Origin of the sequence: Thermomonas beijingensis, assembly GCF_020034655.1 — a bacterium.
GTDB classification, from domain to species: domain Bacteria; phylum Pseudomonadota; class Gammaproteobacteria; order Xanthomonadales; family Xanthomonadaceae; genus Thermomonas; species Thermomonas beijingensis.
Map to the genome: position 1 here is coordinate 800,547 of NZ_JAIQDJ010000001.1, position 229,687 is coordinate 1,030,233.

At 61.2% G+C, this 229,687-nt stretch carries 206 protein-coding genes, 2 tRNA genes, 1 other RNA gene and 1 riboswitch (2 of these 210 only partly in view); of the genes, 131 read left to right on the top strand and 78 right to left on the bottom strand.

Features of this window, described 5'->3' with window-relative positions:
* On the bottom strand, window positions 1-154 hold the start of the coding sequence (trxA, locus tag K7B09_RS03725) for a thioredoxin (protein WP_223626891.1). Its footprint begins 719 nt before the window's first position; the window shows 154 of its 873 coding nt (coding positions 1-154); it begins with the start codon at window positions 152-154; its stop codon lies off the left edge, out of view.
* 134 nt (window positions 155-288) lie between these two features.
* Here trxA and K7B09_RS03730 point away from each other — a divergent pair, with 134 nt between their 5' ends.
* Genes K7B09_RS03730 through K7B09_RS03745 form a run of 4 tightly spaced genes read left to right on the top strand, consistent with a single transcriptional unit; the run spans window position 289 to window position 2,232 of the window.
* Window positions 289-939 (top strand): hypothetical protein, encoded by a 651-nt coding sequence (locus tag K7B09_RS03730; RefSeq protein WP_223626893.1) that lies wholly within the window; start codon window positions 289-291, stop codon window positions 937-939.
* The gene (locus K7B09_RS03735) at window positions 936-1,391 is read left to right on the top strand and encodes a hypothetical protein (RefSeq protein WP_223626895.1); all 456 of its coding nucleotides are present in this window, start codon (window positions 936-938) and stop codon (window positions 1,389-1,391) included. The genes K7B09_RS03730 and K7B09_RS03735 overlap by 4 nt, the downstream gene beginning before the upstream one ends.
* On the top strand, window positions 1,388-1,606 hold the full coding sequence (locus K7B09_RS03740) for a helix-turn-helix transcriptional regulator (protein WP_263296602.1): 219 nt from the start codon (window positions 1,388-1,390) through the stop codon (window positions 1,604-1,606). Before K7B09_RS03735 ends, K7B09_RS03740 begins: the two co-directional genes overlap by 4 nt.
* On the top strand, window positions 1,588-2,232 hold the full coding sequence (locus tag K7B09_RS03745; protein ID WP_223626897.1) for a DUF998 domain-containing protein: 645 nt from the start codon (window positions 1,588-1,590) through the stop codon (window positions 2,230-2,232). The genes K7B09_RS03740 and K7B09_RS03745 overlap by 19 nt, the downstream gene beginning before the upstream one ends.
* Here the strand turns inward: K7B09_RS03745 and K7B09_RS03750 are convergent.
* The gene (locus K7B09_RS03750; protein ID WP_223626899.1) at window positions 2,180-2,494 is read right to left on the bottom strand and encodes a SemiSWEET transporter; all 315 of its coding nucleotides are present in this window, start codon (window positions 2,492-2,494) and stop codon (window positions 2,180-2,182) included. The genes K7B09_RS03745 and K7B09_RS03750 overlap by 53 nt on opposite strands.
* A gap of 72 nt (window positions 2,495-2,566) precedes the next feature.
* Between K7B09_RS03750 and leuS the strand changes: the two genes are divergently transcribed.
* The 11 genes from leuS (at window position 2,567) to K7B09_RS03805 (ending at window position 14,431) form a co-directional block, all read left to right on the top strand.
* On the top strand, window positions 2,567-5,311 hold the full coding sequence (leuS, locus tag K7B09_RS03755) for a leucine--tRNA ligase (RefSeq protein ID WP_223626901.1): 2,745 nt from the start codon (window positions 2,567-2,569) through the stop codon (window positions 5,309-5,311).
* Window positions 5,312-5,382: 71 nt separating this feature from the next.
* Window positions 5,383-5,892 carry an LPS-assembly lipoprotein LptE gene (locus K7B09_RS03760; protein WP_223626903.1) on the top strand — a complete coding sequence of 170 codons (510 nt, stop codon included), beginning with the start codon at window positions 5,383-5,385 and terminating at the stop codon, window positions 5,890-5,892.
* 46 nt (window positions 5,893-5,938) lie between these two features.
* Window positions 5,939-6,979 carry a DNA polymerase III subunit delta gene (holA, locus tag K7B09_RS03765; protein WP_223626905.1) on the top strand — a complete coding sequence of 347 codons (1,041 nt, stop codon included), beginning with the start codon at window positions 5,939-5,941 and terminating at the stop codon, window positions 6,977-6,979.
* Window positions 6,976-7,674 (top strand): nicotinate-nucleotide adenylyltransferase, encoded by a 699-nt coding sequence (gene nadD / locus K7B09_RS03770; protein ID WP_223626907.1) that lies wholly within the window; start codon window positions 6,976-6,978, stop codon window positions 7,672-7,674. The genes holA and nadD overlap by 4 nt, the downstream gene beginning before the upstream one ends.
* Window positions 7,671-8,078, top strand: a complete 408-nt coding sequence (gene rsfS / locus K7B09_RS03775; RefSeq protein WP_223626909.1) for a ribosome silencing factor — start codon at window positions 7,671-7,673, stop codon at window positions 8,076-8,078. The genes nadD and rsfS overlap by 4 nt, the downstream gene beginning before the upstream one ends.
* A 32-nt stretch (window positions 8,079-8,110) precedes the next feature.
* Window positions 8,111-8,581 carry a 23S rRNA (pseudouridine(1915)-N(3))-methyltransferase RlmH gene (gene rlmH / locus K7B09_RS03780; RefSeq protein ID WP_223626912.1) on the top strand — a complete coding sequence of 157 codons (471 nt, stop codon included), beginning with the start codon at window positions 8,111-8,113 and terminating at the stop codon, window positions 8,579-8,581.
* A gap of 32 nt (window positions 8,582-8,613) precedes the next feature.
* Window positions 8,614-9,069, top strand: coding sequence for a tRNA (adenosine(37)-N6)-threonylcarbamoyltransferase complex ATPase subunit type 1 TsaE (gene tsaE / locus K7B09_RS03785; RefSeq protein WP_223626915.1), 456 nt, complete (start codon window positions 8,614-8,616; stop codon window positions 9,067-9,069).
* 107 nt (window positions 9,070-9,176) lie between these two features.
* Entirely contained in the window at window positions 9,177-10,721 is a 1,545-nt protein-coding gene (locus K7B09_RS03790; protein ID WP_223626917.1) for an N-acetylmuramoyl-L-alanine amidase, read from the top strand.
* A 37-nt stretch (window positions 10,722-10,758) separates the two neighbouring features.
* Window positions 10,759-12,552 carry a DNA mismatch repair endonuclease MutL gene (mutL, locus tag K7B09_RS03795; protein WP_223626920.1) on the top strand — a complete coding sequence of 598 codons (1,794 nt, stop codon included), beginning with the start codon at window positions 10,759-10,761 and terminating at the stop codon, window positions 12,550-12,552.
* Window positions 12,549-13,499, top strand: a complete 951-nt coding sequence (locus K7B09_RS03800; RefSeq protein WP_425507839.1) for a DUF1684 domain-containing protein — start codon at window positions 12,549-12,551, stop codon at window positions 13,497-13,499. Before mutL ends, K7B09_RS03800 begins: the two co-directional genes overlap by 4 nt.
* Window positions 13,496-14,431 carry a TraB/GumN family protein gene (locus tag K7B09_RS03805; RefSeq protein WP_223626924.1) on the top strand — a complete coding sequence of 312 codons (936 nt, stop codon included), beginning with the start codon at window positions 13,496-13,498 and terminating at the stop codon, window positions 14,429-14,431. Before K7B09_RS03800 ends, K7B09_RS03805 begins: the two co-directional genes overlap by 4 nt.
* Window positions 14,432-14,750: 319 nt before the next feature.
* On the opposite strand, the gene K7B09_RS03810 is transcribed toward K7B09_RS03805, so the two are convergent.
* From K7B09_RS03810 to K7B09_RS03835, 6 genes are all read right to left on the bottom strand, one after another.
* Entirely contained in the window at window positions 14,751-15,767 is a 1,017-nt protein-coding gene (locus K7B09_RS03810) for a sensor histidine kinase (protein WP_223626926.1), read from the bottom strand.
* 68 nt (window positions 15,768-15,835) lie between these two features.
* Window positions 15,836-17,353 (bottom strand): exopolyphosphatase, encoded by a 1,518-nt coding sequence (gene ppx / locus K7B09_RS03815; protein WP_374348373.1) that lies wholly within the window; start codon window positions 17,351-17,353, stop codon window positions 15,836-15,838.
* A 41-nt stretch (window positions 17,354-17,394) separates the two neighbouring features.
* Window positions 17,395-19,473 (bottom strand): polyphosphate kinase 1, encoded by a 2,079-nt coding sequence (gene ppk1, locus K7B09_RS03820; RefSeq protein ID WP_223626931.1) that lies wholly within the window; start codon window positions 19,471-19,473, stop codon window positions 17,395-17,397.
* On the bottom strand, window positions 19,470-20,801 hold the full coding sequence (gene phoR / locus K7B09_RS03825) for a phosphate regulon sensor histidine kinase PhoR (RefSeq protein WP_223626933.1): 1,332 nt from the start codon (window positions 20,799-20,801) through the stop codon (window positions 19,470-19,472). Before phoR ends, ppk1 begins: the two co-directional genes overlap by 4 nt.
* Window positions 20,802-20,850: 49 nt before the next feature.
* A complete protein-coding gene (phoB, locus tag K7B09_RS03830; protein ID WP_223626935.1) occupies window positions 20,851-21,552 on the bottom strand; it encodes a phosphate regulon transcriptional regulator PhoB in 702 nt (233 codons plus the stop codon).
* Between the two features lie 71 nt (window positions 21,553-21,623).
* The gene (locus K7B09_RS03835; protein ID WP_223626938.1) at window positions 21,624-23,246 is read right to left on the bottom strand and encodes a beta-barrel assembly-enhancing protease; all 1,623 of its coding nucleotides are present in this window, start codon (window positions 23,244-23,246) and stop codon (window positions 21,624-21,626) included.
* Window positions 23,247-23,362: 116 nt separating this feature from the next.
* Between K7B09_RS03835 and grxC the strand changes: the two genes are divergently transcribed.
* The 3 genes from grxC to K7B09_RS03850 all read left to right on the top strand — a co-directional run bounded on the left by grxC (window position 23,363) and on the right by K7B09_RS03850 (window position 25,139).
* The gene (gene grxC, locus K7B09_RS03840; RefSeq protein ID WP_223626940.1) at window positions 23,363-23,641 is read left to right on the top strand and encodes a glutaredoxin 3; all 279 of its coding nucleotides are present in this window, start codon (window positions 23,363-23,365) and stop codon (window positions 23,639-23,641) included.
* The gene (locus K7B09_RS03845) at window positions 23,638-24,024 is read left to right on the top strand and encodes a carboxymuconolactone decarboxylase family protein (RefSeq protein ID WP_223626942.1); all 387 of its coding nucleotides are present in this window, start codon (window positions 23,638-23,640) and stop codon (window positions 24,022-24,024) included. Before grxC ends, K7B09_RS03845 begins: the two co-directional genes overlap by 4 nt.
* A gap of 110 nt (window positions 24,025-24,134) precedes the next feature.
* Window positions 24,135-25,139 (top strand): isocitrate dehydrogenase, encoded by a 1,005-nt coding sequence (locus K7B09_RS03850; protein WP_223626944.1) that lies wholly within the window; start codon window positions 24,135-24,137, stop codon window positions 25,137-25,139.
* Window positions 25,140-25,229: 90 nt separating this feature from the next.
* On the opposite strand, the gene K7B09_RS03855 is transcribed toward K7B09_RS03850, so the two are convergent.
* The 3 genes from K7B09_RS03855 to K7B09_RS03865 all read right to left on the bottom strand — a co-directional run bounded on the left by K7B09_RS03855 (window position 25,230) and on the right by K7B09_RS03865 (window position 26,752).
* Complete coding sequence (locus K7B09_RS03855) at window positions 25,230-25,997, bottom strand: Bax inhibitor-1/YccA family protein (protein ID WP_223626946.1); 768 nt, start codon at window positions 25,995-25,997, stop codon at window positions 25,230-25,232.
* Window positions 25,998-26,057: 60 nt separating this feature from the next.
* A tRNA-Leu gene (locus K7B09_RS03860) sits at window positions 26,058-26,142 on the bottom strand.
* Between the two features lie 55 nt (window positions 26,143-26,197).
* Window positions 26,198-26,752, bottom strand: a complete 555-nt coding sequence (locus tag K7B09_RS03865; RefSeq protein ID WP_223626948.1) for a Smr/MutS family protein — start codon at window positions 26,750-26,752, stop codon at window positions 26,198-26,200.
* Between the two features lie 73 nt (window positions 26,753-26,825).
* Here K7B09_RS03865 and surE point away from each other — a divergent pair, with 73 nt between their 5' ends.
* From surE to K7B09_RS03885, 4 genes are read left to right on the top strand one after another with little or no spacing between them, the layout of a single operon-like run.
* The gene (gene surE, locus K7B09_RS03870) at window positions 26,826-27,614 is read left to right on the top strand and encodes a 5'/3'-nucleotidase SurE (protein ID WP_223626950.1); all 789 of its coding nucleotides are present in this window, start codon (window positions 26,826-26,828) and stop codon (window positions 27,612-27,614) included.
* Window positions 27,611-28,288 carry a protein-L-isoaspartate(D-aspartate) O-methyltransferase gene (locus K7B09_RS03875; RefSeq protein WP_223626953.1) on the top strand — a complete coding sequence of 226 codons (678 nt, stop codon included), beginning with the start codon at window positions 27,611-27,613 and terminating at the stop codon, window positions 28,286-28,288. Before surE ends, K7B09_RS03875 begins: the two co-directional genes overlap by 4 nt.
* Window positions 28,288-28,890 carry a YqaA family protein gene (locus K7B09_RS03880; RefSeq protein WP_223626955.1) on the top strand — a complete coding sequence of 201 codons (603 nt, stop codon included), beginning with the start codon at window positions 28,288-28,290 and terminating at the stop codon, window positions 28,888-28,890. Before K7B09_RS03875 ends, K7B09_RS03880 begins: the two co-directional genes overlap by 1 nt.
* A 29-nt stretch (window positions 28,891-28,919) precedes the next feature.
* Complete coding sequence (locus tag K7B09_RS03885; protein ID WP_425507840.1) at window positions 28,920-29,765, top strand: peptidoglycan DD-metalloendopeptidase family protein; 846 nt, start codon at window positions 28,920-28,922, stop codon at window positions 29,763-29,765.
* Window positions 29,766-29,800: 35 nt separating this feature from the next.
* Here K7B09_RS03885 and K7B09_RS03890 read toward each other — a convergent pair whose 3' ends face one another.
* From K7B09_RS03890 to purM, 3 genes are read right to left on the bottom strand one after another with little or no spacing between them, the layout of a single operon-like run.
* Entirely contained in the window at window positions 29,801-30,472 is a 672-nt protein-coding gene (locus K7B09_RS03890) for a DUF3108 domain-containing protein (RefSeq protein ID WP_223626959.1), read from the bottom strand.
* Between the two features lie 31 nt (window positions 30,473-30,503).
* Window positions 30,504-31,148 carry a phosphoribosylglycinamide formyltransferase gene (gene purN / locus K7B09_RS03895; protein WP_223626961.1) on the bottom strand — a complete coding sequence of 215 codons (645 nt, stop codon included), beginning with the start codon at window positions 31,146-31,148 and terminating at the stop codon, window positions 30,504-30,506.
* On the bottom strand, window positions 31,148-32,194 hold the full coding sequence (gene purM / locus K7B09_RS03900) for a phosphoribosylformylglycinamidine cyclo-ligase (RefSeq protein ID WP_223626963.1): 1,047 nt from the start codon (window positions 32,192-32,194) through the stop codon (window positions 31,148-31,150). Before purM ends, purN begins: the two co-directional genes overlap by 1 nt.
* Window positions 32,195-32,365: 171 nt before the next feature.
* On the opposite strand from purM, the gene K7B09_RS03905 reads away from it, so the two are divergent.
* The 3 genes from K7B09_RS03905 to hda are packed head-to-tail and all read left to right on the top strand — an operon-like array spanning window position 32,366 to window position 35,305.
* Window positions 32,366-33,442 carry a DUF2066 domain-containing protein gene (locus K7B09_RS03905; protein WP_223627734.1) on the top strand — a complete coding sequence of 359 codons (1,077 nt, stop codon included), beginning with the start codon at window positions 32,366-32,368 and terminating at the stop codon, window positions 33,440-33,442.
* Between the two features lie 2 nt (window positions 33,443-33,444).
* A complete protein-coding gene (locus tag K7B09_RS03910; RefSeq protein WP_223626965.1) occupies window positions 33,445-34,605 on the top strand; it encodes an AI-2E family transporter in 1,161 nt (386 codons plus the stop codon).
* Between the two features lies 1 nt (window position 34,606).
* A complete protein-coding gene (gene hda, locus K7B09_RS03915; protein ID WP_223626967.1) occupies window positions 34,607-35,305 on the top strand; it encodes a DnaA regulatory inactivator Hda in 699 nt (232 codons plus the stop codon).
* A gap of 31 nt (window positions 35,306-35,336) precedes the next feature.
* On the opposite strand, the gene murU is transcribed toward hda, so the two are convergent.
* Together murU and K7B09_RS03925 are read right to left on the bottom strand one after the other, a co-directional pair.
* Window positions 35,337-36,044, bottom strand: coding sequence for an N-acetylmuramate alpha-1-phosphate uridylyltransferase MurU (murU, locus tag K7B09_RS03920; RefSeq protein WP_223626969.1), 708 nt, complete (start codon window positions 36,042-36,044; stop codon window positions 35,337-35,339).
* Window positions 36,041-37,045 (bottom strand): aminoglycoside phosphotransferase family protein, encoded by a 1,005-nt coding sequence (locus K7B09_RS03925; protein WP_223626971.1) that lies wholly within the window; start codon window positions 37,043-37,045, stop codon window positions 36,041-36,043. The genes murU and K7B09_RS03925 overlap by 4 nt, the downstream gene beginning before the upstream one ends.
* Window positions 37,046-37,087: 42 nt before the next feature.
* On the opposite strand from K7B09_RS03925, the gene K7B09_RS03930 reads away from it, so the two are divergent.
* Window positions 37,088-38,491, top strand: a complete 1,404-nt coding sequence (locus tag K7B09_RS03930; protein WP_223626973.1) for a mannose-1-phosphate guanylyltransferase/mannose-6-phosphate isomerase — start codon at window positions 37,088-37,090, stop codon at window positions 38,489-38,491.
* 213 nt (window positions 38,492-38,704) lie between these two features.
* Here K7B09_RS03930 and cysK read toward each other — a convergent pair whose 3' ends face one another.
* Both cysK and cysG read right to left on the bottom strand, forming a co-directional pair.
* A complete protein-coding gene (gene cysK, locus K7B09_RS03935; RefSeq protein ID WP_223626975.1) occupies window positions 38,705-39,664 on the bottom strand; it encodes a cysteine synthase A in 960 nt (319 codons plus the stop codon).
* 40 nt (window positions 39,665-39,704) lie between these two features.
* Window positions 39,705-41,162 (bottom strand): siroheme synthase CysG, encoded by a 1,458-nt coding sequence (gene cysG, locus K7B09_RS03940; protein ID WP_223626977.1) that lies wholly within the window; start codon window positions 41,160-41,162, stop codon window positions 39,705-39,707.
* 151 nt (window positions 41,163-41,313) lie between these two features.
* On the opposite strand from cysG, the gene K7B09_RS03945 reads away from it, so the two are divergent.
* Window positions 41,314-42,285 carry a LysR substrate-binding domain-containing protein gene (locus tag K7B09_RS03945; protein ID WP_223626979.1) on the top strand — a complete coding sequence of 324 codons (972 nt, stop codon included), beginning with the start codon at window positions 41,314-41,316 and terminating at the stop codon, window positions 42,283-42,285.
* A 5-nt stretch (window positions 42,286-42,290) separates the two neighbouring features.
* Here K7B09_RS03945 and K7B09_RS03950 read toward each other — a convergent pair whose 3' ends face one another.
* From K7B09_RS03950 to K7B09_RS03960, 3 genes are read right to left on the bottom strand one after another with little or no spacing between them, the layout of a single operon-like run.
* Window positions 42,291-43,052: a phosphoadenylyl-sulfate reductase gene (locus K7B09_RS03950; protein WP_223626981.1), complete on the bottom strand. Its 762-nt coding sequence runs from the start codon at window positions 43,050-43,052 to the stop codon at window positions 42,291-42,293.
* Window positions 43,049-44,758, bottom strand: coding sequence for an assimilatory sulfite reductase (NADPH) hemoprotein subunit (gene cysI, locus K7B09_RS03955; RefSeq protein WP_223626983.1), 1,710 nt, complete (start codon window positions 44,756-44,758; stop codon window positions 43,049-43,051). The genes K7B09_RS03950 and cysI overlap by 4 nt, the downstream gene beginning before the upstream one ends.
* A gap of 20 nt (window positions 44,759-44,778) precedes the next feature.
* Complete coding sequence (locus K7B09_RS03960) at window positions 44,779-46,623, bottom strand: assimilatory sulfite reductase (NADPH) flavoprotein subunit (RefSeq protein WP_223626985.1); 1,845 nt, start codon at window positions 46,621-46,623, stop codon at window positions 44,779-44,781.
* A 277-nt stretch (window positions 46,624-46,900) separates the two neighbouring features.
* Here K7B09_RS03960 and K7B09_RS03965 point away from each other — a divergent pair, with 277 nt between their 5' ends.
* Window positions 46,901-47,254: a ComEA family DNA-binding protein gene (locus K7B09_RS03965; RefSeq protein WP_223626987.1), complete on the top strand. Its 354-nt coding sequence runs from the start codon at window positions 46,901-46,903 to the stop codon at window positions 47,252-47,254.
* 97 nt (window positions 47,255-47,351) lie between these two features.
* On the opposite strand, the gene K7B09_RS03970 is transcribed toward K7B09_RS03965, so the two are convergent.
* Window positions 47,352-48,068 carry an energy transducer TonB gene (locus tag K7B09_RS03970; protein WP_223626990.1) on the bottom strand — a complete coding sequence of 239 codons (717 nt, stop codon included), beginning with the start codon at window positions 48,066-48,068 and terminating at the stop codon, window positions 47,352-47,354.
* Window positions 48,069-48,371: 303 nt separating this feature from the next.
* On the opposite strand from K7B09_RS03970, the gene K7B09_RS03975 reads away from it, so the two are divergent.
* The 7 genes from K7B09_RS03975 to K7B09_RS04005 all read left to right on the top strand — a co-directional run bounded on the left by K7B09_RS03975 (window position 48,372) and on the right by K7B09_RS04005 (window position 54,155).
* Window positions 48,372-48,827 (top strand): RrF2 family transcriptional regulator, encoded by a 456-nt coding sequence (locus tag K7B09_RS03975; RefSeq protein WP_223626993.1) that lies wholly within the window; start codon window positions 48,372-48,374, stop codon window positions 48,825-48,827.
* Window positions 48,824-49,018: a YezD family protein gene (locus tag K7B09_RS03980; RefSeq protein WP_223626995.1), complete on the top strand. Its 195-nt coding sequence runs from the start codon at window positions 48,824-48,826 to the stop codon at window positions 49,016-49,018. The genes K7B09_RS03975 and K7B09_RS03980 overlap by 4 nt, the downstream gene beginning before the upstream one ends.
* A 73-nt stretch (window positions 49,019-49,091) precedes the next feature.
* On the top strand, window positions 49,092-50,309 hold the full coding sequence (locus K7B09_RS03985) for an OprO/OprP family phosphate-selective porin (protein WP_223626998.1): 1,218 nt from the start codon (window positions 49,092-49,094) through the stop codon (window positions 50,307-50,309).
* Window positions 50,310-50,374: 65 nt separating this feature from the next.
* Complete coding sequence (locus K7B09_RS03990) at window positions 50,375-51,397, top strand: sulfate ABC transporter substrate-binding protein (protein WP_223627000.1); 1,023 nt, start codon at window positions 50,375-50,377, stop codon at window positions 51,395-51,397.
* Window positions 51,398-51,407: 10 nt separating this feature from the next.
* Entirely contained in the window at window positions 51,408-52,265 is an 858-nt protein-coding gene (gene cysT, locus K7B09_RS03995) for a sulfate ABC transporter permease subunit CysT (protein WP_425507841.1), read from the top strand.
* Window positions 52,258-53,121, top strand: a complete 864-nt coding sequence (gene cysW, locus K7B09_RS04000) for a sulfate ABC transporter permease subunit CysW (RefSeq protein ID WP_223627005.1) — start codon at window positions 52,258-52,260, stop codon at window positions 53,119-53,121. The genes cysT and cysW overlap by 8 nt, the downstream gene beginning before the upstream one ends.
* 2 nt (window positions 53,122-53,123) lie before the next feature.
* The gene (locus K7B09_RS04005; RefSeq protein WP_223627007.1) at window positions 53,124-54,155 is read left to right on the top strand and encodes a sulfate/molybdate ABC transporter ATP-binding protein; all 1,032 of its coding nucleotides are present in this window, start codon (window positions 53,124-53,126) and stop codon (window positions 54,153-54,155) included.
* An 81-nt stretch (window positions 54,156-54,236) separates the two neighbouring features.
* Here K7B09_RS04005 and K7B09_RS04010 read toward each other — a convergent pair whose 3' ends face one another.
* Both K7B09_RS04010 and K7B09_RS04015 read right to left on the bottom strand, forming a co-directional pair.
* Window positions 54,237-54,485 (bottom strand): GlsB/YeaQ/YmgE family stress response membrane protein, encoded by a 249-nt coding sequence (locus tag K7B09_RS04010; RefSeq protein ID WP_223627010.1) that lies wholly within the window; start codon window positions 54,483-54,485, stop codon window positions 54,237-54,239.
* A 150-nt stretch (window positions 54,486-54,635) separates the two neighbouring features.
* Window positions 54,636-55,367 carry an SIMPL domain-containing protein gene (locus tag K7B09_RS04015; RefSeq protein ID WP_223627013.1) on the bottom strand — a complete coding sequence of 244 codons (732 nt, stop codon included), beginning with the start codon at window positions 55,365-55,367 and terminating at the stop codon, window positions 54,636-54,638.
* 128 nt (window positions 55,368-55,495) lie between these two features.
* On the opposite strand from K7B09_RS04015, the gene K7B09_RS04020 reads away from it, so the two are divergent.
* Genes K7B09_RS04020 through tldD form a run of 4 tightly spaced genes read left to right on the top strand, consistent with a single transcriptional unit; the run spans window position 55,496 to window position 63,033 of the window.
* The gene (locus tag K7B09_RS04020; RefSeq protein ID WP_223627015.1) at window positions 55,496-56,065 is read left to right on the top strand and encodes a Maf family protein; all 570 of its coding nucleotides are present in this window, start codon (window positions 55,496-55,498) and stop codon (window positions 56,063-56,065) included.
* The gene (rng, locus tag K7B09_RS04025) at window positions 56,062-57,555 is read left to right on the top strand and encodes a ribonuclease G (protein ID WP_223627017.1); all 1,494 of its coding nucleotides are present in this window, start codon (window positions 56,062-56,064) and stop codon (window positions 57,553-57,555) included. Before K7B09_RS04020 ends, rng begins: the two co-directional genes overlap by 4 nt.
* 57 nt (window positions 57,556-57,612) lie before the next feature.
* Window positions 57,613-61,533: a YhdP family protein gene (locus K7B09_RS04030; RefSeq protein WP_223627019.1), complete on the top strand. Its 3,921-nt coding sequence runs from the start codon at window positions 57,613-57,615 to the stop codon at window positions 61,531-61,533.
* A 57-nt stretch (window positions 61,534-61,590) separates the two neighbouring features.
* Entirely contained in the window at window positions 61,591-63,033 is a 1,443-nt protein-coding gene (gene tldD, locus K7B09_RS04035; RefSeq protein WP_223627021.1) for a metalloprotease TldD, read from the top strand.
* On the opposite strand, the gene yjgA is transcribed toward tldD, so the two are convergent.
* Window positions 63,034-63,603, bottom strand: coding sequence for a ribosome biogenesis factor YjgA (gene yjgA / locus K7B09_RS04040; protein ID WP_223627023.1), 570 nt, complete (start codon window positions 63,601-63,603; stop codon window positions 63,034-63,036).
* Window positions 63,604-63,620: 17 nt separating this feature from the next.
* On the opposite strand from yjgA, the gene pmbA reads away from it, so the two are divergent.
* From pmbA to K7B09_RS04065, 5 genes are all read left to right on the top strand, one after another.
* Window positions 63,621-64,988, top strand: a complete 1,368-nt coding sequence (gene pmbA, locus K7B09_RS04045) for a metalloprotease PmbA (protein ID WP_223627025.1) — start codon at window positions 63,621-63,623, stop codon at window positions 64,986-64,988.
* 83 nt (window positions 64,989-65,071) lie between these two features.
* On the top strand, window positions 65,072-66,505 hold the full coding sequence (locus K7B09_RS04050) for a DUF1800 domain-containing protein (RefSeq protein ID WP_223627027.1): 1,434 nt from the start codon (window positions 65,072-65,074) through the stop codon (window positions 66,503-66,505).
* A 1-nt stretch (window position 66,506) separates the two neighbouring features.
* Entirely contained in the window at window positions 66,507-67,664 is a 1,158-nt protein-coding gene (locus K7B09_RS04055) for a DUF1501 domain-containing protein (RefSeq protein WP_223627029.1), read from the top strand.
* 75 nt (window positions 67,665-67,739) lie between these two features.
* Window positions 67,740-68,081 carry a DUF4870 domain-containing protein gene (locus K7B09_RS04060; RefSeq protein ID WP_223627031.1) on the top strand — a complete coding sequence of 114 codons (342 nt, stop codon included), beginning with the start codon at window positions 67,740-67,742 and terminating at the stop codon, window positions 68,079-68,081.
* 175 nt (window positions 68,082-68,256) lie between these two features.
* Window positions 68,257-68,664, top strand: a complete 408-nt coding sequence (locus K7B09_RS04065) for a DUF6165 family protein (protein WP_223627033.1) — start codon at window positions 68,257-68,259, stop codon at window positions 68,662-68,664.
* A 13-nt stretch (window positions 68,665-68,677) separates the two neighbouring features.
* Here K7B09_RS04065 and K7B09_RS04070 read toward each other — a convergent pair whose 3' ends face one another.
* Window positions 68,678-69,730 (bottom strand): glycosyltransferase family 9 protein, encoded by a 1,053-nt coding sequence (locus K7B09_RS04070; RefSeq protein ID WP_223627036.1) that lies wholly within the window; start codon window positions 69,728-69,730, stop codon window positions 68,678-68,680.
* Window positions 69,731-69,750: 20 nt separating this feature from the next.
* Here K7B09_RS04070 and K7B09_RS04075 point away from each other — a divergent pair, with 20 nt between their 5' ends.
* Window positions 69,751-70,494, top strand: coding sequence for a 3-deoxy-D-manno-octulosonic acid kinase (locus tag K7B09_RS04075; RefSeq protein WP_223627038.1), 744 nt, complete (start codon window positions 69,751-69,753; stop codon window positions 70,492-70,494).
* Window positions 70,495-70,519: 25 nt separating this feature from the next.
* On the opposite strand, the gene ffs is transcribed toward K7B09_RS04075, so the two are convergent.
* From ffs to K7B09_RS04135, 12 genes are all read right to left on the bottom strand, one after another.
* Window positions 70,520-70,616, bottom strand: an RNA gene (gene ffs, locus K7B09_RS04080) — signal recognition particle sRNA small type.
* Window positions 70,617-70,795: 179 nt separating this feature from the next.
* Complete coding sequence (locus K7B09_RS04085; RefSeq protein WP_223627040.1) at window positions 70,796-71,803, bottom strand: hypothetical protein; 1,008 nt, start codon at window positions 71,801-71,803, stop codon at window positions 70,796-70,798.
* A gap of 79 nt (window positions 71,804-71,882) precedes the next feature.
* On the bottom strand, window positions 71,883-72,581 hold the full coding sequence (locus tag K7B09_RS04090; protein WP_374348318.1) for an HNH endonuclease: 699 nt from the start codon (window positions 72,579-72,581) through the stop codon (window positions 71,883-71,885).
* A gap of 112 nt (window positions 72,582-72,693) precedes the next feature.
* Complete coding sequence (locus tag K7B09_RS04095) at window positions 72,694-74,487, bottom strand: acyl-CoA dehydrogenase C-terminal domain-containing protein (protein WP_223627042.1); 1,794 nt, start codon at window positions 74,485-74,487, stop codon at window positions 72,694-72,696.
* A gap of 99 nt (window positions 74,488-74,586) precedes the next feature.
* Entirely contained in the window at window positions 74,587-75,057 is a 471-nt protein-coding gene (locus K7B09_RS04100; protein ID WP_223627045.1) for a putative periplasmic lipoprotein, read from the bottom strand.
* Window positions 75,058-75,109: 52 nt separating this feature from the next.
* The gene (locus K7B09_RS04105; protein WP_223627047.1) at window positions 75,110-75,295 is read right to left on the bottom strand and encodes a hypothetical protein; all 186 of its coding nucleotides are present in this window, start codon (window positions 75,293-75,295) and stop codon (window positions 75,110-75,112) included.
* 74 nt (window positions 75,296-75,369) lie between these two features.
* Window positions 75,370-75,939 carry a nicotinamide riboside transporter PnuC gene (gene pnuC / locus K7B09_RS04110; RefSeq protein ID WP_223627049.1) on the bottom strand — a complete coding sequence of 190 codons (570 nt, stop codon included), beginning with the start codon at window positions 75,937-75,939 and terminating at the stop codon, window positions 75,370-75,372.
* Window positions 75,939-78,098 (bottom strand): TonB-dependent siderophore receptor, encoded by a 2,160-nt coding sequence (locus tag K7B09_RS04115; RefSeq protein WP_223627052.1) that lies wholly within the window; start codon window positions 78,096-78,098, stop codon window positions 75,939-75,941. The genes pnuC and K7B09_RS04115 overlap by 1 nt, the downstream gene beginning before the upstream one ends.
* 111 nt (window positions 78,099-78,209) lie before the next feature.
* Window positions 78,210-78,305: riboswitch (TPP riboswitch) on the bottom strand.
* Between the two features lie 25 nt (window positions 78,306-78,330).
* Window positions 78,331-79,482, bottom strand: coding sequence for a phosphotransferase enzyme family protein (locus tag K7B09_RS04120; protein WP_223627055.1), 1,152 nt, complete (start codon window positions 79,480-79,482; stop codon window positions 78,331-78,333).
* Between the two features lie 109 nt (window positions 79,483-79,591).
* Entirely contained in the window at window positions 79,592-81,709 is a 2,118-nt protein-coding gene (locus K7B09_RS04125) for a M13 family metallopeptidase (RefSeq protein WP_425507842.1), read from the bottom strand.
* 112 nt (window positions 81,710-81,821) lie between these two features.
* Window positions 81,822-83,228 carry a M16 family metallopeptidase gene (locus tag K7B09_RS04130; RefSeq protein WP_223627060.1) on the bottom strand — a complete coding sequence of 469 codons (1,407 nt, stop codon included), beginning with the start codon at window positions 83,226-83,228 and terminating at the stop codon, window positions 81,822-81,824.
* Complete coding sequence (locus K7B09_RS04135; protein ID WP_223627062.1) at window positions 83,225-84,601, bottom strand: M16 family metallopeptidase; 1,377 nt, start codon at window positions 84,599-84,601, stop codon at window positions 83,225-83,227. The genes K7B09_RS04130 and K7B09_RS04135 overlap by 4 nt, the downstream gene beginning before the upstream one ends.
* Window positions 84,602-84,715: 114 nt before the next feature.
* On the opposite strand from K7B09_RS04135, the gene K7B09_RS04140 reads away from it, so the two are divergent.
* Window positions 84,716-86,089, top strand: a complete 1,374-nt coding sequence (locus tag K7B09_RS04140; RefSeq protein ID WP_223627064.1) for an MBL fold metallo-hydrolase RNA specificity domain-containing protein — start codon at window positions 84,716-84,718, stop codon at window positions 86,087-86,089.
* Between the two features lie 5 nt (window positions 86,090-86,094).
* Here K7B09_RS04140 and K7B09_RS04145 read toward each other — a convergent pair whose 3' ends face one another.
* Window positions 86,095-86,442: a hypothetical protein gene (locus K7B09_RS04145; protein ID WP_223627066.1), complete on the bottom strand. Its 348-nt coding sequence runs from the start codon at window positions 86,440-86,442 to the stop codon at window positions 86,095-86,097.
* Between the two features lie 360 nt (window positions 86,443-86,802).
* Here K7B09_RS04145 and K7B09_RS04150 point away from each other — a divergent pair, with 360 nt between their 5' ends.
* On the top strand, window positions 86,803-88,140 hold the full coding sequence (locus K7B09_RS04150; RefSeq protein WP_223627069.1) for a DEAD/DEAH box helicase: 1,338 nt from the start codon (window positions 86,803-86,805) through the stop codon (window positions 88,138-88,140).
* A gap of 87 nt (window positions 88,141-88,227) precedes the next feature.
* Window positions 88,228-89,856 (top strand): phosphoethanolamine transferase, encoded by a 1,629-nt coding sequence (locus tag K7B09_RS04155; RefSeq protein ID WP_223627071.1) that lies wholly within the window; start codon window positions 88,228-88,230, stop codon window positions 89,854-89,856.
* Window positions 89,857-89,892: 36 nt separating this feature from the next.
* Here K7B09_RS04155 and K7B09_RS04160 read toward each other — a convergent pair whose 3' ends face one another.
* The 5 genes from K7B09_RS04160 to K7B09_RS04180 all read right to left on the bottom strand — a co-directional run bounded on the left by K7B09_RS04160 (window position 89,893) and on the right by K7B09_RS04180 (window position 96,328).
* Window positions 89,893-90,861, bottom strand: coding sequence for a polyprenyl synthetase family protein (locus K7B09_RS04160; protein ID WP_223627073.1), 969 nt, complete (start codon window positions 90,859-90,861; stop codon window positions 89,893-89,895).
* Complete coding sequence (locus K7B09_RS04165; protein WP_223627075.1) at window positions 90,854-91,111, bottom strand: exodeoxyribonuclease VII small subunit; 258 nt, start codon at window positions 91,109-91,111, stop codon at window positions 90,854-90,856. Before K7B09_RS04165 ends, K7B09_RS04160 begins: the two co-directional genes overlap by 8 nt.
* A 9-nt stretch (window positions 91,112-91,120) precedes the next feature.
* On the bottom strand, window positions 91,121-92,422 hold the full coding sequence (tilS, locus tag K7B09_RS04170) for a tRNA lysidine(34) synthetase TilS (RefSeq protein ID WP_223627077.1): 1,302 nt from the start codon (window positions 92,420-92,422) through the stop codon (window positions 91,121-91,123).
* Between the two features lie 54 nt (window positions 92,423-92,476).
* Entirely contained in the window at window positions 92,477-94,486 is a 2,010-nt protein-coding gene (locus tag K7B09_RS04175) for a M13 family metallopeptidase (RefSeq protein ID WP_223627080.1), read from the bottom strand.
* Window positions 94,487-94,561: 75 nt separating this feature from the next.
* Window positions 94,562-96,328 carry a peptide MFS transporter gene (locus tag K7B09_RS04180; RefSeq protein WP_223627082.1) on the bottom strand — a complete coding sequence of 589 codons (1,767 nt, stop codon included), beginning with the start codon at window positions 96,326-96,328 and terminating at the stop codon, window positions 94,562-94,564.
* 132 nt (window positions 96,329-96,460) lie between these two features.
* Between K7B09_RS04180 and K7B09_RS04185 the strand changes: the two genes are divergently transcribed.
* The 3 genes from K7B09_RS04185 (at window position 96,461) to K7B09_RS04195 (ending at window position 101,964) form a co-directional block, all read left to right on the top strand.
* Window positions 96,461-98,452 (top strand): OPT family oligopeptide transporter, encoded by a 1,992-nt coding sequence (locus K7B09_RS04185; protein WP_223627084.1) that lies wholly within the window; start codon window positions 96,461-96,463, stop codon window positions 98,450-98,452.
* Between the two features lie 64 nt (window positions 98,453-98,516).
* A complete protein-coding gene (locus K7B09_RS04190) occupies window positions 98,517-100,610 on the top strand; it encodes an alpha/beta hydrolase family protein (RefSeq protein WP_223627086.1) in 2,094 nt (697 codons plus the stop codon).
* A gap of 103 nt (window positions 100,611-100,713) precedes the next feature.
* Window positions 100,714-101,964 carry a DUF819 family protein gene (locus K7B09_RS04195; protein WP_223627088.1) on the top strand — a complete coding sequence of 417 codons (1,251 nt, stop codon included), beginning with the start codon at window positions 100,714-100,716 and terminating at the stop codon, window positions 101,962-101,964.
* 16 nt (window positions 101,965-101,980) lie between these two features.
* On the opposite strand, the gene K7B09_RS04200 is transcribed toward K7B09_RS04195, so the two are convergent.
* The 3 genes from K7B09_RS04200 to K7B09_RS04210 all read right to left on the bottom strand — a co-directional run bounded on the left by K7B09_RS04200 (window position 101,981) and on the right by K7B09_RS04210 (window position 105,099).
* Window positions 101,981-102,976 carry a magnesium and cobalt transport protein CorA gene (locus tag K7B09_RS04200; RefSeq protein WP_223627091.1) on the bottom strand — a complete coding sequence of 332 codons (996 nt, stop codon included), beginning with the start codon at window positions 102,974-102,976 and terminating at the stop codon, window positions 101,981-101,983.
* A 64-nt stretch (window positions 102,977-103,040) separates the two neighbouring features.
* On the bottom strand, window positions 103,041-104,228 hold the full coding sequence (locus tag K7B09_RS04205; RefSeq protein WP_223627093.1) for a lipoprotein N-acyltransferase Lnb domain-containing protein: 1,188 nt from the start codon (window positions 104,226-104,228) through the stop codon (window positions 103,041-103,043).
* Window positions 104,221-105,099, bottom strand: coding sequence for a CorC family transporter (locus K7B09_RS04210; protein ID WP_223627095.1), 879 nt, complete (start codon window positions 105,097-105,099; stop codon window positions 104,221-104,223). Before K7B09_RS04210 ends, K7B09_RS04205 begins: the two co-directional genes overlap by 8 nt.
* 206 nt (window positions 105,100-105,305) lie before the next feature.
* Between K7B09_RS04210 and K7B09_RS13240 the strand changes: the two genes are divergently transcribed.
* Entirely contained in the window at window positions 105,306-106,796 is a 1,491-nt protein-coding gene (locus tag K7B09_RS13240; RefSeq protein WP_223627097.1) for a tetratricopeptide repeat protein, read from the top strand.
* Window positions 106,797-106,801: 5 nt separating this feature from the next.
* Here the strand turns inward: K7B09_RS13240 and ybeY are convergent, their stop codons facing one another.
* Window positions 106,802-107,287, bottom strand: a complete 486-nt coding sequence (gene ybeY, locus K7B09_RS04220; RefSeq protein ID WP_223627099.1) for an rRNA maturation RNase YbeY — start codon at window positions 107,285-107,287, stop codon at window positions 106,802-106,804.
* Between the two features lie 9 nt (window positions 107,288-107,296).
* Window positions 107,297-108,271, bottom strand: a complete 975-nt coding sequence (locus K7B09_RS04225; protein ID WP_223627102.1) for a PhoH family protein — start codon at window positions 108,269-108,271, stop codon at window positions 107,297-107,299.
* Window positions 108,272-108,356: 85 nt separating this feature from the next.
* On the opposite strand from K7B09_RS04225, the gene K7B09_RS04230 reads away from it, so the two are divergent.
* From K7B09_RS04230 to K7B09_RS04250, 5 genes are read left to right on the top strand one after another with little or no spacing between them, the layout of a single operon-like run.
* Window positions 108,357-109,028 (top strand): TetR/AcrR family transcriptional regulator, encoded by a 672-nt coding sequence (locus K7B09_RS04230; RefSeq protein ID WP_223627104.1) that lies wholly within the window; start codon window positions 108,357-108,359, stop codon window positions 109,026-109,028.
* Window positions 109,029-109,039: 11 nt separating this feature from the next.
* Entirely contained in the window at window positions 109,040-109,999 is a 960-nt protein-coding gene (locus K7B09_RS04235; protein WP_223627106.1) for an HlyD family secretion protein, read from the top strand.
* Window positions 110,000-110,012: 13 nt separating this feature from the next.
* Window positions 110,013-110,945, top strand: a complete 933-nt coding sequence (locus K7B09_RS04240; protein ID WP_223627736.1) for an ABC transporter ATP-binding protein — start codon at window positions 110,013-110,015, stop codon at window positions 110,943-110,945.
* Complete coding sequence (locus K7B09_RS04245; RefSeq protein ID WP_223627109.1) at window positions 110,942-112,024, top strand: ABC transporter permease; 1,083 nt, start codon at window positions 110,942-110,944, stop codon at window positions 112,022-112,024. Before K7B09_RS04240 ends, K7B09_RS04245 begins: the two co-directional genes overlap by 4 nt.
* A 54-nt stretch (window positions 112,025-112,078) precedes the next feature.
* Window positions 112,079-113,740, top strand: coding sequence for an amidohydrolase (locus K7B09_RS04250; protein WP_223627111.1), 1,662 nt, complete (start codon window positions 112,079-112,081; stop codon window positions 113,738-113,740).
* Between the two features lie 48 nt (window positions 113,741-113,788).
* On the opposite strand, the gene miaB is transcribed toward K7B09_RS04250, so the two are convergent.
* The gene (gene miaB, locus K7B09_RS04255; RefSeq protein ID WP_223627113.1) at window positions 113,789-115,174 is read right to left on the bottom strand and encodes a tRNA (N6-isopentenyl adenosine(37)-C2)-methylthiotransferase MiaB; all 1,386 of its coding nucleotides are present in this window, start codon (window positions 115,172-115,174) and stop codon (window positions 113,789-113,791) included.
* 138 nt (window positions 115,175-115,312) lie between these two features.
* On the opposite strand from miaB, the gene K7B09_RS04260 reads away from it, so the two are divergent.
* From K7B09_RS04260 to K7B09_RS04285, 6 genes are all read left to right on the top strand, one after another.
* Window positions 115,313-116,293, top strand: coding sequence for a lytic transglycosylase domain-containing protein (locus tag K7B09_RS04260; protein ID WP_223627115.1), 981 nt, complete (start codon window positions 115,313-115,315; stop codon window positions 116,291-116,293).
* An 89-nt stretch (window positions 116,294-116,382) separates the two neighbouring features.
* The gene (petA, locus tag K7B09_RS04265; protein WP_223627117.1) at window positions 116,383-116,982 is read left to right on the top strand and encodes a ubiquinol-cytochrome c reductase iron-sulfur subunit; all 600 of its coding nucleotides are present in this window, start codon (window positions 116,383-116,385) and stop codon (window positions 116,980-116,982) included.
* Between the two features lie 3 nt (window positions 116,983-116,985).
* A complete protein-coding gene (locus K7B09_RS04270; RefSeq protein WP_223627119.1) occupies window positions 116,986-118,269 on the top strand; it encodes a cytochrome b in 1,284 nt (427 codons plus the stop codon).
* Window positions 118,262-119,005 (top strand): cytochrome c1, encoded by a 744-nt coding sequence (locus tag K7B09_RS04275; RefSeq protein ID WP_223627121.1) that lies wholly within the window; start codon window positions 118,262-118,264, stop codon window positions 119,003-119,005. Before K7B09_RS04270 ends, K7B09_RS04275 begins: the two co-directional genes overlap by 8 nt.
* Before the next feature lie 119 nt (window positions 119,006-119,124).
* On the top strand, window positions 119,125-119,760 hold the full coding sequence (locus K7B09_RS04280; protein WP_223627737.1) for a glutathione S-transferase N-terminal domain-containing protein: 636 nt from the start codon (window positions 119,125-119,127) through the stop codon (window positions 119,758-119,760).
* A gap of 12 nt (window positions 119,761-119,772) precedes the next feature.
* A complete protein-coding gene (locus tag K7B09_RS04285) occupies window positions 119,773-120,234 on the top strand; it encodes a ClpXP protease specificity-enhancing factor (protein ID WP_317851747.1) in 462 nt (153 codons plus the stop codon).
* Window positions 120,235-120,328: 94 nt separating this feature from the next.
* Here the strand turns inward: K7B09_RS04285 and K7B09_RS04290 are convergent, their stop codons facing one another.
* Genes K7B09_RS04290 through K7B09_RS04300 form a run of 3 tightly spaced genes read right to left on the bottom strand, consistent with a single transcriptional unit; the run spans window position 120,329 to window position 121,810 of the window.
* Complete coding sequence (locus K7B09_RS04290) at window positions 120,329-120,670, bottom strand: DUF3301 domain-containing protein (protein WP_223627124.1); 342 nt, start codon at window positions 120,668-120,670, stop codon at window positions 120,329-120,331.
* A 4-nt stretch (window positions 120,671-120,674) separates the two neighbouring features.
* A complete protein-coding gene (gene nadC / locus K7B09_RS04295) occupies window positions 120,675-121,544 on the bottom strand; it encodes a carboxylating nicotinate-nucleotide diphosphorylase (RefSeq protein ID WP_223627126.1) in 870 nt (289 codons plus the stop codon).
* Window positions 121,541-121,810 carry a Trm112 family protein gene (locus K7B09_RS04300; RefSeq protein ID WP_223627129.1) on the bottom strand — a complete coding sequence of 90 codons (270 nt, stop codon included), beginning with the start codon at window positions 121,808-121,810 and terminating at the stop codon, window positions 121,541-121,543. Before K7B09_RS04300 ends, nadC begins: the two co-directional genes overlap by 4 nt.
* Window positions 121,811-121,869: 59 nt before the next feature.
* Between K7B09_RS04300 and purE the strand changes: the two genes are divergently transcribed.
* Both purE and K7B09_RS04310 read left to right on the top strand, forming a co-directional pair.
* Complete coding sequence (purE, locus tag K7B09_RS04305) at window positions 121,870-122,376, top strand: 5-(carboxyamino)imidazole ribonucleotide mutase (protein ID WP_223627131.1); 507 nt, start codon at window positions 121,870-121,872, stop codon at window positions 122,374-122,376.
* Window positions 122,373-123,521 (top strand): 5-(carboxyamino)imidazole ribonucleotide synthase, encoded by a 1,149-nt coding sequence (locus K7B09_RS04310; protein ID WP_223627134.1) that lies wholly within the window; start codon window positions 122,373-122,375, stop codon window positions 123,519-123,521. The genes purE and K7B09_RS04310 overlap by 4 nt, the downstream gene beginning before the upstream one ends.
* 165 nt (window positions 123,522-123,686) lie before the next feature.
* Here K7B09_RS04310 and K7B09_RS04315 read toward each other — a convergent pair whose 3' ends face one another.
* Window positions 123,687-124,265, bottom strand: a complete 579-nt coding sequence (locus K7B09_RS04315; RefSeq protein ID WP_223627136.1) for a superoxide dismutase — start codon at window positions 124,263-124,265, stop codon at window positions 123,687-123,689.
* A gap of 134 nt (window positions 124,266-124,399) precedes the next feature.
* Between K7B09_RS04315 and grxD the strand changes: the two genes are divergently transcribed.
* The 5 genes from grxD to ppnN all read left to right on the top strand — a co-directional run bounded on the left by grxD (window position 124,400) and on the right by ppnN (window position 131,146).
* Entirely contained in the window at window positions 124,400-124,723 is a 324-nt protein-coding gene (gene grxD, locus K7B09_RS04320) for a Grx4 family monothiol glutaredoxin (RefSeq protein WP_223627138.1), read from the top strand.
* A complete protein-coding gene (locus tag K7B09_RS04325) occupies window positions 124,720-125,457 on the top strand; it encodes an SDR family NAD(P)-dependent oxidoreductase (protein ID WP_223627140.1) in 738 nt (245 codons plus the stop codon). Before grxD ends, K7B09_RS04325 begins: the two co-directional genes overlap by 4 nt.
* Entirely contained in the window at window positions 125,454-126,047 is a 594-nt protein-coding gene (locus K7B09_RS04330) for a YhgN family NAAT transporter (protein ID WP_223627142.1), read from the top strand. Before K7B09_RS04325 ends, K7B09_RS04330 begins: the two co-directional genes overlap by 4 nt.
* Window positions 126,048-126,262: 215 nt before the next feature.
* On the top strand, window positions 126,263-129,502 hold the full coding sequence (locus K7B09_RS04335) for an outer membrane beta-barrel protein (RefSeq protein ID WP_223627144.1): 3,240 nt from the start codon (window positions 126,263-126,265) through the stop codon (window positions 129,500-129,502).
* A 300-nt stretch (window positions 129,503-129,802) separates the two neighbouring features.
* A complete protein-coding gene (ppnN, locus tag K7B09_RS04340) occupies window positions 129,803-131,146 on the top strand; it encodes a nucleotide 5'-monophosphate nucleosidase PpnN (RefSeq protein WP_223627739.1) in 1,344 nt (447 codons plus the stop codon).
* A gap of 9 nt (window positions 131,147-131,155) precedes the next feature.
* Here ppnN and rnfB read toward each other — a convergent pair whose 3' ends face one another.
* The 3 genes from rnfB to K7B09_RS04355 form a co-directional block, all read right to left on the bottom strand.
* A complete protein-coding gene (gene rnfB / locus K7B09_RS04345; RefSeq protein WP_288968432.1) occupies window positions 131,156-131,587 on the bottom strand; it encodes an Rnf electron transport complex subunit RnfB in 432 nt (143 codons plus the stop codon).
* A gap of 122 nt (window positions 131,588-131,709) precedes the next feature.
* Window positions 131,710-133,776 (bottom strand): methionine--tRNA ligase, encoded by a 2,067-nt coding sequence (gene metG / locus K7B09_RS04350; protein WP_223627149.1) that lies wholly within the window; start codon window positions 133,774-133,776, stop codon window positions 131,710-131,712.
* A 111-nt stretch (window positions 133,777-133,887) separates the two neighbouring features.
* Entirely contained in the window at window positions 133,888-134,322 is a 435-nt protein-coding gene (locus K7B09_RS04355; protein ID WP_223627150.1) for a DUF2147 domain-containing protein, read from the bottom strand.
* A gap of 159 nt (window positions 134,323-134,481) precedes the next feature.
* Between K7B09_RS04355 and K7B09_RS04360 the strand changes: the two genes are divergently transcribed.
* Window positions 134,482-136,098, top strand: a complete 1,617-nt coding sequence (locus tag K7B09_RS04360; protein WP_223627153.1) for a tetratricopeptide repeat-containing sulfotransferase family protein — start codon at window positions 134,482-134,484, stop codon at window positions 136,096-136,098.
* Between the two features lie 61 nt (window positions 136,099-136,159).
* Here K7B09_RS04360 and K7B09_RS04365 read toward each other — a convergent pair whose 3' ends face one another.
* Window positions 136,160-139,078, bottom strand: coding sequence for a TonB-dependent receptor plug domain-containing protein (locus K7B09_RS04365; protein ID WP_223627156.1), 2,919 nt, complete (start codon window positions 139,076-139,078; stop codon window positions 136,160-136,162).
* Between the two features lie 323 nt (window positions 139,079-139,401).
* Here K7B09_RS04365 and apbC point away from each other — a divergent pair, with 323 nt between their 5' ends.
* The 4 genes from apbC (at window position 139,402) to dcd (ending at window position 142,975) form a co-directional block, all read left to right on the top strand.
* Complete coding sequence (gene apbC, locus K7B09_RS04370; RefSeq protein WP_223627159.1) at window positions 139,402-140,253, top strand: iron-sulfur cluster carrier protein ApbC; 852 nt, start codon at window positions 139,402-139,404, stop codon at window positions 140,251-140,253.
* A 94-nt stretch (window positions 140,254-140,347) separates the two neighbouring features.
* Window positions 140,348-140,800 (top strand): hypothetical protein, encoded by a 453-nt coding sequence (locus K7B09_RS04375; protein WP_223627161.1) that lies wholly within the window; start codon window positions 140,348-140,350, stop codon window positions 140,798-140,800.
* A gap of 121 nt (window positions 140,801-140,921) precedes the next feature.
* Window positions 140,922-142,316: an O-antigen ligase family protein gene (locus K7B09_RS13245; protein WP_223627163.1), complete on the top strand. Its 1,395-nt coding sequence runs from the start codon at window positions 140,922-140,924 to the stop codon at window positions 142,314-142,316.
* Window positions 142,317-142,387: 71 nt separating this feature from the next.
* Entirely contained in the window at window positions 142,388-142,975 is a 588-nt protein-coding gene (dcd, locus tag K7B09_RS04385) for a dCTP deaminase (protein WP_223627166.1), read from the top strand.
* Here dcd and K7B09_RS04390 read toward each other — a convergent pair.
* Window positions 142,939-144,213: a TIGR03862 family flavoprotein gene (locus K7B09_RS04390; protein WP_223627168.1), complete on the bottom strand. Its 1,275-nt coding sequence runs from the start codon at window positions 144,211-144,213 to the stop codon at window positions 142,939-142,941. The two genes, dcd and K7B09_RS04390, sit on opposite strands and share 37 nt — an antisense overlap.
* Window positions 144,214-144,257: 44 nt before the next feature.
* Here K7B09_RS04390 and K7B09_RS04395 point away from each other — a divergent pair, with 44 nt between their 5' ends.
* A complete protein-coding gene (locus K7B09_RS04395; protein WP_223627170.1) occupies window positions 144,258-145,004 on the top strand; it encodes a sulfurtransferase in 747 nt (248 codons plus the stop codon).
* Window positions 145,001-145,153, top strand: a complete 153-nt coding sequence (locus K7B09_RS04400; protein ID WP_223627172.1) for a hypothetical protein — start codon at window positions 145,001-145,003, stop codon at window positions 145,151-145,153. Before K7B09_RS04395 ends, K7B09_RS04400 begins: the two co-directional genes overlap by 4 nt.
* 14 nt (window positions 145,154-145,167) lie before the next feature.
* Here K7B09_RS04400 and K7B09_RS04405 read toward each other — a convergent pair whose 3' ends face one another.
* The 3 genes from K7B09_RS04405 to K7B09_RS04415 all read right to left on the bottom strand — a co-directional run bounded on the left by K7B09_RS04405 (window position 145,168) and on the right by K7B09_RS04415 (window position 149,120).
* The gene (locus K7B09_RS04405) at window positions 145,168-146,307 is read right to left on the bottom strand and encodes a BaiN/RdsA family NAD(P)/FAD-dependent oxidoreductase (protein ID WP_425507843.1); all 1,140 of its coding nucleotides are present in this window, start codon (window positions 146,305-146,307) and stop codon (window positions 145,168-145,170) included.
* Window positions 146,308-146,354: 47 nt separating this feature from the next.
* On the bottom strand, window positions 146,355-147,110 hold the full coding sequence (locus tag K7B09_RS04410; protein WP_223627176.1) for a type 1 glutamine amidotransferase: 756 nt from the start codon (window positions 147,108-147,110) through the stop codon (window positions 146,355-146,357).
* A 153-nt stretch (window positions 147,111-147,263) separates the two neighbouring features.
* Window positions 147,264-149,120 carry a DEAD/DEAH box helicase gene (locus K7B09_RS04415; protein WP_223627177.1) on the bottom strand — a complete coding sequence of 619 codons (1,857 nt, stop codon included), beginning with the start codon at window positions 149,118-149,120 and terminating at the stop codon, window positions 147,264-147,266.
* Window positions 149,121-149,424: 304 nt separating this feature from the next.
* Between K7B09_RS04415 and K7B09_RS04420 the strand changes: the two genes are divergently transcribed.
* From K7B09_RS04420 to K7B09_RS04595, 36 genes are all read left to right on the top strand, one after another.
* Window positions 149,425-149,781, top strand: a complete 357-nt coding sequence (locus K7B09_RS04420; RefSeq protein ID WP_223627179.1) for an NADH-quinone oxidoreductase subunit A — start codon at window positions 149,425-149,427, stop codon at window positions 149,779-149,781.
* The gene (locus tag K7B09_RS04425; protein WP_223627181.1) at window positions 149,778-150,368 is read left to right on the top strand and encodes a NuoB/complex I 20 kDa subunit family protein; all 591 of its coding nucleotides are present in this window, start codon (window positions 149,778-149,780) and stop codon (window positions 150,366-150,368) included. The genes K7B09_RS04420 and K7B09_RS04425 overlap by 4 nt, the downstream gene beginning before the upstream one ends.
* Entirely contained in the window at window positions 150,365-151,126 is a 762-nt protein-coding gene (locus K7B09_RS04430; RefSeq protein ID WP_223627183.1) for an NADH-quinone oxidoreductase subunit C, read from the top strand. The genes K7B09_RS04425 and K7B09_RS04430 overlap by 4 nt, the downstream gene beginning before the upstream one ends.
* Complete coding sequence (locus tag K7B09_RS04435) at window positions 151,123-152,433, top strand: NADH-quinone oxidoreductase subunit D (RefSeq protein WP_223627185.1); 1,311 nt, start codon at window positions 151,123-151,125, stop codon at window positions 152,431-152,433. Before K7B09_RS04430 ends, K7B09_RS04435 begins: the two co-directional genes overlap by 4 nt.
* Window positions 152,430-152,957, top strand: a complete 528-nt coding sequence (gene nuoE / locus K7B09_RS04440; protein ID WP_223627187.1) for an NADH-quinone oxidoreductase subunit NuoE — start codon at window positions 152,430-152,432, stop codon at window positions 152,955-152,957. The genes K7B09_RS04435 and nuoE overlap by 4 nt, the downstream gene beginning before the upstream one ends.
* Window positions 152,957-154,324 carry an NADH-quinone oxidoreductase subunit NuoF gene (gene nuoF / locus K7B09_RS04445; RefSeq protein ID WP_223627189.1) on the top strand — a complete coding sequence of 456 codons (1,368 nt, stop codon included), beginning with the start codon at window positions 152,957-152,959 and terminating at the stop codon, window positions 154,322-154,324. Before nuoE ends, nuoF begins: the two co-directional genes overlap by 1 nt.
* The gene (gene nuoG / locus K7B09_RS04450; protein WP_223627190.1) at window positions 154,321-156,549 is read left to right on the top strand and encodes an NADH-quinone oxidoreductase subunit NuoG; all 2,229 of its coding nucleotides are present in this window, start codon (window positions 154,321-154,323) and stop codon (window positions 156,547-156,549) included. Before nuoF ends, nuoG begins: the two co-directional genes overlap by 4 nt.
* 8 nt (window positions 156,550-156,557) lie before the next feature.
* Complete coding sequence (nuoH, locus tag K7B09_RS04455) at window positions 156,558-157,670, top strand: NADH-quinone oxidoreductase subunit NuoH (RefSeq protein ID WP_374350539.1); 1,113 nt, start codon at window positions 156,558-156,560, stop codon at window positions 157,668-157,670.
* Window positions 157,667-158,158, top strand: a complete 492-nt coding sequence (gene nuoI / locus K7B09_RS04460; protein ID WP_223627192.1) for an NADH-quinone oxidoreductase subunit NuoI — start codon at window positions 157,667-157,669, stop codon at window positions 158,156-158,158. The genes nuoH and nuoI overlap by 4 nt, the downstream gene beginning before the upstream one ends.
* Window positions 158,159-158,171: 13 nt before the next feature.
* On the top strand, window positions 158,172-158,813 hold the full coding sequence (locus K7B09_RS04465) for an NADH-quinone oxidoreductase subunit J (protein WP_223627194.1): 642 nt from the start codon (window positions 158,172-158,174) through the stop codon (window positions 158,811-158,813).
* Window positions 158,810-159,133, top strand: coding sequence for an NADH-quinone oxidoreductase subunit NuoK (gene nuoK / locus K7B09_RS04470; protein ID WP_223627196.1), 324 nt, complete (start codon window positions 158,810-158,812; stop codon window positions 159,131-159,133). Before K7B09_RS04465 ends, nuoK begins: the two co-directional genes overlap by 4 nt.
* A 4-nt stretch (window positions 159,134-159,137) precedes the next feature.
* Window positions 159,138-161,213 carry an NADH-quinone oxidoreductase subunit L gene (nuoL, locus tag K7B09_RS04475; protein WP_223627198.1) on the top strand — a complete coding sequence of 692 codons (2,076 nt, stop codon included), beginning with the start codon at window positions 159,138-159,140 and terminating at the stop codon, window positions 161,211-161,213.
* A 33-nt stretch (window positions 161,214-161,246) separates the two neighbouring features.
* A complete protein-coding gene (locus K7B09_RS04480; RefSeq protein WP_223627201.1) occupies window positions 161,247-162,758 on the top strand; it encodes an NADH-quinone oxidoreductase subunit M in 1,512 nt (503 codons plus the stop codon).
* Window positions 162,759-162,762: 4 nt separating this feature from the next.
* Window positions 162,763-164,229, top strand: coding sequence for an NADH-quinone oxidoreductase subunit NuoN (gene nuoN / locus K7B09_RS04485; RefSeq protein WP_223627203.1), 1,467 nt, complete (start codon window positions 162,763-162,765; stop codon window positions 164,227-164,229).
* Between the two features lie 91 nt (window positions 164,230-164,320).
* Complete coding sequence (locus K7B09_RS04490; protein WP_223627205.1) at window positions 164,321-164,701, top strand: MarR family EPS-associated transcriptional regulator; 381 nt, start codon at window positions 164,321-164,323, stop codon at window positions 164,699-164,701.
* Complete coding sequence (nusG, locus tag K7B09_RS04495) at window positions 164,698-165,246, top strand: transcription termination/antitermination protein NusG (protein ID WP_223627207.1); 549 nt, start codon at window positions 164,698-164,700, stop codon at window positions 165,244-165,246. Before K7B09_RS04490 ends, nusG begins: the two co-directional genes overlap by 4 nt.
* 95 nt (window positions 165,247-165,341) lie before the next feature.
* Window positions 165,342-166,622: a Vi polysaccharide biosynthesis UDP-N-acetylglucosamine C-6 dehydrogenase TviB gene (gene tviB, locus K7B09_RS04500; RefSeq protein WP_223627209.1), complete on the top strand. Its 1,281-nt coding sequence runs from the start codon at window positions 165,342-165,344 to the stop codon at window positions 166,620-166,622.
* Window positions 166,623-166,684: 62 nt separating this feature from the next.
* Window positions 166,685-167,314 carry a type IV toxin-antitoxin system AbiEi family antitoxin domain-containing protein gene (locus tag K7B09_RS04505; protein WP_223627211.1) on the top strand — a complete coding sequence of 210 codons (630 nt, stop codon included), beginning with the start codon at window positions 166,685-166,687 and terminating at the stop codon, window positions 167,312-167,314.
* A gap of 2 nt (window positions 167,315-167,316) precedes the next feature.
* Window positions 167,317-168,132, top strand: a complete 816-nt coding sequence (locus K7B09_RS04510; protein ID WP_223627741.1) for a nucleotidyl transferase AbiEii/AbiGii toxin family protein — start codon at window positions 167,317-167,319, stop codon at window positions 168,130-168,132.
* 83 nt (window positions 168,133-168,215) lie between these two features.
* Window positions 168,216-169,223: a UDP-glucose 4-epimerase GalE gene (gene galE / locus K7B09_RS04515; protein ID WP_223627213.1), complete on the top strand. Its 1,008-nt coding sequence runs from the start codon at window positions 168,216-168,218 to the stop codon at window positions 169,221-169,223.
* On the top strand, window positions 169,220-170,233 hold the full coding sequence (locus K7B09_RS04520) for an NAD-dependent epimerase (RefSeq protein WP_317851748.1): 1,014 nt from the start codon (window positions 169,220-169,222) through the stop codon (window positions 170,231-170,233). Before galE ends, K7B09_RS04520 begins: the two co-directional genes overlap by 4 nt.
* Window positions 170,230-172,179, top strand: coding sequence for an acyltransferase family protein (locus tag K7B09_RS04525; protein ID WP_223627217.1), 1,950 nt, complete (start codon window positions 170,230-170,232; stop codon window positions 172,177-172,179). The genes K7B09_RS04520 and K7B09_RS04525 overlap by 4 nt, the downstream gene beginning before the upstream one ends.
* A 322-nt stretch (window positions 172,180-172,501) precedes the next feature.
* A complete protein-coding gene (locus K7B09_RS04530; RefSeq protein WP_223627219.1) occupies window positions 172,502-173,725 on the top strand; it encodes an oligosaccharide flippase family protein in 1,224 nt (407 codons plus the stop codon).
* A gap of 174 nt (window positions 173,726-173,899) precedes the next feature.
* Window positions 173,900-175,243, top strand: a complete 1,344-nt coding sequence (locus K7B09_RS04535; RefSeq protein WP_223627221.1) for an O-antigen ligase family protein — start codon at window positions 173,900-173,902, stop codon at window positions 175,241-175,243.
* Complete coding sequence (locus K7B09_RS04540; protein WP_223627223.1) at window positions 175,240-176,361, top strand: glycosyltransferase family 4 protein; 1,122 nt, start codon at window positions 175,240-175,242, stop codon at window positions 176,359-176,361. Before K7B09_RS04535 ends, K7B09_RS04540 begins: the two co-directional genes overlap by 4 nt.
* Before the next feature lie 287 nt (window positions 176,362-176,648).
* Window positions 176,649-176,918 (top strand): DapH/DapD/GlmU-related protein, encoded by a 270-nt coding sequence (locus tag K7B09_RS04545; RefSeq protein WP_343231767.1) that lies wholly within the window; start codon window positions 176,649-176,651, stop codon window positions 176,916-176,918.
* 158 nt (window positions 176,919-177,076) lie between these two features.
* A complete protein-coding gene (locus K7B09_RS04550; protein WP_223627225.1) occupies window positions 177,077-178,051 on the top strand; it encodes a glycosyltransferase family 4 protein in 975 nt (324 codons plus the stop codon).
* Window positions 178,052-178,071: 20 nt separating this feature from the next.
* Window positions 178,072-179,106 carry a polysaccharide biosynthesis protein gene (locus tag K7B09_RS04555; RefSeq protein ID WP_223627227.1) on the top strand — a complete coding sequence of 345 codons (1,035 nt, stop codon included), beginning with the start codon at window positions 178,072-178,074 and terminating at the stop codon, window positions 179,104-179,106.
* 2 nt (window positions 179,107-179,108) lie between these two features.
* Complete coding sequence (wbjC, locus tag K7B09_RS04560; protein ID WP_223627229.1) at window positions 179,109-180,215, top strand: UDP-2-acetamido-2,6-beta-L-arabino-hexul-4-ose reductase; 1,107 nt, start codon at window positions 179,109-179,111, stop codon at window positions 180,213-180,215.
* On the top strand, window positions 180,212-181,363 hold the full coding sequence (wecB, locus tag K7B09_RS04565; RefSeq protein ID WP_223627231.1) for a non-hydrolyzing UDP-N-acetylglucosamine 2-epimerase: 1,152 nt from the start codon (window positions 180,212-180,214) through the stop codon (window positions 181,361-181,363). Before wbjC ends, wecB begins: the two co-directional genes overlap by 4 nt.
* Window positions 181,363-182,577: a glycosyltransferase family 4 protein gene (locus tag K7B09_RS04570; protein WP_223627233.1), complete on the top strand. Its 1,215-nt coding sequence runs from the start codon at window positions 181,363-181,365 to the stop codon at window positions 182,575-182,577. The genes wecB and K7B09_RS04570 overlap by 1 nt, the downstream gene beginning before the upstream one ends.
* Window positions 182,574-183,215 carry a GNAT family N-acetyltransferase gene (locus K7B09_RS04575; protein ID WP_223627235.1) on the top strand — a complete coding sequence of 214 codons (642 nt, stop codon included), beginning with the start codon at window positions 182,574-182,576 and terminating at the stop codon, window positions 183,213-183,215. Before K7B09_RS04570 ends, K7B09_RS04575 begins: the two co-directional genes overlap by 4 nt.
* Window positions 183,215-184,357: a DegT/DnrJ/EryC1/StrS family aminotransferase gene (locus K7B09_RS04580; RefSeq protein WP_223627237.1), complete on the top strand. Its 1,143-nt coding sequence runs from the start codon at window positions 183,215-183,217 to the stop codon at window positions 184,355-184,357. The genes K7B09_RS04575 and K7B09_RS04580 overlap by 1 nt, the downstream gene beginning before the upstream one ends.
* 2 nt (window positions 184,358-184,359) lie before the next feature.
* Window positions 184,360-185,547, top strand: coding sequence for a UDP-N-acetylglucosamine 4,6-dehydratase (locus K7B09_RS04585; protein ID WP_223627239.1), 1,188 nt, complete (start codon window positions 184,360-184,362; stop codon window positions 185,545-185,547).
* Window positions 185,548-185,550: 3 nt separating this feature from the next.
* Window positions 185,551-186,216, top strand: a complete 666-nt coding sequence (locus tag K7B09_RS04590) for a sugar transferase (protein WP_223627241.1) — start codon at window positions 185,551-185,553, stop codon at window positions 186,214-186,216.
* A gap of 200 nt (window positions 186,217-186,416) precedes the next feature.
* Window positions 186,417-186,725, top strand: a complete 309-nt coding sequence (locus K7B09_RS04595) for a glycosyltransferase family protein (protein ID WP_223627243.1) — start codon at window positions 186,417-186,419, stop codon at window positions 186,723-186,725.
* A gap of 921 nt (window positions 186,726-187,646) precedes the next feature.
* Here the strand turns inward: K7B09_RS04595 and K7B09_RS04600 are convergent.
* On the bottom strand, window positions 187,647-188,123 hold the full coding sequence (locus K7B09_RS04600; RefSeq protein ID WP_223627245.1) for a hypothetical protein: 477 nt from the start codon (window positions 188,121-188,123) through the stop codon (window positions 187,647-187,649).
* Between the two features lie 815 nt (window positions 188,124-188,938).
* On the opposite strand from K7B09_RS04600, the gene K7B09_RS04605 reads away from it, so the two are divergent.
* The 3 genes from K7B09_RS04605 (at window position 188,939) to K7B09_RS04615 (ending at window position 192,990) form a co-directional block, all read left to right on the top strand.
* Window positions 188,939-189,961 (top strand): NAD-dependent epimerase, encoded by a 1,023-nt coding sequence (locus tag K7B09_RS04605; RefSeq protein ID WP_223627247.1) that lies wholly within the window; start codon window positions 188,939-188,941, stop codon window positions 189,959-189,961.
* Window positions 189,961-191,106, top strand: coding sequence for a nucleotidyltransferase family protein (locus K7B09_RS04610; RefSeq protein WP_223627249.1), 1,146 nt, complete (start codon window positions 189,961-189,963; stop codon window positions 191,104-191,106). Before K7B09_RS04605 ends, K7B09_RS04610 begins: the two co-directional genes overlap by 1 nt.
* A gap of 234 nt (window positions 191,107-191,340) precedes the next feature.
* The gene (locus K7B09_RS04615; RefSeq protein WP_223627251.1) at window positions 191,341-192,990 is read left to right on the top strand and encodes an ABC transporter ATP-binding protein; all 1,650 of its coding nucleotides are present in this window, start codon (window positions 191,341-191,343) and stop codon (window positions 192,988-192,990) included.
* 36 nt (window positions 192,991-193,026) lie between these two features.
* On the opposite strand, the gene K7B09_RS04620 is transcribed toward K7B09_RS04615, so the two are convergent.
* Complete coding sequence (locus tag K7B09_RS04620) at window positions 193,027-193,719, bottom strand: response regulator (RefSeq protein ID WP_223627254.1); 693 nt, start codon at window positions 193,717-193,719, stop codon at window positions 193,027-193,029.
* A 33-nt stretch (window positions 193,720-193,752) separates the two neighbouring features.
* On the opposite strand from K7B09_RS04620, the gene K7B09_RS04625 reads away from it, so the two are divergent.
* Window positions 193,753-195,792 (top strand): hypothetical protein, encoded by a 2,040-nt coding sequence (locus K7B09_RS04625; protein WP_223627256.1) that lies wholly within the window; start codon window positions 193,753-193,755, stop codon window positions 195,790-195,792.
* 29 nt (window positions 195,793-195,821) lie between these two features.
* Window positions 195,822-196,445 (top strand): YdbL family probable chaperone protein, encoded by a 624-nt coding sequence (locus K7B09_RS04630; RefSeq protein WP_223627258.1) that lies wholly within the window; start codon window positions 195,822-195,824, stop codon window positions 196,443-196,445.
* A 125-nt stretch (window positions 196,446-196,570) separates the two neighbouring features.
* On the opposite strand, the gene K7B09_RS04635 is transcribed toward K7B09_RS04630, so the two are convergent.
* The 3 genes from K7B09_RS04635 to K7B09_RS04645 are packed head-to-tail and all read right to left on the bottom strand — an operon-like array spanning window position 196,571 to window position 199,852.
* A complete protein-coding gene (locus K7B09_RS04635) occupies window positions 196,571-198,331 on the bottom strand; it encodes an ABC transporter transmembrane domain-containing protein (RefSeq protein WP_223627260.1) in 1,761 nt (586 codons plus the stop codon).
* A gap of 22 nt (window positions 198,332-198,353) precedes the next feature.
* Complete coding sequence (locus tag K7B09_RS04640; RefSeq protein ID WP_223627263.1) at window positions 198,354-199,310, bottom strand: hypothetical protein; 957 nt, start codon at window positions 199,308-199,310, stop codon at window positions 198,354-198,356.
* Entirely contained in the window at window positions 199,307-199,852 is a 546-nt protein-coding gene (locus tag K7B09_RS04645; protein ID WP_223627265.1) for an RNA polymerase sigma factor, read from the bottom strand. Before K7B09_RS04645 ends, K7B09_RS04640 begins: the two co-directional genes overlap by 4 nt.
* Window positions 199,853-200,024: 172 nt before the next feature.
* On the opposite strand from K7B09_RS04645, the gene K7B09_RS04650 reads away from it, so the two are divergent.
* A complete protein-coding gene (locus tag K7B09_RS04650; protein WP_223627267.1) occupies window positions 200,025-202,880 on the top strand; it encodes a bifunctional diguanylate cyclase/phosphodiesterase in 2,856 nt (951 codons plus the stop codon).
* A 13-nt stretch (window positions 202,881-202,893) separates the two neighbouring features.
* Here K7B09_RS04650 and xseA read toward each other — a convergent pair whose 3' ends face one another.
* Entirely contained in the window at window positions 202,894-204,237 is a 1,344-nt protein-coding gene (xseA, locus tag K7B09_RS04655) for an exodeoxyribonuclease VII large subunit (protein ID WP_223627269.1), read from the bottom strand.
* 84 nt (window positions 204,238-204,321) lie between these two features.
* Between xseA and ispG the strand changes: the two genes are divergently transcribed.
* Both ispG and K7B09_RS04665 read left to right on the top strand, forming a co-directional pair.
* On the top strand, window positions 204,322-205,575 hold the full coding sequence (gene ispG, locus K7B09_RS04660; RefSeq protein WP_223627271.1) for a flavodoxin-dependent (E)-4-hydroxy-3-methylbut-2-enyl-diphosphate synthase: 1,254 nt from the start codon (window positions 204,322-204,324) through the stop codon (window positions 205,573-205,575).
* Between the two features lie 56 nt (window positions 205,576-205,631).
* Window positions 205,632-207,599, top strand: a complete 1,968-nt coding sequence (locus tag K7B09_RS04665) for an HD domain-containing phosphohydrolase (protein ID WP_223627273.1) — start codon at window positions 205,632-205,634, stop codon at window positions 207,597-207,599.
* 23 nt (window positions 207,600-207,622) lie between these two features.
* Here the strand turns inward: K7B09_RS04665 and K7B09_RS04670 are convergent, their stop codons facing one another.
* Window positions 207,623-208,522 carry a GGDEF domain-containing protein gene (locus K7B09_RS04670; RefSeq protein WP_223627275.1) on the bottom strand — a complete coding sequence of 300 codons (900 nt, stop codon included), beginning with the start codon at window positions 208,520-208,522 and terminating at the stop codon, window positions 207,623-207,625.
* A 129-nt stretch (window positions 208,523-208,651) separates the two neighbouring features.
* Between K7B09_RS04670 and K7B09_RS04675 the strand changes: the two genes are divergently transcribed.
* A complete protein-coding gene (locus K7B09_RS04675; RefSeq protein WP_223627278.1) occupies window positions 208,652-211,348 on the top strand; it encodes a serine/threonine-protein kinase in 2,697 nt (898 codons plus the stop codon).
* Between the two features lie 21 nt (window positions 211,349-211,369).
* Here the strand turns inward: K7B09_RS04675 and K7B09_RS04680 are convergent, their stop codons facing one another.
* The 9 genes from K7B09_RS04680 to thrA all read right to left on the bottom strand — a co-directional run bounded on the left by K7B09_RS04680 (window position 211,370) and on the right by thrA (window position 221,253).
* Window positions 211,370-212,269 (bottom strand): DMT family transporter, encoded by a 900-nt coding sequence (locus K7B09_RS04680; protein ID WP_223627742.1) that lies wholly within the window; start codon window positions 212,267-212,269, stop codon window positions 211,370-211,372.
* 38 nt (window positions 212,270-212,307) lie between these two features.
* Entirely contained in the window at window positions 212,308-213,363 is a 1,056-nt protein-coding gene (murB, locus tag K7B09_RS04685) for a UDP-N-acetylmuramate dehydrogenase (RefSeq protein ID WP_223627280.1), read from the bottom strand.
* A complete protein-coding gene (locus K7B09_RS04690; protein ID WP_223627283.1) occupies window positions 213,360-214,415 on the bottom strand; it encodes a quinone-dependent dihydroorotate dehydrogenase in 1,056 nt (351 codons plus the stop codon). The genes murB and K7B09_RS04690 overlap by 4 nt, the downstream gene beginning before the upstream one ends.
* Window positions 214,416-214,418: 3 nt before the next feature.
* Complete coding sequence (locus K7B09_RS04695) at window positions 214,419-214,712, bottom strand: DUF4190 domain-containing protein (protein WP_223627285.1); 294 nt, start codon at window positions 214,710-214,712, stop codon at window positions 214,419-214,421.
* A gap of 80 nt (window positions 214,713-214,792) precedes the next feature.
* Complete coding sequence (gene amaB / locus K7B09_RS04700) at window positions 214,793-216,325, bottom strand: L-piperidine-6-carboxylate dehydrogenase (protein WP_223627287.1); 1,533 nt, start codon at window positions 216,323-216,325, stop codon at window positions 214,793-214,795.
* Window positions 216,326-216,356: 31 nt separating this feature from the next.
* Window positions 216,357-216,433 (bottom strand) — tRNA-Arg (locus K7B09_RS04705).
* Between the two features lie 97 nt (window positions 216,434-216,530).
* Window positions 216,531-217,823, bottom strand: coding sequence for a threonine synthase (thrC, locus tag K7B09_RS04710; protein WP_223627289.1), 1,293 nt, complete (start codon window positions 217,821-217,823; stop codon window positions 216,531-216,533).
* Window positions 217,820-218,752, bottom strand: a complete 933-nt coding sequence (locus tag K7B09_RS04715) for a homoserine kinase (protein WP_223627292.1) — start codon at window positions 218,750-218,752, stop codon at window positions 217,820-217,822. Before K7B09_RS04715 ends, thrC begins: the two co-directional genes overlap by 4 nt.
* Window positions 218,749-221,253, bottom strand: a complete 2,505-nt coding sequence (thrA, locus tag K7B09_RS04720) for a bifunctional aspartate kinase/homoserine dehydrogenase I (protein WP_223627294.1) — start codon at window positions 221,251-221,253, stop codon at window positions 218,749-218,751. Before thrA ends, K7B09_RS04715 begins: the two co-directional genes overlap by 4 nt.
* Before the next feature lie 499 nt (window positions 221,254-221,752).
* Here thrA and ndk point away from each other — a divergent pair, with 499 nt between their 5' ends.
* The 9 genes from ndk to moeB form a co-directional block, all read left to right on the top strand.
* Window positions 221,753-222,178: a nucleoside-diphosphate kinase gene (gene ndk / locus K7B09_RS04725; RefSeq protein WP_223627296.1), complete on the top strand. Its 426-nt coding sequence runs from the start codon at window positions 221,753-221,755 to the stop codon at window positions 222,176-222,178.
* 9 nt (window positions 222,179-222,187) lie between these two features.
* Entirely contained in the window at window positions 222,188-223,405 is a 1,218-nt protein-coding gene (rlmN, locus tag K7B09_RS04730; RefSeq protein ID WP_223627298.1) for a dual-specificity RNA methyltransferase RlmN, read from the top strand.
* Entirely contained in the window at window positions 223,405-224,214 is an 810-nt protein-coding gene (locus tag K7B09_RS04735) for a tetratricopeptide repeat protein (protein ID WP_223627301.1), read from the top strand. Before rlmN ends, K7B09_RS04735 begins: the two co-directional genes overlap by 1 nt.
* The gene (locus K7B09_RS04740; RefSeq protein WP_223627303.1) at window positions 224,211-225,035 is read left to right on the top strand and encodes a RodZ domain-containing protein; all 825 of its coding nucleotides are present in this window, start codon (window positions 224,211-224,213) and stop codon (window positions 225,033-225,035) included. Before K7B09_RS04735 ends, K7B09_RS04740 begins: the two co-directional genes overlap by 4 nt.
* Before the next feature lie 81 nt (window positions 225,036-225,116).
* Window positions 225,117-225,761: a YfgM family protein gene (locus tag K7B09_RS04745; protein ID WP_223627305.1), complete on the top strand. Its 645-nt coding sequence runs from the start codon at window positions 225,117-225,119 to the stop codon at window positions 225,759-225,761.
* Window positions 225,758-226,942: an outer membrane protein assembly factor BamB gene (gene bamB, locus K7B09_RS04750; protein ID WP_374349902.1), complete on the top strand. Its 1,185-nt coding sequence runs from the start codon at window positions 225,758-225,760 to the stop codon at window positions 226,940-226,942. The genes K7B09_RS04745 and bamB overlap by 4 nt, the downstream gene beginning before the upstream one ends.
* A gap of 114 nt (window positions 226,943-227,056) precedes the next feature.
* Window positions 227,057-228,457, top strand: a complete 1,401-nt coding sequence (der, locus tag K7B09_RS04755) for a ribosome biogenesis GTPase Der (protein WP_223627309.1) — start codon at window positions 227,057-227,059, stop codon at window positions 228,455-228,457.
* The gene (gene mobA / locus K7B09_RS04760) at window positions 228,457-229,053 is read left to right on the top strand and encodes a molybdenum cofactor guanylyltransferase (RefSeq protein ID WP_223627311.1); all 597 of its coding nucleotides are present in this window, start codon (window positions 228,457-228,459) and stop codon (window positions 229,051-229,053) included. Before der ends, mobA begins: the two co-directional genes overlap by 1 nt.
* Window positions 229,054-229,060: 7 nt before the next feature.
* On the top strand, window positions 229,061-229,687 hold the 5' portion of the coding sequence (gene moeB / locus K7B09_RS04765; RefSeq protein ID WP_223627313.1) for a molybdopterin-synthase adenylyltransferase MoeB. 513 nt of this gene lie beyond the right edge of the window; the window shows 627 of its 1,140 coding nt (coding positions 1-627); its start codon is at window positions 229,061-229,063; the stop codon falls past the right edge of the window.

Below are 229,687 nucleotides of genomic sequence, written 5' to 3' on the forward strand. Positions count from 1 at the left end.
GTTTTTCCAGCACTGGCCCAAGCGTCTTGCACGGCCCGCACCATGTGGCCCAGAAATCCACCAGCACGGGCGTTTCCAGCGATTTGCGGATCACCGTGTCTTCAAAGGTGGCAGCGGTGGCATCGAATACGTGCGGATTGTTGGCGTCGGTCATGGCGGCGGCGTTCTTGGGAATGCACAGGAGATGGCGGCGATTGGGCAGGTTAACAAGTGATGTAAAAAATAGTTGACATCACGAAACCGGTATGTAAATTGCACATTACATCTAGTCTGTTGGAGTTTACATCAATGCTCGGGTTGTCTCCGCGTCACCAATTGATGGTCTGGCTGTTGTTGGCCGGGGTCGGCTTGGCGCTATTTTTCAGCGGTGACTACCGCGATATCCCGTTTCCGGTTGGCTGGTTCGGCGCCTGCCTGTTCGTGGCAGCGGTGTGGTTTTCGGTTGCCAAACTGCATGCGCTGCCGCGTAGCGAAGATGAGGCGCAGATTGCGCCGGGGGAGTGGCAGGCATGGATTGGCGTGGCGTTTGTCGGTGCGGTGATTGTGGCTTGTGTCATGCGCGCCGATGCCTTTCTGCCGCAGGTGCCGATTGGCCATAATCCCGAGGCCAGAGTGGCAGGCAAGCACATCGGCACCTTGTTCGTGGCGTGGCTGGTCTTGTTGCATGTGTTGAAAAAGCGCTGGGCCGGCAGCGTGCTGGCCGATGAGCGGGACGCGCACATCGCCCTGATCGCCGGCCACTGGGCGCGTTGCATCACGGCGCTAGGCATCATTGCCATTGCGGTGACATTGGGCTTTTCCGACACCGAGCGCTTGCTGCAATTCAGTTATCCCTTCATCGCGCAAGCGCTGATGTCGGTGCTGCTGGCGGGGCTGTGGTGCGAGCAACTGGCAGCGGCGCTGTTGTATTGGCGTGATCGCCGTGGAGTACAGGCATGAAGTTCTGGATGCAGGGGAAGGCTGAGCGTGACCCCCGGGCGTTTGGTGAGCGTTTTGCGTGGCGGATGGTCATGCTGTTCGCGGGAATGGCGGTGTATCTGACGTTCGGCTCGATTATCGGCGGCCGGCCGATCGCCATCCTGGCGACGCTGATCGCCTTGCCGTTGTCGTACGGCTTCCGCCTGCGTGCCGCTGCCGAAGAGCGGCGTCGGGGCGAGACGATGGAGGACGAGCGCGATGCCTGGATCTTGGCGCAGGGTGATCGTGGGTTTCGGATCGCGGTCTCGTGCTGGTATGGCGTGTTGACGTTGGCGCTGTGCTTTGACACTCCTCGTGCTGCGCTGCAGACGAACGATTGCGCGCTCCCTAGCATGGTCCTGCTGGGCCTGATCGTCGCCAACATCGTAGGGCAGCTGACAGTGGCGGTGCTGTATCGCCGTGACAGGCAATGACGGGTACCCGAATCGCCAATCAGATTCGCCGCCTGCGTTTCGAGCGCGGCGAATTGACCCAGCAGGCGCTGGCCGATGCCTGTGGCGTCACCCGACAGACCATCATTGCGCTGGAAGCGGGGCGCTATGCGCCGTCGCTGGAGTTGGGCTTTCGCATCGCTGATGCGCTGGGTGTGCGGATCGAGGAGGTGTTTCAGTGGCACGCCAGATCATGAAATCCATTGCATTGCCGCAGCTGGGAGCTTGGTTGGCATTGGCGTTTTTCCTTGTCGCCTTGTTGTTGGCCAACCTCGGTGTTCCCGAATATTCCCATCTGCTGCATCCGCTGGCGCTGCGCGGGGCCACCGGTGTGCCGGGGGCGCTGTGGTTCAACCTGGGCGCATTTGTATTGCCGGGTGGGTTGCTGCTGTTGCAGGCACATCTGCTGCGCAAGGCCGTGCAGGAGGCAAGCTGGCGGGTGCGACTTGGGCTGACGCTGATGCAGTTGTCGGCGCTGGCATTTGCCATGCAAGGGTTATTGCCGCTGGATCAGCGGGGTGTGGATGCGGCGGCCAGCCGCTTGCATGTGCTGATGTGGATGCTGTGGTGGATTGCGTTTGTACCCGGTGCGCTGCTGTTGGCGTTGGGCCTGCTGCGGCAGCGGCGCGGGTTGGCGGTGGTGAGTGCGGCGGTTGGTGTATTGGTGCCGCTGCTGGCGGTATGGGCCCCCATTGGTGCGTGGGTGGGGCTGGCGCAGCGGCTGGCATTTGTACTGTGGTTTGGTGGGTGGCTGCTGGTCAGCCGCTGCCTTATTGGTACTTCAGCTTCAGCGCCAAAATCGTTGCCGCCAGCAGGAAGGTGATCGCATTCGACACGATCATCGGCCATGAATGCAGGAAAATGCCGTAGCCAAACCAGCAGGCAATACCAAACGTGAACACCACATACATCCACAACGAGATTCCCGAGGTGTCCCGCGTGCGGATGGTTTTGATGGCCTGCGGCACAAACGACAGCGTGGTGCAGGTCGCAGCCAAATAGCCAAACCATTCCAGCGTCATGCGGCCGCCATGGCGGGCAAATAGCGGGCGGGCAGGGTGCGGCGCGGCATCGGCAATCCTCATCTGGAGGTGGTTGCAGTGTGCCATGCGGGCAGGGGATGGTGCGCTGCGGTAAGCTTTCCAACCCGATCCCGCATGTTGTCCGCCGTGTCCGAACCCGCTGCCTACGAATCCCGTACCGTCGAATCCGCCGCCCAGTCGTTTTGGGCCACCAGCCGCGCGTTTGAAGTGCGCGAGGATTCGACCAAGCCCAAGTACTACTGCCTGTCGATGCTGCCGTACCCGTCGGGCGCGCTGCACGTGGGCCATGTGCGCAACTACACCATCGGCGACGTGATCAGCCGCCACAAGCGCATGACCGGCCACAACGTGCTGCAGCCGATGGGCTGGGACGCGTTCGGCCTGCCGGCCGAGAACGCCGCGATCAAGAACAAGACCGCGCCGGCCAAGTGGACCTACGCCAACATCGAGCATATGCGCACCCAGCTGCGGTCGCTGGGCTACGCCATCGACTGGAGCCGCGAGTTCGCCACCTGCAAGCCGGACTACTACGCCCACGAGCAGCGCATGTTCGTGCGCCTGCTGAAGAAGGGCGTAGCCTACCGCAAGAATTCGGTAGTGAACTGGGATCCGGTCGACCAGACCGTGCTGGCCAACGAGCAGGTCATCGACGGCCGCGGCTGGCGCACCGGTGCGCTGGTGGAAAAACGCGAGATCCCGCAGTGGTTCCTGCGCATCACCGACTACGCGCAGGAGCTGCTGGACGAGCTGGACCGGCTTCCCGGCTGGCCGGACTCGGTCAAGACCATGCAGCGCAACTGGATCGGCCGCAGCCAGGGCCTGGAGATCCAGTTCCCGGTCGATGGCGAGGACGCGCCGCTCACCGTCTTCACCACGCGTCCCGACACGCTGATGGGCGTGACCTTCATCAGCATCGCCGGCGAACATCCACTGGCCCAGAAGGCCGCGCAGGGCAATCCCGAGCTGGCCGACTTCATCGCCGGGCTCAAGCAGGGCGGTGTGTCCGAGGCGGAACTGGAAACCCAGGAAAAGCGCGGCATGGCCACCGGGCAGTGGGCCAGGCATCCGATCACGGGCGAAGACGTGCCGATCTATGTCGCCAACTTCGTGCTGATGGGCTATGGCACCGGCGCGGTGATGGCGGTGCCGGCGCATGACCAGCGCGATTGGGAATTTGCCAAGGCCTACGGCCTGCCGGTCAAGCCTGTGATCGCGGATGCGGCCACTCGTGATGCGCTGGAAGAAATCAATACTCACCTGCACGATCACGATGACCCGATGGCGGTCGCGCTGGGCGGCCACGCGCCGGTGGACGTGTACGAGATCGACGCTGCGGTGGCGACGGTGCGCGAATTCCTGCGTGGCATTGAAGAAGACGGCGCATCCACCGAACGCGGCTGGCTGATCAATTCAGGCGAGTTTTCCGGGATGGATTTCGATGCCGCATTCGAGGCCTTGGCGGCACAACTTGAGGCTGGCGGCATCGGCAAGCGCCAGATCAACTACCGCCTGCGCGATTGGGGTGTGAGCCGGCAACGCTATTGGGGTTGCCCGATCCCAGTGATTTATTGCGCCAGTTGCGGCGCGGTGCCGGTGCCGGAAGATCAACTGCCGGTGGTGCTGCCGGAAGATGTGGCCGATGCGTTTGCCGCGGGTGATGTGCATTCCCCGATCAAATCAGACGCGGCATGGCGCAAGACAACATGCCCCGGTTGCGGCGGTGCGGCCGAGCGTGAAACCGACACCTTCGACACCTTCATGGAATCGAGCTGGTACTACGCTCGTTACACCTCGCCGGGTGCCGCCGATATGGTGGATCAGCGCGCCAATTACTGGTTGCCGGTGGATCAATACATCGGCGGCATCGAGCACGCGATCCTGCACCTGATGTATTTCCGCTTCTATCACAAGCTGTTGCGCGATGCCGGCTTGGTGACGTGCGATGAGCCGGCCACGCGCCTGCTGACGCAAGGCATGGTGATTGCCGATACCTTCTATCGCGAAGACGCCCACGGCGCGAAGGAATGGATCAACCCCGCCGATGTCGAATTGCAGCACGACGAGCGCATGCGGGTGATCGGGGCCACCTCGCGGATCGATGGCCTGCCGGTTCTGATCGGCGGCACCGAGAAGATGTCGAAGTCGAAAAACAACGGGGTGGACCCGCAGATACTGGTGGACAAATACGGTGCCGATACCGTGCGCCTGTTCTCGATGTTTGCCGCCCCGCCAGAGCAATCACTGGAGTGGAGCGATGCCGGGGTGGAAGGCATGGCGCGCTTCCTGCGCCGCTTGTGGCGCGATGTGCACGCGCATGCCGCGCAGCCCGATCACCCGGTCGTTGCTGTTGCACACCTGGATGCGGCACAGAAAACCCTGCGCCGGTTGGTGCACGAAACCATTCAGAAAGTGGGTGATGACTACGCCCGCCGGCACAGCTTCAATACCGCGATTGCCGCGTTGATGGAGCTGCTCAATCACGTCGCCAAGTTCACCGATACCAGCGATCAGGGCCGTGCCGTGCGCCACGAAGCCTTCGAGGCCATCGTGCTGCTGCTCAACCCGATCACCCCGCATATTTGTCACGCGTTGTGGCAAACGCTGGGCCATCCGGAAACCTTGCTGGAAGATCAGCCGTTCCCGCAGGCCGATGCGTCCGCCATGGTGCGCGATGCGGTCAAGCTGGCGGTGCAGGTCAACGGCAAGCTGCGCGGCACCATAGACATGCCCGTGGATGCCAGCCGCGAAGCGCTCGAAGCGGCGGCGCTGGCCGAACCGAATGTGGCCAGCTTCGTGGCCGGGCACACACCGAAGAAGGTGATTGTGGTGCCGGGCAAGATCGTCAATATCGTGGTGTGACAGCACGTTCCGACCCCGTTGTAATGGGGTCGGCAGCAATTTTTCTGTCGTTTTCGCCTAGACTTCCAAGAATGAACTCACGCCTGCTTACCATCGCCCTTGCCGCAACCTTGCTGTCCGGTTGTGGTTTCCATCTGCGCAATGCGCTCAACCTGCCGGCCAATCTGGGCCCCGTGCGGGTGTTGGCCGCCGATCGCTACAGTCCCTTGTCGGAACTGTTGGCGGATGGTTTGCAGCGTGCCGGCGCGCAGGCGGCTGCGGCCGATGCCACTGAAGGTGTTGCCACCTTGCAGGTGATTTCCGAGCAATGGGCCGATACCCCCATCAGCAACGACCAGTCCGGGCGAGCACAGGAATACGCGCTGCGCTATGCGGTGATTTTCAGCCTGCATCGCGCCGACGGCAGCGTGGCCGTGCCGCAGCAGGCAGTGGAATTGTCGCGCGACTATCTGGCCCCGGCGGTGGACTCCATCGGCAAGGCCAGCGAGCGCGAAATGCTGGTGAAGGAGTTGCGCCGTGATATGGCCGCAGCGATTTTGCGGCGGGTCGATGCGGCATCGAAAGCGGTGGTTGTGCCCTGATCCGGGCGCAACCCGGCTCTGTGGCTGGCGTATGGAGCGCTGACAGATGGAACTAAGCGCCGACCGGTTGCCCGCACAGCTTGCGGCGGAGCCGCTACGCCCGATCTATCTGGTCGCGGGCAGTGAAGCGTTATTGGTATTGGAAGCGGCCGACGCCGTACGTGTGGCGGCGCGCAAGCAGGATATCAGTGAGCGTGAAGTGCATGACATGGACGGCCGCGATGCCGACTGGGATGCACTGGACGCCAGCATCCATGCCCCCAGTTTGTTTGCCAGCCAGCGCTTGATCGAGGTGCGTTTGCCGACCGGCAAACCCGGCACCGACGGCAGTAAATTGATCACGGGGTTTTGCGCCAATCCACCCAGTGATGTGGTGCTGCTGGTAATCGCCGCAGAGTGGTCAAAAGCCCATGCCGGCAAATGGAGTGAAGCGATTACCAGGACCGGGCATGTGGTGGTTGCATGGCCGGTCAAGCCGCATGAGTTGGTTGGCTGGATGGGCGCACGTTTGCGTAGCCGCGGCCTCAAGGCGACGCCGGATGCGGTGACGCGGCTGGCGCAACGGGTGGAAGGCAATTTGCTGGCGGCGGCGCAGGAAGTGGATAAGTTGGCGCTGCTGCTGCATGGTAGTGGCGAAGTGCTGGATGTCGAGCGGATGGACGCGTTGGTCGCCGACTCTGCCCGCTTCGACGTGTTTCGACTTGCCGATGCCGCGTTGAACGGGCAGGCCGCGCAAGTGGCCCGCATCATCGCTGGCCTGCGCGCGGAAGGTGAAGCCATCCAGGCGTTGATGGGCATGGTGGTCAAAGAGTTGGGCACGGTGGCAGCGCTGGCGCAGGCGCGCAATTTTGCCGCCGAGTGCAAGGCGCAGCGCATCTGGGATTCGAAGCAAGCGGTGTACAAGCGTGCCTTGGCGCGCCATTCGCCGGAGCGTTGGCAGCGGTTTCTGAGCGATGCCGGCCGCGTGGATCGCATCTCCAAAGGCCGTGCTCGCCTGGGTCAGGAAACTACCGACGCGTGGCAGCAATTGGAACGCCTGCTGCTGGCGGTGGCGGATAAAGGCGCGCTGCGCTTGCTGGCCCCGTGAGCCGTTTGCGCATTTGCTATGGCGGAAGCTTCGACCCCGTGCATAACGGGCACCTGGCGGTAGCCACGGCCGCCCGTGATGTATTCGCGGCCGAGGTGTTGATGCTGCCGGCGGGCGATCCGCCGCATAAGGGCATCACCCATGCCGATGCCGAGCAACGCGCGGCGATGCTGGCATTGGCGCTTGCCAATGTGACTGATATTGCGTTGGATCGCCGCGAGCTGCACCGTGCTGGCCCGTCCTACACGGTGGATACCCTGCGCGAGCTGCGCGACGAATGGGGCCCACGCACACCCATCGCATGGTTGATCGGTGCCGATTCCCTGTTGCAATTACACACATGGCACCGCTGGCGCGAATTGTTCGACTTCGCCCACATCCTGTGCGTGCAACGCCCTGGCTCGCAATTGGATGCGAAACGTCTGCGCACCGCAGCGCCCGAGGTGTTGGCGCAAATCAATGGCCGCTGGCTGCCACCGGCGGCACTGGTGGAGGCGGCCACAGGTGGATTTGCACTATTGCCGCTGCCGCAGTTGCGCCCGGAATCGTCCAGCGAGCTGCGTCGGCGAATTGCCAGCGGTCACGAATGGCAGTCGTGGGTGCCGCCGCCGGTTGCGGCCTATATCGTCCGTCAAGGACTGTATGGGGGGGACGCCGCTATACTGCCACCATCTTTATCGAGCGATCGCCCTTGACTACCGCCGCCCAAGTTATCAAAACCAGCCTGCCCACCCCGCCGCCGTCCGTGGATGTGCTGCTCAAGTCCGTGCACGACGGGCTGGCAGAACTCAAAGCCAAGGATGTGGTTGAAATCGACGTGCGTGGCAAAAGCAGCGTCTGCGATTACATGGTGGTTGCCTCGGGCACCTCCACCCGCCACGTGAAATCGGCAGCCGATGAAGTGGTGCGGTTCGCCAAGCAACTTGGCGTCATGCCCCTCGGCGTGGAAGGCGAGCGCGAGGCCGAATGGGTGTTGGTGGATCTGGGTGATGTGGTGGTACACGTCATGCTGCCGCGCGTGCGCGAGTTCTATGCGCTGGAACGGCTGTGGTCGGTGGGCGATCAACACCCGGGCGATGGCGCGGCCGACGTTGCCTGAGCGTCTTCCCCCTGAAGGGGATCGCTTGAAACATGAAAGCGCGCCTGATCGCTGTCGGTGAACGCGCCCCTGGCTGGGTTGCACAGGGCTTTGCCGAATACCAGAAGCGCCTTTCCCACGGGCTGCCATTGGAGCTGGTGGAAGTGGAACCCGGCGTGCGCGGGAAAGGGCGCGACACTGCGCGTGCGATGAGCGATGAAGGTGCGCGGGTACTCGCCGCGCTATCCAAAAACACGCATGTGGTGGCGCTGGATGGCCACGGCAAAATGCATTCCTCGGAGCAACTTGCCGCGCGGCTGGAATATTGGCGCAGCCAAGGCCGCGACCTGACCTTCCTGATTGGCGGCCCCGAAGGCCATGCCGCCGACGTCATCACGCGTGCGGATGAACACTGGTCACTCGGCCCACTCACCCTCCCGCACATGCTGGTGCGGCTGGTGCTGGCAGAGCAGCTGTATCGTGCCACCGCACTATTGAGCAACCATCCCTATCATCGCGCTTGAGCAGGCACGTTGATTTGCCGCACGATAGGCAAATGAACGAATACTTTCTTCCTGATCCCGCAGCCACCGATGCGTTGGGCGCGCAGCTTGCGCAAACCTTGCCGGAACGCGCCGTTATCCATCTGCAGGGTGATTTGGGAGCGGGCAAATCCAGTCTGGCGCGGGCATTGTTGCGCAGTCTTGGGGTTACCGGGACCATTCGCAGCCCCACCTACACCCTTGTCGAGCAATATCCGTTAGCGCAGGGTGGCTTGGCGGTGCATCTGGATCTGTACCGCATCGGCAACCCCGGCGAGCTGGAATTTCTGGGGCTGGATGGCGGCGAGGCACGGTTATGGCTGGTGGAGTGGCCCGAGCGCGGGCAGGGCGCGCTGCCGCCGGCGGATCTGGAGATCGCACTTCAGACCGAAGGTTTAGGACGGCGCTGCAGGCTGCAGCCACATAGCCCTTGTGGCAAGGCTTGGCTGGATGCACTGGCGTCAGGGTGAGCTTTCAGGCATTCAGTTCAGTGATGGCGCATGAATGTCTTGCAGGTTGCGGATTTTGAAGGGAAAAGTACTTGCAAACACGGGTTGCAGGTGGTTTACTCCGGGCCATGCGCACCAAGCGGAACTGCTCTCAGCTCTGGATGTCAGCGGCCACGTTGCTGGTTGCGCTCAGCTGTGTCTCGGCAAATGCCTCTGAAATCAAGCAATTGCGTTTGGATGTCGGGGTTACGGGGACGCGCGCCGTGGTGCAGCTGGATAAGCCCGGCAGCTACAAGTTGATTCGCTTGTCCAACCCGGAGCGGTTGGTGGTGGATTTCCCTGACAGTCATCTGGCCCGCAATCTGGCAGTGCCGGCGGCCTCCGGGATCGTCAAAGCCGTGCGCACCGGACAGCCCGTGGCAGGCACGGTGCGCGTGGTGTTTGACCTGTCCAGCCCGGTCGCGGCCATCCCCACTCTGGTGGACACCGCAACCACGGGGGCCCAGCTGCAACTGGAATGGCCTGGCGATGGGGTGGCGGGCAAGCCCGACGTGGGGGCGCAACCGCAACTGCAGAAACCACCGGTTGTGCTACCGCAAACGGCCAGCTTGGCGGCACCGTTGGCCACTGCCGAAAGCAAGGCCAAATCGGGTTCGAAGCCTGAAGCAAATGTTGTTGCGAATGCGCAGCTCGATGCCAGCAAGCCAAGCGCGAAGCCAATTCTTGCGGCAACCACCAAACCCGCGCTCGACCCCATTGCCGAATTGGCGAAGCAGGTGATGACGGCGGGGCCGGTGGCCGTGGAACCGACCAGCAAACCACAGCCGGATGTGCCGGAAGCGACGACGCAGCCACCTGCCCCGGTTTTGCCGAAAACACCGATGCAAAAGGGCATGCGCCCCCTGATCGTAGCCATTGATGCCGGCCACGGCGGGCAGGACCCGGGTGCGCACGGGTTGAATGGTGCGCGTGAAAAAGATGTCACCTTGGCCATCGCCCGGGAACTGGCGCGGCAGGTCAATGCCACGCCGGGGTTGAAGGCCTATCTGACCCGTGATGCCGATGTGTTCATCCCGCTGGAATATCGCGCCCGTCGCGCCAGCGCCAACAAAGCCGACATCTTCCTGTCCATTCACGCCGATGCCGCTGAAAATCGCGGCGCACGCGGCTCATCCGTATATGTGTTGTCCACCCGTGGCGCGTCGTCGCAGCGCGCACGCTGGCTGGCCGACAAGGAAAACGCCGCCGACGTGATTGGCGGCGGGCGCGTGAAAGTGGCCGACAATACCTTGACGTCGGTGCTGCTGGATTTGACCCAAAGCGGCAATATGAAAGCCTCGGAAGATGCTGCCGACCATGTGTTGGGCGGCTTGAAGCGGGTGGGCAATAACCACAAGCCGGATATCGAGCGCGCCAATTTCGCGGTGCTGCGCACGTCCGACAAAATGCCGGCGATGCTGGTGGAAACCGCCTTTATTTCCAATCCGGATGAAGAAAAGCGGCTCACCGACCCCACCTTCCAGCACACCTTGGCGGGTGCGATCTTGGACGGCATCGACACCTATTTCTCGCGCCAGCCGCCGCCGGGCACGTTGTACGCCGCGCGTGCGCAGGCCGCACAATCGGCACAATCGGAAACCCCCGTTCGCGGTGGTATTGGCGGCAGCCGCTAAGCCCCAGTCATCGCGCGGCAGCGGCTAAACTTGGCGGGTGAATATCCGTCAACTCCCCGAAGTTCTCATCAACCAGATTGCCGCCGGCGAAGTCGTTGAACGCCCCGCCTCGGTGGTCAAGGAATTGGTTGAAAATGCGCTGGATGCCGGCGCGCAACGTATCGACATTGACCTGGAAGAAGGCGGGGTGCGGCTGATCCGCATCCGCGACGATGGTGGCGGCATTGCCCCCGAGCAATTGCCACTGGCGGTGAGCCGGCATGCCACCAGCAAAATTGCATCGATCGATGATTTGGAATCTGTGGCCACGTTGGGCTTTCGCGGCGAAGCACTGCCGTCGGTGGCCTCGGTCAGCCGTTTCCGGCTGGTGTCACGCGCACGCGATGCGCAGCATGGCGCGGAGTTGCGCATCGATGGCGGCAGCCTTGGCGAAGTGGTGCCGCAGGCGCATCCGCAAGGCACCACGGTGGAAGTGCGCGATCTGTTTTACAACGTGCCGGCGCGGCGCAAATTCCTGCGCGCCGAACGTACAGAGCTTGCCCATATCGAAGACTGGCTGCGCACTTTGGCACTGGCGCGGCCGGATGTGGAATTGCGCGTCACCCACAACGGCAAGCCGTCGCGGCGTTGGAAAGGCGAGGGTGACCTGTTGTCGGAGCTGCGTCTGCACGAGGCGTTGGGCGAAGACTTTGCGCGCAATGTGCTGCGCGTGGACCACAGCGCTGCCGGGATGCGCCTGCATGGCTGGATCGCGCAACCGGCCTACAATCGCGCCAGCACCGACCAGCAATATCTGTACGTCAATGGCCGCAGCGTGCGTGACCGCAATGTGGCCCATGCGGTACGGCAAGCGTATAGCGACGTGCTGTTTCATGGCCGCCACCCGGCCTATGTACTGTTTCTCGAACTCGATCCGCGCGGCGTGGACGTCAATGTGCACCCCGCCAAGCATGAGGTGCGCTTTCGTGAATCGCGGTTGGTGCATGAATTTGTCTATCGTGCCCTGCACCAGGCGCTGGCTGAAACCCGCGCCGGCAATGGGCAAACGGTGTCGGGTGCTAATACGGGTGCTGCGGCGCAAGCTTGGCCACTGCCGCAAGTCCCGCAGCAACAACCGATGGGCCTGCGTGTCAGCGATGCGCCTGCCGCCTATGCCGCGCTGTATGCGCCGCGTGGTGGCGCTGCGGTCATGCCATCGGCACCGCTGGCAGCCATGGCGGCGATACCCGAAGACGCACCTGGCGGCATGCCGCCGCTGGGCTTTGCCATCGCGCAACTGCACGGTATTTATATCTTGGCCGAAAACGCCGAGGGCTTGATCGTGGTGGATATGCATGCCGCACACGAGCGCATTGGTTACGAAGCGTTGAAAATGGCGCATGACGGCGCCGGCCTGCGCACCCAACCGCTCTTGGTGCCCAGCCGTTTGGCGGTGTCCGAACGCGAAGCCGATGTGGCTGAACGCGAGGCACAGACGCTGTTGGAACTGGGCTTTGAAGTGCAGCGCAGCGGGCCGCAATCGCTACTATTGCGCAGCGTGCCGGCACTGCTGGCGCATGGCGATGCCGAGGCCTTGCTGCGCGACGTGCTCACCGACCTGCGCGAACACGGCAGCACCCGACGGGTGGCCGAAACCCGTGACGCATTGCTGGCCACCATGGCCTGCCATGGCGCGGTACGCGCCAATCGGCGGCTAAGCATCCCAGAAATGAACGCCTTGCTGCGCGACATGGAAATCACCGAACGTTCCGGCCAATGCAATCACGGCCGGCCTACGTGGACGACATTCAATTTGGCGGAGATCGATAAATGGTTCTTGCGCGGACGTTGAAGTACGCTGGCATCGTGCTGGTTGCGGGAGTCACAATGGCTGCGTGTCATCGCCCACCGCCGAAACCATCAATGGACGAAGCAGCACGGATTGAAGCGGCCGCAAAACAATATGCGCATGCGCAATTCATGTGGCGTGGCCGGCGCGTGATTGCACTCACCCGCGCCGATGGTTGGACCAGTCTGATTGGGCTGCACTGGCTGGACCCTGGCCCCCATCGGGTGGGCAGTAGTCAGGACAACGGCATTCGCTTGGCGATGGGTCCGGCGCATCTGGGTTTGCTCAATGTGCGCGATGGCAAGGTCAGCTTCACCGCCGATACCGAGGTGACCATCGATGGTTTCCCTGCGCGCAGCGGTGTGCTGCGCAGCGACCACGATCCAAACGGCGCCAGTGTGTTGGGGTTTGATGGCGATAAAGGTCAGGCCACGGTGATCGAGCGCGGCGGCAGACTTGCATTGCGGGTCAAACACGTCGATGCCGATAGTCGCGTGCATTTTGCCGGCCTGACCTACTGGATCGGTGGGCAAGATTGGCAAATCCCGGCGCGTTTCATCGCCCATGCACCCGGCAAGACTTTGCCGATTGCCAACATCATCGGCAGCACGGATGACATCCCCAACCCCGGCGTGGTGGAATTTGTTCGCGGTGATAAAACCTATCGGTTGGAAGCTTTGGATGAAGGCGAAGGCACCTTGTTTTTGGTGTTTGCTGACCGCACCAGTGGTCACGGCAGTTATGGCGCCGGTCGCTTCATCGATGCCCCCAAGCCCGATGCAAAAGGCCGGCTGGTGATCGATTTCAACCAAGCCTACAACCCGCCGTGTGCGTTCACGCCGTTCGCCACCTGCCCATTACCGCCGCCGGAAAATCGCCTGGATCTGAGTGTGGAGGCTGGCGAGAAGGCCTACGCCAAGCCCGCAACCACTGCCAAGGATGCCCCATGACCTGCAAACGACTTGCTCTGCTGCTGTGCGCGCTGCTGCTGCCAGTGGCCCACGCCGCGCAGCAACCCAGCCCGCCGGTTGCCGCTGCCGCCACGCCTGTGCAGCGCCCGCTGCTGTGGAAAGTGTCGGATGCCGACAATGCCGTGTATTTGCTGGGCTCGTTCCACTTGTTGAAAGCCGATGACTACCCGCTGCCGGCGGAGATAGATCGCGCATTCGATGACAGCCAACAAGTACTGTTTGAAGTTGACCCAGCGGCGATGACCGCGCCTGAAACCATGACCAAGATGCAGCACTACATGGGCTATGACAATGGCAAAAGCCTGAGTCAGGTATTGCCCAAACCCACGTTGGAAAAATTGAACACCCTGCTGGCCGCCGGCGGTGGCTCGGTGCAGGCGGTGGAGCAGCAAGAGCCATGGGCGGTAAATCTGGCCTTGGTGCTCAGCGTCAGTCAGGCACTGGGTTTTCGCCCCGAGTTGGGGATGGATCGGCAATTGATGGAACGCACCGCCAAAGCCGGCAAGCCCGCCGCAGGGCTGGAAACGATCGACGCGCAATTGCAGGCGATGGACAGCATTCCGTATGCCGAACAAAGCCAAGGCATCGACGAGTTTCTGGCCGACCCGCAAAAAGCCATCCACCAACTCAATGACATGCACGCTTGGTGGCGCGCTGGGGATGTCGAAAAATTAGACAGCGGCATGCGCGCCGACATGGCCGGCAAAACCCCGGAAAGCTACCGCCTGCTGGATGTGCAACGCAATTTGAACTGGCTGCCAAACATCCAATCCCGTCTGGATGGCGTGAAATTCGGCAACACCTTGATCGTGGTCGGCGCATTGCATCTGCTGGGCAATGACGGCCTGCTGGAACTGCTGCGTGGCAAGGGTTACAAGGTCGAGCGGGTGTGTGATCGCTGTGAGTTGTGAGGACATTGCTGGTGCGTTCCATTTGCCATCATTCAACCCGGGAGCACAATAACAACCTATGACGCGCTGGGAAACACGATGTCGGTTCGCAATGGCCTCAATCACACCACGTCGTACGCCAGCCATAGTGGCAATGGTCTTCCCGGGTCTGTCACTGGCCCGAATGGAGATATTCGGGAGTATGTCTACGATGCGCAAGGGCGCGTACAGATATTCAGGACGAAGTACAACGTGACCTGCCCCCATTAGCCATACCAGCCGTTACTGGGCGTGCGAATAGGCAGGCAAGGCCTACTGATAACTTCCGAGTTGCGTGCCTTCAGTCCGTCGTCGCCACCGGCAAGTGCAAGGTGGCGATGTAGCGGCCGTTTTCGATGCGCGATTCCACCCGGCCGCGGCCGTCGGTCATGGCGTGGACGCGCTCACGGGTAGAGCTTAGGCCCACGGCATGGCCATCGCTGCGCACACCGGTGGTGGGCAAATCATTGGCCACGATGACTTCAACCGTATTGGCGCTGTGTCGCACCAGAACATCCAGCTGGCCGCCAGCAGGCAGCCGTTCAATCCCGTGGCGAATCGCGTTTTCGACCAGGGGTTGAATGGAGAGTGACGGCACCGTGATGGCGGGTACATCAGCTGGCACTTGCCAGTTCAAGCGCAGACGATCGCCGAAGCGAAGCTGTTCGATTTCCAGATAGCGATGAGCCAGCGCCAATTCTTCGGCTAATGGAATAAGTTGTGGCCCGCGTAATGCGCTGCGAAACAAGTCCGCCAGATCCAGCAGTACACGCTCCGCAGCATCCGGCTGGGCATGCACAAGTGCGGCCCCGGTATTGAGTGTGTTGAATAGAAAATGCGGCCGAATACGTGCCTGCAAGGCTTCCAGTTCCAATTGTTTGGCGCGTACCGCCAGCTGCCGCGAGCGCCAATAGTTTTGGTAGGTCAGCAAACCAATCAGGCCCACCACCACGGCCAATGCCAGAATACGCAAGACAAATTCATTGCGCGATTCTGCGGCATTCCCACTCATGCCCAGCACGCTCCATGCGGCGGTGGCGACCAGCAGGCTCATGCCAAGAAACAAGGCGAGGCACACCCACGCCATGCGCAGAGGCGGCAGCTTGCCAATCGGCTTGCGCAGCAAGAATAGTGTGCACAACGTACCCAGCACCACCCACTGCACACCTAGCGAGGCCAGTCCAAACTGCACCAGTCGGTCACCGCTATGGGTGGGTGCCAATGCCAGTAGTGCTGCCAAGGCTTCACCACTGAGCACCACTGCCATCAAGGCGGGTGGTCGCCATAGCGCAGCCAGTGGGTCAGTGTGGGTGATCATGTAGGCAAGGGTAGCCGGGAATGCGCGCCAGCGGTAAACCGCAACCGCAGTCCCCGCAACGCATGCGTTTAGCCGGTACTGATGCGCAGTTGAATCCCCAGCCCCAGCATGTCGTCGGGCTCGCTTTCCAAGTCGGCGCGCAGCAAGGGATGGCCTTGCAGCCAGCGCTTGTCGATACGCAAGGTCAAGAGGTCGTCCTTGGCTTTCAATTGCAGCATGGGTGGCAATTCATCCCCACGTGCACGATGTAACAACACGGCAAGCCGCAACAGGGCAGCACTGCGGCGGGCATTGGCCAGCAGCCGGTCGGGGATGGCTTCAAACGCCGATTTCGGGATGCTGCGGCGATGGGTACGCACCAGTGCGGCAAGAAAGCGTTGGCCTTGCTGCGAAAAGCCGACGATATCGGAATTGGCCAGCACATAAGCGCCATGCGTGTGGTAGCCGCTATGCGCAATGGCCAGTCCAATTTCATGCACACAGGCGGCACGTGACAACATCGCGCGATCATCACTGGTCAGTTGCCATGCACTAGCCACTTGATCGAACAGCAGTAGCGCCGTGTGACTCACCCGTTGCGCTTGCGCAGGATCCACGCCATAGCGATGCATCAGTGCACTCACGGAAACATCACGCGGATCATCAGCGCCACCACGGCCCAGCAAGTCATACAGCACACCTTCGCGCAACGCTGCCTTGCTGACTTGCAAACGATCAATCCCTAATGTGGCAAACAGTGCCTCCAATACCAATACGCCACCCGCGATGATCGGGCGACGATCGTCTGACAGGCTAGGCAGATCAATGCTGCCGATGCTCTCGGCCTGCAGCAGACGATCGCGGATCTGCGCGATGGCCTCTGCGGTGATTGAGCCCTTGGTCAACTTCATGGCCACACAAATATTGCCAATGGCCTTGTGTGTGCCGGAAGTGCCGATGGCTTCATCCCAGCCCAGTTGCCGATAGGTAGCAGCAAATTGCTGCATCTGCGCACTAATCTCGGTCAGTGCGCTGTTCCAGCGCTTGCGTGACAGCTTGCCGCCATCAAAAAACCGCCGGGTACTGGCAATGCAGCCCACTTGCAGGCTTTCGCGCTCCAGTGGTTCGAAGCCACGGCCGATGATGCATTCGGTGGAGCCCCCGCCGATGTCGATAACCAACCGCTTTTGACCCTCTTGCGGGGGTTGTTCGTGGGCAACACCAAGATACACCAGGCGCGCTTCTTCGCGCCCTGAAATCACGTCGATAGTGTGGCCCAAGGCGGCTTCGGCGGGGACCAAAAAAGAATCCGGCGAACGCAATTGCCGCACGGTATTGGTGGCCACCACACGCACATGGCGCGGCGGGATATTGGCAATACGCTGCCCAAATCGGGACAGGCTGGCCAAGGCACGCTCGCGCACTGCAGGGGCCAAGCCACCCAGTGCGTTCAAACCTTCGGCCATGCGTACGGTTTCGCGCAGCCGATCCACCACGCGTAGTTGGCCCAATACGCATTGCGCCACCACGATGTGAAAGCTGTTGGAGCCCAAATCCACGGCAGCCAAGAGGTCACCATCACGTGGAGTGATGGCGGTGTCGGGCAGGCGCGAAGTCATGCGTGTATTCATGCGGCCGCTATTGTCGCTCACACGTACAAATCTTCCAGCAAGGACAGTTGTGCCGAGAATGGCGCTTCATCCGGACCGGGTGTGCAACGATGGTAGTGACCATCGGCTCCCATCTGCCACGCATTCTGATTGTCGGCAAGGTAGTTCAACAGGCCTTCGCGATACACGCGCTCGGCCAGCTGCGGGTCAAGGATGGGGAACGCGGTTTCCACCCGGCGTAGCAGATTGCGTTCCAACCAGTCGGCGGAGGAGCAATACAGCTCCGGGTTGCCGTCGTTACCAAACCACCACACGCGATGATGTTCCAGAAAACGGCCGACCACCGAGCGCACCCGGATGTTATCCGACACACCGGCAATACCCGGGCGCAATGCGCACGCGCCGCGCACGATCAGGTCGATTGCAACGCCCGCTTGCGAGGCCTCGTACAGTGCGCGCACCACTTGCGGCTCATTGAGGGCATTGATCTTGGCGATGATGCGCCCGGGCTTGCCGGCTTGCGCCAATGCGGCTTCGCGGGCAATCCGTTCCAGCACACCCTTGTGCAGGGTGAACGGGGATTGCAGCAAGCGGGCCAGCGTTAATGGTGCAGCCAGCCCTGACAATTGCTGGAAAATCAGGTGCACATCATTGCCAATTTGCGGGTTGGCGGTCATCAGGCTGAAGTCGGTATAAGCGCGCGCGGTGCCGCTGTGATAGTTGCCGGTGCCCAAATGCACATAGCGCTGCAGCAGCGGGCCTTCGCGGCGCACGATTAACAACATCTTGGCGTGGGTTTTGTAATTCACCACCCCGTACACCACCTGTACACCGGCATCTTGCAAGCGGTCGGCCAAGCCCAGGTTGGCCTCCTCGTCAAAGCGCGCGCGCAACTCCACCACTACGGTCACGTCTTTGCCATTGCGTGCTGCCTGGATCAATTGATCCACGATCAGAGAATCCTTGCCGGTGCGGTACAGGGTTTGCTTGATCGCCAGCACATCCGGATCGTGCGCGGCTTGTTGGATAAGCTCCAACACCGGAGTGAATGCATCGAATGGATGATGCAACAGGACATCACCTTGCCGAATGGCGTCGAACATGCAATCCACATCCCGCAGCAGCCGCGGCTGGAATGGGCGGAACTTCAGCTCCGGGCGCTTGACCAGGTCATACACCTGCACCACGCGGTTGAGGTTGACCGGGCCATTGATTTTGTACACCGCATTGGCCGGCAGCTCGAAATTGGCCAATAGCGAATCCACGACGTCTTGCGGGCATCGCTCGTCGATTTCCAGCCGCACCGCACGCAGGTAGCCACGCCCCAGCAATTCATCACGCAGCGCCAGCGCCAGATTGTCCATATCGTCCTCATCGACGATGAGTTCGGAATTGCGGGTCACCCGGAACTGATGCGCGCTTTTGACATGCATGCCAGGGAACAATTCGCGCACGAATTCTGAAAGCACCGAGCTGAGGAAAACGAAGTCATGCAGCGCATCGCCATCGCCATCGGCATCGGGAAGGCGGATGATGCGTGGCAGTGAACGCGGCGCGCGCACGATGGCCAAGTGACCCTCGCGGCCGAATGCATCGCGGCCTTCCAGCAGGACTACCACATTCAACGATTTGTTGAGGATCTTGGGGAACGGATGCGCCGGGTCCAGGCCCAGTGGCGAGAGTACCGGCATGATTTCGTCGATGAAGTATTGGCGCAACCATGCGCGCTGTTCCGTAGTCCATTGCTCACGCTGCAGCAAACGAATCCCGGCCTCCGCCAGTGCTGGCCGCAGCTCGTCATAAAAGCATCGGTATTGCGCAGCCACCAGCTCGGCGGCACGTTCGTGGATGCGATTCAACAACAGCGAAGGATCGAGCCCGTCCATGCCGGCGGGCAGGCCGAATTCCACCGCGTGGCGGACGGCACCGCCGCGAATTTCGAAAAATTCATCCAGATTGGTGCAAGAAATGCACAAGTAGCGCAGACGCTCCATCAGCGGCACGGCGGGGTCTTGCGCCTGCGCCAATACCCGGAAATTGAAATCGAGCTGGCCCAATTCGCGGTTGGCATACAGCGCCGAATCGCGCAGGGGCAGGATAGTGCTGTCGCTGGTCATCGGGATGTCCGGGCATAGGTAAGGGGCTTGCGTGCCAATACGCGATCAGCATCAAAACGGCAGACAAATTGGCTGCCCTTGTTGAGTTCACTGGTAATACACAGGCGCGCGCCGTGCAGGCCCAGCACATGCTTGACGATGGCCAGCCCCAACCCGGTGCCACCACTTTCGCGGGAGCGGCTGTTGGAGACACGATAGAAGCGTTCGGTCAGGCGCGGCAAGTGTATGGCGGCAATTCCATGGCCAGTGTCGTGGACGCCCAGGCTGACCCCGCCGTCGGTCTCGTGCGCAAACCGCAAGGTAATCATGCCACCATCGGGGGTGTAACGCACTGCGTTGCTGACAAGGTTTGAAAATGCGCTGTGCAGTTCTTTGTTGGCACCCCGCAGATCCACCTGCGCGGTGTCTTCCAGCACGATGTGATGGCGGCCCTGGCTGAGGGCCTCGGCTTCACGTACCAGGCCGGCCAGCAGGGGCGCCATTGCGACAACTTCATCTTGTAACCCCTCGCCCGCATCCAGACGTGAAAGCGTCAACAGGTCTTCCACCAGTCGAGTCATCCGCAAAGATTGCCGGCGCATTTCTTCCAGAATCGGCGCCCACTGCGGGTCGTCACCTTCGTCCAACATTTCCAGATAGCCATGCACCACGGTCAGCGGCGTGCGCAGTTCGTGCGAGACATTGGCCACAAAGTCGCGCCGCATCTGTTCGACACGCATGGTGTTGGTGATGTCGCGGGCAATCAGCAGCCAGAAGTCTTCCGAATACGGCAGCAGGCGCAGATGCAGGCGCAGCTCGGGGTTGGCCGGCGAGGGCGCGTCCGTCATGGGCTCGGCATTGCGGCCTGCAGCCAGCCACGGTGCCATCGGCAAGTCTTTGAGCGCGCTGGCCACCGGGGCGTTGCGATGCAGTGGATGCTGCAGACCCAGCAAAGTGGTGGCCGCAGCGTTGAACCACAGGATGCGTTGCTGATTGCGATCCACCACCACGACCGCATCGGGCAAAACGTTGGCGGCGGCGCGATAGGTGCGCAACATAGCCAGCAGGCGTAATTTGCGAGTACGCATTTCCATCTGGCCGCGATACAGCAATTGATCCAATTGATTCCAGACCCCTTGGCCTTGCTTGGGTTCAAGCCGGCGGCGCGCAGTCAGCCGTTGTTGCACGCCATGCAGCTTCCAATAATGCCAAGCCACCACGCCGAGTGAGGCGACGGTCAGGGCTGGCCACGGGTGATCGATGAGCAGCCCCATCAGCAGCGCAACCAGCAGGACGGCTGCGAGCTGGGACAGTGTGCGAAACCAGGCATTGTCGAAAGTGGAGGGCATGCGCCGAGTATCCGTTTTTATCGCATCCCCTGCATATGGGGAATGCTGGTTACACGGCAGTCGAGAACCGGTAGCCGGCACCGCGCACGGTTTGCACCATTGCATCCAGGCGGTGCGGCTCCAGGGTTTTGCGCAAGCGGCGGATATGCACATCCACCGTGCGTTCTTCCACGTACACGCTGCCGCCCCAGACGTGATCGAGTAACTGGGTGCGGGTATAGACGCGTTCGGGATGGGTCATGAAAAAATGCAGCAGCCGGTACTCGGTGGGGCCCATCGGGATCGGTTGCGCCGTGCCAGCCTCGTCGGCAAACACCCGGTGTGCTGCGCCGTCAATGCGCAGTGCGCCGACTTGCACGCTGCCATCTTCGTCATCCTCGCGTGATCGCCGCAAGACCGCTCGAATTCGCGCCAGCAATTCGCGTGCAGAAAATGGCTTCACCACATAGTCATCGACCCCGGCTTCCAGCCCGCCAACGCGGTCGTTCTCCTCGCCGCGTGCGGTCAGCATGATGATCGGGATGGCGCGGCTAGTGGCGTCACGCCGCCAGCGTCGTGCCAGTTCCAGCCCGCTGCTGCCGGGCAGCATCCAATCGAGCAGGATCAGGTCGGGCACGCGCTCTGCAATGCACTCCTGGGCTTGCCGGCCATCGGCGGCACAGATCGGAACGAAATCTCCCTTGCGCAAGGCAAAGGCCAGCATGTCGCGGATCGCAGGCTCGTCTTCAACAATCAGGATGTGCTTTTGCATGAGCGAGAGGACGTGTCCAGTCAGATGACCCAGCCATTACACGACGGATTCGTGACAGTTTGGTGACGTTGTCACCTTGCGATGACCGAAGCCCCCCAGCTCAGCTTGCCACCACGCACTTCTTCGTCATGCACGCCCTGGCGACGGAGTTCCAGTACGGTGGGGGTGATGGCGGCGATACGCGCATCGACGCGCGCACGCGCGTAGTAATCCAGGGCCTGGTTTTTCTTCAGATTATTGAGCTGCACCAGTGCCTGCTCCGGGCGGCCAGATAAATAGGCGGCTTCGGCCCAGGCTTCACCGGCACGCGCAGGATCGCCAGCAATTTCGTTGGCACGCGCATAGGCCTGCTGGAACGGCAGGTCGTTGCTGGCATTACCCAACAGCGGGCGCAGCACAGCCACGGCGCGTTGCCCGGCAGCATGGGTGTTGCGCTCCCCCAGCAGGCGCGCATAACTCAGCGCCAGTGCGCGATGGGTGGGCATGCGTGCCAGCATCGATTCGAAGCGGCGGTCGGCTTCAGCCGCCTTGCCGGTATGCGCCTCGGTTTCTCCTAGCGCAATTTGCAGCCACAAATTGTTGGGGTGGGCCTGCGCTAGCGGCGTGAGCTCCTGCAGCGCATCGCTATTCTGGCCGATCAGTTGATGGGCCAGCGCCAAGCCATAGCGCTGGGATTCATTGAGTGGCTGCTTGGCCCGCATCTGCTGATATTCGCGGATCGCCTGCATTGGGGTGCTGGCGCTGAACACCCGCAGTCGCTCGCGTGCCCAGCCGTAATCACCGGTATCGCCGCGCACTTGTCGGGGATTGGATGGCAGGGTGAGTTGCATGCCAGCAGGGAGCAGTGGATTGTTGCCGGGCAGTGCCGTAGGCGTGTTCTTCAAGTTGGCTTCCAGCTTGGCGGCGCGTTCACGCGCTTCGCTGATGCGGGCCAGTGTGAGCGGGTGGGTTTGCAGATAGCCGGGCACCGCGGCACGCTCGTCGCCTTGATTCATCCGCACCACACCTTGCAGGGTTTGGAAGAAGTCGGCCATGGCTTCCGGGTTGTAGCCGGCGTTGGCCAGGGTGCGAATACCAATGCGATCGGCTTCGGCTTCGTTGTCGCGGGTGTAGTCGATCTGGCGTTGTTGCAGCAGCCCCATGCCGGTCATCAAGGCAGCCGAGGTGGCATCACCAGTGGAATTGCCGCCGGCTTTTTGCGCGGCGATGATCGCGCCCAAGGTGGCCAGCAGGATGGGCAGGCTCTCGCGCTGGGCTTTTTCTGCTCCGCGCAGAACGTGCTGCTGGGTGACGTGGGAGATTTCATGGGCCAGCACGCCGGCCACTTCGTCCTCCTCGTCAGCTGCCAGAATCAACCCGGAGTTCACCGCCACATAGCCACCCAAGGTGGCAAAGGCGTTGATCTGGCGTTCGCGCAGCAAAAAGAAGGTGAACGGTTGCTGCGGTTTATTACTGGCAGCGGCCAGCCGCTGCCCGACATCGTTCAACCAACCGTCCAGCAGCGGGTCATCCAGCACATAACCTTCGTGGCGGAGTTGGGCCAGCACCATCGCGCCGTATTCGGCCTGTTTGGCGGGCGACAGCACGCTGCCAGCCGAGGAGCCGATATCCGGCAGGCTGCGATCCTGTGCGGCGGCACCGGCGGTGATGGCAAGCGCACAAGCAAAGGCGATGGGCAGTAGGCGTGGTTTCATGCGGACAGCATGCAGCTTCGGGCACAGTTTGGGGTGAATGCGGCTTGAGCAACTGGAAATTTGCGCAACAATCCCCATATCCGACACCGATCCCGTCCAGATGTTCCGGAGCCCCCATGAGCGCCACCGAATTACCGACCGTCACGATCTACAGCACCGCCGTGTGCCCGTATTGTGTGATGGCCAAGAACTTCCTGAAAAGCAAAGGCCGCGAGTGGGTGGAAGTGCGCGTGGACGCCGATCCAGCCGAGCGTGAAAAGATGGTGGCGCTGACCCGCCGCACCAGCGTGCCGCAGATTTTTGTGGGCGATGTGCATGTGGGCGGCTATGACGACATGATGGCGCTGCAGCGCGCAGGCAAGCTCGAACCGCTGCTGGAGGGCAAGCCCGCATGAGCAGTGCCGATGATCGGGTGAAGCAGTTCACCGAGTTTCGCCAGCGCATGAATCAGCGCATCCTGGACGAGCCCAACCAAGTGGTGCGGCGCTTTTTCGCGCTGGATACGCAGACCTATCAGGCCGGCGCATTGGACGTCAAAACCAAGGAATTGATGGGGCTGACGGCCTCGATGGTGCTGCGCTGCGATGACTGCATCAGCTACCACGTGGCGCAGTGCAAGGAAGCGGGTGTCAGCCGCGAGGAAATGTTCGAAGCGTTCTCGGTGGGCTTGGTGGTGGGCGGTTCCATCGTCATTCCGCATCTGCGGCGGGCGGTGGATTTTCTTGATCAGTTGGAGCAAGGCGAAGCCGCTGCGCCGGACGTTCACGACCATGGCTGAACCCTTGCCGCCATACGCCGCAGCACGGCATCTGCCATAATCGGCAGTTATCTAGCCCCCACTGATCCCACGCCAGGTGCGCGGGATCGCTTGCGATTTGGAAAACGACAATGACAACGATCACGGTGATTCGCGGCGACGGTATCGGCCCGGAAATCATGGATGCCACCTTGCACGTGCTGGATGCGATGCAGCTGGGTTTGACCTACGAAGACGCCGACGCCGGCATGGTGGCGTTGGACAAGCATGGCGAGCTGCTGCCGCAGGCCACCATGGATTCGATTCGCAGGAACAAGATCGCGTTGAAGTCGCCGTTGACCACGCCCGTTGGCGGTGGGTTTTCTTCGATCAATGTGGAGCTGCGCAAGCGCTTTGACCTGTACGCCAATGTGCGCCCGGCCAAGTGCTTCCCGAATACCAAGTCGCGTTTCAGCAGCGGTGTGGATCTGATCACCGTGCGTGAAAACACCGAGGGTGCATACATCGGGGAAGGCCAAGAGGTCTCGGCCGATGGCGAAACCGCCGTGCTGACCCAGAAGGTGACGCGCAAGGGCTCCGAGCGCATCGTGCGCTACGCCTTCGAGTTGGCGCGCAAAACCGGCCGCAAGAAAGTCACGATCGTGCACAAGGCCAATATCCTGAAATCGACCTCGGGCCTGTTCTTGAAGACCGCGCGCGAAGTGGCTGCACACTACCCCGACATCGAGTGCAATGAAATGATCGTGGACAACACCTGCATGCAGTTGGTGATGCGTCCCGAGCAGTTCGACATCATTTGCACCACCAATTTGTTCGGCGACATCATTTCCGACCTGTGCGCCGGTTTGGTGGGCGGTCTGGGGCTGGCCCCGGGCGCGAATATCGGCACCGACGTGGCGATCTTCGAAGCCGTACACGGCTCCGCACCGGACATCGCCGGCAAGGGCGTGGCCAATCCCTGCGCCTTGCTGCTGGGTGCCTGCCAGATGCTGGATCACCTCGGTCGACCGGAGCAGGCCATGCGCCTGCGCGATGCCATCATCGCGACCTTGGAAGCCAAGGATTCGCTGACTCCAGACCTGGGCGGTAGCGGCAATACGATGGGCTTTGCAAAGGCCATTGCAACGCGGTTATAAGTGGCCCTGGTGCGTGCCGGACACGTCGCCACCAACAGCAAAAAAGGGCACCGCATGGTGCCCTTTTTCGTATCCGGCAACATGGATGCGTCAGTTGCGCGATTGCAATTTGCCCAGCAGGCGCAGAATTTCCAGATACAGCCATACCAAGGTCACCAGCAGACCAAATGCGGCGTACCACTCCATGTACTTGGGCGCGCCTTGTTCTACGCCTTGTTCGATGAAGTCGAAATCCAGTACCAGATTCAGCGCGGCCACGATCACCACGCCCACGCTGAACAAAATACCAATCGTGCTGGAGCCGTTGATGAAGCTCATGCCGTGGAAGCCAAACAGGTTCATGCCCAGCTGTGCCAGATACAGCAGCGCAATCCCGCCGGTGGCGGCCACTACACCCAGTTTGAAGTTTTCGGTGGCTTTGATCAGTCCACTGCGATACGCCAGCAGCAGGGCCGCCAAGGTGCCAAAGGTCAGCCCCACCGCTTGCAGCACGATGCCGGGGTAGCGCAGCTCGAACATCGCCGACGCCGCGCCCAGGAACAGGCCTTCCAGCACCGCATACACGGGCGCAGTGAACATCGCCCATTCTTTTTTGAAGATGGTGATCAGCGCCACCACAAAGCCGCCAATCGCGCCGCCCCAGACATACGGCATGATCGCCCCGGGGTTGCCGGCCGCCATTGCGCTGGAGAACTGCGACCAGCTGAACAACGCACCGGTCAGGCACAGCACCAGCAACAGTGCAGTCTTGTTGACGGTGCCGTTGAGGGTCATCGCCCCGGCATCACCGCGCACCACGGTGCCGCTGCCAAGGTCGAGGAAGGTATTTTCGGAAAGGGCGGGGTTGCCGCTGCGCATGGCGTCGATCCTGTCAAGATCCGGCGGAATGCCGTCCTTGCAGGATAGCCCGTTGCACGCTGGTGCGAAAGGCGGGACTCGAACCCGCACGCCTTGCGGCACTGGAACCTAAATCCAGGGCGTCTGCCAATTCCGCCACTTTCGCGAGCGCGCATTGTAGCTGGCAATGCGCAGTTTTTCTGCTGCTGTGGTGCAGTGGGTCAGTCTTTGTCCAGCAATACCAGCACCGCGCCGGTACCCCCTTGTTTGGCTGGCGGTGAGTGAAACGCCAGCACATCGGCACGCTGGCGTAGCACGCGATCCACCAAATTCTTGAGCACCGGCAGGCGTTCTTCGGAATTGCGGCCTTTGCCATGGATGATGCGCACGCAGCCCACCCCATGCAGTCGGCAATCGCGCAGGAATTGACGCAGCAGGGTTTCCGCCGAATGCGCCGGCAAGCCATGCAGATCCAGTTCTTCCTGCGCGGCGTATTCGCCGCGAGCCAGCTTCTTCAATATTTGCGGGTTGATTGCATCGCGCCGAAAGCGCAACACATCACCTGTTTCCAGACTGGACAGCAGGATGTGCTGCAATTCGTTGCGTGCGGCAGCCTCATCTCGACGTGCCATATGCGCGGCGGGTTTGGGCTTGGGCGCAGACGGTGGCGGCGTTGCGGCGGGCAGGACGCGGACATGGCCACGATTGACGCCGATGGCATCGCGAAACAGGCTGGCATCGTCACGGTCGTCGGTAGTTGGCGGAGCTTTGCGCATGCGTGCACAGGGTACCGCGAAGCGGCGACGGCATCTTGTATCATGGCCACATGCAGACAGTGTTGATGACGTGATGCGGGTATTGGTCAGCAATGATGATGGCGTTGACGCCCCGGGCATCCATGCATTGGCGCGCGGCCTGCGCGATGCCGGCCATGAGGTGTTGGTGGTGGCCCCCGACCGCGACCGCAGTGGTGCCAGCAATTCGCTGACGCTGGATGCACCGATTCGGGTGGTGCAATTGGATGCCTGTACCTGGAAGGTGTACGGCACGCCAACCGACTGCGTGCATGTGGCGGTGACCGGCATGTTGGAGACCTTGGGGTTGGTGCCGGATATCGTGGTGTCGGGAATCAACACGGTCGCCAACCTGGGGGATGACGTGATTTATTCGGGCACGGTGGCCGCGGCGATGGAAGGGCGCTTCCTTGGCCTGCCATCGGTGGCAATGTCACTGGTCAGCAATAGCCACCAAGGCCAACATTACGAGAGTGCGGCGCGTGCGGCGGTGGCGATCATCGCCCGCTTGCGCAGTGACCCACTGCCCGCATCCACCATTCTCAATGTCAATGTGCCGGACCTGCCGTGGGATCAAATCCGTGGGTTTGAAACCAGCCGCTTGGGGCAGCGACATCGTGCCGAACCCTGCCAATCGCAACAAGACCCACGCGGTCGCCAGTGGTGGTGGATTGGTGCTGCCGGCGATGAACAAGATGCCGGGCCGGGGACGGATTTTCATGCGGTGCGCAGCGGCTATGTGGCAATCACCCCGATCCATGTTGACCTGACGCGCTATCAAGCCTTGGAGCAGGTGGCCGGCTGGGTGGGGGGCTTGTCGGCTTGCATGGAGTCGTCGGCATGACGGTGCGTTTGCGCCTGCACCCGGCAGACGTGGGATCAGGTTTGACCAGCCAGCGCGTGCGCGATCGTTTGATTGAGGATCTGCGCAAGATGGGCATTGTCGATGAGCGCGTGCTGAATGCGATTCGTACGGTGCCACGGCATCAATTCGTGGACGAAGTATTGGCTACGCGGGCGTACGAAAACAATGCCTTGCCGATTGGTTTCGGGCAGACCATTTCGCAGCCGTATGTGGTGGCGAAAATGACCGAAGCGCTGCTGCAATGCGCGCCCAGGCGCGTGTTGGAAGTGGGTACCGGCTCTGGCTATCAGGCTGCAGTCCTGGCCGCGCTGGGGGTGCAGGTATACACTGTCGAGCGCATCGGCGAGCTATTGCGCACGGCGCGCAAACGCTTCCGCGGGCTGGGCCTGCAGGTGCGCAGCAAGCATGACGATGGCCGCATTGGTTGGCCGGAAGAAGCGCCATTCGAAGGCATCATCGTGACCGCCGCCGGGCCGGCGTTGGTGGATGCGCTGATCGACCAATTGGCGGTGGACGGTGTGTTGGTGGCCCCGGTTGGGCCGGCAGCCAATCAATCACTGCTGTGTCTGCGCAAGCAGGCCGATGGCGGCATCGAACAACATGATTTGGGGGCGGTGGTGTTTGTGCCCTTGTTATCCGGGATGACCGATTGATGAAAATTTTCGGGCCGATGTACCAGCGTGCATTGGGGTGGTCGCGGCATCCCCGCGCGCCGGCATTGCTGGCGGGGTTGAGCTTCGTTGAAGCCATCGTGTTTCCGGTGATGCCGGAGGTCATGTTGGGACCGATGTGTCTGGCACAACCCAAACGCGGGTTTCGATTTGCCAGCATCAGTTTGCTGTTCTCGTTACTGGGTGCGGTGGTTGGTTATTTGCTTGGCCACTTCGCGTACGAGGCGGTCAAACCGGCACTGGCGGCGCTGGGCTGGCTGGACAAGATCGATGCGCAGGTCGCACATCTGCGGGAGGTGGTGGCGCAGTCACCGTGGAAGGCGTTTTGGCTCTTGGTGCTCGGCGGGTTTGCGCCGATCCCGATGAAAGTATTCACTTGGGCCAGCGGAATTGTGGGCGTACCGATGCTGCCGTTTTTGTTGAGCATGGGGGTTGGTCGCGGCAAGCGCGTGTACTTGCTGGCGCTGGCCATTCGGCTGGGCGGTGAGCGTGCTGAGAAAGCCTTGCATCGCTGGATTGAGCCGATTGGCTGGATTGCCCTGCTACTGCTGGCCGCATTGGTGGCTTGGTTTGTGTTGCGCTAGTCAGGCGCAGGATGAGGGCAATGACGAGCATGTGCATTGGGCAATACCTGTCAGTGAGGCACCACACCCAGCGGATGCTGGTATTGGCCGTGGCGGTTGGCGTGTTGGCCGGTTGCGGGCATAGTCGGGTGGTACGTCCGCCGGCACCGGCAAAGCAATCTGCGCGCACAACCGCCAAACCGTTGCCACCTGCACGTAGCTCGCAGCCCAAGTACGGGGCCATGGCGGTGGTGCGGCCAGGGCAAACGGTGTATCGAATTGCCACTGAAAATGGCATCACCGCGTTGGATCTTGCATTGTGGAATGACATTCCGCCGCCTTACACCATCCACCCGGGCCAGAGCTTGCGCTTGTATCCACGCGATGGGCATGAACCTGCCGCCAAGGTAACGGCATCAGCATCAGCTGCGCCCCCCGTCAAACCCGGCACGACGGTCACCCCGCCAACTGCAAAACCGGTTGCGGCGACCTCACCCAAGCCTGCACCAACATCATCCAGCAGCACGTTGGAATGGCGCTGGCCGGCCGATGGTGTGGTGGTGTCCGGTTTTGCTGCTGGTGATCCCACCCGGCAGGGCGTGGATATCGCCGGCAAGGCCGGACAACCGGTGCGTGCCGCCGCCGACGGCGTGGTGGTGTATTCGGGCTCGGGCTTGGTGGGCTATGGTGAGCTGGTCATCGTCAAGCACAACGACCAATGGTTATCGGCCTATGGCCACAACCGTGCACGCATGGTCAACGAGGGTGCTTTGGTCAAAGCCGGGCAACAAATCGCGGAAATGGGCCGCAGTGGGGCCACCCGTGACATGCTGCATTTCGAGATTCGCTATAACGGCAAGCCGGTGGATCCGCAGACTTACCTGCCGATACGCTAAACATTGGGTCTGGTTGGGTCTGGTCCGGTTGCAGCTTAGTGCACCGAGCGCAAGGTCAGCTCCAGCTCGTCCTTGCCATCCTTGCGTTGCAGAATGCGAGCCGGGGTGGGAATGCCATCCACCACCCAAACAATGACTTGTTTGCCATCGCTGTCACGGCCCACCTTGGTGGCATTGCGCGTTTGCCCGGCAATCGTGACCGTGTCCTTGCCCATGTTCTGATAGGTCTGCGGGCGCGCCACGCCGTTGTCCACCATGCGATAGTTCATGGACTTGCCAGCAGCCACATCGCGCACGATGGCCAGGTTGATCAGCATGCCGTCGAGGTCACCTGCTTGCAGCTTGACCGGGCCACTGCGATCCGGCTTGACATCACCAGTCCAGCGCGCTTCGTTCTGCGTCCAGTCATACGTTGCATTTTTCTGCATTTTCTTGAACAGCAGTTGGGTGCTATCCACCCCAGACAGCGGCCGCAGCGTGTCGCCCTGCTCGTCGAACACGGTGATCTGGCTGCTGCTGCCCAGGCTGTTGTTGATACTCAATTCGTAGTTCCAGCGATTGCCGGTGGCTTGGCTCAGACTGATCTGCGCTTTGGCAGATACGCCTTTCCAGTTGGCGTTGTAGTCGGCCACGAAGGGTTTGATCGCAAATACCGGAGCGGCGGCAAGCAACAAGGACAGTGCAAGTGCGGTACGCAGGATGTGCATGGACTGGTCTCACCAACGATGGCGTGGGCCATCAGCAATGGGGGCACTGTAACGACAGTGGTGTAAACAATGGCTGACCATCCAGCCGGGCGTTGCCGTCACACGCGGCAATGCGATCGGCGGCGGCCAGCTGAAGCACCTGCAACAACAGCGGATGTTCGCAAGCCAGCACGCGTGCGGCCAAGTCTGCGACGGTGTCATCCGCATGCACGGGAATGCGTGCCTGTGCGATCACCGCGCCACCGTCCAATTCTGCTGTCACAAAATGCACGCTGGCACCGTGTTCGGTGTCGCCCGCTTGCAGTGCGCGTTGGTGGGTGTGCAGGCCTTTGTATTTGGGTAGCAATGAAGGGTGGATATTGAGGATACGGCCGTGGAAGCGCCGAATGAACGCCTCACCGAGGATGCGCATGTAGCCCACGCAGACCACCCAATCGGGATGGGATGCCGCGACGGCATCCGCCAAGACCGTATCGAAGGCCTCGCGGCCGCCGCAGGATTTTGGCGTGCGCGACCAACGCAGTGCTTCCGGTACGCGTAGCAAGGCCTGTGCATCGGGTTTGTCGGAAAACACGCCGGCGATCTCGGCCTCCAGCGTGCCACTGGCAATAGCGTCGAGAATGGCTTGCAGGTTGCTGCCGCGACCCGACGCCAGAATGGCAAGGCGGCTAGCCATCACACGATGCGCAAGCGTTCACCATCACGCGCTGGCGTCACTTGCCCGATCTGCCAATGCGCCAGGCCCAGCCGATCCAGATCCGCCGAAATGGCAGACACCACGCCGGGATCCACCATCAGCACATAGCCCACGCCGCAGTTGAAGGTGCGCCACATTTCTTCACGCGCCACGTTGCCTTCGCGTTGCAGCCAGTCGAATACCGGAGGTTGCGCCCAGGCCGAGGTGTCGATATCCAACCCCAGTGGTGCGGGTACCACGCGGATGATTTTTTCCACCAGCGCACCGCCCGTCACATGGGCCATGGCGTGAATTTCATGCTTGGTCAGCAGTTCCAGTACCGGCTTGACGTAGATCCGTGTGGGCGCCATCAGCGCATCGGCAAGCGTGACGCCGCCCAGGTCAAGGTCCAGAGGATTGCCCGCGCGCTGCAGGATCTTGCGAATCAGCGAATAGCCGTTGGAATGCGGGCCGCTGGAGGCGATCCCGATCAGCACATCGCCGGCGCGCAGCTTGCTGGAGTCGATCAGCTTCGATTTCTCCACCGCGCCAACGGTGAAGCCGGCCAGGTCGTATTCTCCCGGCGGATACATGTCCGGCATCTCCGCGGTTTCGCCGCCAATCAGCGCGCAACCGGCGATTTCGCAGCCCTTGGCAATGCCGCCGACCACATTGACCGTGGTGTCCACGTCGAGCTTGCCGGTGGCGAAATAGTCGAGGAAAAACAGCGGCTCGGCGCCTTGCACCAGCACGTCGTTCACGCACATCGCCACCAAATCCTGGCCGATGCTGTGGTGGCGGTTCAGTTGCTTGGCCAGAATGAGCTTGGTGCCCACACCGTCGGTGCCGGATACCAGCACCGGCTCGCGGTAGCGGCTGGAGAGGTCGAACAGGCCGCCAAACAGGCCCACCCCACCCAGTACTTCAGGGCGCATGGTGGCGCGAACCAGCGGCTTGATGCGTTCAACGACTTCGTTGCCGGCATCGATATCAACGCCGGCATCACGGTAGGTCAGGCCGGGGGAAGCGGTGGATTGGGTGGTCACGGCAAACTCAAGCAGGCGCGGGAGCCCGTAATTTTAACAGTCATGCGGCTCAGACATGGACGTGTTCGCCCGCCTGCGGCACCATTCCCGGTTACAGGCCGGATTTGCCGGCGAGGAATACCGATGCAAGCAAGGCAGCGACGGATGGCACGCGGATGGCTGGGTCAGTGGATGGGCCTGTGGTTGACAGGCCTGCTGTTGCTGGCGGGAAATGCCCTGGCACAACGGGTGGAGGGCGATCGCGCGGCTGCACAAGGGGCTTATGAGGCCGAGGTGCCGGTGCACAATCAGACCGATGGCGAGCGCGATAAGGCGTTTGCGCGCGCCTTGGCGCAGGTATTGGGCAATGTCACTGGCGATCGCGGCGCAGCAGCGCGCGGCGGGGTGCGTGAAGAATTGGCCAAAGCCAAGAATTATGTGGATGGCTATGACTATCGCCAGGACGAGGGCGTGTCGGCTACCGGGGCTCCCAGCTTCCAGACCACCCTGGTGGTGCGCTTCAAGCCAGCGGACGTGGATGATTTGGTTGCGATGCTGGGCCTGCCTAGCTGGCCATTGCCGCATCCCAAACCGGTGTTGTGGCTGGGGATTGACGATGGCAGCGGGCCACGGCTGGTGGGTTTGGGGCAGGCCAACGCGGCGCGCTCGGCATTGGACCAAGCCAAGCTGCGTGGCTATGCCTTGGGTCTACCGGCAGGCAACGCCGCCGAACAAGCGGCCATCGGTGCGATCTGGCGTGGCGACACCGCTGCCGTGACTGCATTGTCCAAACGCTACAGCCCGCCGATGCAGCTGATCGGCAAGCTGCGCCGGAGTGGTTCGGGCTGGGTGGCGGACTGGACATTCGTGGACAACGGCAAGGTGCTGGGGAGTTGGCAATCGAGCAATGTGGATGCGCGTCGGGCGATGGCCGGGGGGGCCGACGGTGCGGCAGATGCTTTGTTCAAGCGTTATGCGCGTGCGGGGAGTAGTGGCACCCCAGGGGTGTATCGGGTGCAGGTGCTGGGGATTCATGGGACGGATGACTACCTGCGCCTTGCGGGTTATCTGGATAGCGTGTCCATCGTCCGTCGTGTGGTGCCGGTAAGCGCCAACCCCGACAGATTGGAGTTGGACCTGGAGCTGACCACCGGAGTTGCCAATTTCAGCAAATATGTTGCACGAGGCAGCGTGCTGAGCGTGGTGCCAGCAGGGGATGCCGATAGTAGTGCATCCGCCATCAGCATCTACCAGATGGCAGGGGGTTAATCATGCATCGCGACGAAGATCTGGCCACGATCGCCACCTTCTACCGGCGGGTGCAGTGGTCGGCGCTGACGGTAGGGGTGTTGTGGGTGGTGTGGCTGTTGGCCCCGATTCTCAGTCCATTCGTGATTGCAGCGATCCTGGGATGGCTGGGGGATCCGATGGTGGATCGGCTGGAAGCGCGACGGATCAGCCGCAATACCGCGGTGATTCTGGTCTTCGGGGCAATGACCGTGGTACTGCTGGTGGTGGCCGTGCTGTTGATCCCGGTGCTGGAAGATCAGGTCATGACCCTGATCAATTCACTGCCAGGCTATCGTGATTGGTTCGTGGGGACAGCATTGCCTTGGGTGGAGCATCGTACCGGTCTGCAAATCCTGTCATGGCTGGATCCGGAGCGTCTGTTCGTGCTGATTCGCGAACATTGGCAGAGCGCCGGTGGTGCGGCAAGCACGCTACTGGGGTATGTCTCCCGTCCCGGATTTGCCTTGCTCGGCTGGCTGGCCAATATCGTCCTGTTGCCGGTGTTGAGCTTTTTCTTCCTGCGGGATTGGGACTTGATCATGGGCCGGATCGGCTTGCTGGTGCCGCGCGATCATTTCGATACCGTGCGCCGGCTGGCACTGGAATCCAACGAAGTCCTGGGTGGATTCCTGCGTGGGCAGATGTTGGTAATGCTGATTCTGGGCTTGCTGTACGCGCTGGGTTTGTGGCTGGTGGGTCTGGACTTGGGCATCCTGATCGGGCTGCTTGCTGGGCTGCTGACCTTTGTGCCGTATCTGGGGCCGGCGTTCATCGTGCTGTTTGGTGGTATTGCCGCGTTGGTGCAGTTCGGGGACTGGCAGCATTTGGCTGGGGTCGGCGTGGTGTTTGCCGTTGGCCAGTTGGTAGAGAGCTTTGTGCTGACCCCCATGCTGGTGGGCGATCGCATTGGCCTGCACCCGATGGCGGTGATCTTTGCGGTGATGGCCGGTGGCACCTTGTTCGGTTTCCTCGGCATGTTGCTGGCGTTGCCGGTAGCGGCAGTCGTCAATGTGCTGCTGCGCTATACGCAAGAGCGTTATCGGCAAAGCCGGCTGTATGCCGGTGACACTCCCGTGATCTTGCTGGATGCCGGATTGTCGGAAGCATCAATCGAAAGTAATCACGACGCCTCCGAAGCTTGAAATGAACCATTCCGTACCGCAGTTGCCGCTGGCGCTGCGTTATCCACCTGAACAGCGCTTCGACACTTATCTGCAGGCACCGGTTGGCTTGCAGGAACACTTGCGGGCGTTGGCCGAAACACAGCAAGGGGATGCCATATTCCTGCATGGGGAGACCGGAGCCGGCAAAACACATTTGCTGGTGGCCGCCTGTGCTACTGCCGGTGCGTTGGGGCATATGCCGGCCTATTTGGGCTTGAAGCACTTGCGGGGAAGGTTGGCGACCGCCTGCGAGGGGTTGGACAACGCGGCACTGGTGGTAGTGGATGATGTGGATGCGATCGCCGGTGTGCGCGAGGATGAAGTCGCGTTGTTCCATCTTCACAATCGCATGCGTGATGCCGGTTATGCGTTGCTGTATGCGGCCACCTTACCCCCAAATGAGATGCCGCTGGTATTGCCGGATTTGCGCTCGCGTTTTGCCCAATGCTCGTGCTGGGCTTTGTCACAATTGGACGATGCCGGGCGCACCGAATTACTGCGTCAGCGTGCCGCTGCCCGTGGCCTGGATTTTGACGATGCCGCGCTGGAGTGGCTGCTGCGCAGGGCCAGCCGCGATCTTGGTAGTTTGACTGCGATCTTCGAACGGCTCGACCACGCCTCGCTGGCTGCGCAGCGGCGCTTGACCGTGCCGTTTTTGCGGCAGGTGTTGGGGGGGTAGCAAGCCTTCCCTTGCAAGGGAAGCAGAGCCGTCACGCGCAGGCGCGCAACTCTGCATCGAGTATCGCCAACCGGTCCGGCGTGCCCACATCGGTCCAGCGCCCGTGGTGGTGTGTGCCAGTAACGCCTGCGCGGGCCATGGCGGCGCGCAGCAGTGGGGCCAGTTTGAAGCGCGGTGGCGTGGCGTGTGCGCCGCTGGCATCCCCGATCACGCGGCGCCAATCTTCAAACAGGCTTGGGCGATACATGCCAATACCGGCGAAGGTGAGTTTTGCTTCGCCATCGGAGTGCACCACACCGGCTGCGCTGAGTGCAAAGTCGCCCCGCGGGTTGTGTTCCGGGTTGTCCACCAAGAGCAGATGCGCTCGCCCCACCGGTTCCCGCGGCAGGGTGGAGAAATCGGCATCGCACCAGATATCCCCATTGACCGCGAGGAATGGCGCAGCGCCCAGCACGGGCAGCGCATGCCAGATGCCGCCGCCGGTTTCCAGTGGCCTGTCACCTTCGAACGAATACGAGATACGCAGTCCCCATTGCCCACCATCACCCAGCGTGGCCGGAAATTGCGCGGCCAGCCACGAGGTATTGATGACCACATCACGGACACCCAGCGCCGCCAGTTTTTCCAGATGCCAGACGATCAGCGGTTTGCCGCCGACGTTCAGCAGTGGCTTGGGCGTGTGGTCGGTGAGTGGGCGCATGCGCTCGCCTAGGCCGGCGGCAAAAATGAGCGCTTTCATGTCGTCACCTTGGCAAAGGCCGGTTTGAGGGTGCGTTCCAGCAGGGCTTGCAAGGGCTGAAGTGCAGCGTATTTGGGCACCACGGCGTCCAGGTACGTGAAAAAGCGCGGGGCATCGGCCAGATAGCGCGGTTTGCCATCACGATGGTGCAAGCGCGCGAAAATGCCGAGAATTTTCAGGTGCCGCTGCACGCCGCACCAGTCGGCATCCCGGATGAATTTGGCCAGCCCCGGCACCGGCAACCCTGCTTGCATGGCGCGTGCGTGATAGTGCTGCAGCCAGCCTTCCACGCGGGGTTCCGGCCAGCTTGAAAAGGCATCGCGCAGCAAGCTGACCGGGTCATAGGCAATCGGGCCGTGCACCATGTCCTGAAAGTCCAGCACCGCCGGGCCGGCGTCAAGCGGCATCAGATTGCGCAGCATGTAATCGCGATGGGTGGGCACGCGGGCCTGCGCCAGCGCGTTATCCATCAGTCGGCGCTGCGCCAGTTGCAGGCATTCGCTATCGGCGCAATCCAGGTGGATGCCCAAGTGTTTGCCGATAAACCACTCTTCGAACAAACCTGCATCGCGCTGCAATAACGCTTCGCCGAATACCGGGAAATCGGAGGGCAGTGCAAGCGATTGCAGACGGATCAATTGGGTGATGGCGGCATCGATCAGCCCATCGGCATTGGCATCGGTGATGACTTGCGCCACGGTGGGGCCACCAAGGTCTTCCAGGATCAAGAAGCCCTGTACTTCATCGCGTGCCAATACCTGCGGCACGCGCACGCCAGTGGCGTCCAGCAGATCCCGCACCCGCAGCCATGGGCGCAGGTCCTCCTTGTCGGGTGGGGCATCCATCACCACCCGGGACGGGGTGACGCCCTCGGTGCGCCAATAGCTGCGAAAGCCGGCGTCGGTGGATGCGCGTTGCAGTTGCACATGGGGATCCCCCAATGCCGTGCGTGTCCAATGCAGGCGAAGGGCGGCGCGGGGGGCGGTTTCAGGTGTGCTCATGGGCAAAGGGTAAACTGCCACATCGATTCCAGCGAGGCAGACATGACCCCACTTCAACCCGTATTGCTCTCTGGCGGCTCCGGCACGCGGTTGTGGCCGTTGTCGCGGGAAGCCTATCCCAAGCAGTTTTTGCCGCTGGTGGGCAACGACACCATGCTGCAGGCCACATGGCAGCGCGTGCAGGCGATTGCCAGTTGTGCGCCGATTGTGGTGGCGGGTGAAGACCACCGCTTTCTGGTGGCCGAGCAACTGCGTCAGATTGGCGCACCCACACCTGCCATCGTGTTGGAACCGATGGGCCGCAATACTGCGCCGGCCATTGCTGCGGCCGCGCTGCAAGCGATGGCTGCGGGCCAGGACCCGGTATTGCTGGTGTTGCCATCCGATCATGTGGTGCGCGATGCCGCAGCGTTTCGTGCGGCCGTACAGCAAGCCTTGCCGGCGGCGGAAGCGGGTGCGCTGGTGACGTTCGGCATTGTGCCCAATGCGCCGGAAACCGGGTTTGGTTATATCCAGGCCGAGGCCGGTCAGGGGGTGTGCAAGGTGTTGCGGTTCGTCGAAAAGCCTGATGCCGTCACCGCGCAGCACTATCTGGACGCAGGTAGCTACTTCTGGAATAGCGGCATGTTTTTGCTGCGTGCTTCGCGCTATCTGCAGGAACTGGCACGTTTTCGGCCGGACATCGTGGACGCGGTGCGCACGGCGTTTGCAAGCGCGGCACGCGATGGCGATTTCATCCGGCTGGACAAGGCGGCATTCGCACAATGCCCGTCTGATTCGATCGATTATGCGGTGATGGAACATACCGATGCTGCCTGCGTGTTGCCGGTGGATATCGGCTGGAATGATGTGGGTTCGTGGTCGGCGCTGTGGGAGGTCAGTACCCAGGATGGCGAGGGCAATGCGCACCACGGCGATGTGATTGCAATCGACAGCCGCAATAGCTATGCCTATGCGCGGCGGTTGGTGGCGCTGGTAGGGGTGGACGATCTGGTGGTGGTGGACACCGACGATGCCGTGCTGGTGGCGCACAAGGACAAGGTGCAACAGGTCAAGGACGTGGTGGCCAAACTCAAGGCCGAGCAGCGTTCGCAAGCGGTGCTGCATCGCGAAGTACACCGGCCGTGGGGCAGCTACGACTCGATCGACATGGCGGATGGCTTTCAGGTCAAGCGCATCAAGGTCAAACCCGGTGCGCGCCTATCCCTGCAATCGCATACCCGCCGCGCCGAACATTGGGTCGTGGTACGCGGCACTGCGCGGGTGACCCGCGACAACGACGTGTTCGAACTGTTCGCCAACCAGAGCGCCTACATCCCGATCGGCGCCAAGCACCGGCTGGAGAATCCCGGCGGCGAGATGCTGGAACTGATCGAGGTGCAGTCCGGCGATTACCTGGGCGAGGACGACATCGTCCGCTATGAGGATGTATACGGGCGTTCGTAACGGTGTGTGGTGCGTGCGTTCTCTCGCGGCCGCGTTCCCGCGGGCACTGCCTTCCGCGAATGTCCCCCGGCATTGGCCGGTGGCCAATGCCTCCTCCTTGATTTCGCTGCAGGCAGCGCCCGCGGGAACGCGGCTTGGGAGATTGCGGCGTGTGAAGTATGTGCCCCTCCCGCATCGCGGGAGGGGTTCTTGTCCGCTGCGGATTGGGGTGGCTCAGCCCAGGCTGGCCAGCCACTCGTCGTCGCTGCCCTCGTTGATGTCGGCGAACAGCGGGCTGGAGAAATAGCGCTCGCCGGTGTCCGGCAGCATCGCCAGCAGCACGCTGCCTTCCGGTGCGGTTTCGGCGATCTGCAGCGCGGTGGCGGCAGTGGCGCCGGCGGAGATGCCGACGAAAATGCCTTCCTCGGTCGCCAAGCGGCGTGCGGTGGCGAAGGCGTCGTCGTCGCTGACGGTGCGCAGTTCGTCATACGCATTGCGATTGAGCACGGCAGGTACGAAGTCCGGCGTCCAGCCCTGGATTTTGTGCGGCTTCCATTCGTCGCCTTTCAGCAGTGCCGCGCCGGCAGGTTCAGTACCGATGATGCGCACATCCGGGCGCGCCACTTTCAACACTTCGCCGACGCCGGTCAGAGTGCCGCCACTGCCCCAACCACTGACGAAATAATCCAGCCGCTGGCCGGCGAAATCGCGCAGGATTTCGGTGGCGGTGGTGCTGCGGTGATAGGCCGGGTTGGCGGGATTGGTGAATTGACTGGCCCAGAACCAACCGTGTTTTTCGGCAAGTTCCTTGGCTTTTTCCACCATCCCGGTACCGCGGGCGGCGGCGGGGGTCAGGATGACTTTGGCACCGTAGGCGCGCATGGCCTTGCGGCGCTCGATGGAGAAGGTTTCGGTCATCACCGCCACGAATTTGTAGCCGCGTGCCGCCGCCACCATCGCCAGCGCAATGCCGGTGTTGCCGGAGGTGGCTTCCACAATGGTATCGCCTGGCTTCAGCAGGCCGCGCTGTTCGGCATCCAGCACGATCCCCAGCGCCAGCCGGTCCTTGACCGAGCCACCGGGATTGAAGGCTTCGGCCTTCACATAGACGCTGACATGCGCAGGTGCCAGCCGATTGAGTTTGATGATGGGGGTGTTGCCGATGGTGGCGGTGATGCTGTTGTAGAGGGCCATGTGGGCGGTGTCCTTGTGATGGCGAATGCGGGAAGAAAGATCAGGCGGCGTGGGCGAGCAGCGGCGGTTGACAGCGCGCATCGGCAGCGGTCAGCGGCGGCGCGCCAAACCAATGCAGCTGGGTGGCCAATGCGGCCACTTCGCCGATGATGAGCAGTGCCGGTGCCAGCACGGCGTGAAGCCGGGCCAGCTCGGGCAGTTCAGCCAAGCTGCCGGCCACCACGCGCTGCTGTGGGCGGCTGCCGTGTTCGATCAAGGCAAACGGCGTGCTGACTGCGCAGCCGTGGGCGATCAATTTGTCGCGCAGGGCAGACAGGCCTGTCACGCCCATGTAGAACGCCAGGGTTTGCTGCGGTTTGGCCAGCGCGGTCCAGTCGTGTTCGGTCGCGCCGGATTTGCCTTGTGCGGTCAGGATGCGCAGCGATTGCGCATGCGCGCGATGGGTCAGCGGGATCCCTGCATACGCCGCGCAAGCCACTGCCGCGGTGATGCCGGGGACCACTTCATAGCCGATGCCTGCGGCGCGCAGGGCTTGCAGTTCTTCGCCGCCGCGGCCGAACACGAACGGATCGCCACCTTTCAAACGCACCACGCGCTTGCCGGCATTGGCCAATTCAATCATCAGTGCGTGGATGCGCGCCTGGGTGGCATCGTGATCGCCGCCAATGTGTTTGCCCACTTCAATTCGCTCGGCATCGCGGCGTGCCAACGCCAGTACCTCGGCACTGACCAGGCGGTCGTGCAGGATGACATCGGCATCATTCAACACCCGCAGCGCACGCAGTGTCAGCAGGCCGGGGTCGCCGGGACCTGCACCCACCAGCGCCACGCTGCCTTGCACATACCTTGCACCAGCGTACAACTCGGCCTCGATTGCGTGCTGCGCCGCCACTGCTTGGCCGCGCCGCAGCAGCGCCTGCGCCGGGCCAGTCAATACCCGCCGGAAGAATGTGCGGCGTGCGGACAGGTCCGGCAGGCGGTTGCGAATGCGGCCGCGCAATTGGCTGAGCAATTGCGCCAGTGCGCCCACCGCATCATCAAACTGAAGCTCCAATTGCTCGCGTAGATGACGCGCCAACATGGGCGATGCGCCGCCGCTGGAAATGGCAATCTGCAACGGCCCGCGTTGCACCCGCGCCGGCAGCTGCGCGCTGGCCAGTGCGGCATCGTCCACCACATTGGCCCACACCTGCCGCGCCTGCGCAGCATCGGCCACGGCGCGGTTGACGCCGGCATCGTCGGTGGCGGCAATCACCAGCCATGCGCCCTCCAGTTGCGTGGGGGCGAAGGTGGTGGCGAGGTGGGTGATGTGCCGGTGCGATACCAGCGCCGCCAGCCCTGGTTCCAGTGCATTGGCCACCACCTGCACGGTGGCCCCCGCCTCCAGCAAGGCCGCGATTTTGCGGGCTGCAACGGCACCGCCACCGACCACCAGCACGCGGCGGCCGCGCAGGTCGAGAAACAGCGGAAACAGCGGGGGCGGGGGTGCGGTTTGCATCCCGTCACGCTAGGCCTGTTGGCGGGGACATGGAAATAGCGGGCTGGATTTTACTTATGCACTTATGGCATAAGCCTTGACTAGGAATGCTTGCAGACTCCGATATAATCAATCGCTATATTCGAATGTAGCGATATATGAGTGCCATGCCATGACCCTGACCCAGCTTCGCTATCTTGTTGCCATCGCCGATTCCAACTTCAACATCACCCAGGCGGCCGAGCGCGTGCACGCGACCCAGCCGGGGCTGTCCAAGCAGCTCAAGCAGCTGGAAGATGAGTTGGGTTTCCAATTGTTTTTGCGCAAGGGCCGCAGCTTGGAAGGGGTGGCTCCGGCGGGCGTCAAGATCATCGACAGCGCCCGCAAGATCCTCGCCGAGGCGGCCAATATCCGCAGTTATGCGTCCAACGAGCGCGGCGAATTTCGCGGCCGCCTGTTGCTGGCCACCACCCACACGCAAGCGCGCTATGTGTTGCCGAAGGTGATTGCCGACGTCACCCGTCGCTACCCGCACGTCAGCGTGGACTTGTTTGCCGCCGGTGATGCCGAGGTGTTGGAGAAATTGGACGAAGCCGATTTCGGCCTGATCAGCACCGCCGGCAGTACCCCGCAAACCAATGGCGTAGCGGTGCCGTTGTTCCGCTGGCGGCGCGTGTTGCTGGTGCAAAAAACACACCCGTTGGCGACCAGGAAGCGGGTGCCCACCTTGCTGGAATTGGCGCGCTATCCGTTGATTTCGTATGAATCTTCGACCTTGCCGGAATCCTCCTTGCAGCGTGCGTTTGCGGCGGTAGGCGTGCAGCCCCAGATTGCGATGACCGCGCGTGATGCCAACCTGATCAAGGCCTACGTACGCACCGGACTGGGTGCGGGCTTGCTGGCCGAAATGGCGGTGGGTGAGCGGGAAGACGATGACCTGCGGGTGATCGACGCGCCGCTGGAGCTCCCCGAGTGCATCACCTGGGCGGTGGTGCCGCGTGGCCGCGTACTGCGCGAATACGCACTGGAGCTGTTGCATGGCCTGGCCCCGCACATGGATCGGCATGACTTGCGCCGTATTCTGGAAGGCAACCAGCCGCCGGAGTGGCCGGAATTGCCGCGTTGGCAGGCGGAACAGTCATAGCGCCCTCACAAATCAAAATGCAGCCCGCATTCGCGGCGCAGGCCGAAGAAGCGGGTGCTGGAGGCGTCCATGCCCGGTTGCAATGGGCGAGTGGTGTGCACGTCTCCTACCGAGACGTAGCCTTGTTGCAGTAGCGGGTGTTCGGGCAAGTCGTGTTGCAGGATGTAGGCGCCGATATCGATATCCGACCAGTCTGCAATCGGGTGGAATTTGAAGCGGCCATCCTTGATTTCAAGAATGGCGATGTGCTTGCGCGATGCCGATTGCTCGCGGCGCAGGCCGGCATGCCAGCAGCGCACATTCAAATCTTGCAGGGCACGTTGCATCGGTTGCACTTTGCGCAGCTGGTTGTAACGGGCGATGCCGTCGCTGCCGGCGTCCCACAGCTTGCCCAGGCGGGTTTCCATCCAACTGCTACTCAGCTGTGCTTGATAGACCTGCAAGTTCAGCCCGAGCAGGCCAGTGAGTTGGTCGGCGTAGCGGTAGGTTTCCGGAAACAGATAGCCGGTATCGACCATGATCACGGGGATGTTGGGCGCAGTCGTTGCAAAAAGATGCAGCGAGACCGCCGACTGCACACCAAAACTGGTCGAAAGTGCGTGCACGCCGGGCAGGTGTTGCAGTGCCCATTGGATGCGTTGTTGTGCATTCAATGGAATGAGCGTGGCATTGAGTTCGGCCAAATCGTCTGCGGTGAGCGATGCCGGGTCAAGTGCGCGTGCAGACACGGAAACGGGGGCGAGATGTGGGGCGAGTTGGGCGTTCATGGCGACACGTGGGGTACAACGCGAACATGGGTGGGATAGGGTGGCAGCGCGACGACTTCGGCGCGATGCAGGAAGTCGCCGAAGTGTTCATCGGGCTGGCGTTCTGCGGCATAACGGGCCAGCAGCGGGTCAAGGGCTTCGATGATCTGTGCTTCGGTGATGTTGTCACGGTACAAGGTGTTGAGCCGGGTGCCGCGATGATCGCCGCCCAGCATCAGGCTGTAGCGGCCAGGGGCCTTGCCGACCAGCGCAATTTCCGCCAGGTACGGGCGCGAGCAGCCATTCGGGCAGCCGGAAATGCGCAGCACGATGGGCGTATCGCGCAGGCCGTGTTTGACCAACAGCGGCTCCATCACGGCGAGCAAGGTGGGCAGGTAGCGTTCGGCTTCGGCCATCGCCAAGGCGCAAGTGGGCAGCGCCACGCAGGCCACGGCGCTGCGCGCCAGCGCGGTGGGGGCGTTGTTCTCGCGATCCAGCTGGTACTGCGCGACCAAGGCGTCGATCTGTGCGCGCTGGGCCTCGGGGACGCCGGCGATGATCACGTTCTGGTTGCAGGTCATGCGAAATTGCCCGGTATGTATCTTGGCGATTTCACGCAGGCCGGTGAGCAGCGGGCGACCGTCTTCAAAGTCGGCAATGCGCCCGGACGGCAGTGACAGGGTGAGGTGCCACAGCCCGTTTTCGCCTTCCACCCAACCAAAGCGGTCGCCGTTGTGGTCGAAGTGATACGGGCGTGCGGCTTGCAGGGTGAAGCCGGCGCGTGCTTGCATCATCGCCACGATCTTGTCGCTGCCGTGATCGTCGATGGTGTATTTGAAGCGGGCGTGCTTGCGGTCCTCGCGGTCACCCAAATCCCGTTGCACGGTAATGGCGGCTTCGGCGATGGCGAACACTTGCTCGGGGCTGACAAAACCAATCACATTGGCCACGCGCGGGTAGTGTGCGGCGATGCCGTGGCTGGCACCCATGCTGCCGCCAATGGCGACATTGAAGCCGCTCAAGTTGCCGGTTGCATCAACGATGGCAATCAGGCCCAAGTCATTGGCGAACACGTCCACATCGTTCAGTGGGGGCACTGCCACCGCGATTTTGAATTTACGTGGCAGGTAGGCATCGCCGTAGATCGGTTCGTGCTCAACACCGCTTTCGGCAACCTTGTCTTCGTCCAACCAGATTTCATAATACGCACGCGTGGCGGGTTTGAAATGCGCGGACAAGCGTTGTGCCCAATCGTGTACTTGCGCATGCAATGCCGATTGCTGCGGGTTGCTGGAGGCCAGTACATTGCGATTGACATCGCCGCAAGCGGAAATGGTGTCCATCGCCGCCGCATTGATCGCGGCCATGGTGGCTTTCAGATCCCGCTTGATGACGCCATGGATCTGGAAGGTCTGGCGGGTGGTGACGCGCAGCGAATGGTTGGCATACGTCGTGGCGATGGCGTCCAGCCCCAGCCATTGCTGCGGTGTGAACACGCCGCCCGGCGCGCGGATGCGGATCATGAATTGATGCGCAGGTTCCAGTTTCTGGCGGCGACGTTCGTCACGCAGGTCGCGGTCGTCTTGCTGGTAGCTGCCGTGAAACTTGATGGTGCGCTGGTCTTCAAACCCCAGCGAGCCGGTGCTGGCATCGTGCAAGCCCGCGACCATGCCGCCACGCAGATGGCGACTTTCCAGTTTGATTTTTTCGACGGAAGGATGGCTCATGGTGTTGTTCTCGTTGCGGCTCAATACACATCGCGGGCGTAGCGCCCTTCGCGTTGCAGTTGGCTCAAATATTCGGATGCCGCATCGGCATCGCCACCGTTGTGAGTGCTTGCGATGTCAAGCAAGGCCTCATGCACATCCTTGCCCATGCCAATCGCGCCGCAAACATACAGATGCGCGCCGCGTTGCAGCCAGTCATAGACCTCGCGACCGTGTTCGCGCAGGCGGTCTTGCACGTAGATTTTTTGCGATTGATCGCGCGAGAACGCCAGGTCCAGACGATGCAGTTCGCCTTTGGCCAATGCCTCTTGCCATTCGGTTTGATACAGAAATTCGGTATTGAAATGGCGCGCACCGAAGAACAGCCAGTTGCGGCCGGTTGCGCCGGTTTCGGCGCGTTCCTGCACAAAACCACGGAACGGCCCCACGCCGGTGCCGGGGCCAATCATCAGGATGTCGCGGCTGCTGTCGGCGGGGACGCGGAAGCGCTCATTGGGCTCGATAAACACCGGCACGCTGGCATCTTCATCCAGCGCAGCGAGAAAGTTGCTGGCCGCGCCGAGGTGATCAGTACCGTGTGCCGAATAGTGCAGTACATCGAAGGTCACATGCGCTTCTTCGCCCACCCGCTTGCGGCTGGAGGCGATGGAATACAAGCGTTGCACTTGCGGGCGCAAGCTGGCCACCAAGGTTGCGGCCTCCCATTGCGCTGGCCAGCGCCGCAGTACATCGATTACTTGGTGCGTACCCAGCAACGTGGCAAGTTCGGCATTGCCAGGTTGCAGCAGTTGCGCCAAGTCCTGCGCGCCGCTGCGTTCGGCCACGCTGGCAAGCAGCGGGCGTGACAGCCTGGTCAACTCACGATGACTGCTCAACCATTCCGAAAGCGGCAGGCTGTGGCCGTCGTGATCGACCAAGGCATCGCCGTGCAGGCCGGTTGCGACCAATACCGCGGCCACCAAGCACTGCGGGTTGCGATGCCGAATGCCCAGTGCGTCGCCGGGTTCATAGCTCAGGCCCGAGCCTTCCAGTGACAGCTCAAGATGACGGATATCCTTGTCTACCAATGCATACCGGCGGAACCCGGTGCCTTTGAATTCGCGTCCGGTGATGCGTTGATTGGCCAACACGCTGGCGGCAAACGGGGCGTCCTGTGTCCATGTGGGTGCTGCATGCGGACGCAGCGGTGTCACCGTTGCAAGATGCGCGGGTGCTGCGGGTTTCAGGAATTCCTTGGCGTGCGCCAGTGCGTGTTCGCGCCACGGCGTGGCGATGCTGTCGATGTCCAAATCGGCTTCGCCCAACGGCAGCACGCGGCTGGCACCGAGTTCGGCCAAACGTGCATCCAGCGTGCGGGCGATGCCGCAAAAGTCGGCATAACTGGAATCACCCAAGCCCAGCACTGCAAATTTGAGCTGCGGTAATTTTGGTGCGCGCTTGCCCAGCAGGAATTCGGTGAAGCCAATCGCGTCATCCGGCGGGTCCCCTTCACCTTGGGTGCTGATGATCAGGTACAGCAGCTTTTCATTCGCCACTTCACGGGTGGCATAGGCATCGGCACGCAGCAGCCGCGCCGGCAGGCCGGCGGCTTCCAATTGTGCATGCAGTGCTTCGGCGGCGCGCTTGGCATTGCCGGTCTGGCTGCCATACACAATGGTGGCTGGCTGCACTGCAATTGGCGTGGGCTGTGCCGCAGCGGTCGCCAGTGCCAGGCCGGTGGGTGTGAGTGCACGCGCCATCCCGGCCAAATAGCCAGAGGCCCACAGCAGGGCGCTGCGGTCGGCATCGGCGGCAAATTGCGAAAGCAATCGGGCTTGATCGCCGGTCAACGGCGCAGGTAGTGGGGCGGCAGTGGCGTGCGACATGGCGGCAGGGCGTGAAGGATGCCGATGCAGGCTAGGCGCTGGCTTGTCGCAGGGGAAAGGAGGGCTGGTTATGCCGATATGGGATATGGCATGCATTGCTGGCATAGCGTGGGTGCGTGCGGGGTTTTCTTACGTCATGGCGAGGCAAACACGGGGGGGCGATGTGCGTTATTCGCCGATCGTCTGGACATCGGCACAGCGCGATGCTGTCCCTGCCGGCCCGCACCCCGCGCCGCCGGATCACCTAAACCGCACTACAACCTGCAAGGAATCCGTCATGAAATTTCTGAACACGTTGCTGTCCACCCTGGTGTTGTCGCTGGCGCTGGCCGGCGCCGCCATCGCTGGCGAAACCGTCAATATCAATAGTGCCGACGCCGCCACCCTCGATCGCGTACTGGTCAATATCGGCCCATCCAAAGCGCAGGCCATCGTGGAGTACCGCAAGGCCCACGGCGCATTCCGCAGTGCCGAGCAACTGGCCGAAGTCAAAGGCGTGGGCCTGAAGACGGTGGAAAAAAACCGCGATCGCATCAGTTTGGGGGGGGCTGCGCCGGCACGCCCGGCAGCCACCGCCAGCCGCCCGCAACAAGTCGCCAGTGCGCAGCCCAAGCCGGTGGCGCGGCGCTGAACATTGGCGTGCTCCGCTGCTGGGATCTGTGGGGAACAGCACCCGGCAAGGCAAGCCCGGACGCGCCTGACCGCAGTGGGTCAGGCGCGTTGCCGTGTCAGCGACGCAGATTGAATTCGATCGGCACCAACCCCAGTGCTTGCACGGCCTTGCCGTTTTGGGTCGCCGGCTGGAAGCTCCAGCGCCTCAGCACTTGCAGCCGCGCCGCTTCGTCCAATTCACGGTGGCCACTGCTGCGTGAAATGCTGACCTCGATCGGCTGGCCATTGATATCCACCAGCACCTGCAATAACACCGTGCCGCTCAGCTGACGCTGCAAGGCCGCACGCGGATACACCGGTGGCGGGGCATTGCGATACGCCAGTTGCATGGGCGTGGGGGGAACGTTGGGCGGAATGAGGCTATCGCCATGCGAGTCCCCGTCATCGGCTGTTAGCGTGGTGATCTGAGTGTTGCCGGTATCACTGATTACCTGAGCCGCCGGCGTGGTGTCCGGGCTGCGCGTCACGCTGGGATGAGCCGGTGGGTTGATCGGCTGCGGCGGTTGCGGGTGCGTGATCGGGGTGATCTCCACAATCACCGGTTCCGGTGGCTTGACGATGCTGCGCACCACAGGGTTGTGACTGGGAGGATCCTGCGCCGGGGTCAGTGGAATTGACATCGGCACCATCAGCAGGCCGAACAGGATCAGATTGAACGTCAACGTTCCACTCATGGTGAAAATGCGGGACGGATCCAGCTTGGGTTTTGCAGCTGGGTTCAACAGTGCAAAACCGGTGGCGCGGGATAGGGCAAAGGCAGGTGCGCGAACCATGGTCGATCTCCTGTGCAGGTGGACGTACGCTGTACACAAACCATGCAACGGGCGAGCATGTGCAATGGGGTTAGGACGCCACCGTTTGCACGCTTTGACGCTGCGCCATTACGTGCGCCGTGCAAAGCAGTGAACGATGATCGGTCGTGTTTGTACGACGAGCGGCGGTTGTCATCCGGATTTGGTGAGAACAGATCTCTGTCCGTTGGCCGGTGGGTACGCGCAGCTTTTCGTGCAAGGCATAAGCGCATGCCAATCGGGATATTGACAAGCCGAAATGATTTCCTATAAAAAATATAGGAAATGCTGACAAACAAAGCCAAATACGGACTTCGCGCAATGTGTGCGCTGGCTGCACTGCCTGCAGGCGAGCGCATGCAGGCGCATGTGCTGGCCGAGCGCGCCAACATCCCGGCCAAATTTCTGGAGGCTATCTTGTTGGATCTGCGGCGTGCCGGTTTTGTTGCCAGTCGGCGTGGCGCGCAGGGCGGGCATGCACTGGCCAAACCGGCGCAAGACATCATGGTGGGTGATCTGATTCGTGCCATCGATGGGCCACTGGCGCCGGTGCGCTGTGCCAGCATGACCGCTTATGCGCCTTGCACGGATTGCGCCGATCCTGACACCTGCGCGATTCGGGCATTGATGTGGGAAACCCGGCAAGCGTTGTGCAGTGTGCTGGATCGGCGCAGCTTGACGGTATTGAGTCGACGTGCAGGCAACGAAGCATGGATGCGTCAGTTGGGGGGCTCGCCATGACATCAATCCAGCCCGATGCTACCCGGATGCCGGTGGCTGCACTGCATTCGCCACTCGAAGCGGAGGTGCTGCGTGCGATCCGCGACACTGCTTACGGCACGATTGAGGTGGTTGTTCATCAGTCGCGTATTGTCCAGATCACCCGCAGTGAGAAACTCCGTTTCGATTCACCGCAGCACGACCCACGCTGAGCGCCGCGTCCCAACTCTGCCGACCGGACCACCGGAGGCATGTCTTCCACCTTCAATAGCAGGAATCGAAGTCATGCCGTTTCACTTCCTATCGCGGCCACCCCAATCTCCGCATCCGCGTCTGGTTGCGCTTGTCATTACCCTTGCCTTGGCCCCATCGCTGGGGCACGCAGGTGAGATCAAGCTGCGCGGATTGGTACAGGCCGATACCCGTAGCTTCATGAATGACTCCGCAAAAAACGATGGATTCTTGTGGCGACGGCTGGAGCCCAGCATTGAGGGCAATTGGGGCACATGGCTGGGGTTCCGGGTTAATCCACAGTTCGCTGGTGACAGGGTCACCCTCAATGAGGCGTATATCGATTTGAAATTTGATCCGCGTGCCACAGTGCGGATTGGCAAATCCAAACCACCCTTCGGGTTGGAGCGTTTGCAGTCGAGTACAAGTACTGCACAAGTGGAGCTGGGGCTGCCGTCGGAACTTGCACCAGGCCGTGACATCGGGGTGCAATTGCAGGGCAGCGTACTGGGTGGTGCCCTGGATTACGGGATCGGGGCATTCAATGGCACGGTTGATGGGCGCGATGCTGTTGCCGGCAATCCCGACGGCGAATTCGAATATGCAGGCCGGTTGTTCTGGCAGCCACGCAAGCACGCACGCGGTGAGTGGGGCAACCTGGGGTTGGGTGTGGCCGCTACTGTTGGTAATACCCATGGCAATGGAAGCAACTTCTTGCCGCGTTATCGCACGCCGGGGCAGGCGCAATTTTTTGGCTATGGAAGCAATGTGGCTGCCGATGGCCAACGGTTACGCAAGACCGTGCAGGGGTATTGGTATCGCGGGCCGTTGGGGTTGCTGGGTGAATGGGTCAGTAGTGCGCAGACGCTACGCGTGATCAGTGGAGCCGGTGCAGGGTCACGTGCCACGTTGGATAACCACGCTTGGCAGATCGCGGCGGGCTGGGTGTTGACTGGCGAGGACGCGGGCTATCGGGGTGTGGTGGCACCGGCGTCTCCATTTGCGATCGGACAACCCGGATGGGGGGCATTGGAGGCGACCGTGCGCTATGGCCAGCTGCAGATGGATGCTGCTGCATTTCCTTATTTCGCCAATGGCGCGACATCGGCACAGGCGGCGCATGGCTGGGGGGTGGCACTCAATTGGTACTTGACCGGCAACCTCAAACTGATGGCCAACTACACCATGACCAAATTCGATGGGTGTGCCGCCGCCGGCGGTCGCCGCCCGCAAGAGCGGGTGCTGTTCACCCGCGCACAGCTGACTTTCTGAAGCATTCGTTCGCAACCTGAGCACTGGCTATCCAGTGGCCTGATGACATCCCGGGAAATACGACGATGAACAAATTCGGATACAACGTGGCAGGTGTCCTGCTGTTTACATTGCTGGCTTTGCTGCCGGCAGCTTCCTATGCGGCAGCGAAGGACAAGGAGTTGCTGAATGTTTCTTATGACCCCACCCGTGAGCTGTATGCCGATATCAACCAGGCCTTCGCCGTGGACTGGAAGCGGCAGACAGGTGAGTCGCTGACACTGCGCGCCTCGCACGGCGGCTCTGGCAAACAGGCGCGTGCCGTGCTGGATGGCCTGGACGCCGATGTGGTGACGTTGGCGCTGGCGGCCGACATCGATGTGCTGGCCGAGCAAGGCAAGTTGTTACCCATCAACTGGCAAACCCGGTTGCCGCATAACAGTGCGCCTTACACATCGGCCATCGTGTTTTTGGTGCGCAAAGGCAACCCCAAGGGCATCAAGGACTGGGGTGATCTGGTCAAGCCGGGGATCGGGGTGATCACGCCTAATCCGAAGACTTCAGGCGGTGCGCGCTGGAATTATCTGGCGGCTTGGGTATGGGCCTCACGCCAGTATCGCAGTGGCAGCAAGGTGCTGGAGTACATGGGGAAATTGTTCCGCAACGTGCCGGTACTGGATACGGGAGCACGCGGAGCAACCACGACGTTCGTGGAACGCGGAATTGGTGATGTGTTGATCGCTTGGGAAAATGAGGCGTTGTTGACCGTCAACGACCCACAGCTGCGTGGCAAGTTCGAGCTGGTGGTGCCTTCGGTCAGCATCAAGGCCGAACCACCGGTGGCGTGGTTGGACAAAAACACCACCAAGCATGGTACCGGCAAGCAGGCAGAAGCGTATCTGCGGTTTCTGTATTCACCCACAGGGCAACAAATCGCAGCCCGCCATTACTATCGCCCAACCGAGCCTGCCAATGTGCCAGCCGCGTTATTGAAGCCGTTTGCGCCGATCAAGCTGGTCACCATCAATGATGCGTTTGGTGGATGGAAGAAAGCGCAGGCGGCGCATTTCGGTGACGGCGGTTTCTTCGATCGAATCTATCGACCCTGACCGACGCAAGGTGATGATGGCATTGAACCAATCAGCGGCAGCCGCGCGTGGCCGCAATCCGTTACCGGGCTTTGGCCTGAGTCTTGGGTTGGGCATGGCTTGGCTGGGCGTGGTGGTGGTGCTGCCATTGGCTGCACTGGCGGTGCGTGCGACGGGGATGGGCGCGCACGCGTGGCTACGCGCAATCAACGATGCACGGGTGCAGGCAGCACTCAAGCTGAGCTTTTCCACTGCATTCTGTGCGGCTGTGGTGGCATCGCTGGTGGGTGTGCTGATCACCTGGGTCATCGTGCGTTATCGCTTTCCCGGGCGGCGTTTGCTGGATGCACTGGTGGACTTGCCGTTTGCATTGCCAACCGCCGTGGCGGGGATTGCGCTGACTGCGATTTATGCCCCCACCGGCTGGGTCGGCAAGCTGTTGGCGGCCTGCAACTTCAAAATTGCCTATGCCACACCCGGTATCGTGCTGGCCCTGGTGTTCATTGGTTTGCCATTTGCGGTACGTACCCTGCAGCCGGTGCTGGAAGCATTGGGGCGCGAGCCGGAGGAAGCTGCGGCGTCGCTGGGGGCCAATCGGGTCACCACGTTTCGGCGTGTCATCATCCCCGAGTTATTGCCGGCATGGTTGACAGGGTTTTCGCTGGCATTTGCGCGAGGTTTGGGCGAGTACGGTTCGGTCATCTTCATTGCCGGGAACCTGCCCTACAAGACCGAAATTGCGCCGCTGCTGATTACCATCCGCTTGGAAGAGTACGACTACAACGGCGCGGTAGCGATTGCCGCGTTGTTGCTGGTCGCTTCCTTCTTGAGCCTGCTGCTGATCAACCTGCTGCCACTGTTATTCCAGCGCGGGGGCGGACATGACTGAGGGGCCTCGATGTAACGATGACCCACTGCGCGAACCCGGATGGTTGCGCTGGTTGCTGATCCTGACTGCGGTTGCGGCGATTGGCTTGCTGGTGCTGCTGCCGTTGGTCATGGTACTGGGGGCGGCCTTTGGCAAGGGCTTTCATGCCTGGTGGCAGGCACTGGTGGCGCCTGACGCGCGCAGTGCATTGGCATTGACCCTGTTCACCGCGGCCATCGTGATACCAGTCAACGCCGTGTTTGGTGTGCTGGCGGCGTGGGCACTCACGCGGTTTTCGTTCCGCGGCAAACGCGTGTTGCTGGCGCTGATCGATTTGCCATTCGCGGTATCGCCGGTGGTGGCTGGCCTTTGCCTGGTGCTGTTATTTGGCAGTGCAGGTTGGTTTCATGCATGGTTGCAGGCGCATGACATCAAAGTGCTGTTTGCACGTCCCGGCATTGTTTTGGCGACGTTGTTTGTCACCTTTCCGTTTGTGGTGCGCGAGCTGGTGCCGTTGATGCAGCAACAAGGTGCCGATGAGGAGCTGGCTGCGCGCTCGCTTGGGGCTAGTGCATGGACGATGTTCCTCCGCGTCACCCTGCCGAAGATCAAATGGGGTTTGTTGTACGGCGTGCTGCTGTGTGCCGCCCGGGCGATGGGCGAGTTTGGTGCGGTGTCGGTGGTGTCGGGCCATATCCGTGGCATGACCAACACCTTGCCGCTGCATATCGAGATTCTCTACAACGAATTTGATGCCACGGCTGCATTTGCAGTGGCCTCCCTGCTGGCAGGGTTATCCCTGCTCACCCTGGTGTTGAAAGTCTGGCTGGAAGCGCGGCATGGCGACGCGCTTGCGCAATCTCATAGGCGGCATTGATCATGCAATTGACGATTTCATCCTTGCACAAGCGCTATCCCGGCGTGGCGGCGCTCGATGGCGTCGATTTGGATATTCGCTCGGGTGAGCTGGTCGCGTTGCTGGGGCCATCGGGGTCTGGCAAGACCACGCTGCTGCGCGTGATTGCCGGCTTGCTGCATGCCGATGCAGGACGCGTGTTGTTTGGCGAAAACGATGCCACCGGGTTAAGTCTGCGCGAGCGCAATGTGGGTTTTGTGTTCCAGCATTACGCATTATTCCGGCATATGACTGTAGCCGAAAATATTGCGTTTGGTTTGCGCAGCCGTCCGCGTGCAAAACGCCCAGACAAGGCCAGTATTGCAAGGCGCGTGCAGGAGTTGTTGCAGCTGGTACAACTCCCCGAGCATGGTGGGCGCTATCCCGATCAGCTCTCCGGGGGACAAAAGCAGCGCATTGCGCTGGCGCGGGCACTGGCCATTGATCCGGCAGTGTTGCTCCTGGACGAGCCTTTTGGCGCGCTGGATGCCAAGGTGCGCATCGAACTACGGCGTTGGCTGCGAAAACTGCATGAGCAGACCGGGCAAACCACATTGTTTGTCACCCATGATCAAGAGGAAGCGCTTGAGTTGGCGGATCGGGTAGTGGTGATGCGGGCGGGCAAGGTCGAGCAGGTGGGTACACCCGATGCCATCTATCGCTCCCCAGCTTCGCCCTATGTGTTCGAATTCATTGGGCGGGCCAATGTATTGCATGGGCAGGTGATCAACGGGCGTTTTTGCGCGGCGGGAGTGACGCTGGATGCCGGCGGGGTTGTTGATGGTCCGGCGCGATTGTATGCGCGGCCACATGATGTGCAGTTGGCTGCGCCAGGGGCAGATACGTTGTCGCTGCAGGTGCGCGGGGTGCAGCGGTTGGGTGGGCGGCTAACCGCCGAATTTGCGCTGGGTGGGCAAGCGTTGGAACTGGAGACGTTGAACACTGCGGCCGTGCCGCTGCTGCCGGGTGAGCATGTCACAGTGCGCGTGGCCCGCTACCGGGTGTTTCCAACCTAGCGGATGCGAGTGTGGGAGCATGGAGCAGCAAAAAAACGCCCCGGTAAGCGGCGCGTTTTGTGGAAATACCACGCCAGGCGTTCAACCCTTCTTGCGCAGTGCCTCGTACACGGCCAGCAAGACGATCGCAGCACCAATGGCGACCGCCCATTGCATCAGGCTGCTGGTGATGTGCAACATGCCAGAGATGTAGCCGCCGGCGACCGCACCCACGATGCCCAGTACGATGGTCATGATCCAGCCCAGGGGGTCTGCCCCCGGTTTGAGCAGCCGGGCGAGAACGCCAATGACCAGGCCGCCGAGGATGTAGCTGAAGATCCCGTTGAACATGTGTTACCTCCGCTGGGGTGTGGACGAAAATGCGACGGATCAGATGCCAACGCCGGCACTGAGATTAACCCATGGCGACCGCAGTTTCCGGTGCGCATGCTTCAGATCATGTGAACTTCGCTGTCGGGTGGGGTGACTTTCAGGGATCGATCAGCGCCCCAGCTCGAACACCATATCCACGCTGACCGAGACGCTGCTTTCGCCGGCGGCGACCGCCGTGTCCTTTGCCATTGGGGCCGGGGCTGCCATCATTCGCATCACCGGCACCGGCTGCGGTCCACTGCTGCCACCTTCATTGATGCTGACGATGCGCAGCACGCGCATGCCCAGCGTATCGGCATAGGTCTGCGCTTGCGCTTGGGCTTTTTTCACCGCGGCAATGCGCGCCTCGGTGTAGGCCGGGTCAGGTTTGTCGATGCCAAAGGTTGGTCCGTTGATCTGGTTGGCGCCCTGCGCCACTAGGGTGTCGAGCACCTTGCCGAGTTTGCCCAGCTCGCGCACCTTCACGTTGACGGTATTGCTGGCCTGATAGCCCACGATGGTGGGTGGCATGTTGTCGGCATATTTGTATTGCGGGTTCAGGTTGATGCCGCTGGTCTGGATGTCGCGCTCGGCAAGTCCGGCTGCGCGCAGGGCCGCCATCACTTTGTCCATCTGCACCGCGTTGTTGCGCATCGCCGTATTGGCTTCGGTGGATTGGGTCACTACGCCAGTGGAAAGGGTGGCGATGTCAGGGGTGCGGCTGGTCTCGGCGCTGGCGGATATCGACAGCAAGGTGGTTTGTGGCGCAGCGGCGGCGATATCGGCGGGTTTTGCGTGTGTGGTCATGGGCAGGGCCGTGGCAAGGGCGAGGGCAAGCAGCAAGGGGCGCAGAGGCATCATGGACTCCATTTGTTGGGGGAACGATTACGTGCTGGGGGTGAACGCACGGTGAGCCGAAATGGGGTTAATTGCGTGAAACGGTGCCGTGGGGCTGGGGTGCACAGTAGGCCACAGGTTAGACTGCAGGCATGTTGCATCTTGCCTCGCGATCGCCCCGCCGCGCCGAATTGTTGACCCGTCTGGGGTTGCAGTTTGGCATCCTCGACCTTGCTATTCCCGAGCAGCAGGACGCTACCGAGTCTGCTGCCGACTACGTGCGCCGGGTGGCGCGGGAAAAGGCCGGGGCTGGCTTGTTGCAGGTAGTGGCAGTGCCCGATGCGGTCGTGCTGGGGGCCGATACCGAGGTGGTTTTGGACGGCGTGGTGTTTGGCAAGCCGGCCGATGCGGTGGAGGCCGCCGCCATGCTGCGGCGTTTGTCCGGGCGCAGCCATCAGGTCATCACTGCGGTCTCGCTGCTGTCGGCGGCACGCGAAGCGCAAGCGGTGGTGGTGTCGGAGGTGACGGTGGAAGCGCTGTCCGATGTCGATATCGCCCGCTATCTGGACACGGGTGAATGGCAGGGCAAGGCTGGCGGGTATGCCATTCAGGGCTGCTTTGAAGCGCACGTCTTGCGGCTGGACGGCAGCTATTCCGGGGTGATGGGCCTGCCCTTGCAGCAGACCGCGCAGGTGTTGCGGCAGTTTGGGTTGCTGCCGTGAGCGAGGATTTGCTGGTCAATGTGACACCGCGTGAAACCCGCGTGGCGGTGGTCGAAAACGGCATGTTGCAAGAGCTGCACATCGAACGCGGCAGCCAGCGCGGAGTGGTCGGCAATATCTACAAAGGCAAGGTGCAGCGGGTGATGCCGGGGATGCAGGCGGCTTTTGTGGAGATCGGGCTGGAGCGCGCCGCGTTTTTGCACGCCAACGATATTTTTCGCGCCGCACCACTGGATGCAGTGGATGGCGATGACGTGCCGGCGGCACCGCCACCGCAGGTGCAAATCCCCATTATCGACCTGCTGCGCGATGGTGCCGAGATCGTGGTGCAGGTGGTGAAAGATCCGATCGGCAGCAAAGGCGCCCGGTTGACCACCCAGATCAGTATTCCTTCGCGCTATCTGGTGTTGCTGCCGCGTTCCAAAGTGATTGGTATTTCCGCCCGGATTGAAGATGACGCCGAGCGTAGCCGACTGAAGACACTGATGGCCGAGTTGACCGCCGGCGGGCCCGGCCACGGCTTCATCGTGCGCACCAATGCCGAAGGTCAATCCGCGGAGGCATTAGCCGAAGATATTGCCTATCTGGGGCGCGTGTGGGAGCTGATCGAGCGCAATTCCGCTGCCGCAAAAGTGGGTAGTTGCATTTATGAGGATCTCAGCCTGCCACTGCGTGCCGTACGCGATTTGATTCGCCGCGACGTGGACAAGGTGAAGGTGGATTCACGCGAAACCTGCGAGCATCTGCGGGAGTTTGCGGCCAAATACATGCCGGCATTGGCCGACAAGATCGAGCATTATTCGGGCTTGCGCCCGATCTTCGATATGTACGGCGTCGAGGATGAAATCCAGCGTGCCCTGGATAAGCAAGTGCCGCTCAAATCCGGCGGCTATCTGGTGATCGATCAAACCGAGGCGATGACCACGGTGGATGTGAATACCGGCAGCTTCCTGGGACAGCGCAATCTGGAAGAAACGGTGTATCGCACCAATCTGGAAGCGGCGCAGGCGGTGGCACGGCAACTGCGGCTGCGCAATCTGGGTGGCATCATCATCATCGATTTCATCGACATGCACGATGTGGAGCATCGCCGGCAGGTGCTGCGCACGCTGGAAAAATCCCTCATCAAGGATCACGCCAAAACCACGGTGTATGACTTCTCGCCGTTGGGCTTGGTGGAAATGACCCGCAAGCGCACGGTGGAATCACTGGAGCGCCAGCTGTGTGAGCCCTGCCACGAATGCACCGGGCGCGGCATGGTCAAGACTGCCGAAACGATTACTTACGAAATCTTCCGCGAGATCGTGCGCGCGGTACGCCAGTTTGATGCCGCCCGCTTGCTGGTGATCGCCTCGCCAAAAGTGGTTGGGCGGATTACCGACGAAGAATCCAACGCGGTGGCCGAGCTGGAGGAGTTCATTGGCAAGTCGATCCGCTTTCAAGCCGATGCGCAATATCTGCAAGAGCAGTTCGATGTTGTGCTGCTGTAACTGCCGGATGAGTGCAGTAGTGCATGGTGTGCGATACGGTTTGACCGAGGTTGCGGCATGAGCCAGCCCCGTCGCTGGCGCAGTGTGTGGCGGCACACATGGCATGCGCTCGCTGTCATGCTTGCGTTGTTTGCGCTGGGCAATGGCGTGGGCAGCCTGCTGTTGCCGATAGTCGAGCGGCATCCCGAGCGTGTGGCCGCGTGGCTAAGTGAACGTGCCGGGCGCACGGTCGCGTTTGATCATCTGGATACCCAGTGGACACGGCGCGGGCCATTGTTGCGGCTATCCAATTTGCGCATTGGTGATGCGAGAAATCCGCTGCAGATTGGCAATGCCGAGATCCAGATTGCCCAATACGCGGGGCTGTTGCCGGGGCGCTCGTTCACTGAGCTGCGCTTGCGTGGTTTGGACTTGACCCTGCAGCGTGACGACAACGGGCAATGGCAGGTGCGCGGGTTACCCGGCCAGCAAGCCGGCGGTGACCCGTTGGAGGCACTGTCGCATTTGGGGGAGCTGCAGCTGGCGCAAGCCAGCTTGCGGGTGCTGGCCCCAGCACTGAAGTTGGACTTGTACCTGCCGCGCATTGATCTTCGCCTGCAAGTCAATGGCAACCAGGTACGCGCGGGTGCAAGTGCCTGGCTTGGCAATACGGCAACACCGTTCAATATCGCTGGTGTGCTGGATCGTACCAGTGGCGATGGTCGCGTCTATGTCGGTAGCCGGATGGTGGATTTGGCCGATTTTGGCGACAAGCTGCCACTTCTGGGCGTGACTGCGGTGACTGGGCGTGGCCGCTTGCAAGGCTGGGCACAGTTGCGCAGCTACCGGGTGGTCGCTGTGCGGGCCGATGCCGGATTGTTGGATGTGCGTTTGCGGGGGGCGCCGATGCCTGCGGCAATGACGACCGCAGCAACCACCACTGCAGCAACCAGCACAGGGGCGACACCTGCAGCCAGCCATGAGGTGGGGGAATTGGTATTGGCGGCCAATTGGTCCGGGCGCTTGCAGGATTGGAGGTTGCAGGTCAGTCGATTGCGGATTGGCAATGGTGCCGGGCGGCAGATCCTGGATGGTTTGTCATTGGCAGGTGGGCAACGCTATGCAATGCACGCTGCACATTTGAATGTCGCGCCACTGTTGCAGTTGGCGGCATTGAGCGATGCCTTGCCTGCGCGGCTGCGGCATTGGGTGCAGACCACGCAGCCGGTAGCTGTATTGGACGATGTGGATATCCAGGGCCATACCGGTGGCATGCTGCATGCCAGCGCCCGTATCAGGGGCTTTCGTTTCGATCCGGTCGGACATGCACCTGGAATGCGGGGCGTCGGTGGTTGGTTGCAGGCCGATCAGGATGGCTTGCGCATGCGCTTTGATCGCACTGCCACGGTTGAATTTGATTGGCCAGCCGGCTTCGGCGTGGTGCATCGCTTCAAGATGGATGGAGAAGTCGTGCTGTGGCGAGATGTGGCCGGCTGGACCATTCAGACCCCCGGTTTGGCAATTGATGGCGGGCTGCTGCAAGTACAGGCGCGTGGCGGTATTGGTTTGCAGGATGACGGTAGCCATCCGCATCTGGATATCGCCGCGGATATTGGCGATGTGCCGATCTCTTTTGCCCATGGATTCTGGATCCATCACCTGATGCCGAAATCCTCGGTGCAGTGGTTGGATATGGCGCTGCGTGGCGGCACTCTGCGCAATGTGCATGCGGTGGTGGCGGGCGATCTGGATGATTGGCCATTTCGCAATGCGCCTGGCATGGCCGGTGCTGGTGTGTTTCGTGCGGACGCACATATCGACGATGGCACCATCAAGTTTCAACCCGATTGGCCTGCCGCAGAGCATATGGATGCCGATGTCAGTTTCGTGGCCGACGGCTTCAGCGTGAATGGGCGCGCGCAATTGGCGCAGATCGCCGCCACCCAGCTACGTGCAGGGATTGACCGCTTTGGTCAAGCCGAGTTGTGGGTGGATGCCGACACCACTGGTGATGCCAGGCATTATCTTGACCTGCTGCGCGCCAGCCCGCTGCATAAAGACTACGGTGACACGATGGATCACCTGCAGGTGGCCGGACCTGCGCAAGCACAATTCCATATGAAGTTGCCTTTGCATCAGCAAACCCCGGCACCGCCGGTGATTACCGGCAGCGTGAATTTAGGCGGTGCCAAGTTGGCCGAAACGCGCTACCAAGTAGCTTTTGACCAAGTACGCGGACAAGCCAACTATGACCAATCCGGTTTCGATGCCCCCGCATTGCAAGTGCGCTATGACGGCGCTCCGGGAGTGTTGGCGTTACGTGCAGGGCCGCATGTGCAAGACCCAGCGCAGGCATTCGAAGCACAGTTGCAAATGCAGGCCGAGATCGACGGGCTATTGGCCAAGGCCGGCAATTTGGATTGGTTAAAGCCATATCTGCGTGGCAGTTCGCAGTGGGTGGTGAGCATGGCGGTGCCACGCCAACTGCGCGCCGGGAGTGCGTTGCCATCGCTGCTGCAGTTGCGCTCCAATCTGGTGGGTACTGCTTTTGATCTGCCTGCACCCATGCACAAACGCGCGTCAGATGTGTTGCCGGCGACTATTGCAATTCGCTTGCCGCTGGACAGTGGTGACATCGAGGCCAGCTTGGGCGATGTGTTACGCCTGCGCAGCCACAGCGCGCATCGGCAAACCGGCCTGCGCATGCAATTGGGGGCGGGCGAGATGGCCGCACCACCGGCACACGGTCTGGTGATCAGTGGCCATGTGGCGCAGTTGGCTGCGCTGGATTGGATCGGGTTGGCCATTGGTGCCAAGGGGCAGGCCGATTTGCCTTTGCAGCGCATCGACATCCAGGCAGCAAACATGCAGTTACTGGGCGCAGCATTTGCCGACACGCGTGTGCAAATGGTGCCAATACCGCAGGGCATCACTGTACAGATACAGGGCAGTGCAATCGCAGGTAATCTGCGTATCCCGGAGCAGGCCGGCGCCAGTGTCAGCGGCCATTTCGATCATCTGTACTTGGCATTGCCAGCGGTAGCCGCGTCGGCTGGTACCGGCCGTGTCGCCTCATCGGTATCGGCATCACTCAGTGACAAACCGAATTCTTCAGCGCCCGCGTCCACCGCATCGATCAACAACATCAACCCCGCCGTCATCCCACCGCTGGCGCTGGATGTGGCTGATTTTCGCTTTGCCGGGACAGCAATGGGCAGCGCACGCTTTCGAAGTTCGCCAATAACCGGCGGCATGCGAATGGACGAATTTCGTACATCGGGTGGCAAGCAGCGTTTGGCGGCAAACGGCAGCTGGATAGGTAAGGGCGGTATGGCGCGTACCCAATTCCGGCTGGATGCCGACAGCGACGATGTAGGTGCGTTGCTGACCGGGTTTGGGCTGGGCGGGCAATTGGTGGGAGGCAAAGGCCGAATGACCGGTGCCGCCAGTTGGAACGGTGGGCCGGAGGCGTTTGATATCACCATGATTGATGCCAGCCTGCGTGCCGATGTGCGCAATGGCCGTTTGCCGGAAATTGAACCAGGTGCCGGCAGGATGTTGGGGTTACTCGGTGTCAGCCAATTGCGTCGACGGTTGACGCTGGATTTCAGTGATTTGTTTAGCAAAGGCTTCGCTTTCGATCATCTGCAGGGCGACATTCGGCTGAGTCAGGGCAATGCACACACCGAAAATCTGAGCATCAAAGGGCCCGCCGCCGATTTGAATCTGCACGGTGGCGTCAATTTGCGCAGCCAACAGTTCGATCAAACGGTGGAAGTGATGCCTCGTTCCGGAGGTCTGCTCACTGCCGTGGGCGCGCTGGCTGCAGGTCCCGTAGGGGCGGCAGTTGGCGCTGTGGCCAATGCCGTATTGGATAAGCCAATGTCTGGAATTGGGGCCAAAACCTATCGCATCACCGGCCCGTGGGCTGCTCCCAAGGTCGAGGTGGTGGCCAAGCACCCTGCGCCGGCGACCGTTCCTTCCGCGGAAGGTGATTGATCTTTCCCCGATCGCCGCCATTTCCTTCACTAGCAATTGAACTTGAGTACGCGCTGCATGAATGCATTGACCCTTGCCGAATCCCGCCTGTTGGCCCCCACCGGGCTGGATGCGTCCGCGTTGTCGCGCGCTTTCGATGCGCTGCTGGGGCCGGGCATTGATTTTGGCGACCTGTATTTCCAGCATGCCCGCCGCGAGGCGTGGAGCATGGAAGACGGCATCGTCAAGGACGGTTCGCACAGCATCGAACAGGGTGTGGGCGTGCGTGCAATCTCCGGCGAAAAAACCGGGTTTGCGTATTCCGACGAACTGGATGCGCCGGCACTCCTGGCCTCTGCGCAATCCGCCCGTGCGATTGCGCGGGATGGTCGCAACCACGGCGCGCATGCCTTGCAACGGACGCATGGCCATGCGCTCTACCCGGCATTGGACCCGGTGGATGCGCTCGACAACGCCGCGAAAGTGGACGCACTGCGCCGCGTGGACGGCCTGCTGCGCGCGCTGGAACCGCGCGTGCAACAAGTGATGGTGAGTGTCACCGGCGGCGTGGATACGGTGCTGGTGGCGCGCAGTGACGGCGTGCTGGCGGGCGATGTGCGGCCGCTGGTGCGAATGAATATCCAAGTGATCGTCGAGCAGAATGGCCGCCGCGAATCGGGCTTTGCCGGGTTTGGCGGGCGCTATGGTTATATCGAACTGCTGGCCGACGACAAGCCGGAAAAATTCGCCCGCGAGGCGTTGCGCCAGGCCTTGGTGAATCTGCAAGCCATCGACGCGCCCGCCGGGGTGATGCCGGTGGTGTTGGGTCACGGTTGGCCAGGCGTGTTGTTGCACGAAGCGGTAGGCCACGGGCTGGAGGGCGATTTCAATCGCAAGGGCACCAGCACCTTCGCCGGCCGCATCGGCCAGCGCGTGGCCTCCAAAGGCGTCACCATCGTCGATGATGGTACCTTGGAAGGCCGCCGTGGCTCGCTCAATATCGATGATGAAGGCACGCCTACCGCCTGCACCACGTTGATCGAGGACGGTATTCTGGTCGGCTACATGCAGGACACCCACAACGCCCGCCTGATGGGCATGGCCCCCACCGGCAATGGCCGCCGTGAATCGTTCGCGCATCTGGTGATGCCGCGCATGACCAACACCTACATGCGCGCCGGCAGCCACGACCCGCAAGAGATGATTCGGTCGGTGAAAAAAGGCCTGTACGCGGTCAACTTCGGCGGTGGGCAGGTGGATATCACCAGTGGCAAATACGTGTTCTCGGCCACCGAGGCCTACCTGATCGAAGATGGCAAGATCACCGCGCCGGTGAAAGGTGCCACCTTGATCGGCAATGGCCCGGAAACCATGCAGAAGGTGGCGATGATTGGCCATGACCTGGCGCTGGATGACGGCGTCGGCATCTGCGGCAAGGATGGCCAAAGCGTGCCGGTGGGCGTGGGTCAGCCGTCGCTGCTGATTTCAGAGCTCACCGTGGGCGGGACGCAGGCGGGCTGATCAGTCGTGGCTGTCTTCGTCACCGTCATCCGCATCGGCGCTGGCCTCGCCACCCGCCAACACGTCCCGCAGCTCCCGAAACAGCTCGCGGAAGGCGCGCGGCGGTTTGTTGTGTTTGCGTTCGTCAAACGTATTGCGCACCAGTTGGCGCAATTTCTGGCGGTCGGCTTGCGGGTGCTGCGCCAGCAAGTCGGTCATCGCGGCATCGCCATCGTCGCCCAGCAGCGCCTCGCGCAGCACTTCGGCGCGGTGCAGCATGGCAGTGTCGCGCCGTGCCGCCTCGCCGTCTTTGCTCATCGCATCACGGATCGCATCCAGCTGTGCATCGTCCAGCTTGCGCATCTGCTTGGCCAAAAACGCCAATTGCCGCTTGCGCGCCCCGTGCGAACTCATGCGCTGGGTGTCGCGGATATGCGGCAGCAGCTCGTCCGGAATCGGCAATTTGCCCAACTGGGTGGCGGTCAGCGCCACCAACACTTCGCCCAATTCCAGCACGTCCAGCGCCGCACGGCGTTGCGCGCTGCGGCTGGGGCTGAAAAATTCGCCGGTCTCTTCGTCATGTCCTCGCATTGCTACAGGATAAGCCATTGAACAACACACTCACACAGTCCCTGCCCACCGATGACAGCACGCAGCGTCAACAGCGGCTGGCCGGCATCGCCCAACAATTACTGGAACGCGCGCGCAGCGCCGGGGCCAGCCAGTGCGAGGTGACCTGCAACGAGGATGCCGGGCTTGCGGTCAACGTGCGCATGGGGGATGTGGAAACGGTGGAGGCCACCCGCGACCGTGGGGTGGGCATCACCGTGTACTTTGGCCAGCGCAAAGGCAGCGCCAGTAGCGCCGATCTGCGCGAAGCCAGCTTGGCAGCGACGGTGGCGCAGGCCTGTGCGATTGCCAAACATACCGAAGCAGACCCGGCATCCGGCTTGGCCGACGCTGCGCTGATGGCGCAAACCCTGCGCGAGTTCGACAGCTGGCATCCGGCCGCGTTCGATGCCGACCGTGCCATTGATTTGGCGCTGGCCTGCGAGGCCGCCGGCCGTGCGGTGGATGTGCGCATCGGCAATTCCGATGGCGCATCGGTGAATGCCAATGCCTCGATCAGCGTGTACGCCAATTCACACGGTTTTCTCGGCACGGAGCGCAGCACTTCCTACAGCGCAGGCTGCGCCTTGATCGCGGGTGAAGGTGAGGCGATGCAGCGCGACGGCTGGTTCAGCGTGGCGCTGGCGCAGGACGATCTGGAGACGCCCGAGGCCATCGGCCGCAAAGCCGCGCAGCGCACCTTGCAACGGCTCGATCCCAGGCCGTTGCCCACCGGTCAGGTGCCGGTGTTATTTTGCGCGGAAATGGCGCGCTCGTTGATTGGCAGCTTCATTGGTGCGGTCTCTGGCGGCGCGTTGTACCGGCGCGCCAGCTTCCTGCTGGACAGCGCCGGCACGCGCGTGTTCCCGGACTGGTTTGCGATTGAAGAAGACCCCTTTGTGCTGCGCGGCTTCCGCTCCGCGTCGTTTGATGGCGAAGGCGTGGCCACCCGCAAATCGATGTTGGTGGATGCCGGCATCGTGCAGCGCTATGTGCTGGGCAGCTATTCGGCGCGCAAGTTGGGGCTTGCCACCACCGCCAATGCCGGCGGCGTGCACAATTTGCAGGTCAAGGCCAATGCCGGCGATCTGGCCGCGCAAATCCAGGCGATGGGGCGTGGCTTGCTGGTGACGGAATTGATGGGGCAGGGCGTGAATGCGATCACCGGTGATTACTCACGTGGCGCGGCCGGGTTCTGGGTGGAAAACGGGGTGCTGGCCTATCCGGTGGACGGCATCACCATTGCCGGCAACCTCAAAACCATGTTCGCGGCGATTGAAACCGTAGGCAATGATGTGGATGTGCGTTCGCATGTACGCACCGGTTCGATTTTGATCGGCCACATGACCGTGGCCGGCACCGGTTGAACATGACAAAAGCGTAACCCCGCGCGCGTCAACCTGCGCGGGGCATGCTGCGTTGGCAGTCGTGTTCCTCAAGGAGCATGGCGATGGCAACGATGCAACTGACTAACGCGACCGCAAGCGCGGTCAATCGGTTTGGGCTGGGCGCACGCCCGGAAGAGCTGCAGGCGCTCGGCGATGACCCACGTGGCTGGCTGTTGGCGCAGCTGCAAGGTGCGACACCGATTGCCGCATTCGATGGGCTGCCCGATAGCCGTGCCTATCTGGACATGTACACACGCGTGCAGCAGCAGCGCAAAGCCCTGCGTGAGCAGCGTGCGGCCGGCGCTGCCGACATGCAAAAAAAAGTGGGAGGGCGCGATGAGTTGCGCAGGGCGCTGCAACAGGACCTGGTGCTGCGCCAAGGGGTTGCGGTCAGCACGGCACAGGGATTTCGCGAGCGCTTGGTGCGGTTCTGGTCCAACCACTTCGCCATTTCGGTGGATAAACGCATCGCCTCGCTGTTTGCCGCACCGATGGAGCGCGAAGCCATCCGCCCACATGCCACTGGCAAGTTTTCCGATTTACTGCTGGCAGTGGAACGCCACCCCGGCATGTTGCTGTACTTGGATAACCAGGCCTCGATTGGCGATGATTCACGCGCTGCCATCAATGCCGCACGCCGCAGTGCGGGCACGCCGAAAGCCGGCAAGCGCGGGCTGAACGAAAACCTCGCCCGCGAAATCATGGAGCTGCACACCCTTGGCGTGAATGCTGGCTACAGCCAAGCCGATGTCACCGAATTTGCCCGCGCCATCACCGGCTGGAGCGTGGTGCGTCCCAATGATCGCGATGGTGCCGGAAGTCGCGATGGTTTCGTGTTTCGCAATGCCGCGCACGAACCCGGTGCACGTCGCGTGTTCGGCAAGACCTACCGGCAAGACGGCGAAATGCAGGGCGTGGCGGTGCTGCACGACTTGGCCGTACACCCGGCCACGGCACGGCATGTATCACAGAAATTGGCACGGCATTTCATTGCCGATGAGCCCCCGCCAGCACTGGTGGAGCGCATGGCCAGCACCTGGCTGCGCAGTGGTGGTGACATCGCCGCAGTGTGCCGCAGCATGGTGGAGTCGGATGAGGCGTGGTCAGTGCAAGCGCGCAAGTTCAAAAATCCCGATGACTATTTCATATCCGCACTACGTGCCTGCAATCTGCAAGCGCAGGACGATGTGGCGCTGGCGGTACGCTTGCAGGCGCAATTGGGGCAGCCCTTGTTCCAACCGCGCTCCCCCGCCGGGTTTGGCGATGTTGCAGCCGATTGGGGCGGGCCAGATGCCTTGTTCAAGCGTGTGCAAGCGGCGCAAGCCTTGGCCGATCGCCTGCCCGACATGCAAGGCCGTACGCCCTTGCACATGGGCGAAGCGGCGCTCGGCGCAAGCCTGGACCGGCAAACAGCGACGGCCTTGCGGCGTGCCGAATCCGTACAACAGGGCGTGGCATTGTTGCTGGCCAGCCCCGCCTTCCAATGGAGGACCTGAGATGAACTTCGATCGACGTGGTTTTTTGGGGATGAGTGCGGCCTCGTTGGCGCTGGCCGCCTTGCCCAAATTCGCACTGGCCGCCGCCGGGCGCGGCGACACTCGCTTTTTGTTGGTGCTGTTGCGCGGCGGCTTGGACGGCCTGCATGCGTTGCAAGCGCCCGGTGACCCCGGCTTTGCCGCGCTGCGTGGCGACTTTGTCAACAGCAAAGGCCAAGCCCCCAGTTTGCAATTGAATGGCGATTTTGCCCTGCACGGTGCATTGGGCTTCATGGCGGGCCTGTACGCGCAGCAGCAATTGTTGCCGATGGTGGCGGTCGCCCCGCCATACCGGCAACGCTCGCATTTTGAAGCACAAGATTGCGTGGAAAACGGCACCACTGGCACCAGCGGCACCACCGGCTGGCTCAATCGCTGCGTGGCGGCCATGCCCGGCGGCAAAGGGTTGGCGATTTCGGCGGTGATGCCGCTGGCGATGCGCGGCAAGGGCGATGTCAGCACGTGGTCGCCACCCTTGGCCAAAGGGGTGGATCCCATCCTGTGGCAGCAATTGCAAGTGCTGTACGCCGCCGACCCCAGCTTGGCCCCCACGTTTGCCGGCATCGATGCACGCATGGAAGCGATGGGTGCCGGCAAAAGCCAGAACGGCTTGAAGTTACCGCAAGCCATGGCGGCAGCGGCCAAATTCATGGCGGCCGCAAACGGGCCGCGGATAGGCTTTGTGGAAGACACCGGCTGGGACAGTCACGGTGGTGAGTTGGCCTTGCTGGATCGCAAGCTGGCCGAACTCGATGCCGGTGTCAAAGCCTTCCACGCTGGCGCAGAGTCGATCTGGAACAACACCGTGGTCGTCATCGTCACCGAATTCGGCCGTACCGCGGCCATCAATGGCACCGGCGGCACCGACCACGGCACCGGCGGGGTGGCGTTTGTCGCCGGCGGCGCGGTGAAAGGTGGACGCATTGCCGGGCAATGGCCGGGGCTGGGCAAAACCCAGCTCAATGAAGGCCGCGACCTGTTGGCGACCACCGACATGCGCGCCTTGTTCAAGGGCATCCTGCGCGAGCATCTGGAAGTGGGCAGCGACGCACTGGCGCGCAGCGTGTTCCCAGACAGTGCGGGCCTGCCATCGCTGCCGGGGTTGGTGCGCGCGGGCTGACCTGTTTTTTTCGCAAATGGCGTTATGCTTTGACGAGGGCGCACATCACGCCATAACCCGGGGATATCTAAGCATATGAATGACGTCACTGCATCTTCCGAAGACCGCAATCTTGCAATGCTCACGCACCTGTCCGGCATCCTGCTGGGCTTCATCGTGCCGCTGATCATCTGGTTGACCAATAAAGACAAAACCGACAAGGCTTGGCTGAACACACAGGCAGTGGAAGCGCTGAACTTCCAGATCACTATCGCGATTGCGTATGTGGCAGGTTCGGTATTGATGGCCGTGCTGATCGGTTTTCTGATCATCCCGGTTGTAATTTTGGTCAACCTCGTTTTTTGCATCCTCGCCGGCATGGCCTGCAATAAAGGTGAAAGCTATCGCTATCCGTTCGCACTGCGTTTGATCAAATAATTGCAGGTGATTTGACAGACAAAAGGCCGGGGTAACCCGGTCTTTTGCTTGCGGACTGGCTATAAACCAGCCCTACAACATACGCATCAATGCGCGCGCGGTGGATTCGTCGCGGCATCGCGTGCCAACGCGGCAAGACAGGTAAACTGAGCCTCCCTTTTCCGGCTGCGCGTCCATGTCCGAAATCCTGGTGCCCGTGTCGTTTGGCGAATTGCTGGACAAGATCGCCATCTTGCAGATCAAGTCCGAGCGCATGTCTGATCCTGGCAAGCTGGTCAATGTGCGCAATGAGTTGGCTGTGCTGGAAACCACGTGGGCGGCGCACCCGGCATCGGCGCAGGACATCACCACGCTGCGTGCCGAGTTGAAGGCGGTCAACGAGCGGTTGTGGGTGATCGAGGATGACATCCGCCTGCAGGAAAAGGCGCAGGCATTTGATGCCGAATTCGTGCGACTGGCGCGCAGTGTGTATTTCGAGAACGACGTGCGCGCACGGGTGAAAAAGGACATCAACCTTGCACTGGGCTCGGCCTACGTCGAGGAAAAGTCGTATCAGGATTACGGCACCGGCAGCGGCGCGTAATGGGCTTGTGTCATCAGCTGAAGTCGCTGCGGTAGCGTTCGAATGCAGCGATGGCATCGTTGGCGGTCACCAGATCCATCACGCCTTCGGCTTCGATTTTGCTGCCCCATTTGAGCGACGATGCGGGCTGTCCACGGTACTTGCGCGCGGCATCGTCATAGCGGTTCACGCAGTAGCGTCGGTCGGAATACGGGCCGCTGCGTTCCGGGTTGGTGGCGGCATGCAGGCCCAATACCTTGCTGCCCATTGCGTTGGCGATATGCATCGGGCCCGAGTCTGGCGTCACCACCAAGTCGGCACGCGCCAGCAATGCGGGCAATTGCTTGAGGGTGTCCTTGCCGATCAGATCCAGTACACGTGTGCGGTTTGGCATGGCCGCCAAGAGGGCATCGCCGGTGCTGCGCTCCAGATCGCTGCGGCCGCCACATAAAACCACGCGCCAATCTTGTGCGATGGCGTGTTCGGCCAGTGCTGCGTAGCGCTCTGCTCGCCAATTGCGCAGCGCATGGCTGGAGCAGGGCGAGATCAGCAGTGTATTGCGGCCATCTTCATCCCACTGCGCATGTGCCCAGGCATGCGCATCGGCCGGAACCGGCAATTTCCATGTTACTTGCGAGCGGGTGAGTCCCAGGGGTTCGCAGAAGCGGCCAATGGCATCCAATACATGCCCGTCGATGACTTCGGGGATGCGTTCATTGACGACCAAGCCGTGGCCTTCCTTGCTGCGACTGCGGTCATAACCAATCTTGCGTTGCGCCGGGATGAACGCCGATAGCAAATTCGCGCGGGTGGAGACCTGCAGTTGCAGCAGTGCATCGAAACGCTGGCCAAGTTCGCGGCGGAGTGCGCGCATGCCCTGCAGCCCGCTACGTTTGTCGTATTCGACAAAACGCACGCCGGGCAAGCCATCCAGCAGGCGATGTTCGGCCTTGCCAATCACCCAGTGCAGCTCGGCGTTAGGCAAGCCCGTGCGCAGTGTATGCAGCAGTGGCAGCACATGGGTGACATCGCCCAATGCCGACAAGCGCAGCAGGCAAATGGAGCGGGGGGCTTCGAAATTAGGCACGTATTGCTACACTCGTAGGAATGACTGGATTCGATGCCAATGAGCACCTGACACCATTCCGCGATGGACGCGGCTATGGTGCAATTTTGTTCGACCGCACCCAGATCAGGCAACCCGACCCGCTTTGGTTTGATCCCACGCACTGGGGTGCGGCTGCGCAGCCGGTGGCGGAAGGTGGCCGTGGCGGCGCGTGGTGGATTGATTTTGGTGAAGGTGATGCGTTTTTGCGGCATTACTTGCGCGGCGGCCTGGCGGCCAAACTCAGCCACGATGCGCATTTGTGGCGCGGTATCCAGCATGTCCGCAGCTTTGCCGAATTCCGCCTGTTACGGATATTGCGGGATAAGAAATTACCGGTGCCGCTGCCATTTGCAGCGTGGTATCGGCGCGAAGGGTTGCATTATCGAGCCGCGATCTTGATGCAGCGCTTGCAGCATGTGCATTCGCTGGCGGTGTTGGCCGCGACGGGCGATGCGCCGTGGACGGCTGCAGGTGAGCTGGTGGCGCGCTTTCATCGCGCAGGGATGGATCATGCGGATCTCAATGCGCACAACATTTTGTTTGATGTCAGCGGTCAAGGCTGGATGATTGATTTCGATCGCTCGCATTTGCGCATTCCAGCAACTGCATGGCGGGAAGCCAATTTGCAGCGCTTGCAGCGGTCTTTACGCAAATTGGCTGGTGCTCGCAGCATGACGCAAGTGGATGCGGAGTTTGCGCAATTGCGCGCGGCCTACCAACAGGCGTGGGATCGCGGGTACTGAGCAGGGTACGGCTGAAAAGGCGGTGGCCCCGCCGGCTGACCTCGGCACCCGCATCAGTCGATACCGTTGCTGCCTTCCGGCCCTGGCGGGGTTTTCGACCTAGCGTCGCGAGGGGCCGACGGGGCCACCATGGAGACTGCCCGGGCCTGTTGTCTGCCCGAGTCGTGGATCGTGCATTGCCCGCTGCGAGGTGCATTGCACCGGATGCCGGCAGGGTGAGGCGAGGACCACGGAAAAGCGAGGCGCAAGTTTACATGCTTTGCGCGACAAAGTCGCCGCACCCGGCAACAATGAGCTGCAATCAATGTCCGCGCATGCGGCCAAACAACCCTGCGGGCTTCTGTGGGGCGGTGGAGGGCGGTGGTGCATCCCCCGCCGGTTCGGCGTAACCGGTAGCGAGGTTGGCGTTGATGAAAGCGTTGACCTCATCAACCGATACGCCACTGGCCTCGGCAATTTCAGTGACGTTGGCTGGTCCTTTCATCATCACGGTGGCAATGCGGAAGTGCTTGGGGTATTCGCGCTCGGTCTGCGGCCATTTCTTGAGCTGGTATTTGCCGGAGGTCGCCGCATCCGACAGCAGGCCGCCCAGCCATTGCAGGCGCGATAGAGGCTGCGCAGCCCCCAGCTTGGCGGCCTCGGCGGTCCATTCGGCAGTATCCAGCGGAACAAAATCAGCGGCCTGCACTTCACCTTCAAAGCAGACAGCAAGCGGTTTCAGGGTGGCCGAACCATGCCAAACACCTGCATTGGCATCGATCAGCAATGCAGGTTGCTGCTCCCGCTGCAAGCGAACCGGTTTAGACAAGCGATGTGGAGTGAGCCAGTGCTGCAGACTACGAATGACAGGCTGCTCTGGAGTGATTGGCTCCGGTTCCGGCTCTGGCTCTGGCTCTGGCTCTGGCTCCGGCATCGGTATCGACTCAGCTGCCGTCTCTGCCATGGGAGTGGTTGCAATGGCTGCTTGCGCAATCTCCGGACGGGCATCTGCGGAGGATGATGGAAGGTCAGTGGCGATTTCGCTTAACAGTACAGTCAGGTCGTTGGCACTGATCGGGTGTGGCAGGCGGTAATCGGTCTGCTGGCGATCAACCGACGAAAGTCCAATGACCTTGCGCCCCATCGAATGCAGCCGCAGCCAGCTCATCGGCCCGTACAAGCTGTCCATGTCGATCAGAACGTAGTCGGCGTTATCACCGTCGACCAAAGTCCAGTGATGGCCGGTTTCGGCATTGGCAATCTTGAAAGCCGATTGCACTTCGGCTTCCGTTTTGCGATCCATTCCGGTGGTACCCAGGGTCAGCGCCATCATCGTTTCCTGTGACTTCCGTGGGCAGTGTTGCCAAGCTGCGGCTCCACGTCAATGGCAAGAGGTCATGGAGTTGTGCTCACGACCGCTGCAATGGTGCAATCGGTGACCGCCGTGGGTGTTTGGGTAATTGCGCGCGCAAGAAAGCCATCTGGTCGGCCAAGATATTGCGATTAGACAAAATCAGGTGCTCAACCCAACTGGGGCGATAAGGAATGGCGAGCAGGGGCATCTGCGCTTGCTGCAGCGTGCGGCTGCCCTTGCGGGAATTGCAGTGCACGCAGGCAGTGACGACGTTTTCCCAGACATCGCGGCCTCCTTTTGAGGTGGGTTGCACATGGTCGCGGGTGAGCGCATGGCGTTGGAATTGACGGCCGCAATACAGGCACAGGAATTGGTCGCGGGCAAATAGCGCCAGATTGGTCAGGGTTGGCGTAGGATCCATCGCCTGTGGGCGCACATGCCCACGCGCGGCGATGATGGGGTGCAGCAGGATCTGGCTGCGCAGGCCGCTGTTGCGATTAATGCCGCCATGCACGGCAAGGCAGGGTTCGCCCAGCGTCCACGCCACGGCATTCCGGGCATACAGACAGGTCGCGTCTTGCCAGCTGAGCCAGTCCAAGGCGCGGCCATGCGCATCCAGACCAAGAAAGCGCAGAGCCGGCGCAAAGGCAAGTGCCGGGTTGCCTGCGGCAAGGGAAACAAACCCGTCCGCGCACAGGTGAGCGGAATCATCGCCGGTATGGGCCGGGCGTACGAGCGCTGTATCGGTCTCCATCGGGAAACCAGCTTATACGCTTTTGATGACGGTTTGGATATGGCGCTGGCCGTCATCCGCCCTGTGGGGCCCTTCTCCCCACACGCAACGCGGGGAGAAGGATATGCGGCGGTTACTCGGCGCCGAAGCCTGCATCCGGCAATGCCATCAGCGGGCTGGCACCGGCTTCGATGGCGGCTTTGTGGGCCAGTGTGCGCGGCAGCATGCGGGCGAAGTAGAAGCGGGCGGTATCGCGCTTGGCATCCTTGAATGCTTGCGGTTTGCTGGTGGCATTGACGGCGGCCACGCTGCGTGCCCACCAGTAGGCCAGTACCACGTAGCCGGAATAGAACAGATAGTCGGTACTGGCAGCGCCCAATTCGTCCGGGTTGCTGGCGGCGCGGGTCAGGGTGTCGATGGTGAGTTTGCCCCATTCCTGGCATTTGCTGCGCAGGGGGGCAATGAATTCGGCCAGCGCCGCATCGCCTTCATGTTGCTTGGCGAAGGCTTCCACTTCGCCGAGGAACAACTTCAGCCCCGCGCCTTGGGTGGCGGCGGTTTTGCGGCCGATCAAATCCAAGGCTTGGATGCCGGTGGTGCCTTCGTACAAGGTGGTGATGCGGGCATCGCGGGCGTATTGCTCCATGCCGTGCTCATGGATGTAGCCGTGGCCACCGAAGCACTGCAGTGCGTTGTAGGTGTTCTCAATGCTCCATTCGGTCAGGCAAGCTTTGGAGATCGGGGTGAGGAAGCTGACCAGGGTATGCGCACGTTCGCGCTCGGCCGGGTCGCTGGCGTGTTCGGCCACATCCAGCAGCGAATAGGCGTGCAGACTGAGCAAGCGGCCACCTTCCACCAGTGATTTTTGCGACAGCAGCATGCGCCGTACGTCGGGCTGCACGATGAGCGGATCGGCCGGTTTGTCGGGGCACTTCGGGCCCGTGAGTGAACGCGATTGCAGGCGTTCACGGGCATAGCGCAGCGCGTTCTGGTAGGCGCGTTCAGACAGGCCGAGGCCTTGCACGCCCACGCCGAGGCGGGCCGAGTTCATCATCACGAACATCGCCTGCAAGCCTTTGTGCGGCTCGCCCAGCAGATAGCCTTCGGCACCATCGAAATTCATCACGCAGGTGGCGGAACCATGAATGCCCATCTTGTGTTCGATCGCGCCACAGCGCACGGCATTGCGCGCGCCCACGCTGCCATCGCGGGCTACCTTGAATTTGGGCACCACAAATAGCGAAATGCCTTTCGCGCCGGCCGGTGCATCCGGTAGTTTGGCCAGCACCAGATGGATGATGTTGGGCACCAGATCATGCTCGCCGGCGGTAATGAAGATCTTGGTGCCGGTGACGGCATAGGTGCCATCGGCCTGCGGTTCGGCGCGGGTCTTGAGCAGGCCGAGGTCGGTGCCGCAATGTGGCTCGGTCAGGCACATGGTGCCGGTCCACTGGCCGGACACCAGCGGCTTCAGAAATACGTCCTGCTGCCAAGCTTCGCCATAGGTTTCCAGCGCCTTCACCGCGCCATGACTGAGCATAGGGAAATTGCCCCACGCCAGATTGGCAGAATCCACCAGTTCGGTCAGCACCCCGCCCAGCAGCGCGGGCATGCCTTGGCCGCCATGTTCAGGGGCATTGGTCAGGCCGGTCCAGCCACCCTCGACAAACGTATCGAAGGCTTGCTTGAATCCGGGCGGCGGGGTGACATCGCCGGTGGCCTTGTCGAAGTTGCAACCGATCTCATCGCCAATTTTGTTGAGTGGTGCCAGCACCGTTTCGGCGAAGCGCGCCGCTTCCTCCAGCACCGCATCAGCCAGTTCACGGTTGACGTCGGCAAAGCCGAGCTTGGCGCAATGCGCCTCTGCACCGAGTACATCAAACAGGGCAAAGCGCAGATCGTCGAGGGGGGCTTTGTAAGTGCTCATGACGGGTGTCCGTGCAGATGCAGGCCGACGACCGGCCTGCAGGGATTTTCAGCATACTGCTGCGTATGTTGAGCGAATACTCTAGTTCGGGAAATCGCCTTAGCGCAGCGCCCCGGGCAGCCCCGGCACGGGCGATAGCGCGCTTTCGCGCTTGATGTCCCACGACTTCTGTTTGCCGTCTTGCGGGGTGGCGGCCAGACTGCCGCTCAAGGTGTACGCCAGGCCGCGGCCGTCGGCCAAAGCGCTGGCGATGCGGGCGCGACCGGACGGCAGGGGGGTGAGGATGGCGTTGACCACATCGGCCGATTCCGGACCGATGTCCAGCCCCGGCTGCACCTCGAGTTTGGCGGCCGGGCCGTTGTCAAAGCGGATGTCCAGCGAGGCTTTGTCAAAGCGCATCGCAATGCTGCTGTAGTTCTGCAAGCGCAGCTGTACATCCCATTGGCCATCGCTGCGCACGGTGAGCTGTTGCAGGCTGGCGGTGGGTTCGGAAACGCGCCGCACCGGGCCGCTGCTGCATGCCGCCAGCAGGAAAGAGAGTGCTGTGATGCTGGCAAACCGACGGATCATGTGTACGCTCCGGGGGGAATCCGGCAAGCATACCCGCCGATCAGTACATCCATCAGAAGCCTTGGTCATTAGCAACCGGCAATTCGCGGATATACAAATCCTTGGCCGCGATATAGGCCTCGGCGAAGCGATACGCTTCGCGACCCATATCGATACGCGCCTCCTGACTCAGCGGCTGGCTGCCATTGGCGTGCACCAATTGCGCGTACAGGGTCAGGGCGATGTCGTGGATGTCCATGTTCAAGTGCGTTGTGTTGGGTGATGCGAGCGAACATACACCCCCACGCCGGTACAGGCGAGGGGGGGCTGCAGTCATGCCGCCGCAGCGGCCTGTCCCGCGTGTCGCCAATCGCGCCAGCCTTTCAATGCCAGCACCACAAATCCGGTGTACAGCATGGCAGTGACATGCAAATCTTTATGCAGGTACATGCCGATATAGACCACATCCACCGCGATCCACATCCACCACGCGGCGATGTGACGACGGTTTTGCCACCATTGCCCGACCAGACTGAACGCCGTCAGGAAAGCATCCAGCCACGGCAGCGATGCGTGGGTGAAGGTGTGCATGATGTAGCCCAGTGCAAAACCACCGAGCAGACCAATCATCAGGTGCAGGCCGGCCAGGCGTGGAGCCAGGCCGGCCACCTGCACATGGCCAGTACTGTCCAGATGGCGCAGCCAGCGTAGCCAGCCAGAAATCAGCATCGCCACGTAAGCACATTGCAGCAGCACGTCCGAATACAACCGGGCGTCGATGAACACCCAGATGTACACCGAGATCGACGCCAGCCCCACCGGATAGCACCATGGGCTGCGCCGCGTGGTCAGCCAGACCGCACCGGCGCTGAGGCACGCAGCGAAGATCTCGTGCAGTGGCATTACATCGCCACCTGCACTGTCAGCCACACCGTGCGTGGTGCGCCGGGGAACAAGTAACTGTCACCGTCGGAGCTGCCAGTGTCGCGCCAGTAGTATTTGTTGAAAAGGTTGTCCACGCCTAATTGTGTGTTCAGCGTTGATTCGCGCCACTGCCTACGCCAGCGCAGGCCGGCGTTGAACACGTCATAGGCGGGTGCGCGTACTTGCCCGGTGGCTGTGGCCGGGTTGGAGGAGACATGCCGCCAACCGCCTTGCACGTCCAGTTGCGGCAGCAGGCGGTAGTCCAACTGCATGCTGCTGCGCAGGCTGGGCACATTGGCGACTTGATGACCCTCGAATGCGGGTGTGCCAGTGCCTTGTGCGCGTGCGCGGATCAGCGCCACGCTGGCGTTGACGTTCAAGCGTGTGGTGATGCGTCCGTTGGCGGAGAATTCCACCCCGCTGTGCACTTCATCACCCTGCTGGACGAAGGTGTAACCGGCGCTGCTGGTATCCGGCTGCGCGTATTGATACGGCTGGCGAATGCGGAATACCGATGCGCCAAGATCCAGCGCATCCTGCCAACGATATTTCACGCCCGCTTCCAGTTGGCGTGACAGGCGCGGCGCGAGCAGTTCACCGTCGTTGCTGGTCCAGAAGGGGGCCTCCTTGCCCAATGCAATGCCGTCGCTGGCACTGGCATACGCGGTGAACATGGCACTGGGCTGCCACAGCAGTGCCAGTTGCGGCAGCGTTTTGTTGATGCGCGTGGTGCGTATCAATTTGCCGGAGCTTTTCCATGCGCGCTCATCCAGATGGACAACACTGGCGCCGGCGATCAATTGCCACTGCGCGCTCAGTTGCATGCGATCGAGTGCAAACAACGAGTGTTGCCAGCCATCGAAGCGGCGTACCGGGTTGCCGGGTTGATTGGGTGAAGGCGCGTACACCGGTGGTTGCACGTCATTGATATTGGCGGTACCCACGTAGTCGTACACGTACGGACGCCGAGTAATGGTGCGATGGAAACTGCTGACACCCATGCTCACGTCGTGCTGGAATGTTTCGCCAAATTGGCCTTCCAGCACCGCGCGCGCTTGGTCGGAAACGCGGGTGTCGTCGGGACTGCGATAGTCGTAGATGTCGTAATCGCCATTGGGTGCGAAGAAGTTGCCTGGCACGGTTCCGCTGGCGCACGCCACTGCGTAGTAGCAGCCGTAAGCGAAGGCGACGTTGTCATCGATCACGCTGCGACTGCGGCCGGCGCTGACGCGCAGTTGCCAATCCTGATTGAAGTTGTGGCGCAAGCGCGCACTGAGATTGTGCGAATGGATGCGCACCGGTTGCTGCCACGGCTGGTACCCCAGCAGCTTTTTCGGATCAGGATTGCCGGGCAGCTGGCTGCCACCCAGCAGCATGTAACCCGAGGCGGAACGCTGGGCGCTGGCTTGGGTGTTGGCATCCAGCTCCAATGTCGTGGTATCCGAGAATTTCCAGTCGGCGGCCAACGCAACCAAGCCACGCCGACCATCGGCATGTTCCACATGCGCATGCGCGGCATCCCACACCACATTGGCCCGCAGGCCAAACGTGGGGCTCAACCAACCGCCTGCATCCAGGGCGGCATAGCGTGAGCCACGCGCATCGGTGCCCAGCGTTAACGTGCGCACCGCTTCCGGGCGCTTGCTGATGAAGTTCACCACGCCGCCGGGTTCCACCACGCCAGCACTGATCCCCGCCAGGCCCTTGAGAATTTCGACTTGTTGCTTGTCTTCCAGTGCGATGATTTGTTCGCCAGTGGCGGCCAAGCCGTTGATGCGGTAGCTACTGCCAAGATCCAGCGGATAGCCACGAATCGCGATGTTCTGGTAATAGCCCAGCGGTGCATAGTTATCCCCCAGGGCCGCGTCTTCACGCGCCAATTCGGACAAGGTGCGGATATGGCGGTCGTCCAGTCGACTGCGATCGATCACATGCAGCGTGGCCGGCGTGTCTTGTGCGCTCGATTTCCCCCAGGCATTGCTGCCGGTGTCGCGCGCAGCATCCTTGGCATCGCCAACCACTTGCACGGCGGCCAATTTGGTGATCTTGCGATCAGTGGCGTCGTGCTCGTCAGCTGGCGCAGCCGTGGCCAAAAGCGGCAACAGGGCAAGCAACAGGGGGGTGGGGGAAAGTTTCATGGTTGGTCGTCGGCAATCGTCTGATGGAGGGACGAAGCGACGACGAACACATCATGCTGGAAGCATCCACATGCCGGTGGCATGTGCGTGGCCCTGCACAAGGCATGGCCAGACTGTTCGAATCAAGCTCCCTACGCCGGTGCAAACCGGATCAGGTTCCAAGGGACTCTCTCAGCCCGGCAACGCCGGGCACCCCCGCTTCATGGCGCGCATTGAACCACAGTGCAGCGCTTCAGGCCAGTGCGGGTGCAAGAGCCGGTGCACGAATGACATCCAGCAACTGCAGCCCCGGTGCGCTGTCAAACCAGGCAGCGTGGCCCAGGAAAAACGCTGACCATGCCAATTCAACATCAGCGGATTTACGTGTGATGGCGTGGAAGTACTCCACTTCGGAGAGGGCAAAATCCAGATGTACCAACGGCAGCAACTCGGCCAGCAAGCTGCGTTGTCGTGGCGAGAGCGGCAATACCTTCACGTAGCCTGCAATCAATTGCAGTGCAATGTCCGGATAGATCGCATGCATGCCCTGCTCCAGTTGCAACCATGCAATCGCATTGCGTTCGATCGCGGTGGCAAGATCGAACAGGGCAAAGGTTGGGGCACACAGCCCGAAGTCGAGAATGCTGCTGACCTGGGCAGGCTTGCGCACTGGTTGCCAGAATAAATTGGAGACATGCCAATCACCGTGCGTCCACAAGCGCGATTGGTGGAGCAGTTGTGGCTGTAACCTGGCGTGGCGCGGCAGTAGCGCACTGATTTGCCTGCGCCAATCGCGCATGTGCAGTGCCTCGGCCAGTGCCGGGCGTGCTGCGCAGCGGGCTTCGATGGCGGCGATCAAATCCGGTGCGCGCAGGAGCGTGTCCTGGGCAACGAGCAAAGTGGTGCTGCGCATGGGGGCATCGAAATCTGCCGCGGCGACATGCAGCTGCGCCAGCATTTGCCCTGCGCTGTGCGCATGTTCGAGGGAAAATGGGGGTGTCCACGATGCGGTATTCCGATAGACATCCAGACCCGTGGCCAGCGTGTGCACTTCATATGTCCACTCGCCGCTTGCAATCGCGGTGTGGCCGTCGGCATCGGCAAGCACGGTCGGGACCGGCAGCCCGTGGCTGTTCAGGTGGGTGATGAAGGCGTGTTCTTCGCGCAAGGCTTGTGGCGTGCGCACGCGACCATGGTGCCGCTTCACGAACACATCGCTTCCGTTGGTGTGCACACGTGCGGCGGCGGAAAACGGACGTGGGCTGTGCCAGTCGATGCGCACCCCGCCGCGTAACGCCGGAAAACGATCCAGCAGCGCATGTACTTCTGTGACATGCAGTGCCGGCCAATCGGGGGTCACCACATCGTGGTTCCAGCCGTGGCTGCGGTGGGGTGGGGTGTGCATGAAGGTGCGCGCGATGAGTGATTCGTGATGTGGCAAGGATACGCCCACAACAAGCAAGGCCCGGACATGCCGGGCCTTGTGTGGCTTCATGCAGCAAAGCAGTCGCGCGTTACCAAATCACCACTTGCTGATCACCACTGCGCATCATCGGGTCACCGGCTTTGCAACCGAAAGCCTGGGCGAATGCGGGCATGTTGCTGGGCGCGCCAATGGCACGGAAGTTGGCTGGTGCGTGCGGATCGGTGGTCAGGCGCACATTGAGTTCTTGCGGAGTGAAGTTGCGACGCCACACGGTGCCCCAGTTGAGGAAGAAGCGTTGGTCGCGGGTCAGGCCATCGGTCTTGGGATCGGGCTTGCCCTCGGTGGCTTTCAGCATCGCGTCATAGGCGGTATTGATGCCGCCCAAGTCGGCAATGTTTTCACCCAAGGTGAGTTTGCCATTGACGTGTTGGCCGGGGCCGGCCAGATAGCCGGAGAACTGAGCGATGAGTTTGTCGGTACGCCCACCAAACCCTTTGGCGTCTTCCGATGTCCACCAGTTTTCGAAATTTCCGGTGGGCCCGAAGCGGCTGCCTTGGTCGTCGTAGCCGTGGGTCATTTCGTGGCCGATGACCGCACCGATGCCGCCGAAATTGGTGGCATCATCCGCCTTGGGATCGAAGAATGGCGGCTGCAGAATGGCCGCCGGGAACACGATTTCGTTCTGTGACGGGTTGTAGTAGGCGTTGACGGTTTGCGGGCTCATGCCCCATTCGGTCTTGTCCACCGGTTTGCCGATCTTGCCCATGGCCCATTGGTAATTGAATGCATTGGCGGCCAGCACATTACCGATATAGCTGTCACGCTGGGTAGCCAAGCCTTCCCAGCTGCGCCATTTATCCGGGTAACCAATCTTGGGGGTAAAGCTGGCCCACTTGTCCAATGCCTTTTTCTTGGTGGCATCGCTCATCCACGTCAGGTGTTCGATGCGTACCTTCAGGGCGTCACTCAAATGTTTGACCAGTTGCTCCATGCGCGCCTTGGATTCGGCGGGGAAGGCGACTTTGACGTAAAGCTGGCCCATCGCTTCGCCGGCTTCTTCTTCAATCGTGCCCAGCACGCGCTTGCCGCGTTCCTTCATTTCCTTTTGGCCACGCAGCGTCTTGCCATAGAAATCAAACCGCTCATTGGCAAAATCGTCCGACAGATACGGCGCAGCACTGTCGATGGTGTGGAAGCGCAGATAGCTTTGCCATTGGGCTGCGGGCACATCGGCCAGCATCTTGCTGACTTCCTGGTGGAAGGCGGGAATGGCCAGCGAGAACATCTTCGGCACGGCCACGCCCTGTGATTCGAAGAACTTCGTCCACGGGAAGTTCGGGGTCAGCTTGTCGGCATCAGCCGGGCTGATCGGGTTGTAGAACAACGACACATCACGCGACATTTCTTCGCTGGATTTGGACACCTTGGCCAAGCGAGTTTCAAATGCCACGACATCCTTGGCCTGGGTAGCAGCATCGGCTGCGGGCACGCCGGAGAGCGCCAGCACCTTGGCCACATGCGCTTGATAGGCGGCCAGTTTGTCGGCTTTGTCCTTGTCGAAGTAATAGCCGCGATCGGGCAAGCCCAAGCCACCTTGCGCGGCGTAGGCAATGTTCATGGTGGAGTCCTTGAAATCGGCTTCCGGGCCAAACCCGAACAGGATGTTTTCACCCTTGGCTGCACTAGCGCGCAGGTAGTCGGCGATCTTGGCCTGACTATCCAACCCGGCAATGGCATCCAGTTGCGGTTTCAGCGGGGTCAAACCCTGTGCATTGATCTTGGCCGCATCCATGCCGCTGGCCCAGAAATCACCAATCAATTTGTCTACACCGCTGGTATTGGTTTTGGCTGCAGCTTGTTCGGCCAGTTGCCGTTGCACACCTTGCGAGCGCTCATCCAGCATTTCGAATGCGCCCCAGCTGCTGCGATCGCCGGGAATGGTATTGGCCGCTAGCCACTTGCCGTTGACGTAACCGGAAAAATCCGTGCATGCGCTCTTGCTGGTATCCAAATCAGCGGGCAAGAAGCGATTGACCGGCGGCAGCTTGGCTTCATCCAAGGTGTAAGGAACTGCCTCCGGTTTGACCGGGACGTTTGCGCTGGCGGGCTTGTCGGCAGGCTTCTGGCAGGCCGACAAGGCGGCTGCAATCGACAGCGACAGCAGCAGGGTTTTGGGGGCGTTCACGGCGATGGCTCCGGTGAGGATGGAAACAAGGGACACGGCACTGGGCACGCGTTGCGTGCACTGTAAACATTGCGGTTGGGCGCGGCGGGTGCCGGAGGTCATGCGCCGGCACCCGCATCTGGTGGGTGCCGGCTCAGGGCAAATAGCGCGGGTCGGTCAGCTTCATCTCGGTCAGCGGGCCGTATGCCTGCATCACGCTGCGGATTTTGGCCGCGTCGCCGATGGCAACGATGACCACATCCGCAGAGTCGGGAAACACCTTCCGCGCGGCGTTGATCTGCTCCGGGCTGGCAGCAGCAATGCGGCCGAGGTAGCCGTCGACTTTATCGCGGTTATCCCCGTAAATCGCCATATTGGCCAATTCAGCGGCCAGTTGTGACGAGGTTTCCAGCCCCGGTGCAAATTGCCCGGCGATGTAGTGCTTGGCCGAGTCGATGGCCTGCGTATCCAGAGGCTGTTGGTGCAGCAAATCCAAGGTGCTGAGGGCCAGATCAATCGCGGCCTTGGTGGAATCGGTTTTGGTGTAGCTGGTGATGGCAACCGTACCCGGCAACCGGGGACGCTCCAGTTGCGAGGCTGCGCCATAACTCAGCCCTGATTTGATGCGCAGTGCGGTATTGATCATCGAGGTAAAACGCCCGCCAAACACGGTTTGCACCACATTTTGTGCGGCTTCGTCGGGGTCGCCGTGGCGAGTGCCGAGATTGGCCAATGTGAAATAAGTTTGGGTGGCGCCAGGCTTGTCGACCAGCAGCACGCGGCGACCGTTGCGCGGTTGCGCGGTAGTCACCAATGGCAATGTTGCATTGGCCTTGGCCCAGTTGCCGAAGGTGGCCTGAACTTGCTTGCCGATCACCACGGGGTCGAAGTCACCGGCGATGGCAATGATCAGGCGATCGCCGCCCATTTGCTGATTGCGAAAGGCTTTCAGGTCATCCAGGCTGATCTGCGCCAGGCTGGTTTGGTCGCCATCGGCCGGACGCGCATACGGATGCTGCTGGAACAGCCAGGCATTGGTGTAATTGCGAATCAGGCCGCGCGGATCCCCGTCCTTGGCACTGGCGATGGCGTCGATGGCGCGCTTTTTCAATTTGTCGAATTCGGCCGCATCCAGGCGTGGCCGTAGCAAGGCATCGCCCAGCAGCGACAGCATCAAGCCCGAATCCTTCGACAGAAATTGCGCATTGGCCACGATCGCCTCTCGCGAGCTGCCAAAACTAAGACTGCCGCCGGCACCATCCACGGTTTGTGCAAATGCCAGCGCATCGCGTTCGCCCGCGCCTTTCTCCATGAGGTCGGCCAGTAGCGAGGCGGTGCCTTCCTTGCCCGCGGTATCGGCCAGTGATCCGCCGCGCACCAATACCGAGGCTGCAATCATCGGTACGTCGTGGCGCGGCATCAGCAAGACGGTGGCGCCATTGGGCAAGATGGTCGTGGTGTATTCAGGCAGATGCACGCCAGTGCCGGTGGTGCCAGCCTGTGTGCTCAAGCTGATGCAAGTGGCTACAAGCAAGGTGAACAATCGAGGCAGGCGGCTCATGGGTTGGCCTCCTTGCGGGCCGTGGCTTGTGGGGTAGGTACCACCCAGCCGACGGTGCGGTTGGATTTTCGCAGAATTTTTTGTGCCACCGCCTGCACATCCGCAGCGGTCACTGCGGCATAGGCAGCGGGAGCATCAAACAGCTTTTTATAGTCGCCGTAAAACGTCTGATAGTCGCCGAGTGCCTGTGCCTTGCCATTGATCGTAGCCATGCCGCGCCAGAACGCAGACAGCTTGAGGTTGCGGGCTTTTTCCATTTCCGCGTTGCTTACACCATCGCGGACCAGCTTGGCCAGTTCGTCATCCAGCATCGCCTCGGCCTTGGCTGAATCCCCACCGGGCGGCAAGGCCGCATACACCCACAGCAGGCCGGGGTTGTAGCCATTCTCGACAAATGCACCGGCATCCACCGCAGCCTGTTCTTTTTCCACCAGTCGTTGGTGCAGACGGGAAGACACGCCTTGCGCAAGGATGGTATTCAGCAGCGCCAGTGCCGGGGTGTCCTTGCCGCCTTCGTTGGTGCCGCTGTGATAGGCAAAGGCGACAATCGGGGTTTGCGCATCGGGGCGTTCCAGCAGCAAGCGACGTTCGCCGTGTTGCTCCGGCTCAATGGTCGTGATCTCGCGCGGAGCCGGTTGGCGTGCAATCGGTGCGAGATATTTGTCAGCCATCGCAAACACCTGCGCAGGCTGCACATCACCGGCAATCACCAGCACGGCGTTGTTGGGCGCGTAATACGTCTTGAAAAACTGCTGCAAATCCGCCTTCGTCCAGCGTTCGATGTCGGACGGATAGCCGATGGTCGGGAACTGGTAGGGATGTGCGGTAAACGCGGTGGCCTGCATCTGTTCGATCAACGAGCCGAAGGGCTGATTGTCAACGCTGGAACGACGTTCGCTATACACCACGCCGCGTTCGCTTTCGATCACCTTGTCGTCAAATGCAAGATGCGCAATGCGGTCGGCTTCCAAATCGAAAATGGTTTCCAGCGCGCTGCTGGGGAACCAGTCGGTGTACACCGTGCGGTCGTTGCTGGTACTGGCGTTGTTGCTGCCACCGGACGCTTCCATGATGCGATCGAATTCGCCGGGCGCGCGACGGCTGGTGCCGTTGAACATCATGTGTTCGAAAAAATGCGCCAGCCCGGTGATGCCGGGGTATTCGTTGCGGCTGCCGACTTTGTAGAAGGTGTAGAAATTGGCATTGGGGATGTCGTGGTCAGGCCAGACGATGATTTGCAGCCCATTGGGCAGCGTTTTGCTGACGATCGCTTCGCTGCCCGGCACTTTGGCCGCAGTGGGCGCAGTGGCAGCGGAGCTTGTGAAACTTGTGATGCCAAGCGCAAGCGCGCAGGCAAGGGAAAGAATGCGCATGAAAATATCCGGTGATCGAACCTGTACAGCATGCCGGATTGTGATGGCGGCCGGTACCTGCCGGAAGTCGGGGTCTGCGCTACTCTGCACCGGTCATCCTCCAGGAGCAGTTGCATGGAAGTTCATTTTCACGGTGCGGCGGGTGATGTCACCGGCTCGATGCACCTGATCGAAGCGGCAGGCAAGCGCATATTGTTGGACTGCGGCATGGTGCAGGGCAGTCCGGAGGCGGATGCGCGTAATTTTGCGCCATTTCCATTTGACGCTAGCCAGATCGACGCGCTGATCCTCAGCCATGCCCACATCGACCATGTGGGGCGCGTGCCGCGGCTGACCTTGGCGGGCTTTGATGGCCCCATTTTCACCCAACGTGCGACCGCGGATTTGTTGCCGATCATGCTGCTTGATTCGGCGTCATTGCAGGAAAACGAAGCCGAGCGCAGCAACCGCAAGCGCAAACCGGGGCAGCCCAAAGCGGTGCCGCTGTACACCCGTGACGATGTGCGCGATGCGCTGTCGCAGTTGCATCCGTTGGACTATGCCACGCGCACGCAGATTCTGGAGGGCGTTGAAATTGCCTTCCGCGATGCCGGCCATATTCTCGGCTCGGCCATCGTGGAGCTGTGGGCCGACGGCAGGAAACTGGTGTTCTCCGGCGACTTGGGGATGCCGAATGCGCCGATTTTGCGCGATCCCACACCGGTGGCCGATGCCGACCTGCTGTTGATGGAGTCCACCTACGGCAATCGCAATCACAAGCAGCGCAGCGAAACCGTCCTTGAGTTGAGTGAAATCCTGGAGGCCGCCTGGCGCGACCACGGCAATGTGCTGATTCCCGCGTTTGCGGTGGGCCGCACGCAGGAGTTGCTGTACTGGTTTGCGCGGCACTGGAATGATTGGGATATGTCGCGCTGGAAGATTTTCCTGGATAGTCCGATGGCTTCCAAAGTGGTGCAGGTGTACGACCATCACCATGAATTATTTGACGCCGAGGCGCGTGAAATCTGGCGCGGGACGCCCAACCCATTCCGCTTGCCCAATCTGCGCGTCACCCAAACCGCCGAAGAGTCGATGTCGATCAACCGCATCCACGGCGGGGCCATCATCATTGCGGGCAATGGCATGGCCAGTGGTGGCCGCATCCTGCATCACATGCGGCAATGCCTGCCCAAGCGGCAGACGCGCATGGTGTTTGTCGGCTATCAAGCCGAAGGCACGCTGGGGCGCAGATTGGTGGATGGCGCGCAGTGGGTACGTATCCACGGCCACGACGTGCGCGTCAATGCACATCGGCATACCGTGGGCGGGCTGTCTGCACACGCCGACCAGCAGGGCTTGCTGGACTGGTATGCCGGATTCCGGCCTTCGCCACCGTTGGCACTGGTGCATGGCGAAGATCTGGCCCGTGAGGCGCTGGCCGGCGAGATTCACGAACGCTTTGGGGTGCAGGCTACGCTGGCGCGACCGGGGATGACGCTGGAGGTGTAGGCGCGTCAGCGCCGCTTCGCGCCACCGGCGGTGGACAGCAGTACCAGCCCGCCTACCAGTCCCATGTTCTTCATGAATTGCAGTAATTGCGGGCCCATTGCCGCGCCCGAAAAATGCCAAAACGGGTGCGATAGCGCGGCATCCACCAATAGCAAGATCGCCGCGATCAAGGTCATCACCCGCAACTGCCAACCGGCCGCAATCAACACCCCCAGCAGCACTTCGCCGGCACTCATCAGCAAGGTCATATTGCTCATCTGCACGCCGTGCAGCGCCTGCCACAGGCGAAAGCCGCCCATCACGATAAACACGCTGGCCAGCAGCCATTGGGCAATTCGAACTTCAAGTTTCATGTGGGTGTCAGAGAGTCAGGGCGAGGGAAGGGGGCAATCGCCGCAGAGTGCCATGCTTGGCGGGACTTGAAAACCACGGCGCATGCAGCCATCGCGGCAGAGCATCGTGAACGGAAAATTCATCTGCGCCGGCAGGCGTGGCGGGTTTGGCGTAAACTCCGCCACATTCTGCGCACGCCTGATCGTTATTCCCGGTCACGCCCGCCGCCTTTGCGGCTCGTTTTCCCCACACGCCTTTCGTCGCGCAGACACGGCCCGGAGTTCCGGCGTCGTGCCATCTGCAGGCTCGTGCGTGGTTTCTTGGGAATCGCACGGGTTCGCCCACGCCTTGCGCGTGGCTTTGACACCCCGGAGTTCCCGATGTCGTTTGAAACCCTTGGCCTTGCGCCTGGCTTGCTGCGCGCGCTTGCCGATAATCACTACACCACCCCCACCCCCATCCAGGCACAAGCGATCCCGCTGGTGCTGGCCGGCCACGACGTGCTGGGCGGGGCGCAAACCGGCACCGGCAAGACCGCCGCGTTTGGCTTGCCCTTATTGCAAAAATTGGCCGAATTGCCCAAGCCGCAAGGCGTGCATCGTCCGCGCGCGCTGATTCTGACGCCTACCCGCGAACTGGCGGTGCAGGTCAGCGACAACCTGCGCAGCTATGCCAAATATCTGCGTTTGAACGTCACCGCGTTGTTCGGCGGAGTAGGCATGCAGCCGCAGATCGATGCGTTCCGCCGTGGCGTGGATGTGCTGGTGGCCTGCCCGGGCCGCTTGATCGACCATCTGGAGCGCGGCACCTGCAAGCTGGGTGACGTGCAGATACTGGTGCTGGATGAAGCCGATCGCATGCTCGACATGGGCTTTTTGCCGTCGATCCAACGGGTGATGAAGCACGTGCCGCACCAGCGCCAGACCTTGCTGTTTTCGGCCACGTTCGAGCCGCGCATCAAGGCGCTGGCACTGGACTTTCTGAAGGACCCGCAGCAGGTGCAGGTGGCGGCGCAGAACACCGTGATCGAAACCATCAGCCACCGTGCGCACCCGGTGGATGGCAACAGGAAGCGTGACCTGCTGGTGCAGATTCTGGCGCAGCGCCACACCGAACAGGTGCTGGTGTTCGGCAAGACCAAGCACGGCTGCAACCGTTTGGCCGAACAACTCTGCGATGCCGGTTTGCCGGCACTGGCGATTCATGGCAACAAGAGCCAAGCCGCACGCCAGAAAGCGCTCAACGAATTCAAATCCGGCAAGACCCGTATCCTGGTGGCCACCGACGTGGCCGCACGCGGGTTGGATATTCCGCAGCTGCCGCTGGTGATCAACCACGACTTGCCGATGGTGGCGGAAGACTACGTGCATCGCATTGGCCGCACCGGCCGCAACGGTGCTACCGGCGAAGCCATTTCGCTGGTATCGCCGGACGAAGCGCATTTGCTGCGCCAGATCCAGAAGTTGCTCGGCCGCGACATCGTGATGGACACTGTGTCCGGGTTTGTGCCTTCACGCGCAATCCGCAGCGATGCCAAGCCGTTCGACAATGCCCCGCGTGGCCCGCGCCCGGCTGCGCGCAATCGTCGTCCGCACGGCAAGCCGCGCACGCTCGAAGCGCATGCCCATGCCCACACTGGGCCAAAGCCGGCGCAGCGCGACAGTCAACGCGATAGCCAGCGCGGCCCGCGCCAAGGTGATCGCCGCAGCGCGCGCTAACACCAGGCACGGATGGCAGTTGGGCGGCTTTGGCATTGGTGCTACTGTCGCCCGCCATGATCGGCAACCATCGAGGGTAGGTAAGACGTGACAGCGAACCAACGTGGCGATAACCGCTGGTGGCGGCCGCAAGTTTCGGTAGAGGTGCTGATTGCGCTGGTCAGCGCCTATTTTCTGTTGGTGACCAATGGCCCCTTGTGGGCGGCGGTGCGTGCCGGTACCAGTTCGACTTCCGTGATGTTGTCGCTGGGTGTGGCGGTATTCGCCCTGCATGCGTTGATCTTTGGCTTGCTGTGCTGGGGCTGCTTGGCGCGGCCGCTGTTGGCGCTGTTGCTGGTCGTCACCGCGCTGGCACATTGGTACATGACCCGCTTTGCCGTGGTGTTTGATGCGGAGATGATCCGCAACGTGCTGCATACCGATGTGGCCGAAAGCCGCGAGCTGATGACGGTTGGCATGCTGTTGCATGTTGTGTTGTTGGGCATGGCGCCAGCCGTATTGGTGCTGCTGACCCGCAGCAAGCCGCGTAGCTGGAGGCGCGGTTTGCTGGTGCGTGGCGGGTTTCTGCTGGCGATGCTGCTGCTGGCCGGTGCGGCGGTGGGGATGTCTTCGCAGGGCGTGTTTGCGCTGATGCGTACCGACAAAGTGTTGCGCTACAAAATCACCCCGGGCAACTACATCGTGTCACTGATCAATGTGATCAAGCCTTCGAAGAAAGCCAGCAGCGGCCCACGCCAAGTGGTGGGTGCCGATGCCAAGCGGCCTGCCGCGGCGGCGACGCGCAAGCCACGCTTGCTGGTGTTGGCAGTGGGTGAAACCGTGCGCGGCGATCATTGGGGGCTGAATGGTTATGCACGCCAGACGACCCCGGAGCTTGCCAAGCGCAATGTACTGAATTTCCCCGACGTCACCGCCTGCGGCACCAGCACCGAAGTCTCGTTGCCGTGCATGTTCTCACCGCAAGGCCGCGAGCATTACGACCGCGATGCCATTCGCGGGCATGAATCGGTATTGGACGTGGCTGCACGCGCCGGCGTGCAAGTGCTCTGGCGCGATAATCAATCCGGCTGCAAGGGCATTTGCATCGGCGTGCAATCGCACACCATGGGCCCGGACGATGCCGCCAATTTGTGCGCGGCCGGGCGTTGCTTCGATGAAATCCTGTTGTCGGGTTTGCAAGCCAAACTGGATGCCATGCCGGGCGATGTGATCATCGTGTTACATATGCTGGGCAACCATGGGCCGAATTATTTCGAGCGCTACCCGCCCGCATTCGAGCGCTGGACACCCGTCTGCAAAACCCCTGAGCTGAGCCGCTGCACGCAGGCTCAAATCGCGAATGCCTACGACAATGCGATCCTGTATTCCGATAGCGTGCTGGCGCATTTGATCGACCTGCTGCAAGCGCAAACCCAGCGCGATGCGGCAATGTTGTATGTATCTGACCATGGCGAATCGTTGGGCGAATATGGACTGTATCTGCATGGTGCGCCGTATGCCATCGCGCCCCGGCAACAACTGCATGTGCCGCTGACGCTGTGGCTATCGCCCGGGTTTGCCACCGATACTGGCCTCGATATGGCGTGCTTGCAGAAGGTGGCGCAGCAGCCAGCCAGCCACGACAATCTGTTCTCCACCGTGCTGGGCGCGTTTGACGTGCAAACAGCGGTGTACCGCAAGGACAAGGATTTGCTGGCGAGCTGCCGGCAACCTTGATGCATCGCATATCTGCTGCGTGGCTTGCGCAGCAGATCAATGGCTGCGATGGATGGCCTTGTGCGCCAGTGCTGCCAAAGCGTGTGTATCGGCATCCACGCTGTCCAGCGCGGCCTGCATGCTGGCCGCAAGTTCTTGCAGGCGCGCCCGGCTGGCCGGCACTCCCAGCAACGCCGGGAAGGTAGCTTTGTCTTGCGCCTGATCCTTGCCGGTGGTCTTGCCCAAGGTCGCAGCATCACCTTCGATATCCAGCAGATCATCGCGAATCTGAAACGCCAACCCCAAGGCGTCGGCATAGCGATCTAGCGCCGCACAGCACGATGCGTCGGCATTGGCCGCCAATGCGCCCAGCCGCACCGCGCAGCGCAGCAGTGCGCCAGTTTTGAGTGCGTGCAGACGTTCGAGTTCAGCGAGTGAGAAGGGAAGCGGAACGAAGCCATAGTCATTTTTCGGACGAACAACACCAGCGGTAGAATCATCCCGGTCGGATACATGACGCTGATCTCCTTTTGTTCTTCCTCCAGTTGCGTCGATATCCAGCGCCTGCCCACCGCACATGCCAGCAACACCACTGGCGCGGGCCAATTCGGCAAGCATTGCCACGCGCTGGGGTGCATCCTGTGGCGCGTTGGCCAACACGTCGAAGGCCAGCGTTTGCAGTGCGTCACCGGCCAGTATCGCAGTGGCCTCATCGAACGCCACATGCACGGTGGGCTGGCCACGCCGCAGGGCATCATCATCCATCGCCGGTAAATCGTCGTGCACCAGTGAATAGCAGTGGATCAACTCCACTGCGGCCGCAGCGGCATCCAGTGACGCGTCTGCGGCACCCAATGCGGTGCCGGTGGCGTACACCAGTAAGGGGCGCATCCGTTTGCCGCCTTTGAGTACGGCATGACGCATCGCAGCGTGTAGCCGTTGCGGCGCCACGGCGGGGTCTGGTAGGGCGTTGCTCAGGGTCGCATCAGTGCGCCGGATCCACTCTGGGAATGCGGACTCAGGCATGGTCGCCGGCTTCAAAATCGGTGGCAGCCTCGGGCTTGGCGGGATCGCTGAGTTGACGCACGCGCAACTCCGCCTGTTCCAGCGCCAGTTGGCAATGCCGATACAAGCCGACTCCGCGCTCGTAGGCGGCCAGCGATTCCTCCAAGTTCATGTCGCCGGCTTCCATCGTGCCAACCAGTGCTTCCAATGCGTGCAGCGACTGTTCAAAGTCGGCTACGGGGGAGGGTTCGGATGCAGGTTTCTTCGTCATGGGGGAAGTTTACGCCAGCTGCGTCCATTGCAGCTGCGCGCCGTATAGGCGCAGCCAAGCGTGTAATTGTGCGGACACCACGCTATCGCCGGCGGCCAGCAGGGTGCTGCCTGCCGATAACAGCGGCAGTCGTTGCCGCTGCCATGATGGCATGCCAGCCGCTTGCAGCACATGCTTGAGTGCGTGCGAATGAATGCGCTTTGGCAACACGATGCGCTCCCCGCCTTGGCGGGCATGAACGCGCACCGGCGTGTCAAACCCATCAACGCCAATCAACCGCAGGCTGTCACCATTCGGCAACTCCAGCGCTTGCCTGCCATCCCAGGCTTGCGAAAAATCCAGTGCAAGCGATGGCTGAATGTGGTCGGCATGCAGCAGGTCACGCCAGCGTTGCACACAGGCATCGTTCCATTCGAAACGTGGATTGGCATCCCTGCGCGCCGACAGTAAATCGGATTCGATCCTCGCGACCCCGTTGCCGGGCAGCGGCGGCAGCTGCAATGTGGCGATCCAGTGCCGCAACACGCGGGCGCGGCGCGACGGGGTCAGTTGCAGCAAGCCCGCCACACGCAGGGTGCGGGTATCCACCGCAACCTCGGTCAGTGCCTTGCTATCCTCGGCGTGCAGCAACTGCGCGGCGTCGGTACAAAGTGCGGCGCTGCGGGCGAAGGCCGCCGTCGCGTGCGGCCAGCGCTCGTGCAGCATCGGCAATACCTGATTGCGCAGGAAGTTGCGAGCAAACCCGCTGTTGGCGTTGCTGGGGTCGTCGATCCAGTGCAGGCCTTCGCGCTGTGCAAGTGCCTGCAACTGCCGGCGCGGGAAATCCAGTAACGGTCGCCATAACCAGCCGTGTGCGAATGCGCGCCAATCGCGCATCGCCGCCAGCCCCTCCGCCCCGGATCCACGTAGCGCGCGCAACAGGAAGGTTTCGGCTTGGTCGTCTTGATGATGGGCCAACACCAGAATGTCATCAGTCGTCATTGCCGCGGCAAATGCCGCATGTCGCGCTGCTCTCGCTGCTGCCTCCAATCCCAGTCCACTACGGCAATCCACCTGCACCCGTGTCAACGTCAATGGCACCGACAAGGCATCACACATGCGTTGGCAATGTGCGGCCCACCGGTCGGCTTCTGGGTGCAAGCCATGATGCACGTGGATCGCACGCAAGCCCTGCCTTCTCGCGGTGGCATCACTTGCAAGCAGATGCAGTAACACCGTCGAATCCAGGCCGCCGCTGAAGCCGACAAGAAGCGAATGCGGAGCGGGCAAGGTGAATTTCAACGGGGCCAAGTCTTGGGTGCGAGCAGGCAACAATCGGATTGTGTGCCGAGGAATACTCAGCGCTCGTTCCAGCGTATCAAATGCTTATCTGAAGACATCAATTCGCGAAGCGGGTGCCATTGGCGTGCCGGTCTTGCAGGCATAGGCCGTGCCGAACGCGGGTTGCTGCATCAGCGGCACATTGGCGCGCCATTGGCCGGGTGCGCGCACGTCCTGCTGCGCGCGTATCTGCGCTTCATCACTGGCCACTTGCTGTGCCCACAGTTGCGCCCAGCCGTTGAAGAACTGGCGCTCTTGTGCGGTGCTGGGCTTGGGTTGCGCGGTTAGCAAGGCAGCATGCGCCAGTTCGACGCCTGCAAGGTCGGCCAGATTTTCATCGCTGGTCAAGCTGGCGGAGACTTTGACCCCATTGGTGCCCGGATAGGGCAGACTGGCATACAGGGCAGCGACTTTGTTGGTGAGCGCAGTCCAGTGATTGGCCACATCATTGCTCCACCAGTCACGCACATTGCCGTCGGCATCCACATGGCGGCCGCGCGCATCCATGGCATGGCTGAGTTCATGGCCAACCAGCGCACCAAACGCGCCATATTGCTGCGCCGGTACTTGGCTGGGATCCAGCACCGGTGCCTGCAGCATGGCCGCAGTCACGATCAAGCGGTTGTGTGCCAAGTCATAGGCCAGTGCCGGCTGTTGCGGCAGTACATCCCAGCGCCGGTCGGCATTGCCCTTGCCAATGCGCTTCATCTCTTGTGCATGCCGCCACGTGGATGCAATCAGCATGTTGCCGCCAAAACTGCCACGCCCCATCGGTTGCACGGTAAAGTCCAAATCACGGTGTGGGGTACCAATTTCGATACGCAGATGTTCCAGCTTTTTGCGCGCTTCGGCCTTGCCGGCGGCATCCAGCAACGTGCCATCGTCAATCGCGTGAATCAATGCGTCGCGTACGTGCCCGGCGATCAACTCAGCCTGTTTGCGGCTGGCATCGGGCAAATAGGTTGCAGCGTATTCCTTGCCCAGCATCGGGCCCGCGGCCAGATTGATGGCATCCAATACCTGCTGCCAGCGCGGCGCTGGTTCGGTCTGGCCGAGCAACACTTTGCCACGAAAATCGAACGCGGCATCGCGCCACGGTCTGGACAAATACGGTGCCATTGCATCGCCCACGCGCCAGCGCAAATAGGCTTGCCATTGTGCGGGCTTGAGTTTGCCAACCAAGCTGTCAAGTTGCTCGAACAGGGCCGGGTTGGCCAGTGACACGCTGTCGTCGCTGACACCTTGCGCCTTGAGGAAGGCATCCAATTGCAAATTCTTGTATTGCTTGCCAAGGCCGGCAGTAGCGACCGGCGCAAAATTGTTGCGTGGATCGCGTAATTCAGCCAACGGTCGTGTTGCACGTGCGATGCGGGTTTCCAGATCCAGTGCCAACGCGGTCTGGGTCTCGATGTCTTTCTTGGCCACGCCGGTCAATGCAAGGATCTTGCGCATGTAATCGGCATAACGCGAGACCAGTGCTTTGGTATCGGCATCGCTGCGGGTGTAGTAGGCGGGGTCGGGCAGGCCAAGGCCGCCTTGGCTGAAATAGCCAAGATGGCGATCCAAATCGCGCAAATCGATGTCGGCATTGAAGCCAAACGCCACCGGAATGCCCACTTGATGGAGGGCGGCTAGGGCGGGAGCAATATCACCCGTCTTGCGAATGGCATCAATGCGTTGCAGCAGCGGTGCAACCGGTGCTGCACCATCTTTCTCTACGGCAGCCTCGTCCAAGCCACTGGCCCAGAAATCCCCAAGCAATTGTTGCACTTTGCCTTGTGGCGCACGCATGGCGGCATCAAGCAAATCACGTTGTTGCTGTTGCGCGCGTGCGGTCAATTGTCCCAGTGCGGATACTGCACCGGATTTTGGCATCGGGTTGGCACCAAGCCAGCTCCTGTTGGCTTCGGCATAGAAATCCGTACAGGCCAGTGACGCCACCGGGGTCTTTGATTTACCGGTAGCAGGCTTCTTGGCAGCATGACTTTGCGGGGAGATGACTCCGGCTGCTAGGGCGACGGCAAGGGCGAAGACCAACGGACGGTGCTGCAGCATGCGGAAGTACTCGTTGTGAAGACGATGCCGGAGTTTAGCAGCGCCCTGCCACTCTGTTGGTTGGCAGGTTCAGGCTTACTTCACCCCATGCATCATCCGCCGCAACAGTGGTGCGGCGAGGAAGGCCAATGCCGCGCAGCCCAGCCCGATCCACATCATCAGCCAGAACAGATGCTCGTATTTGGCAGCGGCGGTCACCATGTTCAGTGTTTCGCCTTCCGACACATCAATCGCCGCCAGTTTGCCGAACAACGCTGCCAGCGTTTCCGAAAACGCGGTGGCAAGAAACCAAGTGCCCATCATCAGGCTGACCACGCGCGGCATGGCCAGCTGGGTGACGGCCGACAGGCCCACCGGCGACAGGCACATTTCACCGATTTCAAGCACCAGATACGCCAGCACCAGCCACCACACGCTGGCCATCGCGCCGGTCGCGCCCACCTGTTGCGCGGCCAGTGCCATCGGGACAAATGACAGCCCGCCGAACAGCAAACCAAATGCGGATTTGGTGGGCTTCGATGGATCCAGCCCACGCTTGTCCAGCCAGCCCCACAGCCCTGCAAACAAGGGGGCCAGGGCCACCAGGAAGAACGCGCCAAGATAGGTCAGCGAGCCGGCAGTTTGCGGCAGCGCCACGCAGTCGCGCACCAGCAGCACGATGATCAGTGCGCTCACTGCAAGGAACAGTGCACGCGGCGCAGCGGAGTCGGGGTTGCGGTCCGACATGCGCGCCGCCACGAAAAATGCCAGCGGTGCCAGCAGCAATGACAGCGTGGACCACGGCCACGGCATGCCATCACGCACCACCATCGCCGGCACGATGTCTTTGCTCAACAGGCGGTCAGTGAAGGTCACCCACGAGCCGTAGGTTTGCTCGTACAGGGTGAAGAACACCAGCGCCATGAAGATCAGCACCATCATCGCGATCATTTGTTGCCGTTGCACCGGCGTGCACTGCGTGCCGGTGAACCATGCAAACCACAGCAGCACCGCGCCCAGCACCACAATCATCAATAGCAGTGCCAGCGAAACCTCACCGCCCAGCGCAAACGCACCATTGGCTGCCGCCCACATCAACCACGCCACCGGTACCACGCCCAGCACCGCCAGGGCATAGATCAACCCTTCACGCGGCAGCCCGGCCACACGCTCACGCAGCAAGGCCGGGTTGACAGGCTCGGCGTGCCCGTGCAGATAGCGCTGGCCCCACACGAACATCGCAAGCCCGGCCAACATGCCGATGCCTGCGGCGCCAAAGCCATACTTCCAGCCCCAGGTTTCGCCCACATAACCGCACACCAGCGAGGCGAACAATGCGCCCAGATTGATCCCGGCATAGAACAGCGAGAACCCGGAATCGCGGCGCGGGTCGTTGTCGGCGTAGAGCTTGCCGACGATGGTGGAAATATTCGGCTTCAAAAAGCCCACACCCATGATGATCAGCGCGAGTGAGGCATACATGATGCGCAGTGATGCCTCATCACGTACCGGTGCACCCTGTTGCAAGGTGGCCGCGTGGCCCTCGAAGGCCATCCCGGCATGCCCTGCCACCAGCAGGATGCCGCCAAAGATCACGGCCTTGCGCATTCCCAACCAACGGTCGGCCAGCAAGCCGCCAAACACCGGAATGCAATACACCAGCCCGCCATACGCGCCGAGCAAATCCAGCCCGGCCTTGTCACCAAACAAGTGATATTTGGTGAGATAGAGCAGCAGCAGCGCTTTCATTCCATAGAACGAAAACCGCTCCCACATCTCGGTGAAAAAGCAGACATACACGCCCTTGGGATGGCCCAGGAAGTCGTTGTGACTGGGCTGCGCGGCAAGGTTGGCTGAGGACATGATTCGGGTTCGCGTGAGGTTGGCGGAGTATAGCGATGTGGTCGGGCAGGCTTGCGGGTGCCCCGCCCAACACCCTTCCCACACGGCGGCGGTCTGCGATACTTGGCCGTTCCCATCGCCGGAAGACCCTGCATGTCCAAGCCAGTACCTGTGGCCAGCGAGCCGCGCACCGAGTTCACCTTGCGCGGCATCGTGCTGGGGATTGTCATCACGCTGGCGTTCACCGCCGCCAATGTGTTCTTTGGCTTGAAGGCGGGGCTGACCTTTGCGACGTCAATTCCAGCAGCGGTGATTTCGATGGCCCTGTTGCGCGGCTTCAAAAACTCCACCATTCAAGAAAACAACATCGTGCAGACGGTGGCATCGGCGGCGGGCACGTTGTCGTCCATCATTTTTGTGCTGCCGGGGCTGGTCATCATCGGCTGGTGGACAGGCTTCCCCTATTGGGCCTCGTTTGCGATCTGCGCACTGGGCGGCATTCTCGGCGTGATGTATTCGATCCCGCTGCGGCGCGCGCTGGTCACCAATTCCGATTTGCCGTACCCGGAAGGCGTGGCCTGCGCCGAGGTGCTGAAAGTGGGCAGCCCTGGCGAAGCAGGTACGGCGCAAGGTGCCGAGGAAAGCCGTGCGGGCCTGATGGCGGTCACCTGGGGCGCATTGGTGGCGGCAGGTTTTGCTTTGGTGGTGGCCACCAAGACCTTTGCCAGCGATGTGAAGAGCTATTTCAGAGTGGGCGATGGGGTTAGCGGGTTTGATTTCGGCTTGTCGATGGCGCTGTTCGCGGTGGGTCATCTGGTGGGGTTGTGGGTGGGCCTTGCGATGCTGTTGGGCGCGCTGATCGGTTGGGTGTGGGGGGTGCCGCATTTCTCCGCACTGGCGCACGGCCTGACCGGCAGTTTTGAAGACATGGCCGGGGCGACATGGAGCACGAATGTGCGCTTTGTTGGTGCCGGCACGATTGGCGTGGCGGCGATCTGGACCTTGGGCAAACTGGTCAAGCCGGTGGTGTCGGGGTTGGCGTCGGCAATGGCGGCCAACCGCGCTCGCCAAGGGGGCACCTTGCATTTGTTGCCGCGCACCGAGCACGACATTCCGATCGGGGTGGTCGGCGCGATGATGCTGGCGTGCTTCGTGCCGCTGGCGTTTTTGTTGGTGCATTTTTCCAACCAGACCGGCTTGGGCGCGCACGCGTTGCCGCTGATGCTGGGCAGCCTGCTGTACATCGTGGTGATGGGCTTTCTGGTGTCTACCGTGTGCGGCTATATGGCCGGTTTGATTGGTTCGTCCAATAGCCCGCTGTCGGGGATCGGGATTTTGGTGGTGATCGGCGCGGCGCTGCTGCTGGTGTTCGGGCTGAAGTCGCAAATCGATGCCGGCCAAGAAAAAGGGCTGGTGGCATTCGCCCTGCTGGTGACGGCGGTGGTGTTCACAGTGGCGGCGATTGCCAACAACAATCTGCAAGACCTCAAGACCGGGCAGTTGGTGGATGCCACGCCGTCCAAGCAGCAGTGGGCGTTGGTGGTGGGCGTGATTGCTGGCTCGGCGATCATTCCGCCGATCCTCGATATCGTCAATCAGGCCTATGGCTTCGTGGGCGCGCCGGGTGCGGGCAAGGACGCACTGGCTGCACCGCAAGCGGGCCTGATTTCAGCGTTGGCGCAGGGCGTGATTCAGAACAATATCGACTGGAACTTGATCCTGATCGGTGCCGGAATTGGCGTGGTGTTGATTGCAATCGACGAAGTGCTGCGCCGCTCCACCAAGGGCGCGCATCTGTCGCCGCTGGCCGTGGGCTTGGGCATTTACTTGCCAACCGGATCCACGCTGATGGTGGTGGTGGGAGCGATTGTGGGTTGGTATTTCGATCAGCGCGCCGAGCGTCATGGCAAGCCGGAGGCGGTCAAGCAGCTGGGCGTATTGTTGGCATCGGGCATGATTGTGGGCGAAGGCTTGATCGGCGTGTTGATCGCCGGCATCGTCGCGTTCAAGCTGTTGCCGCTGCAAATGGTGAGCGATGCCTTTGCCGAAGGCCCGGCCGCATGGCTGGGCGGCATTGCTTTCGTCGCGGCCATCTTCCTGCTGTATCGCTGGGTGGAACGCTTGGCGCGCAAAGCCATTGTTTGATGGTGTCAACGTCCAGATTCAAACCTTTTATCAAGTACTTCTAAGCATTTCCAAGGACATTCCCATGAAGCTTCGCTACGTCATTCTTCCGCTTGCGCTTGCGCTGTCATTACCGGCGATGGCCGCCAACACGGCCAAGCCCGCCACCCGCGGCTTTGAAGTGCGCGATATGGCCTACATGGATCGCTACTCGTCGCCCACGTTGTCACCGGATGGGCGCGTGCTGGTGTTTGCCAAGCGCGTGGTGAACAAGGACACCAACAAGTCCTCCACCAGCTTGTGGATGCGCAATTTGGCAACACGTGACCACACGCCACCCAGGCAAGTGTCGCCGGAGGGTTGGAATGTCAATTCGCCAGCGTTTTCAACGGATGGCCAATCGCTGTACTTCATGAGTGGCAAGTCGGGTTCGATGCAGTTGTATTCCATTGCATTGAACGGCGGTGAGGCACGCCAGCTGACCGATTTTGTATTGGACGTCGATGGCTACAAACTCTCCCCGGATGGCAAGCAAGTGGCGCTGGCGTTTGCAGTGTTCCCCGAGTGCAAGGCGGATCTGGTTTGCAGCAAGAAAAAATTGGACGATGTGGCCGCCAGAAAGGCCACCGGTGTGGTGTTCGATCATCTGTTCATTCGGCACTGGGACACCTGGGCCGATGGCCGCCTGAACCGCGTGTTTGCGGCCAAGTTGGGGGGGCAGGCCAAGCTGACCTCGGCCACCTTGCTCAGTGGCGATATCACTGGCGATATCCCCTCCAAGCCGTTTGGTGATTTGTCGGATTTTGCGTGGTCTCCGGATGGCAAGCAGGTGGCGATGAGCGTGCGCCAATCCAACCACGAAGAACCGTGGAGTACCAATTTCGATATCTGGCTGGTGAATGCCGATGGCAAGGGCGCACGCAATCTCACTGCAGCCAACAAGGCGTGGGATGCCGGCCCGGTGTTTTCGTCGAATGGCAAAACGATGTATTACCGGGCGATGAAACGCCCCGGCTTCGAAGCGGATCGTTTTGCGCTGATGGCGATGGACTTGGCCACTGGCAAGACGCGTGAAATCGCGCCCGATTGGGACAGCAGCGCCGATGGCATCACCTTGTCACAGGACGGCAAGCGTATCTACACCACCGCCCAGAACATGGGCGAGCATCCGCTGTTTTCGGTGGAGATTGCCACGGGCAAAGCCACCCAGGTGATTGGCGATGGCAGCATTTCCGCGTTTGATATCGCCGGCTCCACACTGGCGTTTTCGCGCAATACGATGCAAACCGGCGATGTGCTGACGGTGACAGGGTTGGAGGGTGATGACAATCAGCGCATGATCACGCCCACCGCGCAGCAGATGCTGCCGGGTGTGGCGTGGGGCGAGTACGAACAGTTCGAGTTCAAGGGTTGGAACAATGACACCGTGCACGGCTATGTGGTCAAGCCGTGGAACTACAAACCGGGCAAAAAATATCCGGTGGCATTCTTGATTCACGGCGGCCCGCAGGGCAGTTTTGGCGATGGTTGGAGCTATCGCTGGAACCCGCAAACCTATGCCGGGCAAGGCTATGCGGTGGTGATGATCGACTTCCACGGCAGCACCGGCTACGGCCAAGCCTTCACCGATGCCATCAGCCAGCATTGGGGCGACCGTCCGCTGGAAGACCTGCAAAAAGGCTGGGACGCCGCGCAGAAAAAATATGCCTTCCTGGATGGAGGCAAAGCCTGCGCACTGGGGGCCAGCTATGGCGGCTTCATGATCAATTGGATCGAAGGCAACTGGTACGACAAGGCGGGCAATGCACCCTTCAAGTGCCTGGTCTCGCACGATGGCGTGTTCGAAAATCACGCCATGAGTTATGCCACCGAGGAACTGTGGTTCTCCGAATGGGAAAACGGCGGCACCCCATACGACAACCCGCAGGGCCATCAGCAATTCAACCCGTCCAACCACGTGGCCAACTTCAAGGTGCCGATGCTGGTGGTGCATGGGCAGCAGGATTTCCGCATCCCGGTGGAGCAGGGGATTGCACTGTTCAGTGCATTGCAGCGCAAGGGCGTGCCGTCCAAGTTCCTGTACTTCCCGGACGAGAATCATTGGGTACTGAAGCCGCAAAACAGCGTGCAATGGCATGACAACGTCAATGCGTGGTTGAAGCAATACATCGGGCAGTAACCCGGATGCCGATGGCGAGGGCGTCGGGGGATTCGCGTAGCGGCATTGCCAGCCGTGCAGCGAATACCCGGCACCAGGCGCCATCGGGAACATAAGGAATGCAATGACTCAGGTCGAAGTGCCACAAGCCATCATCCACAACGACATCGTCATCTTCGGCCTGATCGCCGCTACCTTGGGCGCGGTGTTTTGGAGCGCATCCAGACCCGGCGGTTGGCAAAAATTTTACGGCGTGGTGCCGCCGTTGCTACTGTGCTATTTGCTGCCCGGTATCTACAACTCCATCGGCCTGATCGACGGTGCGCACAGCAAGCTGTACAACCCGGTGGCCAGCCGGGTGCTGTTGCCGGCGGCGTTGGTGCTGTTAACCATGGCAGTGGACTTGAAAGCCATCCTCAAGTTGGGGCCCAAGTTGTTGGCGATGTACGCGGCGACCTCGGTCAGCATTATCTTGGGTGCGGCATTGGCCTTTATCAGCATGCGTGCCATCGCCCCGCAGACCATGGCGGGCGACACCTGGGCCGGCATGGCCACGCTGGCCGGTAGCTGGATTGGCGGCGGCGCCAACATGATGGCGATGAAAGAAATTTTTAATGTGGATGCCACCACCTTTGGCCGCTTTGCGGTGGTCGATGTGGGGGTGGGCTATGCGTGGATGGCGGCGTTGTTGATGCTGGCGCAGCGCGCAGCCAAGATCGACGCACGCAGCCGGGCCGACACGGTAGCACTGGATGATCTGAAACAGCGGGTTGAAGCCTACCGCACGCAGCACGAACGCATTCCTACATTGACCGATTTGATGGTCATCATGGGGATTGCGTTTGGCACGGTAGGCCTGGCGCATGCCCTGGCGGAGCCGCTATCGGCATGGTTTGGCGCGCATGTGTCGTGGGCGGCGCAAGTGAGTCTGGATGCGCCGTTTGTGTGGATTGTGGGGCTGTGCACCTTGGTCGGCCTGGGGTTGAGTTTTACCCGCGCCCGCGCGCTGGAAGGTGCTGGAGCGTCGACGATTGGCACCTTGCTGCTGTACTACTTGATTGCCTCGATTGGCATGCAGATGGAAATCGGCGCGTTGTTCGAAAAGCCTCTGCTGTTGCTATTGGGCGCGGTCTGGCTGGGCTTTCACATCGTGTTGTTGTGGCTGGTGGGGCGCTGGCTGAATGTGCCGCTGTTTTATTTCGCCATCGGCTCGCAAAGCCATATCGGTGGCCCGGCCAGTGCGCCAGTGGTGGCTTCAGCCTTCCATCCATCACTGGCACCGGTGGGCGCGCTATTGGGCACCTTGGGGTATGCCACAGGCACCGTGTTGGCGTATTTCACCGGATTGATGTTGCGGGCATTGGCCGGCATGTAATACCGATGGTGTGGCGTCACAACCAGTCGATCTTGCGCAGATAGGCATACAGGCCGGTGCAGGCCAGCGCCACCACACCAATCAAAACCGGATAGGCATAGCGGCCATGTAGCTCGGGCATGCTTTCGAAGTTCATGCCGTACCAACTGGTGATCAAGGTGGGTGCGGCCAGCAACCCAGCCCAGCCGGCCAGCTTTTTGACGATTTCACCCTGTGCCACCGTCACCAGGGACAGGTTCACATTCATCGCAGCGGCGACCATTTCGCGCAGAGTGTCGATGGTGTCACCCACCCGCACCGCGTGATCATGCACATCGCGCAGATAGGGGCGTACCACATCGGGAATGGTGATAGCGGGGGTGCGCATCAACTGCGCCAAGATGTCTTGCATCGGGGTGACCGCCATCCGCATCCGGGTCAGCTCTTTGCGCAATTGGTAGAGCCGCCGGATGGTGTCGCGTTTGTAGCTTTCGGCAAAGACGTCTTGTTCCAATGCATCCAGCTCCTGTTCAAAGGCCGCCGCGATAGGTTGGTAGTTGTCCACGATGAAATCCAGCACCGCGTGCAGCGCGGCAGCCGGCCCGTGCGTCAAAGTTTTGGGGTCACGCTCCAACCGCTGCCGAACGGGGGTGTAACTGAGCGATGCGCCATGTCGCACGGTGATCAAAAACCGCTGCCCGGCAAACACATGGGTTTCACCAAAACACACGTGATCATCCACCCGCTGTGCGGTATGTGCGGCGATGAACAGGGTGCTGCCAAAGGCTTCCAGCTTGGGCCGTTGGTGTGCGTTGTGGGCGTCTTCAATAGCCAGATCGTGCAGGCCGAATTCTTCTTGCAACTTGTCCAGCAAATACTCTTCCGGCTCGTACAAGCCCACCCAGACAAAGCTGCCGTCATCCACCGCCAGCACATCGCTGATGGCATCCAGCGTGATGTTTTGGCGCTGCCCATTGCTATCGTAAGCAGCGCAATTGACCACACAGGCTGGAGTCTTGTGAGCGGGGGGCATGCAAGCGGTAGTAACGGAAGCGGTCGCGTTCATCGCAGCATCCTGCATTGGTGCAAGGCTTGCATCAAGCCTTGCGTGAAGCCCATAACTTGGCAAAAGCCCAGTGCACCGGCAACAGCAGGGCAACCCAGTGGCCGTTGCGCTGCGGTTGTACTTGCAGCCAAAGCGGCAGGCAGGCGCAAGCGGCCAGCGCGGCAACCGCAATCAGCAGGCCCTGCCAGCGCGTGGAGGCCGTGCGCCCACGCAGCAGCACCCACGCCCCCGGCAACAACAGCAAGCACAACGGATTGAATAACAACAGATTGCGATTGGCCCAGATCGCTTGGTGCGCGGTAAACGCCCAAGTCAGCGCCAGCACCAGCCCTGCACTGCCGCACAGCAGCCAGAAGCCGCCTGCACACCCGGCAAGCAAGCGCCGATGGCGCGGCCCTGCCAGCAGGATCACGCTGGCCAACAGCACGCCCGCCAGCAGCCAGGGCCACAGCGCAATGGCATGGTCGAGGGGTTCGGCGGCTTGCCGCTGTGGCAACAGTTCCACTTCCGAGGCTACCAGCGGACGGCCATCGGTTTGGGTGACGTTGCGCAGATCGTCGGCCAGCCGGCGGGGCACAAAATCGACCTCCCAGCGGCTCAGCGGGCGGTCGGCTGCGGGGCCAAGCAGGATGTCGAAACTCAGCCACATCCACGTGGCCGGCGCGGCCAACCGCAGCGATTCACTGCGATAGGTATCCCCGCTGGAGCGGCCTTCCAATTGCTTTTTCAGCCGGCCACCCAACGCCACATCCAGTGCATCGCGCACGCGGGTGGCGCAGTTGCTGGTGTAGTAGTCGTAGCGGTAGTGGGCATTCTCGGGTTTGGCATTTTCGGCCAGTGCCGCTGCCAGTGCATGGGCTTGCGCTGCATCCAGATTCAGCCACTGCAGGCGTGCACCGCGGCCCACTTCGCGGTAGTAAGCCAGATCTTGCTGCAGTGGCAGGGCCACCAACAGGTAGCGCATTTCGCCTTTGGCGAAGCGGCCCACAAACCCCGCTTCGTCAAGATCGAAATACCCGAAGTTGTAGCTGATCGGCGCGCCTTGTGCCGGGTCATCCACCACGATCGCATCGTGACCGAAACGCTCCCAGAAAATATCGCCCGGGCCCATCGTCAATACGCCGATTCGCGGTGTGGCGTCCTGTATTCGAGTTTGTGCTTGCGCCAACCCGCAGATCAAGAGCAGTAGCGCCAATAGCCAGCGCAGCGGCTTATGCATCCGCATGCACAACCACATGCAGCGCGATCAAGCGCCGCCCGTCCGCGCGCGCCACCCGGAACTGGAATCGGCCCAGCGTGAGTTCCTCGCCAGCTTCGGGCAAGTGGCCAATCGCCGCGGTGATCAAGCCGCCGATGGTGTCGTATTCGTCATCGTCGAAGTCAGCACCAAAGCGTTCGTTGAAATCTGCAATCGGAGTCAGCGCATCCACCACGAACTGGCCATCGGCTTGAGCGGCGATCAACAGGCCTTCGTCACTGGCATCGTCGTGCTCGTCATCGATTTCACCCACGATTTGTTCCAGTACATCTTCGATCGTGACCAAGCCCGCCACACCGCCGTATTCGTCGATGACGATGGCCATATGGTTGCGTGATTGCCGGAACTCACGCAGCAAGATGTTGAGGTTCTTGGATTCGGGAATCAGCACCGCTGGCCGCAGCAATTCATGGATGCTGGAAGCGGCGCTATCGCAGACCACGCCGCGCAGCAGATCCTTGGCCAGCAAGATGCCAAGGATTTCGTCCTTGTCTTCACCATGTACCGGAAAGCGCGAGTGGCCCGATTCCACCACCTGCTTCATCAAGTCCAGCAGTTTGCCGTCGGCGGGCAACGCCACCATCTGCGCCCGCGCCACCATCACATCACCCACGGTCATATTCGCGATGCCGATGGCACCTTCCATCATCCGCAGCGTATCTGGCCCAATCACGCCATCGGACTGTACGTCGCGTAGCAGCTCGATCAGATCTTCGCTGCTGGTGGGTTCACCGGATATTGCCGCGCTAATGCGATCCAGCCACGAGCGGTGCGGTTTTTCGGCGGGTTTTTCGTCAGAGTCAGCGGGGCGCCGACTGTCGTCCTCGGACATGGGGCGTGGGGGCCTTGTGGTTGCACCTGTAGAGTCTAACGAATCCTGCGGCCAAAATTGGCCATCACCTGCAGCCGGAGATGCTTGCATCCGCCGGATTTGCGTTGCCAAATGCACGCAGGGGATCAAATCGCGGAGATTCAAGGATGCCGGAAGGGGTCAGCAACGCTAGTCCAACCAGGATGGGATATCGCAGATTACTGGCCGTGCCAGTTGTATTGGTGCTGTTCTGTGCGGCCTGCAGCCGCGCGCCGCAGACCGTGTCGCCTGCCGCACAGAGCACAGCCGACACCGGCACTACAGACAACGCCAAGGCACAGATCAACAGTGTCGTGGCGGTGCTGCCGTTGCAGGTATCCGGTGATGATGCGGACGCGCAGGTGTTTGCCGATGGCTTGACAAACCACTTCACGCGGGCACTGGCGGGGTTGCCGGGGGTGGCTACCATCAGTGGCGAGTCGGCGTTTCGTTATCGCAATTCGAGTGAGCTCAATAGCGTGATTGGCGATGCGCTGGGGGCCAGCCACTTGTTGCGTGGCCGGGTGCAGCGGCAGGCGGGGGTACTGCAACTGGATGTGGAGCTGGTGCAAGCGGCCGATGGCAGCAGCCTGTGGTCACAGCATTACCAGCGGGTAGAGGGCGAGTTGTTTGCGTTGCAAGATGACATTGTGGCGACGTTGGCAAAAACCTTGCAGGCCAATGCTGGCACCAGGCCAAAGCAGGACGACCGCCCGCCCGGCGGCAACGTCGAGGCTTACACCGCGGTGCTGCGTGGTGACGCTTTGGCGATGCAGGCCGATATTTTCAGCGCCCGGCAAGCCGTAGAAGCCTATCAGCATGCCGTCGATTTGGATCCCGACTATGCCTATGCCCATGCGCGGCTGGCACAGGCACGCGTGCGCCAGATCACCCGGTTTCCACTGGATGATGCCGATGTCGGCACGCAGGGCGAATTGGCACGGCGTGATGCGGCCACTGCATCGCGCTTGGCCAGTGATCTTGCCGAGGCACAACAAGCCAATGCGGCATGGTTGGCCGGCATTGCGCATGACCAGCCTGGTGCGGTGGATGCACTTCGCCGTGCCCTGGCATTGCGCCCGCACGATGCCGATCTGCTTTCGATGCTGGCGGTCCGTCAAATCGGCTTTGGGCAGTTGGATCAAGCGGTGGAAAGCCTGCGTGCCGCGTTAAAAACGAACCCGCTGTCTGCGCCTACGCTATACAGCCTGGGGAGCGTGTATTTAAGCCAAGCCGATTACCCGCAGGCTGAACACGTGTTGCAGCAGGCACTGAGCTTGGAACCAAACTTGCCACTGGCACAGGCGTTTTTGGCGATGGCAGTATTCCAACAAAATCGCACTGCCGAGGCCATCACAATTGCCAAGCGCGAATCCGTACCGCTGTGGCGCAGTTACGCACTGGCGATGGCGTATTGGGCCAATAACGACCGCGTGCACTCGGAAGAAGAATTGCAGGTGTTGATTCGCCAGCATGCCAAGGATGCCGCCACCCAAATCGCCGGAGTGTATGCGCAGCGCGATGACGAGACGCAAATGTTTCATTGGCTGGAGGAAGCGCGCCGCACCCATGATCCCGGATTGGCTGAAATTCGCTACATGCCGTTTGTGGCGCGCTATGCCACTGACCCGCGCTTTATCGCCCTGGTCAAAGCGCAGGGGTTGGTGCCTGCAAAGTAAGTGGATTACGCCCCATTCTGATAGGGATCGGGCACGCCCAGCCCGGCCAGGATGTCGCGTTCCAGTTGTTCCATTGCTTCGGCTTCACGCGGGTCGAGGTGATCCATTCCCAGCAGGTGCAGGCAGCCGTGGATGGTCAGGTGGGCATAATGCGCATTGCGCGGCTTGCCTTGCGCGTCGGCTTCACGCGCCACCACCGGCGCACAGATCACCAGATCGCCCAGCAGCGGAAATTTCACGCCTTTGGGCAGTCCTTCTGGCAGTTCCGCCGGGAAGCTGAGGACATTGGTGGCGTAGTCCTTGCCGCGATAGTGGCGGTTGAGGGCGCGGCCTTCTTCACTATCGACGATGCGAATGGCCAGGTCGGCCTCGCGGATGCGCCCCGCCAGCGCCGCTGCCACCCATTTGCGGAAACTGGCCGCCGCCGGAATACCGGCGCGAGGCAGCGCATAGCCAACCGCAACATCCAGACGTACAGGGCCTTGGGTCATGCGCGCATCCTACGCCTGCCCGTTGGCGGCGTCGCGGGCCTCATACGCATTGACGATACGCGCCACCAGCGGGTGCCGCACCACGTCGCGGGCTTCGAAATAGGTAAAGCTCACGCCATCAACGCCGCGCAGGACGTCCACCGCATCTTTCAAACCGGATTTTTGGTGTTTGGGCAGGTCGATCTGGGTGACGTCGCCGGTGATCACTGCGGTGCTGCCAAAGCCCAGCCGCGTCAAAAACATCTTCATCTGTTCGATGCTGGTGTTCTGCGCTTCATCCAGAATCACGAAGGCATCGTTGAGAGTGCGCCCGCGCATGTAGGCCAGCGGCGCAATTTCGATGACGTTGCGCTCCAGCAGGCGCGCTACTTTCTCCACACCCAGCATTTCATACAGCGCGTCGTACAGCGGGCGCAAATAGGGGTCCACCTTTTGGGTCAAATCGCCCGGCAAAAAGCCCAACTTTTCACCGGCTTCCACTGCGGGTCGCACCAGGATCACCCGCTGCACGCGCGACTGGTTCAGTGCATCCACCGCCATCGCAACCGCCAGATAGGTCTTGCCGGTGCCGGCCGGGCCGACGCCGAAATTGATGTCGTGGCTGGCAATGGCATGCAGGTACTTGCGCTGATTGTCGCCACGCCCGCGCAGGGTGCCGCGCTTGACCCGCACCGCGATGTCTTGCGGCACGCCGTCGTGGCTGGCAACCGGTGCTGGCACATCACCGTTGTAGGCGCCCAGCCGCAGGTGGATCGCGTGCTCGTCCAGCACATCGTGTTCGGCATCGGCATACAGCGTTTGCAGCAGGCGCTGGGCCTGGGTCAGCGCTGGGTCTTCGCCGCTGACGCGAAACACATTGCCGCGATTGGCGATTTCCACGCCAAGCCGCAATTCGATCAGGCGCAAATGGGCATCGAACGGGCCGCACAGATTGGCCAGGCGTTCAAGGTCGTCGGGTTCTAAAGTGAAGTCTTGGCATGGCATAGGTCGCGCAGGGTAACGCGCTCAAGGCAATGGTGCGAGGCCGCGTTGACTTGACATTTAATTAAACAATGAATTAAATAATGCCATGAGCACACCAGCGCCTCGCAAGAAAGCCACCAGCGCGCCGCGCAAGCGTGCCCCGGGGCGTCCCGCCGCCGATGCACCAGACCAGCGCGCCAGCGTGCTGGACGCGGCGTTGGCCTGCTTCGTGCGGCAAGGCATTGGTGCGACTTCGCTGCGCGATATCGCCCGCGAGGCCGGGGTGACGCCAGCCTTGCTGCATTACTACTTTGGCGACAAGCCGCAGTTGCAGGCGGCGGTGGTGGAGGAGCGGTTGATGCCGGTGATGGCGATGTTGCGCGAACCGCTGCAGCAGGCTGGTGACGATGTGGCGGCGCTGATCGCCGGGTTTGTGGGCGGGGTGGGCAAGATGGCCATCGCCCACCCTTGGCTGCCGCCGCTGTGGGTGCGGGAAGTGTTGTGCGAAGGCGGTGCGCTGCGCGACGTGATGTTCCGGCGCGTGGGTCCGGTGATTCCCAACATGATGGCGGCGCGCTTTGCTGCGGCGCAGGCACGCGGTGAAATCCAACCCGATCTGGATCCGCGCTTGCTGATGGTCTCGCTGGTGGGCCTGACCCTGTTTCCGATTGCCGGCGCGCCGATCTGGCGGCAACTATTCGAAGCCGATGATCTCGATATCGAAACGCTGCGCAAGCACACGTTGACGCTGCTCGACCGTGGCGTTGGGATTGATTGAAGGAACCCGTGATGCAAGCCAGAACCCTGCCCGTCATCGCCGTCATTGCGCTGCTTGGTGCCTGCAGCAAGCCGCCGCCGCAGGTGCTGGGCACCCTGGAATGGGACCGCATCACCTTGCCGGCACCCACGGCAGAGAAGATCGTGGCCATCGATGTGCGCGAAGGCCAGCAGGTGGCGGCCGGCGCACGCTTGCTGCAATTGGACGTCACCCGCACACGTTCGCAACTGGACGCGATGCAGGCGCAAGCGCGGCAAAGCAGCGAGGCCTTGGCGGAACTGCGTGCCGGCCCGCGCAGCGAGCAAATCGCGCAAGCCCGCGCCCAGCTTTCTGCGGTGCAAGCACAGGCGGCCGACGCCCGCGCCAACTTCACGCGCTTGCGCAGCTTAGGCGAACGCAACCTGGTGGCGGTGGCCGATGTGGATCGTGCGCGCGCTGCCGCCGGCAATGCTGACGGGCAAGTGCGCGCAGCACAGGCGGGATTGGACGAGCTGTTGCACGGCACCCGCAGCGAGCGCATCGCGCAGGGCGAAGCCGCTGCTGTTGCCGCGCAGGCGCAGGCGGCTGTGCAGTCGGCAACGCTGGGCAAGCTGGACATCACCGCGCCACGCGCAGGGCGGGTGGACAGCCTGCCGTACAAATTGGGCGATCAAGCGCCGGTGGGCGCGGCCTTGGCCATCTTGTTGGTGGGCGATGCGCCGTATGCGCGCGTCTATGTGCCGGAACCATTGCGTGCAAACGTGCAGCCGGGACAGGCGGCGCAGGTGTTTGTGGATGGCCGCGAGGGCAGCCTCAAAGGGCACGTGCGGATGGTGCGCAGCGAGCCGGTATTCACCCCGTACTACGCATTGAGCGGCGACGACGCGGCGCGTTTGAGCTATCTGGCCGAGGTCGTGCTGGACGCGCCGGTGGCGTTGCCGGCGGGGATTCCGGTGCGCGTCGAGTTTGTGGGTACTGCGCGTGGCCAATGAAGACGCCATCGCCATTCGTGCCCGCGGCCTGAGCAAACGCTTTGGTGCGCTGCTGGCAGTGGATCGCGTGGACCTGTCGGTGCCGCGCGCCAGCGTGTATGGATTCCTCGGCCCGAATGGCTCCGGCAAGTCCACCACCATTCGCATGTTGTGCGGCCTGCTGACACCAAGTGCGGGTGATATCGAAGTGCTTGGCCTGCGCATCCCCGAACAGGCCGAAGCGCTGCGTCGCCGGATTGGCTACATGACCCAGAAGTTCGCGCTGTACGAAGACCTCAGCGTGCGCGAGAACCTGGAGTTCCTGGCCACCGTGCAAGGTCTGCCGCGTGCGGCGCGGCGCAGCCGCGTGGATGAGTTGCTGCACAACTACGACCTGGCCGACCGCGCACGGCAACTGGCCGGCACCCTGAGCGGCGGCCAGAAGCAGCGGCTGGCGCTCGCCGGTGCGGTGGTACATAAACCCGAGCTGCTGTTTCTGGATGAGCCCACCAGCGCGGTCGATCCGGAATCGCGGCGCGGCTTCTGGGAAAGCCTGTTCGACCTTGCCGATGCCGGCACCACGATTCTGGTGTCCACCCATTACATGGATGAAGCCGAGCGCTGCCATCGCATCGCGATCCTCGATAACGGCCGGTTGGTGGCCGATGGCACACCCGGCCAACTGACTGGGCAACTGGCCGGGCGCACCCTCGGCGTGCACAGTGGCGAACCCAGACGTGCGCAGTCGGTGCTGCATACCGTGCCGGGTGTCCTCAGCGTGGCCCAGGTTGGCAATGAATTGCGCGTACTGTGCGCGCAGTCGGTGACTGCGGAGGACGCCGCTGGCGTGCTGCAAGCAGCATTGCAGGCACAAGGCATTACCGCCGACGTGCAAGCCATTACCCCTAATTTGGAAGACGTGTTCGTGTCCGCCACGCACGGCTGCGCAAAGGCACGGGCAGCATGAAACTGCAGCAGATTCTGGCGGTGATGTGGAAGGAAGTGCGACAGATGGCGCGCGACCGCATGACGGTGGCGATGATGATCGGCATCCCGACCATGCAACTGCTGCTGTTTGGTTACGCCATCAATCCCGACGTACGCAACCTGCCGGCTGCAATCGCCGATATGGCAGGCACCGGCGGCTCACGCGCGCTGGCGCAGGACATGTTTGCCACTGACATCGTGCGTCCGGCTGCAGTAGCGCGCACGCCGCAGGAATTGCAGGCACTGCTGCGCGCAGGCCAGATCCGGATTGGAATCTTGATTCCGCCGGACTTCGAACGCCGCCGCATCGATGGCCGCGAAGCAGTGCAAGTGATCGTGGATGGCAGCGACACTTCGGTGCAGGCCAGTGCGCGCCAGTTGGCCCAGATGCCGCTGGATGGGCAACGCACGGCATCTGCCGCACAGATCAGTGTGTTGCCGCTGTACAACCCCCGCCGCATCTCCGCGATCAATGTGGTGCCAGGTTTGATCGGCGTGATTCTGACCATGACCATGGTGATGTTCACCGCCATGGCCATCGTGCGCGAACGCGAGCGTGGCAATCTGGAACTGCTGATCACAACACCAGTGTCCAGCGCCGAGTTGATGATCGGCAAAGTGATTCCCTACATCGCCGCTGGTCTGGTGCAGGCAACCTTGGTCTTGCTGCTGGGCGCACTGCTGTTTCAGGTGCCGGTGCACGGCAGCTTGTTTCAGGTGTATGTCGCCGCGGTATTGCTGATCGTCGCCAATCTGAGCCTGGGCTTGCTGGTGTCGACCGTGGCCAAGACCCAATTCCAGTCGATGCAGATGGCGTTCTTCCTGTTCCTGCCGTCGATCATGTTGTCCGGCTTCATGTTCCCGTTTGATGGCATGCCGCGTGTGGTGCAGTGGTTGGCCGAGGCGTTACCGCTGACCCACTTCATCCGCTTGATTCGCGGCGTGATGTTGCGCGGTGCCGGCTTGCTGGAATTGTGGCCGGATGCGTTGGCGCTGCTGGTGTTCACGCTGGCGATGATGGGCTTGGCGATCCTGCGGTTTCGCAAGCGGCTGGATTGACCGCCGCGTGATCTTGGTACAGTCGCCACAATCGTGAAAGAAGGAATGCAAACGATGCGCACAGTGAATCGATTGGCCCTGTTGTTGTGCGGCCTGCTGGCGGGGCCGGTGCTGGCACAAACCACGGTGCTCACCGCACGGCGCATCCACACCATGGATACCACGCAGCCACAGGTGCAGGCGATGGCATTCGACGCCGCCGGCAAAATTCTTGCGGTGGGCCAAGCGCAGGCATTGCTGGCGCGCTATCCCGGGGCCAAGCATCTTGATGTGGGCACCGCCACGGTGGTGCCGGGTTTGATTGACGCGCATGGGCATGTGGAAGGGTTGGGGCTGACCTTTCTCACCGTTGATCTGGTGGGCAGCGCGAACAAGCAGGAGATTGTTGGGCGGTTGCGCGCATTCGAAAAAACCCTTCCGGCGGGGGCCTGGCTGATCGGGCGCGGTTGGGATCAGAACGATTGGCCGGACAAGGCCTTTCCTGCCGCGGCGGACCTGGATGCCGCATTTCCGGAGCGCCCGGTATGGCTGTACCGCATCGATGGCCACGCTGGCTGGGCCAATACCGCTGCCATGCGCGCAATCCAGCGTGATCTGGCTGGCAACTGGCAGCCGGACGGCGGCATTATCCGGCGTGACGCTGCGGGCCGGCCCAGCGGGGTACTCATCGACAATGCGATGGATTTGATGGAGGCAGTACGCCCGCCCATGGATGAGGCCACCGCCGAGCGGGCGCTGGTGCTGGGCATGCAAGCTGCGGTCGAGCATGGGCTGACCGGCGTTCACGATGCTGGTATTCCGCTGGAGGAACTGCGCCGCTATCAACGGCTGGCCGACCAGGGTCAAGTCCCGCTGCGCATCTACGCGATGGCCGATGGCAACAAGGCGGCTCTGCAGTTCTTGTGCCGCAATGGACTGTATCGGCATCCATCCGGGCGCCTGCAAATGCGTGCCGTGAAACTGTATGCCGACGGCGCATTGGGCAGCCGTGGCGCCGCGATGCTGGAGGACTACAGCGACGACCACGGCAACCGCGGCCTGATGGTGATGTCCGCGGAAGAACTGGCGGTGGCCGCCGACAAGGCCCACCGCTGCGGCGTGCAGGTGGCCACCCATGCGATCGGTGACCGTGGCAATCGAATGGCCTTGGATGCCTATGCCAAGGTGCTGGGCAGGGATGTGGACAGCGATCACCGCTGGCGCATCGAGCACGCGCAAATTCTGTCACCTGACGATGTGCCGCGGTTGGCCAAGCTGCATGTGATTGCCTCGATGCAGCCCACCCACGCCACCAGCGACATGCCGTGGGCGCAAGATCGCGTTGGCCCGCAGCGAATCGTGGGCGCGTATGCCTGGCGGCAAGTGCGTGATGCCGGCACGCATTTGGCATTGGGCTCGGATTTCCCGATTGAATCGGTGGATCCGCGGTTGGGCTTGTATGCGGCGGTCACCCGCAGCGATGCGCAAGGGCTGCCTGCAGGCGGCTGGTATCCCGATGAAAAGCTGACCGCGTTCGAGGCGCTGCGCGGCTTTACGTTGGAAGCGGCGTACGCTGGATTTGGCGAACACGAAGTGGGCAGTCTGGAAGCCGGCAAGCGTGCCGACTTCGTGGTGCTGGCCGAAGACCCGTTGAAGGTGCCCGATGCCGCGCTGCGCAGCTTGACTATCCAGGCAACCTATGTGGATGGCAAGCCGGTGTTCGAGGCCAGCCGGTAGCTGCTGCCGGCCACTGGTCGCAAACGAGGGTCGCAGCGGGCGGGGGCGTTACCGCAGCAGTACCCGTCCACGCAGCGAATTGGGCATCGCTTGGGTGATCTCCACATCCACGAATTGCCCGATCAGTCGCTTGGGTGCAGCAAAATTCACCGGGCGCATGTTCTCGGTTTTACCGGTCAATTCATTCGGGTCTTTGCGCGACGGGCCTTCCACCAACACCGTCTGCACGCTGCCGACCATCGCTTGCGAAATGGTGGCGGCATGCGCGCTGATGTGCTTTTGCAGACGGTCCAGGCGTGCGTGTTTTTGTTCGCTGCTGGTGGTGTCTTCCAGGTCGGAGGCCGGGGTGCCGGGACGGCGTGAGTAAATGAAGGAAAAACTCTGGTCGAAGCCCACGTCCTCGATCAACTTCATGGTTTTTTCGAAATCGGCATCGGTCTCGCCCGGAAACCCGACAATGAAGTCGGACGACACCGAAATATCGGGCCGCACCGCACGCAATTTGCGGATTTTCTGCTTGAACTCCAGCGCCGTGTAGCCGCGCTTCATCGCCGACAAAATGCGGTCGCTGCCGGCTTGTACTGGCAGATGCAGATAGTTGGCCAGCTTGGGCACGTCGCGGTAGGCCTCGATCAGCGAATCGGAGAACTCCAACGGGTGCGAGGTGGTGAAACGGATACGGCCAATGCCCTCGATTTCGGCAATGGCGCGGATCAGCAAGCCCAGATCGGCGGTTTCACCCGTATCGCCCAATGGGCCGCGGTAGGCATTGACGTTCTGGCCCAGCAAGTTGACTTCGCGCACGCCCTGCGCGGCCAGCTCGGCCACTTCGGTCAGCACGCTTTCGAACGGGCGGCTGATTTCCTCGCCACGGGTGTAGGGCACCACGCAGTACGAACAATATTTCGAGCAGCCTTCCATGATCGAAACAAAGGCGGTGGGGCCATCGGCGCGGGGCTCCGGCAGGCGGTCGAACTTCTCGATCTCCGGAAAACTGATGTCCACCTGCGGCTGGCCGCTGGTTTGCCGCTGCGCAATCATTTCCGGCAAGCGGTGCAGGGTTTGCGGGCCAAACACCAAGTCCACGTATGGCGCACGGTCCAGGATTGCGGCACCTTCCTGCGAAGCCACGCAGCCGGCCACGCCAATGATCACCGGGCGTTCGCCTTGCTTGAAGCTCTTCCAGCGGCCCAGCTGGCTGAATACCTTTTCCTGCGCTTTTTCGCGGATCGAGCAGGTATTGATCAGGATGACGTCGGCTTCGTCCGCGTTCTCCGTCATTTCCATCCCTTCCTGCACAGTCAGCAGATCGGCCATCCGCGCCGAGTCGTACTCGTTCATCTGGCAGCCGTGGGTCTGGATGTGGAATTTCTTGGCGCCCGGGCGTGCAGGGCGGGCAACGGGCAGTGCGGGCAGGGGGTGCAGATCGGTCATGATGAACTCCGGGGCGCGGTGGTGAGTCCGGGCCGGGTGGAAAACCGCCATTCTAACGGCTGACGCGCGCCCGGATTGGCAAGGCGCTGAAAAATCAAGGGCTTGCCAATGTGGCGAGATAGCGCAAAACTGCCGGCCATGAAGGGGAAGGCTGTCATTGTGTTGTCGCTTTGCCTGTTGGCCGGCCCTGCGCTGGCCGGCAGGGTGTACCGCTGCAACTTGGATGACGGCACTACCAGTTATGTGAGCAAACGCGTGCCCGGTGCCCGCTGCAGCTTGATTGGCAACTTCCCGAATCGAACGTTGGTGGTACGCAAGCCCAAATCCAAGCCGCAACCTGTGGTGAGTACCGCAGCGGTGCATGCAGCGGCACCTGTCACATCCGCGGGCGTGCCGCCAGCTCTGGCATTCCCGGCGGATCGCAAACCTGCAGCCGCCTTGCCGGTATTGACCGCGCCAATGGCCACCGTAGCTGCAGCGCCGGCTCCCGCCCCTACCGCACCCCGGCTGATTCGTGGCCAGGTGTATGCCTATGTCGGCAAGGACGGCGTGCGCAATTACAGCAGTGTGCGCCCTGCCGGCCTGGCTGCAGCCTCGGTGCGCACCATCCAGTACAGCTACATGGAAACCTGTTATGCCTGCGGTGTGTTGCCGGGCCTGAATTTCCGCAGTCTGCGCCTGAATACCACGGCCTATCAGGATGAAATTCGGGCGGCGGCGCGCGAACACGGGGTGGACGAGGCCATCGTGCGCGCGATTATTCACGCGGAATCCGCGTTCAATCCAAATGCCTTGTCGCGCGTGGGCGCGCAGGGGTTGATGCAGCTGATGCCAGGCACCGCGCGCCGGTTTGGGGTGCTGGATGCGTTCAACGCCGGCCAGAACATTCAGGGTGGTGTGCAGTACTTGGCGTGGCTGCTCAAGCGTTTCAATGGCAATCTGACCCTGGCTGCCGCCGGCTACAACGCCGGCGAAGGGGCGGTGGACAAGTACGGGGGCGTGCCGCCGTACAGCGAGACCCAGCGGTATGTGCAGCGGGTTGCGGTATTGGCGGAACGGTATCGGAGCGGATTGAACCCGGTGGCCTCGCCAAGTCAAGGCGGATTGTCTGCGCGTTAAGGCTTCCGTTACACTTCCCTGTCTTTTGCGGTCGATCGGCACCCAGCCGGCAGCTGCAATGTGTGTCCAGATTTCTAACGGAGTGCGGGATGGCCAACGAAGAGGTCAATGTCGGCAGACGCCGATTCCTCACCGCGACGACTGCGGTGGTGGGTGCGGTGGGTGCCGGATTTGCGGCAGTGCCGTTCATCAAGTCGTGGAGCCCGAGTGCGCGTGCGCGCTTCGCGGGTGCACCTGTCACCCAGGACATCAGTGCGTTGGTCGAAGGCCAGCAGATGGTGATCAACTGGCGTGGTCAGCCGATCTACATCGCCAAGCGCAGCAAAGCGATGCTGGAGGTGATGAAGTCGCTGGATCCCACCTTGGCCGATCCCAATTCGACCAATGCCGACCAGCAACCCAAGTACGCACAAAACCCCACGCGTTCGATCAAGCCGGAAATTTCGGTGTTGGTGGGCGTGTGCACCCATTTGGGCTGCGCGCCGGAGTTCTTGCCGGAAGTGAAGCCCGAGCCGTTCGATCCGAATTGGAAGGGCGGCTATTTCTGCCCCTGCCACAAGTCGCGCTATGACCTTGCCGGGCGCGTGTTGAAGGCACAGCCGGCACCTGCCAACCTGCCGGTGCCGCCGTACCACTTCGAAAACGACAACACCTTGGTCATTGGTGTCGATCCGAAGGGAGCCGCGTAAGCCATGACGAACAAGATCGTGCAAACCGCCTGCAACGCCGCCAACGGCGTGATGGATTGGGTCAATGAGCGTGCGCCCGGCATGATGCCGGTGTATCGCAAGCACATGAGCGAGTATTACGCGCCGAAGAACTTCAATATCTGGTACATCTTCGGTGTGTTGTCGATGGTGGTGTTGGTCAACCAGATCGTCACCGGTATTTTCCTGACCATGCACTTCAAGCCCAGCGCGGCCGAAGCGTTTGGTTCGGTCGAGTACATCATGCGTGATGTCGATTGGGGCTGGCTGATTCGCTACATGCACAGCACCGGTGCATCGCTGTTCTTCATCGTCATCTACCTGCACATGTTCCGCGGGCTGATGTACGGCAGCTACAAGAAACCACGTGAACTGGTGTGGTTGCTGGGCATGGTGATCTATCTGGTGCTGATGGCAGAAGCCTTCATGGGCTACGTGTTGCCGTGGGGCCAGATGTCGTACTGGGGTGCCAAGGTGATTATCTCGCTATTCGGCGCGATCCCGGTCATCGGCGGCGGCCTGACCGAGTGGATCATGGGTGACTTCAATCCGGGCGATGCCACCTTGAACCGCTTCTTCGCGCTGCACGTGATTGCGATGCCGCTGGTGCTGCTGTTGCTGGTGGTGCTGCACATCTTCGCGCTGCATGAAGTGGGCTCCAACAACCCCGATGGCGTGGAAATCAAGAAGGGTCCGAAGGGCAACCGCTGGTCGCCTACCGCACCGGCAGACGGCATTCCGTTCCACCCGTATTTCACGGTCAAGGACACCTTCTATGTCGGTTGCTTCCTGATCATCGCGGCTTTCATCATCTTCTTTGCGCCCACTTTCGGTGGCTGGTTCCTCGAGCACGACAACTTCACCGAGGCCAACCCGCTGGTGACGCCGGCACACATCAAGCCGGTGTGGTACTTCACTCCGTACTACGCCATGTTGCGCGTGATTCCCTCGTTCTTCGGGATCAAGCTATGGGGCGTGTTGGTGATGTTTGGTGCCATCGTCATGCTGTTCCTGGTGCCGTGGCTGGACAAGTCTGCGGTCAAGTCCTATCGCTACCGTGGCCCACTGAGCTGGGTGATGCTGCTGATGTTCGCGTTCTGCTTCCTGTGGCTGGCCAAGATCGGTGCCGGCCCGGGTACGGATCCGGTTGAAGCCATCATTGGCCGCGTGTTGACCTTCCTTTATTTCGCTTTCTTCATCACCATGCCGGTCTGGTCCAAGCTGGACAAGACCAAGCCGGTGCCGGATCGGGTGACGATGCATGACTAAGAATTTCCTGTCCCGTGCGGCGGTGTTTGCTGCTGGCCTGTTGCTGTCCGTCACTGCCTTCGCCAATGAAGGCGGCAACCTGCAGCAGTCGGGTACCGACCTGACCGACAAAGCCTCGTTGCAACGTGGCTCCGCCGCTTTCATGAACTACTGCAGCGGTTGCCACTCGCTGAAATACATGCGTTATGCGCGTATTGGCGAAGATCTTGGCTTGACCGAAGACCAGGTGATGCAGAACCTGAATTTCAGTGGCGGCAAAATCGGTGACCACGTGATGGCGGCGATGCCGGCAGAGCTGGCCAAGTCGGCATTCGGCAAAGCACCACCGGATCTGTCGGTGATTGCCCGGGTGCGCGGTAGCGACTGGATCTACACCTACCTGAAATCGTTCTATCTGGACGAAAGCCGCCCGGTAGGCTGGAACAACACCCTGTTCCCGAACGCATCGATGCCCAACCCGTTATGGGAATTGCAGGGCGTGCAACAGCCGGTGTATGGCAAGAAGACCGCCACTGGCGACTTGCCGGTGGAAGGTTTCACCATCAGCCAGCCTGGCCGCCAGAATGCCCAGCAATTTGACCAGACCGTGCGTGACATCACCGCGTTCCTGGAGTACGTGGGTGAGCCAGCGGCGTTGAAGCGCCAGAATGTGGGGGTGTGGGCGATCTTGTTCTTGGTGTTCTTTGCCTTCATGGCATGGTTGTTGAAGCATGAATATTGGCGGGACGTTCACTGACGCGGCAACTACGGCACGGATGCCCGTCGCAGTGGAACGACGCTTGACTGCCGCCCGTATCGTGCGGGCGGCGCAGGTGCGTCCGGTAGTACTATCGGACGTGGGGAGTGGTTCTGATGATGGCTGTGAGTCCGCGCATGCGTAATGCCCTGACCCTGTTTTCTTCGGTGGATGATGTCCTTTGCCACCGCGTACGCTTGGTGCTGGCCGCCAAGGGTGTGACCTATGATCTGATCCCGGTCGATCCACAAAGCCCGCCCGAAGATCTGATCGATCTCAACCCGTACCACTCGGTGCCGACCTTGGTCGAGCGCGATCTGGTGCTGTATGCCGCCAGCGTGGTCAGCGAATACCTGGATGAGCGTTACCCGCATCCACCGCTAATGCCGGTAGAACCGCTGGCACGTGCGCGTTTGCGGTTAGCCATGCTGCGCATCGAGCACGATTGGGTGCCGCAGGTGCAGGCAATCCAGCTGGGCAACAAGCAACAGGCCGATGCAGGGCGCAAGCGTTTGAAGGAGCTGCTGGCGCAGTCATTGCCACTGTTCAAGGCCTACAAGTTCTTCCTCAATCCGGAAATGAGCTTGGCCGATTGTGCAATGGCCCCGATCATCTGGCGGCTGGAGGCCTTGGGTGTGCCGTTGCCCAAAGATGGCAAGGTCATCGAGGATTACGGCAATCGCATCTTCCGCAACCCCGGCTTTGTGCGCAGCTTGACTGAACAGGAAAAGAAGCTGCGCGAAGTGCCCTTGTAAGTTTGCGCTCCAATGTCCGAACTGCACCTGCCCGTCATGACCAGCCAACGCCCGTACCTCTTGCGGGCCATTTATGAATGGATTGCCGATAACGGCATGACTCCGCATGTGTTGGTCAATGCGCGCAGTGCTGGTGTGCGTGTGCCACCACATACGATCAAAGATGGCCAGGTGGTGCTCAATATTGCCGACCGCGCAGTGTCACGGCTGGAAATGGGGGATGACGCGATCCGGTTTTCCGCACGCTTCGGCGGGGTGAGCCAATCCGTAGTGGTTCCCCTGACCGCGATCATCGCCATCTATGCACGTGAAACAGGGCAAGGCATGGGCATGCCGGAAGAGCCGCATCTCGATACTGCACAGAACCCCGGCAGCAGCGAAGAAACGCCGCAACAGACATCAGCCGAGCAGGTGGACGATCCCCCGCACCCACAGCCCCCCAAACGCGGCAACCACCTGCGTATCATCAAGTAAGGGCACGCCATGCGTGCGATGGATGTTTGTGGGAGCGTGCCCTGCACGCGACAGGCTTGGGCGGGCCAACAGTCGCCCCTTTGGGGAGAGGCTGCTATCCCCCGTTCGGGATGCTGCGCACCACCGCCTGTGCCGCACGGCTGGGCCCACTGAATCCCACCAGCTTGTCGCCCAACAGCACGATCCGGCCAATATGCCGGTTTTCGCCATCTTCCGAATACTCGAAACGAAAGCTGCGCTCCAGCCCCAACCAGCCGTTGTCCTTGCGGCGTAAGCGCATGCCGATGGCGTGCACGGATTGATCCAGCCACTGTACCCCGGCGGCCTGGCAGGCGTCGTGGCCCACTTCGGTGGCACGTTCGGCAGCGGCGCGGGCGGCGGTGAAGAAGAAAAAACCGGCACCGCCAACAATCAGCAGGATGAGCAGGGTAGGCATCGGGTCAAGATGAGGGCGGTGGCCCCAGTTTCAATGAAAAGTCGATGGCGTGCAGATGCTTGGTCAATGCACCAATCGAAATGCAATCGACCCCGTCGTCGGCAATGCTGCGCAAGGTGGTGACATCCACCCCGCCGGAGACTTCCAGCGGGATATTGCCGAAATACGGTGCAGCTTTGGCAATGCGTACCGCTTCGCGGCGGGTGTCGGCATCGAAATCGTCAATCAGGATCCGCGTGCAGCCGGTTTGCAGAGCTTGCCGCAGCTCGCCCAGGGTTTCCACTTCCACAATCAGCGGCAGCGCCGGGTGCAAGCTGCGCGCACGCTGGATGGCGGCAGTCACCGATCCGAACGCACGGATATGGTTTTCCTTCAGCATCAGCGCATCAAACAGCGCCAGCCGGTGATTGACGCCGCCGCCAATGGCCACCGCGTATTTTTGTGCCACCCGCAGGCCGGGCAGGGTTTTGCGAGTGTCCAAAATCCGGGTGCCGGTACCGCGCACGGCATCCACATATTGCGCGGTGACGGTGGCAGTGCCCGACAGGGTTTGCAGGAAGTTGAGCGACGTGCGTTCGGCGCTGACCAAGGCGCGGCTGCGGCCGTGCAAAGTGGCGATGAGCGTGCCTTTGGCCAGACGCGCGCCTTCGGCGCAATGCCAATCAATGCGCACAGCGGGGTCGAGGGCGCGATGGGTGGCGTCAAACCACGGCTGTCCCGCCAGCACGCACGCTTCCTTGCACAGCAAATACGCCCGCTCAGGCCCATCGTCCAATAACGATGCGGTGGCATCGCCAGGGCCGATGTCCTCGGCCAGTGCCGCCGCGACATTGGCGGCAATGGCGTCTGCCAGCATCGCCGCATCCACACTCATGCGCCCGGAAAGCCTTCGGCTTGCGCGGTGGCCAAGCTGTCTTCGGCCAGTAACACGGGGATGCCATCGTCGATGCGGTACACCGTCTTGCGGTCGCGGGTGATCAACGCCTCGCGCAGGGCATCCGTTTGCGTCCCACCATCGCCACGCTTGAGTGTGCCCGTGGCGATCGCACGGTTCAGGCTGTCCAGCCCGGCGTTGTCCAGCAGTGCCAATGGCTGGCGGGTGGTGGGGCAGACAAGAATATCGAGCAACTTGCGATCCATCGGGCAGGCAACAAGGAACGGGGGCCGTTAGAATACGTCTTTAGCGACTGGGGATTGTGATGTCAGGTACCAATTCCGCCGCCCCGTTGGTCGGCATCGTCATGGGTTCGCGCTCCGATTGGGAGACCATGCAGCACGCCGCCTCGAAATTAGAGGCATTGGGTGTGCCGTTTGAGGTGCGCGTGGTATCAGCGCATCGCACCCCGGATGTGCTGTTTTCGTATGCCGAAACTGCCGCAGAGCGCGGCCTGCGCGCCATCATTGCCGGTGCCGGCGGGGCCGCGCATCTGCCAGGCATGCTGGCATCGAAAACCGCGCTGCCCGTGCTCGGTGTGCCGGTGCAAAGTAAAGCGCTGAACGGGATGGATTCGTTGCTGTCCATCGTGCAGATGCCGGCGGGTATCCCGGTGGCGACATTTGCCATTGGCAATGCCGGTGCCGCCAATGCCGCACTGTTTGCCGCCGCCATGCTGGCCCGTGAAGTGCCTGCGGTTGGCGCGGCACTGGTGGCATTTCGCACCAAGCAAACCAGCGATGTCATCGCCCACGACGACCCCCGCACATGAGCACGGTAGGCATTTTGGGCGGCGGCCAATTGGCACGCATGATGGCGCTGGCCGGCGCGCCATTGGGCCTGCGCTTTTTGGTGCTCGACACCGTGACGGATGCCTGCGCCGGGCAATTTGCGCCGATGGTGGTGGGCGATTACACCGATCCATCCGCACTGGCGCAGTTTGCGTCGCAGGTGGATGTGGCCACCTTCGACTTCGAAAACGTGCCGGCGCAGTCGGCGCAGTGGTTGACCGAGCGCGTGCCGGTATTCCCGGGCCCGCGTGCATTGGCGACCGCACAGGATCGCTTGGCCGAAAAAACGTTGTTCCGCGAATTGGGTATCCCGGTACCGCCGTTTGCCGCCATCGGCACCCTTGCCGAATTGCAAGCGGCAGTGCAGGGCATCGGCACCCCCTGCATCCTTAAAACCCGTCGATTGGGCTACGACGGCAAGGGTCAGTTCCGCATCAAAACCCCTGCCGATGTGGATGCAGCATGGGCCGCACTGGGCGCGCAGGCCGGTCACGTCGGGTTGATTTTGGAAGGCTTCGTGGCCTTCCAGCGCGAACTTTCGGTGGTCGCGGTGCGCGGGCGCGATGGCGAATTCCGCGCATGGCCATTGACTGAAAACTGGCATGTCGATGGTGTGCTGTCGGCCAGCTTGGCCCCGGCGCAGGTGGAAGATGCCTTGCGCGATACCGCGCTGGGGTATGCGCAGGCATTGGCGGAAGCACTCGATTACGTGGGTGTATTCGCGTTGGAGTTATTCTGTCGCGATGGTGAATTATTGGCCAACGAAATGGCCCCACGCGTGCACAATTCCGGCCATTGGACGATCGAGGGCAGCGAGACCAGCCAGTTCCAGAATCATCTGCGCGCCGTGCTGGGCCTGCCACTGGGCAGCACCCGCATGATCGGGACGGCGTGCATGCTCAACTGGCTGGGGCAGATGCCGGACGCAGGCGCAGTCTTGGCCGAAGCTGGCGGCCATTGGCACGACTACGGCAAACAGCCGCGCGCGGGTCGCAAGGTTGGGCACGCAACACTGCGTGCGGACTCCCGCAAGGAATTGGCCGACGCTTTGCAGCGTGTGGGCGAGGCGCTGGGCCTGCAGGGGCAAGTGGCGCCGGTGGTGCGGGCCTTGGAGAGCGCTGGCTGATCGCGCGCTGGTGCCCCGTCAGGTGATTCGCATAGCGGCATTTCGAGCCGCGAAGCGAACACCCGACGGTAGGAGTCATGGCTCAGGAGGCATCGCAAGGAAGTGGCATCGAAAAAAAAACGGCCGGATCACTCCGGCCGTTTTCGTATTGCACCTGTGTGCGAATTACTTCATCTGTGCTGCCACGAAATCCCAGTTCACCAAGCTCCAGAATGCTTCCACATACTTCGGGCGGGCATTGCGGTAGTCGATGTAGTAGGCGTGCTCCCACACATCGCAGGTCAGCAGCGGAGTGTCTTCGCCGGTCAACGGGGTGGCGGCATTGGGCGTGCTGACCAAGGCCAGGCTGCCATCGGTGCGCTGCACCAGCCAGGCCCAGCCCGAACCAAAGGTGGTGACGGCGGTTTTGGTGAATGCTTCCTTGAATGCGTCGAAGCTGCCAAATGCGGCATTGATGGCCTCGCCCAACTTGCCGCTGGGCGCGCCGCCGCCATTGGGCTTCAGGCAATTCCAATAAAAGCTGTGGTTCCACACCTGGGCGGCGTTGTTGAACATGCCACCTTGCGACTTCCGGATGATCTCTTCTAGCGAGGCGTGTTCAAACTCGGTGCCGGCAATCATGCCGTTGAGATTGGTGACATAGGCCTGATGATGCTTGCCGTAGTGGAAGTCGATGGTTTCGGCCGAGATATGCGGTTCAAGCGCGGTGCGGTCGTAGGGAAGGGCGGGCAGTTCGATAGCCACGATGGACTCCTGTCGGTGTGAAACGCGAATGCGGCCTGGGCGGCGCGCGACGAATTACAATAAGCAATTGTATCTGCCCGGCGCGTTGTTGCACCGTGAAGCGCGCAGGCCACACTGTTGCAGGAGTTTGTTCAATGTCATCCGTGGAAGAGCGCATCCGTGCCGAGATCGAAGGGCATCCTATCGTGTTGTTCATGAAGGGCACCGTGCAGTACCCGATGTGCGGCTTCTCCAGCCGCGCCGTGCAGGCGCTGCAGGCGGCGGGTGCCGATCATTTGCACACCGTGAACGTGCTGGATGAGCCGGAAATTCGCGCCAATTTGCCGCGTTATTCCGATTGGCCCACCTTCCCGCAATTGTTCATTCACGGCGAGCTGATTGGCGGCTGCGACATCACCGTGGAGTTGGCCGAATCCGGCGAGCTGGCGCGGCTGGTGGCTGACGCGCAGAAGGCATGAGCATGCAGCCGGTGTTGCAAGATCGAACCGTGCTGATCACGGGTGCTGCCGGTGGCTTGGGTTCGGCGGCGGCGGTGGCCTGTGCGCAGGCCGGCGCAACCGTCATCCTGCTGGGGCGCAAAGTGGCAGCGCTCAACCGCGTGTATGACGCGGTCAAGGCGGAGGGGCCAGAGCCGATCTTGTATCCCCTGGATTTGGAGGGCGCAGCACCGGACGATTACGACCAGCTGGCGCAGGCCATCGACGACGAATTCGGCAAACTCGATGGCCTGTTGCACTGCGCAGCAGAATTCAAAGGACTGACCCCGCTGGCGCATACCGATCCGGCAGATTTTGCGCGTGCGGTGCATGTCGATTTGACCGCACGTTGGTGGTTGACCCAAGCCTGCTTGCCATTATTGGCAAAGTCTGACGCCGCTGCCGTGGTGTGTGTGCTGGATGATCCCGCACGCAGCAGTGGCGCGTTCTGGGGTGGCTATGGCATCGCCCAGGCCGGGCAGGCCGCGATGATTGCGATGTTGCAAGCCGAGCTGGGCGAACACGGCCCGCGCATCAGCGGTTATTGCCCCGGCCCGATGCGCACCCAGTTGCGTGGCAAGGCGTATCAGGCCAATAACGACTTGAACGCGCGCGCGGCCGCAGACTATGCCCAGGCCTGCGTGACGCTGCTGTCATCCGAAGCTGCGGGGTGGCGTGGCAAGATCCAGTACGCCGGACCTGAGTCAAGCGCATGACGATTACTGCAGCCGCCTTGTTGTTGTTCTTCATCCTCGACCCGCTGGGCAATATCCCGGTGTTCCTGAGTTTGCTGAAAGAACTGCCACCGCAGCGGCAGCGCAAGGTACTGGTGCGGGAATTGCTGATTGCGCTGGGCGTGCTGATGCTGTTCCTGTGGGGCGGTCAATACGCACTTGAATTGATGCATTTGAAGCAAGAGTCGGTATCGATTGCCGGCGGTATCGTGTTGTTCCTGATCGGCCTGCGCATGATTTTCCCCACCGCCGAAGGGGTGATGGGCGATGTCCCCGGTGGCGAGCCGTTTATCGTGCCACTGGCTATTCCGATGATCGCAGGTCCCTCGGGGATGGCCGCCGTGATGCTGCTGGGCAGTCAGCAGCCGGATCGCATGGGTGACTGGATGCTGGCGCTGACCCTGGCTTGGGGTGCCACAGCGGTGATCCTGTTCTGCGCCACATGGCTGAAAAAGTGGTTGGGCATGCGCGCCCTCACCGCGCTGGAACGGTTGATGGGGATGGTGATCGTGGCCATTTCCGTACAGATGTTGCTGGATGGCATCAGCAGCTATTTGCACCCAGTAACCTGAATGGCAACAAGGACTTGGCGCAGTGCGAAGGCGGTCACGGGATGGTCATCGCAGCGTCATCTGGCGCGGTTACCGTGTTAAACTTTGGTGATCCCGTTCGCTGGGGTATGGCAGCGGGAACCCCACATAAAGCGCCGACAACCGTTGCAGAGCGGGCTTGTTGGCTATCGCCATCGCAAGCCCGTCACTATATTCATTCATAAAGAGGTCATCTCATGAAGCATCCGAACCACGCGCGTCTGTCCAAACTGGCGCTGGGTCTGGTCGTTGCCCTTGCTGCAGCTCCCGTGTTCGCCCAGAGCACCTCCGCCGGTGTTGGTGGTCAAGTCACCGGGAACAATGGACAGCCAGTGGCTGGCGCCGAGGTCACCATCACCCATGTCGAATCGGGCACCGTCAGTCGCGTCACCACCGATGCCAGCGGCCGCTACAACGCCCGTGGTTTGCGCGTGGGTGGTCCGTACACCATCGTCATTACCAAGTCGGGTGATGGCAGCAAGACGCAGGACAATGTGTATCTGGGCCTGAATCAGGTCAACACTATCAATGCCGAACTGAATACCAATGTCACCAACTTGGATAGCGTGCAGGTAGTGGGTGTCTCGGGTGGATCTGAAATATTCAGCGCCACCAAGATGGGTTCGGGCACGAATATCGACCGCACCACCATCGAGGCGCTGCCCTCGATCGGTGGCAACATCCAGGACTTCATGCGCTTGGACCCTCGCGTGGCTTTCGTCAGCCGCGCCGAAGGCACGATTTCTGCGGGTGGTCAGAATCCGCGATACAACGCCATTTCGATTGACGGCGTATCGGCCAGTGATACGTTTGGCCTGGAAGGCAACAACATGCCGACGCGTCGCCAGCCGGTGTCGATGGAAGCCATCGAAGCGATCGACATCAAATTGTCTGGCTACGACGTCAGCTCGCCCTCGGCATCCGGCGCCACCGTCAACGCGGTGACCAAATCGGGCACCAATGATTTCCACGGCTCGTTGTATGGCACCTATCGTGACAATGGCTGGTTCGGCAAGAATCCGTTGGGCCAGAAGTTTGCGGGTTTCGACAGTGAAAGCACCTATGGCTTCACGCTGGGTGGCCCGATCGTGAAGGACAAGCTGTTCTTCTTTGCCAATTACGAAAAATTTGAACAGAAGGCCCCGGGTACGGATCTTTCCACTACCGCCCTCGGCAAGACTGGGCATGTCATTCAAGATGCCGATATCCAGCGCGCACAGAGTATTGCGCAGGGGTTTGGTATTAACGCCGGTGGCCTAAGCAGCAATGCGAATACCGACCTTGAAGAGTATGCGCTGAAGTTGGACTGGAACATCAATGACAACCACCGCGCCAGCCTGCGCTACAGCAAGTTGGAGCAGAACAAGTTGCGTGTACAGGGCATGAGCAGCAGCGGTGTCTCGCTGAGCTCGTACTGGTATACCCACCAGAAATCAGTGGAAAGCTGGGTCGGACAGGTGTTCAGTGATTGGACTGAAAATTTCAGTACTGAATTCAAGGTGTCCTACCGTGATTACTCGGCTTTGCGTGTTACCGACAGCACAGCTCCTAGCATCCGCATCTATTTTGGTGGCACCGAAGCCAACCCGAGTGGCGATTCGATCTATCTGGGTACCGAAGCCAATACCCAAGGCAACTCGCTGATTACCAAGACCTGGGATTATTACGGGTCGGGTGCGTTGACGATGGGTGATCACAACCTGAAGTTTGGCGTCAACTATAGCGACAATCAGGTTTACAACTATTTCGGCGCCAATTCCTGGGGCACTTATACCTTCTGGGGCCTGAACAATTTTGCTGCCGGCAAATACAGCAGCTACAACTACAGTGCAGAAACTGCGCCGGGTTCGATTGCCGTGAATTACCACAGCAAGAACCTTGGTTTGTTCGTGCAGGATACTTGGTATGTCAACAGCAACCTGACCCTGACCTTCGGCCTGCGTGGTGACAAACCAACCGCAACTCCTGCACCGGCTTACAATCAGGCGGCGTCGACCTACTTTGGCTACGACAACAGCAAGGTGTTCGGTGGCGGTTTCCTGATCCAGCCGCGCTTCGGCTTCAACTACACCTTCGACAGCGACCGCCAGATGCAGTTGCGCGGCGGTGTGGGTCTGTTCCAGGGCGATGCGCCGCAGGTGTGGATTGGCAATAGTTTCAACACCACCGGTTTCAACTACACCTCTTACAACTTCACCAGTTACAACGCACTGTTCCCGTTCAACCCGGATGGCTTGCATCAAACGGTGCCGCCGGGTGGCGGCAGCGCAGGTGCACAGAACGTCAACTTTGTTGGCAATGATTTCAAATTGCCGTCCATCTGGAAGGCAAACCTGGCGTTCGATACCGAAACCGGTTGGATGGATACCGTGTTCTCGGCAGAGTTGATGGTCACCAAGGTCAACCACGGCTTGTTCTACAAGAGCTTGGGTATCGGCAAGATCAATACCCCGGGCGAAGATCCGGCCTATGCCTATCTGGGCCCGGATGGTCGTGAGCTGTATTGGAACCCCACCAAGACCGGCAAGGCGTGGGCATCTGGCGATGCACGCTATGGCCGCAATACTGCCTATAACAACGTATTCTTGATCGACAATACCGACAAGGGCGGCACGCAACAGTTGACGGTCAGCCTGAGCAAGCCGTGGAGCCGCAACAGCGATTGGTATTGGAATATCGGCTACACCTATACCCATGCGACTGAAGTTGGCCCGTTGACCAGCTCCACCGCCAGTTCGGGCTGGGGCTACCAGTACGGCTTCAATGCCAACGAAGATGTGGCCACTACCGCGCGCTACCAGATCAAGGACCGTTTCAGCGGCAGTTTGAACTGGAAGCACAAGTTCTTTGGCGATTACGAGACCCGTGCAGGTTTGGTCTACGAAGGTCGTAGCGGCCGTCCGTTCAGCTACGTCTATGTCAATGACGCCAACGGCGACACGCGTACCGCAAACGACCTGTTCTACGTACCGAAGGGTCAGGGGGATGTGCTGTTCGGAAACCTGACCAGTGCTGGTGTATTCACTGCCGATGCCGCGATGGAAACAGCGTTTTTTGATTGGCTCAGCAGCAACAAGGATCTGAACAAGATTCGCGGTTCCGTGGCGGGCAACAATGCCTTCCGTGCCGGTTGGGTCAATACGTTTGACCTGCGCCTATCGCAAGAATTGCCGGGCTTCTTCAAGGGCCACAAGTCGGAAGTCTGGGTGGACATCCAGAACGTTGGCAACCTGCTCAACAAGAAGTGGGGCAACATCATGGACTACGGTTTCTTCGCTGATGCCCGCGTAGCCACCCTGCAGGGTATTTACAACGGCAAGTACGTGTACAACTTCCGCAATGCGGATACACCCACCGTTGCCAACGGCGATGCCGACGGCTTCGATCAGGGCATCTCGCAGTGGTCGGTGCAGGTGGGCTTCAAGTACAAATTCTGATCTTCAGCACCATTGCGGTACCAAACGCCCGGGGAAACCCGGGCGTTTGCGTTTGCACGCATTCTCTTCGAATCCCCGCTGGTCGTGCGTCAAGGTGCAGGCATCGTTGCAAGATTCTTGCCCGCTGATTGCGCATCATGAAGTCATGGCCTGCATTTGTTGCAAGATTGCTCGGATGGCGATTCGCCAAGAACATCCTTGACCCGAAACACCCCCCGCCTCGGTTAGACTGCAAGTATGAATACGACTATCGATACGCCGCAATCGGCGGCCAGCCAATCCACCTCCACCCTTCCCACCATCAGCACCCACATCTACCCAAAAGGTGCGCTTGATGTGCTTTCGCGCGAGGAAGTCGCGCGCTTGCGTGATGCCTCCGCGGGTGGCCTGCACGACCTGCTGCGCCGCTGCGCGCTGGCGGTACTCACCTCAGGCAGTGCGTCCGACGACCCGCGCGCGGCGGCAGAGCTGTACCCTGAATTCGATATCGAAGTGGGGCAACAGGATCGCGGTGTGCGCATTGAATTGAAGCATGCACCTGCGATGGCGTTTGTGGATGGGCAGATCATTGCCGGTGTCGCCGAGTTGCTGTTTGCGGTAGTGCGTGATTTGGCATTCACCGCGATCGACCTCAATGGCGATACCGAGTTGGAGACTTCGAACGGCATCACCGATGCGGTATTTCGCTTGCTGCGCAATGCGCGCGTGCTGCACCCGGCTGACCCGAACCTGGTGGTGTGTTGGGGCGGGCATTCGATCGGGCAGGATGAGTACAAATACACCAAGCAGGTGGGCTATGAATTGGGTCTGCGCGGCTTGGATATCTGCACCGGTTGCGGCCCGGGGGCGATGAAAGGGCCGATGAAAGGCGCCACCATTGCGCATGCCAAGCAACGTCGCCGGCGTACCCGCTATATCGGCATCACCGAGCCGGGGATCATCGCGGCCGAATCGCCCAACCCCATCGTCAATCATCTGGTGATCATGCCGGATATTGAGAAGCGGCTGGAGAGCTTCGTGCGCTTGGGCCACGGCATCATCGTGTTTCCCGGTGGCGTGGGGACTTGCGAGGAAATTCTGTACTTGCTGGGAATTTTGCTGCGTGAAGAGAATTCACACCTACGCTTTCCGTTCATTCTTACCGGCCCAACGGCCGCAGCGCCGTACTTCGAACAAATCGACAAATTCATCCGCCTGACCTTGGGAGATGAAGCCGCGAACTTGTACCAGATCATCGTGGCCGACCCTGCCAAGGTGGCGAAGACGATGGACAGCGGCATCCTCAAGGTGAAGGAGCAGCGTATCGCGCAGCGTGATTCATTCTTCTTCAATTGGGCGTTGCATGTGCCGTTGGATTTGCAACAACCCTTCGTGCCCACCCACGAGCTGATGGCGGGGCTGGACCTGCACCACGGCCGCAAACCGCACGAATTGGCGGCCGACCTGCGCCGTGCGTTCTCCGGCATCGTCGCCGGCAACGTGAAGGAAGACGGCATGCGCCGGATCGAGGCGCATGGCCCATTCGAGATCCATGGCGATCCAGACATCATGCAGGCGCTGGATGCGCTGTTGCGCGCATTCGTGCAGCAGCGACGCATGAAGATTTCGGGTGACTACAAGCCCTGTTACAAGGTGGTGGGGTAACCGGTTGATTCAACCGGATTGCATCTCGATGCAATCCACTGGGCAGGCCGGGATGCACAGCGCGCATCCCGTGCACAGGTCATCCAGTACGGTGTGCATGAATTTGGCGCCGCCCACAATCGCATCCACCGGACAGGCTTGGATGCATTTGGTGCAGCCGATGCAGTCGGCCTCGATGATGAGCGCCAATTCGCCGGGCCTGTGTTCGCCGCGACTACGGTCGTAGGGCTTGGCATCCACACCCAGGAGTTTTGCGAGTGCGCGTGCACCGGCATCGCCGCCCGGCGGGCAGTGGTCGATGTCCGCTTCGCCACGTGCCATCGCCTGTGCATACGGGCGGCAACCCTCAAAGCCGCACTGTCCGCACTGGGTTTGCGGTAGCAGGCGGTCGAGACGTTCGATCAGGCTGGCGGCGTTGGGCGAGGTCATAAGCGTGAAGATAGCAAGTGCCGTGGTGGCGTATCTGCTGCCGCGAAGTCAAGGAGGAGATGCCGGCATAGTGCCGGCATCGGGGGCCATGAGCGGAAGTAGATACGCCACCACGGCGCGTGAGATGCGCAATATCAGCGCACCGGCATACCCGGTTGTGCGCCGGTATCGGCATCCAGCAGTGCCAATGCGCCACCATCAAATCCGGCCGACAGAATCATGCCCTCGCTGATGCCAAAGCGCATTTTGCGTGGGGCTAAGTTGGCGATGAACACCACGCTGCGGCCGATGAGTTTTTCCGGCTCGCCATAACTGGTGCGAATGCCCGAGAAAATCTGCCGCTGGCCGAGTGTGCCGGCATCCAATACAAAGCGCAGCAACTTGTCCGAGCCATCCACGAAGCCGCATTCCAGCACTTTGCCAATACGCAAATCGAGCTTGGCGAAGTCGTCGATACCGATGCAGGCAGTCGTATCCGTGGGTACAGCGGTCTTGGCAGGTTGCGGCGCAGACTTGATTTCAGCTGGTGTTGCGCGGGGGGCTGGCGTGGCGAGTGTGTCCTTTGAAGCGTTCACCATCGCGGCAATCTGCTTCGGGTCGATACGGGTAAACAACGCCATGTAGGGCTGGATTGAACATCCCAGCAACGGCTCGACCACATCGTCCCAATGCGTGATCGGGGCAGCCAGGAAAGCTTCGGCTTGCGCTACCGTGCCCGGCAGCACCGGCTTCAAGGCCGCAGCCAACACCCGGAACAGGTTCAAGCCTTGCGTGCAGACTGCCTGTAACTGCGCATCAGCACCGTCTTGCTTGGCCAGCACCCACGGCTTCTGATCGTCGATGTATTTGTTCGCTTCATCGGCCAGTGCCATGGTCAGCCGCAGTGCGCTGGCGGCTTCGTTGCGTTCATACGCATCGCGCACAGCCGTCAGCGCCTCCACGAAGCGCGTGTACTGTGCGGTGTCAGGCAGGCTCACGGCCAGTTGGCCATTGAAACGTTTTTCGATAAAGCCGGCGCAGCGGCTGGCCAGATTCACGAACTTGCCCACCACGTCGCTGTTCACCCGCGCCACAAAATCGGCAAGGTTCAAATCCACGTCGTCCACCCCGCCCGAGGTTTTGCCGGCGAAGTAATAGCGCAGCGCTTCAGGGTCCAGGCCTGCATCCAAGTAAGTGCGCGCCATGATGAAGGTGCCACGTGACTTGCTCATCTTCGCGCCATCCACCGTGAGGTAGCCGTTGACGTGCAAACGCGTGGGCGCGCGGTGGCCACTGCCGTGCAGCACCGCCGGCCAGAACAGGCCGTGGAAATTGACGATGTCCTTGCCGATGAAGTGGTGCAGCTCGGCCTGCGAATTAGTTTGCAGGTAGCTGTCGTAAGCAATCCCGGTTTGGGCGCAATAGTTGCTGAAGCTGGATAGATAGCCAATGGGCGCATCCAGCCAGACATAGAAATACTTGCCGGGTGCACCGGGGATTTCAAAACCGAAGTAGGGCGCATCGCGCGAGATATCCCACGCACGCAGGCCGCCTTCGGCATCCAGCCATTCCATCAGTTTGGCTTTGACTCCCGGCAGCGCGGTGTCGCCGGCTAGCCACTCGCGCAAGAAGGCTTCGAAGCGACCGACTTCAAAAAAATAATGCTCGGAATCACGTATTTCCGGTGTGGCCCCGGAGACCGCCGACCTGGGGTCGATCAAATCCGTGGGGCCATAGGCCGCCCCACAAACTTCGCAATTGTCACCGTACTGGTCGGGCGATTTGCAGTTTGGGCAAGTGCCCTTGACGTAGCGATCAGGCAAGAACATGCCTTTGGCCGGGTCATAAAACTGCGCCACGCTGCGTTGGCTGATGTGGCCTGCGGCAAGCAGCTTTGCGTAAATCTGCTGGGTGATCTCGCGATTGGTCTGCGAATGGGTGGAGTCGTAGTGGTCGAAGGCCACGCCAAATGCGGCAAAGTCGCGCTCATGGCTGTCTTTGATGCGGGCGATGAAGTCCTCGGGGCTCACCCCGGCTTTTTCGGCTGCCAGCATGATGGGCGTGCCGTGAGTGTCATCGGCGCAGACGTAATGCACGCTGTCGCCTCGCATACGCCGTGCGCGCACCCAGATATCGGCCTGGATGTAACCCACCAGGTGCCCAAGGTGTAGCGGGCCATTGGCATAGGGCAGGGCGTTGGTGACAAGTGCAGTACGCGACATCGGGGGGTCTATCAGGAAACGGGGTTTCGATTATCGCACGCAAGCGCGTTGCCCCTGCACGCAAAACCCCGGGCAAGCCGGGGTTTTGCGTCACACCGAACCTCAATGCAGTCAGTCCGCGCGTACCCAAGTGGCCGTGCGGCAAATGAAAGCCACGCAGCCTTTCACCTCCAGTTTCTTGCCACCATCGATCAGTTTGATCGACTTGGCATTGAAATTACGGTCTTCAGACGGCTTATAGCCCTTGCCGTCGCCCCATGTGCCGTCTTTTTGCGCCTTCAGATTCCACAAGGTGACGATGCCTACATAGGGCTTGCCTTTGTACTGCCCACTGCATTCATCGCAAGTGGCTGGCATGCCTAGGTTTTCGGTGATCTTGGCAGCCAGTGTCCCGTTCTTGGCCTCGTAGACTTCTGAAATTGTCATGGCCTTGCCGGATTTGTCGTCCAGTGTCTTCCACTTGCCAACCGGCGAGGTGGCATGTTGTTGCGCCGAAGCTGCGAATGCGAAGGATGCCAACAGTGTTGCCAAAATGATCTTGCGCATGGATGTCCCCTCCCAGGGATGAGCAAGAGCGCGGCGCGCTCCTAATTGGCGTTATACCCCATTCGTAGGGGTATGGGGATCTGCCGGGATTGCCTGGCCAGTCGGGATTGAGCTGGCTTGGGGCTAAACTTGCGGGTTCGGATCATGCGGAAGAGGCAGGTGAATAACGTGGTTGATCGCAAGGATGAGATGGCAGGTGCGTTTGATCCGCGGCCTATCTATCAGGCAGCCGTAGAGGCCTTGAACCGAGGGGATTGGCGGCAAGCAGCCGAACTGGCGCACAGGTTGTTGCAGCATTTGCCCGGGCATGCCGGGGTGCAGTTCGTTGCGGGTGTGGCAGCGATGAATCTGCAGCAGATGCCTCAGGCCATGCAGCATTTGCAGCAGGCGGTACGGCTGAATCCCGCACGTGCCGACTATGCCGCGCAATTGGCCAAGCTGTTGTCGGACGGGCGTATGTTGCGAGAAGCACTGACGGTTGCTGATGCTGCGGTCAACGCCGGTCCAACCGATGCGATGACCGCCGATACCCTTGGCGTGGTGTACACGCGCGGCAACGAGCACACCAAGGCCGTAGCAATGTTTGAACGTGCGGTTGCGCTGTTCCCGCAGCAGGCCGCGTTTCGCTTCAATCTGGCAACCTCGCTGACGTTTGCCGGCCGACTGGAGGATGCCGAGCGCGAATATGAAGCCTGCTTGAGCCGGCAGCCACACTACTGGAAGGCCCATTTGGCCTTGGCGAAATTGCGCAAATCCGGACCGGACAACAATCACCTGAGTAGGTTGCAAACCCTGCTCGCCAGTTGTCCCGAAGCAGATAACGAAGCGCGCATGTATTTGAATTTGGCACTGTCGGCCGAGTTGGAAGACTTGCGTGATGACGCGGCCGCGTTCAACCACCTGGTCGCCGGAAAGCAGGCCGGCGGAGTGGGCCGAAAAGGCAGTCGCGCCCGCGATGCCGCTCTTTTTGCGGCTGTACGTGAAGCCTTTCCAGAGTCGATTGCAGACAGCGCCATCGGGAGTGACAACGCGGAGCCGATTTTCATCGTGGGCATGCCACGCAGTGGTACCACCTTGATGGATCGCATCCTGTCCAGCCACTCGCAGGTGCATTCGGCAGGGGAGTTGCAGAACTTCGGTGTCGTCCTCAAACGTGCATCGGGCAGCATCACGCCGGAGTTGATCGACGTGGACTGCATCCAGCGGGCGCGGCATTTGCCTTGGCAAAAAGTGGGCGATGCCTATGTGGCCAGCACCCGTCCTGGCACCGCCAGCAAACCACGGTTCACGGATAAATTGCCGCACAATTTCTTGTATTTGGGGCATATCGCGCAAGCCTTGCCGAAGGCGCGCATCCTCTGCATGCGGCGCAACCCGATGGACACTTGCCTGGGCAACTTCCGCCAGTTGTTCGCACAAAGTACGCCGTATTACGACTACTCGTTTGATCTGCTGGATACTGGCGCTTATTACCTGCAATTTGATGCACTGCTGCGGCACTGGCAGCAGGTGATGCCCGGACGGATTCTGGAAGTGCACTACGAGGACTTGGTGGACGCACCAGAGGCCACCATGCGTATGGCGCTGGCGCATTGCGGTCTGCCGTGGGAAGACGCGTGCTTGCAGTTTCAAGACAACACCGCCCCCGTGGCCACCGCCAGTGCGGTGCAAGTGCGCGAGCCGCTGCATCGCGGTGCAATGCAACGTTGGAAACGTTTCGAACCACAACTTCAGCCATTGCGTGAATTGTTGGAGCAAGGCGGTATCGAAATTTGAAGTAACAATAAAAAAAACCCCGCCATAGGCGGGGTTTTTGGTAACACATGGACTTGGGCGATTACTTGCCCTTGCCGAAGCTCCACTTGGCTTCCAGATAGTACGCACGGCCCAGCACGTCGAAATTGCTGCTGTTGTACGGCGCACCAGTGTTGCCCGCGTAACCGCTGACATCCATGGTCGGCATGCGGTTGGCCAAGTTATTGACCAGGAACGACAACTTGAAGTCCTCGGTGACGGCAAAGTTCACGCTGCCATTGAGGGTGGTGTACGAGCCCAGCTTGGCGGCACCGTAGTTGTTGTAGCCATCGATCGGCTTGCCCCACTTGTCCACGGTACCCAGCTTATTCAGCGAAGCGCGGTAGTTCGGGGTCTGGCCGATGTAGTTGGCATACAGCGTGGTGGTCCAGCGATCCTTGTTCCAGCCCAACGACGCACTGGCTTTGATCTTGGGATCGGTGCTGTAGTACGGGTCGTTCAGTGCATCAGCAATCGGGTCGGTTGGGTACTGCTGGAACTCATGCTTGAGATTGCGGGTCCACGAACCACCCATGTTCAAGGTGCCGTAAGCGCCCAGATCCTGGCGATAGTTGGCGTCCAAGGTCACCGCATTCAAGGTTTCCTTGGCAACGTTGACTTTCTGGATGCTGATTTTCTGAATTACGCCCGTGGGGCCACGCACGACTTGCGACAGCGCAGCCACACAAGTGCCGGAGCTGGCCGGCAACTTGCCCAGACGGCAGTCGGCCTCATCACGCATCAGCTGATCCACGTTCTGGGTTGCGACTTCATCGCGGATATCCCAGTGGTGATAGTCGGCACTGAACGAGAGCTTGGCGGTGGGTGCCCACACCACACCGTAGCTCCACACCTTGGCATTGATGGGTTTCAGGTTGACGTTGCCGGACTGCTCGCCTTTGTACTGAGCATTGGAGAACGTGGTCGGGCAGCTGACGATATTGCCCGGGTCGAAGCCCAGCTTGGCGCAGTTGTAGTAGTCCACCGTGGTGCTATAAAAGCCACTTTGGCCTTGGAACTGGTCAGCCAAGGTTGGTGCCTTGAATGCAGTGCCGTACTTGCCGCGGAACAGCAAGGATTCAAACGGACGGAACTCCATACCCAGTGCATAGGTGGGCTTGTCGATGGTCTTGCCGGCCGCGCGGAACGCGTCATAACGGGCAGATGCGGTGACCGTCAGCGGTTCCCACAGCGGCAGGCGCAATTCGCTGGTGACCGCATAACGGGTACGGCTGCCATTCCCGCTGACTGCGGTGGTGCCCCAAATCTTGCCGTTCAGCAGCAACGGATCCGGATCATAGCGCCAGCCTTGGCTGCCGGCTTCCACTGCCAACGCGAAGCCCGCGTCACCGCCGGGCAGCGAGAACAGCGATCCATTGGTCAGCTGCGCGCGCAGCATGTTGTCATAGGTGCGGCTACGCGAATTGGTTTGGCCCATGAAGCTGTAGAAATCGGTGGGCGACAACAATTTGTAGAACGCGGCGTAGTCCGGGGTGAATACCGGATAGGCGTTGTAGTAGGGATCCCAACCCTGTTGTGGGCCCAACACATGATCCTGGAAGTATTTATCGATCGGGTCGCCCAAACGAGCCAGGTCGGTTTCGGTGAGCTTGTACTCGGTACGGGTAAAGCCGACGTCGTAATCCCAGTTCGAGCCTTCGCCCAAGGTGCCGTTGACACCCAAGGTGACCGCATACGACGAGCTGACATTGCGGCCCATGGTCTGTTTCCAATCACCCATGTCTTCCGGGGTGAAGGCACGTTGCAGGTTCAGCAAGTCGTCCAGGTTCGGGTCATAAAAATAACCCCATTTCAGGCTGGTGCCCCACCAGGTGTAGTTGGAGCCGATGTGGTACTTGACCTTTTCGTGGCTCAACAGCACGTCAGCATACAACTGTGCATTGTCATTGAAGTCGTAGGTGGAGTGCGCATAGAACTGCACGCTTTCCTTGCCGTTCTTCAAGGTGCGATAGCCGGGGGTGGACATCGAGCCGCAGTACTTGGCATCGCCAAAGCCCGGGCGCGTCTGCAAGCCTGCCGTACCACCGAAACCAGCCGTCACATTGGCGCAGTTGGCGGGGTCAAGGAACTTGTAGCTGGTGAACGGGCTGTACACCAGCCAATCGCGGCTGGCCAGCGCCGGTGAAGCAACGCGGTCGTAGGTCTTGGTTGCGTTATTGGCAACCCAAGTGGTGCCTTGGGTATTGAAATGGCTGGTCAAGTCGCGGTCTGCAGACCACACCGGATCGGTGATTTCCGCCTGCAAGCCGAGCAGGGTGTTCCAGCGGTTGTCGGCGTTGTGCAGGCTGGTAGCGGCGCTGAAACGACCGCTGCGGCCACCACCCTCGGCGTAACCCCCCAAACGGGTGCTGATCACGCTGCCTTCCATGTTCTTCTTGAGGATGATGTTGACCACACCGGCAATGGCGTCCGAGCCATACAGTGAGGACTGGCCACCGGGCAGGATTTCAATGCGCTCGACCAACTCCACCGGAATACCGCTGATGTTGTTGAACACGTCCGAACCGTTGTACAGCGCCGGATAGTTGGCCATCGGGCGGCCGTCGATCAGGTATTTGACATAGCTGGCGGACAGACCAAACAGGCTCAAGGTTTCGGCACCCTGGGTGAACGAAGCCGAGCTCTGGTTGTTCTGCACGCCACCGGTGGCGAAGCTGCTCTTCTGCAACACTTCCGCCACGTTGCTGAAGCCGCGGGCTTGAATGTCCTCGGCCGAAATGATGGTGACCGGAACGAAGGTTTCGACTTGGGTCTGCGGGATCAGCGAACCGGTCACGGTGACCTTGTCCAGATTCTTCGCCTTTTCGTCGGACTTCTGCTGGGTGTCGGTCTTGGTGGCAGCTTGGTCTTGCGCATAGGCAGCGACCGGCAGCATCAAGGCTGCGGCAAGCGCCAGCGTCAGCTGGCTGCGAACAATGGTATTGCGGTGGCGAAGAGCCATGGGAATTCCTTCTTTTTGGAAACGGTTAAACAGAACCAACTGAGGTGATCGATGAGACACCGGAACCAGCCGGGCCCGAAGGGTAACATTCATTTAACATGCTTTGCCTGAATACGTAATACTTGCGTGCCGTATGGTGGGGCTTTTGTTAAATTGTGTGGCTGCGAATGCACCGTAGGCGTCAAGCTGTTTTGACGGCAGCTTTGGGGATATTCGAGAGCAGGTGCTGGGCAATGTCCATTTCACGAACGTAAATGGAACATGAATGGCAAACTCGGGGACTCGGCTAACATTGTCGTTCCATTAACCGAGGCCATCGGCCCATGTCACGTTTGCCCTCCCATGCCGTCCAAGGTGAACTTAAGCCGTTGGCCAATGCGCACAACATCATTGCCGTGGGCTCAGGCAAAGGCGGCGTAGGTAAATCCACGACGGCAGTGAATTTGGCATTGGCACTGGCGGCGGAAGGCCTGAAGGTTGGTGTGCTGGATGCCGATGTGTATGGCCCCAGCATTCCCACCATGTTGGGTTTGTCTGGAAAGCCGGACAGTCCGGATGGCAAGAGCATCCTGCCGATGCGGGCCTACGGGATCGAAGCGATGTCGATTGGCCTGCTGGTGGGCGACGATACGCCGATGATCTGGCGTGGGCCAATGGCTACCCAGGCGCTGACCCAATTGCTGCGGGATACCTGCTGGAGCGATCTGGATGTGTTGATCGTGGATCTGCCACCCGGGACGGGCGATATTCAATTGACCATGGCGCAAAAGATCCCGGTGGCCGGTGCGGTGGTGGTGACCACACCGCAGGAAGTGGCCACCATGGATGCGCGCAAAGCATTGAAAATGTTTGAAAAAGTGGAAATTCCTGTGCTTGGTTTGGTGGAAAACATGGCGGTGCATGTGTGCAGTCAGTGCGGCCATGCCGAACACATCTTTGGCAGTGGCGGGGCACAGTGGATGTCGCAACAGTACGACGTGCCGGTATTGGGCTCGCTGCCGCTGCAACGCTCGATTCGTGAGCAGGGCGATGCAGGTAAACCCATCGTGGCCGCGCAGCCGGACTCCGCCGCAGCGCAGGCCTATCGGATGACCGCACGTGCCTTGCTGGCGCGCTTGGCGCAACGGCCGAAGGTACGAACCGGGATTGCTGCGGCGCTGCTGGGGGCAGGCTGAATAGCAGCGGTTTGGTGATGTTGCAGACTGCTATTTCCGTGTGCTATTTTCTTCTCATCTGCCGTCTGACGGCGTTGCGATGGTGGGGTTCAAGATGCGTAAGTATCCTTTGGCAGCGACATTCCTTGCCGCAGTCTGTGCACTGCCCGCCTTTGCGCAATCCCAATCCAGCAATGATTGGGACAAAATCGTGCTGGAGCAGGCCAACGGCAGCGTGATGACCAGCACCGGCGGTGATTACCGTTCGGCGGCGATTGGTGACCAGCTGACGGTGGGCCAATACATGATGCTCTCTGGTGCGCAGCCGGGTGCCAAGCTGGTGTATTACAAGTTGGATGACAAAGGCCGCGTAATCCACAAGTGCGTGCGTGATTACGACCAGGCCAACACCTATGTGGTGGACGCCAGTTGCAAAATCGCTGCCGGATGGGCCCATTCGGGTGGGATGAACGGTGCCAACGTCGGCATGATTGCCGGGGCTGTGCTTGTCGGGGCGGCTTTGCTTGGTTCGGAAAAAAATACGCCGATCAGTAGCGGGAGGCGTTGAGGTCGCAGCCCTGCAACATCGGTTGACGAGCATCAAGGCAAGCTATCCGGCTTGCCTTGATGCGTTTAGGGGACATGGGATTACATTGACCCGCAGTATTGGCCTGGCAAGGAGTTCGTAAGTGTCAAGCGATGTCGCGCGCAGGTGGCTGCTGCCCGCGCTGTCAGCGCTGCTGGCGGCGCTGTGGCTGGGGGGCGGAGTGACCCAAGACGGCACGTCGATGGACGAGTGGTTGCAACTGCTGGCACTGCCTGTGCTGTGGATGTCGGTGCGAGTCTTGTTGGTCGAGTTTCCAGCGGATCGGCTGTCTCGCTGCGGTATCGCGTTAGCGGTCGCTCTCGTTCTGTTGTTGGCCTTGCAGTTGTTGCCGCTCCCCGCATCGATCTGGAACCTGCCCGCAGCTCGTGGCGCACTGACGCAGGACTTGCAACAGGCAGGGGTGGATACCTTGCGTCGCCATTGGAGCCTTGCACCGGCCGCCACCGAACAGGGGTTGTGGGCGCTATTGCCTGCCTTGGCTTGCTTCTTTGCGGCAATAACCCTGGATAAGTTCCAGCGGCGACGCGTGTTACAGGTTGTGATTGTACTGGCAGCCTTCAATGTCCTGTTTGCATTTTTCCAGGCCGGGTTGCCGTTGGACAGCGCGTTGCGGCTCTATGATTTTGATGCGGGGTTTGGTGGGTTGTTTGCCAATACCAATCATCAGGCAACTGCCTGCATCGCGGGCATGGTGCTGGCGACGGGTTTGGGCGCGGATGCGCGCTTTCGGGCGCGGTGCGAGGGAGTGCACCTGCATGCCGTGTGGGGGTACTTCCTGCTGGCGGGCATGTTTTTGCTGGCCACACCCTTGAGTACCTCGCGTGCAGGCATGGCCATTGCGTTGCCGGCCTTGGCGTTGGCTTTGGTGCTGAGCGGAGCGGTGCCATTGCGCAGGATGAAACGCAATAAGGCGGCATTGGGACTGGCTGCGGGCATAGTGTTATTGATGCTGCTTGGAATGCAGGCGGCGTTGGGCTGGATGGCGATTGATCTTGCCGAAGAGCAACGCCATGTGTTCGCTGAAATCACATTCCAGTTAGGGTTGGCGCATGCGCCGCTGGGCAGTGGCGTTGGCAGTTTCGTGCCGTTGTTTGCTGCCGCCAGCCCACTGCAGATGCAAGATGTGTATTACGTCAATCATGCGCATAATGAATACGTGCAGTGGTGGCTGGAAACCGGCTGGCTGGGCATGCTGCTGCTGGTTGGCGTGCTGGCGGTACTGGCGGTAGCCGTCAAACGCTTGCTGCAACAGCGGCGACGTGGCTCGCAGGTGATATTGGCGGCATCGGCTTGGGTGGCGATTGCCGCAGTATTGGCGCATTCGTGGGCAGACTATCCCTTGCGCACGCTCAGTTTGATGAGCACTACCGCAGCACTGGCGGGGGTGATGTTGGCGGCGCTTGCGGATATCGGTCAACGTCGGCACATGCCCGAGGATGCACGGGATCAGGCTGCTCCCAACGCACTTGCTGATTGAGCGCAGCGCTGGGCAGATGTGGCAACATTCCTTACACTTGCGGGCTTGACCGACGCCAGAAAGCAACCCGCATGAGCATCAAGAGTGACCGTTGGATCCGTCGCATGGCTGAACAGCAGGCCATGATTGAGCCGTATGAGCCGGGTCAGGTGAAGTTTGCCGACAAGAGCGGCACCGGTGGTCAACGTATCGTCAGCTATGGCACCTCCAGCTATGGCTATGACGTGCGCTGCGCGCGCGAGTTCAAGGTGTTTACCAATATCAATTCGACAATAGTCGATCCCAAGCACTTTGACCCCAAAAGTTTTGTCGATGTGGTGGACGATGAGTGCATCATCCCGCCCAATTCGTTTGCGTTGGCGCGTACGGTGGAGTACTTCCGCATTCCGCGCGACACCTTGGTGGTGTGCCTGGGCAAGAGCACCTATGCGCGCTGCGGGATCATCGTCAATGTGACCCCGCTGGAGCCGGAATGGGAAGGGCATGTGACTTTGGAGTTCTCCAACACCACGCCGTTGCCTGCGCGCATTTATGCAGGGGAAGGTGTGGCCCAGATGTTGTTCTTCCAGTCCGCTGCCGATGATGTCTGCGAAACCTCGTACAAGGATCGCGGCGGAAAATATCAGGGGCAGACGGGGGTGACTTTACCGCGTACCTGATTCGAAGTTTGCAGCCATTTTGCCGCGCCGCGCCCGGCACGCAGGCCGCTGGCAAAGCACGCGGTGAGCAGATAGCCGCCGGTCGGGGCTTCCCAGTCCAGCATTTCCCCGGCGCAGAACAGCCCGGGGTGTTGCTTCACCATCAGCGCATCATCCAGTGCGTGCAGGCGCACGCCGCCGGCGGTGGAAATGGTTTCGGCCAGCGGACGCGGGCGCAACAAGCGCAGCGGCAGTGATTTCAGTGCGCCAGCCACCTGCGTCATATCCTGCTGCGCGGGTTGGTCCAGAACTTCAAATACCAGCGCGGCCTTGGCGGCGTCGATGCCGGTTTGCCGGCGCAAATGTTCACCCAAACTGCGGCCGTTGCGTGGTTTTGCAAGATCGTTTTGCAGGCGTTCCAGCGTGCGTCCTGGCACCAGGTCCAGATGCAGCGTCGCTTCGCCGTTGCGGGCAATGCGGTCGCGCAGTTCGGCACTGATCGCATAAATCAAGCTGCCTTCGATGCCGTGTTCGGTCAGTACGCACTCACCTTGCAAGGCGTGTGTGGTGTTGTCGATATCAGGCCAATGGGCAATGACGGGTTTGAGCGGCGCGCCAGCAAATTTGTTCGCAATGAAATCGCTCCACCCAATATCGAATCCGCAGTTGGCCGGCTGCAAGGGTGCAATGTCGATGCCGCGTGCCGTCAGTGCATCTACCCATGCGCCATCCGAGCCTAACTGCGGCCAACTGCCGCCGCCCAGTGCCAGCACGGTGGCGTCGGCAGTGAAACTGGCCTCACCACTGGGCGTTGCAAAGCGTAGCGCGCCGTTGGCGTCCCAGCCCAACCAGCGGTGCTGCACATGGAACTGCACGCCGGCAACTTTCAGGCGGTGCACCCAGCCGCGCAGCAAGGGCGCGGCCTTGCGATCGGTGGGGAACACCCGGCCCGAACTGCCCACGAAGGTGTCGATGCCCAGCCCGCGCGCCCATGCGCGCAAAGCATCGGCATCGAAGCTGTCCAGCCATGTTGCGATGTCATTGGCGCGCTCACGGTAGCGGCCATCAAAGTTCGGACGCGGCTCGGAATGGGTGAGATTCAGGCCACCTTTGCCGGCGATCAGGAATTTGCGCCCAACCGATCCCTTGGCTTCGAATAGATGCACTGGGAGGCCGGTGCCGCACGCGGCTTCGGCGGCCATCAAACCGGCAGGGCCACCGCCGATGATGGCAAGCGTAGGAGTTGGGAGGTTCGACATGCCGCCATGATCCCATGCCGGCAAGGCCCGATTACAATACGCGGATGATCTTGAATATTGCCGCCTACCTGTTTGTTGCGATTGATGATGCCGATGCCTTGGCACTGCGCCTGCGTGAGCGCGCCGAGGCGGACGGCCTGCGTGGCAGCATGTTGGTGACCCCCGAGGGCGTGAACCTGTTTCTGGCCGCCGCAGAGGTACCCTTGCGCGGTTTCCTGGCGTGGCTGCGCGAAGATGCACGGTTTGCCGATCTGCACGCGAAAGAGAGCTGGAGCGAAGCCGTGCCGTTTGCGCGGTTGAAGGTCAAGCGCAAGGCCGAAATCATCAGCTTTCGGCGCACGCATGCCTCGCCGCTGGAACTGGGGGAGCGCGCCCCTGCAGTCGCCCCTCGCACCTTGGCGCGTTGGATTGCGCAAGGCCATGACGATGCCGGCAAGCGGTTGGTGTTGTTGGATACGCGCAACCAGCAGGAAGTGGCCTACGGCACCTTTCACAATGCCCTGACCTTGCCCATTGATAAATTCACCGACTTGCCTGCGGCGCTTGCACCGCACCGCGAAGGCTTGCGCGATGCCACCATCGTCAGTTTTTGTACCGGTGGCATCCGCTGTGAAAAAGCGGCGTTGTGGTTGCAGCAAGAGGGCTGGGACAACCTGCTGCAACTGGATGACGGCATCCTGGGTTATTTCGAACAGGTTGGCGGCGCAGGCTACGACGGTGGTTGCTTCGTGTTTGATCAGCGCATCAGCCTGGATCCGGCACTACGCCCATTGCAGGAGGGTGCGGCATGAGCTGGCTTGCGATCGCGATGATCGTCATCGGGGTTTGGGTGGCCATCAAGGTAGCCGGCGCATTGCTGAAACTGGTGTGCTGGGGTGTGGTCCTGATCGGAATTTATTGGTTTGTCGCGCCGATCATGCATTGGCCGCGGTTGTTCTGATTGCAGCGGCGTGATCAACCGCCAATCGCCATGCCCGCGGCGTGGCCCGATGCCCATGCCCACTGGAAATTGTAGCCGCCCAGCCAGCCGGTCACGTCCACCACTTCACCGATGAAATACAGGCCTGGGATGGTCTTGGATTGCAGCGTGCTGGATGACAGGCCATCCGTATCCACTCCTCCCAAGGTCACTTCGGCGGTGCGATAGCCTTCGCTGCCGCTGGCGATCAATGGCCATGCCGCTAACAGTTCGGCAATCGCGTGCAGTTCTGCCGGTGTGTATTGGCGCAGCGGTTTATTGATCATCCAGTGTTCGCACAGGCGCTGGGCAAAACGTTTTGGCAGGACCTCGCCCAGCACGGTTTTCAACTCTGTGTCGCGCCGTGTGCGTTGCCAATCGGCAAGTTGTTGCGCGCCATCAATGCCGGGCAACAGATCCAGCCGCAGGTCATCACCGGGCTGCCAATACGAGCTGATTTGCAAAATCGACGGGCCGCTGATGCCGCGGTGGGTGATCAGCATGAAGTTGCGAAAACTCACACCATTGCACGTCGCCTCGACCGGCAATGACACCCCCGCCAAGTCCTGCAGGCGCTCGGCATGTTTGCCACTCAAGGTCAGTGGCACCAAGCCGGCGCGGGTGGGCAACACGTGCTGCCCAAACTGTTTGGCAAGCTGATAGCCAAATCCCGACGCGCCCATGCTGGGGATCGATAGCCCGCCACTGGCCACCACCAGTGCGGCGCTTGTAAAATGCCCTTGTGGCGTGTGCAGGCGGTAGTGGCCGGCATCGGTGTGTTCGACACGTTCAATCGTGCAATGCGTGCGAATCTCCACGCCGGCATGCGCGCATTCGGCCAGCAGCATCGCCACGATCTGTTTGGACGAATCATCGCAAAACAACTGCCCCAGCTCTTTTTCGTGATAAGCAATCCGGTGGCGCTCGACCAGCGCGATGAAATGCCACGGCGTGTAGCGCGCCAGCGCAGATTTGCAAAAATGCTTGTTGGCTGACACAAAGTTGGCGGGCGATGCGCCGGTGTTGGTGAAATTGCAGCGGCCTCCCCCGGACATCAGTATTTTTTTGCCTGCTTTATTGGCGTGATCCAGCACCAGCACGCGCAAGCCGCGTTGGCCAGCGGTGAGCGCGCACATCAGCCCGGCGGCACCGGCACCGATGACGATGGCATCAAATTGGGTGTTCACACCCATTCACGCGACGGCAGGGTGTGGCGGCGCTGCGGGCGACCTGCAAGGTCGAGGAAATTGTTGAACACGGCATCGGCTTGTTGCTGCATGGCGGCGATGTGTTGCTGCGTTTGCGTACGGATGGTGGCTTCATCGTGCAGCAAACCGGAGCTTGCCAATTCTTCGCGATATGCAGGATTGGCCAGCCAGCGCTCGATCAACGGCTGATCCATTTCCAGATGGAATTGGAAGCCATAGGCATTGTCGCCGTAGCGAAACGCCTGTTGTGCGCAGTCGGCGCTGGTGGCCAGATGGGTGGCCGATTGCGGGATGTCGAAGCGGCAGCCATGCCACTGGAACACCGGTGTGGCGGGCTGCAGCGGGGCCAATACGGGGTCATCCATCCCTGCCGCGGTTTTATGCAGGGGGTACCAGCCAATTTCCTGCACGGGATTGCGCCGCACGGGCGCGCCCAGCACATGCGCGAGAAGTTGCGCACCCAAGCAGATGCCCAGCACGGGTTTTCCCTGCGCCAACATGGTTTCGATGGCGCGCATTTCGTTGCGCAGATGCGCACGCTGCGGGTGGTCTTCGACATTCATCGGCCCGCCCAGCACGATCAATCCACGATAGCGGTCAACGTTGAGTTGGGCATCGGGATGGCGTTCGAAATTCTTGAACCGGATGCGATGACCGCGTCGCCGGATCAGTGGATCCAGCGTACCCAGTGGTTCGGCAGCAACGTGTTGGAAGACGAGAAGACGGGACATGTGCAAACTATGCCAAAGGCGGCGACGAGCGGCGAATCGCCGCTCATCATGCGGCTATGGCCTGCGTCCCGATCGCACCAGCAATGGTTGCAGCCATGACCCCCCCTGCGGGGCAGACCCATCCCGCAGGAGCACGCCATGCGCCATGAAGCCTTAGCGCGGGCTGCGGGGCTTGAAGCCGCCCGGTTTGCCGCCAGCAGGCTTGAAGCCGCCCGGCTTGCCGCCACCGGGTTTGAAGCCGCCCGGTTTGCGCGGGCGATCGTCACCACGCGGCGGGCCGAAGCTGCGCTTGCGCGAGGGGGCGTCGATATCGGTGCTGCTGGCGGGCTTCATGCGCAGTGGCTTGCTGGCCACCCGCACGTTCTGCATGTGTTCCAGCAATTCCGGCGGCATGCCATCGGGCAGATCCACCAAGGTGTAATCATCGCGAATATCAATGCGGCCGATATAGCGGCTTTCCAGATCGGCTTCGTTGGCAATCGCGCCCACGATATGCCCCGGCTGCGCGCCATGTTGGTGGCCCACTTCAATGCGGTAGGTGCGCATGCCGGCTTCTGGAGCGCCGTGTTCACGCGGTGTGCGTTCACGCGGCTCCCTCGGCTCACGTTGCGGCCGTTCACCGCGCTCGCTGCGATCGCGGGTGGGGCGGGCATCACGTGCTTCGAAAGCGCGTTCCGAAACCGCCGGTTTGGCCAGCAGCAAAGGGGCCTTGCCCTGTACCAGCTTGGCCAGCGCGGCGGCGACTTCCACCGCCGGCACGTTCTTCTCGCGCTCGTAGCGTTCCACCAGATCGCGGAAGATCGCGAGGTCATCGCTGGCCAGTGCGGCTTCGATCTTGTCGAGAAACTTGGCTACCCGGCGCTCATTCACGGCATCCACGCTGGGCAGGTTCATCTGCTCGATCTTCTGCCGGGTGGCACGTTCAATCGCCCCCAGCATGCCGCGCTCACGCGGGGCCACAAACAGGATCGCCTCGCCCTTGCGCCCGGCACGGCCGGTGCGGCCAATCCGGTGCACATAGCTTTCGGTGTCGTAGGGGATGTCGTAATTGAGCACGTGGCTGATGCGATCCACATCCAGCCCGCGCGCGGCCACGTCGGTGGCCACCAGCACGTCAAGCTGGCCATCCTTCAAGCGCTGGATGGTGCGCTCACGGGTTTTCTGTTCCACATCCCCATTGATGGCGGCGGCGCTGAAGCCGCGTGCGGCGAGTTTTTCGGCCAGCTCATCGGTGCCCAACTTGGTGCGGGCGAAAATGATCATGGCATCGAACGGCTCGGCTTCCATGATCCGGGTCAGCGCGTCCAGCTTGTTGATGCCACTCACCATCCAGAACCGTTGGCGGATATTTTCGGCGGTGGACGTCTGCGATTTGATCGCGATTTCGGTCGGATCTTTCAGATACGTCTGCGCGATGCGCCTGATCTGGTTGGGCATGGTGGCCGAGAACAGCGCCACTTGCCGTGTTTCCGGGGTCTTTTTCAGCACCGCTTCCACGTCGTCGATGAATCCCATCCGCAGCATTTCGTCGGCCTCATCCAGCACCAGCATGCGCAATTGCGACAGATCCAGCGAGCCGCGTTCCAAATGGTCAATCACCCGGCCCGGCGTACCTACCACCACATGCACGCCGCGTTTCAATGCCGTCAGCTGCGGCAAATAGCTTTGCCCGCCGTAGATCGGCAGCACTTGGAAGCCGGGAATATGGTGGGCGTATTTCTGGAACGCCTCGGCGACCTGAATGGCCAGCTCACGGGTGGGTGCCAGCACCAGCACTTGCGGCTTGCTGGCCGGCGATTCCAGCAGGGCCAGCGCCGGCAGGGCGAATGCTGCTGTTTTGCCGGTGCCTGTCTGCGCTTGCCCGATCATGTCGCGGCCTGCCAGCAGGGCCGGAATGGTGGCGGCCTGGATCGGTGAAGGGGTTTCGTAGCCTACTTCGCGAAGCGCGGCCAGCAGGCTTTGCGGCAGGCCAAGATCAGAAAATGTCACAGGTGCGGTATCGCCGCTCATGGTGCCTCTGGGCGGGTTCGCCGGAAGATTCAAGGACGCATAGTGTACGCGTCTGCCGCTGAGTCGGCGCTCAACAGACTAAAGCGCGTTTTGATTCCCCCGGGTGTTTTGCAGAGCGGGATCGAAATAATCCTGCTGTGAATGCGAACGATTCTTGGCAATGGCGGATTTGCACTGATTTTGGCTGCTTTCGCTGGTTTTGTGGCACGCAAGGTCTGGTCGTCACTGCATATCGGCAGGTACAATGTGCGGCTGTTGCGAGTGGCTTTGGGTTCACTCGCGCCCACAGAAGACAGAGGCACGCGTGCTGGCCGAATATTTGCCCACTCTGCTGTTTTTGATCGTCGCCACCGGGATCGGCATTGCGCTGATCGTGATTGGCAACGTGATTGGCCCCAAGCGGCCGTCCGCCGAGAAGCTGTCGCCCTATGAGTGCGGCTTTGGTGCATTCGAGAACGCGCGCATGCCGTTCGACGTGCGCTACTACCTGGTCGCGATTTTGTTCATCGTGTTCGACCTGGAAATCGCCTTCGTGTTCCCGTGGGCCGTGGTATTCCGCGAGCTTGGGGTGTTTGGCCTGATCGAAATGGGCGTGTTCCTTGCGCTGTTGGTGATCGGCTTCGTGTACGTGTGGAAGCGCGGCGCGCTGGAGTGGGAATGAGCAATATCGTCCAGAATGTTTTGGAAGCCGCCAGCAACCCGTTGCCGGAGGGTCGGCTGGACGACATCCTGCGCCCCGATGGCGACAACCCGCTGCTGCAAAACGGCTATGTGACGACCAGCCTGGATGCGCTGTGGAATTGGGCGCGTACCGGTTCGATGTGGCCGATGACTTTTGGCTTGGCCTGTTGCGCAGTGGAAATGATGCATGCCGGCGCAGCGCGTCTGGATCTGGATCGTTATGGCGTGGTGTTCCGCCCGTCGCCACGCCAGTCCGACGTGATGATCGTGGCCGGCACCTTGGTCAACAAAATGGCCCCGGCGCTGCGCAAGGTCTATGACCAGATGCCCGACCCCAAGTGGGTGATTTCGATGGGTAGCTGCGCCAACGGCGGCGGCTACTACCATTACTCGTACTCCGTCGTGCGTGGTTGCGACCGCGTGGTGCCGGTGGATGTGTACGTGCCCGGCTGTCCGCCGACCGCCGAGGCGCTGGTGTACGGCATTTTGCAACTGCAGAAAAAAATCCGCCGCATGGAGCAAAACCCGTTCTCGAAGACGGCCAAGCCGGAGGGCGCGCGCGCATGAGCACGCAATTATCCGAGCAGCTCATCGCCCGCTTTGGTGCCGATGCCGTGCATGTGGCGCAACCGCATGGTGAAGTCACCCTGGAAGTGACCGCCAGTGCATGGCTGGCCACCTGCAAGGCGGTGCGCGACGAATTGGGCTTCGATACCTTCATCGACCTCTGCGGCATCGATTATCTGGGTTACGGCAATGACGAGTGGGATACCGTCGGGGTGTCCTCGGAAGGCTTCAGTCGTGGCGTGGAGGGGCAGGGCCCCGGCCGCTTCAACTGGGGCCAGCAACCCAGCCATCAGGTTGCCGATGCTGCTTCGGCCGCATTGGATGCGCGCGTCAGCAAGCGCTTTGCGGTGGTGCTGCACCTGTTGTCGATTCGCCATAACCAGCGTCTGCGCCTGCGTTGCTATACGCCAGACGACGGCTTGCCGGTGGTGGCGTCGGTCACCGGCCTGTGGGTGGGGGCCAACTGGTTTGAGCGCGAAGCGTTTGACCTGTACGGCATCATTTTTGAAGGCCACCCGGATCTGCGCCGGATTCTCACCGATTACGGTTTTGTGGGGCATCCGTTCCGCAAGGATTTCCCGCTGATCGGCAATGTGGAAGTGCATTACGACGAGGAGAAAAAGCGCGTGGTGTATGCGCCCGTCACCAGCGTCGAGCCGCGCGTGGGTGTGGCCCGCGTGATTCGCGACGATGCAGGCCTTGCCACCGCGCAAGCGGAAAGCAATAGCCGTATCTTGCAGCGGGAGGCGCGTCGATGAACGACTTGCTGACCCCCAATAGCGACACGTTCGCCAGTAATCCTGCGGAAGCCGCGCAAGAAATTCGCAACTACACGCTGAACTTCGGCCCGCAGCATCCGGCCGCGCACGGTGTGTTGCGCTTGATTCTGGAAATGGACGGCGAAGTGGTGCGCCGCTGCGACCCGCATATCGGGCTGCTGCATCGCGGTACTGAAAAACTGGCCGAATCCAAGCCGTTCAACCAGTCGATTCCGTATATGGATCGTCTGGATTACTGCTCGATGATGTGCAACGAGCACGCCTATGTGTTGGCGATTGAAAATTTGCTGGGCGTGCAGGCACCCGAACGCGCGCAGTGGATCCGCACGATGTTCGACGAGATCACCCGTATCCTCAACCACTTGATGTGGTTAGGTTCCAACGGACTGGATCTGGGCGCGATGGCGGTGTTCCTGTACGCCTTCCGCGAACGCGAAGAATTGATGGACACCTATGAAGCGGTGTCTGGCGCACGCATGCACGCCGCCTACTACCGCCCCGGCGGCGTGTATCGCGACTTGCCCGACGTGATGCCCAAGTACAAGGAATCGCCGTGGCGCAAAGGGCAAAAGCTCAAGCGCTTCAACGAGGCGCGTGAAGGTTCACTGCTGGATTACCTGGAGCAGTTCACCAAGGACTTCCCGGGCCGGGTGGACGAGTACGAAACCCTGCTGACCGGGAACCGTATCTGGAAGCAGCGCACCGTCGGCATTGGCGTGGTGACCCCCGAACAAGCCAAGGCCTGGGGCATGAGCGGCGCGATGTTGCGCGGTTCAGGCATTGAATGGGACCTGCGCAAGAAGCAGCCTTACGCCAAGTACGCGGAAGTGGATTTCGATATCCCGGTCGGCGTCAACGGCGACTGCTACGACCGCTATCTGGTGCGTGTTGCCGAAATGCGCCAATCCAACCGCATCATCGCGCAATGCGTGCAATGGCTGAAGGCCAACCCCGGCCCGGTGATGCTGAACAATTACAAGGTGTCACCGCCCAGCCGCGGCGAAATGAAGCACAGCATGGAAGCGCTGATCCACCACTTCAAATTGTTCTCGGAAGGCTATTGCGTACCTGCCGGCGAGACCTATGCCGCGGTTGAAGCACCCAAGGGCGAGTTTGGCTGCTATCTGGTGTCGGACGGCGCCAACAAACCGTTCCGCGTGCATCTGCGTGCACCGGGGTTTGCGCATTTGTCGTCGATGGATGACATCACCAAGGGACACATGCTGTCCGACGTCGTGGCCATGATCGGCACCTACGACATCGTGTTCGGCGAGGTTGATCGATGAAAGCAACAGGCAATTTCGAAGCGTGCCGCAACGTGGATCCGATGGTGGCATTGTCGGACGCAACCCGTGCGCATATCGACCACTGGTTGACCAAGTTCCCACCGGAGCGCAAGCGCTCGGCGGTGCTGCAGGGTTTGTATGCCGCGCAGGAGCAAAACCAGGGCTGGCTGACCGATGCGCTGATCGCCGCGGTGGCCAAGTACCTGGACCTGCCGCCGGTGTGGGCCTATGAAGTGGCCACGTTCTACTCGATGTTCGAAACCAAGCCGGTGGGCCGCAACAATGTGGCGTTTTGCACCAATATCAGTTGCTGGCTCAACGGTGCGCAGGAATTGCTGGCGCATGCCGAGCAGAAGCTGGGTTGCAAGCTGGGCGAGTCCTCCGCCGATGGCCGCGTGTACCTGAAGAACGAAGAAGAATGTGTCGCCGCGTGCTGCGGCGCGCCGGTGGTGGTGATCAACGGCCATTACCACGAAAAACTCACGCCACAAAAAGTGGATGCGCTGCTGGATGGGCTGAAGTAATGGGCGTTCACTCTCACTATTCGGAAGGCTATGGTCCGGTCGGTCCCGCACCGAAAGAGCATCAGGCCGTGTATACCACGCTGCATTTCGACAAGCCGTGGTCGTATGAAAATTACCTCAAGACCGGCGGCTACCAGGCGCTGCGCAAAATCCTGACCGAAAAGATCCCGCCCGCCGACATCATCGAGCTGGTCAAGGCTTCCGGTCTGCGCGGGCGTGGCGGCGCGGGCTTCCCCACTGGCCTCAAGTGGAGCTTCATGCCCAAGCACGAGGGTGAAAAATACATCCTGTGCAATTCGGACGAGTCCGAACCGGGGACCTGCAAGGACCGCGACATCCTGCGCTACAACCCGCACGCAGTGCTGGAAGGGCTGGCCATCGCCTGCTACGCCACCAATACCAAGGCGGCCTACAACTACATGCGTGGCGAGTTCCACCACGAGCCGTTCGAACATATCGAAGAGGCGCTGGCCGAGGCTTACAAACACGGCTGGCTGGGCAAAAATATTCTGGGTTCGGGTATCGATATCGATATCTATAACGCCCTTGGTGCCGGTGCTTACATCTGCGGCGAAGAAACCGCATTGATGGAATCGCTGGAAGGCAAGAAAGGCCAGCCGCGCTACAAGCCGCCGTTCCCGGCCAATTTCGGCCTGTACGGCAAGCCCACCACGATCAACAACACCGAGACCTATGCCTCGGTGCCGGCCATCGTGCGCAATGGCGCCGAATGGTTCATGAGTTTGGGCAAGCCCAACAACGGCGGCTGCAAGATTTTCTCGGTCTCCGGCCATGTAGCCAATCCGGGCAATCATGAAATCCGCCTTGGCACGCCGTTCCCGGAATTGCTGGCGATGTGTGGCGGTATCCGCAATGGTCACAAGATCAAGGCGGTGATTCCCGGTGGTTCCTCGATGCCGGTGCTGCCGGGCGAGGTGATGCTGCAGTTGACCATGGACTACGACGCGATCCAGAAAGCGGGCTCGGGCCTGGGCTCCGGCGCGGTGATCGTGATGGACGAAACCACCTGCATGGTGCGGGCCTGCCAACGCATCAGCCAGTTCTACAAAGCCGAAAGCTGCGGCCAGTGCACGCCATGCCGCGAAGGCACCGGCTGGATGCATCGGATGTTGACCCGGATCGTCAACTTCGAGGCCACGCTGGACGATTTGCAGATGCTGCGCGCCTCGGCCGGGCAGATTGAAGGCCACACCATTTGTGCCTTCGGTGAAGCCGCCGCATGGCCGGTGCAGGGGTTCCTGCGCCATTACTGGCATGAATTCGAATATGCCATCGTGAACAAGCGCTTCTACGTCGATGACGAGCGCGCCGGCACGCTGGTTCAGTCTGAAAAGGTGGTTGCGTGAGCGCACAACCCGTCAATCCGAATCTGCCGCCCGACCACGTCACCGTCTTCATCGACGGTGTCGAGATGGCCGCGCCCAAAGGCTCGATGATTATCCAGGCCGCCGACAAGGCCGGTATCCCGATTCCGCGTTTCTGCTACCACGAGAAACTGCCGATTGCCGCCAATTGCCGCATGTGCATGGTGGATACCGAAGTGGGGGGCCGCGCCGCGCCCAAGCCGTCGCCGGCTTGCGCCACGCCGGTGATGGATGGCATGAAGATCTACACGCGCAACGACAAGGCGCTGAAAGCGCAGCGCAATGTGATGGAGTTTTTGCTGATCAACCATCCGCTGGACTGCCCGGTGTGTGACCAGGGCGGCGAATGCGAGTTGCAGGATCTGTCGTTGGGCTATGGCCGTTCGGTCAACCGGTTTGTCGAGCGCAAGCGCACCGTGGCCGATGAGGATCTGGGTCCGCTGGTCGCCAGCGAAATGACCCGCTGCATCCAGTGCACCCGCTGCATCCGTGTCACTGCCGAAATCGCCGGCACCTACGAGCTGGGTGGCATGTATCGTGGCGAAAACCTGCAGATCGGCACCTTCGACGGCAAGCCGCTGACCACCGAGTTGTCCGGCAACGTGATCGACGTGTGCCCGGTGGGCGCGCTGACCAACAAAGTGTTCCGCTTCAAGGCGCGTCCGTGGGAACTCACCGCGCGGCCATCGCTGGGGTATCACGATGCGCTGGGCAGCAACCTGTTCCATCACGTGCGCCGTGGCGAACTGTTGCGCAGCGTGCCGCGTGACAACGAAGCGGTCAACGAATGCTGGCTGTCCGACCGTGACCGCTATGCGCACGCAGGCTTGACCGCCGGCGACCGCGCCACCGTGCCGCTGATCCGTGATGGTGAAAACTTCCGCGAAGCGTCGTGGGAAGAAGCGCTGGCCAAGGCCGCACAGATTCTGCAAGACAATGCCGGCGACAATTTGGGCGTGCTGGTGCATCCGGCAACCTCGAATGAAGAGGGTGCGTTGTTGGCGCGTCTGGCCGCAGGCTTGGGCACCGGCAATCTCGATCACCGCATCGCCCAGCAAGACCTGTCCGATGGTGCGCAAGCACAAGCGTTTGCAATGCCGGTGGCCGAGATCGAACAAGCCGATGTCATCGTGATCGTGGGTAGCCACCTGCGCTTCGAAGTGCCGTTGCTGCACCAGCGGGTGCGCAAGGCGGTCAAGCGCGGCGCACGCGTGTTCGTGGTCAATCCGGTGGATTTCGAGTTCACCTTTGCCATTGCCGGCAAGCAGATCGTGCCGCCGTCGCAATTGGCGTCGGCGCTGGCCAATGTCGATGTCGGCGATACTGGCAATGTTGCGGTAATCGTTGGCGGCGTGGCTGAAAACAGCCCGTATGCCGCCGCGATTCGCAGTGCAGCCACCGCCTTTGCCGCGGCCAGGAACGCCAGGCTGTGCCGCATCCCGCAAGGGGCCAATGCGTTGGGTCTCAGCCGTGCCGGGGTGCTGCCCAGTACACGCGATGCACAAACCATGCTGCGCGAACCGCGCAAGGCCTATGTGCTGTACGGCATCGAGCCGGGCCTGGATTTTGCCGATCAGCAAGTCGCGATGAAAGCGCTGGGCCCCGCGCAGGTGGTGGCGTTCAGCCAGTTTGCCTGTACCTCCACCCGTGCGGTGGCCGATGTGGTTCTGCCGATTGGCGCGCTGCCGGAAATCGACGCCAGCCTGACCAATCTGGATGGCATCGAGCAGCAAGCACAGCCCGCTGGCAAATTGCCGGGGCAGGCGCATTCGGGCTGGCGCGTGTTGCGTGCACTCGGCGGCGATCTGCACGTAGCCGGTTTTGAGTTCACCGATCTGGTCGGCTTGCGCGCCAGTCTTGCGCCGCAGGCGGTGCAGGTGGCCAAGGGGGCAGCGGTGGCGGTCAGCGGCAGCGGTTTGGACGTGGTGGTATCGCAAGCCATCTATCGGGTGGATGCGGTGACCCGGCGCTGCGACGCCTTGCAAGCGCATCCGCTGACCACCGGTCCACGCGCCGTGCTGCACCCCGTCGATGCGGCAGGGATGGCCGATGGTGCGATGGTGCAACTGGCCACGGGGTCCGGGAAGGCCACCTTGCCGGTGCGGCTGGATGTGCGCGTTGCCGCAGGCAGTGTGTGGATTGAATCGGGCTACGGTGCCACTGCACCGCTGCTGACCGCAGGCAAGCTGGAGGTCGTACGCGCATGACTATCGCGATGAACCTCGCGGCCAACCCGCTGATGCAATACGCCATTGATCCCTTGCGTGAATTGCTGTTGTCGTTCGGCACATTGGGCATGCTGGTGTGGGTCGTGCTGAAGATCCTCGCCATCGCCGTGCCGGTGATCGTGTCCGTGGCCTTCTACGTGGTCTGGGAGCGCAAGCTGATCGGCTGGATGCACGTCCGCCATGGGCCGATGTACGTCGGCTGGGGCGTGCTCCAAGCCTTCGCCGACGTGTTCAAACTGTTGTTCAAGGAAGTGGTGCAACCCACCGTTGCGCATCCGGTACTGTATCGCCTGGCCCCCATGTTGGCGCTGGTGCCGGCATTTGCGGCGTGGGCAGTGGTGCCGTTTGACACCCGGGTGGTGCTGTCCAATGCCAATGCCGGTTTGCTGTACCTGTTGGCGATGACCTCGCTGGGGATCTATGGCGTGATCATTGCCGGTTGGGCGTCGAACTCGAAGTACGCCTTCCTCGGCGCGATGCGCGCTTCGGCGCAGATGATCAGCTACGAAATCGCGATGGGATTCTCGCTGGTCGGTGTACTGATCGCCGCGGGCAGCTTGAACCTGTCCGAAATCGTGATGGCGCAATCCGGCAAGGGCTTGGTCAGTTGGTTCTTTATCCCGCTGGCCCCGCTGTTTGTGGTGTATTTCGTGTCCGGTGTGGCCGAAACCAACCGCGCACCGTTCGACGTGGTGGAAGGCGAATCGGAAATCGTTGCCGGGCACATGGTCGAATATTCCGGCTCGCAGTTCGCGCTGTTCTTCCTGGCCGAATACGCCAACATGCTGCTGGTCAGCTTCCTGACCGCAACCTTCTTCATGGGCGGCTGGCTGTCCCCCATCCCGCCGTCGTGGACGGCCAACATTCCGCTGCTTGGGGTGGTGCTGGGTGATGGTTGGTGGTGGTTGCTGCTCAAGGTGGGTTTCTTCGCCACCTGCTTCATCTGGTTCCGCGCCGCGTTCCCGCGCTACCGCTATGACCAGATCATGCGGCTGGGTTGGAAGGTCTTTATCCCGATCACCATCGCTTGGATTTTTGTCACCGCACTGCTGGTGTACTTCGGCGTGATTGGTGGCCATGCAATGGGAGCGGTGGCATGAGCAAGGTTGTGCAATACCTCAAAAGCTTGCTGCTGCTGGAATTGCTCGGCGGCCTGTGGCTGACGTTGAAGTATCTGTTCCGTCCCAAGTACACCTTGATGTACCCGATGGAAAAGACCCCGGCGTCGCCGCGTTTCCGTGGGGTGCACGCACTGCGCCGCTACGCCAATGGCGAAGAGCGCTGCATCGCCTGCAAATTGTGCGAAGCGGTGTGCCCGGCCTTGGCCATCACCATTGAAGCGGCACCGCGTGCGGATGACGGCACCCGCCGCACCACCCGCTATGAAATCGATTTGTTCAAATGCATTTTCTGCGGCTTCTGCGAAGAGTCTTGCCCCACCGACTCGATCGTGGAAACCCACATCCACGAATACCATTTCGACCAGCGCGACCAAAGCGTGCTGACCAAGCAGAAATTGCTGGCCATTGGCGACCGCCTCGAGGCGGAGATCGCCGAACGTCGCGCCGCCGACGCCCCGTATCGCTGAGGCAGACCTGAGCATGGACTTCGATTTTCAAACCCTTGCTTTCCTCACCTTCGCCGCGGTTGCGGCGGCGGCAGGGCTGGCTGCAATCACCGCCCGCAATGCGGTGCACGCCGTACTGTGGCTGGTGCTGACGTTTTTCTCGGTGGCCTGTACCTGGATCGTGGGCGGGGCCGAGTTTCTTGGCGTTGCCCTGGTGCTGGTGTATGTCGGCGCGGTGATGGTGCTGTTCCTGTTCGTGGTGATGATGCTGGACATGGACAAAACACCGATGCGGCAAGGCTATGTGCGCTATCTGCCGGTCGGGCTGGTGGTGGCGGTGCTGATGCTGGTGCAGATGCTGGCCTTGATCGGTGTGCGCAGCGCCGTACAGACGCCGCTGGCCGACAACGCCGCGGTGGCTGCCGACATCCCCAACACCACCTGGCTGGCGCGCGCCCTGTTCACCGAATTCATGCTGCCGTTTGAAGTGGCCGCGGTGATTTTGACGGTCGCGGTGGTGGCTGCGGTGATGTTGACCTTGCGTCGGCGCCCGGGTGCCAAGCACCAAAACCCGGCCGAACAAGTTCGCGCACGCCCGGCCGACCGCGTACGCATGGTGAAGATGGCAGCAGTGCAAGCAGCCACGCAAGCCAAGCCGGAGGAGGGCACGCCATGACCAATCTCATCTCGGCCCTGACCCTGGGCCATTACCTGACGCTGGGCGCGGTACTGTTTTGCATCAGCGTGGCGGGGCTGTTCTTGAACCGCAAGAACGTGATCATGCTGCTGGTGTCGCTGGAGCTGATGCTGCTCTCGGTCAACATCAATTTCGTCGCGTTCTCGCGTTCGCTGGGCGATGCCGCGGGGCAGGTGTTCGTGTTCTTCATCCTGACCGTGGCTGCTGCCGAGGCCGCGATTGGCTTGGCCATCCTGGTCACCTTGTTCCGCAACCGCCGCAGCATTGATGTTGCGGACATTGATAGTTTGAAGGGCTGACCTGATGGATTCGGCAATCCTGATCTCCAAGACCCACCTGTTGCTGGTCGTCTTGCTGCCCTTGATCGGCAGCATCCTGGCCGGCTTGTTTGGTCGCCAAATCGGCCGCGCCGGTGCGCACAGCGTCACCATCCTCGGCGTGGCTGCCAGCTGTGCGCTGTCGGCCCATGTGCTGTGGCAGTTGCTGCAAGGTGCCGCGCCATTCAACGAGAACCTGTACACCTGGCTGCAAGCCGGCGACATCTCGGTCAATGTCGGTTTCATGGTCGACAAGCTGACTGCGATGATGATGGTGGTGGTCACCTTCGTGTCGCTGCTGGTGCACATCTACACCATCGGCTACATGGCCGAAGACGACGGCTACCAGCGCTTCTTCAGCTATATCTCGCTGTTCACCTTCAGCATGTTGATGCTGGTGATGAGCAACAACTTCATGCAGCTGTTCTTCGGCTGGGAAGCGGTGGGCCTGGTGTCGTACCTGCTGATTGGTTTCTGGTACAAGAAACCGACCGCCGTGTTTGCCAACCTGAAAGCCTTCCTGGTCAACCGCGTCGGTGACTTCGGCTTTTTGCTGGGGATCTCGGGCGTGCTGTACTGGATTGGCACGCTGGATTACGCCACCGCGTTCGCCAATGCAGGCGTGATCAAGGACATGACCGTGCAAATCCTGCCCGGGCATACCTGGATGGTGCCCACCGTCATTTGCATCTGCCTGTTCATTGGTGCGATGGGCAAGTCGGCGCAGGTGCCGCTGCATGTGTGGCTGCCCGATTCGATGGAAGGCCCGACCCCCATCTCGGCGCTGATCCACGCCGCCACCATGGTCACCGCCGGTATCTTCATGGTGGCGCGCATGTCGCCGCTGTTCGAGCTGTCGGAAACCGCGCTCAATTTCATCCTGTTCATCGGTGCCACCACCGCGTTCTGGACCGGTTTGATCGGCATGGTGCAAAACGACATCAAGCGCGTGGTGGCGTATTCCACCTTGTCGCAGCTGGGCTACATGACGGTGGCGTTGGGCGTGTCGGCGTATTCGGCGGCGGTCTATCACCTGATGACGCACGCCTTCTTCAAGGCGCTGCTGTTCCTGGGTGCCGGCTCGGTGATCATCGGCATGCACCACGAGCAGGACATGACCAAGATGGGCGGTCTGCGCAAATACATGCCGATCACCCATATCACCATGTGGATTGGCACCCTGGCGCTGGTGGGCACACCGTTCTTCAGTGGCTTCTATTCGAAGGACACCATCATTGAAGCCGCCGCGCATCACGCCGCCGAAAATGCGGGCAGTTTCATCGCCCAATATGCCAACTGGGCGGTGTTGCTGGGTGCGTTTGTCACCAGTTTCTACAGCTTCCGTCTGCTGTATCTGACCTTCTTTGGCGAAGAACGCTTCCGCAACAACCACGCGCACGATGCACATGGCGCGCACGATGATGCGCATCACGATGCACATGGCCATCACGGCGTGCATGTGCCACACGAATCGCCATGGGTGGTGACCGTGCCACTGGTGCTGCTGGCGATTCCGTCGATGCTGATCGGCTTCTTCACGGTTGGTCCGATGTTGTTTGGCACCGACATGCTGGGCCACGTCAAGCAATTGCCGTTCTTCCTCGGCGCCATTGAAGTGCTGCAAGAGAACGACGTGATTGCGGCATTGGCGCACGAGTTCCATGGCCCGGTCGCGTTTGCCCTGCACGGGTTCATGGCGCCGGCCTTCATGCTGGCACTGATGGGCTTCTTCCTGGCCACCTTGCTGTACATGGTCAAGCCGGAATGGCGGGTGGCCATTACCCGCCATTTGGCGTGGCCGATTCGCCTGCTGCAACGCAAGTACTACATGGACGATCTGTGGATTGGCGGGTTTGCCGGCGGTGGTTTGAAGATCGGCAAAGCGTCCAGTTCGATCGACAGCGGGCTGATCGACGGTGCCGTCAACGGCAGCGTCAGCTTCATCGGCATGGTGGCAGCGCTGGCCCGCAGGGTGCAGACCGGCTACCTGTACCACTATGCCTTCGCAATGATTTTGGGTTTGGTCGCGCTGCTGGCGATGGCCAAGTACTACTGGCTGTAAGCCGGTACCGATGACTGGATGGAAACTGCAAGCGTGACCCACTGGCCCCTGCTTAGTTTGTTGATCTGGCTGCCGATTCTTGGCGGCGTGTTCACCCTGATGGCTGGCAACAAGCGGCCGGATCTGGCGCGTTGGATTGCGCTGGGGTTTGCCTTGCTGACCTTCGTGGTGAGCTTGCCGCTGCTCACCGACTTCCAGATGGGGAGCGCGGCGATGCAGTTCGTCGAGCAGCGTGCGTGGATTCCGGCGTATGACATCCAGTACCACTTGGGTGTGGATGGCCTGTCGGTGCCGCTGATCGTGCTGACCACCTTGGTGGGTGCATTGGTGCTGGTGGGCGCATGGGGTTCGGTGAACAAGCGTGTGGCGCAGTACTACGCCAGCCTGATGATTCTGGAAGGCGCGATGATCGGCGTGTTCTGCGCGCTGGACTCGATGCTGTTCTATGTGTTCTTCGAAGCGATGCTGATCCCGATGTTCATCGTGATCGGCGTGTGGGGTGGCCCGCGCCGCATTTATGCGTCGATGAAGTTCTTCCTGTACACCTTCATCGGTTCGGTGTTCATGCTGATTGGCCTGATCTACCTGTATCTGAAGGGCGGTAGCTGGCAGATCGCCGACATGGCCGCGCTGCCGCTCAGCATGACCGAGCAAACCTGGTTGTTCTGGGGCTTCTTCGCCGCGTTCGCGATCAAGGTGCCGATGTTCCCGGTGCACACCTGGTTGCCGGATGCGCACGTGGAAGCGCCCACCGGTGGTTCGGTGGTGCTGGCCGCGATCATGCTGAAAATTGGCGGCTACGGTTTCCTGCGCTTCACCCTGCCGATCGTGCCCGACGCCGGCCACGAATTTGCATGGTTGATGATCGCATTCAGCCTGATCGCCATTGTCTATGTGGGCATGGTGGCGCTGGTGCAGGCCGACATGAAGAAGCTGATCGTGTACTCGTCGGTCGCGCACATGGGCTTCGTGATTCTGGGCACCTTCATCGCATTTGCGCTGGTACGTGACCAGAACCTGGGCGATGCCGCACGCCTCGGTTTGCAGGGCGCCATGGTGCAGATGATTTCGCACGGTTTCATTTCCGGTGCGATGTTCTCCTGCGTGGGCGTGTTGTACGACCGCATGCATACCCGCATGATCAAGGACTACGGCGGAGTCGCCAAGGTCATGCCGTGGTTCGCGCTGTTCTGGGTGTTCTTCGCCATGGCCAATTGCGGTCTGCCGGGTACCAGCGGTTTCGTGGGTGAATTCCTGGTGGTGTTGGCCAGCTTCCAGCAGAACCCGCTGATCGGTTTGGGTGCAGCCTTGACCTTGATCATCAGTGCGGCGTATTCGCTGTGGCTGACCAAGCGGATCATCTGGGGCGAGGTAGGCAACGCGCACGTGGCCGAGCTCACCGACATCAACGCACGCGAATGGATCGTGCTGGGCGTGTTCGCTGCCTTTACCCTGGCGCTGGGGGTGTATCCCAAGCCGCTGACCGATTTGATGGAGCCGTCCATCGCGCAACTGGCGGGTCAGCTCGCCGCGACCAAACTTTAAGGACATGACGACGATGCAGGCCACTCTCGCCATGCCGGCAGTCACCCAATTGCTGCCGCTGATTCCCGAACTGGTGCTGGTCGGCGCCGCGTTTGGATTACTGATGCTGGATCTGTTCCTGAAGGACAGCCAGCGCGTGTTCACCCATGTGTTGTCGGTGCTGGCGCTGTTGCTGGTGGCCGGTTTGATTGCGTGCGGCGTGGGTGTGGGCGATGACACCAGCGTGCTCAACAACATGTTCGTGCGCGACACCATGGCCGATGTGCTGAAAATCAGTACCTGCCTGATTTCCGCAGTGGCCTTGCTGTTTGTGTGGCCGTACCTGCGTGATCGCGGCCTGTACAAAGGCGAAGTGTCGGTGCTGGTGCTGTTTGCGGTCCTCGGCATGCTGCTGCTGATCTCGGCCGGCAGCCTGATCATGGTGTATCTGGGCCTGGAGCTGCTGGCGTTGAGTTCGTACGCGCTGGTGGCCGTGGACCGCGACAGCAAGTTGGCGTCGGAAGCGGCGATGAAGTACTTCGTGCTGGGCGCGCTGGCCTCGGGCTTGCTGCTGTACGGCATGTCGTTGGTGTATGGCGCCACCGGCAGCCTGGATCTGGCCACCATTCGCGAGACCGCCCCCGGCGTGGCGCAGCCCATGCTGCTGCTCACCGGCGTGGTGTTCATGATCGCCGGCATCGCCTTCAAGTTTGGCGCAGCGCCGTTCCATATGTGGCTGCCCGACGTCTATCACGGCGCACCCACACCGATCACCTTGTTCATTGGTTCCGCGCCCAAACTGGCGGCGTTTGCCATGGTGGTGCGCCTGCTGGGCTTTGGGGCTTCGCCGCTGGCTGCGCAGTGGCAGCCGATGTTGGCGGTACTGGCAGCATTGTCGCTGGTGCTGGGCAATGTCATCGCGTTGATGCAGACCAATCTCAAGCGCATGCTGGCGTATTTCACCATCTCGCATGTCGGCTTTTTGTTCCTCGGCCTTGCCGGCGGCGGCGCCGAAGGCTATGCCGCTTCGATGTTCTACGCGATCAGCTACGCGTTGATGGCGACCGCCGCGTTCGGGGTGATCGTGCTGTTGTCGCGCCGTGGGTTCGAGGCCGACAACATCGACGACTTCAAGGGCCTGAACGCGCGCGACCCGTGGAGTGCCGGCATGGTGCTGTGCGTGATGGCCTCGCTGGCCGGTATCCCGCCGTTCCTCGGCTTCTGGGCCAAACTGGCGGTGCTGCGTGCGGCGATCCATGGCGGCATGCTGTGGCTGGCCATCGTCGGCGTGGTGTTCGCGGTGATCGGTGCGTTCTACTACCTGCGCGTGATCAAGGTGATGTATTTCGATGAACCCGTCGGTGAGCCCGTGCTGCCGCGTGATGACCGTCTGCTGCGCCTTGTGTTTGCTGTCAATGCACTGGGGCTGTTGGTGCTGGGGATGTTCTGGAGCCCGCTGATGGCGTGGTGCCAGGCCGCGTTCACCGGTTGATTCAAGCCTGGCGGGCAGCTTCAGCGGTTGCACTTTGCATGGACGGCGGCTAAGGTGACGGCTGCCGTTCATTGGATGAACACCTGCTCGCATGTCGTCGCCTGCCGATGAACTCGACATCGCCATCCTGCGCCAGCTTGCCGACACGCCGCAGGCCAGCCAGCGTGATTTGGCGCGCCGCGCCGGGGTGTCGTTGGGCAGCCTCAACTATGCCCTGCGCGCCTTGATCGACAAGGGTTGGGTCAAGGTCGGCAATTTTGGCCGCAACCCCAACAAGCTGGGGTACGCCTATCTGCTGACACCGCATGGATTGGACGCCAAGGCGCGGCTCACCCGTGCGTTCCTGGCGCGCAAATTGCGCGAATACGACAACCTGCATCTGGAAATCCAGCGTCTGCAAGCCGAAATCGAAACCGAAGCCGAAGCCGCAACCGGGCAGGGCAGTGCCAGCCACAGGGGCAGCGCCGAATGACCGCGCCGGTCGCCGTGCAACGCAATCAAACCGCCCATTGGTATTGCGTGCATACCAAGCCGCGTGCGGAAGCACAGGCGTTGGAGCATTTGCAGCGGCAGGCGTTTGAATGCCTGCTGCCGCGCATCCAGCACAGCGTGCTGCGTGGCGGCCGCCGCCAGCGCGTGGTGGAGCCGCTGTTTCCGCGGTACTTGTTTTTGCGCGCCAACCCGGAACAGCAAAGCCTGGCGGCAGTGCGTTCCACGCGTGGCGCACTGGGCCTGGTGCGGTTTGCCAATCTGCCCGGCATCGTGCCGCAAAGCTTGATCGACGGCCTGCACCGCGATACCGATGCGCAAGGTGTCATCGTGCAAGCCGACGCCCACCCGCAACCGGGTGATGCGGTGACCGTCATTGCCGGTGCATTGGCGGGTCTGCGCGGCGTGTATTGGCAGATGCGTGGCGACCAGCGCGCCGAGGTATTGCTGCAACTGCTGGGCGGCGCGCAACGCGTGCTGCTGGCGCAGGAAAGTTTGCAAAAAGCAGGGCCTGCCCAGCTGTCATAAACGGCCGGCTTCGCACAATCCATGCCCCACGGCCCGACGGACACGCCGATGCAACCGTAGGGCGGTAGCGTGCCAAACACGGGATCAACCTTTCGATGATGACACTTTCCAACACCCGCATCGCCCTGATCGGCCTTGGCTACGTTGGCCTGCCGCTGGCGGTGGAATTTGGCAAACGCTATCCCACCGTGGGCTTCGATATTCGTGCCGCCCGTGTCGAAGAGCTGCGGCGCGGCCACGACAGCACGCTGGAAGTGGAGCCCGACTTGCTGGCCCAGGCCACGCAGCTCGATTTCACCCATCAACTGGCCGACATTGCCCAGTGCACTGTCTATATCGTCACCGTGCCCACCCCGATCGATGCCGCCAAGCGTCCCGACCTGACCCCGCTGGTCAAGGCCTCCGAAGCCATCGGCAGCATCCTCAAGCGCGGCGACACCGTGATCTACGAATCCACCGTGTATCCCGGCTGCACCGAGGAAGTCTGCGTGCCCATCCTGGAGCGCGTCTCCGGCCTGCGCTTCAATGTCGATTTCTGCGTCGGCTACAGCCCCGAACGCATCAACCCCGGCGACAAGGCCCACCGCGTCACCAATATCCTCAAGGTCACCTCCGGCTCCACCCCGGCAACCGCCGACTTTGTCGATGCCCTGTACGCCAGCATCATCACCGCCGGCACCCACAAGGCCCCCACCATCAAGGTGGCGGAAGCCGCCAAGGTCATCGAGAACACCCAGCGCGACCTCAACATCGCGCTGGTCAATGACTTGGCCATCCTGTTCAACAAGCTCGGCATCGACACCCTGGACGTGCTGGAAGCCGCCGGCACCAAATGGAACTTCCTGCCGTTTCGCCCCGGCCTGGTGGGCGGCCACTGCATCGGCGTGGACCCCTATTACCTGACCCACAAGGCGCAGGAAGTGGGCCACCACCCGCAGGTGATCCTGGCCGGCCGCCGCACCAACGACGGTATGGGCGGCTACGTGGCCGACCAGGTCATCAAGCTGATGGTGCGCAAGGGCATCAACCCGGTGCACGCCCGCATCCTGATCCTGGGCCTGGCCTTCAAGGAGAACTGCCCGGACCTGCGCAATACCCGCGTGGTGGACATCGTTGCCGCCCTGCAGGGCTACAACGCCCACGTGGACGTGCACGATCCGTGGGTGGATCCCGCCGAGGCCCGGCACGAATATGGGCTGACGCCGATCGCGAAGCCGGAGCAGGGCCGCTACGACGCGGTCGTGCTGGCGGTGGGGCATGACCAGTTCCGCCAGCTGGGCGGGCAAGGCGTGCGTGCGTTCGGCAAGGCTGAGGCCAATGTCGTCTATGACGTGAAGTACGTCCTGCCGCGGGATGCGGTGGATGGACGTTTGTGAAACAATCGAATTTGCATGAATAATCGGAATAAATCCGATTATTCGCTCATTCTTTAAGAACGATGGACGCCACACTCGCCCGCTTCGGAACGGTCCCCTTCAGTCACGGTGCCCTGCTGCCGCTGCTGAAGGACTACCGGCGCCCGAACGACAAGATCGCCGAATGGCTGCGGCAGGGCGTGCTGTTGCCGCTCAAGCGTGGCCACTACGTGCTGGGCGATGCCGGGCGCGCGCCCAGCCTGCCACTGGTGGCCAACCACCTGTACGGCCCCTCCTGCGTCTCGCTGGAGTATGCGCTGGCCTGGCACGGGCTGATCCCCGAGCGCGTGCACGAAATCACCTCCGTCTGCACCGGCCGCGGCCGCGTCATCGACAACGTATTGGGGCGCTTCTCCTACACCCGGCTGCCCGCCGACGTGTACCCCTGCGGCATCACCCAGGCCAGCGCCTCGGCGCAGGAAACCTTCCTGATCGCCTCACCGGCCAAGGCGCTGTGCGACAAGGTCCTGCTGACGCCCGGGCTGCGCGCCAGCAGCCGCGCAGCCATGCAACGCTTCCTGTTCGAAGACCTGCGGCTGGACGCCGCCGCCCTGGCCAGCCTGGACCTCGACGTCATCCGCACCTATGCCGCCTGCGGCCGCAAGACCGCGCAACTGCGCGTGCTGCTGCAGTGCGTGGAGGCGGCACATTGAACGTGGTCGAGCAGATGCTGGCGCGCTATCCCGCGCAAGAGCGCGAACACGCCCTGCGCGAAGTGATGCAGGAAATCGCGCTGGCCGGCCTGCAACGTGGCGGCTTCTTTGATAAAGCCGCGTTCTATGGCGGCACCTGCCTGCGCATCGTCCATGGTCTACCGCGGTTTTCGGAGGACTTGGACTTCTCCCTGCTCACCCCGGACCACGCCTTCACCCTGGCGCCGTACTTCGACGCCATGCGCAGCGAGTTCGACGCCTTCGGATTCGAGGTGACCATCACCGCCCACGCGAAATCGGTGGAATCGGCGGTGGTCTCCGCCTTCGTGAAACAGGGCACCTCGATCTACGACGTGCAGGTGCGCGGCCAACGCACGCTCAAGATCAAGTTCGAAGTGGACACCCAGCCGCCCCCGGGTTTCGCCACCGAGGAACGCCTGCTGCTCCAGCCATACTCGTTTTATGCCAAGTGCTACGCCCTGCCGGACCTGCATGCCGGCAAGCTGCACGCCCTGCTGTTCCGCAAGTGGAAGAACCGGGTCAAGGGCCGCGACTGGTTCGATTTCGAATGGTATATACGCAACGCAGTGCCGCTGCATCTGGCGCACCTGGACCAACGCGCACGTCAAAGCGGCGATTGGGATGGGTCTGCGATGCAACAGACAGACCTGCAGCACCTACTGTTGCAACGCATCGAGTCTCTTGATTTCGAGCAAGCCCGTGCCGACGTGCGCCCCTTCCTGCGCGATGCCCATGCGCTGGATATTTGGTCGCCGCGCTATTTCCGCGACCTCGCTGGCAAGCTCATATACGCATGAAACCCCATATCACCGACCACGCCGCGCTTGCCCTGTAGGAGCGGCCCCTGGCCGCGACCCACCCACCCAATACAATCCCCCCCATGAACCTTCTCGTCACCGGCGGTGCCGGCTACATCGGCAGCCACACCTGCGTCTTGCTGCTTGAGGCAGGCCACACCGTCACCGTCATCGACAACCTGTGCAACAGCTCCGCCACCGCGCTGGAACGCGTGCAGGAACTGGCCGGCAAACCCCTGTGCTTTGTCGAAGGCGACATCCGCAATCCGGATGATCTGGCCCGCGCCTTCGAAGGCGGTATCGACGCTGTGATCCACTTCGCCGCATTGAAAGCCGTCGGCGAAAGCTGTGAACAGCCACTGCGCTACTTCGACAACAACATCGGCGGCACTATCGCCCTGATGCAGGCCATGCAGGATCACGGCGTGCACCACCTGGTGTTCTCGTCCTCCGCCACCGTGTACGGCCAGCCTGATCAGGTACCGGTCACCGAAGACGCTCCGCTGCGCGTCACCAACCCCTACGGTCGCAGCAAACTGGTAATGGAAGACCTGATCCGCGACTGGTGCGCGGCGCGGCCCGAGGCCAGCGCGGTGCTGCTGCGCTACTTCAACCCGGTGGGTGCCCACCCCAGCGGCCGCATCGGCGAAGACCCGCGTGGCGAGCCCAACAACCTGATGCCGTATATCGCCCAGGTCGCTATCGGCCGGCGCGAACGTCTGCAGGTCTTCGGCAGCGATTACCCCACGCCGGATGGTACCGGTGTTCGGGATTACCTGCATGTGATGGATCTGGCGGATGCCCACGTGAAAGCGTTAGTTCGCGCCGCGCATGAGCCGGGCAGTCGCGTCTTCAATCTAGGCACTGGACGCGGTCACAGTGTTCTGGAGCTTGTCCGCGCATTCGAGCAGGCCAGTGGTCGCGAGGTGCCCTATACGATTACCGCTCGTCGTCCCGGCGATGTCGCTGAATTATGGGCCGACCCGTCCCGTGCCAAGGAGTTGCTGGGCTGGCACCCCCAGTTCAGTCTGGCAGACATGTGCGCCGATACATGGCGCTGGCAGTCGCTCAACCCGCAAGGCTACGCGTGAAAATCCTCGTCACTGGCACCGCCGGCTTCATCGGTTCCCATCTCGCCATGCGCCTGCTTGAGCGCGGTGATCACGTCATCGGCATCGACAACCTGTCCGACTACTACGACGTAAACCTGAAGAAGGCGCGTCTGGCGCGCTTCGCCGATCACCCCAACTACACCTACCTCCATGCGGACCTGGCCGACCGCACGGGCATCGAAACTGCATTCGCCACCCACAAACCGCAGCGTGTGGTGAACCTTGCCGCGCAGAACCCGCATGTATATGTGGACACCAATGTGGTCGGTTTCCTACACATTCTGGAAGGCTGCCCGCACCACGGCGTGGAGCACTTGGTGTTCGCATCGACCAGCTCGGTGTATGGCGCGAATACGACGATGCCGTTTTCCGAGCACCAGCCCACCGAGCACCCGCTGACCCTGTACGCGGCCAGCAAGAAAGCCAATGAAATGATGGCGCACAGCTATGCGCACCTCTACGGTATTCCGTGCACTGGTCTGCGCTTTTTCACTGTGTATGGCCCATGGGGTAGGCCTGACATGGCGTTATTCCTGTTCACCAAGGCCATCCTGGCCGCCGAGCCCATCAAGGTCTTCAACCGCGGCAAGCACAAACGCAGCTTTACTTACGTCGATGACATCGTGGAAGGCGTGATTCGCACGCTGGACAAAGTGCCGGGCAAGGATGCGCGCTGGGACGGCCATGCACCCGATCCGGGTACCAGCGGCATTGCCCCATATCGCCTCTACAACATCGGCAACGAACAGCCGGTTGAACCACTGCGCTATATCGAAGTGCTGGAGCACTGTCTCGGCAAGAAGGCAATCATGGAGATGTTGCCCTTACATGCCGGCGATGTACCGGATACCGAAGCGGATGTGTCGGCGTTAATCGAGGATACTGGCTATCGGCCGGTGGTGTCAGTGGAGGAAGGGGGGGGGGATTTCGTGGATTGGTTTCGAGATTATGTACGGCAACGAAGCCTGATGGCGCGGTGCGTGCAATGACTACTCTCGCCTATCGCAAAGATATCGATGGTCTGCGCGCGATCGCAGTGCTTGCAGTTGTGCTGTATCACTACGGAATTGGCCCGCTGCATGGCGGGTTTGTCGGCGTCGATATCTTCTTTGTCATTTCCGGTTACTTGATTACCGGTATCATCAACAAGGAGATCGAGCAAGGCTCTTTTACCTTCTCTGGCTTTTACGAACGCCGCATACGAAGAATTTTTCCCGCATTGTTCGCGATGTTATTTGCGACGCTTGCGGTCGGCGCCTGGCTGTTGTTGCCCAGTGATCTGGTACGTTTGGGTAATTCGACGGTGGCAACACTCCTGTTTGGTTCGAACATCCTGTTCCGGCGGCAAAGCGGGTACTTCGATACCAGTTCCGAATACAACCCGTTGCTGCACACTTGGTCGCTGGCAGTGGAGGAGCAGTTCTACATCGGACTGCCCATCCTGCTGCTCCTGCTGCATCGCTTCATGAGGGGAGAGGGGCTGAAGCTGGCGCTGCTAATCTGCGCTGTGGTGTCCTTCGTACTGTGTTTTTGGGTGCAATTGCTGCGGCCGACGGCGACTTTCTTCCTGGCGCCCTTCCGTGCCTGGGAATTGCTACTGGGTAGTTTGCTGGCGGTGGGTGCGCTGCCCCCGCTGAGGCATGCAGTCGCGCGTACGTCAGTATCGTGGCTCGCGTTGGCGGCATTGCTGTGGTCGCTGTGGTGGATCAAGACCGGCGCGGCGTTTCCGGGCTGGCAGGCGGCGATTCCTGTCCTGGCAACTGCTGGACTCCTGCACGCAGGCGCACATGGGGGCTCGCCGGTGCAGCGCCTGTTGTCGGTGCGGCCCGTCGTATTTATTGGACTAATCTCTTATTCGCTGTATCTCTGGCACTGGCCGTTGCTGGTTTTTGTGCGTTACAGAAATGCCATGCAACCGCTCGAACCAGCCATAAAATGGCCGCTGTTTGCGCTGGCGCTTGCACTGGCCGCGACCAGTTACCGCTGGGTGGAAACACCGTTCCGGCGACGGAAGCAAGCTACTGGACACGATCCGCGGCGCACACTATTTGCGAGTGCAGCCGTGGCCGGTCTGGTGATCGCCTCAGCGGCCGCTACGACTCGCATCGATGCGGGTTGGCAGGCGCGGTTCACTCCGGAGGTGGTTGCACTGGATGCAGCGCGGCATCCGCTCATCCCGTTTCAGGAATGCGATGGGCACGAGCCGGACATCCATGGCACCACGTGCCGGCTTGGCGTGGGTAGCGGCGCACCAACGGTCTTGCTATGGGGTGATAGCCATGCACTGGCCTGGGCACCTGCGCTAGATGCGGTGTTAAAACGCGAAGGAAAAGCGGGGCTGCTTGCGCCTAATTCCGCTTGTCCGCCACTGTTGGGCGTTGGCAATCCTGTTGATCCTGCCTGTCACGACGATAACAGCAAGATCATGCGCATCATTCATGCGCACCATTTCGAGATGATCGTGCTCCATGCGTCCTGGGCCAGCTACTCTGCGCCCAATGGGAAATACTCTCTCTTCGATGACGAGGGGCACACCGGTAATGACGCAGTATTCCCTCAAGCGCTGCGACGTACGCTCGATGCCCTTGTGCCACTAACGGGAAGGATCCTCCTTATTGGCCCAACGCCGCGAGCGCCCGGAGATATCCCGTTCTTACTTGCGATAGCTAGAAGATTTGATCGACCTGCTCCACCCGAGCTTTCAAAAAATTGGATGCACCTTAAGACGGCATGGTATTGGAAGGCAGCAAATCGCTTTCGTGGGAGCAAAAATATTGAGCTGATCAACCCTGAGCCTTGGTTTTGTGATGACATCAAATGCCGTTATTTAGATAGCAGTGGGGAGTTGCTTTACCGCGATGATGGTCATCTGAGCCTTGCAGGAGCCTCTCTCATCGCTGATAAGATGGAACGCGATGGTGCAACAGGTAAGTGATGATCTGAGACATGAAGAGCGCCACGTCATCAAAATTTACAGGCCTCGAGTCATGGAAGGTAACTATCTTTGGCGATCGATGCGCAGGACTTCAATTTATGCGGACATGCATGAAAAGCGATGTTGACAGTTCATGGGGTATCTATGAAATAGAAAGCCAACCGCGGTGCAGCCTGCATCGGAATCTAAACCTGCGACGTTCCTCCGTAAGCTTGTCACGCGTTCTCAGTGGTGCGGCCGGGGTGGTATCTAAAAGTATTTGCACTATGGCCACCGTTGGGATTGGGCGGTGATAGTCGTTACAAGAAAGGCACGGAATGTAATGCAATCCGTCGGGATGCTTGTAGGCGGGACGGGCGCCGCACAGGCCATCACACTGCTAGTTCTCCCCGTTATTTCTAGAATTTATACGCCTTCAGAATATGGTGAATTCAGCACGCTTCTGGTGTCGATCGGTCTGGCAACGATCATTGCAACCCTGCAGATGCAGCATGCTGTAGTTTTACCGAAATCTGATTCGCAGGCGCTGCATATATTCTCTGCTGGCCTAGTGATGGTGGTGGTGACTGCTTTGTTGATGTTTCCAATCACGCTGGTCGTAATGTCGGTTATCGGAAGGCAGAGCAGCGCCATCGTCGTTGCGGTACTAGTTGCCGGTATCACATTCGCAATAAGCCTCGGCCAGCTACTTCAGGGGCTGGGTATTCGTTACGGCATTTTCTCCAGCATTGCGCAGGCATCCGTTCTCCGATCAGGGGTGATTGCAGCATTGCAGTGCTATATGGGCTGGCTAGGCTATGGTGTCAATGGTCTGTTATTAGCATGTTTCGTGGGCGAAATATCCCTGGCCTTTTTTCTATGGCGCAGTTTGCCATTACCGCGTAAGCACATTCGTACTATTTTTCGTTCGCGGACAAGGTTGATTGTTGTCGCGCGACAGTACCGGGATTTCGGCCAATTTGGCGTTCCTCAGGAACTTCTTAGCTCCCTCTCTCAGGGGCTGCCTGTGTTGATTCTGGGCGCCGGCTACGGACAAGCTGTGGCTGGCGCCTATGCGATGGTAATGCGTGTTTTGGGTGCCCCCGTACAGTTGATTGGAAACGCAGTACGACAAGTGATCTACAGAGAGTTCGCAGGTAAGTCCAGTGGCGCTGAAAAAAAGCGAGTATTCGTCATGGCGACGCTTTGCCTCGCTATCCCCGCATTGACAGCTGCTGCTCTCTTATCTCCGTTTTTACCGAGCCTCATTCCTGCTGCGCTAGGTGATGATTGGATTGTTGCGGGGCAATACTCAGTCCCACTTGTATTTCTAATAGCGCTTTCAATGTCAAATCCGCCGGCAGGTGCAATTTTTCGGGTTGCTCGAAGGCAAAAGCTCAATTTGCTATATAATTTAATTTTAATGGTCTCCCGATTGGCCGCTCTTTATTTGGCAGCTATATATTTGTCGAGCGTGGCAGCAGTATCTATATACGCCGCCGTCAGCGTCGCGATGAACGTTGTTTATATTTTTCTTGGATATCAAATAGTCAAGTCATTGAATTGACAAAGTGGCCAATATCGAGATTTTGTATTCATTTGTACCTAGGCTGACGCAATATCGGATGGATGGCAGCGTTACCGAAACTGGTATAATTCGGAGTATTTGAATGAGTAAACGATCCATAGTTGAAACTTACTCCTCTACTCCATTCAAGGTCGAGAAGTTCTACGGGCCACCATGGCACTCAACGCCAGAATTCACTTGGCTGATGGGACAGGTGCCAGCACGGGATATTATCCCTATCAATCTTATGGTGAGAATTGGTCTATGATGGGCGGGGTTATCAGATCGTCCTGGTTATACACTTTCGGTGTCTTTGGGTTCGTATTCTTTGGGTTAGCGGTGTCCGGAATACCGGGCTGGTCGCGGCTAGTTTTTGCATTTTCTGGATTGTTGGCATTGCTGACGTTCACCGATCTGACGTTGAATAAGGTGCGGCTGGGACGTTGGCTGCTCTTCCCATCAGCTTTCCTTCTGATCGCTATAGTGGGGGGCGTTGCGCGTTATCCGGCCTCACAAGAAGCGGTGGTGCGCTTGCTCGGTACCTGGAGCGGTGTGCTGCTTGTCGTCGACGCAGTACGGCGAGGCGTCCCGATAAAAATCATCATAAATGCGATGTTCTGGGCGTCGTTTGCAAATGCTGCTGCTGTTGCCATGGGGTTTGATGCCGGCCTAGCCTATGGAGATAATACAAATCAGGATGCTTATTATGTGCGCATAATAGAGCGTCAATCAGGGCTGGTGGGTAACGCAAATTTGATGGCGGTTCAGGCATTTTTGCCGCTATTCGCTACCATTATTTGGCGAAGCGAAATTTCCAGATTAATGATTGCAGCTGGGGGGCTATGCGCGATATATGCATTTTTCATAACGGGATCGCGTACTTCCATCGTCCTTGTCTTTTTTTTAGTATCCGCTTTATGCTTTCGATATTCTCACGGTCACCGATGGGTGCTATTAGGTGCAGTGGCAGTGCTTTTCTTCGGTCTACTTTCTTTGGTGTGGGAAATGATGCCTTCAACTGAATTGGGGGTGATGGCTAGGCAAGTCGTTGCGATTGATAGATTGTTTGAAGGGATTGAGGGCACGGATAGTTCACTGATAGTGCGTATGAATATGATTGAAGTTGCAAAAAGAATGTTTTTTGAAAATCCTGTAATTGGTCATGGGTTGGGTTATTTTGCGGATGCGGGTGGGTTTGGTGTCTACGCCCACAACAACTATTTAGAGCTTCTTGTTTCGGGTGGGGCCCTATTGTTCGCAATTTATTATTTTATGTACTTTTTTGTCCTGATTCGCTGCATGCTAGGAGAAATTAAAGGAAATGGTGTGCGGGCCGCCTGTGTAACCGTCTTTGCCTTACTAGCGGTTGATTATACGTTGGTGAGCTACGACCAAAAATCTATAGCACTCATGATAGCATTGCTATTCATGACGGCTTCAAACCGAAGCATTGGCACGGCGGCGTTTCCAGAAGAAAGAAAGTATGTTAGTCATGAAATAAACGAGGGGCTAACGTGAAGTTTCTGCTGATAATTGATAGCCTTGGATCGGGTGGTGCGCAGCGACAGATGGTCACTTTGGCTGCTGGACTCGCCGCGCGCGGTCATCACGTCGAGATGTTCACGTACTACGATGACGGTCATTTCGCGCATTTTGCACAACGTGCAGGGGTAGTTCTGCATGTCCAAGCCAAGGCATCGCGCTTCTCTCTCCAGCCAGTCGTCGCGTTGCGGAATCTTTTTAAGCAAGGACGATTCGATTGTGCGCTCGCCTTCTTGGAGACGCCCAGCGTATATGCGGAGCTTGCGCGTCTAGGGCGTTCAGGGCCACCTCTCGTCGTAAGTGAACGTTTCTGTTATTCACCCGCTACCCTGGGTTGGCGGGGCCGTCTGCAGCAGGAACTGCATCGCCTGGCAGACTGGATCACGGTCAATTCGTTCCACCAGAAAGAAGTCATGGTGAAGATGTTCCCATGGATGGCGTCAAGGATCAGCGTTATCTGGAATGGGGTGGATACAGACCACTTCGCAACTCAGCCGCTGCCAGTTCCGGTTGAGGGTAAGTTGCGGGTACAGGTATTGGCCTCTTTGGCGAGCAAGAAGAATCCACTTGGCCTTGCTAAGGCTGTAGGGCTCTGTCGCGACGAGTACGGACTGTTGGTGGAAGTAAACTGGGCGGGGGTTCAGACTGTCAGTGCTGAAGGCGGAAAGGCTCGACAAGATGCGGATGCATTCTTGAAGGCACACAACCTGGCTGATCAGTGGTGCTGGACGGGTGAGGTTCGGGATGTCCGTCCGCTATTGGCGGATTGTGATGTGGCGGTACACCCATCATTCGCGGAAGGGTTGCCGAATGCCCTCTGTGAAGCATTGAGCTGCGGGCGACCAGTGCTGGCGAGCAATATCGGCGATCACGCTCTGCTGGTGGACGGCGGTGCTAACGGCGCGTTGTTCGATCCAAGCAGTCCAAGCGCCATTGCGGCGGCGCTGTATGCTCACTCGATGCTGAGCGAAGACGAGCGGATACGCAAGGCGGCGTCGGCGCGCCGATACGCGGAGATGCAGCTTTCGAGGTTGCGGTATGTAGATGCCTACGAAAGCAAGTTCGCTGCATTGCTGAAGGGATCAAAGAAATGATTATACGAAGCATCCCCTGTTTTCTCATTTTTGTTCAAAAGGTAATCCGAAGACTATGCATGTACATCATGCGGCCCCACTTCGGATCTTGCGGTCGCAGGGTGAAGTTCAGCCCATTCGATCATTTTACCTATCCCACAATCTTCATTGGAAATGACGTTTCCATAGGTGTCGGCGCCCACTTTTCTGCTACACACAGTCAGATTAGGATCGGAAGCAAAGTTATGTTCGGGCCCAATGTCACAATTATAGGCGGCGACCACAATATATCTTTGGTCGGTCGCTTCATGTTCGACGTCAAGGAAAAGCTGCCGGAAAATGATCTGACTGTCCAGGTTGAAAGTGATGTTTGGGTCGGGGCTGGCGCGATAATTCTGAAGGGCGTTACAGTGGGGCGTGGCGCTGTGATTGCCGCGGGGGCTGTGGTAAATCGTGATGTGCCTCCATACGCAATTGTTGGCGGCGTGCCGGCGCGAGTGTTGCGCATGCGATGGAGCGAAGAGCAAATCGCAAAGCACGAGGAGATCGTGGGCGCGGCACCCGTGCAGTTCGATTGATCATGATTCTTGACGTATCCATCTAGCCAATGATCAATAATTTGCTCCCGCGTATTTGCTTTGTGGCGCCGCTTCCCCCGCCGTACGGGGGGATCGCTCACTGGCTTTCGCTCGTTCTGGCTCGCGCGACTGCCTTGGACATGAAGGGATGCTATGTCGTGGATATCGCACCTCGATGGCGTCCCGTGCATGCGGTCAATGCATTAGTGCGAGCAGTTGGCGGTGGCTTGCAGCTTGTAAGAGACATCTTTCTGCTGGTCTTGACGTTTGCGAGAAGGGAGGTCGATGTTGTTCACCTGACCACGCCTGGAAGCATGGCGGTTGTCCGTGATCTTTTCGTTGCTGGGCTTTGTCGTTTGATTGGCAAACCATTTGTCTACCATATCCATAACGGGCGAATCCCCGTAGTTGCGACAACGGGATCGTTCGAGTGGAGACTGACTCGAAAGGTCATGCTGAGCGCCTCCAAAGTAATTCTCTTGGACAAAGGTTCTCTGGATTCCCTGAAGCTGGCGGCTCCCGTGGTTGACGCGGTTGTGGTACCAAACTGTATTTCACATCAGTCCCTCCCGCAGCCAGGGCTTGGGAGAGGTAATGAAAGGACGATTCTTTTTTTGGGCTGGGTTGTGCCTACCAAAGGGATATCGGAACTTGTTGAGTGCTGGTCGAAACTTCAAGTAGAAGGTTGGCGACTTGATATTGTTGGTCCATACGATGAGGAATACCGGAAGCATTTGGCGTCCATCTATCCCTCTGACAACCTGTTCTACCTTGGCGAGTTGCCGCATGGCGAGGCGATGGCCCGGATGGCCGAATGTGACCTTTTTGTGCTGCCGAGTTACACCGAAGGCTTTCCAAACGTAGTGCTGGAGGCTATGGCATTGGCTCGGCCGATTGTCGCAACCAAGGTGGGTGCAGTTGAGGAAATGCTGTCTGGCGGTGCTGGTATGGTTATCGAGGCAAGGAGCGTTGAGGCGTTGTCAAAGGCTCTTTCTGCTGCGATGGACGACGAAGGGTTGAGGCGGCAAATGGGCCATAACGCTCAGTTAAAAGCGAAAAGTCTTTATGCAATCGAGTCCGTGTTTGACGTTTATTTGGACATATGGCGAAAAGCTGCACTGACAGCTCGATGATCAATTTTATAGGGTTTTCCATGTTTGCTCAGAATACGCTCCTTATTTCCGGAGGTACCGGCTCGTTCGGAAACGCCGTCCTCCGCCGTTTCCTGCAAACGGATATCGGCGAAATCCGCATCCTCAGCCGCGATGAAAAGAAACAGGACGACATGCGCAAGCGCTACGCGTCCGACAAACTGAAGTTCTACATCGGTGACGTGCGCGATCCAGCCAGCGTGATGAATGCCATGCGCGGGGTGGACTACGTATTCCACGCGGCGGCGCTGAAACAGGTGCCGTCCTGCGAGTTCCATCCGATGGAAGCGGTGAAGACCAACGTCATCGGCACGGAGAACGCTACCGAGGCGGCGATCCAGTGCGGCGTGAAGCGCATGATCTGCCTGAGCACGGACAAGGCCGTGTATCCCATCAATGCCATGGGCATTTCCAAGGCGATGATGGAAAAGGTGTTCGTGGCCAAGTCACGCAATGCTGACCCGGCCAAGACCACTATTTGTGGTACCCGCTACGGCAACGTGATGGCTTCACGCGGCTCGGTCATTCCGTTGTTCGTGAACCAGATCAACGCCGGGCAACCCATCACCATCACTGATCCGGACATGACCCGGTTCATGATGACGCTGGACGATGCGGTGGATCTGGTGCTGTACGCCTTTCAGCATGGCAACAGCGGTGACATCTTCGTGCAGAAGGCGCCAGCGGCCACGATTGAGGTCCTGGCGCGTGCGCTGACCGAACTGCTGGGCAAGCCCGACCACCCGATCAATGTCATTGGCACCCGCCACGGCGAGAAGAAGCACGAAACGTTGTTGAGCCGCGAGGAAATGGCCCAGGCGCAGGATTTGCCGGGCTACTTCCGCGTGCCGCCGGACCTGCGTGACCTGAACTACGGCAAGTACATGGAGCAGGGCGAGAAGCGCATCAGCGAGGCGCAGGACTACACCTCGGCCAATACCCGTCGGCTGGATGTGGAGGGCATGAAGCAACTGCTGCTCAAGCTCGACTTCATTCGTGACCTGGTGGCCGGCCGGCCGGCCGTGCCGGTGGATTGACCATGAAAGTTCTGGTGACCGGCGCCGATGGGTTTATCGGCAAGAACCTGCGCGTGTTCCTGGGCGAGCGTCCGGGCTTCGATGTGCTGCCCATCACCCGCGCCAGCAGCGCAGAAGCACTGGCGCAGGCCGCGAATGAGGCGGATGCCGTGATCCATCTGGCCGGCGTGAACCGGCCGGAGGATCCGGCCGAGTTCGGCGCAGGCAACGCGGACTTCACCGCCGCCCTGTGCCAGGCCTTGGCGGCGACGGGCCGCGCCATCCCGGTGGCGTTCGCCTCGTCCATCCAGGCCGAACGCGACAATCCCTACGGCCTGAGCAAGCGCGAGGCCGAACGGCATTTGTCGGCTTACAGTGAAAGCAGTGGCGCCCCGGTGGCGCTTTATCGCTTGGCCAACGTGTTCGGCAAGTGGAGCCGGCCGGACTACAACTCCGCCGTCGCCACGTTCTGCCACAACATCGCCCGTGGCCTGCCTATCCGCATCGACAACCCGGATGCGCCGGTACAGTTGGTCTATATCGACGATGTGGTGGCCGAGCTGATCGGTTTCCTGGCGGCGCCGGGGCAGGGTGCGCGGTTTGCCGGGGCCGGGCCGGTGTACGCCACCACGGTGGGTGAGTTGGCGCGCCAGATTGAAGCGTTCCGCGACATGCGCCACACGCTGGTCGCCGAGCGCGTGGGCACCGGGCTGGTGCGGGCGTTGTATGCCACCTACGTCAGCTTCCTGCCGCCGGAGGCCTTCAGCTACGAAGTGCCGAAGTACGGCGACGCCCGCGGCGTGTTCGTGGAGATGCTGAAGACCCCGGACTGCGGACAGTTCTCCTTCTTTACCGCACACCCGGGTATTACCCGTGGCGGCCATTACCACCACACCAAGACCGAGAAATTCCTGGTGATCAAGGGCAGGGCGCGCTACCGCTTCCGCCACCTGATCACCGATGAGACCTTCGAGGTGGAGAGCAGCGGCGAGGAACCGTTGGTGGTGGATACCATCCCGGGCTGGTCCCACGACATCACCAACATCGGCGACGACGAGCTGGTGGTCATGCTGTGGGCGAATGAAATCTTCGACCGGCAAAAACCGGACACGGTGGCAAGCAAGGTATGAACGAGTACGCCATGGGCACCCGCAAACTGAAAGTCGCCACCATCGTGGGCACCCGCCCGGAAATCATTCGCCTGTCGCGGGTGCTGGCCGCGCTGGATACCCATTGCGACCACGTGCTGGTTCACACCGGCCAGAACTACGACTACGAACTCAACGGGATCTTTTTCGAGGACCTGGGCATCCGCAAGCCGGATGTCTTCCTGGAAGCGGCCGGCGCCTCCGGCGCGGAAACCATCGGCAAGGTGATTATCGCCGTGGATGCCGCGCTGGCGGATATCCAGCCCGATGCGGTGCTGGTGCTGGGCGATACCAACAGCTGCCTGGCGGTGATCCCGGCCAAGCGTCGCAAGATCCCCACCTTCCACATGGAGGCCGGCAACCGCTGCTTCGACATGCGCGTGCCGGAAGAAATCAACCGCCGCATCGTGGACCACACCGCCGACATCAACCTCACCTACAGCGATATCGCCCGCGAATATCTGCTGGCCGAGGGCCTGCCTGCGGATCGCGTGATCAAGACCGGCAGCCCGATGTGTGAGGTGCTGGCGCACTACGCGCCGAAAATCGCCGCCTCCGACGTGCTGGCGCGGTTGGGCCTGCAATCCAATGGCTACTTCGTGGTCAGCGCGCACCGCGAGGAAAACATCGAGTCCGATGCCAATTTCGCCGGGCTGGTGGAAACGCTCAACACCGTGGCCAGGGTCTATGGCCTGCCGGTGGTGGTGTCCACCCATCCGCGCACCCGCAAGCGCATCGATGCCATGGGGGTAGTGCTGGACGAGCGCGTGCAGTTGCTGAAGCCGTTGGGGTTCAGTGACTACGTGCGTTTGCAGCAAGAGGCCAAGGCGGTGTTGTCCGATAGCGGCACCATCAACGAGGAGGCCTCCATCCTCAACTTCCGCGCACTCAACCTGCGCGATGCGCACGAGCGTCCGGAAGGCATGGAGGAAGCGGCGGTGATGATGACCGGCATGAACCCGGAGCGGGTGATGCAGGGGCTGGCCATCCTTGAATCGCAGCCAGTGGGGGCCGAGCGCCTGCTGCGGCAGGTGGCGGACTACTCCATGCCGAATGTGTCGGAGAAGGTGGTGCGGATCCTCCACAGCTACGTGGATTATGTGAACCGGGTGGTCTGGAAGCGGTACTGATGCGCATCCTGTTCTTGTCCCAGCTGTTCGATCCTGAAAACGCCATCAAGGGATTGTCATTCGTCAAAGCGTTGGCCGCGGCCGGCCATGACGTCGACGTGATTACGGCTTTTCCGAGCTATCCGGGCGGAAAGGTGTATCCCGGGTTTCGACAGCGCTGGCGGCAGGTGGAGAAGGCGGCCCCCCGCGTCCGGGTGACGCGCGTGGCGACATACATCAGCCAGGATCGTTCCGGACTCAAGCGCTTGCTTGGCTATGCCAGCTTTGCGGCCATGGCCTTTGTGCAGGCACTGTTCCATAAGCGGCCCGATGTCGTCTACGCCTACTATCCACCAGTGGTCGGTGGGGTGGCGGCCATTACCTTGGGTGCCTGCAAGCGTGCCCCCGTCGTGTACGACGTTCAGGACTTGTGGCCGGAAGCGGTTGTCGCGTCCGGCATGGTGCGAGAAGGTTGGCTGACGCTTGTCATTGAGGGCATGGCGGGGTTCATCTATCGCAGGGCGGCAGCGGTCGTTACGCTTTCAGATGGCTACCGCACTGCCTTGCTAAAGAAGGGCGTGGCATCTGGAAAGGTGTTCAGGATCTACAACTGGTGCGACGAGGCCCGCATTAGCGTCGATGACGATGTGCGGAGCGATAACCAGGTTTTCAGCGTGGTTTACGCTGGCAATCTCGGCGCGGCGCAAGGTTTGGATGCAGTCGTAAGGGCGGCCGGGATCGTGGCGGAACGTGGCCATGCCAACGTGCGGTTTGACTTCATCGGTGACGGTGTTGAGAAGCCTGTTCTCCAGGAGCTTGTCAGCAGCATGGGCTTGGAGAACGTCAGATTCGTCGACAAGGTACCTCCGGAACAGATCGGCGCCCTGCTGGGCCAGGCTGGTGCGTTGGTCGCCCATCTGCGCGATGATCCCGTCTTCTCCATTACCGTGCCGCAGAAAACGCAAGCTTATTTGCTTGCAGGCCGTCCTTTGCTGATGGCGATAGGCGGCGAGTCGGCCGATATCATCCGCCGAGCCAATGCCGGTGTCGTTGCAGAACCCGGAAGTCCCGCGCAGATCGCGGAGGCGGCAATACATCTCAGCGGTTTGTCGGTAATCGAAAGGCAGGAAATGGGCAAGCGCGGCAGGGCGTTCTACAAGCAACACATGTCACAGGAAAATGGCGTCGGACAGACGCTCGCCCTACTTGAGCAGGTTGCGAGGCCGCGGGCATGACGCCGACGTTGCGGACACTTGCAGTGGGGGATCTGGATGATGTGGTTTCTGTTCATAGCACAGCCTTCCCCGGTTTCCTGATGACGCTCTTGGGCCCGGGTTTCCTTCGCAGCTACTATCAGGCCGTGCTGGATTGTGACGATGCAGTCTTCCTTGGCCAGTTTGGCGAAACAGGACGTCTGCAGGGTTTTGTCGCGGGTTTCGCGAAACCGGCCTCGTTCTATGCACTGCTCTCTGGCCGCAAGAAGAAGATGCTCATAGCTGCCGCCTTCCACCTGCTGCGCCGCCCCAGTTTGTGGTCGCGGGTGCTGGAAAATGCCGGTGCCACCTCGCAACGTGCCACGGATAATGAGCCGGGTGCGGCCGAGCTTGCCTCGATTGCCGTCTTGCCAACGGCCCAGGGCAGGGGTTACGGTCGGATGTTGATCGATGCATTCCTGTCGGCCGCGAGGCGGCACGATGCCAACAGGGTCTATCTCACAACGGACGCAGACAACAATGAGGCCGTCAATCGCCTGTATGCACGGGCTGGATTCCAGTTGGCAGGTACAAGCATGCGCAAAGGCGGACGCAAAATGAATCACTACACGTTCCTGCTGGGCGACCAGTCGGGTAGGGACCAAAAAGGAGAAGCCTGATGGAATGGAAAGTCCAACTTTTCAAGCTCAACTATGACCAGCGGGAAGCCGACGCGGTGGCGGATGTCATTCGTAGCGGTTGGCTGACGATGGGCGAGCGCACCGTGGCGTTCGAGCGGGAGTTCGCGGCCTATCTAGGTGCTGGCACCATGGCGGCAGCCGTTTCCAACGGCACTGCTGCGCTGCATCTCGCGCTCCTGGCGCTCGATATCGGGCCTGGCGACGAAGTCATCGTGCCTGCGCAGACGTTCGTGGCGGACATCAATGCGGTCATGCTGGTGGGTGCCACCCCGGTCATGGCGGACTGCACGTCGTTCGAAGACTGGAACATGGATCCAGCCGACATCGAACGTAAGATCACCGATAGGACTAGGGCGGTCTTGATCGTCCATTACGCCGGTGTGCCGTGCGACATGGATGCCATCGTGTCGCTGTGCCAGCGCAAAGGCTTGAAGCTGATCGAAGACTGCGCCCATGCGCCAGGTGCCAGCTACAAGGGGCGCAGCGTGGGTACGTTCGGTGATGTGGGCTGCTGGAGTTTCTTCACCAACAAGAACCTCTCCGTGGGTGAGGGGGGCATGGTTACAACCCGCTCGGACGATCTGGACCGCGAGATGCGTTACTTGCGTTCGCACGGCATGACGACCCTGACGCTCGACAGACACAAGGGGCGGGCAGTGACTTATGACGTTGTGCGCCCCGGCTTGAACTACCGGATTGACGAAATACGCGCGGCCCTGGGTCTCGTGCAGCTTGCAAAGCTGGATGCAGCGAATGCGTCGCGCAGGAAAATCGTTGAAGCCTATCGACGGGAGATTGGCGGCCTTGAAGGCGTGGCGCTACCGTTCCCGGATCGAGATGACCGCGTGGCGTCCAGTCATATCTTCCCGATCCTGCTTCGCGAAGGCATAGAGCGCCTTGAAGTGGTGGAGTCGCTGAAGGCGGATGGAGTGCAGTCGAGCATCCACTATCCCGCGATCCATCACTTTACGGCTTACTCGGGGATGGATCTTGGTGCAACGCCAATCGCAGATGAAGTGGCCAAGAGGGAGTTGACCCTGCCGCTCTATCCGGACATGACGGAAGGGGATGTCCAGGTTGTAGCGGATGCCCTGCGCAAGGCGCTGGTGAAGATTGGCTGAGCATGGACATCCTTGAACTCATTGGTCGAACGGCGCCCCTATTTGATGCCGACATCACGAGACACGAGGACGAACTGTTGTCGCTGGTACGCTCCAGCCGCTTCCTCGTCATCGGTGGTGCCGGCTCCATCGGCCAGGCGGTGACGCGCGAGGTCTTCAAGCGCAAGCCGCGCGCCCTGCACGTGGTCGACATCAGTGAAAACAACATGGTCGAGCTGGTGCGGGACATCCGCAGCACGCTGGGCTACATCGATGGCGATTTCCGTACCTTTGCCCTTGACTGCGGCTCGCGCGAATTCGCAGCGCTGCTGGCCGCTGGGTCCGGTTACGACTACGTGCTGAACCTGTCGGCGCTCAAGCACGTGCGTAGTGAGAAGGATCCGTTCACGCTGATGCGGATGATCGAGGTCAACGTGCTCAACACGATCTCGACCATTGCCCAGGCGCAGGCCGGCGGGGCGCGCAAGTATTTCTGCGTGTCCACGGACAAGGCGGCCAACCCGGTCAACATGATGGGTGCCAGCAAGCGGATCATGGAGATGTTCCTGATGCGCGCCAGCGAGTCGCTGCCCATTTCCACGGCCCGCTTCGCCAACGTGGCGTTCTCGGATGGGTCGCTGCTGCACGGCTTCAACCAGCGTTTCGCCAAGCGCCAACCGATTTCCGCGCCCAACGATGTGCGCCGCTACTTCGTGACCCCGCAGGAATCCGGCGAGTTGTGCCTCAGCTCCTGCTTGTTGGGTGAGAACCGCGACATCTTCTTCCCCAAGCTCAGCGAGCAGCTGGACCTGACGCGGTTTTCCGACATCGCGGTGCGCTATCTGCAGGCGCTGGGCTTCGAGCCCTACCAGTGCGCCAGCGAGGACGAGGCCCGCGACCGGGCGGCCGAGTTGATCGCCAGCAAGAAGTGGCCGGTGTATTTCTTCGCCAGCGACACCACCGGCGAGAAGGATTTCGAGGAGTTCTACACCGGCACGGAGGTGCTGGACATGCAGCGCTTCGAGGCCATCGGCGTGATCAAGAACGCGCCGGTTTACGACGAAGGAAAGCTCGCCTACTTCCTGTCCACAATCGATCGAATCCGTGCACAACCCACTTGGGACAAGCCCGAATTGGTGGAACTGTTCAACCACATGATCCCGGAGTTCCAGCACAAGGACACCGGCAAGTACCTCGACGGCAGGATGTAAGCCATGCAGCGCCTCCTCGACATCCTGCTTTCCGGGCTGGCCCTGCTGGTGCTTTCGCCGCTGCTTCTGCCGGTCATGCTGATCCTGCGGCTAACCGGGGAGGGCGAGGTGTTCTTCATCCAGCAGCGCATCGGGCGTGGTGGCCAGCCGTTCGGTCTGTACAAGTTCGCCACCATGCTGAAGAACAGCCCCAGTATCGGCACCGGCACGGTAACGGTGAAAGGCGACCCGCGGGTGCTGCCGTTCGGCCGCTTCCTGCGGAAATCAAAGATCAACGAGCTCCCGCAGTTACTCAATATTTTCAAGGGCGACATGAGCATCATCGGCCCGCGTCCGCAGACGCCGAGATGTTTCAACGCTTTTCCGCAGAGCACTCAGGATGTGATCGTGAGAGTGCGTCCCGGACTCTCTGGCATTGGTTCGATCATCTTCCGGGGCGAGGAAGACATGCTGCATCAGCATGCAGAGCCGATGCGATTTTACGATGATGTCATTGCTCCTTATAAGGGATTGCTTGAGGAGTGGTACGTCGAGAATCAAGGGATTTGGACGTACTTCATGTCGATTTTTGTCACCGCGTGGGTAGTGTTGTTCCCGTCGTCGCGCTTGGCATGGAGAATATTTCCGGCATTACCGGATCCCCCGCAAGAGTTGCGCAAGCTCCTTTGAGTGGTGGAACTAGGAATGCTTGCTAGGTAAGCTGGACTGCCTTGGTTTAAGTGTGGGATGGCCAATCTGGCCTGCCTCCCGCACTCGCATCACCAGTGACGGGGGGCAGTATTGAAGGCGCCGTGGGGGTAGGTCAGTTGTGTGATGCGGGGAAAAAGGGTTCTGTAGCATGTTCGGCTCCGTTGTCGGCATTTTATGTGATGCCTGCACACGGCACCCACAACATCCCCGGAAAGCTGCTGACCTACGTCCACGCAGGCCTGCCTGTGCTGGCGCGGGTCAACCCCAACAACGACCTTGTGTCGCTGGTTGAAGATGAAGCGGTCGGGCTGGTGGTGCCCGGCAACAGTGCCGCGCTGCTGCACGCACATGCGATGCGTCTGGCAGACGATGCCCGATTGCGTGCCGCAATGGGGCAGGCAGGCATTGCCCTGGCCAGGCGCATGTTTTCTCCGGAAAGTGCGGCGCGTGATGTAGCAGCGATGTTGGCTGTCAACGTCGACAGTTGACGCTTGGCTGCCTGCCATCTGGCCGCCCGAGTTGGCTGCGGCAATGCCTGATGCCGGGCAGCGTGTGGTGTCATGTTCGGGAACATGATGCGCGAGGTTCGGCAGTCTCACTTGTGATATTCGGCAGCGTGGCGCGCGCTATCCGATAGCGTGGCAGGTGATGTCTGCGATGTGGTGGGTCAGGGCCGGCATCATCAGGCGTGAGGCTGTGCCGCGCCTCGCGTGAGGTATCTCAACGGGGTGCGTGCTGCTCAGCGGCATGGCGGGTGAGCAGTGGCAATCTGGCGCCTGATGGCTTGCAGCATGGTGCGCGATAGACCGGAGTATCGGCTGCCATGTCTTGGATCATCACCGGCGATGCTCATAACCATGGCTCCAGTGGAGCCCTGGTGGGAGCTTTGCTCTTGTGGGAGCTTTGCTTTTGTGGGAGCGGCCCCTGGCCGCGACTTGAGCTGCCCTGTCGCGCGCAGGGCGCGCTCCTACAACAGCCAAAGCCATTGTGGGAGCTTTGCTCTTGTGGGAGCGGCCCCTGGCCGCGACTTGGGGTGCCTGTCGCGCGCAGGGCGCGCTCCTACACCATCCAAAGCTGCAGCTACTTGTGGGAGCTTTGCCCTGGTGGGAGCTTTGCCCTTGTGGGAGCGGCCCCTGGCCGCGACATGGGGTGCCCTGTCGCGCGCAGGGCGCGCTCCTACAACATCCAAAGCCAATGCCAAAGCCATTGTGGGAGCTTTGCTCTTGTGGGAGCGGCCCCTGGCCGCGACTTGAGCTGCCCTGTCGCGCGCAGGGCGCGCTCCCACACCATCCAAAGCTGCAGCTACTTGTGGGGTTGGCAGTCCCCTTCAAGACGATCGGGCCCTTGCGGGCCCGATCGGTTTAGCGCCCCGGACAGCCTGGTCTGGGCCGGGGTATTGCTTCAGGCAGTCAAGCTGCCCCTTGCTCGTTGCTGTCGTCGTTGGCCGCCTTGGCCGGACGCTTCTTGAAACGTACTCCCAACGCCTGCCGCAGCGCGGTCAGGCCCTGGCGGTCACCGAACTCGCCCATGGCGTTGTAGCCTTGGCGTGCGGTGCTGGCCACGTCGGCCCCCAGCGCCACCTCGGTGTCCCGCATCCGTTCCGCAAGCCGCAGGATCTGCCTGGTGCGCGGACGCAGCTCGTCGATGGTGCGCAGGGCGGCCAGCGCCCCGTTCAGGTCCATCGCCGGCGAGGCCAACTGCCGGTTCTTGTCAAGTACGGTCAGGGCTTCGCGACAGAACTTCTCTGTCTTGTTGCCCATCTTGTACAAGCGGCGGCGTTGCTTGCTATCCAGTGCAATCAGCTTGACGAAACGCTGCTCGAGCTGGGCGAGGGCCGCGTCAATTGCGGCCAGGTCTTCTTCGGTAAAGCGGGTTGAAATGCTCATGGGTTCTCCATATTGAGCGGTGATGTCCTGACAGGAATTGTTAGGACATGCCCAGCGCCGACATGTCTGAAGTGTTAAGCGTTGGACAAGGTCAGTTTGACGGGCATCAATTCAACTGTGAACACCGTTGCAAATTCGTAAATACTTGGTATCTTGTTCGGCCAGTCTATTACTTCTGGCATAGGTCGACTAAGTCTTGACATGTTATGTTTAGAAGTAATGTTAACGGCGTGCTTGCCATGGTTTAGGCAGGTAGCATGAGGCGTAGGACTTCGCGCAGTTTGTGCGTTGCATCATCCGGTGGGTGTGTCCCGGACGTTAAAAATGCGCGAAACGGGTCACAATAAAGACTCAAGGGCTGCAGCTTTGGATGTTGCAGGAGCGCGCCCTGCGCGCGACAGGCCCCCATGTCGCGGTATCCCTTGTGGGAGCGCGCCCTGCGCGCGACAGGGCACCCCAAGTCGCGGCCAGGGGCCGCTCCCACAAAAGCAAAGCTCCCACAAGGGCTTTGGCTTTGGATGTTGCAGGAGCGCGCCCTGCGCGCGACAGGGCATCCCAAGTCGCGGTATCCCTTGTGGGAGCGCGCCCTGCGCGCGACAGGCACCCCAAGTCGCGGCCAGGGGCCGCTCCCACAAAAGCAAAGCTCCCACAAGGGCTTTGGCTTTGGATGTTGCAGGAGCGCGCCCTGCGCGCGACAGGCATCCCATGTCGCGGCCAGGGGCCGCTCCCACAAAAGCAAAGCTCCCACAAGGGCTTTGGCTTTGGATGTTGTGGGAGCGCGCCCTGCGCGCGATGCTTGTAAGTAGAATGCGCGGATGAATACGAGCAAGAAGGTTCTGGTCACCGGCACCGCCGGTTTCATCGGTTCGCATGTGGCGCAGGTGTTGCTGGCGCGCGGTGATGAAGTCATCGGCTTTGACAGTCTCAATGACTATTACGATGTCAGCCTGAAGCAGGCGCGCTTGGCGCGCTTCATGCAGCACCCTAACTACACCCATGTGCAGGCCGATCTGGCTGACCGTGCAGCAGTGGAGGCGGTGTTCGCCACCCACAAGCCGCAGCGGGTGGTGAATCTTGCGGCGCAGGCGGGGGTGCGTTACGCGGCGGAGAACCCGCATGTGTACGTGGCCAGCAACGTCACCGGCTTCCTGCACATCCTCGAGGGCTGCCGCTACCACGGCGTGGAGCATCTGGTGTATGCCTCCACCAGTTCGGTGTACGGGGCGAACCGGGCGATGCCGTTCTCCGAGCACTCGCCGGCCGAACATCCGCTGACCCTGTACGCGGCCACCAAGAAGGCCAACGAGCAGATGGCGCACAGCTACGCGCACCTGTACGGCATCCCGTGCACGGGGCTGCGCTTCTTCACCGTGTATGGCCCGTGGGGGCGCCCGGACATGGCGCTGTTCCTGTTCACCAAGGCCATCCTGGACGGCCAGCCGATCCGGGTGTTCAACCACGGCCACCACAAGCGCAGCTTCACCTATGTCGATGACATCGTGGAGGGCATCGTGCGTGCGCTGGACCGGGTGCCGGGCAAGGATCCGGACTGGTCGGGCGAACGCCCGGACCCGGCCACCAGCGGGGTGGCACCGTACCGCCTCTACAACATCGGCAATGAACAGCCGGTGGAGCTGCTGCGCTACATCGAGGTGCTGGAGGAGTGCCTGGGCCGCAAGGCTGTGATGGAAATGCTCCCGCTGCAGCCTGGCGACGTGCCGGATACCGAGGCCGATGTCTCCGACCTGATCGCCAATGTGGGGTATCGCCCGGTGGTGCCGGTGGAGCAGGGCGTGGCCAATTTCGTGGCCTGGTATCGGGATTATCATCAAGTTTGATGGCGCATGAATTCGCCGGTATTTCCAGCAAAGGAATGACCATGGACGATGCCTGCATGCTTGATTGGCTGACGGCGGCGCTTCGCGGTGATGTCCGATTGTCGGCACTTGCGGCGATTGCGCCGGATCAACTGATTGTGTTCGCCAAGGATCAAGGAGTGTTGCCGCTGCTGGAATCACAGTTACGCGCAACCGGGCACTTTGCCAGCATCCCCCTATCGTTGCAGCAGGCATTGATTCCACATGTGCGCGAGGCCGTGGTGCAGGACTTGTTCCGCACCGGTGAGATGCGCAAGCTGGCCTCTGCATTGCAGGCTGCGGGTATTCGTGCATTGTTGCTGAAGGGCAATGCCGTAGCGCAATGGTTGTATCCGGAGTCCCATCTGCGGCCCAGTTCGGATATTGACTTGCTGTTATCCAGTCGCGCCGATGCGGAACGTGCTGCGTGTGCAGCGCAGCCACTGGGCTATGCGCTTGGCTTTCATCCCAACAGCAGCAACTTCGAAATGGCCGCGCAACGCGTGGTTGATGGCGTGAGCCGTAGCGAGCTGGATTTGCATTGCCGGCTGTTGAACTCGGCTGCGTATGCGGACATTTTTTCGTTTGCTGAGTTATGGCAGGAATCCATCGCATTGCCGGCACTGGGCGAGGGGTTGCGTGGTTTGTCGCTGCGCCACGCGCTGGCGCATGCTTGCCTGAATCGCGCGTTGGACATGCAAATCGGGGTGCCCGACCAGTTGAAGTTGCTGTACGACATTCATCTGATGGTGGAGCGCATGCATGAGGCCGATTGGGCCGAAGTTCTGGCAATGGCCCAACACAAAGCCATCAATGGAGTCTGCTTGCGATCCATCGTCGATGCGCGCACGCGTTTCCATTCCGACGTGCCTGCCCATGTGATGGAGGCACTGCAGCGCAATGCCGATGCAGAGTCTATCGATTGGCACCGGCTTGACGACTGGCGTTACATGCAGTGGCGGAACCTGAAGGCGCTGCCGACCACTGGCGCACGGTTGCGTTGGCTGTGGCAGCGGCTTGCGCCCAGCAGCAGTCATCTGCGGTATATGTACGGCGAAGGCAGCTGGCTGGGGCTGATGGGGCTTAGGCTGTGGCGTGGGGTGGGGCGGTTGCATGCCAAGCGATAGGTTGATCGCATGCCGTTCAGGCCAAAACAGGCCGCACTAGCCACGTCCCGCTAGCCAGCCTCGCCATCGGGAGGTTGCAACAGTCCGTGCTCGGAGTGACTTGCAGGGTGTGTTAGCGTGGGGTCGAGTTGATCGGACATGGGGTGCGGGCGTGGCCCTGCAGGCAATGGGAACAACGGGCGCGGTCGGGTGGTGCGGGTGGGCAGGCCAAGCCGCAGGCAGGGGCACATTGGCGTGAATCGTGTGGGGCCACAGGGTTGGCGTTTGCTGCTGCGCCTGATCACGCCTTGGCGCGGGTCATTGGCGCTCACGTTGCTGCTGCTGCTGATCCAGGGCACGGTCACCCTGCTGCAGCCGTGGCTGGGTGGGGTGCTGACCGACCGGTTGCTGCTCAATCAGCACCTGGGGCTGTTGCTGGGGCTGTTGTTCGCCCTGATCTGCGCACAGCAGGGTTTGAGTTATGTGACCGCGCTGCAGTTGCAGAAGGTGTCGGGACGGCTGCAGGCTGATGCCGGTGCCGAGCTGTATGCGCATCTGCAGGCGTTGCCGTTGGAATGGCACAACGCGCGTCAGCGCGGTGACGTGTTGGCACTGTTGTACGTGGATATCCATCGAATCGGGCGTTACGTGACCGGCACGCTGCTGCCGCTGCTGCCGCTGCTGTTTACGCTGGTGGGTGCGCTGGCGATGATGCTGTACTTGGCACCGCTGATTGCGGTGATGGTGGCGGTGTTGATGCCGCTGATGTTCCTTGCGTTGAAGTTGGTCGGCCGCAAGTTGCGGCCGTTATCGCATGCCTCGGCGCAGGCCTGGGCCGAACAATCGGCGCTGGCCGAACAGAATCTGGAATCGCTGGCGCTGATCAAGGCGTTCGGCACGGAGGCTGCGGAACGCACGAATTTCCGCCAGCGCGTGGATGCGGTGTATGCCGCGGATCTGCGGCTGGAGAAATTGCAAGGTGCGATCAATCCGGTGGTGTATATGATCGGTGCCGGTGCGATTTTGTTGCTACTGGGGCTGGGTGGGCATTGGGTCATTCGCAGCGAAATGCGGATGGGCGAGTTGGTCAGCGTGTTCTTGTACGGCTTGGTGCTGGTGGGGCCGGTAGGCAGTCTGGCTTCGGTGTATGGCAGCACGATGGCGGCAATGGGTTCGCTGCAGCGCTTATCCGATGCACTGGATGCGCGTCCGGAAGTGGACATCGGCAGGCAGCAAGTGGTGCCGGTTGCCGGCGACATCGTGTATTCGCAGGTCGACTTCACCTATCCCGGGCGCGAACCGCTGTTCCGCAGCCTGGAGCTGACTATTCGCGCTGGCCAGACGGTGGCGCTGACCGGCGTCAACGGCGCCGGCAAAAGCACCCTCGTGCATCTGCTGCTGCGGTTGGTCGAGCCGCAGGCCGGCAGCGTCACCATTGGCGGGATTGATCTGCGCGAGTTCCAGCTGCAGGCCCTGCGCGCGCAGATTGGCCTGGTGGCACAACAAGTGCTGCTGTTCAATGCCAGCGTGCGCGACAACATCGCCTATGGCCGCGTGGATGCCGCGCAGGAGGCAATCGAGCGTGCGGCGCGTGCGGCGCGGGCGCATGATTTTATCTGTAGCTTGCCGGATGGCTACGACACTTTGGTGGGTGACAATGGGGTGCGCTTATCGGGGGGGCAAAAGCAGCGACTGGCACTGGCGCGTGCGTTGGTGAAAGACCCGCCCATCCTGATTTTGGATGAAGCCACTGCGATGTTCGACCCGGAAGGCGAGTTGGAATTCATCGAGGAATGTCGTGATGTGCTGGCCAGCCGCACGGTGATTTTGATCACCCATCGCCCTGCTAGTTTGGCCTTGGCCGATCGCATTGTGCGCTTGGATAGCGGGCAGGTTCAGGGGTAAAAACAGGAGCCAAGTGCGCAGGTTGCGTGCCTAGGTTCAACGCGACAACAAGGTTTGCTGGATGGCAATATCCAGTGCGCGTGTTGCGTCCGTATCCAGTGGCGCAGCGCGCAGCGCTTGCACGGCCTGCGCCAGCTGCGCCGCGCCCACAAAGCCGCAGCTGGCGCTGAGTTTGTGCAGCTCGGCACGCACGGTGGTGGCATCGCCATGCTTGGCGGCATCCAGGATGCGCGCTTGTTGAGCGGGCAATTCCTGCAGGAACAATGCCCGCAACGCAGTCACATGCTCTGGGTTGCCGCCCAGTGCAGCCAGTGCGGTGGCATCGTCCCAGAGTACGGGCCGCTGCAGGCCAGCCGGCAAGTGCCGTTGCAAGGCGGCGTGCAAACTCGCCAGCGGTATCGGTTTGCACAATACTTCGACAAAGCCGCAAGCCTGCAACGCGGCGCAGCTGGCGGCAGTGGCCGCTGCGGTATGCGCAAGCGCAGGGGTGTGGATGCCGCGCTGCAGCAGGCGCTGCAGCAGTTCGCCACCGTGCCCGTCCGGCAAATTGGCGTCGATCAGCAATAGGTCGAAAGGTTGTTGGATGCAGGCCTGCTCGGCCTCGGCCAGCGTGCCGGCGACAACGACGGTGGCAGGAAACGCAGTGGCGGCGGCGTGCAGGAAGGCCGCGCTCACCGGGTCATCCTCGACCAGCAGCAAACGCGGTGGTGTGGAGGGGAGTTGATTCATCGCAACGACCTCTTGGGTTTGTATGCTGCGCAGATGCCACGCCCGATGCTAACCCGTTGTTTGCCGCTGTTGCCGCTGTTGCCGGCACTGCTGCTGTTGGCAGCACCGGAGGCAGCGGCACGGGAAGTGCAACTGCGGGTGGCCAAGCTGAGTACGGCGGCGGCCACGCTGCAACAGGTGCGCGTGCAGTTGCGCTGGCAAGATCAAGCCGAGCAGGGGGAATTGCAGGTGTGGGCGGGCAAGGTGGATGCGCCCGGGCTGGGCTACCACTACCGCGACCTGCATTGGCGCTGCCCTTTGCGGCGTTCCCCCACGGCCGGTTGGCAATGCGCGGGGGCGCTGCGTTCGGGTAGCTTGCCGCCATTGCAATTGGCGCTGCAACTGGAGACCGCCAGCACGCGTGTGGTACTGGCGCAAGGCCGGGCACGGTTGAAGGTGGAGCAAGTGGCCGCCGCCCCCGATCTCACCACGCTGGAGTTGCAGAAGGTGCCGCTGGCATGGGCGCAGGCGTTGTTGACGCAAGCGTGGCCAGCGGCGCAACTCAAGGCCGGAACGGTGGCTGGGCGGTTGCAGGTGCACGCGCCAACGACCGCGCCATTGCGCGTGCAAGGCGGTTTGCAGCTGACATCGGCTGGCTTTGCAACGGTCGATGCCGGCATCGTGGGCGAGCAGTTGAGCGGCACGCTGCAGATGGACTTGCGCAGCACATCGGCCCACTCCAGCGTGCAACTGGATGGGCAATGGCATGCCGGTGAATTTCTGGCCGGCAATACCTATGTCGCTTTGCCGGCCAGCGCAGTGCAGTTTCATGTGCAGGCCAAGCAGCGTGCCGGGCAAGGCTGGCAACTGCCGCGCATCGAATGGCACGATGGTGCAGTGCTGACCGCGTTTGCCAGTGCCAGGCTGCAAACGGATGGGAGTTTGCAGGGATTATCGGTGCAGATGCATAGCGACGACATGACCCCGTTGAAGCCGCGTTATTTGTCCGGCTGGATGGGCATGGCGGGTTTGCGCGATGTGGAGCTGCACGGCCGCATGGACGTGCAGGCGCAGGTGGATGCCAGTGGGCTTGCTGCGGTCACGGCGAGGCTGCATGGCGTGGATGTGCGCGACCCGAACGGGCGTTTTGTGTTCGATGGCCTGCGCGGTGATGTGGGCTATTCGGCAGGGGCCCCCGTGGCGAGTGCCTTGCAATGGACTGGCGGTCAGCTGTATGGCTTGGCGTTTGGTGCGGCTACGCTGCCATTTGCCAGCAGCACCGGTGAGCTGCGCACGCGTGCAGCGGTCAAGGTGCCGTTGATGGGCGGCACACTGGGGCTGCGCGATGTGGTGATTCGGCCACCACAAGGCGAGGCCGGGATGGATATTCGGTTTGGCTTGCAACTGGCCGACATTGACTTTGGCAGGATCTCGCAGGCGTTGGGCTTGCCGGCGTTTCAGGGCACGTTGGGCGGCAGCATCCCGCGTGCGCATTATGCGCAAGACCGGATTGATTTCGATGGCGGCTTGAATCTCGAGCTGTTCGACGGACGCGTGGCATTTTCGCAATTGTCGCTGGAGCGCCCATTCGGTAGCGCGCCCAGCCTGAGTGCCGATGTCGCCATGGATGATCTGGACCTGTTGCGGCTCACCGAAGTGCTGGGGTTTGGCAGCATCAGCGGCAAATTGGACGGCAGGGTGACCGGCTTGCGCTTGGTGGATTGGACACCGGTGGCTTTTGATGCGCGCTTCATCACCGACGATGCCCCCGGTGTGCGCAAACGCATCAGTCAGCGCGCGGTGCAGGATATTGGTAGCGTGGGTGGCAGTTCGTTCATCCAAACCCTGCAAGGCAAGGCGATTGCGCTGTTCAAGGATTTTGGCTATCGCCGCATCGGCATTGGCTGCCATCTGGAAAACCAGATTTGTGCGATGAATGGCCTGCATTCAGCTGGCAACACTTTTACTATCGTGGAAGGTGCGGGCGTGCCCCGGCTCGACGTGGTGGGTTACAACCGTGCGGTGGACTGGTCAACGCTGGTGGAAAGGCTGTTGGCTGCCAGCAAGGGCGATGTGGCACCGGTCATTGATTGATCGCAACTGACAGACGAGGAAATCAAATCATGAAGCAATGGATGGGTGTACCGGTTGCAAGCGCGTTGTTGTTGAGTGCGTGCGTGACGATCAACGTGTATTTCCCGGCTGCCGAGGCCAAGCAGGCGGCCAAGGAATTTGTCGAAAAGGTCATCAACGATGCCGACAAGGTGCAAATCAAGGAGGCGCCCAGTGGCGGCGGTGGTGGCATGGTGATGCAAACCCCGCGTGCACGGTTTGATGTGGCGCGGCTTGACCCGTGGGTGTTGCTGGGCATCGGCAGCGCGCAGGCGCAGTCTGCTCCCGATATCAGCATCAAGACGCCTGCCATTCAAGCCATTCAATCCCGCATGGAAAGTCGTTTCAGCAGCAGTTTGCGTGCCGGGTTTGACAGTGGCGCACTGGGCTTTACCAGCGATGGCCTGGTAAGCCTGCGCGACCCATCCAAAGTGGAATTGAAGGACCGTGTGGCACTCAACACGGCCGTGGCCGATGACAACCGCGACCGCAAAGCGGTGTACCGTGAAGTGGCGGTGGCCAACGGGCATCCCGAATGGGAAGAGCAGATCCGCGGTGTATTCGCCAAGCAATGGATCAGCAGTGCGCGTGCGGGATGGTGGTATCAGTCCGGCGGCGCGTGGAAGCAAAAATGAATGACCAACAAAACGCCCGGTGCAAGCCGGGCGTTTTGTCTTGCGGCCACAAGAGCGGTCGCTGGCCCCGACTGGTGGTGGCCTGTCACGCGCAGGCTGCGCTTGTACGGGGCGTGCTTGTGCAGTCAGTCGAGGAATTGCAGCTTTGCCAATTCCGCATACAGCCCGCCTTGTGTCAACAGTTCGCTGTGGGTGCCCTCGGCGACGATGCGGCCGTGGTCCATCACCACGATGCGGTCGGCTTTGAGCACGGTGGCCAAGCGGTGCGCCACCACCAAGGTGGTGCGGCCGGTCATCAGATGTTCCAGCGCGTGTTGCACGGCACGCTCGCTTTGTGCATCCAGCGCCGAGGTGGCTTCATCCAGCAACAGAATCGGCGCGTCCTTGAGTAGTGCACGCGCAATCGCGACGCGCTGCTGCTGGCCGCCGGACAGACGCGCGCCGCGTTCACCCAGCTCACTGGCAAACCCTTCGGGCAGGGCATCCAGAAAGTCTGTGGCTTCGGCCAGTTGCGCCGCGTGGCGCACCTGTGCATCGCTGGCATCCAGCTTGCCGTAGCGGATATTGTCGGCGGCACTGGTGGCAAAGATCACCGGCGCTTGCGGCACCAGGGCAATGGCTTCGCGCAGCAGGTCCGGCTGCACGTTGCGGATGTCGATGCCATCCAGCAACAAGCGTCCCTGCTGCGGGTCGTGGAAGCGCAGCAGCATCGTGAACACAGTACTTTTGCCGGCACCGGATGGGCCAACCAGGGCCACTGTTTCGCCTGGGTTGACCCGCAGCGTGAAGCCTTCCAACGCCGCGGCATCCGGGCGTTGCGGGTAGTGGAAGCTGACATTCTCGAATACGATTGCACCGCGTACGGGTGTCGGCAGCCGTTGCGGCTGCGTGGGTGCGGTGATCGAGGAGTGTTCCTGCAGCAACTCGTGAATGCGGCCCATGCCACCGGCGGCTTTCTGCAACTCATTCCAGACTTCGGCCAGTGCCCCCACCGAGCCGCCGCCGATCATCGCGTACATCACGAACTGGCCCAATGCGCCGGCACTGAGTTGGCCATTGATGACATCGTGTGCACCCGACCACAACACCAGGATGACTGCACCAAAAATCAAGCTGATCGCGATTGCTGTCACTGTGGCTTGGGCGCCGATACGCTTGCGTGCGGTGGCCACCGCACTGGCCATGGCCTGCGCGTAGCGGCTGCGCTCGTAGCCTTCACGCGAATGCGCTTGCACGGTGCGCACGGCACCCAGGGCTTCGGTAGCCAAGGTATTGGCATCGGCAATGCGATCCTGGCTGGCACGCGATACCTTCTGGATGCGGCGTGCGCCAATCACGATCGGGGCCACCGCCAACGGGATGCCCAATAGCGCCCACGCCGCCAGCTTCGGGCTGGTGACGAACAGCATCACCATCGAGCCAATCACGGTGACACTGCTGCGCAGGGCCACCGACATGCTGGAGGCGATCACGCTGCGCAGCAGTTCGGCATCGGCGGTGAGCCGCGACACCAGTTCGCCACTGCGGCTGCGGTCGTAAAACCCGGCATCCAGCCCCAGCAAGTGCGCATACAGGCGCGTGCGCAGATCGGCAACGACTTTTTCACCCAGCAAGGTGACGAAGAAATAGCGTGCGGCAGTGGCCAGTGCCAACGCCACGATCACCACCAGCACAAAGCCGAAGGTGCGGTCGATATTGGCCCCGCTTTGAAAGCCGTGGTCGATCATCTGGCGGAATGCCACCGGCAAGCTCAGGGTGGCAGTGGACGAGCAGGCCAGCGCCACCAGCCACGCCGAAAACAGGCCAAGGTGCTGTTGGATGAAGGGCCACAGGGCACGCAGGGTACCGATGGGTGCCTTGCTCGGCACCGGAGAGGGGGAGTTCATCGAGGTATTTTAGCGTCAGCGCTCAGTGCGCTGCAGGATCGGGTGTGGTGGATTCCTGCGCATGTTCCAACTCGCGCAAATCCGACGGCAGGGTGGCCTGCGGGTAGCGTCGGCGGAATTCGGCCAGGCTGGCACGCGCGGCGTCCAGATCACCTTGCTGTTGCAATTGCCGGATGCGCTTGAGCCAGGCGTCGCGTGCGGCGGGACTGGCCATGGTCGCGGGCGGCACGTCGTCCAAAGGCGCATCGGCGCTGGCTGGTTCCGGCAGGCGTTGCGCCTGCTGGGCTTTGCCCATCGCCGCTTCGGGCCGGCGCGCCGCGGCGGCGGTCAGAGCGTCGCTGCCATGTGTCGCCGCCGGCGCAAGCGCGCCATTGGTCATCGGTTGCGCTGACTCGGCCGTGGTTGCTGCGGTCGCAGCCCTTGCAGCGGCGGCAGCTGCTGGTACGGGGAGGGCAGGCGGGGGGGCGGGAGCGGGTGCAGCGTCTTGCGCAAGTGCGCGGGGCGACTGCAGGACCACCGGCGGGGCTTCCGGCGGTGGCGGTGCCAGCATGCGTTGCGGGGATGGCGGTGCTGTGTCCACCGCAGACGGCGCATGGATAGGCGTGGCCGGTTGCGCGCCAGGGGGGGCGGTGGATGCTGTGTTGCGTGCACTGTCGGCGGCGCGCACCTTTGCGCGCGCGGCCTCTGCGGCGGCGGGCGTTGCGCGTTGTGCCATGGGTGCGGGTGCTGCGGGTGGCGATGGCGTGAATTGGACGCGCCACGCCACACCCACCGCCAGACACAGCGAGGCGGCCAGCGCCAACGGTGCCGCCCAGCGGCGCCGTGCAGGTTTGGCGGGTTGTTGCGCGGCGGCGTGTGCGGCGGCCAGGATGCGCGCATCCAGCTCGGCGGTGGGCTCGCTGCGGCCATGCATGCGTGGTAATTGCGCAGCCAGCGCGCGCTCCTCGGCATCCAGCGGTTGTGGTGGAAGTCGGTTCACGAGGTCAACCTCGCACGCAGTTTGTCCATGGCATAGCGCAGGCGTGATTTCACTGTCTCGCGGCCGGTACCGGTGATGGTGCCGATTTCCTCCAGCGTCAATTCCTGTTCCAGCCGCAACAGCACAACCTCACGTTGATCCATGGGCAGGTCATCCAGCGCCAGTTGCAGTTGGCGGCGACGTTCGAATTCCGACAACACGCGCTCGGGCGTGTGCGCATCGGCGAGTCGTGCCAGGCGCTCATCGGCATCATCGGGTGCCGATGGGCGATGCTTGAGGCCGCGCCAATGGTCGCCCAGCCGGTGATGGGCGATGGTGAACAACCACGCGGAGAAGCCGGCGTCCGGTGTCCAGTCAGTGCGCGCGGCGATGAGCTTTTGCCACACATCCTGAAACAATTCGTCGGCCAGCGCCGGATCCCGCACATGCCGCAGCAAATAGCGATACAGCTTTTGCCGATGCCGCGCATACAGCTGCTCGAACGCGCTCACGTCGCCGGCGGCATAGGCCAACATCAGGGCTTCGTCGGTGCTTTCGGGCATTTCCACCGGGTACAGCCTACGGCCAGGCGATGCCATCGGGAAGGGGGGAATGCATCGGCGGGGGTGGCGGTGCAGTAGCGGCATGGTCGGGTAAACGCGCCACGGCGCGGGATGGGGTTGAACCGTGCGGTGACGGGGGCGTGGAATCCGCGGCGGGTTACAGGCAATATGCATGAAGATGAACGCAACCTTGACAGCTGCTCCGCTACCCTCGAAAGAACTTGCGCCTCGCCGGCGCAAGGGTGCATTCGCGGGTGTTGCCGAGCAGCTGGCGCGGCTGTTGCCTGCCGGTGCGCGGGTCAAAGTGGAATGGCAGCATGCCGTGCTGGGCAAGGGCAATGACCTGTTTGGCGCCGGTGATCCACCGCAAGGCGCATTGCGGCTGCCATGGGTGGGGCCGGAAGGGATGGCGCTGTGTGTGGTGTTCAGCAGCCCGCAACTGATGAGCCAGGACGCCATCGAGCGTTGGTTGCATACCGCACGTCTGTTGATTGAGCAGGCCGCCAAGCTGGAATTGGCCAATCACAAGATCGACACCCTGCAGCGCTCGGAACAGTTGCGCCAAGCCTTGTATGAAATTGCCGACCTGGCCGGCAGTAATCTTGAGCTGTCGGTGATGTTGCGCCGCGTGCACGCCATCGTGGGCGAGTTGATGTACGCCGAGAATTTCTACATCGTGCGATACGACGATCGCCAGCAGACGATGCGCTTCATCTACTTCGTTGATCAATTGGATCCATTCGTCAACGATCCGGATCAGGACATTCCGTTGCATGAGGGCGAAAACAGCCTGACTCTGCATCTGCTGCGTTCCGGCGAGACCCTGCGCGGGCCCTCACGGTTGCTGCGGGAGACGTACGGGATCACCCATTCCGAGACCAGTGGCCCCGATAGTGCCGACTGGCTGGGAGTGCCGATGAGCCGCGACGAGCGCGTGGCCGGCGCCTTGGTCGTGCAGCACTACCGCGAATCCAACGCGTATAGCGAAGATGACCGCATCCTGTTGGCGTTCGTGGCGCAACACGTGTTGACTGCGCTGGAACGGCGTGAGGCACGCAACCGGCTGGAAGTACGGGTGGCGGAGCGCACCGCCGAACTGCAGCGCACCAACGAAGACTTGAAAGCGGAAGTGTTCGAGCGCAAGCGCATCCAGGAGATCCAGCGAGCGTTGTTCCGCATCGCCGAACTGTCGATGACCAGTGAAAGCCTGCGACATTTCTATGCCGAGGTGCATGAAGCGGTCAGCGGTTTGTTGTATGCACGCAATTTCTACATCGCCACGCTGTCTGAAGATGGCAGCATGCTGGAATTTCCGTATTCGGTGGATGAACGTGATCAGGAGCGTCGGCCGCGCAAGCCTGCAGGTGGCTTGACTGAATATGTGTTGCGTACCGGCAAGCCGATGTTGGCTGATCGTGACCAGATTGTGCGCTTGCAGAGCGAAGGCAAGGTGCGCGGACACGGCAGCATGGCGCAATGCTGGCTGGGTGTGCCATTGATGCACGATGACAAGGTGGTGGGCGTACTTGCAGTACAAAGCTACTCGCGCGACATCATGTTCAACTACCGCGATCAGGACTTGCTGACCTTTGTCGCCATCCACATCGGCAGTGGTTTGGCGCGCAAGCAGGCGCAAGACCGGTTGCTGCAAGCGCACTCCAGCTTGGAACAGCGCGTCAGTGAACGTACCCGTGAATTGGCCGAAGCCAACGCCGAACTGGTGGAGCAAATCGGTGAGCGTCTGCGCGCTGAGCGTAAATTGATTCATCAGGCCACGCATGATGTGCTGACCGGACTGCCCAATCGGGTGCAACTGCTGGAACGGCTGGCGCGGGCGATCAGTGTGGCTGGCAGCACGTCGGACGTGTGTTTTGCCGTGCTGTTCATGGACTTGGACCGCTTCAAGCTGGTCAACGACAGCGTGGGGCACGCGGTTGGTGATGAATTGCTGGTCGAAGTCGGGCGGCGCATCGTGGGCAGCGTGCGCAGCAATGATGTGGTGTCGCGCTTGGGCGGCGATGAATTTGCCATTCTTGCGGAAGGGCTGGAAGGCCCGGAGATGGCGCAGGAGTTGGCTAACCGGGTGTTGGCCTCGCTCTCCATTCCGGTTTGGGTGGGTGGGCGCGAGCTGTATCCGGGTGCCAGTATCGGGATTGCTGTTTGGCATCCGCGTTATCGCAGTGGCGAAGAAATGTTGCGTGATGCCGATGCCGCGATGTATCGCGCCAAGAGTGATGGCCGCGACCGCTGTGCGATGTTCGATGAGCAAATGCATCGTGAAGCCATTCGCAGCTTGGATTTGGAAACCGACTTGCGACGTGCGATTCAGGCCGACCACTTCCTGCCGTATTACCAACCGATCGTCTGCTTGCAATCGGGTGAAATCATCGGCTACGAGGCACTCCTGCGTTGGCAGCACGAGCAGCATGGCTTGCTCATGCCTGGCGAGTTCCTTGATGTGGGCGAAGACAGTGGCCTGATCGAACAAATTGACTGGTTGATGTACACGCACGTCATCGCCGATATGGCCCGCCATGATCTGTCCGGCTATGTGGCCATCAACGTGTCGCCGCGCCATTTCAGGATTCCGGACTTTGCCGATCGCCTGTTGGCATTGCTGGAAACCCATGCCGTTGCACCTGAGCGGTTGCGGGTGGAAATCACCGAAGTGGCCTTGCTGGACGATGCGCCACGCACCCTTGAATGTCTGGACTTGTTGCGTCGGCATGGTGTGCTGGCACAGTTGGATGATTTCGGTACTGGCTTCTCGGCGCTGTCGTATCTGCACCGCTTCCCGATTGCCAGTTTGAAAATTGATCGTAGTTTCGTGGCGGGATTGGATGGTGAAACCAGTACCGAAAGCGTCGCGGTGATCCGCGCCATCGTGGCACTGGCCACCAGTTTGGGCATTGAGCAGATTGCCGAAGGCGTGGAAACCATGCGGCAACGTGACCGCCTGAATGAACTGGGCTGTACCTATGCACAAGGGTATTTGTATAGTTTGCCGCAGCCATTGCCTGTGACGTGAATTTGCCCTGGCGTCAGGTATCCGGATCGGCGTGCAGCACTTGTAAGCGGAGTTGGCCATCACGCAAGCGTGCCTGCACGCGGTCGCCCACTTGTGCGTCTTCAACGCTGTGCAGCAGGCGGCCATCCGCATGCTGCAAGATGCTGTAGCCACGCGCCACCGTGGCTAGTGGGCTGATCGCGTGCAGTGAGCGCGCCAGCCCACGCAGATGCAAGGCGTCCTGTTGCAGGCGTTGCGCGATCAGTGCTTGTGGGCGGTGTTGCAGTTGCAACAAGCGTTCGCGCAGGTAGTCGATACGTTGCTGTGGATGCTGTGCACGCAGCACGGCATTGGCATGGCGTAGCGTGGCTGCACGCACTTCAAGCTGGCGTGCGATGGCCGATTGCAGTCGCAGTTGGAGCTGTTGCGCACGTTGTGCAAGGGCGGTCAGCTGTGCTTGCGGGCGCAGCACCTGCAAGCGCAGGAAGGCGCGGTCGCAGCGCTGCATGGATTGGCGCAGCACCTGCGCTTGCTGGGCATGGAGTTGTCTGTGCAATCCAGTCAAGCGCGTGGCCAGCGCTGCTGCGTCGGGCGCCAATAATTCTGCGGCGGCCGAGGGCGTGGGGGCGCGCAGGTCAGCGGCAAAGTCGCTGAGTGAAAAATCGGTTTCATGGCCAATGGCGGAGATCACCGGCGTGCTGCACGCGGCAATCGTGCGCGCCAGTGTTTCGTCATTGAACGCCCACAAATCCTCCAGCGAGCCGCCGCCACGCGCCAGCAGCAGCACGTCGTAGCGGCCGCAGGCATCCGCACGTTGCAACATGTGCCGGATGTGCGCGGCCGCGGTGTCGCCTTGCACGGGCACCGGCAGCAGATCCACGTCGAGCAGTGGAAAGCGCCGGCGCAGCACACTGATGATGTCGCGAATCACCGCGCCAGAGGACGAGGTCAGGACCGCGATACGGCGCGGAAAGGCGGGCAGGGCGCGTTTGCGCTGTGCATCGAACAGACCTTCGGCTTGCAGCTTGGCCAGCAACAGGTCATAGGCGCGTCGCAGCGCACCTTCACCGGCGTCTTCCATGCTGTCCAGCACCATCTGATAGTCGCCGCGTGCCTCGTACAGGGTCAAACGCCCGCGGACCAATACGTTCAGGCCATCCCGCGGGGTGAAGTTCAACCATTGGCTCTTCGGCTTGAACAGCGCACAACGCACCTGCGCGCGTGCATCTTTCAGGGTGAAATACAGATGCCCGGACGCCGGTCGCGCCAAGTTGCCGATTTCACCTTCCACCAGCACATTCGGGAAGCTGCCCTCGAGCAGGTCGCGGGCCAACGTGTTGAGCTGGGCGGGGGTCAGGATGCGGTCATCGCGGGTCATGCGGCATCGTAGCGTCAATGCCTGCGGAATTGCCTGTGGGTTGTCCACATCATGTGATGACCTGGCAATAGGTAAAATAGCCACATGACTCAACATTCCCAAGACCGCTTCGGCCCGCTGACCCGTCGCATCACCCGCCCCGTGGTCATCGGTGGGGTACAAGTGGGGGGCGGTGCGCCGGTGGTGGTGCAGTCCATGACCAATACCGACACCGCCGACGTGGCCAGCACCGTCAAGCAGATCGGCGAGTTGTGGCGCGCTGGCAGTGAACTGGTGCGGGTGACGGTCAATACCACCGAGGCCGCAGCGGCGATTCCGCGCATCGTCGACAAGCTGGCGATGATGGGCATCCACGTACCGATCATCGGCGACTTCCATTACAACGGGCACACCTTGCTGGCCGGCGAGCCGGCCTGCGCGCAGGCGCTGGCGAAGTACCGCATCAACCCCGGCAATGTGGGTTTCGGCAAAAAGAAAGACACCCAGTTTGCGCAGTTGATCGAGTTTGCCATTCAGTACGGCAAGCCGGTGCGCATTGGGGCCAATTGGGGCTCGCTGGACCAAGCCTTGGCGGCGCGCCTGATGGATGAAAACGCGCAGCGCGCCATGCCATGGGACGCCGGCCGGGTGATGCGCGAAGCACTGATCCTGTCTGCACTGGAATCGGCGCAGCGCGCAGTGGAGCTGGGCCTGCCGGCCGAGCGCATCATTCTCAGCGCCAAGGTCAGTGGCGTGCAGGAGCTGGTGGCGGTGTATCGCGATTTGTCCATGCGCAGCGATTTCGCCCTGCATCTGGGCCTGACCGAGGCCGGCATTGGCAGCAAGGGCGTAGTGGCGTCGAGTGCTGCACTGGGTGTGCTGCTGCAGGAAGGTATTGGCGACACCATCCGCATTTCACTCACGCCCGAGCCTGGCGCCTCGCGCACGCAGGAAGTGATCGTGGCACAGGAGCTGCTGCAGACCATGGGCCTGCGTGCGTTCACGCCAATGGTGACCGCCTGCCCGGGGTGCGGCCGCACCACCTCGGAGTTTTTCCAGGAGTTGGCGAAGGTGGTGCAGGAGCATGTGCGCGGCAAGATGCCGGAATGGAAAATCAGCCACCCCGGTGCGGAGAACATGACGCTGGCGGTGATGGGCTGCGTGGTCAACGGGCCGGGGGAGTCGCGCCACGCCAATATCGGAATCAGCCTGCCGGGCACCGGCGAAGCACCGTCGGCACCGGTATTCGTGGATGGCCAAAAGTCGGTGACCCTGCGCGGTGACAACATTGCCCGTGAGTTCATCGGTCTGATCGATGATTACGTGGATTCGCACTATGGCGTGGCGCAACGCGGCTGACCCGTCGCGGCGGCGTACTGCGTTAACATCCAGTATCCAGACACGTCGGGGGGACGATGATGGACGCCAAACGCGGTGGCGCACCGCTGTATCTGCATATCACGCTGTTGGCGGTGGGGCTGGTGGCTGCCACGGGTAGCGTGATGCTCTGGTTTGGCGATCTGGTGCCGGGGATCTGGGAGTTTGTAGTGCTGTTGGCGGTAGCCGCATTGGTGGCGCTACTGATGGCGCGACGGATCACCGCACCTTTGACCCGGTTGGCGCGCGAAGCCGAAGCCGTGCGCCGTTTTGATTTTACCGACCACCCGCTGATCCATTCCGCAGTGCGCGAAATCGGGGAGTTGGCATACGGGTTTGATTTGATGCGCGATGCGATGCGTCGCTTTCTACGTATCAACCGACGATTGGCGATTGAGACCGATTTCGATGCACTGCGGCCATGGTTGCTGGATAAATTGGTGGACATCGCCGGTGCGTGTGGTGGCTTGCTGTACTTGGCTGATGCCAGTGGCGAAGAACTGCGCGCTGCCGCACTGGATGTCGAAGGTGGCAAGGCCAAGCCTGCCCCTGATTTGCCGCCACTGGATCCCAAGGCGATGCCGGAGGCGATGGCGCGGGCACGTGCGTATTTGCAGCGGGTCAGTAGCCACCTGAGCACGCAGGAATTGGCCACACTGGGTGTGGATTCCCGATTTTCCAACGCAACCGCACTGGTGGTGCCATTGCTGGATCGGCGTGAATCATTGTTGGGTATGCTGGTGCTGTTCAAGGACGGTGAGGTGGATGCCACCAGCGCCAGTTTCATCGAGGCCTTGGCCGCCAGTGCCGCTACTGCGCTGGAAACCCAAGAGCTGTTGCGCGCACAAAAGGCGATGGTGGACGCCACCATTCGCATGGTCGCCGATGCCATCGACGCCAAGAGCCCGTACACCGGCGGGCATTGCACCCGCGTCCCCGAATTGACCTTCATGCTGGCACGCGCGGCTTGCGACAAGACCGATGGGCCGTTTGCCAACTACACCCTGGATGAAGAGCAGTGGGAAGCGTTGTACATCGCCGGATGGCTGCATGACTGCGGCAAGGTGACCACGCCTGAATACGTGGTGGACAAGGCGACCAAGTTGGAAACGGTGAACAATCGAATCCACGAGATTCGTACCCGCTTCGAGGTGCTCAAGCGCGATGCGCAGATCGACTACTGGCGTGAACTTGCACAGGGCGGCGATGAGGCAGCACTGCGCTTGCAACGGGATGCGCGGCTGCAAGCGCTGGACCAAGACTTCGCCTTTGTCGCCGACTGCAATGTGGGCAGCGAGTTCATGTCCGACCAGAAGATGGAGCGCCTGCGCGAGATCGCCAAATATGCGTGGTTGCGTACACTGGATGATCGCGTGGGCTTGTCGCGCGATGAATTGTCGCGCTACACCGAGCCACCGTTGCCATTGCCGGTGCAGGAGTTTTTGCTGGCCGATAAACCCGAGCACCGCATCGCCAGGCCGGTGTCCGAGCAGATGCCGGAAAGCAGTCGCTGGGGCTTTGCGATGAGCGTGCCGGAGTTGCTGTACAACCACGGCGAGTTGCATAACCTGAGCATTCGGCGCGGCACGCTGACCGAAGAAGAGCGCTACAAGATCAACCAGCACATCGTGCTTACTATCACTATGCTGGATGCGTTGCCGCTGCCACGCCATCTGCGTGCGGTACCGGAAATTGCCGGTGGCCACCACGAAAAGCTCGACGGTACCGGCTACCCGCGCCGCTTGAATGCGGGGCAGTTGTGCCCGGAGGCACGCATGATGGCGATTGCCGACATTTTCGAAGCACTGACCGCAGCTGATCGCCCCTACAAATCGGGCAAGACGTTGCCTGAGGCGTTGTCGATCATGGCCAAGATGTGCCGCGAGCAACATCTGGATCCCGACTTGTTCGCGTTGTTCCTGCGCTCGGGTGTGTATCGCGAGTATGCAGAAAAATACCTCAGCGCCGAGCAGTTGGCGGCGGTACGGATTGAGGAGTATCTGTAACCGCAGGCTCCGTGGTGGCTAGCTCAGGCTTCAGTGCAGACGCGGTTGCGGCCAGCGTGCTTGGCACGGTACAGCGCGGCATCGGCGGTGGCCATCAGCGCGCTGCGCGATTCACGGTCGGGAGCCAGCACGGCAACGCCGATGCTGATGGTGATCTGCTGTTGATCGCCAGCGATCTCGAAGCTGGTATTGGCAACCGCAAGACGCAAGCGTTCGGCACATTCCCGGGTTGTTTCCAAATCACATTCGGGCAGCAGCAGGGCAAATTCCTCGCCCCCAATGCGGGCAGCAACATCTTCGCTGCGCGCATGGGCGCGAATGATAGTGGCAATACCGCGCAACACATCATCCCCTTGGATATGGCCGTAGCGGTCGTTGATCGGCTTGAACAAATCCACATCAATAATGCACAGCGCCAGTGGTCGCTGATGGCGCAGGGCGCGACCAATTTCTTTTTCTGCCATTTCGCAGAAATGCCGGCGATTGCAGAGATCGGTCAGCGCATCGTGGATCGCCAGTTGATAGATTTCTTCGTGGTAGCTGGCCTCTACGCTGTCGTGGCTGATGAACTTCAAAATGCTTTCACCCACCGTAATCTGATCGCCATCGACCAGCGCCTGCTCGTGCTCAAGCCGCGCATCATTGAGGCGGGTGGGGTTGGTCGCACCGAGGTCACGCACTACATAGCGGTCGCCATCCAACCGAATTTCGCAATGCTGCCGCGATACGCTTTTATGTGCGATCTGCAAATCGGCCTCTGGGGTGCGGCCAATGCGTACCGGCAAGCCCCCGATATCCAGACGCCGCCCCAGTCCCTCGCCATGGATCACCACGACGCAGGCCGTGCGTTGCGCGGCGCGCATCGGGCCATCGCTATACAGCGTGCGCTGGGTGGTCTCGGTTTGGTCGTGATCTTGGCTCATGCAGACGGTTCGCGTGGGTGTTCCGAGTGTAGCGCCTGTTAATGGCATGATGCGTGGCCCGAGTGGCAAATCGCACAGTTCGTGAAGTGGACTTACGCCATGCACAGCGATCCTGACAGTACTGAGCTTTTGACCCCTGACACTGTTGCCGGCACAGTGGCAGCGGGGGAGCCGTTGCCGGTGGGCGCAAGGTTGGGGCATTACCGCATCGAAGCATTGTTGGGGCGCGGCGGGATGGGCGATGTGTATCGGGCGCAGCAATTGGAGCCGGTCAGCCGCATCGTCGCGCTCAAATTATTGCGTGCACAACGGCTGGATACCGCCCACATCGCGTATTTCGAGGTCGAACGGCAGTTGCTGGCGCAGATGCGGCACCCGGCCATTGCGCAGATTTTTGATGCCGGCACCACGCCTGATGGCCATCCGTATTTTGCGATGGAGTTCATCGAAGGCAGCCCTATTACCCAGTATTGCGACACGCATGCGCTATCGCTGCAAGCGCGTATCGCGTTATTCATTCGCGTGTGCGAAGGCGTGCAGCACGCGCACCAGAAAGGTGTGATCCATCGTGATCTGAAACCCGGCAATTTGCTGGTGGATGAGGTGGACGGCCGGCGATTGCCGAAAGTCATCGATTTTGGCATCGCCACCGCCACCAATTTGGGCCAAGGCCGCGATGTGGCTGGCACCCCCGATTACATGAGCCCCGAGCAAGCTTCGGGCGATCAGGCTTTGGTCGATACCCGCAGCGATGTGTACGCGCTAGGCGTGGTGCTGTGTGAGCTGTTGACCGGGCAGCGCCCGCGCGCGCATGGCGAAACCGTTACCGGCAATGCCCGCACCCTGCGGCTGCCGTCCGAACAGTTGTCCACGCTGTCACCAGCGGATGCCGATGCATTATTGGCCCACCGGCAACAATCGCTGCCGCATCTGCAAAAAGTGCTGCGCAACGAGCTGGATTTTGTGGTGGCCAGGGCGATGCGGTTTGATCGCAGTGAACGCTACCCCTCGGCAGCGGCGCTGGCCGAAGACCTGCAGCGTTTTTTGCGCAATTATCCGTTGCAGGCGGTGCCGCCTTCGCGCGGCTATGCGTGGCGCAAATTTGCCCAGCGCCATCGCACTGGCATGGCGGCGGCCGCGTTGATCACTGCGGCGTTGGTGATTGGCTTTGCAGTGTCGGTATATGGCCTGCTGCAAGCGCGGGCGCAACGGGCCATTGCCGAGCAACGCAATGCACAGTTGGAGAAAGTGGCCGCGTTCCAGCAGTCGATGCTGGAAGGGATTGATATCGAAGCCATGGGTTCAGGCATGGCCAAGGGGCTGCGCGAGCAAATCGCGCAACACACCCCGGATGTGGCGGCGAGCTTCAATGCCAATCTTGCCAATGCCAGCACCGCGGATGTGGCGCGCAGCTTGATCGATCAGGACATCTTGGCCAATGCCGAGCGTGCGATTACCCGCGAATTTGCCGATGACCCGGCATTGGCGGCGGATTTGCGCGAATCGGTGGCCAAGGTGCGCTTGGCTTTGGGCTTGCCGAAGCAGGCGGCAGCTGGCTTCGCCCAAGTCGCCAAGTTTCGTGATGGCAGTTTCGGTGCATCTTCACCCAAAGCGTTGTCGGCGCGGCAGCAACAAGCCTCGGCATTGTTGGAGGCCGCCGCCCCCAAAGATGCCATGGTCGTGCTGGACGCGGCCCTGCATGCGGCGTCAGGGTTGCCGGCCAATGATCCCGTGTTGCTCAGGTTGCGGATGAATCAGGCCGAAGCGATTGCCACCCTGGGCGACCGCCCACGCGCACGCAAACTTTTTGCAGCCCTGCGCGCACAAGCCATCCGCCTGCGTGGCGAGCGTGACCCGGTGACGATGGACATCAGTAATGACTTGGCCATTTTGCTGGGCCGGATGGGCGAGGCTGAAGCCGGGCGCGCAATCATGGAAGCATTGGTGCCGATGCGCATGCAGGTGTTGGGCAAGGATGCGCCCGACACCTTGGGTGCACTGCACAATCTGGCGGTGATGCGCATCATGACCGGCGACAAGCAAGCTGCGGTGCGCTTGCAACAGCAATTGGTGGATACCCAAACCCGGCGGCTGGGGGCTGAGCATCCGCAAACCTTGGCCGAATTGGGCAATCTGGCCAACATGCTCAACGACAGTGGCAAGCCTGAACAGGCGTTGCCGATTGCCCAGCAAGTACTGGCGGCGCGTACCCGTGTATTGGGTGCCGATCATCCGCAGACCTTGAAGGCGATGCTTAACCTGGCCTCGATTCTGGCGCGGGTGAAACGGTTTGACGAGGCGATGGCTTTGCAAAAACAGGTGGCCGATGCGCGCACCCGGCTATTGGGGCCAAACCACCCGGACACATTGTTCATCCAGCTCAATCGCGCACCGACGTACTTTCAGGCCGGCCAGCCCAAGGCTGCTTTGGCGCAACTGGATGCTTTCCTGCCGGTAGCGCGCAAAGTGCTGGGCGATAAACATCCGCAGGTGCAAATGGGGTATGACATTCGCGCGCAGGCGGCGGCGGACTTGGGCGACAAAGCACTGGCCATTGCTTCATATCGGGAGCTGTTGGCGCTGCGTGAAGCAGCATTGGGCGCACAAGACATCAAGACCATTGATGCGGCTTGGAATCTGGAAGGATTCTTGCGCAAACGCGGCGATCTTGCTGCGTCTGATGAGTTGCGCACGCGCTATGTCACGCCATTGTTGCAGGCGCAGCCGTCAGCTTTGGATGACGATCAAAAACGCATGGCCAAGACTATTCGCGATACCGAGGCAAGTGAGGCGCAGGCATCGGTGCAAAAACCTATTGTTCGATAGGCCTGCATCCACTGCGGCAGGTTATTCGCCCGGCAGTTTGGCTTCACTGGGCGCGCGCGTTGCCGATTGGCGCGCCAACACGGCTTCGCGGTGGGCGATGTAGAAGGTGGACGCCAGAATGATCGCGGCACCAATCAACGTATTGGCACCCACGGCTTCATCGAACAACAACCAGCCAGCGAAGGTCACCAGGGGCAATTGCATGAAGCTGATCGGGGTCAGCGCGGAGACATCGCCCAGCTTCAGGGCACGGGTCCAGAGCAACTGCCCGGCGGTGCCCATCAAGCCGGTGGCGAGCAGCCACAGCCACGTGATGCCATGCGGTGTTTGCCATACGAATAACGCCGGCAGCAGCGACATCGGTACCCACATGGCGTAGGTCCAGAACACGATGGTATCGGCTTTATCAATGGCCGAAAGTTGTTTGATTTGGATCGCCACCAGTGCGCTTAATACCGCTGCGGCCACCGCCACCATCGAGCCCATGCTGAATGCATGCGACCACGGTTGCACGATGATCAATACGCCCAGAAACCCCAGCGCCACCGCGCTCCAGCGGCGTGCCCGCACACGCTCGCCCAACATCAAGATGGCGGCGATGGTGACGAAGATGGGTGAGGAGTAGGTGAGTGAAATCGCCAGTGCCAACGGCAGATGGGCAATTGCCCAGAAGCCGCACACCATGCTGACGATGCCAATCGCGGTACGCACCAGATAGCGTGGCAATTGGTGGGTATGCACGTTGGCAGCAAATGTTTTGGCCGGGTTGGGCTGGCGCAGCGCCGGCACCGCGAGCAACGGCAGCAAGGCCGCAAACCCGAACAAGTTGCGGAAGAAGGCCACTTCCCACGTGGGGATGGTCTTTGACGCAAGGCGGATGAAAATCGCCATTGAGCCAAACCCCAACGTGCTGCCCAGCATCAGCAGTGCGGCACGTGCGTGGGGGTTGCCGGCGGCTTTCACCACGCAGCCCCCACGATGCGCGGTTCGGGTTCAATCATCACGCCAAAACGTGCATGCACTGCGTCGGCGATACGGCGGGCCAGTGCAAGCAGTTGCAACCCGGTGGCATGGCCGTGGTTGACCAAGATCAGGGCGTGTTCGCTGGAGACCCCGGCGTCACCATCGCGATGGCCTTTGAAGCCGCACTGGTCAATCAGCCATGCAGCGGACAATTTGCGGGTGTGCTCGCTGCTGCCATGAAAGCACGGCATGCCCGGATGCTCTGCCAGCAAGCTTTCAGCCTGCGCACGGGCAATGATCGGGTTTTTGAAGAAACTGCCGGCATTGCCCAGCAGCGCCGGATCCGGCAGTTTGCGGCGACGAATGCGCATGACCGCTTCGGCCACTTGCGACGCACGCGGGGTGTTGTGCACGCCCATCGCGGTGAGTTCTTCGCCGATGCCGGCATAACCGAGGTGGGCAACAAAATTGCGCGGTAGCGTGAATTCGACGGCGGTCACCAGGTAGCGGTCCGGCTGTTGCTTGAACAGCGAGTCGCGATAGGCAAACGCGCAGTCGGTGGCGGCAAGCCGCAGCCAGGCATTGTGCTGGCGATCAAATGCCTCCACCACGTGGATGCATTCGCGCACTTCCACGCCATACGCGCCAATGTTTTGAATCGGCGCGGCGCCCACGGTGCCGGGAATCAGCGCCAGATTCTCCAAGCCCGACAAGCCATGACCCAAGGTCCACAACACGAAGTCATGCCACACCACCCCGGCATCGGCGCGTACATGGGTGGTGTTGCCGTCATCGTCCAGCAGGCGAATCCCGTGCGTGGCCAGCGCCAACACCGCCGCCGGCGGGTCACCGGCAAACAGCAGGTTGCTGCCCCCCCCCAGCAGCAACAGGTTGGGGTCGCGCAGCATCGCGTAGCCAAACAATTCCGGTAGCGCGCTGGTATCGGTGACTTCGACCAACAGTTCTGCAGTAGCGCGCACGCCAAACGTGTTGCGCGCATCCAGTCTTGCGTGTTCGGTGATGCGCGCCCCGTTGCCCAGCGATAGGCTCATTCGGGCGGAAGATGGCCGCGGCTGGGGGCTTCCTTGCGCCGACGCAGGGCTTCCACGCATTCGCCGATCAGCGCCGGGCCGCGATACACCAGACCCGTATAGGTTTGCACCAACAGTGCACCGGCAGCCTGCTTGGTAGCGGCGTCAGCGCCATGCAAAATGCCACCCACGCCGATCAGTGGAATGGCATCCGGCAAGCGCGTGCGCAGCATGCGCAGCACGGTGGTGGCTTGGCTCATCAAGGGGGCACCGGACAGGCCACCACTCTGGTTAGCGAAAGGTGCCCCCACCACGCCTTCGCGCGACACCGTGGTGTTGGTGGCGATCACGCCATCCACTTGCAAGTCGCCCAGCACGCGTGCGGCTGCATCGATGTCGCTTTCGGAAAGATCCGGTGCGATCTTCACCAATAGCGGAACCCGCTTGCCATGTTTGGCGGCCAGCTTTTCCTGTTCGTCACGCAACACGCTGACCAGTTTGCGCAGGGTTTGTTCTTCCTGCAGCTCGCGCAGACCCGCCGTATTGGGTGATGAAATATTCACCGCCACATAGTCTGCCAATGCATACACCTTGCGCAGGCACAACACATAATCAGCAGCAGCATCGGCGTTAGGTGTGTCCTTGTTTTTGCCGATATTGATACCCAGCAAACCGGTTTTGCGTTTGGCGCGCTCGACATTGCGCACCAGTACATCCACGCCGTCATTGTTGAAGCCCATGCGGTTGATCACCGCTTCGTGCTGGGGCAGGCGGAACATGCGCGGTTTGGGGTTGCCTGCTTGCGGCAGTGGCGTGACCGTACCTACTTCCACAAAGCCAAACCCCAAGGCCAACAAGGCATCAATATGCGCGCCGTTCTTGTCCATCCCGGCGGCAAGACCCACCGGGTTGGGAAAGGTCAGGCCCAATACCTTGACCGGCATCGGCCGTGGCGGTTTGGCCAATAACGAGCGCATGCCGCAGCGGTAGGCAGCTTCCAGGGACAACAGGCCCATGCCGTGCGCGCGCTCGGCATCAACCCCAAACAGGAATGGGCGGGCGAGTGAGTACAAGTGTCAGTGTCCTGCACCTGCAAATGCCAATATCGCGGCAAGCCCACCAAAGAACAGGATGACTGCGATGATCGCAAGCACCGAGAACACGATCACCAGATACCCCATCACCAAGCCGGCAACGGCCAAGCCGTCGCCTTCCTGGGTGGCAGGGGAGCGCCGGATTTCGCTGCGCGCCATGTGCCCGCAGATGATCGCGATGATGCTGCCAAGGAACGGCAGCAAGGTCCAGCCCAGGATACCGCAGACAAGACTGACCACGGCGAGAGAATTGGTCTGGCGGGCAGGTACGTTCATGGCTGTCCTTTGCAGAGTGTTACTTTGCGGCTGATCGATACGTATCGCTAGTGTGCGAACACGCACGGTGCAGATCAAGATTACAAGTCGAATTTGATGCCCTGCGCCAGCGGCAGCGCGTCGGAATAATTGATTGTATTGGTCTGCCGACGCATATAGGCGCGCCAAGCGTCGGAACCCGATTCACGGCCGCCGCCGGTTTCTTTTTCGCCCCCAAATGCGCCACCGATTTCCGCGCCACTGGTGCCGATGTTGACGTTGGCAATGCCGCAATCGCTACCGGCCGCACTGAGGAAAGCTTCGGCGTGCTTGAGGTTGGTGGTGAAGATGGAGGACGACAGGCCTTGCGGCACGGCGTTCTGCATCTCGATCGCCTCGTCCAGGTCCTTGTACTGCATGACGTACAGGATCGGCGCAAAAGTTTCGTGCTGGACGATTTCAGCTTCGTTGGTCAGGCCCGTCACGATCGCCGGCAACACGAAATTGCCAGGGCGGTCGATGGCGGTGCCGCCGGTTTCCACCTTGCCACCGGCGGCCTTGGCTTTGGCGATGGCATCCAGATACGCGTTCACGCCATCACGGCTATTCAGTGGGCCCATCAGGTTGGCCGGGTCGGTGGGGTCGCCGATTTTGCCTTCTACTTGCTTGTAAGCGGTGATCAGCTTGGCCAGCACTTCGTCGTACATCGACGCATGCACGATCAGGCGGCGGGTGGTGGTGCAACGCTGGCCGGCGGTACCCACCGCGCCGAACACGATGGCGGGGATGGCCAGTTTCAGGTCGGCGGTTTCATCGACGATGATCGCATTGTTGCCGCCCAACTCCAGCAGGCTGCGGCCCATGCGGCGCGCCACGTTTTCGCCCACCATGCGGCCCACCTTGGTGCTGCCGGTGAAGCTGATCAGCGGGATGCGCCTGTCATCCACGAACTGCTGCGCCAGCTCGCTGCCGGCATCGTTGAACAGGAAGAAGATGTCCGGGAAGCCGCCGGCACGCAGCGCCTCGTTGCAGATCTTCATCGACGCGATCGCCGACAGCGGGGTCTTGGGCGAGGGCTTCCACACCGTGATGTCGCCGCAGATCGCGGCAATGAAACTGTTCCAGGCCCACACTGCGACCGGGAAGTTGAAGGCCGAGATCACGCCGACAATACCCAGCGGGTGCCATTGTTCATACATGCGATGGCCAGGGCGTTCGCTGTGCATGGTCAGGCCGTACAGCTGGCGCGACAGACCCACGGCGAACTCGCCGATGTCGATCATTTCCTGCACTTCGCCGTCGCCTTCCGGCTTGGACTTGCCCATCTCCAGGGCCACCAGCGACCCCAGCGCGTCCTTGTGCGTGCGCAGCGCATCGGCGCACAGGCGGATCGCCTCACCACGACGCGGCGCGGGCGTGGTGCGCCAGATTTTGAATGCCGCCTGCGCACGCGCAATGATCAATTCGTAATCGGCCTGCGAGGATGCATGCACATGGCCCAGCACTTCGCCGGTGGTTGGGTTGACCGGCTCCAGCACGCCGGCATCGCAGGTCTTGGACCATTCGCCATTGCCAAGATAAGTGCCGGATTCAGTGGCGGAAAGCCCAAGGGCGGTGAGGACGGGGTGGGACATGGCGAGCCTCCAGCGGTGCGAATGATGGTGATGGTGACCCCGGCCCGATTCGAACGGGCGACCTTCCCCTTAGGAGGGGGACGCTCTATCCAGCTGAGCTACGGGGCCAAGACTGATTATTATCGCAGCACGCGGCAGGTTCGGACAATCCGCCGGAAGAAGTTTCGAAATGACCAGTCACTGTTTGCAAATCAACCTGATAACTTCACCAGTTTTGCAGCCTGCCCTGCAGTGCGGCGGCGTCATTCGCTAAGCGCTCTGCACCACTTGGCCGCGCCAACATCGCCGCCAGCGCAGGCGGTGCAGCAATCGTGTGCTGCACCAACGGTTCCACCACTTCCGGAAACTTGGCCGGGTGAGCGGTGGCCACGATAGCCCAGTCACCGGGTTCGCCACGTGCGCGCAAGCGGTCCAGTACGTCGGCGGCACAGGCGGTGTGCGGGCAGACCACGTGTCCGCGTTCATCACGGGTGCGAACGATGGCGGCGCGGATCTGTGCATCGCTGACCGCTTCGGCGCGCAGGGTATGGCGCAGGGTTTCGGTATCCGGATACAGGTATTGCAGCCGCTCGAAATTGCTGGGCGCGCCCACGTCCATCGCATTGGCCAAGGTGGCAACGCTGGGTTTGGGGTGGTAGTCGCCGCCGGCAAAAAAGTCCGGTAGCACGGTATTGGCATTGCTGGCCAGCACCAGCTGGCCAATCGGCAGGCCCATGCGCTTGGCCAGCAGGCACGCCAGCGCGTTGCCCAGATTGCCGGTGGGGATCACGAAGTTCAGCACATTGCCGGTGGCGCGCTGATGGCTGAGTGCGGCATGTGCGTAGTACGCGGCCTGCGGCAACAACCGCCCGAGACTGATACTGTTGGCCGAACCCAGTGGCAGCTGCGCACGAAAGGCGGCATCGGTCAGCAGGGTTTTGGCCAGTGCCTGGCAATCATCAAAACTGCCATCGACCTTGAAGGCGCGCACGTTGTCGCCAAAGCAGCCCAGTTGATGTGCTTGGCGTGGTGATACGCGGCCATCGGGGTACAAGATGGCGACGCGAAACCCCGGGCGATTGTGGAAAGCGGCCGCCACCGCCGCGCCGGTATCGCCCGAAGTGGCAACGACTATGGTCAATGGCTTGTCGCCTTGTGGCAGCGCTGACAAACACCCGGCAAGAAAGCCGGCGGCGTAATCCTTGAACGCGGCGGTGGGGCCGTGGAACAGCTCCAGCAGATAATCGTTGGGCGCGCCGAAGCGCACCAGGGGTGGGTCGATGGCCAGCGCAGTGCTGCAGATGGCTGGCAGCGCGGGCGCGATCACTTCATCGGCAAAAAATGGTTGCAGCAGGCGCAAGGCCACGTCAGGCAAGCTGTGGGCGCCGGCAAAGTCTTCGCCAGACAATGCCGGCCAGCTGGCTGGCATATACAGCCCGCCATCAGGGGCCAATCCTGCAGCGATGGCCTGTGACAGTGTGACAACGGGCGCTTGCCCACGGGTGCTGAGGGTGTTCATGGCAAAACCTTGGCGGCGGGGCAGGCAATGGGGGTCAGGACGATGTCACTGGCGAAACCGGCGTTGGCAAAGGCCGCCGACATGGCAGTGGCGGCACGCTCGGCGGTCGCTTTTGTTTCGCACCATGCAAATACGCTGGGGCCAGCACCGGAAATACTGCTGCCCATGGCCCCGGCCTCCAGTGCGGCGTGTTTGACTGCTGCAAAGCCCCCGATCAAGGGCGCACGGCGCGGTTCTACCAGCACATCGGAAAGTCCTGCGCGCACCAGCCCTGCATCGCCACGCTCACATCCCAGCAGTACCTGCGCAAGGTTGGCGCTTTGCATCACGAATTGATGCAGCGCATACGCGCCTTGCAGTGCTTCACGTGCACGCCGGGTTTCCAGCACGGCATGCGGATGCACCACCGCGGCGTGCCAAGTGGCGGGCACACTGATTCTGGTCAAGCGATCAGCGGTGGCCAGCACCAAGCCACCCAACAGCATCGGGCCGACGTTATCGCCATGTTTGCCGCCGCTGGCTACGGCTTCGCCAGCCAATGCAAACGGGTACAGCGCTTCAGCTGCAAGCGGTGCATCCAGCAAGGCATTGGCGGCCACCAGTGCAGCCACGCACGAGGCCGCCGAGCCCCCCAAGCCGGAACCCAGTGGAATGCCTTTTTCAATTTCCAACGCAAACCCGAACGGCAAATCGAGCGCTTCACGCAGCGCCAGCAATGCGCCGCCTGCGGTATTGCGATGGGCTTCAAGCGGCAGGTCGGTGACGGTGCCGGTAATGGCGGTGATGCGTACCGTGGGGGCATCAATTTTGCGCACCGTTGCACTATCGCCCAGCCCGGCAATGGCATGGCCAAGGATGTCGAAGCCCACGCCCACATTGCCCACCGAACCGGGTGAAAATGCACGGGCTTGTTCGGGTGCGGCGCTCATAGCTTGGCCCCCAGCGCAGCGGCCAGCCGCAGCAGATCCGAGAACACGCCGGCGGCGGTGACTTCTGGCCCGGCGCCCGGGCCTTGCACCACCAGCGGGTTGTCGCAGTAGCGGCGGGTGGTGAAGGACACGCAGTTGTCGGTCAGGCGCAGATGGGCAAAGGCGTGACTGGCGGGCAATTCGCGCAGTGCCACCGAAGCCTTGCCGTCTTGCTCGAGCTTGGCCACATAACGCAGCACGCAGGCTTTGCTGCGGGCTGCCTCCAGTGCGGCTTGCATGGGCGCATCCAATGCGGCCAAGCCATCCATGAAGGCATCGCGGTCGGCGCTGCGCAAACTTGCCGGCACCAGACTTTGTACTTCGACATCGGAGAGCGAAATGTGCATGCCGGACTCGCGCGCAAGGATCACCAATTTTCGCGCCACATCGGCGCCGGATAAATCGTCGCGCGGGTCGGGTTCGGTATAGCCCAGCGTGTGCGCTTCCAGCACCAGTTCCGAGAATGGTTTGCTGCCATCGTATTTGTTGAACAGCCACGCCAGCGTGCCGGAAAAAATGCCCTCGATGGAGAGCAGGTCATCGCCGGTGTCCAGCAAATCACGCAGCGTGGAAATCACCGGCAAGCCCGCACCCACGGTGGCTTCATAGCGAAAACGCGCGCCACTGTGTGCCTGCGCGCTGCGGATGGCTTGGTAGCGTTGCAGCGGCCCGGCACCAGCCTGCTTGTTGGGCGTGATGACGTGGATGCCGGCAGCCAGCCATTCGGGGTAGCGTGCGGCCACGCTGTCACTGGCGCTGCAATCGATCACCACGGCGTGTGGCAGATGGGTGTCCAGCAGATGCTTGGTGAGAAGGTCAAGGCTGGCCTCCGACGGCGGTTGTTGCAGACGGGTATGCCAATCCACGGCGTCGCCGTGTTCGCATAACCACAGGTTGGAACGCGAGGCCAGTGCGCGCAGGCGCAGGTCGATAGTGTGCTGCGTGCGCAGGCGCGGCAGTGCGGTTTGCAGTTGATCGAGCAGGGCGCTGCCCACCTTGCCGGGGCCGATGACCGCCAGCGCGATGGTCTGCGGCGACAACCAGAATGCGGCATGCACGGCGCGCAGCGCGCGCGCGGCATCAGCAGAGTCGATCGCCACTGAAATATTGCGTTCGGACGCGCCCTGCGCGATCGCTCGAATGTTGACCCGCGCCCGCGCCAAGGCATCGAACATGCGCGCCGCCACGCCTGGTGTGCCGGCCATGCCATCGCCCACCGCTGCCAGCACGCTGATCCCGGTTTGCAGCGTCACGCCCTGCACCTGCGCGCCGGCCAATTCGCGGGTAAATGCGTCTTGCAAGGCATCGCGGGCGGCATCGGCTTCGCGCTGATGCACCACGCAGCAGATGGAATGCTCGGAGCTGCCTTGCGAGATCATCACCACCGAAATATGCGCCGCATGCAGCGCGGCAAAGACGCGTTCGGCGGTGCCGGGCACACCGATCAGGCCGGCACCTTCCAGGCACACCAGGGCCAAGTCGCCGCCCAGGGTCAGGCCTTTGACCGGGCCGGCCGGGTTGCGGTCGCCGACCGCATCGATGCGGGTACCGGCAAACTCCGGGCGGAAGGTGTTGCGCATCAGGATCGGCAGGCCGCGTGCAATCGCCGGGGTCATCGTTTGCGGATGGATGACTTTTGCGCCGAAATACGCCAACTCGCAGGCTTCGCGATAACTCATCGCGGTCAGTGGCACGGCCTCTGGCACCAGCCGTGGATCGGCCGAGAGCACACCATCCACATCGCTCCAGATATGCAGTTCGTCGGCCGCGAACAAGCTGGCGAAAATCGCGGCGGAATAGTCACTGCCATTGCGGCCCAGCGTCGTGGGCAGGCCGTGTTCATCGCGGGCCACAAAGCCGGTGATATTCACCCGCGCTTGCGGATGCTGCGTGCGCCACTCGGCCAGCTTGGCGGCACTTTGTTCCCAATCCACCACGGCACCCAGGTCGGTATGCCGCACCACCAGCACATCGCGTGCATCCAGCAGCGCGTAATCGCCGCCGCGTTCCACCAAATGCGCGTGCAGCAAAGTGGTCGAGAGCACTTCGCCCATGCCGTGGATACGTTCCAGCGCAGTGCGCCCCGGCTGTCGTAGCAGCGAGCTGGCTTGCAACAGTTCGGCCAGCTCGCCGCAAAGTGTGTTGATCCTGGCCACTGCCGCCGCTGGCCGTTGCAGCAGCGCGTGTGCGGTGTCGTTGTGGCGCTGATGCAGCGCTTCCAGTGCGGGTTTCCACTTGCTGCCCGAGGTAGCCGCTTCGCCCAAGGCCACCAGTGCATTGGTGGTGCCTTGCATCGCCGATGTAATCGCAATCTGCGTGCTGGCATCGTCGGCCAACAACAAGTCGGCCACATGCCGAATGCGCGCAGCATCGGCCAATGAGCTACCGCCGAATTTGTGCGCGCGGCAGCGCACGGTAGGTTTGGATGGCTCGGAATCGTCCGCTTGGGCAAGTGCGTGCATACAGGCTCCTGTGAGCCTCCGCGTCGCACCGCCGGGGATCGCGCCCCGCCGTTCGCTGCGGGGGCCGTGTCTTGGATGGGTTATCCAGGCATGACCAACCGCACCGGGCCCGTAGTACCGGTGCCGGTGGTAATGGTCGAAATCATGGTGATGTCGTGGGTCATGGCTCGACTCTGCTGCACTGCGGCATGGGTTGTCAAGCGGTGGTTGCGGACGGAACCGATGGCGTGATCCCATCGGGGCTTGCAGCAGGGCCGGTATGGGTGATGGGAACGGATTGACGACGCATACTGGGCAAGGTGAAGCCGTCTTGCAGGTCTTCGCTGATCGGCAGACGGCAACCGGCGGCATCGGCGACCGACAAAATCAATGTCCCGGGCTCGAAAATAAGCTAGAATCCGCACCAGCCATATCGGCCAAACCCGCGCCAGTACGCGGGTTTTTCTGTTATCCTCGGGTGCTCCGGCAAGGACGCCCTTTCATTTTTCCGGAGAGTCCCATGGCGCTGGAGCGCACCCTTTCGATCATCAAGCCCGATGCCGTTGCCAAGAACGTGATCGGCGAAATCTATTCCCGCTTCGAAAAAGCCGGCCTCAAGGTTGTGGCCGCCAAGATGAAGCACCTGTCCAAGCAAGAGGCCGAAGGCTTCTATGCCGTGCACCGCGAGCGCCCGTTCTTTGCCGCATTGGTCGAGTTCATGATCTCCGGCCCGGTGATGGTGCAGGTGCTGGAAGGCGAAGGCGCGATGCTGAAGAATCGCGAATTGATGGGTGCCACCAACCCGAAGGACGCAGCGCCAGGTACCATCCGCGCTGATTTTGCCGACAGCATCGACGCCAACGCGGTGCACGGTTCGGACTCGCTGGAAAATGCGGCAATCGAAATTGCCTATTTCTTCCCGGCCACCGACGTGTACGCACGCTGAGTTGCTGCCATGAGCCAAACGCGCAGCCCCGCTATCGATATCACCCTGCTGGGTGAGGGCGAGGTTGCGCTTGCCTCCGCGCCGGTGAATGCCGGCGCAGAGACAAGAACCAATATTTTCGACTTCGATCGCGCCCGTCTGGAGCGTTTTTTCGAAGAGGATCTGGGCGAAAAGAAGTTCCGCGCCCACCAGGTGATGAAGTGGATTCATCATCGCTATGCCACCGAATTTTCCGAAATGACCGACCTTGGCAAAGCGCTGCGCGCCAAGCTGGAAGCGCGTGCCGTGGTACGGGCGCCGCAGGTCATCTTCGACAAGGCATCCACCGATGGCACCCATAAATGGCTGCTGGGCATGGATGCCAGAAACGCCATCGAAACCGTGTACATCCCCGACAAGGGGCGCGGCACCTTGTGCGTGTCCTCGCAGGTGGGGTGCGCGCTCAATTGCGGGTTCTGCTCCACTGCCACCCAGGGCTTCAACCGCAACCTGAGCACCGCCGAGATCATCGGCCAGGTCTGGGTGGCGGCGCGCCACTTGGGCAACGTGCCGCACCAGCAGCGCCGGCTCACCAACGTGGTGATGATGGGCATGGGCGAGCCGCTGGCCAATTTCGACAACGTGGTGCGTGCGATGAGCATCATGCGCGATGATCTTGGCTACGGCCTGGCCAACAAGCGCGTCACCTTGTCCACCGCGGGTCTGGTGCCGATGATCGACCGCTTGGCGGTCGAGAGTGATGTGTCACTGGCGGTTTCGCTGCATGCGCCGTTTGATGAACTGCGTACCCGGCTGATGCCGATCAACAAGAAATATCCGTTGGCCGAGTTGCTGGATGCCTGCGTACGCTATGCGCTGCGCAAGAAGGGCGAGTCGGTAACGTTTGAATACACCTTGATGAAGGATGTCAACGACCAGCCCGAGCACGCACGTGCGTTGATTGGCCTGCTGCGTGATTTCGATCGTCGGGTGCAGATGAAGGGCGCGGCCAAGATCAATCTGATCCCGTTCAACCCGTTCCCCGGTACGGGCTTCCAGCGCCCGGATGATCTGGCCATTCGCGGTTTCCAGAAGCTGCTCAACAACGCCGGCATGATTGCGCCGGTGCGACGCACCCGTGGCGATGATATTGATGCCGCCTGTGGCCAGCTCAAAGGCCAGGTGATGGACCGCACCCGGCGTTCGGCGGAGCATCGCAAGCGGCTGCATGCCGCAGGAGCGCATTGATGCGGCAAGTACTCATTGTGCTGATCGGGTTGGGGGCAGTTCTATTGGTCGGCTGCAATCAGTTGGAGCGGCTGACCATCGTTCGACCTAGCGCCCAAGCACGCGGTTACACCAGAATTTCCCCCACCTACGATGTCAGCGGCAAGAAGGCCGGGGCTAAAGAAGACCCTGCCATGCTGCTGGCGGTGGCCACCGACTTGTATCAGCGCGGCCAGTTGGACGGGGCCGAGGAAATGACTCGGCGGGCACTGAAGTCGCAACCCAATTCCGGGGATGCGCAAACATTGCTGGGCGCGATTGCCGAGACGCGTGGCGATACCGCTGCTGCCGGCAAAGCCTACAAGGCGGCTGTGGATAGCGCACCGAACAATGGCCTGTATGCCAATAACTATGGCGGCTGGCTGTGTGCCAATGGACAGCCGGCGCAGTCGCTGGTGTGGTTTGATCGCGCCTTGGCCGACCCGGCCTATCCCACGCCGGCCGGCGCTATGGCCAATGCGGGCAGCTGTGCCAATCGAGCCGGTCAGCCGATTCAGGCAGAAGTGAAATGGCGAAGCGCGTTGGCGCTGGAGCCGCAAAATCTGACCGCCCTGTCAGGTCTGGCGGCGCTGACCTTTGCGCGAGGCAGTTATTTGGATGCACGCGCATTTGCCGAACGCTGGTTGGCGGTGAACCCGGAAGATGCAGCCGGTTTGCGCCTGGCAGCCAGCATCGAGCAAAAACTTGGCGACAACGAGGCCGCTTCGCGCTATCTTTCCCGTTTGCAGGCGACTCCCCCCGGTTCACCCTTGGTTCCGCGCGCGCAATGAGCTCACAGTTTGCCCCTGATTCCACCCATCAAGCACTTGCCGGCTGTGGCGCACGCTTGCGTGACGCACGGCTGGCGGCGGGTTTGAGTATTGATGATGTAGCCACGCGCCTGCGGATGCCGGCCCGTGTGGTGCAGTCACTTGAAGCAGAAGACTGGTCGCGGTTGGGAGCCCCTGTTTTTGTGCGTGGGCAAGTGCGCAGCTATTCGCGGCTGTTGGGCTTGACCACCGCACCGATGATGGCCGCGCTCAATATTGAGCCGGTGGAGCCCACCAGGCTGGTCAGCAGGACACATACACCGAAGGCGCAATGGTGGGCTGAACAGATTGGTCGCCGCTTGGTCTATATCGTGCTGACCCTGTCACTGGCCATTCCGGCATGGGTAGCCACTCGTCAGCACTTGAATGGCACGCCTGCCACCATCGCAGCGCTGGATACTCCTGTCATGCCCGTGGCACATGGCAAACCGGCCGTGCCTGCGGTACCTGCTGCGCCGCGTACCGTGGTGGCTTCAATGGCGCCAATGGGCGCTGCCGTACAGCCAGAACCCGCACCAAGCGCGGATATCGTGCTGCGTGCCACTGGTCAGTCCTGGCTGGAAGTGATCGCGCGCGATGGCAACGTGCTTGACAAGACAATGTTGGCCGATGGTGCTGAAAAGCGCTATCCCATGGATCAGGTACAACGTCTGACCATTGGTAATGCGGCAGTGGTACAGATGCAAGCAGGTGGCCGGCCCATGAACGTGATGGAGCACGCGCGCGCGAACGTGGCGCGGTTTGCGGTATCCTCCGACGGCTCGCTTGCCGCGCAAGATTGATTGTCGCGGTCGGCGCCACCCATTCCCGGTAATTCCGAATATTTCACGACGTCCCGACCTAGATGGCGGGCGAGAGGCAGCATGGCGATCGACGAACTGCTCAACGAACACGAACAGAGTGAACAAGTCCGTAATTGGCTTCGCGGCAATGCGGCTGGCCTGATTGGCGGGGTCGCACTTGGGCTGGCCGTGATTGCTGGCTGGAACTGGTGGCAGGGGCAACGCCTAGCCGCGGATATGGGTGTCAATACCCGCTACGCCAAGAGCGTATCGGCATTTGAAGACGGCAAAATCCCCGCCGACAACGGCAAGGCGGTGCTGGCGGAGTTGAACAAAAGCAACCCGACTCTAGGCACGCTGGCCGCATTGCAACTAGCCAAGGCACAGGTCGATGCTGGCAAGCGCGAGGATGCCATCGTTACCTTGCGCGGCCTGCGCAATGCCGATGGCGATTTGCGCCCGGTTGTACAGGTGCGTTTGGCGCATTTGCTGATTGATACCGGCAAGGCCAAGGATGCGTTGGCGCTGTTGGGCGATGAGCGCAATGCCGCCATGCTGGATGCGCGCGGGGATGCGCAATTCAGCTTGGGTGATTTCGCCAAGGCGCAGGATGACTATCGCAAGGCACTGGCGTTGGTCGATGTGGGTTCACCGCAGCATCATCTGATCACCATGAAATTGATTGAAGCCGGTGGCGTGCCACCGCATTCCGAGGATAAGCGCTGATGAAGTCGGGCAAGTTCCGTTCCCTGCAGCTGCTGGCCGTGGCGGTCATTTCAGTGGCCATGCTGGCTGGCTGCAGCAGCGTCAAAAACCTGTTTAGTGGCAAGAGTAAAGACAAGTCGGCTGAACCTGCCAAATTGACCGACATCACCCCATTGGTCACGGCCAGCCCACTGTGGTCGGTGTCGGTGGGTAAGGGCGAGAAGGATCTCGGTATTGGCCAGCATCCGACCATCAATGGCGACCATGTGTATGCCGCTGCGGTCGATGGCGGCGTATCCGCCATTGATCTGACTACAGGCAAATCGCTATGGCATTACGATAGCAAGGCGCATCTGAGTGGCGGCCCGGGCGTTGGTAGTGGCTTGGTGGTGGTGGGTGGTTTGAAGGGTGAGGTCATCGCTCTGGATGAAGCCACCGGCCAGGAAAAATGGACAGCCAAAGTTAACAATGAAGTGTTGGTTGCACCAGCCATCGGTAGCGGCATGGTGTTTGTGCATTCCAACGATGGCCGTGTCACGGCCTTTGATGCCAGCAATGGCACCCGCCGTTGGTTCTACAGTGCAGATATTCCGGCGCTGACCGTGCGTGGTAGCGGTGGCATGACACTGGGCCCGAACATTCTGTTTGTCAGTGGCGACAATGGCACCCTGACCGCCCTCAACGCCAATGACGGCAATCTGATGTGGTCGACCGCAGTGGCCGAGCCCGACGGCCGCACCGAACTGGAACGCATGGCCGACGTGGACGGCGATCCGGTGTTGGAAGGCACCGTGCTGTATGCCAGTAGCTACAAAAACCATACCACCGCCATCGACGGCCCCAGTGGGCAAGTCTTGTGGGATAGCGAGCACGGCGGCGCGCGTGGCGTGGGTGTCAGCAATTCCGCAATTGTCACGACCGACAAGAACGGTAATGTAATCGGCCTCGATAAGAACACCGGCGGCAGTCTGTGGCAGCAAGCTGGCTTGCTCAATCGCAATGTCTCCGCACCCACCGTGCAGGGCGACTATGCGCTGGTAGGTGATTTTGAAGGCGTGGTGCATTGGCTGCGCCTCAGCGATGGCGCATTTGCCGCACGCAGCAAGGTGGGCGCGGCGGTCACCGGCAAGCCGGTGGTGGCAGGCGACATCGCCGTGGTGCAGAGCACCGACGGCAAGTTGACCGCGTTTTCGCTGAAATAATGCGTTTTTGCCAGCCCCCGGCTGGCACCCATGCGCGGCCCCGGCTACCCTGCCGGGGCCGCTGTTGTTTCAAACGTTCCACTGCGGCCTGCATTTTCACCAAAGGTTGACACCATGCTTCCCCTCGTAGCCCTGGTTGGGCGCCCCAATGTCGGCAAGTCCACCCTGTTCAATGCGCTGACCCGCACCCGCGATGCGTTGGTGCACGACGAACCCGGCGTCACCCGCGACCGCAATTACGGCGTCTGCCGCTTGCTGGAAGGGCGGCCGTTTGTGCTGGTGGATACAGGCGGCATTGCCGGGGAAGATGAAGGGCTGGCCGGTGCCACGGCGCGGCAATCGCGTGCGGCGGCGGAAGAAGCGGATCTGATCTTGTTTGTGGTCGATGGTCGCGAAGGCGCATCGGCACTGGATGACGACATCCTGCGCTGGCTGCGCAAGCAATCCAAGCCGACCTTGCTGGTCGTCAACAAATCCGATGGCATCGACTTGCAGACCGCGTTGGCGGAGTTTGCCCGCTATGGGTTTGGCGACGCCTTGCCGGTGTCGTCGGCGCAGCGTACCGGCATTGATGCGCTGCTGGCCAAAACCGCCGCTTTGCTGCCGGCAGAGGGCAGTACCGAAACACTTGATGATGATCCAAGCCGCGTTCGTATAGCCTTTGTTGGCCGCCCCAACGTGGGCAAATCCACCTTGGTCAACCGCATTCTGGGCGAAGAACGCATGATCGCCTCCGACGTGCCGGGCACCACCCGTGACTCGATCGCGGTGGATCTGGAGCGCGATGGCCGCAAGTACCGCTTGATCGACACGGCCGGCTTGCGTCGGCGCGGCAAAGTGGAAGAGGCGGTGGAAAAGTTCTCCGCGTTCAAGACCTTGCAGGCCATCGAACAGTGTCAGGTCGCGGTGCTGATGCTCGATGCCAGCGAGGGTGTGACCGATCAAGACGCTACCGTGCTGGGTGCGATACTGGATGCCGGACGCGCCTTGGTCATCGTGCTCAACAAATGGGACGGCCGCACCGATTACGAGCGCCAGCAAGCCGAAGCCTTGGCCGCCCGCAAACTCAGTTTCGTGGAATGGGCCGAACGCGTGCGCATCTCGGCCTTGCATGGCTCGGGCCTGCGCGAATTGTTCAAGTCCATCCACCGCGCACACGCCTCGGCCACGCATGTATTCAGTACCGCCGATGTCACCCGTGCGGTGGAAGCCGCCTACACCGCTTATCCGCCGCCGGTGGTGCGTGGGCACGTGGCCAAGCTGCGCTTTGCACATCCCGGTGGCGACACACCGCCCACCTTCGTGGTGCATGGCACCCGTTTGAAGACCCTCAGCGCCACCTATCAACGCTATTTGGAAAATTTCTTCCGCAAGCGCTTCAAATTGGTGGGCACGCCCATTCGCTTCATTTTCCGCGAAAACAACAATCCGTACGAAGGCAAGAAAAACGTATTGACCGATCGCCAGGTGGAAAAGAAGCGCCGCTTGATGCGGCATGTGAAGCGCGGCGGCTGATGCAAGCACCGGCCAGCCTCACCCTCGGCATTTTGGCGGGTGGCCAGGCCACCCGGCTGGGCGGGCGCGACAAGGCATGGCTTGTGCGTGATGGTGTTGCGCAGGTGGTGCGCTTGGCACGGCAGTTCGCGCCGTACTGCACCGAGGTCTTGGTCAGCGCCAATCGCAATTTGCCGCACTATGCCGAGTACGGCCTGCATGCACATGCCGACCGTGTTGCCGGAATCGGCCCCATTGGCGGATTGGAGGTACTGGCCAACGCCTGCACCAGCACGTGGCTGTTGACCGTATCGGTAGATGTGTTGCAACTGCCCGACACCCTGTTGCCTCGGCTTGCGCAGGCAGGCGGGGAGGGTGCGGTGAGCTGCGACGACGACGGCCTGCAGCCGTTGGTGGCGTTGTATCGTGTGGATGCGTTGCGCCCGGCACTGGCGGCGGCACTGGCGGTGCAGCAGCACTCAGTGCGGCAGATGCAAGCGGTGTTGGGGTTGCCTCACGTGCTGTTTTCCGGGGCGCACTTTGGCAACCTCAATACCCCCGAAGACCTGCACCAAGCCGGCTGCAGCGATGCCGACAGCGCGGTCCACAGAGGATAATCCGCCGATGGATAGCCACAGCATCCCCCCGCGTGAAGCGCGGCGCCGGCAACAAGCCGGTGCGTTGCTGATCGACGTGCGCACCGATCACGAGCGCACACTCGGCATGGCCGAAGGCGCGTTGGGTGTGGCGCGCGAAGCGCTATTGCGCGATCCGGCCGCGCATATCGCAGCACAAACCAGCGAAGTGCTGCTGCTTTGCCAAGCCGGCGTACGCTCTGCACAGTGCGCCCACGCGCTGGCGGCGCTGGGCTATCGCAATTTGTCCTCGGTGCAAGGTGGCACGCAAGCGTGGGCGGCGGCAGGGCTGCCGATGTGCAAGCCCGACATCGATGCGGATTTCGGCGAACGCTATTCGCGCCATTTGCGTTTGCCTGAGGTGGGCTTGGCCGGGCAGAAAACGCTGGAAGCCGCACGCGTGTTGCTGGTGGGTGCCGGTGGACTGGGTTCGCCGGCTGCGTTTTATTTGGCCGCCGCTGGTGTGGGCCACTTGCGGATTGCCGATGACGACGTGGTCGATCGTAGCAATTTGCAGCGCCAGATCCTGCATACCAATGCACGCATTGGCGAGCCGAAAGTGGCATCGGCAGCAGCCACCTTGTCGGCATTGAATCCGCGGACCTGCATCGAAGCC

Excerpts from the sequence above, each read along its gene's own strand:
- K7B09_RS03730 (WP_223626893.1), top strand. The coding sequence starts at position 289 with ATGCTCGGGTTGTCTCCGCGTCACCAATTGATGGTCTGGCTGTTGTTG.
- K7B09_RS03735 (WP_223626895.1), top strand. The coding sequence starts at position 936 with ATGAAGTTCTGGATGCAGGGGAAGGCTGAGCGTGACCCCCGGGCGTTT.
- K7B09_RS03740 (WP_263296602.1), top strand. The coding sequence starts at position 1,388 with ATGACGGGTACCCGAATCGCCAATCAGATTCGCCGCCTGCGTTTCGAG.
- K7B09_RS03750 (WP_223626899.1), bottom strand. The coding sequence starts at position 2,494 with ATGAGGATTGCCGATGCCGCGCCGCACCCTGCCCGCCCGCTATTTGCC.
- leuS (WP_223626901.1), top strand. The coding sequence starts at position 2,567 with ATGTTGTCCGCCGTGTCCGAACCCGCTGCCTACGAATCCCGTACCGTC.
- K7B09_RS03760 (WP_223626903.1), top strand. The coding sequence starts at position 5,383 with ATGAACTCACGCCTGCTTACCATCGCCCTTGCCGCAACCTTGCTGTCC.
- holA (WP_223626905.1), top strand. The coding sequence starts at position 5,939 with ATGGAACTAAGCGCCGACCGGTTGCCCGCACAGCTTGCGGCGGAGCCG.
- rlmH (WP_223626912.1), top strand. The coding sequence starts at position 8,111 with ATGAAAGCGCGCCTGATCGCTGTCGGTGAACGCGCCCCTGGCTGGGTT.
- tsaE (WP_223626915.1), top strand. The coding sequence starts at position 8,614 with ATGAACGAATACTTTCTTCCTGATCCCGCAGCCACCGATGCGTTGGGC.
- K7B09_RS03790 (WP_223626917.1), top strand. The coding sequence starts at position 9,177 with ATGCGCACCAAGCGGAACTGCTCTCAGCTCTGGATGTCAGCGGCCACG.
- K7B09_RS03805 (WP_223626924.1), top strand. The coding sequence starts at position 13,496 with ATGACCTGCAAACGACTTGCTCTGCTGCTGTGCGCGCTGCTGCTGCCA.
- K7B09_RS03810 (WP_223626926.1), bottom strand. The coding sequence starts at position 15,767 with ATGATCACCCACACTGACCCACTGGCTGCGCTATGGCGACCACCCGCC.
- ppk1 (WP_223626931.1), bottom strand. The coding sequence starts at position 19,473 with ATGACCAGCGACAGCACTATCCTGCCCCTGCGCGATTCGGCGCTGTAT.
- phoR (WP_223626933.1), bottom strand. The coding sequence starts at position 20,801 with ATGCCCTCCACTTTCGACAATGCCTGGTTTCGCACACTGTCCCAGCTC.
- phoB (WP_223626935.1), bottom strand. The coding sequence starts at position 21,552 with ATGCAAAAGCACATCCTGATTGTTGAAGACGAGCCTGCGATCCGCGAC.
- K7B09_RS03835 (WP_223626938.1), bottom strand. The coding sequence starts at position 23,246 with ATGAAACCACGCCTACTGCCCATCGCCTTTGCTTGTGCGCTTGCCATC.
- grxC (WP_223626940.1), top strand. The coding sequence starts at position 23,363 with ATGAGCGCCACCGAATTACCGACCGTCACGATCTACAGCACCGCCGTG.
- K7B09_RS03845 (WP_223626942.1), top strand. The coding sequence starts at position 23,638 with ATGAGCAGTGCCGATGATCGGGTGAAGCAGTTCACCGAGTTTCGCCAG.
- K7B09_RS03850 (WP_223626944.1), top strand. The coding sequence starts at position 24,135 with ATGACAACGATCACGGTGATTCGCGGCGACGGTATCGGCCCGGAAATC.
- K7B09_RS03855 (WP_223626946.1), bottom strand. The coding sequence starts at position 25,997 with ATGCGCAGCGGCAACCCCGCCCTTTCCGAAAATACCTTCCTCGACCTT.
- K7B09_RS03865 (WP_223626948.1), bottom strand. The coding sequence starts at position 26,752 with ATGCGCAAAGCTCCGCCAACTACCGACGACCGTGACGATGCCAGCCTG.
- surE (WP_223626950.1), top strand. The coding sequence starts at position 26,826 with ATGCGGGTATTGGTCAGCAATGATGATGGCGTTGACGCCCCGGGCATC.
- K7B09_RS03875 (WP_223626953.1), top strand. The coding sequence starts at position 27,611 with ATGACGGTGCGTTTGCGCCTGCACCCGGCAGACGTGGGATCAGGTTTG.
- K7B09_RS03880 (WP_223626955.1), top strand. The coding sequence starts at position 28,288 with ATGAAAATTTTCGGGCCGATGTACCAGCGTGCATTGGGGTGGTCGCGG.
- K7B09_RS03885 (WP_425507840.1), top strand. The coding sequence starts at position 28,920 with ATGTGCATTGGGCAATACCTGTCAGTGAGGCACCACACCCAGCGGATG.
- K7B09_RS03890 (WP_223626959.1), bottom strand. The coding sequence starts at position 30,472 with ATGCACATCCTGCGTACCGCACTTGCACTGTCCTTGTTGCTTGCCGCC.
- purN (WP_223626961.1), bottom strand. The coding sequence starts at position 31,148 with ATGGCTAGCCGCCTTGCCATTCTGGCGTCGGGTCGCGGCAGCAACCTG.
- K7B09_RS03905 (WP_223627734.1), top strand. The coding sequence starts at position 32,366 with ATGGGCCTGTGGTTGACAGGCCTGCTGTTGCTGGCGGGAAATGCCCTG.
- K7B09_RS03910 (WP_223626965.1), top strand. The coding sequence starts at position 33,445 with ATGCATCGCGACGAAGATCTGGCCACGATCGCCACCTTCTACCGGCGG.
- hda (WP_223626967.1), top strand. The coding sequence starts at position 34,607 with ATGAACCATTCCGTACCGCAGTTGCCGCTGGCGCTGCGTTATCCACCT.
- murU (WP_223626969.1), bottom strand. The coding sequence starts at position 36,044 with ATGAAAGCGCTCATTTTTGCCGCCGGCCTAGGCGAGCGCATGCGCCCA.
- K7B09_RS03925 (WP_223626971.1), bottom strand. The coding sequence starts at position 37,045 with ATGAGCACACCTGAAACCGCCCCCCGCGCCGCCCTTCGCCTGCATTGG.
- K7B09_RS03930 (WP_223626973.1), top strand. The coding sequence starts at position 37,088 with ATGACCCCACTTCAACCCGTATTGCTCTCTGGCGGCTCCGGCACGCGG.
- cysK (WP_223626975.1), bottom strand. The coding sequence starts at position 39,664 with ATGGCCCTCTACAACAGCATCACCGCCACCATCGGCAACACCCCCATC.
- cysG (WP_223626977.1), bottom strand. The coding sequence starts at position 41,162 with ATGCAAACCGCACCCCCGCCCCCGCTGTTTCCGCTGTTTCTCGACCTG.
- K7B09_RS03945 (WP_223626979.1), top strand. The coding sequence starts at position 41,314 with ATGACCCTGACCCAGCTTCGCTATCTTGTTGCCATCGCCGATTCCAAC.
- K7B09_RS03950 (WP_223626981.1), bottom strand. The coding sequence starts at position 43,052 with ATGAACGCCCAACTCGCCCCACATCTCGCCCCCGTTTCCGTGTCTGCA.
- cysI (WP_223626983.1), bottom strand. The coding sequence starts at position 44,758 with ATGAGCCATCCTTCCGTCGAAAAAATCAAACTGGAAAGTCGCCATCTG.
- K7B09_RS03960 (WP_223626985.1), bottom strand. The coding sequence starts at position 46,623 with ATGTCGCACGCCACTGCCGCCCCACTACCTGCGCCGTTGACCGGCGAT.
- K7B09_RS03965 (WP_223626987.1), top strand. The coding sequence starts at position 46,901 with ATGAAATTTCTGAACACGTTGCTGTCCACCCTGGTGTTGTCGCTGGCG.
- K7B09_RS03970 (WP_223626990.1), bottom strand. The coding sequence starts at position 48,068 with ATGGTTCGCGCACCTGCCTTTGCCCTATCCCGCGCCACCGGTTTTGCA.
- K7B09_RS03975 (WP_223626993.1), top strand. The coding sequence starts at position 48,372 with ATGCTGACAAACAAAGCCAAATACGGACTTCGCGCAATGTGTGCGCTG.
- K7B09_RS03980 (WP_223626995.1), top strand. The coding sequence starts at position 48,824 with ATGACATCAATCCAGCCCGATGCTACCCGGATGCCGGTGGCTGCACTG.
- K7B09_RS03985 (WP_223626998.1), top strand. The coding sequence starts at position 49,092 with ATGCCGTTTCACTTCCTATCGCGGCCACCCCAATCTCCGCATCCGCGT.
- K7B09_RS03990 (WP_223627000.1), top strand. The coding sequence starts at position 50,375 with ATGAACAAATTCGGATACAACGTGGCAGGTGTCCTGCTGTTTACATTG.
- cysW (WP_223627005.1), top strand. The coding sequence starts at position 52,258 with ATGACTGAGGGGCCTCGATGTAACGATGACCCACTGCGCGAACCCGGA.
- K7B09_RS04005 (WP_223627007.1), top strand. The coding sequence starts at position 53,124 with ATGCAATTGACGATTTCATCCTTGCACAAGCGCTATCCCGGCGTGGCG.
- K7B09_RS04010 (WP_223627010.1), bottom strand. The coding sequence starts at position 54,485 with ATGTTCAACGGGATCTTCAGCTACATCCTCGGCGGCCTGGTCATTGGC.
- K7B09_RS04015 (WP_223627013.1), bottom strand. The coding sequence starts at position 55,367 with ATGATGCCTCTGCGCCCCTTGCTGCTTGCCCTCGCCCTTGCCACGGCC.
- K7B09_RS04020 (WP_223627015.1), top strand. The coding sequence starts at position 55,496 with ATGTTGCATCTTGCCTCGCGATCGCCCCGCCGCGCCGAATTGTTGACC.
- K7B09_RS04030 (WP_223627019.1), top strand. The coding sequence starts at position 57,613 with ATGAGCCAGCCCCGTCGCTGGCGCAGTGTGTGGCGGCACACATGGCAT.
- tldD (WP_223627021.1), top strand. The coding sequence starts at position 61,591 with ATGAATGCATTGACCCTTGCCGAATCCCGCCTGTTGGCCCCCACCGGG.
- yjgA (WP_223627023.1), bottom strand. The coding sequence starts at position 63,603 with ATGCGAGGACATGACGAAGAGACCGGCGAATTTTTCAGCCCCAGCCGC.
- K7B09_RS04050 (WP_223627027.1), top strand. The coding sequence starts at position 65,072 with ATGGCAACGATGCAACTGACTAACGCGACCGCAAGCGCGGTCAATCGG.
- K7B09_RS04055 (WP_223627029.1), top strand. The coding sequence starts at position 66,507 with ATGAACTTCGATCGACGTGGTTTTTTGGGGATGAGTGCGGCCTCGTTG.
- K7B09_RS04060 (WP_223627031.1), top strand. The coding sequence starts at position 67,740 with ATGAATGACGTCACTGCATCTTCCGAAGACCGCAATCTTGCAATGCTC.
- K7B09_RS04065 (WP_223627033.1), top strand. The coding sequence starts at position 68,257 with ATGTCCGAAATCCTGGTGCCCGTGTCGTTTGGCGAATTGCTGGACAAG.
- K7B09_RS04075 (WP_223627038.1), top strand. The coding sequence starts at position 69,751 with ATGACTGGATTCGATGCCAATGAGCACCTGACACCATTCCGCGATGGA.
- K7B09_RS04085 (WP_223627040.1), bottom strand. The coding sequence starts at position 71,803 with ATGGCGCTGACCCTGGGTACCACCGGAATGGATCGCAAAACGGAAGCC.
- K7B09_RS04090 (WP_374348318.1), bottom strand. The coding sequence starts at position 72,581 with ATGGAGACCGATACAGCGCTCGTACGCCCGGCCCATACCGGCGATGAT.
- K7B09_RS04095 (WP_223627042.1), bottom strand. The coding sequence starts at position 74,487 with ATGAGCACTTACAAAGCCCCCCTCGACGATCTGCGCTTTGCCCTGTTT.
- K7B09_RS04100 (WP_223627045.1), bottom strand. The coding sequence starts at position 75,057 with ATGATCCGTCGGTTTGCCAGCATCACAGCACTCTCTTTCCTGCTGGCG.
- K7B09_RS04105 (WP_223627047.1), bottom strand. The coding sequence starts at position 75,295 with ATGGACATCCACGACATCGCCCTGACCCTGTACGCGCAATTGGTGCAC.
- pnuC (WP_223627049.1), bottom strand. The coding sequence starts at position 75,939 with ATGCCACTGCACGAGATCTTCGCTGCGTGCCTCAGCGCCGGTGCGGTC.
- K7B09_RS04115 (WP_223627052.1), bottom strand. The coding sequence starts at position 78,098 with ATGAAACTTTCCCCCACCCCCCTGTTGCTTGCCCTGTTGCCGCTTTTG.
- K7B09_RS04120 (WP_223627055.1), bottom strand. The coding sequence starts at position 79,482 with ATGCACACCCCACCCCACCGCAGCCACGGCTGGAACCACGATGTGGTG.
- K7B09_RS04130 (WP_223627060.1), bottom strand. The coding sequence starts at position 83,228 with ATGAGCCGCCTGCCTCGATTGTTCACCTTGCTTGTAGCCACTTGCATC.
- K7B09_RS04135 (WP_223627062.1), bottom strand. The coding sequence starts at position 84,601 with ATGCGCATTCTTTCCCTTGCCTGCGCGCTTGCGCTTGGCATCACAAGT.
- K7B09_RS04140 (WP_223627064.1), top strand. The coding sequence starts at position 84,716 with ATGGAAGTTCATTTTCACGGTGCGGCGGGTGATGTCACCGGCTCGATG.
- K7B09_RS04145 (WP_223627066.1), bottom strand. The coding sequence starts at position 86,442 with ATGAAACTTGAAGTTCGAATTGCCCAATGGCTGCTGGCCAGCGTGTTT.
- K7B09_RS04150 (WP_223627069.1), top strand. The coding sequence starts at position 86,803 with ATGTCGTTTGAAACCCTTGGCCTTGCGCCTGGCTTGCTGCGCGCGCTT.
- K7B09_RS04160 (WP_223627073.1), bottom strand. The coding sequence starts at position 90,861 with ATGCCTGAGTCCGCATTCCCAGAGTGGATCCGGCGCACTGATGCGACC.
- K7B09_RS04165 (WP_223627075.1), bottom strand. The coding sequence starts at position 91,111 with ATGACGAAGAAACCTGCATCCGAACCCTCCCCCGTAGCCGACTTTGAA.
- K7B09_RS04175 (WP_223627080.1), bottom strand. The coding sequence starts at position 94,486 with ATGCTGCAGCACCGTCCGTTGGTCTTCGCCCTTGCCGTCGCCCTAGCA.
- K7B09_RS04180 (WP_223627082.1), bottom strand. The coding sequence starts at position 96,328 with ATGTCCTCAGCCAACCTTGCCGCGCAGCCCAGTCACAACGACTTCCTG.
- K7B09_RS04185 (WP_223627084.1), top strand. The coding sequence starts at position 96,461 with ATGTCCAAGCCAGTACCTGTGGCCAGCGAGCCGCGCACCGAGTTCACC.
- K7B09_RS04190 (WP_223627086.1), top strand. The coding sequence starts at position 98,517 with ATGAAGCTTCGCTACGTCATTCTTCCGCTTGCGCTTGCGCTGTCATTA.
- K7B09_RS04195 (WP_223627088.1), top strand. The coding sequence starts at position 100,714 with ATGACTCAGGTCGAAGTGCCACAAGCCATCATCCACAACGACATCGTC.
- K7B09_RS04200 (WP_223627091.1), bottom strand. The coding sequence starts at position 102,976 with ATGCCCCCCGCTCACAAGACTCCAGCCTGTGTGGTCAATTGCGCTGCT.
- K7B09_RS04205 (WP_223627093.1), bottom strand. The coding sequence starts at position 104,228 with ATGCATAAGCCGCTGCGCTGGCTATTGGCGCTACTGCTCTTGATCTGC.
- K7B09_RS04210 (WP_223627095.1), bottom strand. The coding sequence starts at position 105,099 with ATGTCCGAGGACGACAGTCGGCGCCCCGCTGACTCTGACGAAAAACCC.
- ybeY (WP_223627099.1), bottom strand. The coding sequence starts at position 107,287 with ATGACCCAAGGCCCTGTACGTCTGGATGTTGCGGTTGGCTATGCGCTG.
- K7B09_RS04225 (WP_223627102.1), bottom strand. The coding sequence starts at position 108,271 with ATGCCATGCCAAGACTTCACTTTAGAACCCGACGACCTTGAACGCCTG.
- K7B09_RS04230 (WP_223627104.1), top strand. The coding sequence starts at position 108,357 with ATGAGCACACCAGCGCCTCGCAAGAAAGCCACCAGCGCGCCGCGCAAG.
- K7B09_RS04235 (WP_223627106.1), top strand. The coding sequence starts at position 109,040 with ATGCAAGCCAGAACCCTGCCCGTCATCGCCGTCATTGCGCTGCTTGGT.
- K7B09_RS04245 (WP_223627109.1), top strand. The coding sequence starts at position 110,942 with ATGAAACTGCAGCAGATTCTGGCGGTGATGTGGAAGGAAGTGCGACAG.
- K7B09_RS04250 (WP_223627111.1), top strand. The coding sequence starts at position 112,079 with ATGCGCACAGTGAATCGATTGGCCCTGTTGTTGTGCGGCCTGCTGGCG.
- miaB (WP_223627113.1), bottom strand. The coding sequence starts at position 115,174 with ATGACCGATCTGCACCCCCTGCCCGCACTGCCCGTTGCCCGCCCTGCA.
- K7B09_RS04260 (WP_223627115.1), top strand. The coding sequence starts at position 115,313 with ATGAAGGGGAAGGCTGTCATTGTGTTGTCGCTTTGCCTGTTGGCCGGC.
- petA (WP_223627117.1), top strand. The coding sequence starts at position 116,383 with ATGGCCAACGAAGAGGTCAATGTCGGCAGACGCCGATTCCTCACCGCG.
- K7B09_RS04270 (WP_223627119.1), top strand. The coding sequence starts at position 116,986 with ATGACGAACAAGATCGTGCAAACCGCCTGCAACGCCGCCAACGGCGTG.
- K7B09_RS04275 (WP_223627121.1), top strand. The coding sequence starts at position 118,262 with ATGACTAAGAATTTCCTGTCCCGTGCGGCGGTGTTTGCTGCTGGCCTG.
- K7B09_RS04280 (WP_223627737.1), top strand. The coding sequence starts at position 119,125 with ATGGCTGTGAGTCCGCGCATGCGTAATGCCCTGACCCTGTTTTCTTCG.
- K7B09_RS04285 (WP_317851747.1), top strand. The coding sequence starts at position 119,773 with ATGTCCGAACTGCACCTGCCCGTCATGACCAGCCAACGCCCGTACCTC.
- K7B09_RS04290 (WP_223627124.1), bottom strand. The coding sequence starts at position 120,670 with ATGCCTACCCTGCTCATCCTGCTGATTGTTGGCGGTGCCGGTTTTTTC.
- nadC (WP_223627126.1), bottom strand. The coding sequence starts at position 121,544 with ATGAGTGTGGATGCGGCGATGCTGGCAGACGCCATTGCCGCCAATGTC.
- K7B09_RS04300 (WP_223627129.1), bottom strand. The coding sequence starts at position 121,810 with ATGGATCGCAAGTTGCTCGATATTCTTGTCTGCCCCACCACCCGCCAG.
- purE (WP_223627131.1), top strand. The coding sequence starts at position 121,870 with ATGTCAGGTACCAATTCCGCCGCCCCGTTGGTCGGCATCGTCATGGGT.
- K7B09_RS04310 (WP_223627134.1), top strand. The coding sequence starts at position 122,373 with ATGAGCACGGTAGGCATTTTGGGCGGCGGCCAATTGGCACGCATGATG.
- grxD (WP_223627138.1), top strand. The coding sequence starts at position 124,400 with ATGTCATCCGTGGAAGAGCGCATCCGTGCCGAGATCGAAGGGCATCCT.
- K7B09_RS04325 (WP_223627140.1), top strand. The coding sequence starts at position 124,720 with ATGAGCATGCAGCCGGTGTTGCAAGATCGAACCGTGCTGATCACGGGT.
- K7B09_RS04330 (WP_223627142.1), top strand. The coding sequence starts at position 125,454 with ATGACGATTACTGCAGCCGCCTTGTTGTTGTTCTTCATCCTCGACCCG.
- K7B09_RS04335 (WP_223627144.1), top strand. The coding sequence starts at position 126,263 with ATGAAGCATCCGAACCACGCGCGTCTGTCCAAACTGGCGCTGGGTCTG.
- metG (WP_223627149.1), bottom strand. The coding sequence starts at position 133,776 with ATGTCGCGTACTGCACTTGTCACCAACGCCCTGCCCTATGCCAATGGC.
- K7B09_RS04355 (WP_223627150.1), bottom strand. The coding sequence starts at position 134,322 with ATGCGCAAGATCATTTTGGCAACACTGTTGGCATCCTTCGCATTCGCA.
- K7B09_RS04365 (WP_223627156.1), bottom strand. The coding sequence starts at position 139,078 with ATGGCTCTTCGCCACCGCAATACCATTGTTCGCAGCCAGCTGACGCTG.
- apbC (WP_223627159.1), top strand. The coding sequence starts at position 139,402 with ATGTCACGTTTGCCCTCCCATGCCGTCCAAGGTGAACTTAAGCCGTTG.
- K7B09_RS04375 (WP_223627161.1), top strand. The coding sequence starts at position 140,348 with ATGCGTAAGTATCCTTTGGCAGCGACATTCCTTGCCGCAGTCTGTGCA.
- dcd (WP_223627166.1), top strand. The coding sequence starts at position 142,388 with ATGAGCATCAAGAGTGACCGTTGGATCCGTCGCATGGCTGAACAGCAG.
- K7B09_RS04390 (WP_223627168.1), bottom strand. The coding sequence starts at position 144,213 with ATGTCGAACCTCCCAACTCCTACGCTTGCCATCATCGGCGGTGGCCCT.
- K7B09_RS04395 (WP_223627170.1), top strand. The coding sequence starts at position 144,258 with ATGATCTTGAATATTGCCGCCTACCTGTTTGTTGCGATTGATGATGCC.
- K7B09_RS04400 (WP_223627172.1), top strand. The coding sequence starts at position 145,001 with ATGAGCTGGCTTGCGATCGCGATGATCGTCATCGGGGTTTGGGTGGCC.
- K7B09_RS04405 (WP_425507843.1), bottom strand. The coding sequence starts at position 146,307 with ATGTGCGCGCTCACCGCTGGCCAACGCGGCTTGCGCGTGCTGGTGCTG.
- K7B09_RS04410 (WP_223627176.1), bottom strand. The coding sequence starts at position 147,110 with ATGTCCCGTCTTCTCGTCTTCCAACACGTTGCTGCCGAACCACTGGGT.
- K7B09_RS04415 (WP_223627177.1), bottom strand. The coding sequence starts at position 149,120 with ATGAGCGGCGATACCGCACCTGTGACATTTTCTGATCTTGGCCTGCCG.
- K7B09_RS04425 (WP_223627181.1), top strand. The coding sequence starts at position 149,778 with ATGAGCAATATCGTCCAGAATGTTTTGGAAGCCGCCAGCAACCCGTTG.
- K7B09_RS04430 (WP_223627183.1), top strand. The coding sequence starts at position 150,365 with ATGAGCACGCAATTATCCGAGCAGCTCATCGCCCGCTTTGGTGCCGAT.
- K7B09_RS04435 (WP_223627185.1), top strand. The coding sequence starts at position 151,123 with ATGAACGACTTGCTGACCCCCAATAGCGACACGTTCGCCAGTAATCCT.
- nuoE (WP_223627187.1), top strand. The coding sequence starts at position 152,430 with ATGAAAGCAACAGGCAATTTCGAAGCGTGCCGCAACGTGGATCCGATG.
- nuoF (WP_223627189.1), top strand. The coding sequence starts at position 152,957 with ATGGGCGTTCACTCTCACTATTCGGAAGGCTATGGTCCGGTCGGTCCC.
- nuoH (WP_374350539.1), top strand. The coding sequence starts at position 156,558 with ATGAACCTCGCGGCCAACCCGCTGATGCAATACGCCATTGATCCCTTG.
- nuoI (WP_223627192.1), top strand. The coding sequence starts at position 157,667 with ATGAGCAAGGTTGTGCAATACCTCAAAAGCTTGCTGCTGCTGGAATTG.
- K7B09_RS04465 (WP_223627194.1), top strand. The coding sequence starts at position 158,172 with ATGGACTTCGATTTTCAAACCCTTGCTTTCCTCACCTTCGCCGCGGTT.
- nuoK (WP_223627196.1), top strand. The coding sequence starts at position 158,810 with ATGACCAATCTCATCTCGGCCCTGACCCTGGGCCATTACCTGACGCTG.
- nuoL (WP_223627198.1), top strand. The coding sequence starts at position 159,138 with ATGGATTCGGCAATCCTGATCTCCAAGACCCACCTGTTGCTGGTCGTC.
- nuoN (WP_223627203.1), top strand. The coding sequence starts at position 162,763 with ATGACGACGATGCAGGCCACTCTCGCCATGCCGGCAGTCACCCAATTG.
- K7B09_RS04490 (WP_223627205.1), top strand. The coding sequence starts at position 164,321 with ATGTCGTCGCCTGCCGATGAACTCGACATCGCCATCCTGCGCCAGCTT.
- nusG (WP_223627207.1), top strand. The coding sequence starts at position 164,698 with ATGACCGCGCCGGTCGCCGTGCAACGCAATCAAACCGCCCATTGGTAT.
- tviB (WP_223627209.1), top strand. The coding sequence starts at position 165,342 with ATGATGACACTTTCCAACACCCGCATCGCCCTGATCGGCCTTGGCTAC.
- K7B09_RS04505 (WP_223627211.1), top strand. The coding sequence starts at position 166,685 with ATGGACGCCACACTCGCCCGCTTCGGAACGGTCCCCTTCAGTCACGGT.
- galE (WP_223627213.1), top strand. The coding sequence starts at position 168,216 with ATGAACCTTCTCGTCACCGGCGGTGCCGGCTACATCGGCAGCCACACC.
- K7B09_RS04525 (WP_223627217.1), top strand. The coding sequence starts at position 170,230 with ATGACTACTCTCGCCTATCGCAAAGATATCGATGGTCTGCGCGCGATC.
- K7B09_RS04530 (WP_223627219.1), top strand. The coding sequence starts at position 172,502 with ATGCAATCCGTCGGGATGCTTGTAGGCGGGACGGGCGCCGCACAGGCC.
- K7B09_RS04535 (WP_223627221.1), top strand. The coding sequence starts at position 173,900 with ATGGCACTCAACGCCAGAATTCACTTGGCTGATGGGACAGGTGCCAGC.
- K7B09_RS04545 (WP_343231767.1), top strand. The coding sequence starts at position 176,649 with ATGTTCGACGTCAAGGAAAAGCTGCCGGAAAATGATCTGACTGTCCAG.
- K7B09_RS04555 (WP_223627227.1), top strand. The coding sequence starts at position 178,072 with ATGTTTGCTCAGAATACGCTCCTTATTTCCGGAGGTACCGGCTCGTTC.
- wbjC (WP_223627229.1), top strand. The coding sequence starts at position 179,109 with ATGAAAGTTCTGGTGACCGGCGCCGATGGGTTTATCGGCAAGAACCTG.
- wecB (WP_223627231.1), top strand. The coding sequence starts at position 180,212 with ATGAACGAGTACGCCATGGGCACCCGCAAACTGAAAGTCGCCACCATC.
- K7B09_RS04570 (WP_223627233.1), top strand. The coding sequence starts at position 181,363 with ATGCGCATCCTGTTCTTGTCCCAGCTGTTCGATCCTGAAAACGCCATC.
- K7B09_RS04575 (WP_223627235.1), top strand. The coding sequence starts at position 182,574 with ATGACGCCGACGTTGCGGACACTTGCAGTGGGGGATCTGGATGATGTG.
- K7B09_RS04580 (WP_223627237.1), top strand. The coding sequence starts at position 183,215 with ATGGAATGGAAAGTCCAACTTTTCAAGCTCAACTATGACCAGCGGGAA.
- K7B09_RS04585 (WP_223627239.1), top strand. The coding sequence starts at position 184,360 with ATGGACATCCTTGAACTCATTGGTCGAACGGCGCCCCTATTTGATGCC.
- K7B09_RS04590 (WP_223627241.1), top strand. The coding sequence starts at position 185,551 with ATGCAGCGCCTCCTCGACATCCTGCTTTCCGGGCTGGCCCTGCTGGTG.
- K7B09_RS04595 (WP_223627243.1), top strand. The coding sequence starts at position 186,417 with ATGCCTGCACACGGCACCCACAACATCCCCGGAAAGCTGCTGACCTAC.
- K7B09_RS04600 (WP_223627245.1), bottom strand. The coding sequence starts at position 188,123 with ATGAGCATTTCAACCCGCTTTACCGAAGAAGACCTGGCCGCAATTGAC.
- K7B09_RS04605 (WP_223627247.1), top strand. The coding sequence starts at position 188,939 with ATGAATACGAGCAAGAAGGTTCTGGTCACCGGCACCGCCGGTTTCATC.
- K7B09_RS04610 (WP_223627249.1), top strand. The coding sequence starts at position 189,961 with ATGGCGCATGAATTCGCCGGTATTTCCAGCAAAGGAATGACCATGGAC.
- K7B09_RS04620 (WP_223627254.1), bottom strand. The coding sequence starts at position 193,719 with ATGAATCAACTCCCCTCCACACCACCGCGTTTGCTGCTGGTCGAGGAT.
- K7B09_RS04625 (WP_223627256.1), top strand. The coding sequence starts at position 193,753 with ATGCCACGCCCGATGCTAACCCGTTGTTTGCCGCTGTTGCCGCTGTTG.
- K7B09_RS04630 (WP_223627258.1), top strand. The coding sequence starts at position 195,822 with ATGAAGCAATGGATGGGTGTACCGGTTGCAAGCGCGTTGTTGTTGAGT.
- K7B09_RS04635 (WP_223627260.1), bottom strand. The coding sequence starts at position 198,331 with ATGAACTCCCCCTCTCCGGTGCCGAGCAAGGCACCCATCGGTACCCTG.
- K7B09_RS04645 (WP_223627265.1), bottom strand. The coding sequence starts at position 199,852 with ATGCCCGAAAGCACCGACGAAGCCCTGATGTTGGCCTATGCCGCCGGC.
- K7B09_RS04650 (WP_223627267.1), top strand. The coding sequence starts at position 200,025 with ATGAAGATGAACGCAACCTTGACAGCTGCTCCGCTACCCTCGAAAGAA.
- xseA (WP_223627269.1), bottom strand. The coding sequence starts at position 204,237 with ATGACCCGCGATGACCGCATCCTGACCCCCGCCCAGCTCAACACGTTG.
- ispG (WP_223627271.1), top strand. The coding sequence starts at position 204,322 with ATGACTCAACATTCCCAAGACCGCTTCGGCCCGCTGACCCGTCGCATC.
- K7B09_RS04665 (WP_223627273.1), top strand. The coding sequence starts at position 205,632 with ATGATGGACGCCAAACGCGGTGGCGCACCGCTGTATCTGCATATCACG.
- K7B09_RS04670 (WP_223627275.1), bottom strand. The coding sequence starts at position 208,522 with ATGAGCCAAGATCACGACCAAACCGAGACCACCCAGCGCACGCTGTAT.
- K7B09_RS04680 (WP_223627742.1), bottom strand. The coding sequence starts at position 212,269 with ATGCTGGGCAGCACGTTGGGGTTTGGCTCAATGGCGATTTTCATCCGC.
- murB (WP_223627280.1), bottom strand. The coding sequence starts at position 213,363 with ATGAGCCTATCGCTGGGCAACGGGGCGCGCATCACCGAACACGCAAGA.
- K7B09_RS04695 (WP_223627285.1), bottom strand. The coding sequence starts at position 214,712 with ATGAACGTACCTGCCCGCCAGACCAATTCTCTCGCCGTGGTCAGTCTT.
- amaB (WP_223627287.1), bottom strand. The coding sequence starts at position 216,325 with ATGTCCCACCCCGTCCTCACCGCCCTTGGGCTTTCCGCCACTGAATCC.
- thrC (WP_223627289.1), bottom strand. The coding sequence starts at position 217,823 with ATGAACACCCTCAGCACCCGTGGGCAAGCGCCCGTTGTCACACTGTCA.
- K7B09_RS04715 (WP_223627292.1), bottom strand. The coding sequence starts at position 218,752 with ATGAGCGCCGCACCCGAACAAGCCCGTGCATTTTCACCCGGTTCGGTG.
- thrA (WP_223627294.1), bottom strand. The coding sequence starts at position 221,253 with ATGCACGCACTTGCCCAAGCGGACGATTCCGAGCCATCCAAACCTACC.
- ndk (WP_223627296.1), top strand. The coding sequence starts at position 221,753 with ATGGCGCTGGAGCGCACCCTTTCGATCATCAAGCCCGATGCCGTTGCC.
- rlmN (WP_223627298.1), top strand. The coding sequence starts at position 222,188 with ATGAGCCAAACGCGCAGCCCCGCTATCGATATCACCCTGCTGGGTGAG.
- K7B09_RS04735 (WP_223627301.1), top strand. The coding sequence starts at position 223,405 with ATGCGGCAAGTACTCATTGTGCTGATCGGGTTGGGGGCAGTTCTATTG.
- K7B09_RS04740 (WP_223627303.1), top strand. The coding sequence starts at position 224,211 with ATGAGCTCACAGTTTGCCCCTGATTCCACCCATCAAGCACTTGCCGGC.
- K7B09_RS04745 (WP_223627305.1), top strand. The coding sequence starts at position 225,117 with ATGGCGATCGACGAACTGCTCAACGAACACGAACAGAGTGAACAAGTC.
- der (WP_223627309.1), top strand. The coding sequence starts at position 227,057 with ATGCTTCCCCTCGTAGCCCTGGTTGGGCGCCCCAATGTCGGCAAGTCC.
- mobA (WP_223627311.1), top strand. The coding sequence starts at position 228,457 with ATGCAAGCACCGGCCAGCCTCACCCTCGGCATTTTGGCGGGTGGCCAG.